Below are 230,686 nucleotides of genomic sequence, written 5' to 3'. Positions count from 1 at the left end.
TGACATCCGTTTCCATTGGCATAATATCCAATACATTTTTAAGTGGCGCATACTCTCCTTGTCCATTCAACACCCTAAAATCATGACCGTGCAAATGCATCGGATGACGCATCATGGAATTGTTGTATAACGTAATCCGAACATTTTCTCCTTTTTTAATTAAGATTTTATCGGTTTCAGATAGGACAACATTATCCATACTCCAAACATAACGGTTCATATTTCCGGTCAATTCAAAACGCAATTCATGCACTGGAGCGTCCTTTGGCAACGTTGTTTTTGTTGGGGATTTTAACATCGAATAATTCAAGGTTACAATATCTGAACTTTTCATTCCCATATCATGACCTGAATGATCCATTTCACCATTCTTAGTCATTTTACCAGATTTCATATCCATTTTAGAGTGATCCATTTGATCTGATTTCATATCCATTTTAGAATGGTCCATTTCACTAGTCATTTTCATTTTTGAATGATCCATATTTGAACTTTTAGAAAGTTCCGGATACATAACGGAATTCATGTCCATTTTTTGCAGACTCATTTCCATCCCCATATCATTCATTGTACCATCTATATTCATCATGTTATTCATCATTTTCATCCCTTCAAAGTATTTTAATTTTGGCAAAGGATTCGCTGCTTTTTTGATGCCTTCTCCAATATAAATTGAAGCAGATTTGGTCCTATCTTCTGGAGTAGCTAAAAATGCATATGATGTGTTTTTTTCAGGAATAGTTATAATAACATCATATGTTTCAGAAACCCCAATTATCAATCTGTCAACGACAACAGGCTCAACATCGTTTCCATCATTAGCAACGACGGTCATTTTTCCACCTGCATATGTTAGCCAAAAATAGGAAGAAGCTCCTCCATTTGAAATTCTCAACCGGACTTTATCACCCGCTTTAAATTGCGACAATTGACTTTCATTTACCCCATTTATCAAGAATTTATCATAGTAAACATCACTTACATCCATGGCCAACATTCGTTTCCATTCGTTTGTTAATTTGGTTTTAAAATGACCTGCTTTAATTGCTTCAGCATAACTTTGGGTTGTCCCTTTTTTGATAGCAAACCAATCAGAAGCATTAAGCAACATCCGATGTACATTTTCAGGTTTATAATCGGTCCATTCGCTTAAAATAACTGGAACTTGTGGTATATCATCGATCCCTTTTCTAAAGGATTCGTCTTCATTTCTTTTCTTTAAGATCAATGAACCATACATTCCTATTTGTTCCTGCAAACCACTATGACTATGGTACCAATGAGTTCCGTTTTGAATTATTGGAAAAGTATATAAATGAGTTGTTCCTGGCTTGATAGGCAGTTGTGTTAAAAAAGGAACTCCATCCTCTTTATTGGGTAAATACAATCCGTGCCAATGTAATGAAGTGCCCTCTTTTAATTCGTTATGTACATAAATTTCGGCTGTATCTCCTTCTGTAAAAGTCAAAGTTGGCATATGGATTTGTCCGTTTACTGCAATGGCCCGTTTTGGTTTGTTACCAATAGTTACCACTGTGTCCCGAACATATAAGTCGTAACGTACCGTTTTTGGTATTGTTTTAGAAAACACTTTCTTCTCCACTACTGCTTTTTCTTTTGGCAAATCAGCTGATTTTATCGGTTGTCTACTAGTATTTTCAACCTCTTTTTTTACTTCAATAGGAGCTTTATAAATAGTTTTTTTAACTGCTTCCTTGGTTGTTTTCTTTCCTTTTTCTTTTATCAAAGTCATACCGCATTTAGGACAATTCCCAGGTTCGGTGGCATGAATTTCAGGGTGCATGACACAAGTGTAGGTTGTGGATTCTACCTTTCGAGTATCCTGTTTTTTATTCATGACCATCCCTTTCATTTCCTGTGAATGTGCAAAGTTGTTCATTGCGAGAATGAATATTACTACTATTATTTTTTTTATTTTATTCATTTAAAATTGTTTTTTGAATCCTAATTCAGTACTAATTTTATATTGTTTAAAGAATTGTATTAAGTTATTCATTCACTTTGACTGAATTGACCCAATTGATAACTTCTTCTTTTTGAGTAGATGTTAGTATTGCATTTCTATGAATTAAGGTATAGGAACTTAAAGGCATTTCGCTAGATTTTATTTGTTTTACAATTCTATCCAATTTAGTAAGCTGCTTTCTTGAGGAGTAATTTCCATATTCATCAAAATTCAAATTATTTTTACCTTTATTAATATGACTTTCCATAAAAAACCTAGTAGGCTGTAGATAGGAATACCAAGGATAATTAGTGTTATTGCTATGACAATCATAACAAGAAGTTCGCAAAATTGTTTCTATGTTTTTTGGAACTTGATACACTTTTGTGAAATTTGCCGTATTTACCTGCTCATAACTTTGGTTACGAGCAGGTTGATACAATTGCATCAACAAAAAAATAATTAACCCAACATAAAGTACCTTTTTGATGCCTTTTTTCATTCTATAATTCTTTTTTCACAGTCCCGCAAGTAGGCATTTTAGCACCTAGATATGGGTTTTTGATATCTTTAGTTTCACTTATCCAAATAGCTCCTTTATTATCATCTGCCATTGGACAATAATCTTGATATAATTTTTGTTGTGTTCCAAAAGTTGTTATTAAATCATTTACATCTTTACTTAAAAGTACAAAATGTTCTCTTTGATGATCAATTTTACCCGAATTATCACCAATATGTTCTGCATTTTCTTTGGCATCATCTGCAATATCCATATAGCTTTTCATTTTATCATCAGACAAATTTTTCATATCTAGTTTAGACAATGTTTCAACGAATGTTTTGCCTGCTTCAGCAGCACTGTTCGAATCATCTTTTGTTAAAGCATTTTTAATAGACAAATAATTACTCACAATTTCTTCAATGGAAAATTTAGAATTGTTAATATCTTGGGTTGTGTTTTCTGAATTCATTGTTTCTGAATTCATTGTTTCATCTTTCTTGTTATTTTGTTTACATGAAACAAGTACGAATGCCACTATGAATAGGGCTAAAATTGATTTTTTCACATTAATAGTTTTTAAATTAGTTTTACTTTTCACGATCGTATTGACAACATCCAGGAAGATTATCATAATCTTCCTTTTTAGCTTTTATTTTTTCACTATCATAACCTGCCAAAGCTATTTTTTTAAGAATTTCGCTTTGGTTAGTTTTGGTTGAATCATAAGTTAGAATTGCCATTTTAGTATCCTTATTCCAGTCAACAGTTGCAATACCTTTTATATTTGCTGATTTTTCAATAGCCTTTTTACACATTCCACAGTTCCCATAAATTTTAACTGTTTCCGCTTTTGTATTTTTTATTTGTGCAGATAAATCTACATTGGATAGCAATAAAGTAATTGCTACCATTATTTTTAATAATGATTTCATTGTATTTTAAATTGAAATTGAAGTTAGATAAACAAACAATTAAACCATAGTAAACCCTATAATTTAAACATTTAGTTAGCCGTTAAATAAAAGATTATAAAGCAAATTTGCTTTAAATTTGACACTATTTTGGATGTCAAAAAGGAATTTAGCTTATTTTAGGAATAAGCCAGAGTGAAGAAAAACCAGAAGAAATACTGGCTTCTGAATGAAAATAATTTTGTTTGTTTTCTGAAAAATCAAAGTTGTTATTTTTGATTTTTAATTCGTAAAAAGCGAGATTGAATGGAACAGATGAAGTCGTACAATTATTATGGCCACATTTACCGTTACAATTACCATCGTGGTTTTTTGTACTATCTTTACTTTTTTTGCAACAGTCTTTAGAATTATCTTTAGAAGACATTTCTTTATTGCAACACGATTTTTCAGATTTCATTTCACAAGCCATAGTTATAGCTGGCATCAAGAAGAAACCTAGCGTAACAAATAGCATAAAAATGTGAAATTTTTTCATTAAAATCTTTTTCAATCTTCAAATTTAAGAAATATTTCAATTCTAATTCTTAATTTTTTACTAAATCGTATTATTTTATATTATATGAGTAGAAAATATTAATAGGCAATACCTTAAATTTTGATAAGTAATTTACATTTAACCCATAAAAATTAAATAAAAACACTTAAAAAATAATAAATAATTCCAGCCAATAAAGCTGAAACAGGAATTGTGAGAACCCAAGCCCATAATAAACTAACAGTAACTCCCCAACGAACCGCTGAAACACGTTTTGTTAAACCAACACCTATAATTGACCCTGTAATGGTATGAGTAGTACTTACTGGTACTTTGAAATGTTCCGTAAAATATAATGTCAAAGCTCCTGCTGTTTCGGCTGCAACTCCTTCAAACGAAGTTACTTTTGTGATTTTAGATCCCATAGTTTTTACTATCTTCCAACCTCCACTAAGTGTACCAACAGCAATCGCTGTGTAACAAGTCAAAGGAATCCATTGTGGCATTACTCCTTTTATCCCTTTATCATCATCAGGAAGGACCACTTGCAACCAATCTGGAAGCATCATGATATCAACACCACTAACTTTAATATAAACAGCTACTGCTGCAGCTATAATTCCCATCACTTTTTGAGAATCATTTCCACCATGACCTAAACTAAAAGCTGCAGATGACAATAATTGCATTTTTTTCAAAACAGAATCTGCTTGATGAAGATTTAAACTACTAAACACTAAGGCAAATGTTGAAATAGCTAGTATAATAAAAGCTACTAAAAACCATTTGATATTATGCGATTCGAATACAACGCTCCAAAAAACGGACGATTCAAAACGAGGCTGTCCTCCATCGGCAATGATTTTATCATAAGGTACCATTTGATAGTAAATAAATAGCACAGTCAAAACCATTAATGAAATAGTAAAAAGCTTAGGTAAAATACTTTTTTTAGAAGCATTTAACAACCAAATTGAAATGAAATAAGATACAATAGCTCCCAATAATGGTGCTAAAACAACGAAAGCAACTATAACAATAACTCCAGATGGCACTCCTCCATCTTTTCCTGTTTTATACCAACTTACAGAATCATACCAATGTCTTGTAATATTTACCCCATCTTCCGAGTATACATAATCCGAAAAGCCATGCATGGCAATAGCGTGAGCAATCGCTGCTCCTGCAAAACCACCAATTAAAGTATGTGATGAACTGGAAGGAATTCCTTGCCACCATGTAATTAAATTCCAGATTATAGCAGCGATTACTCCCGAAAGAATGACTACTAAATTTATCTGACTTGCATCAGCTGTTTTTGCAACTGTATTAGCCACACCCAAACCAAAAACCCAATAAGCTAAAAAGTTAAAAAAAGCAGCCCAAAGTACGGCTTGAAAAGGCGAAAGCACTTTGGTAGCAACTACAGTCGCAATCGCATTTGCAGCATCATGAAAACCATTGATATAATCAAAAACCAAAGCCAATACAATAATAACTATGAGTAAAGTAAAATCCATATTTTAAATTAAAAAGTGTAAATTAACAGATTGAAGTTTAAAAAATCATTCTTCTTAAACCTAAAAATTCCTAAAATTGTTTAAGAATGTTTTACTGTAATTGTTTCTAAAACACTGGCCACACTTTTGCATTTATCAGCAGCAGATTCTAAAACAGACAATACTTCTTTGTATTTGATAATGTTCTTAGCATCTGTTTCATTTTCAAAAAGATCTGCAATCGCTTTATTATATACATCATCCGATTTTGCCTCAAGCTTATTTATTATTACACAAGCTGCAGTTATATTTTTCATTCTCTTCAAATTCCTTAATTCTCTTACTGCGATATCAATATTCTGACAGGCTTCAAGGTTAATTTCGGTTAATTTTCTAATTGATTTTGTAATCTTATCTACCTGATATAATTTCATTCTACTTGAAGCGCCGTGAAGATAATTGGCTACATTATCTATTGAAGTAATCAAGGAATGAATATCTTCTCTATCAAAGGGAGTAATAAAATTTTTACTCAACTCCAGATTAGTCAAACGAGTTAAATCTTCTCCTTTTTGTTCTAATTCATCAATCTTAGAGAAAAGCTCATCTCGAACTTTTAACGGAAGATTAACTGCCTCATGTAAAATAGAAGCCAATTGAACTAAATTGGCCGATGCTTCCTCAAAAAGAGGAAAGAATTTTTTGTCTTTTGGAACCAAAAATTGAAAAATAGTATTTATAGACATTTTGTACTGTTTTTGTTACTCGTTTATTAATTTAAAATACTAAATTACTGCTTTATTTAATGCTAATGTTAACAAATTATTAACTATCATCTTCAATTTCGAAACTATTCAAAAAAACCACTGATTTTTCAATATCATAATGTAAGATTCGATCTTCTTTTACTAATGGAACTTCTTCACGATAGGATTTTATAAACATTTCAATAAAATCACTAGATTCTAAAGGCCTACGATACTCAATAGCTTGCGATGCATTCATCAATTCGATTGCTAAAATTCGCTCCAGATTTTCCATTACTTTCAATGCTTTTGTGGCTCCATTAGCTCCCATACTCACATGATCTTCTTGTCCATTACTAGACACTATACTATCAATACTTGCTGGAGTTGCCAATTGTTTGTTTTGACTTGCTATACTTGCTGCCGTATATTGCGGAATCATTAAACCTGAATTTAATCCGGGATTATCAACCAAAAAAGCAGGAAGTTTACGTGCCCCCGAAATTAATTGATACGTTCTTCGTTCAGAAATACTGCCCAATTCAGCCAAAGCTATTGCTAAAAAATCCAAAGCTATTGCCAAAGGTTGTCCGTGAAAATTACCTCCAGAAATAATCTGGTCACTTTCTGAAAATATATTGGGATTATCGGTAACAGAATTAATTTCAGTTTTGAAAACTTTTTTCACATAATCAATTGCATCCTTCGAAGCTCCATGTACTTGTGGAATACAACGAAACGAATACGGATCCTGAACATGTGTTTTCTTCTGACTTATTATTTCACTTCCGTCTAAAAATTCCTTAACTCGATTGGCAGTTACAATTTGCCCTTTATGTGGTCTAATAAAATGTACTAACTCGTGAAAAGGATCTATTCTACCATCAAATGCTTCCAAGGAAATAGTTCCAATTAAATCTGCCAAATATGAAAACTTGTTGGCTTTCATCAAGGTATAAACACCATAAGCACTCATAAATTGAGTCCCATTAAGTAAAGCTAATCCTTCTTTAGACTGCAACACAATGGGGTTCCAATTAAATCGATTCAAGATTTCGTTGGAAGGCATTTTTTTACCTTCAAAATAAACTTCTCCTTCGCCCAAAAGAGGTAATGATAGATGAGCCAACGGAGCTAAATCACCCGATGCACCTAGAGAACCTTGAGTATAAATAACTGGAAAAACATCGTTATTATAAAAATCGATTAATCGCTCCACCGTTTGCAGTTGAATTCCAGAATGGCCATAACTTAACGATTGTATTTTCAACAACAACATCAATTTTACAATAGCATTTGGGACCTCTTCACCAATTCCACAAGCGTGAGATTTTACTAGATTTTCCTGTAATTTAGATAAGTTTTCATTTGATATTTTTACATTATATAGTGATCCAAATCCTGTATTAATGCCATAAATTGGTTTGGAATGTGATTCCATTTTTTTATCGAGATACTCCCTGCATTTTTGAATGTTGAATTTAGCTTCATCAGATAATGCTAGCATTTTATGAAATGAAACTATCTCATGTACCGTTTCTAATGAAAGTACCGCTGTACTTATATAATGTGTAGTATCCATTTCACTTTAACTTTTGTTAGCTCAAAATTCAATAATTCAATATTAAAAAGCAAGGTTTTGAGTCAAAATAATTAATATTCTTTTTTTAATATCGCGTTTTTTAAAATATTCGCAAAAACTGAATAAAAGGTTTTGTTATTTTATAAAAAACTGTACTTTTGGAGAATTAAATGAAAAATAACAGCAAAACATATCAGACTTTGATAACAACTCAAAATTGGGCTGCGTTTTCTGTTTCATTTACCGCTTCTACTACAACTACTACCCCGTTGGGGTAAACTTTTCAAATATAATCCTGTTATTATACTTTTTTCTAAAGGAAGAAAGTTCTTGGGTGTATAAAAAACATTGCTTTTTCAAATAAAAAAAATAAAATGAAAGTATTAAAATTTGGCGGAACTTCGGTAGCCAATGCACAAAATATAAAATTGGTACTGGATATAGTCCTCAATAAAGCAAAAAAAGACAAACTTGTTGTTGTTGTTTCTGCTTTTACCAAAGTAACCGATTTGTTAGTTCTTGCATCTCAAAAAGCAGCTTTTAATGACGAAAGTTTCAAGGAAGTAGTTTCTGAAATAGAAAAAAAACATTTAGATGCTATAAAGGAATTAATTCCAGTAAGTGAGCAAAGTAGATCTTTAAGTCATATCAAAAGAATCATCAATCATTTAGATACTTTATTAGAAGGTTGTTTCTTGCTTGGCGAATTATCCCCAAGAACTTCGGATACTATTTTGAGTTTTGGAGAATTATTATCTTCTTATATAATTGCAGAAGCCTTCAATCAACAAAATAAAAACTGTAGTTACAAAGACAGCCGTGAATTAATAAAAACCAATAATAATTTTGGTAAAGCGGTTGTAAACTTTGAAGTATCAAACTCCCTAATTGCTGATTATTTTGCCTCGAATGAGGTACAAATTGTAATTATGCCTGGTTTTATCGCTAATTCTATAGATAATATTGGCACAACTCTTGGTCGTGGTGGTTCTGATTATACTGCGGCAATCATAGCCGCTGCTGTCAATGCTACTGAATTGCAAATTTGGTCTGACGTCAATGGTATGTTTACTGCTAATCCAAGAATTGTTAAACAAGCACAACCTATTGCTACAATTTCCTATCAAGAAGCGATGGAGTTATCTCATTTTGGAGCCAAAGTGCTATATCCTCCAACGATTCAGCCTGTTTTAAGAAAAAACATTCCTATAATAATCAAAAACACTTTTGAACCTGAAGCTGACGGAACTTATATTTCAAACCAAAACATATCACAAACCAATCCTGTCAAAGGAATAAGTCATATCGAAAACATTAGCTTGATTACTCTTGAAGGTTCAGGAATGATTGGAGTTACAGGATCGTCAAAAAGATTGTTCGAAGTGCTTTCTCAAAATGATATCAATGTAATTTTCATCACGCAAGCTTCTTCAGAACATTCAATCTGTATTGGAATCCTAGATATCGATGCTGAAAATGCTGAAAACGCCATAAATAATGCTTTTGCTATTGAAATTGCACAAAACAAAATCGATGCTTGTATTGTCGAAAAAAAACTATGCATAATTGCTTTAGTAGGTGAAAACATGAAAAACCACCAAGGATTAAGCGGTAGAATGTTTAGTACTTTAGGTAAAAACAATGTTAATATAAGAGCGATTGCTCAAGGTGCTTCCGAAAGAAACATATCAGCAGTAATCAACGAAAGAGATGTTAAAAAAGCACTGAATACGCTTCATGAAAACTTCTTTGAAGAAAATACCAAACAGCTGAATTTATTTGTAATGGGTGTTGGAAACGTAGGTGAAAAATTTATTGAACAAATTCATCAACAAAAAAAATTCCTAAAAGAGAATCTAAAAATAAACCTTAGAGTTATTGCTGTATCCAATTCTAGAAAAATGCTTTTTGACGAAGAAGGCATTTCCCTAAAAAATTGGAAATCTACATTAGAAAATGGCGAAAATGCAAATAAAGAACACTTTATCTCAAATGTAAAAGCACTCAATTTACGCAACAGTATTTTTGTAGATATTACAGCAAATGAAAGTGTTTCACAATCGTATGAACATTTCTTAAAACAAAATATAGCAGTCGTTACTTGTAATAAAATTGCTTGTTCTTCAGCTTATGATAATTACAGTTACTTGAAACAATTATCACGAAAATACAATGCGCCTTTCTTATTTGAAACCAATGTAGGAGCAGGTTTACCAATTATTGACACCTTGAAACACTTAATTGCTTCTGGCGATAAAGTGAACAAAATACAAGCCGTTTTATCTGGAAGTTTGAACTTTATTTTCAACAATTTCGATGAAAACAATTCGTTTCACGATGTTGTAAAAGAAGCCGGAGTACAAGGATTCACTGAACCAGATCCAACAATTGATTTAAGTGGCGTTGATGTTGCCCGAAAGATATTAATTCTAATTCGCGAAAGCGGTTACCAATTTGATATCGAAGATATCACCAACATATCATTTTTACCGGCAGAATGTTTGGCAACAACAAATAACGAAGATTTTTTTAAATCGTTAATCAAGAATGCAGCCCATTTTGAAAATTTACTGAAAGAAGCAAAAGCAAAAGAATGTCGTTTGAAATATGTCGCTACTTTCGAAAACGGAAAAGCTAGCGTTGGATTAGAATTTATCCCAAAAGAAAGTCCTTTCTATAATCTGGAAGGAAAAGATAATATTGTACAATTTTACACGGATCGGTATGTTGACCAACCTTTACTAATAAAAGGTGCTGGTGCTGGTGCTGCAGTTACAGCATCAGGAATTTTTGCTGATGTAATTCGTGTAGGAAACATTTAAATCTGTCAACAAGTCAAAAGTCTTAAAGATTCAAAGCCAGTAAAACTGTTAATCTTTAAGACCTTATGACTTTAGACTTTAAGACTATTATATGAATGAAATAAAACTTTTTTGCCCTGCAACCATTGCCAATCTTTCTTGTGGTTTTGATGTTCTGGGACTTTGTTTGACTACTGCAGGCGACGAAATGATTATAAGAAAATCGGATGTAAAAGGGATTCGAATCACAAAAATTGTAGGTGCCGATTTGCCAATGGAAACTGAAAACAATGTAGCTGGAGTGGCTGCTTTAGCAATGATGGAAGAAGTGGACACCGAACTTGGTTTTGAAATAGAAATATACAAGCACATCAAGGCAGGAAGCGGAATCGGAAGTAGTGCTGCCAGTTCAGCCGGAGCTGTTTTTGGAATCAACGAATTATTGGGTCGTCCATTTACCCGCAAAGAATTGGTGAAATTTGCCATGCAAGGCGAAAAATTAGCTAGCGGAAATGCCCACGCCGATAATGTAGCCCCTTGCCTATTGGGAGGTTTTACTTTGGTAAGATGTTCCAATCCATTAGACATAATCAAAATTGACAGTCCAGAGGAATTATATGCAACAGTAGTTCATCCTCAAATTGAACTGAAAACATCGGATGCGCGTTCGGTATTAAAACAAACAGTTTCCTTGAAAAGTGCCATAACCCAATGGGGAAATGTAGGCGGATTAATTGCTGGATTGTATACCAAAGATTACGAATTGATTGGTCGTTCTTTACATGATGAAATCATCGAACCGGTTCGCAGTATTTTGATTCCTGGTTTCGATTTGATTAAGCAAACCGCTTATGATAATGGAGCCTTAGGTTCGGGGATTTCAGGTTCAGGTCCTTCTATTTTTGCGTTAAGCAAAGGAAAAGACACCGCCGAAAGAATCGCCAAAGCGATGAGTGCAGTTTATGACAAAATTAATTTGCCTTATGAAATTCACGTTTCAAAAGTGAATCCAGAAGGTGTAAGTATAATATAAGAAGTTAGAAATACGATATACGAAGTTAGAATTACAAAATCGTATATCAAATATTGTAAATCGTAAATAAAAAAATGAAATACTACAGTTTAAACCATAATGCTCCAAAAGTTTCTTTCCAAGAAGCGGTAATTCAAGGATTAGCAGCCGATAAAGGATTGTATTTTCCAGAATCCATTACTCCATTAAATAGTGATTTTTTCAAAAATATAGAAAATTTAAGCAATGAAGCAATTGCTTTTGAAGTTATCCAACAATTTGTAGGCGACGAAATTCCTACTGAAACTTTAAAACAAATCATTGCCGAAACTTTAAGTTTCGATTTCCCAACGGTGAAAGTTGAAGATTCAATCTACGCCTTAGAACTATATCACGGACCTACAATGGCGTTCAAAGACGTTGGCGCTCGTTTTATGTCGCGTTGCTTGGGTTATTTCAATAAAGACAAAAAGGACAATAAAAACACAGTTCTTGTTGCTACTTCTGGAGATACAGGTGGTGCAGTTGCGAGTGGTTTTCTTGGGGTTCAAGGTGTTGATGTAGTGATATTATACCCTTCGGGGAAAGTGAGCGACATCCAAGAAAGACAACTAACAACTTTAGGACAAAACATCAGAGCACTTGAAGTAGATGGTGTTTTTGATGATTGTCAAGATATGGTCAAAAAAGCCTTTTTAGACGAAAGTCTAAAACATCACAAGCTGACATCGGCCAATTCGATAAATATTGCCCGTTGGTTGCCTCAAATGTTTTACTTTTTCTTTGCTTACAAGCAATTAAAATCCGAAAACAAACTTTTAGTATTTTCTTGTCCAAGTGGAAATTTTGGAAATATTTGTGCTGGAATCATGGCCAAAAAATTAGGTTTACCAATCGAACATTTCGTGGCTTCAACGAATGTAAACGATACCGTTCCTCGATTTTTAGAAAAAGGAAATTACGATCCAAAGCCTTCAAAAGCTACTATTTCCAATGCCATGGATGTTGGAAATCCAAGTAATTTTATCCGAATTCAGGAAATGTACAACAACGATTTGGAGCAATTCAGAAAGGATTTTTCTTCTTATTCGTATACTGATGAAGAGACTACAGCTGCGATGCAAACCATTTATAAAACAGACGGTTATATTGCAGAACCTCACGGAGCAGTAGGTTATTTAGGATTAAAAAAAGAAATGATCAATTTTCCAAATGCGATTGGGATTTTCTTAGAAACCGCCCATCCTATCAAATTTTTGGATGTAGTAGAACCTGCTTTAAATATAAAATTACCTATTCCAACACAAATAGAAAGTGTGTTAGGAAAAGAAAAAGTGAGTACAAAAATCAAGACTTATGAAGAATTGAAGGCGTTTTTAGGATAATAATACTATCTATTTTAAACACCAATTGCACTAATTTCCACTAATTATTTTGTGGTTGTTAGTGCAATTTTGTTTTATAACTAAAAATTGGCCATGGATTACATTGAGTTAACAGATTTCCACGGATTTTTCTTTTAAATAAATCAACGTAAATGACTTATTCGTTTGATAAAATTACTTTCCCAAACTCAAATAGGCTTTTCCAATATAGGCGATACAATCGGAGGCGATAAAGGATTGGTAGCCAGTTACAGGCAATGCAATATCGGCAGTTAAACCATGCAGATAAACTCCAAGAAGAGCTGCATCAATAGGTTCGTAGGATTGCGCTAGCAAACTCGTAATCATTCCTGTGAGCACATCTCCTGATCCGGCTGTTGCCAATGCAGCATTCCCAGTAGTATTTTCATAAATTTTTTCACCATCAATTACTAAAGTAGGACTACCTTTCATAACTATAATTAGTTCGTATTGTTTTGAAAGTACCATAGTTTTTTCCATTTTTTCGGTTTCGGAATTCCATTTTCCAATGAGGCGTTCTAATTCTTTTTGATGCGGCGTAAGAATGGTCTTAGATGGCAGTAATTCAATCCATTTTTTGTTTTTAGCCAATATATTGATAGCATCTGCATCAATCACCAAAGGAGTGAAGTGTTTTTTTAAAATTTCGTGAAATGCTTTTTGAGTTCCTAGATCCTGTCCCATTCCTGGACCAATACCAATAGCTTGAGGTGCAAAATTGAATTCGCATCTTGAAATATGTTTTTCGTTTATATCGGTTTGGACCATTACTTCAGGAACAGCAGTTTGGAGGGTTTCATAACCACAACTTGGAATAAAAGTCGTCACCAATCCACAACCTGTTTTCAAACAAGCTTTTGAAGCCAAAACCATAGCTCCTATTTTACCATAACTGCCTCCTATTAATAAAGCATGTCCTAGCATTCCTTTATGAGAATTTGAAAGGATAGGTCTGTATCTTTTTAGGATTTCTGTACAGTCAATTGGAATAGGAATATTCATAACATTTATTTGAATAAATTTACAAAAAAAGAATGACTATTTCAACAAAACGAAATCAAACCATCCCTCTTGCAAAACCAACAGTTTCCCGATACGTTTGTGGAGAAACTGCTGAGTTATTTTTGAAAAAAAGACTGAAATAATGTTCATCTTCATAACCCAATTCGGAAGCGATTTCTTTGACCGCTTTATTGGTCAGATACAATTCTCTTTTGGATTCAATAATAATACGCTCCGAAATTAAATGTGTTAATGTTTAATTGAAATGGTTCTAAGTAATTTTAGCCAAAGCCTGTGGTGTAATATGCAACATATCGGCATAATCACTGGCAGAGTGCTTGGTTTTGAAATGCAACTCAATATAATTCTTTAAATTCCAAAGATTAAAAGGTTCTTTGGGATCCGTTTTTTCTAGATATTCTTCATCGGGTTGTTGTTGTTTTTTGAATCTGGTGGCGGTAATCAAAAATATTTTGAGATAAGAAACCAGCAATTCATATTATGCCAATTCTGGATTTTGCATTTCCGTTTTTATCTGTTCAATCACCATTTCAAAAGTTTTTTTAGAAACCTCATCAACGGCAACATAAGGCAGTTTGAAAATATTATTGAATAAAATTCCATCGCAGGCAATCTCGCCTTGGTGCTTGTGAATACAAAAAATTCGGGGTGAAAATTTAAAACAACACCTTCCAATTTTTCTTTAGAAGCCAACATAAATGGTTGGCATGGACAAAAGGCAAATAGATTTCCTGCTTTGAAAGGATTTTCAGAAAAGTCAGCAGTATCCAATCCTTTTCCTTTTATAATCCAAATCAACGAAAAATAATTCAGTCCCTGTATTTCGTCAAAATGGCAATTGCTATTAAAAGTTGTTAATTTATAGGGCGGTTTCCAATTTTTGGATTAATCAAAGTAAAAGTAGATTCGTCGAACATCTTTTTCTTTTTTAGTAAATTTAGTTAAAACCAATTAATCTTCAAATTTACAGTTATACATATATCCAAACTGTTGATCAGTATTCTGGTCTTTTATTGAAAATAAAAGTGACGGGAAGGTATAACCTGTTTTTAAATCCGTAAAATCAAATGATGCAAATTCCGCTTCTAACAATTTAACAGTGTGCATTTATTTAAACTTTCTGTCTTTTTCCTCGATTGGTAAATCATTGATGCTGGCAAATCGTTTTTGCATCAAACCATTTTCATCAAATTCCCAGTTTTCGTTGCCATAGGCGCGGAACCATTGTCCCTCGGCATTGTGGTATTCGTATTCAAAACGAACAGCTATTCGATTTTCGCGGAAGCCCCATAACTCTTTTTTGAGTTTGTAGTCGATTTCTTTTGTCCATTTGTCTTTCAGGAATGCTTTTACGGCTTCACGACCGTTGATAAACTCAATTCTGTTGCGCCATTCAGTGTCGATAGTGTAAGCCATTACAACACGTTCGGGATCTTTACTGTTCCAGGCATCTTCGGCCAATTGTACTTTTTGCAAAGCCGTTTCCATTGTAAACGGCGGCAAGGGCAATTTTTGTTCCATAAAAACTCTATTTAAAATTATAATATATTTTCATTAATACAAAGATGCAACAAAACTTGGGGACCCTAATGGAGCATTCACGCAAAAGGATGGGAAATTTTTCCAATCAATTAAACAGTCTGATTTTTAGCAATTCATTAGTTATATGTAAGTAAAATCACTAAGTTTGATTGACTACTGAACAAACTAGTAAATAGTGTATATTCTAAATGATTTAAGTTGATTAAAGCTATATAGTAAGTGCATACAAGTTAGTAGATAATTTATTAAAAACCAATTTCATTTTACTACAATGCATCGAGAAAATTTAAATCAACTTTACGGCAATCTTCATGATAAAACATCCATTGAAATCCTTAAGGGCAATTACTTTATAGACGAATTAATCGATTCTCCAAATGATCAAAGGTTTGGACTTACTTTGTTAATTAGACCAAGTGAGAAAATTAAAATTGAAATTGAAAACTTTCTGAATAAGAGTAAGGAAATTGAACCTGAAGAATATTATTATCCCAAATCAGATATGCATATAACTGTTTTATCAATCATTTCTTGTCATTCAGATTTCAATATTTCAAAAATCTCAGTTAATCAATATTCAGACATTATTTCCAAGAGCTTTAATGAGGTTGAAAATTTTGAAATAGAATTTAAAGGTATTACTTTATCAAATTCAGGAGTTCTGATCAAAGGTTTTCCAACTAACGATTCCCTAAATAATTTACGTGATAATCTAAGGTCAAATTTTAAAAAAGAAGATCTTGAAAATAGCATTGATTCTAGATATTCAATATCAACAGCTCATATTACTACGATAAGATTTAGAAAAAAATTGAAAAACCCAAAAAATTTTTTAATTTTCTTAGAGCAATATAAGAATTATAATTTTGGCACTTTAAAGGTCGAAAATATTGAACTTGTGTCTAATGATTGGTACCTTAGAGAGAAAAACGTAAAAAAACTAAATCAGTTCATAATATAAAATCTACTTTGAAAAACCGTTTTATTCCAGCTGTAGCGAAACCTTTCCATGTCGAAAATTCCTAGATTCTTCGGCAAATTGTACTTTTAGCAATGCCATTTCCATTGTAAACGGCGATAATTGCAATTTTTGTACCATCAAAACTATTTTAAGGATTATAATTTATTTTCTATTACACAAAATGAAGATACAAATGGAGCACTCAAGAAAAAGGACGTGCAATCCCAAATAACATAACTTTCTCATTTTTAGCTATTTGTTTATTTATACATTTGTTTTACTAAAGTAAAATCATTAAATTTGATTAGCTTTTGAAAAAGGAAACGAATAGCAGATTTCTGCACGATTTTTGGGATATGATCTTTATTTTTTTGCGAGTATTTTAGTCACATGCCGTTCCCTATTTTCCCCAGGAGAAAATAATTATTAGTGTGAGCGTATCCTATTTAAAAATAAATAAATTTAGATAAAATCAGAAGCAATTGATTTTTAATTAGTTATATAAATATTAGTTTGAATTCTTTAGTGGTAATGCAACTTACATCCATCTGCAAAAAGAAACAGTTCAATTTAGACAAAACAAACTTTAAATCTCACATATTATGCAACAACCATCAACAAAACGACGTATTCCATTTTTTGCAATTGTCTTCCTCTTAGTTTTAGTGGCAATTCTTGGTTACTACTTGTTCATTTATAATCCATGAGAAGGGAATCAATTTTTCTAATTCTTTTGATTTTGTTATTTACTTTTGGTTTAGGGAACTTATTCAAATATCAGATTCTTACCATTGAAATTTTAACAAAAAACAAAGAATTCGTTTCTGTATTGAAAGACATCATAACATTAATAGCAATAATAGTAGGTGCTATTCTTTCTTATTTTAGATTTTTTATAGGAAGAACTTTTTCTGCAAAAGCTGAAATTGAATTTGAAGTTTCTTTAATTGAAACTCCCAACAATTTGATAATGCATACTGTTACAGTTACCATTGTTAATAAAGGAAACCTTACTATTTGGGAACCATTAGCAAAGATTGGTATTAAAGAATTTAACACAACTAAAGACAAAAGAGAACAAGTCATTGAAAAATTCCTTGAAAAATCTTATTTCGGTGACGAAGGAAAAAGAGACATGGTTGTAGACGCAGGTGAAAAAGCCTATTTTATGATTTGGAGAGAATTTGACAATACTACTTGGGCTGTTACTTATTCTGCAGAAATTACTTCATCAAATGGACGTAAGTGGCAAAAAACTATAACAATTGCAAATAAAATAAAGGCATCATAATACGTCATTATATACTAAACTCTTTAGAAAACCTGCTTTAGAATTTCATGAAATTGTGATTTATGGACCATTCAAAATGACAGTTAATACGGCTCGAATGCAATAGAATATTTTCGTCTTACTTAGTATTATGCATAACATTAGAAAAACATTTTATGTCAAATATTATGAATCTAGATTTCCAACTAGCTATAGCAAAAAAAACTATTTACATCTTTCATATAATTACTGACCAAATGGAAAAACCAATATTTGAAAAAGAATGTTTACTCCAAAAATATCCAGGTAAAGGTGGTTGGACATTTGCCGAAATTGCAGGAATTCAACAAAATAAAAACACTCCTTTTGGTTGGGTAAAAGTAAAAGGAAAGATTGATGCGTTTGAATTTAGTAATTTTAATTTAGCCCCTATGAGAAATGGTAAATTGTTCATGGCAGTTAAAGCTGCAATTAGAAAGAAAATAGAGAAACAAGCCGGAGATTATGTGAAAATCCAATTATTTGCAGACAATTCCATTTTTGAAATTCCAGAAGAAATTATAGATTGTTTGAAATACGATCAAAAAGCGTATGAAAAATTTATAACATTAAAAGAAAGGCATCAAAAAGAATTTATAAAATGGATTTACGCAGCAAAAAAAGAGGAAACCAAAGCTATCCGAATCAATGCCATGATGGATAATATTTTAAAAGATGAATTTCTATATAGAAAGAAAGAACTTTAATTATTCCATCCATCAACACATTCTATAACCCTAAGCTGTGCTTTAAAAAAAAACATCATTCTTTTTGAATAGTTTTTTAAAGGAATGCGTCAGCTTTACTATAAAAAAATGTATCGAGAAGCATCTGATTCAAAATGCTTCTCGATACCATTTTTAAAGCATACCATTTCCAATTCTAATGCAGGAGCCAACGGAAAATCTATTGGAATTTGAATGAGATTGTGCAAATAATTCATTGCTGTTTTATCACTAATTTGCAGTATTAAATCCACCATATTTTCGTTGGTGTATCCATTTTCAAAAAAAATAGCTACTTTTTCCGCACTAGCTCTTCCTTTATTTTTACTTATATCGGCTGCTACTTGTACTAAAGAATGTAATTTGGGATCGGTGCTTCGTGGATTTCTGATATCCAATAATTGATCATCGGAGAAACCATTCATTTTTCCTAAAACCAAGTGGACACTTTGACAATACAAACATCCATTTACTTGGCACACGATTAAGTTTACGGCTTCTTTTTCTTTGTTGTTCAAAGATGTTTTAGCGTTTTGATAGGCTAAGAATCGTGTCAATCCATTATCGGAATGGGCGATGGCAGCTTACAAATTTAGGTGCAAATCTAAGGCTTTTTGTAAGTTATCGAAAATATCTTGGTTGGCTAGAGCTACTTCTTCTCGTGTGGGAACGGTGAATGTTTTCATTTTTATAATTATTTAAAGTACTTGTCGTTATTGACATTACAAAGATGCGACGACATTAAAAGACAGAGAATGGAGGAAAGACGCAATGAAATGGATGATTCTTCCAACTTTTATTGCTGTAATCTTGTAGATGAAGAATAAAAACAATGTCTTGTCCCATTTTCGAAACTTCATTTACTTATCAAAACTAAATTAAAATAGTAGCGGTTTTCCTGACGCATGATTTCTAGCCGCGATAGAGCCGATATCCTTTGTGAGGAACGAACAAAGATAAAGGTGAAAGCGGGAAATAGCTCCTATAAACCCTTTGCCACTCCATAAAAAATCGATAAATTAGCCACTTCAAATTATACTTAAATCCAAGATGAAAAATACTGCACTGACGCACATACACGAGAGTTTGGGAGCTAAAATGCTACCGTTTGCCGGATACAACATGCCTATTTTATACGAAGGCGTAAATGCTGAACACGAGGTGGTTCGCAAAAGTGTTGGCGTTTTTGACGTTTCGCATATGGGCGAATTTTTACTTTCTGGTCCAAATGCATTGGCTTTGATTCAAAAAGTAACTTCGAATGATGCTTCAACTCTAACAATTGGTAGAGCGCAATATTCGTGTTTACCAAACCATGATGGCGGAATTGTAGATGATTTGATTGTTTATAAAATTAAAGAGGAACAGTATTTATTGGTGGTAAATGCTTCGAATATAGATAAAGACTGGGATTGGATTTCAAGCCATAATGATTTGGATGTTGACATGAAAAACCTATCGGATGATTATTCTTTATTGGCCATTCAAGGTCCAAAAGCAGTTGAAGCGATGCAATCCTTATCATCCATCGATTTATCGGCAATTCAATATTATCATTTTGAAGTGGCTGATTTTGCCGGAATAGAACATGTGATTATCTCGGCAACTGGTTATACTGGCTCAGGTGGTTTCGAAATTTATTGCAAAAACGCTGAAGTGGAACAAATTTGGAATACCGTTTTTGAAGCTGGAGCATCTTTTGGAATTAAACCTATTGGTCTTGCTGCTCGTGATACTTTGCGACTCGAAATGGGCTTTTGTTTGTACGGAAACGATATCAATGATACTACTTCGCCATTAGAAGCTGGTCTGGGTTGGATCACGAAATTTACAAAAGAATTTACCAACTCAGAAAACTTAAAAAAACAAAAAGAAGTAGGAGTTAGCAAAAAATTAGTGGCTTTCGAAATGCTTGAACGCGCGGTGCCAAGACACGATTATGAAATTGTTGATGCATTAGGTAAAAAAATTGGAATCGTAACTTCGGGAACGATGTCGCCTTCAATGAATATTGGAATTGGAATGGGATACGTGACTACAGAAAACAGTAGTATTGGCAGTGAAATTTTTATCCGAATTAGAAAAAATGATGTTCCAGCCAAAGTCGTGAAATTGCCTTTTTACAAGAAATAAGAAAATGGAAATGACAATTTCAATGGCAAAAATAAATTTAGAATAACAAATGAAGCAATTTGCACTTTTTCTCTTTTTGACAACATACTCCCTTTTTGGTCAAAATAGTGCAAAAACATGTGAAATTCTTACCAATATAACTACCTTAATTCAAAAAGAACATTACCAACCAAAGCCGATAGATGACAGTCTATCGGTTTATGTTTTTGATATGTTTTTAGATGATTTAGACAGCAACAGAAATTTATTTACCAAAAAGGAATACGATAAACTTTGTAAACACAGACTACTTCTCGATAATTATATCCTAGAACATGACTGTACTTTTATCAATGATTTTGTAGCTACTTATCAGTTTGCATTAGAAAGAAAGAAAAAAACACTGGAGAAAATTCAAAAAGTTGATTTTGATTATCAAACAAAAGATACTGTTCAATTTTCTAAAAAAAACTTTCCATTTGATCTGCTCGAGACTGATGTTGAGAAGCGATGGGTAAAGAGAATGAAGTACGATATCTTAGAAGACATTTCTAAAATAAGCTCTAATTTGGATTCACTGAACCAGAACTTTTTAAAATTGGAAAAGACTTCAAAAGCAAAAATTTTCGAATCGAATTTATGCAAAGTAAGCGGTCTATTGAACAGTTCGAAAGGAATAGAATATGATCTTCAAAATAATTTTTTAAATATCTTTTGTACGTATTTTGACCCTCATACTAATTATTTTTCATTGGATGAAAAAACCAATTTTATGTCTAGTTTATCAACTACTGGTTATTCGTTAGGGCTAAATGTCACTCTAAATGATAAAGAAGAAATACTTATTGCAGATATTGTTCCTGGAAGTCCTGCCGCATTTTCTAAAAAGTTTGAAAAAGGCGATGTGATTTTAAAAATCTCCAATAAGAAAGGCGAAGATTTTTTGGTTTCTTGTACATCTTTGGAAAAACTTGGAGAATTAATTTATTCGGATTCCAATAAAGAAATTGAATTAACGATTCAGAAAAAAAACGGAACTATTATAAGTGTGCTCCTCAAAAAACAAATAATGAAAACGGTGGCCAATACGGTATATAGCTTTATTGCCGAAAAAGAAACACGAATTGGTTATATCAATATTCCAAGTTTTTATTCCGATTTTGAAGGAATAGATGGTAAAGGTTCTGCTTATGATGTAGTCGTTGAACTTGCAAAACTTAAAAAAGACGACATCCAAGGAATGGTAATTGACTTACAGGATAACGGTGGTGGCTCTATGGTAGAAGCTGTAAAATTAGCTGGATTGTTTATTGATTTTGGTCCTGTTTCCATTTTAGTTGATAATAAAAAAAAGCAAACTGTACTAAAAGATTATATTCATGGTATAGCTTATAATGGTCCCATTGTGGTTTTGACTAATGGAAATTCAGCCTCTGCGAGCGAATTTTTTGCAGCAGCATTGCAAGACTATAATAGAGCGATAGTAATTGGCAGTACTACTTTAGGCAAAGCAACAATGCAATCAATAATTCCATTGGACAAAAACCAACAGGAATTTGTAAAATTAACGATCGAAAAATTTTATAGAATTACTGGAGAAAGTAATCAAATAAAGGGAATCAAACCGGATGTTAGTCTTCCAATATTATTTGACAGCATTATACCACGTGAAAGAAGTTTCAAAACAGCATTGAAATATGACGAAATAAATTCAAAAACTAAATTCAATCCATTTCCAAAAGCCTACTTTCAAAAAGCCGTAGAATTAAGCAATTTACGAACAAAAAATAATACTAGGTTCAATGAAATAATAGCTATTAACAAAGAAATAAATACAATATACAATAGTCAAAAAAAAATGCTTATAATGACGTTTGAAAATGTATTTAATGATATTCATGCGATTGATTCGCTATGGAAAAAAATAAAAAACAACACAACAATTCTAACGAATTGCACAATTGTGAACAATTCATACGATTCAGAAAAAATAAAATCAGATGCTTTTCAACAAGAAATCAATAGTTCAAAAATTAATGAATTGAAAACAAATCCCTATCTCGCAGAAGCAATTACAATATTGAATGATTTCAATGTTTTGAATAAATAATTGACCAAGCAAAAAAATAAGGATTTTATTAAATCAAAATGCAATTGATTCATAAAAATATTTGAAAAAATAACTAATAACTGTATTTTTGCAGTTCATAATAAAAATTAGCAATGGGAAGAGCGTTTGAGTTCAGAAAAGGAAGAAAAATGAAACGTTGGTCAGCAATGGCCAAAGCATTTACCAGAATTGGAAAAGATATCGTAATGGCTGTAAAAGAAGGTGGTCCAAATCCTGAAGCCAATTCTAGATTAAGAGCGGTTATCCAGAATTCTAAGGCAGTAAATATGCCCAAAGAAAATGTAGAACGTGCTATTAAAAAAGCAACGGACAAAGATACTGCCAATTATAAAGAGGTTTTATTTGAAGGGTATGCTCCTCACGGAATTGCCATTTTAGTAGAAACTGCAACTGATAATAATAATAGAACGGTTGCCAATATTCGTAGCTATTTTAACAAGTGTAACGGAACATTTGGAACACAAGGTTCAGTAGAGTTTATGTTTGATCATACGTGCAATTTTAGAATACCCGCTGAAGGTATTGATCCCGAAGAATTAGAATTAGAATTAATTGATTTTGGAGCCGAGGAAGTTTTTGAAGACGAAGATGGAATTTTAATTTATGCGCCTTTTACAAGTTTTGGTACGATTCAAAAAGAATTGGAAAGTAGAAAAATAGAAATTCTTTCTTCTGGTTTTGAACGTATTCCACAAATTACAAAAAAACTATCGGAAGATGAAGTGGCTGATGTAGAAAAATTAATAGAAAAAATTGAGGAAGATGATGACGTAATGAACGTCTATCATACTATGGAGGAATAAGTGTTCAGTTAACAGTGAACAGTAAAAAAGTATTCAGTAAAAAGTAAAAAACTCCATTCTTGCGAATGGAGTTTTTTACTATCTTAATAATTAGTACTTAAATCTTTGTACTTATAAACTTATTTTATAAATTCTATTTTTTGTACTTCTTCTTCGTTGATACTGTCAAAGAACCCTTGTTCGTTCATCCAGTCATCGCTAAACACTTTACTCATATATCGGGAACCATGATCAGGAAAAATAGCTATAACATTACTATTTTTGTCAAATTCACCTTCTTCAGCATATTGTTTTATAGCTTGTAGTACTGCACCAGAAGTATAGCCTACAAATAAACCTTCTTTTCTTGCTAATTCTCTTGTAGAATGCGCACTTTCTTCGTCGGTTACTTTCATAAATTGATCAATAACATCAAAATCTGTTGCTGATGGAATCAAATTTTTACCTAAACCTTCAATTCTGTATGGGTAGATTTCGTTGTTGTCGAACTCTTTCGTTTCGTGGTATTTTTTTAATACTGAACCAAAAGCATCAACTCCTAGAATTCTAATATTTGGGTTTTGTTCTTTTAGATATTTTGCAGTTCCAGAAATAGTTCCTCCTGTTCCACTGCAAGCAATTAGATGGGTAATTTTACCATTTGTTTGCTCCCAAATTTCTGGACCAGTAGATTTGTAGTGGGCATCAATATTAAGCTGATTAAAGTATTGATTGATATAAACTGACCCCTTAGTTTCCTCGTGCAGCCGTTTGGCTACATTATAATAAGAACGTTCATCATCTGCAGAAACATGAGCTGGACAAACGTATACTTTTGCTCCTAAACTACGAAGCATATCAATTTTATCTTTTGAAGATTTTGAGCTTACCGCTAGGATACAATTATAACCTTTTATGATACTCACCATGGCCAAACTAAAACCAGTATTACCCGATGTAGTTTCAATAATAGTATCACCAGGCGAAAGTATACCCCTTTTTTCGGCTTCTTCAATTATAAAAAGAGCAATTCTGTCTTTGGTAGAATGTCCAGGATTAAATGCTTCTACTTTCGCGTAAAAATTTCCTTTAAATTCTTCTGTAACTTTATTTAGTTTAATAAGCGGTGTGTTGCCTATTAATTCTAAAATATTGTTATAAGCTTTAATTTCTTGTTTCATAAAAAAATAGTTATTCAAGGACACTTTTTATTTTAACCTAAAATCCCTGCAAATTTAACAAAAATTTTTGAATTACTTTTCAATTTTCTCTAAATCTAATAAAAAACTGAATTCTTTTGCTAATTCTTTAATAGCTTCGAACCTTCCTGAAGCACCTCCGTGTCCTGCATCCATATTTGTATCTAAAAACAAAACTGAGTTATTAGTTTTCAAATTTCGCAATTTAGCTACCCATTTTGCAGGCTCCCAGTACTGTACCTGAGAATCATGCAATCCAGTTGAAATATACATATTAGGGTAATTTTGTTTTTTAACATTATCGTAAGGAGAATAAGAAACCATATAATTGTAATATTTTTTAACGTTTGGATTTCCCCATTCATCATACTCACCTGTTGTTAGTGGAATACTTTCATCTAACATTGTCGAAATTACGTCTACAAAAGGAACCTGAGCAATAATACCATTATATAATTCTGGAGCCTTATTTATAATTACTCCCATTAATAATCCTCCTGCTGATCCACCCTCGGCATATAAATGCTTTGGTGAAGTATATTGCTGTTCAATCACAAATTTGGAGCAATCTATAAAATCGGTAAATGTATTTTTCTTTTTCATCAACTTACCGTCTTCGTACCATTGTCGCCCTAAATCTTCACCGCCACGAATATGTGCAATTGCAAAAATAAAACCACGGTCAAGCAAGGTTAATCGAGTCGATGAAAATGTTGCATCTATTGAATGACCATAAGAACCATAAGCGTATAGAAGCATTGGGTTTGAACCATCCCTTTTGATTCCATTTCTATAAACCATCGAAATAGGAATTTGAGTTCCATCTTTTGCTTTTGCCCAAAGACGTTCTTCGGTATAATTATTTTTGTCGAATTTTCCACCTAGGACTTCATGTTCTTTTATAACATTTTTGACCTTTGTATTCATATTAAAATCTATAACCGAGGAAGGCGTGGTCATTGATTGATACGAATACCGCAAAACATCCGTATTAAAATCTACATTTGTAGACGTATAAGCAGTATAAGTCTCACTTTCGAAAGGCAAATAATATTCCCCTTCTCCACTCCAAGGCATAATTCGAATTTTATTCAATCCATTGGAACGTTCTTCAACGACCAAAAAGTCTTTAAAAATTTCAATATCTTCTAATAAAACATCCTCACGGTGCGGAATAACTTCTGTCCAATTCTCTTTGGAAGTAGCCGTTTCCAGCGTTTTCATTAACTTAAAATTCGTCGCTTTATCTTTATTGGTCATGATGTAAAAACTATCGCCATAATGCTTAATGCTGAATTCTAAACCTCGTACCCGTTTTTGAAAAACTCTAAATTTCCCATCTGGATTGTCAGCTTCCAATATTCTAAACTCAGTAGTTAGAGTACTTCCTGATTCGATAGCCAAATATTTTCTAGATTTCGATTTGGCAATTTCAACATTAAAAGTTTCATCTTTTTCAAAATAAACCAATTTATCATCCGCTTGTGAAGTTCCTAGTTTATGTTTGAATATTTTATCCGATCGCAAAGTAATTTCATCTTGACTAGAATAAAAAATGGTCTTGTTGTCATTTGCCCAAACGGCATTTCCGGATACTTTTTCTATTTTATCAGAAAGAATCTTACCTGTTTCTAAATTTTTTACTTGAATATCGTAAATTCTACGTCCAACATAATCTATACTAAATAGAGCCAATTTATTGTCAGGGCTAACACTTAAACCTCCTAATTGGAAATAAGATTTACCTCTTGCCAATTTATTGCAATCGAACAGTACTTCTTCTTTTGCCGTAAGGCTTTCTCTTTTTCTTGAATAAATAGGGTAGTTTTTCCCAGTTTCAAAACGGGTGATGTAGTAATAACCATTATAGAAATAAGGAACAGACTCATCGTCTTCCTTTATTCTACCCTTCATTTCTTCAAACAATTCATTTTGAAAATCCTTGGTATGAGCAGTCATTTTTTTATAATAGGCATTCTCTTTTTTCAGATAATCTAGGACTTCCGGATTTTCTCTTTGATTCAACCAAAAATAATTATCAATTCTGGCTACACCAAATTTTTCTAATGTTTTAGGAATCATTTTGGCGATTGGCGGTTGAATTTTTCGAATCATGTTTACTATTTTTAATTTTTAAAGGTAAAATGCAAAAATAACATAAAGTCACATTAGAATGAATCCGTAATTTATTAATCTTATCACAAATATCAATACGCAATATAGTAACTTTGCAATAAACAATCTTAAAACTATAAAAATGGATTTAATGGGAATGATGGGTAAATTGAAAGAAACCCAACGAAAAATGGAAGAAACAAAATTGCGTATGGATTCGGTTTTAATTGACGAACAAAGCAATGATGGGGATTTGAAAGTTACGTTTACTGCCAACGGAAAATTAAAATCAATCTCAATTGCTGATTCTTTATTGGAAGACAAAGAACAATTAGAAGATTATTTGATTGTTACTCTTAATAAAGCAATTGAAAAAGCGGCTAAAGTAAACCAAGCAGAGCTAGATGCTGTTGCCAAAGTTGATATACCAATGATTCCAGGAATGGATGAAATGTTTAAATAATTAATTTAAAACTCAAAAATTGAATATTTAAAATATGAATTTTACAATAAAATTTTTAGCACTAATTTGTGTAGTTTTCCTATTTTCTTGTTCAGGGGACACTCCTTCAGCTGAAACCAATGTAGTTAAAGATGATTTTAGTTATTTATCTGTAAATACCTCAGGGAAAATTGAAAAAACTGGAAACAATACTGGTAAATTAAGTCCGTTTTCTAAATTTGAAGGATTAACAAATGGAACTATCCTTGGCTTGAATACAATTGCTTGTAATTCAGATAAGATATATTTAATTGAACATATCCCACCAACTGATAAGTTATTCGTTTTTGATAGAAATACAAAAACAACTATTTCCAAAAAGTTACTTTATCCTAAAGAAATAATTGGAGACGAACCTACTATGACATCATTAGTTTGGGATGAATCAAATAAAATGCTTTATGGAATCGTTGTAAATAATCCAAATAGCAGTTCTCCAAATAATTTGTGTTATTTTATAAAAATTAATCCTAATACTTTAGAAATAAGTTATGAAGGTTTGACTTTTAAACAAACCGCATCCTACACAACTTTTTTCAATGCTGGCAAACTTTATAGTTCCTACCATAATGATAATACAATTGAAATAAATTTAAGCAACAATACTTCAAAAGCAGTATTATTTAACAATTCTAAAATCTCTTTTATGAGAGCAACTTCTTATAGCAATAACACAGCATATTGCTTAATCAACAAAATTAATGGAGGTGTTGCTTTAGCAAAAATTAATTTAAGTGATTATTCTTATGAAGATTTGTTACCAAATGAAACTTTGGGTATTTTTAATCCAACTGGAAAAGGATATATTGACCCATCTACAAATGAATATGTATGTTATATGATAAAAGATGCTCAATACTGCCTATTAAAATACAATATCTCAACTAAAATATTTTCGGCAATTAAGTATACTTTAGATTCGTCAATTAATAATAACATATTGATTATTGACAAGGTAGCTAATTAAAAAATTATCATAAAAAACAATGTCGTTAAATTACGATAAGCTTATTATTCCAGGAATGGATGAAATGTTCAAATAAAAAATATTTTATAGCAAATTAAATCCAAATCGATATGAATAATTACAAAAACTGGCACGAAAAACATTTTGAAACTCTTGGCTTTGGTAGTCGATTAGCCGATTCAGTGGCCAAAGGAATGGGTTCTTGGAAATTCATTATAGTTCAAACCATCTTAGTTTTACTTTGGATGGGATTGAATCTTATTGGTTTTATTTATCATTGGGATGCGTATCCGTTTATATTACTTAATCTCGTTTTTTCGACTCAAGCTGCTTATGCTGCCCCAATTATTATGATGTCGCAAAACAGACAAAGCGAGAGAGATAGAATGCAAGCTCAGGCAGATTATCAAACTAATATCGAAGCGAAACAAGAAATAGAAGCTTTAACCATAATCCTCAATAAACTAGACATTGAAAAATTAGACAAAATTATTGCACTTTTGGAAGAAATAAAAAACAAAGGTTAAGGTTTGAAGTTTTATACTAAAAATTTAAACCTTAATTCTATAAAATCATTTTTTCTAAAGTTTCCAAAACATAGGTATGCATCACTTCTCTATAATCCAGATGTGTCACGATGCGAAGTTTTCCGTGACCCATAGCGCTTATAGAGATTCCTTTTTGTTTTAATTTACTCATTAAAACGGCTTCATTAATATTAGATTGAATCGAGAAAATTAAAATATTAGTTTCCACTGGTTCAACTTTGGCAACCCAATTCAACTTTTCTAATACCGCTCCTAATTCTTTGGCACGTCTATGATCTTCTGGCAATTTATTAAAATTGTTTTCCATTGCATAAATTCCGGCTGCCGCCAAATAGCCTACTTGACGCATTCCGCCACCTAATATTTTTCGGATTCTAAGCGCTCTATGAATAGTCGCTTTATCAGACAATAAAACCGAACCAATTGGAGCTCCCAAGCCTTTAGACAAACAAACAGAGATTGTATCAAATACTTTTCCGTATTCTGTTGGATTATCATTGGTAGCAATCAAAGCATTCCAAATTCTGGCTCCATCCAAATGAAATTTTAAATTATTGGCATTACAAACCTTTCTTATTTTTCGAAACTCTTCAAAATCATAACAGGCTCCACCGCCTTTATTAGTTGTGTTTTCGACACAAACTAAACTTGTCAACGGACTATGATAAAATTCTGGATCATTGATAGAAGCGGCAACTTGCTCAGCGGTAATCATTCCGCGATTTCCGTCGATCAAACAACAAGAAACACCACTGTTAAATGAGGCTCCACCACCTTCATAATTATAAACGTGCGCATATTTGTCGGCAATTAATTGCTCACCTGGTTGGGTATGGAGTTTTATGGCTGTTTGATTGGCCATAGTTCCTGAAGGAAAAAACAAACCTGCTTCCATTCCAAACATTTCGGCAACTCTAGATTCTAATTCAATTACCGTTGGATCTTGCTTATAAACGTCATCCCCTACTTCGGCACGAAACATTGCGCGCAACATATCCTGTGTTGGTTTGGTAACGGTATCACTCACTAAATTTATTTCCATATATTCTTTAGATAGTTTACTTTTGCTTTTTTTTATAAAACAAATGTTAATTTGAAGGATTTTTTAGCCCCGATAGTAGTGGAAATCCTTTTCTTTTTTTTCTTTAAAAAAAGAAAAGATTACAACGGATAGCGGGATTAGCTTCAAATAATTATTCGCAAAATTACTATAATTTATGACAACTACCGAACAAATAAAAGGTATTGTAGAGCGCCTTGGTGCGTTGAGGAGGTATCTTTGACGTTGATGCTAAATTAATTGAAATCACTAACGAAGAAGAGAAAACTTTGGCTCCCGATTTTTGGAATAATCCAAAAGAAGCTGAAATCTACGTAAAAAATCTTCGTTCCAAGAAAAAATGGATTGAAGATTACAATAAAGCAGTTGAAATGACTGACGAGTTGCAATTAGGGTATGAATTCTACAAAGAAGGGGAATTCACTTCAGAAGAATTGGATGAGCAATATAATCTAACTCAAAATCATATTGAAGCCATTGAATTCAAAAACATGTTGTCTGACGAAGGTGACAGTTTAAGTGCTGTTTTGCAAATTACAGCGGGTGCAGGCGGAACAGAAAGTTGCGATTGGGCCTCGATGTTGATGCGAATGTATATGATGTGGGCCGAAAAATCGGGTTACAAAATACGGGAACTCAACTATCAGGAAGGCGATGCCGCTGGTATAAAAACCGTAACATTGGAAATTGAAGGTGATTATGCTTTTGGTTATCTTAAAGGCGAAAATGGAGTGCATCGATTGGTACGCATCTCTCCTTTTGATAGTAATGCGAAACGTCACACTTCATTTGCTTCGGTTTATGTGTATCCTTTGGTTGATGACACTATTGAAATTGAAATCAATCCTGCCGACATCGAAATCATTACCTCGCGTTCGAGTGGTGCTGGTGGACAAAATGTGAATAAAGTGGAAACCAAGGTGCAATTGTACCATAAACCTTCTGGGATTCAGATTCAATGTTCAGAAACGCGTTCGCAACACGACAATAGAAACCGAGCGATGCAAATGCTTAAATCGCAATTGTATGAAATTGAGCTCAAGAAACAACTAGCACAGCGCTCTGATATTGAAGCCGGAAAAATGAAAATTGAATGGGGTTCTCAAATCAGAAATTATGTAATGCAACCGTATAAATTAGTAAAAGACGTTCGAACTGGACACGAAACTAGTAATGTAGATGGCGTTATGAATGGTGATATAGACGAATTCCTAAAAGCCTATTTGATGATGATGGGACAAAAGGAAGAGGAATAGATTTTAGATTGCAGATTTTGATTGCAGATTTTGATTGCAGAATAAACAAATATTGCCCGACAAATTTAATAAACTTGTCGGGTTTATTTATATTTTACAATCCTGAATTTAATTCTACGAGGTTTCCCATGATTATATTGGGATTTTGATTTGGGTCAAGCCAATGAATTAATAATTTCATATTTGCTTCGTCAATTGCCACACATCCAGCAGTATAATTGGGTTCTTTTGTAGCCAAATGAAAAAATATAGCACTTCCCTTCCCTTTTATTATTGGATTTCTATTGTATTCTATTACCACACAATATTTATAGGCATCGTTTTTTAATAATAGATTTTCAAAGGATTTTGCATTAATAACACCACTAATGTGTTTATTGTAATCAGCTGAATTTACATCATCTATCCATTTGTCATCCTTGGTCGATTGTTGGTTTTCAAGTAAAATATTACCTTGTTTTTCATAAGAAAATAATTTTCCCAATTTAAAAATTCCAGTGGGGGATTTTCCATCGCCTTCAGATTTTTGAAGTGGATGAGCAAAGCCTTTTTTTCCAATTCCCGCATTTATTGGACCTTGTTTCACAACCCAATGATTGTCTTTTTTTTCTAATACTACCAAAACTGCACGATAACTTTCAATTTGCTCATTGTACACCACTATTAATTGCTCAACATTTTCTAATTGGTATTTATTATTCATTGCAATTTTTAAAGCATTTTCAACTTCGCTGATTCTTGACTGCGCCTGAAGATTTGAAACCGAAAAAAGTATCATCATACAAAAAGTAGATTTAATTTTGCACTTCATTATTGTTGTATTTATTGTTAAATATAATGCTAACCTTGTCCATTTGAACGCAACTTTTAATAAGTTTTTAATTCTCTTATGATTAATATAAAGTTAAAAAAATAAACAATTTAGGAAATGCAATTCAAATTTACTTTATTTGATAACTTTATCCCAAATTAACTAAATAATATCATAATTTGAAAACCTATTCCATACTAGAAATAAATGATGTTTTAAATGGCACAATAGTTGGCGATTCTTCAATTAAAATTTCAGCTCCAGAACAATTAGAACTTGCCAAAATTACTGAGATTTCTTTTATAGGAAACAAAAAATATGAAAAATATTGGGGAAATTCCAATGCCTGCGCAGCAGTTGTAAACGAAGATATTTCTATTCAACCTGGTAAAAACAAGGCTTTCATCAAAGTGAAAAATGCAGATTTAGCCATGTCCCAAGTATTGGAACTTTTTTCTCCTCCTACTCCATTTTTCAGCACTAAAATTCATCCATCGGCAATTATAGACAAAACTGCAGTTATAGGTAAAGAGTCAAAAATTGGTGCAGGAAGTTATATTGGTCCAAATGTACAAATCGGAGAAAATGTTACAATATATCCAAATGTTACCATTCTTGACGAATGTACCATTGGAAAAAACTCAATAATTTGGTCAGGTGCGGTAATTCGCGAACGATGTCACATTGGTAATAATTGCATTATTCATCCCAACGCTACTATTGGTGCTGATGGTTTTGGATTTCGTCCATGTCCTGAAAGAGGCTTAGTTAAAATTCCTCAAATTGGAAATGTAATTTTAGGAAATGGTGTAGAAATTGGCGCCAATTCTTGTATCGATAGAGGAAAATTTAGTTCAACTATTTTGGGTGATGGTTGCAAAATTGACAATTTAATTCAAATTGGACATAATAGTAAACTGGGTAAATTCTGTATAATGGCTGGCCAAAGTGGATTGGCTGGTTCTGTAACACTAGGAAATGGCGTCCTTATTGGCGGAAGCGCATCTATAACAGATCACGTCACTATAGGAGATGGTGCAACTATTGGAGGCGGATCTGGAGTAACTAAGGATGTTCCTGCAAAATCAACCCTCTTAGGTTATCCCGCCATTGATGCTCGTGACACATTGAGACAATGGGCAATTTTGAAAAGGTTAGTAAAAGAATCAAAGAAATAGATTAATAAAATAATCAAAACAAAGAAAACACGAATTTCAAGAATTTACACAAATTAATTTGTGCCCATTCTTGAAATTCGTGTTTCACTTTTTAATCCATTTCATTAATCTACTTCACTTTTAATTTTAGTTAGTTGTTAATGAATTTTCGTAATTTAGCGTTCGCTTTTTTAAACACAAATACAATTTCAATATGGACTTGAACTTCAATAAAAACGAAGACCACAATAAACTTTTAGTTTCGAACTTAAAACATAAATTCACTAAAGTTAAATTGGGTGGTGGTGAAGAACGCATCAAAAAGTTACATGCCGAAGGAAAAATGACTGCGAGAGAGCGCATCGATTATTTACTTGACAAAGAAAATCGTATAGAAATCGGTGGATTTGTGGGAGAAGGAATGTATGCAGAATATGGTGGTTGCCCCTCTGGAGGAGTTGTTGTAAAAATAGGCTATATCAATGGAAAACAATGTATTGTAGTTGCCAATGATGCGACTGTAAAAGCTGGGGCTTGGTTTCCAATAACGGCAAAGAAAAACCTAAGAGCCCAAGAAATTGCAATGGAAAACAGATTACCAATAATTTATTTAGTGGATAGTGCTGGTGTATTTTTACCATTACAAGATGAAATATTCCCTGACAAAGAACACTTTGGACGCATTTTTAGAAATAATGCTTTAATGAGTAGCATGGGAATTATACAAATCTCGGCTGTGATGGGAAGTTGTGTTGCTGGAGGTGCCTATTTGCCAATTATGAGTGATGAAGCTCTAATAGTTGATAAAACCGGAAGTATTTTCTTAGCAGGAAGTTACTTAGTTAAAGCAGCCATTGGAGAAAACATAGACAATGAAACACTTGGCGGCGCTACTACACATTGCGAAATTTCGGGTGTAACCGATTATAAAGCAAAAGACGACAAAGACGCATTAGACAAAATAAAAAACATAGTTAATAAAATTGGCGATTACGACAAGGCTGGTTTTAGTAGGATTAAATGCGAAAAACCAGCATTAGACGAAAATGAAATATATGGCATTTTGCCAAAAGCTCGAAATGAGCAATATGACATGATGGAAATCATCAAACGCTTGGTAGATAATTCTGAGTTCGAAGGCTACAAAGAAGGCTATGGACAAACAATAATCACAGGATATGCCAGGGTCGAAGGTTGGGCTGTGGGAATAGTTGCCAATCAACGAAAAGTGGTTAAAACCAATAAAGGTGAAATGCAATTTGGAGGCGTAATTTATTCTGATTCTGCCGATAAAGCCACTCGATTTATCGCTAATTGCAATCAGAAAAAAATTCCATTAGTTTTTATTCAAGATGTAACGGGGTTTATGGTAGGATCCAAATCGGAACATGGTGGAATCATAAAAGATGGTGCTAAAATGGTAAATGCTGTATCTAATTCAGTAGTACCAAAATTCACTATAATAGTAGGAAATTCCTATGGAGCCGGAAATTATGCCATGTGCGGAAAAGCATATGACCCTAGATTAATTGTTGCTTGGCCAAGTGCTGAACTTGCCGTTATGGGAGGAACACAAGCGGCCAAGGTTTTAGCGCAAATCGAGGCTTCTTCGCTAAAAGCAAAAGGAGAAATCGTTGATGAAGCTATAGAAGCTGCATTATTTGATAAAATAAAAGCACGATACGACGAACAAACTTCTCCATATTATGCTGCATCACGACTTTGGACTGATGCAATCATTGATCCATTGGATACTAGAAAATGGATTTCTATGGGAATTGAAGCAGCAAATCAAGCTCCAATTGAGAAAAAATTCAATCTAGGGGTTATTCAGGTTTAAATTTATTCTACTTTTTAGGTTTCAATTTTAAGAATTATTTAGAGCATTTCTAGTTAAAAATTAGTAACTTAGTGTTAACTTTTAATTGAAATGTTATGACTAATGTAAAAAGTTTGAATAAATGGGCCAATGCGCACACTTATTTATCAGTAGATTTAGTTCGAATTGCAGTAGGGGTATTTTTGTTTTCTAAAGGAGTTACTTTTATTACAAACATCCAATATTTAGTAGAGTTATTAGCCCCTTTTGACAAATCCAATGGTGGAATGTTCGGAATGTTTATGGTACATTATATTGCTTCCGCTCATTTTCTTGGTGGTATTTTAATTGTATTTGGATTACTCACCAGATGGGCAATTATTGCACAACTACCTATTTTAATTGGCGCCGTTATCATCAATTTTTTGGGCGAAATGCACTCGCAAAATTTAATAATTTCATTGTCTTTAGTTGCAATTTGTATCTTTTTCTTGATATACGGTAGCGGTAAACATTCTGCTGATTATTTTTTTAAAATGGACGAGTAATATTGTTTACTGTTTCTTTTAATCCTCCAATAAATACTAAGAGAACTAAATAAAATATAAAGCGCGTTTATTCATAATCAATTGGACTAAAACCTATATTTTTCACTAACAAAAAAGAGAGGATTTTTTAAGTCCTCTCTTTTTTTATTTAATTATTAGTAAGTTGAGCTATACTGAGCCTTCTTAAAATTTTACCTGTCATCGTTTCTTTAAATTTAGGTAAAAATTTAATTTCTTTTGGTTTTTCAAATTTGTCAAGTACATTAAACACAGAATCTTGAATATCCAATGGTTCTCCTTCGACAAATAGAACTATTTTTTTTCCCAGTATTTCATCTTTTTGTCCATAAATAAAATAACGTCTAGGAATCAATGTAGAAAGTTTTTCCTCGATTGCTTCAGGTAATATTTTAACACCACCACTATTGATAACATTGTCAATTCTACCTTTCCAACTAAACTGGGTATCTGAAACCAAATTCACAAGGTCATTAGTAACAATTAAATCATTACTTATGTTTTTTGCGTTGATCACAAGACACTGTTCCTCATTTACAGATACGGTTACATTTGGTAAAACAGTGAAATTTTTCTCTCCAATTTTTTTGGCTGCAATATGAGTAATTGTTTCAGTCATACCATAAGTTTCGAAAATTTCCATTGGCAATTTTACTAACTCATCTTCTAATGCTTTATGCACCTTAACTCCGCCTATAATTAATTTTTTTATTTTCCCAGCTTTCAATTGGTCCAATGAATTCTTAGCTTGTAGTGGAACCATGGCAGAAAAATCATATACTTTTTCATTGTTTTTTAATGGGTTTGATGTTGGCTTTACAAATTCCATATCTAAACCTAAAATAAATGAACGAACGAACATCATTTTACCAGCTACATAATTAGTAGGTAAACAATGTAACATGGTATCACCTGGCTTTAAGCCAAAGAAATCACCAGTTGCCAATGCCGAATCTAACATGGCTTGTTTTTCGATTTTAAATACTTTAGGATTTCCTGTAGAACCTGAAGTCTGTAATTCGATAAATGATTTATCATCAAACCAATCCAATAAAAAATTACCAACATGTTGCTCAAAAGGTTCCCCTTCTTTTATGAAACTGTAAGCAACATAATACATTTGCTCTAAATTTATATGGTAACCATTCAGTTTAAAACGATTATGTATGTTTTTGTATGTTATTTTATTCATTATAATATTATTTTAGTATAATTATTGTTCAGTTATTGGTTGGATTTTGCCAGTAAGTTTATCAGTCCAATTAATCCATTTATATCTTTTAGCAAATATATATAAGATAATCGGATACACAATTAGAATCGAAACTATCATTTCATTTAACATATCAACAGGATTTTCAACTCCTGAATATTTAAAAAGGGCATCTGTTTTTAAAGCAGTAAAATCTGAAGTAATTAATAGCGCTGCCATAAGATTATTACCTAAATGAAATCCTAAAGCTAGTTCTATACTTTCATCCATTAAAGTCATTATTCCAAGTAAAATACCAGTTCCAATATAAAAAATCATTACACCAAAACCCATTTTGGCCACTTCGGGATTGGCACTATGAAATAATCCAAAAACAATAGAAGTGAATAGTAACGGAAACCATCTGTTTTTAGCAATTACACCTATTTGTTGCATTAAATATCCTCTAAATAAATATTCTTCTAACCCAATTTGGAATGGAAAAAAAAGCAAACTAATTATAAATAAAATTGAGAACTTTAAAGGGTTAAAATTCCATTGTATCATAGAATTATCAATTGAATAAGAAATAACAAAAACCACAACATTTAACAAAACAATTAATCCAAGAGAGAAAAAAAATCTATTATAATCGATTTTTTTTCTAGAAGTAGTTAATGATATTATGTTTCTTTTATGCAAATTATGAACCAAGAAAAACAATAACCCTAACAAAAACATAAATGGCGTAAGATTTAATATAAGTGACCAATTATTGGGGATTTCATTCATTGATTTATAAACATTTTCCATTTGCTCCTTTGACATCATAAAATAGGCAATACTGTTGCCTACAAAAATCCCAGCTGTAAAAAAGGTTGTGATAAAAACTCTCCACCATGCATTATTTCCTTTATAGGCTTGTTCTATAAACATTTACAAAAATTTATTTAATTTAGAATTGGAGTGTTATTCACTTATTATAATATCCCGAATTTAAAACTTTTTTCTGTTTTTATCACTTACTTTGCAAAAAAATAAATCCCTTTTTTATGATTCAAATTTATCATAACTCGCGCTGTACAAAATCGAGAGAATGTCTTGCATTTATTGAGAAATCTGGTTTAGAATTCGAAGTTGTTAAATATCTTGAAGCGATTCCAAGTTTTGAGGAATTAAAAAAAATTATTGAAAAACTTGGTATAACACCAATAGAATTAGTCCGCCAAAAAGAAAAAATTTGGATGTTAAATTTCAAAGGGAAACCAATGACTGATGATGAAATTATTCAAGTTATGGTTGAAAATCCAATTCTAATTGAAAGACCAATAGTAATTAATGGAGAGAAAGCCATTATTGCAAGACCATTAGAAAACATAAATTCTATTCTTTAAAAATGTTTCATAAATATTTTAACATTATTTTATGAACTGCCCTTTAAACTAAATACATTTCCAACAATCTAAATTTACAAACTTCAATTGATGAAAAATATCACGTACCTATTTATTTTTATCCTACTTTTAACCTTTTCAATTAATTATTCGCAACAAAACCCCCAGGTTGCAAAAATAAAAATCACTGGAAATGTAATTGAAAAAAACAGCAAACACCCTTTAGAATATGCTACTATTACATTTTTAAACTCTAAAAATCCAAAGGCAAAAACGGGAGGAATTACCAATCAAAAGGGAGATTTTAACATTGATGTAATTCCTGGTGATTATGATATTAAAATCGAATTTATATCATTTACTCCAATAATTTTAAAGCAAAGAAAATTAGAAGTAAGCACAAATTTAGGGCAAATTGCTTTAATTGAAGATGCCACACAATTAAATGAAGTTGTGGTTCGGACTGAACAAACGTCTGTCTCTATAAAATTGGACAAAAAAGTATATAACGTAGGCGCAGATTTAATGGTAAAAGGGGGAACAGTAAGTGATGTTTTAGATAACATTCCATCCGTTTCAGTAGATTCAGATGGAACTGTGAGTTTGCGCGGGAACAGTAACGTTCGAATTTTAATTGATGGAAGACCATCAAATGCAATCAATATTAGTGAAGCTCTACGCCAAATTCCAGCCGATGCTATAGATAAAGTCGAAGTAGTCACCAATCCATCTGCGCGATATGACTCAGAAGGAGGTGGCGGATTATTGAATATTATTCTTAAAAAAGGAAAAAATCTAGGTTTAAATGGTGCACTAATTACATCTGTAGGTAATCCTGAAAATTATGGAGTTTCTGGGAATATTAATTACAAAACAGAACATTTTAATTTATTTACAACAACTGGTTATAATTACCGCACGAATCCCGGAAATTCATTTACAAATACTGAATATCTAAATTCAGATGGAAGTACTAAAAATTATATTAATGAAAGCAAAAATAACAACCGAATAAGAGAAGGTTATAATTCGAATTTTGGTTTAGATTGGTATCTTAACAATTCAACAACTTGGACAAACGCTTTTAATATAAGAAAAAACAATGGCAACAGTCCTGAAACGGTTACTTATAATAATTATGATTTGAATCACCAATACGTTTCTACTACGTATCGCAATAGCACACAAAATAGCGATAGCCAAGATATGGAATACACTTCAAATTTTATTAAAAAATTCAAAAAAGAAGGACACAAATTTACTATTGATGCGGCGTTTTCAAAAGATAAAGACAATGATAATTCCATAATAACTAGTGCTGTTTTAGAAAAAACAAGTAGTGCACAGAAACAAAACGAAAGTTTGATTCAAACAGATTATGTTTTGCCTTTTGGAAAAGAAAGTCAGTTTGAAATGGGCTATAAAGGTAATTTCAATAGTTTATTTACAGATTACAAAGTGGGGAATTTAGACAATTCTGGGAATTATACTCCAAACAATCAATTTACGAACATATTGGATTATAAAGAAAAAGTGAATGCTTTATACACGCAATTAGGAACAAAAATAAATAAATTATCATTCTTGTTCGGAATGCGTTGGGAGGATTCAAAAATCAATGTCAATCAATTGGTTACAAATGATTTTAACACCAAAAAGTACAACAATTTCTTTCCAAGTGCTTTCGTTACCTATGAAATATCAGATGAAAGTAGTACGTCGATCAGTTATAGTCGAAGAATTTCAAGACCAAGAGGAAGAATGATCAATCCATTTTCCAATTACACTAGTAATATCAATATTTTTAAAGGAAATCCCGATTTGAATCCTGCTTTTACAAATTCATTGGATTTTGGCTACTTAAAACGTTGGAATAAACTAACGTTTAATACTTCGATGTATGCAAATAAAACAACAGATTCGTTTCAATTCATCCGAAGAGAAAATGGCGATTTTGTAAATGGAACTCCTGTAATTTTAAGCACACCAATAAATCTAGCCACAGAAAACCGTTTTGGATTCGAATTTACATTGAATTATTCACCCTATAAATGGTGGAAATTAAATACTAATTTTAATTTTTTCAAAGTCGATACTAAAGGAGATTATACCTATACTAATTCACAAAATGTACTTATTACTCAAAATTTTGACAACAATGCTAGTTCTTGGTTTACACGATTGACTTCTAAAATAACATTACCCTACAAAATTGATTGGCAATCAAATGTAACTTATAATGGACCTCAAAGTACATCACAAGGTCGTGTTTTAGGTAACATGAGTGCAAATTTAGGTTTTAGTAAAGATATGTTCAAAGAAAAAGGAACCTTAGCGCTCAATGTTCAGGATGTGTTTAATTCTAGAAAAAGGAAATATGATACATTTATTCCTGGTGTCCTAAACTCCTATAGCGAAATGCAATGGCGTACTAGGCAAATTAATTTATCATTTACTTATCGATTCAATAAACCAAAGGAAAAAGAAAAACCTCAAAAAAGAGAATCAGATAATGGTGGTGAAGAGTATTAACACTAAAAAAAATGCAAAAAAAATCATTCTACATTTTTTTTAATTGTTGTCCGATTAAATCTTTTCTCAATAGATAAAACAGAATAGGTACAGTCCCTAAGGGACATTAGGATGAGATTGACTTGATTTATTTCTACCAATATTTTGCTCCTCACGGAGCACACCTCGTAGAGGTTAAGTATTGGTAGTAAGAAAGTTGTAATATGTGATTTGTCCCGTAGGGACTGTACTTTTATAAAGAATTAATTTTATCGGACAATAATGATTTTTTTTTATAAAACTATCCTATTAAAAATTAATTAACTAATGGCATTAAGACAAATATCCTGATTACATTTGATAGTGTTTTCATAAGAATTTTTAGATTTATTCAATTTATTTGAAACTCTTAAATTAAAAATTTATGAAAAATAATAGAACCTTGATTATTGCAATATTGCTAATATTAGCCATTGGCAATTATACAAGAATTATAGATCACGGCACTATCCGAACAGTTGAATTTTTAGCTATATTTGCCATTGGAGCATTATCTTCTTTATTAATTAGAGAAGTTGCATTAAAAATCAAAGGCAAATAATTTTATGAAAAATCCGCAAATCCTTATATTATTTCTTATTGGAGCAGTGCTTACTGTAATTGGTGCTGTTTTCAAAATAACAAACGAGCGTCAAGATATAACCAGTTTTTTTTTAATTATAGGAATGACTTTCGAAGCTATAGCTGGTATTTTATTGATAATAAAATTATTCAAGAAAAATAAATCAGATTCATTTTTGGATAGTTAATTTACAAATTGGCATAATAAAAAAGGCATTCTCAAATCAAAATTGAGAATGCCTTTTTTATTTATTTAGGATGCTAAAATTTAGCGCTGTCTTGCAACCTCACCATGATGGGTTAAATCCAGTCCTAATTCTTCATCTATATCGTTTACACGAACAGGAATAAATCTATTAATAATTTTAAACAATAATACTGTAAAACCAAAAGCATAAGTTGTAGCAAACAAAATCGCAACACATTCTTTAAACAACAGCATTCCGTCTCCTCCAAAAAATAAACCATTAGGAATTGCTGAATTTATAGTACTATTTGCAAAAAAACCTAAGCAAATAGTTCCTATAATCCCTCCCATTCCATGAACTCCCCATACATCTAATGCATCATCCCAACCTTTCTTTTCTTTATATTTTACAGCCAAAAAGCATCCACAAGCGGCAATAATTCCAATCACTGCTGAAGAATAGATATCTACATATCCTGCTGCAGGTGTTATGGTTGCTAAACCAGCAACTGCACCCGTCATTAGTCCTATAAAGGTTGGTTTCTTTTTGCCTGTATTCCATTCAATCAACAACCAAGTAATGGCTGCAAAAGAAGCAGCAGTATCAGTGTTTAAAAAGGATGAAATAGTAATTGAATTAACTGCTAATTCACTTCCAGCATTAAATCCGTACCAACCAAACCAAAGCAATGCAGTACCAATAGCCACCAAAGGAATATTATTAGGTTCATTTTTTTGATGATTTCTTTTTCCAACAAAATATACGGAAGCTAAAGCAGCAAAACCCGCAGTTGCATGTACTGTAATTCCACCTGCAAAGTCAAAAACGCCCCATTCAGCAAGCAATCCACCTCCCCAAATCATGTGAACAAAAGGGTAATAAACGAATATTTGCCAAAATATAAGGAAGAATACATAGGACTTAAAAGTAACTCTATTAATAAATGCTCCAGTAATTAATGCAGGAGTAATAATGGCAAACATCATTTGGTATGCAATAAATATATATTCAGGAAATCGTTTATCAGCAGAATATAACGTAGATGGGGTTATGCCGTGGTAAAAAGCTTTATCAAAATTTCCAATTATCCCAAAAAAATCAGTTCCCGAACTCATATTTCCACTAAAACAAACCGAATAACCAAAAGCAAACCAGAGTATGGTTCCTATTCCCATAGAAACAAAACTTTGCATCATTATACTTAAAATATTTTTGTTACATCCCAATCCTCCATAAAAAAAGGCAAGTCCGGGAGTCATCAACATTACCAAACTTGTGGCAAGAATCATAAAAGTGGTTAACCCTACATCTAACATAATCGTATATATTTAATTTTGTGCAAATTTAAACAAAATGTTATAATAATTAATTTTCATTTTTAATAAATTTTACTATTAATAAATATAAATAGGTGGCACACCACCTAATCTTACACTATTTAAAACAACAATACCCTAAAAAAACAGGAGTGTCACCTTTAAAAACACATATATATTCCGTTTTTAGAAAATACCACAAAATAAAAACAATAAAAGCATTCCTAATTATTTAATTCTCATTTTTATACCTTTGTGGTTATTTAATACCTCAATATGAACATCAAACTCATAGCCATTGGCAAAACTGATAATAAAAACTTACAATACTTAATTGAGGAATATCAAAAACGGTTGTCTTTTTATATTAAGTTCGATTTAGAAGTTATTCCTGATATTAAAAACGTGAAAAACTTATCAGAAAGTCAACAAAAAGAAAAAGAAGGCGAATTGATTTTGGCAAAAATTACACCAACAGACCAACTCATTTTATTGGACGAAAACGGAAAAACATATTCGAGTGTTGGATTTTCATCAGCAATGCAAAAAAAAATGAATTCGGGAGTAAAAACTTTGGTATTTGTTATTGGTGGCCCTTATGGTTTTTCGGATACTGTTCATGCAAAAGCAAATGGGAAAATCTCGCTTTCGCTAATGACGTTCTCTCACCAAATGGTACGTTTGTTTTTTATCGAACAATTGTATCGCGGATTCACGATTTTAAAGAATGAACCTTATCATCATCAATAAAGAATTAGTCAGTTGTCAGTTTTTAGTGATCAGTAGTCAGTCCAAGTAAATAAAAAGTGGTCAGATAGAAACTAATAAATAAACTCTTCTTTGGTTTCAATTTTTAAACTTTGAATTAAAACTTTGTTTTGGATATAAGTACCAAAAGACAACTCTTTAGCAAAACCAAACCTAATTATTCCGAGTTTCTCTTTTGGAAAACTATTTAAAAATGATTTTAATTCTTCATGACTTCCTGGGAAACCATCGACAAAAATTTCATTTTTTTTAGAAAAAAAAACAATAAAACTAGACTTCGGTTTCTCCTTAACATAATACACTTTTGTGAATGGAAGAAAGGCCAAATTTTTATGAATACTATCGGCATAGGAATAATAATTTTGCGCCAATTCGTTTTTGTGAGCGACTTCATTTCGCTTTTTATCTTGCAATTTCATAACTTCGGGAATTACCAATCGCAAAGGCAATCGCTTGTCTATATTCAGAATCCAGTTGGTTGAAATAATGGAGTTTTTTCTATTTACTTCGGCTAAAGTATCTTTTTCTTTAGTTCTAAAAAAAATATAAATAGGAGAATGATCTACTACATTTGAAACGATGGTAACATTTGATTTTGACAACAAAATATCTTCTTTGTTGCCACAGGAAAACAAAATAAAAAGGAATACTAAACTAAAATATTTCATTATTTTATTGTTTGATTTTATTGAACAAAGTAATACATTCCATTGCTTCTTTCACATCATGAACCCGAAGAATTTTGGCACCCTTTGTCAATGCAATTGTATTTAAAACTGTAGTTCCGTTAAGCGATTCTTCCGCACTGGAATTTAATGACTTATAAATCATTGATTTTCTCGAAAAACCTGCCAACAAAGGCAATTCTAACATTTCAAACAATGTTAGTTTTTGCAAAACTTCATAATTTTGTTCTAGTGTTTTGGAAAAACCAAAACCAGGATCTACAATCAAATCATTTATTCCAAAACTTCGAGCTAGTGCCACTTTTTCTGAAAAATAAAATAGTATTTCTTTGACAATATTTTCATAATCTGTCAATGTTTGCATCGTTTTTGGCGTACCACGCATGTGCATCATTATGTAAGGTACATTGTATTTAGCAATGGTTGCTAACATCACATCGTCAAGATTTCCAGCCGAAATATCATTGATCATTGCAGCTCCATTTTCTATGCAAACCTTGGCCACTTCGCTTCTAAAAGTATCAATAGAAAGAATAGTTTCGGGGAATTTTTGTAAAATAAGTTGGACAATAGGAACAATTCTTTGCAGTTCTTCTGCTTCTGAAACAAACTCCGCTTTAGGTTTACTGGAATAGGCGCCAATATCAATAAATGTTGCACCATCATTCAACATTTTTTCAACTTGAAACACTATTTCTTTATCACTTTTGTATTTCCCACCATCAAAAAAAGAGTTGGGAGTTATATTTAAAATTCCCATTACTTTGGGGCTTGATAAATCGATAAGTTGTCCGTTGCAGTGTATTGTCATTTTCTAAATAAAAAATCATTAATCATCATCCTTCAATCCAATAATTATTCCTTATTTTTGAAGAAATTTTAGACAAATATACAGCATTAAATGAACAATACTTCACAAGAATACGATATGGTGATTTCGGTTTGCCGAACTCTTTTTATCAATAAAATGAAAGATTACGGTAGTGCTTGGCGCATTTTGAGACACCCATCTTTAACCGACCAAATCTTTATCAAAGCACAAAGAATAAGAAGTTTACAAGAAAATGAAGTTCGAAAAGTAGATGAAGACGAAACTGGTGAATTCATTGGAATCATCAATTATTCTATTATGGCTTTGATTCAATTAGAACTTGGCGTTGTCGATCAACCTGATGTTGATGTAGAAAAAGCGACTCAATTATACGACTCGAAAGTAAAACTCACCAAGGAATTAATGGAAAATAAAAACCATGATTATGGGGAAGCTTGGCGTGAAATGAGAGTCAGTTCTTTAACGGATTTGATTTTGCAAAAACTACTTCGTGTTAAACAAATTGAAGATAATAAAGGAAAAACATTGGTTTCAGAAGGAATAGACGCAAACTATCAGGACATGATCAATTATGCTGTATTTGCTTTAATTTTAATGAAAAATGTTAAATAACAAATATCAAAAGACAAATAACAAATAAATTCAAAATTAAAAAAATCTAAAAATTTAGAAACTATTGGAACCTAAAAAATACGATTTAGAAGAACGGACTTTGAAATTTGCAATAAGTTCTAGGCTATTTTTAAAGAAATTACCTCGTACAATTTCCAATATTGAAGATGCTAAACAATATGTTAGATCTTCTGGATCTGTAGGAGCAAATTATATTGAGGCAAATGAATCTTTAAGCAAGAAAGATTTTTGCTTTAGGATTAAAATTTGCAGAAAAGAAGCTAAGGAAAGTAGCTATTGGTTAAAAATAATGAAAGCTACAAATATTGAATTTGAAGCAGAAATAAATATTTTAATACAGGAATCAGACGAACTCAAAAAAATATTTTCATCAATAATAGAAAAGTCATCCTAAACTAGCTAAAATTTCATTTACCATTTTTGAGTTTTGAAAATTCAAAAAATTAATAATTGGAATTTATTTGTTATTTGTCTTTTGCTATTTGGAATTTAAAAAATTTAGAATTTAAAAAAAATTTATGAAAAACATCATCACACAATTCTCCAGACTATTTGTTGGAATATTATTTATTATTTCAGGATTGATAAAATTAAATGACCCCATTGGTTTCTCCTATAAATTAGATGAATATTTTAGTGAGCCTGTATTTAACATGCCTTTTTTTATTCCTTTTACATTAGCAATTGCACTCTTCTTGGTTATATTAGAAGTAGTTTTAGGAGTCTTGCTTCTCATTGGTTACAAATCGAAAAACACCATTTGGAGTTTATTGCTTCTAGTCGTTTTATTCACTTTCCTTACTTTTTATTCCGCTTATTTTAATGTAGTAAAAGACTGCGGTTGTTTTGGAGATGCTTTGCATTTAACCCCTTGGCAATCGTTTTCAAAAGATATTATTCTACTGTTTTTCATCTTAATTTTGTTTTTCAATAAAAAGCTAATAAAACCTTTATTTTCGAATAGTATTCAAAATACTATAACTTACCTTAGTATAGGCCTTTGTGCTTTTATGGGATATTGGGTAATTAATCATTTACCATTAAAAGATTTCAGACCTTATAAAGTAGGGACAAACATTAGAACATCTATGGAAATTCCTGAAAATGCTGCTAAATCTCAAGTAGAAATGGTGTTTATTTATAAAGTAAATGGTGTTGACAAAGAATTTACCGAAAAAGATTTGATGTCACTTCCTGAAGGGGCAACATTTGTTGATAGAATTGATAAAGTTATTGTGCAAGGTTATGTCCCTCCAATACATGATTTCAAACTAGAGTTAGAGGGCCAAGACAACACCCAAATCATTCTCTCAAAAGATAAAGTATTATTAATTGTGGCATATAATTTAGAAAAATCAAATACAGAAGTTTTAAAAAACAATGTTAAATTATATGAAAAAGCGCTTTCTAAAGGTTATTATGTAGCCATGCTTACAGGATCTTCAAAAGAGGTTATTTCAAGTGTTAAAATGAAATATAGAATTCCATTTGATATTCTTTTTTGTGACGCAACAACTTTAAAAACAATTGAAAGAGCCAATCCAAGTTTTGTTTTATTGAATTATGGAACCATAAAACAAAAAGTGCATTATAATGATATTGATGATTTAAAATTGTAATACAACTGAGTGTATGAGTAGTAGAAAAGTAAGAAAGAAAAGGAAATTAGGGTATGTTTTTGCATGCTTTTTCATTTTTGGATTAGGATTTTATATTCTTGATGAAATCTCGACTTGGTATGAGGTTCCATTAGGTTCTACATTTTATGTAATATTAGGATGTACTTTAATGGCAAGTTCAGGAGTTTATATTATTTATTCTATTAAAAAAATATATTTTACCAAAGGAAAGAAAAGATCTAAACAACTATTTTTGAAAAAAGAAGAGAATAAACTTGATAAAAAATAAACAGATTCCAAAAAAATTTACAACTACAACAATTGCGTTAATAAAATGCAGACTAAAACAACTATTTAATGACTAAAATACTAGCCTTATTGATTACTTTTACAATCGTTTCATGTTCAAAAGCTCAAAAAACAAAATTTTCAAAAGAAGTTTTGACTGAAAATTTATTAGCTTCTGATGGAAGCCAAGTTGCATTTCAAGATATTTTAAAAAAACATAAAGGTAAAACTTTGGTAATTGAACTATGGGCTTCTTGGTGTGGAGATTGTGTAAAAGCAATGCCAAAAATTAAAGAATTACAAGCTAATAATCCTGATATCGGTTATGTGTTCATTTCTATGGATAAAACAGTTGAAAATTGGAAAACAGGTATTGTAAAATACGAGCTTAAAGGGGACCATTTTATGGCTAACGACCAAATGGAAGGAGTTTTTGGAAAAGGAATAGATTTAAATTGGATTCCAAGTTATATCGTCATTGATAAAACTGGTAAAATTGTAATTTATAGAGCAATTGAAACCGATTTTAAAAAAATTAATACCACTTTAGAAGAATTAAAAAAATAATATAATTATAATTACAAACACAACTAAAATGAGAAAGAAGATTGTTGCAGGAAACTGGAAAATGAACAAAAATGCAGAACAAACAACTGAATTGTTAAATGAATTAATAGCACAGGTTTCAGCTGAAGCAAGCGCAGAAGTAATTGTTGCTCCTACATTTGTAAACTTAGCTTTAGCAGTTAGTCAATTAAAATCTACAAACATTAGTGTTGCTGCACAAAACATGCACCAAGCACAAAATGGAGCATATACAGGAGAAATTTCTGGAGATATGCTTACAAACATTGGTGTAAATACTGTGATCCTTGGTCATTCTGAGCGTAGAGCTATTTTTAATGAAAATGATGCCTTGATTGCAAACAAAGTAGATGCAGCTTTAAGTCATGATATGACAGTTATTTTCTGTTTTGGAGAAGAATTGAAAGACCGTCAATCTGGTAATCATTTTAATATTGTTGAAAATCAATTACGTGATGGCTTATTTCATATAGAAGCTAAAAACTGGGAGAAAATTGTTTTGGCTTATGAGCCTGTTTGGGCAATTGGAACAGGTGAAACTGCTAGTCCAGAACAAGCGCAAGAAATGCACGAATTCATTAGAGAAACGGTTCGTAAAGCATTTGGAAGTGATATCGCTGAAGATGTTTCCATTCTTTACGGTGGTAGTGTAAAACCAGATAATGCCAAAGAAATTTTCTCTAAACCAGATGTAGATGGTGGTTTAATTGGTGGTGCTGCTCTTAGCGCAAAAGATTTTTTAGCTATTGTAAACGCAATCTAAAAACTCCTTTAAATTAAAATATATTGGTTTAAAATCGTAAATGATTTAAAAAAATAATCTTCAATTATGTAAAAATAGTTGGGGATTTTTTTGTGCCAAATTCTAAGTTCTAATGAATAGAATTATGTAATTTTGAGTAAACATTATTATCTCAAAAATGTTTTTCAATATACAATGCTAAATCAAATCGAAACGTATTCTCCAACTGAATTCATAACCCTTGTTTACAGCGGTGAAGACTTTTTTAATCGTTTGGAACAGCTAATTTTAGAATCTAAAATTGAGATTCATATCCAAACTTATATTTTCGAAAATGATGTAATTGGAAAAAAAATAATTGAAGCTTTAAAAGAAGCGGCTAGCAGAAATGTCAAAATTTATATCCTTATAGATGGTTTTGGCTCATTTTCATTTCCAGAGGAACTAATAATTGAACTCAAAGAAATTGGCATTAACATTCGGTTTTTTTCTCCTTTATTCTCCACAAATAGTTTCTATCTAGGAAGAAGATTGCATCACAAAATAGTTGTTGCAGATTCAAAAATTGCTTTAATAGGTGGCATTAATATTGCAGATAAATATTTTGGTAAAGCAACCTCAACGCCATGGCTTGATTATGCTGTTCAATTAAATGACGAGAAGATTGCTTTGTCGCTTTCTAAAAATTGTATGGATATCTATTATAGAAAGAAACAAATCAACAGAAAAAAAATCGCATCAGTTTATCAAGATTTCGAAGAAATTTCTGTAGACATCCTTCAAAATGATTGGCTGAAAAGAAAAACTGAAATCAGTAATGCCTATATAAACCACTTTCGCAATGCGAAGAAAGATATAGTAATTGTTGGCAGTTATTTTCTTCCAGGCAAAAAATTGATTAAAGCTCTTAAAGAAGCCTCTCACAATAATGTAAAAATCAGATTAATACTTTCCGGAATTTCTGATGTACCTATTGCACGACGTGCGAGTTGTTATTTATATTCCAAACTTTTGAATAATAATATTGAACTTTACGAGTGGAAAAAATCAAATTTGCACGGAAAAGCAGCGGTTGTTGATAATAAATGGACAACAATTGGATCCTTTAACCTCAATAATTTGAGTTCTTATGCCAGTATCGAAATGAATGTGGGAATTAATTCAACTGAATTTTCAAATAAATTTATTTTGGAACTTGAAAAAATAATGGAGCAATCTGAAAGGATAACACCAGAATCACTAAAATTAAAAAGTGGAATATCTTCTAAATTCATCAATTGGACATCGTATTGGATTACGAGACTCATAGAAATTATCATCACCTACTTACCTCAGAAGCGTTTTAAAAAATTGTATTAAATACTAATTTACCTATTCAAAAGGCAAGAATTTCACTATATTTATAGTAGAATTAAGAGGACTAAAAAATAACACGAATCTCTTTCATTTTACAGAATTCAAAGATTTGAATTAATAAAAAAATAAAATTAAAAATGGCATTTATCGACTATTATAAAGTATTGGAAATTAATAAAAGTGCAACGGAAGCCGAAGTGAAAAAAGCATTTCGTAAACTAGCCCGAAAATACCATCCAGACTTAAATCCCAATAATAAAGAAGCGGAACAGAAATTCAAAGAAATAAATGAAGCCAATGAAGTTTTGAGCAATCCCGAAAATCGCAAAAAATACGATCAATATGGCGAAAATTGGAAACATTCCGAAGAATTCGAGAAATCAAGACAGCAACAACAATCTCGAAGAGGAAGTCAACAAGGTGATTTTGGTGGATTTGGAGGATTTTCTGGAGGTGGTGATTATTCCGATTTTTTTGAATCCATGTTTGGTGGTAGTGGTGCCAGAGGAAGAAGTCGTAGTGCTCAATCAAAAGGAGAAGATTTTAATACCCAATTACAACTTAATTTACGAGAGGTCTATAAAACCGATAAAAGAACTTTAACCATTAATGGAAAAAATATTCGTCTTACTATCCCAGCTGGTGTAGAAAATGGGCAACAAATAAAAATTAGTGGACTAGGTGGCGAAGGAAGAAATGGTGGACCAAAAGGAGATTTATACATTACTTTCACTATAGAAAATAACACCAACTTTAAACTGGACAAACACAATTTGTACGCTACAGTTGATATTGACTTATACACTGCCATCTTAGGTGGTGAAATAACAGTAGATACATTTGACGGTAAAGTAAAACTCAAAGTAGCCCCAGGAACCCAAAACGGAACAAAAGTAAAACTCAAAGGAAAAGGATTTCCTGTTTATAAAAAGGAAGGCAGTTTTGGTGATTTGTACATAGAATACCAAATAAAAATTCCCTCAAACCTTACTGAAAAAGAAATTGAGTTATTTGAGGAATTGTCCAAGTTGAAAAAAGACTAAACTTGACGAATCATACTAAAAACCACTATAAATCAACTGTTTATTTGTATATTTGACTAGCCCCACTTTTTCAAAATAATTCATCTATACAAATGAATACTATTTTTAAAATAATCGAATCATTTAAGGCTTTCGTATTTGATATTGGTGAACTCTCTGAATTTGCTGGAAGTTTTTTTAAAGAAGTTTTTAGAAGTCCTTCTGAATTTAAGGAATTCCTCTATTGAATTAAATAAAGTTATTACTGATCTAAACGATACAATCCTCAATATCAAAAACGGAAAAGGAACAATAAATTACCTTGCTAATGACCCCAAATTAGTTTAGAAAATTGATTCTACATTTACCAATATCAATAAAGCCAGTATTAAACTAAATGAAGATCTAGAGGCTTTAAAAATTAATTTTCTTTTTAGAGGAAATTCCAAAAGGTTAGAGAAAGTAAAGACAACCAATTCAATTGAAAATAAAAATAAACTATAGTATTTTTAATATCTTAAATCATGATTACAATAGAAAAACATGGTATTTTACTAAGTCCCACCGAAAATGAATTTGAAAACAATGCGGTGTTAAATCCAGGCATTTTTCAAGAAGGAAATACAGTTCATATTTTTTACAGAGCTGTTCAGAATGGTAATTTTTCGACAATAGGATATGCAAAATCAGATGGTCCAATGAATATCGTAGAAAGATTAAATCATCCATTAATTAAACGTGAATTTGATTATGAAAACCATGGTCTTGAAGATCCCAGAATAGTAAAAATCGAAGATGTTTATTATCTAACCTATACGGCTTATGACAGTATAAATATTACAGGAGCATTTGCCACATCAAAAGATTTAATTCATTTTGAAAAACACGGAATAATTACCCCTGAAGTTAATTATCAAGAATATGAAAGTCATGTAAATCGCTCTAATCCAGCAAAACTAAATCCAAAATACCATCAATATTATAATCTTTTTTCCCAAATAGGAATAGCAGGAGATAAAAATAGACTACTTCGCGACAAAGATGTTGTATTGTTTCCTAGAAAAATAAACGGACAATTTGTCCTTTTACACCGCATTTGGCCTGGAATTCAAATTGTAAAATTCGATAAATGGGAAGATTTAACCCTTTCTTTTTGGGAAGATTATCTTAGGAATTTAACCGATCATATTATTTTGGATCCCAAAGATGCTTATGAAATGAATTACATTGGAGCTGGCGTACCTCCAATTGAAACTAAGGACGGATGGCTGTTAATTTATCATGGTGTACATGAAACCACAACTGGAAAAATTTATCATGCAAAAGCAGCGCTTTTACATTTAGAAAAACCAGAAATAGAAATTTCAAGATTGCCCTACCCGCTTTTTTCCCCAGCTAAACAATGGGAAATGGAAGGATTGGTTGACAATGTCGTTTTCCCAACGGGTTCTTCCTTGTTTGGAAATGAACTATTCGTATATTATGGAGCAGCAGATAAACATATCGCTGTAGCCAAAATGGATATAAATGAATTGCTTTTAGAATTAAGAAAACAGCCTTAAATAAGGTAGTGATGAAAATTGAAAAAGAAATAAAAATGTTAATCGTAAGCTCTTATCCACCTCGAGAATGTGGATTAGCAACTTTTTCGAATGACGTCCTCATTTCAATAAAAAAAGTCTTTGGAGCAACGCTTCCCATAGAAATATGTGCTTTGCAGAATGAAAAAGTTACTTACAAATATGGCAAAGAGGTAAAATATACTATTGCAACTTCTTCATTAGACAATTATCGATTAGTAGCTGAAAAAATTAACGAACGTAACGATATTGGTTTAGTATGCATTCAACACGAATTTGGTCTTCATGGTGGTGAATATGGCAATTATATTCTTGCTTTTCTATTAGCATTAAACAAACAAATTATTACCGTTTTTCACACTGTACTACCTCAACCAGATGAAACTAGAAAAAAAATAGTGCAGGCAATTATTGATTTATCAAACAAAATAGTAGTACTCACTACTAATTCAAGAGAGATTTTAGTAAATCAATATGGTATTCAAAATTCAAAAATAAACCTGATACCACATGGAATTCATTCCATACTTTGGGAACAAAAGAAAATAGTAAAAGATAAATATCACTATTCAGATAAAATAGTACTTTCTGCATTTGGGTTAATTAGTGAAAATAAAGGAATCGAAACCGTATTGTATGCTTTACCCGAAATAGTAGCTAAACATCCCGAAGTGATTTATTTAGTAATTGGAAAAACGCATCCAGAAATCATCAAAAGTGAAGGTGAACAATACCGCAATCAACTAGTAGCAATTACCCAAGAACTTCATTTGGACAATAATGTTATTTTTATAAATGAATATGTTGAACTAAAACAATTATTGGATTACCTAACTTTATCCGATATTTATTTGTTTTCTTCTAAAGACCCAAATCAAGCTGTAAGCGGAACATTTGCTTATGCCATGGGCTGTGGATGCGCCGTTATTTCTACTCCTATTCCACATGCTATAGAAGTCCTAAAAGAAGGAAACGGAATATTGCTAAATTCATTTTCAAATTCAAATGAATTTCAAGAAGCTATCATCAAACTTGTTGAAAATAAAGAATTACGAATTCAAATGGGAAGAAAAGCCTTTTCACAATCTCAAGAAACGATATGGGAAAATATTGCTATCAAATACGGTTTGTTATTTTGTGAATTAACTAATAAAGAAGAGGATTTAAAGTTCGAGTTACCACCTTTACAATTAGATCACATTAAAGATCTCACTACAGATTATGGCATTTTACAGTTTTCAATCTTTAGTGAGCCAGATCTTTCCTCAGGCTACACCTTAGATGACAACGCAAGAGCTTTGATTAATATGATAATGCATTTCTCTCTTTATCACGATAATGAAGTGTTGAAACTAGCCGAAATATATCTGCGTTTCATAGAAGGAATTCAACGAAAAGATGGTTTATTTGACAACTACAAAGACATTGATTGTCAATTAACTGCTAAAAATTTAGAAGTTAATCTTGAAGATTCAAATGGTCGAGCTTTATGGAGTTTGGGATATGTGATTTCACATAAAAACATACTTCCAATTGATTTTATTATAAGAGCTGAAACATGTTGGGAAAAAGCATTTATTAGATTGAATGAAATAAATTCCCCTAGAGCAATTGCTTATACTTTAAAAGGGCTTTACTTCTACCATTTAGTTTATCCACATGATAAAATACAGGTCAACATCAAACAATTAGCAGATAAACTCTTAGAATTATACAATATCCATTCGGAAGAATTTTGGTCTTGGTACGAAAACTATATGACATATGTAAACAATGTGCTGCCCGAAGCGATGATGTATAGCTATTTAGCAACGAGAGAGACAGAATATTTAAAAATAGCCACAATAACCTTTGACTTTCTATTATCACATTATTTCATGAAAGGCCAAATAAAGGTGATTTCTAATCGAGGCTGGTTCAAAAAAGAAAACGAAAGAGTCTTTTATGGCGAACAACCTATCGAAATTGCCACTACAATTATTACATTAGATCTGTTCTACCAAATAACAGGGAACATAAAATATAAAGAACAAATTAAGGTCGCTTATAATTGGTATTTAGGAAACAATCACCTTAAACAAATTATGTACAATCCTAAAAATGGCGCTTCGTATGATGGTCTTGAAGACAAATCTATCAATATAAATCAAGGAGCAGAATCGACATTGTGCTTTTTTAAAGCAAGAATGATTATGGATAAATACGCTAATAACAATTCATAAAAAACACAAACTACAAAACCATAAATTACTGATTTTACACTACATATACTTCAAAGCCTCAACAAATGAATCAACATCGGCTTTAGTGTTAAAATGACTGAATGAAATCCTCAAACTTGGTTTTCTTAAATCTTCTGCTGAAAGCATTTCCGCTAAAACATGAGATGGCTTAATACTGCCACTTTGACAAGCGCTACCACGCGAAACTGCAATCCCCTTCATATCCAAATGAAACAAAATCATTGCAGTTTTATCTTCAGTGAAAGGCAGTTTCACATTCAAAATAGTATAAAAACCATTTTGATTTCCGTTGATTTCAAATGCAGGAAAGGCAACTTCAAGTTGAGTAATTAGATAACCTTTCAATTCAGAAATTTGCATTTTTGCTATTTCTAAATTAAGATAAGAAAGTTCCAAAGCTTTCGCCAGTCCAGCAATTTGATGTATTGCTTCTGTACCTGGTCGCAATCCTTTTTCTTGTTCTCCACCAAAAAATAAAGGCTGTAAACCAGAATTCTTTTTAATAAATGCAAATCCAATTCCTTTTGGTCCGTGGAATTTATGCGCACTAGCCACAAGAAAATCTATAGAGAGCGATTGCAAGTCAATTTCTACTTTTCCAACTGACTGTACCGTATCTGAATGAAACAATGCATTATGCTGCTTACAAATCCTTCCTACCAAGTCTAGATCCAACACAGTTCCAGTTTCATTATTTACATGCATCAAACTAACCAATGTTTTGGTGTCTTGAGAAAGCAAATCAACTAAATTCGTTATATCAATTTCTCCATTTGGTTTAATCGCAACATAATCCACCTGAATATCAAATTCATTTTGCAAAGCTTGAATCGTATTTAAAACTGCGTGATGCTCTATTTTACTGGATATAATTCGCTTTATTTTTAAATCCTTAACTGCAGAACGAAGAATCCAGTTATTAGCTTCTGTTCCGCAAGAAGTAAAAATAATTTCTTGGGCTGAGGCGTTGAGTAATTTTGCAATTGACTTTCTGGAAAGTTCCAGAATACTTTTAGCATTCCGGCCAAAACTGTGGGTTGATGATGGATTTCCATAATCCTCAGTTAACACTCTTGTCATTTCCAAAATAACTTCAGGATGTATTTGTGTAGTTGAAGCGTTATCGAGATATACTTTTTTCATTGGCACAAAGTTATGAAATATCAATTGTGATTTATCTACATTCTATTGTCATTTTTTCACTATTTTTGACCCAAATAAATTTTAGGATGAAATGAGCATTCCTATAAATTGGTAGCAAACACTAATTATAGTATGCGAATTACATATACAAGACAAAAAAATAAATATCAATATATGAAAAGAGTAGTAAGCTTATTGGCTTTAGTTTTGTTGTTAAATGCTTGTGATGATGGAAACTTAATTCAGGAAGACATTAGTTTCGATAATATTTCAGCACAAAGTTGCACAACAAATGATATCCTTTACAAAATAAATGATCAAGAAGCCTTATTGTTACAAATCCCATTTAGCAGTTTTACAAACGTGGTAAGTACTGCAGGATCGCCAACGAGTATAGACATAGACAACTCAACTTACCGAGCTATCTATCGTTTTTACAATGGAAAAGTGGCATCAGATAACATTTGTAGTATTATCCCTTCGACAACACCAATCGTAAATGACCAATGGACAGCTACATCTGGAAAAATTCAAATCAACACAACTGCCGTAAAATCTACAAACACAACAAATAACAGCACTAAAATTACAGGTTATAATCACAATATTGTTTTTAAAAATATCACTTTTACGAAAACAAATGGAACACAAGTTTACGAAACTTTTTCTTTTGGAGACTATGTAACTTCAGCTACATCTTTACCTTTTGGTTTTGATAAAATTTTAGATCAATGCAGCAATACAAAACAAGTATACGACTATAACAGTAGTGAAACATTTACTTTAGACAATTTAGACGCAGCATTAATCGTAAATACCGAAACTCCTTTAAACACGCCAAGAATCGCTTTAATAGGCTCGACTAACAACAAAGTAACGTATCGACTGTATTCAGGAATTATTACACCTAGCTATTTTTGTAATACAACAACACCATTTACACCAACAATTAGCGAAGAATGGAATGCCGTAAGCGGTGTTGCCGGAGTGAGCGGCATTATAGAAGTTACTACAATAAAAAACGGCACCTCCGCCTACAAACACACCATCGTTCTTAAAAATGTGACATTAAAAAAAGGCAATAGTGATTTTAAACTTGGTGATTCGTATACTTATGGTGAATTAACAACGACCAACTAATTCCAACTATTTAGCATTTTGTTTAATAAATACTTCCGTTGCGCCCAGTCCATATTTTTGATAATTGGCGTCTTGAAAAGCAATATTTTCATAACGACCCAATAAAAAATCTAGTTCAGATTTTAGAATTCCTTCACCAACTCCATGTATAAAAACTATTTTAGGAATTCGATTTCTTATAGCAAATTCTATATGGCGTTTTGCCGTTTCCGATTGCAATGTTAGAATATCATAATTAGACATACCTCGTTTATTAGGTACGAGTTTTTCGATATGTAAATCAAACTCTGGCGCAGATACTTCGTGCTTTTCTTTACGCTCTTTTACAAAACTTCTTGGTTTTGGAATTTCTTTTTCCTTTGCAACTTCACTTATATTAATCCTTGTAACAGAATCCATTAAGTTGCTGGAATTGTTTATCTTAAGCAATTCGTTGACAAAATATGTCATCACAAATCCTTCTTCAGATTCGATGGTTACCTCATTATTTTTCACTGAAATAACAACTCCATTTACCGCTTCGTCTAGAACTGAAACCGCATCTCCTATATTGAACATTTGCATCTTATTTAACTTGTAAAACAAATAACTATTTGAAAACTTTTTTCAAAGGTGGTAAACTTAATACTTTATTTTTGGTAAAGATAATTCATCTAAATTAAATAAAACCTACTTCCCTATTTGACTCACTTATAGCCATAAATTTATTGGTTCCAAAATCTGAATAATCCTTTTTATCAAAGCCAAAATTAGATTTTTTATTGCATTTCCAGAGACTTTATCTGATACTGGAAATTCAATTTGGAGATATCAATTATGAAAATAGCAGTTAAATTCATAGGATTCAATTTGAATACTTAATTACACATAAGTAAAAAATATTTTTATTTAATGCTACCATACAGGTCACTTTGAATTAAAACCATGTAAAAAACTAATTTATTTATTTAATTTAAACGACATTTTCTAAAAACAACTTACTTTTACTGTTTCCAAATAACTAAATTTTACAATCGTGTCTAAAAATTTGATTATTCAAAACATAGCTGCTTTAAAGAGCCATTTATCCATTAATTATGGGATAAAAACAAAAGTAGAAGCTTTTACAGAAAAATTATTTTATACCTTGTTTGATTCAAATGCTCCATTAGATCAAAGTATTGATGAACTTGAAAATTCGTTTAAGGAAATTTCTAAAATCGCTTGTAAAAAACCCGAAGATGTATGTGACAAAGTTTGGGTTCAATTTCTTGATAAATTGCCTTCAGTTCTCCAAAACCTGAATCAGGATGCTGAATATATTTTAGCAAACGACCCTGCTTCGGACGGTATTGAAGAAATCTATTTAGGCTATCCAGGATTTTATGCTATTGCCATTTATAGGTTGAGTCATGAATTATATACATTAGACATGAAGCTTTTTTCTAGGTTAATGAGTGAATATGCTCATAAAATCACTGGAACTGACATTCATGCCGGTGCTTCAATAGCTTCACCTTTTTTTATAGATCATGCTACGGGAATTGTAATTGGAGAAACAGCAGTCATTAAAAAACATGTGAAAATATATCAAGGTGTAACTTTAGGAGCTTTAAGTGTGAGTAAAGACATGAAAAATACCAAAAGACATCCAACAGTAGAAAAAAACGTTTGTATTTATGCCAACGCTACCATTTTAGGTGGTGAAACTACCATAGGTGAATATAGTATCGTAGGTGGAAATGCTTGGGTTTCCAAATCGATTCCACCAAAATCAGTTGTACTAAACACAACTACAACAGAAGTAAAAATAAAAGAGTTAAAATAATATGAAGCCTCAAAAATTATTAGATTTAATAGGAAACACTCCTTTAGTTGAAACGGTTAATTTGGTAAAAAATAAAAACGTAAAGCTTTTACTAAAACTAGAAGGAAACAATCCTGGCGGAAGCGTAAAAGATCGTGCTGCTTATAACATGATTGCATCGGCACTTGAAAGAGGTGACATCAAAAAAGGAGATAAATTAATTGAAGCGACTAGTGGCAATACAGGAATTGCATTAGCTATGATTGCTCAGTTATTCAATTTAGACATTGAACTAATTCTTCCTGAAGATTCAACTAAAGAGCGTACCCAAACCATGAGGGCTTACGGTGCAACAGTAATTCTTACACCTGCAAGTACTGGAATTATAGGTTCTAGAGATTATGCCGATAAAAAAGTAGCTGAAGGTGGATATATCATGCTAAATCAATTTGCTAACGAAGACAATTGGAAAGCACATTACAAAACTACCGGTCCCGAAATATGGAATGATACCGAAGGAAAAGTCACTCATTTTGTGTCGGCCATGGGGACTACGGGCACTATAATTGGAACTTCAACATATCTAAAAGAAAAAAATCCTACCATTCAAATTATTGGCGCACAACCAAGCGACGGATCTCAAATTCCAGGAATCAGAAAATGGCCTGAGGAATATTTACCAAAAATATTTGACGCTTCAAAAGTGGACATTATAGTAGAAGTTTCTGAGCAAGAAGCTCGTGAAATGACAAAGCGATTGGCTAAAGAAGAGGGTGTTTTTGCAGGAATGAGCAGTGGTGGTTCTGTAGCGGTGGCTTTAAAAATAGCCAACCAATTAGAATCAGGAGTAATAGTTGCTATTATTTGTGATCGTGGTGATCGCTATTTATCTTCAGATTTATTCGATTAAAGTTTTAAATATTATATAAACAAAAGTCTCGATTTGTAAACTAAATCGAGACTTTTGTATGTTTAAAAATTACTACATTAAAGTTGCCTCAGAACTTATTTCTGTATTTAATAATTTTGAAATTGGGCAATTCTTTTCAGCTTTAGTAACTAATTCTTGAAAAGTCTCGTTTGAAATTCCTTTAATCTTAGCATTAACTACTAGACTTGAACTTACAATTTTACCTTCTTCTAAATTAATTACACACTTGGTTTCAATGCTATCAATCTCAAAACCACCTTCAGTAATAAAAGCAGAAAGCTGCATAGTAAAACATCCCGAATGTGCTGCTGCGACAAGTTCTTCAGGGTTTGTCCCTGTTCCTTCTTCAAATCGAGATTTAAATGAATATTGTGTATTGTTTAATATCCCACTTTGAGTAGTTAGGTGTCCAGCACCTTCTTTAAGCGAGCCTTCCCATACTGCAGTTGCGTTTCTTTTCATAATTTAAATATTTTTAATTACTCAAATTTAAGAAATTAACAGTAATAATATTTAAGATTTACATATTATTTATGTTAATTTAAATTGGCAACAAAGTAAACTTTCAATTATTATAGATAATTGAACTTAGTTCAAAATGCAAGATGGAATTATTATATTTGTAATCCAGTCAAATAGTCAAATTTTAAAGCAAAATTAGAAACACTATTAATGTCCAAACTCAAACTACTATACCATTATTTCAAACTAATTATGTTGGGAAAATTACAAGCTCAAGATTGGCCTTATTTAAAAAAATACCAATCCGAAAACGCAACTCTTAAATCAATATCATCTAAACAAAAAAGAATTGTATTGATGGGAGATTCCATAACCGAATTTTGGTCAACAATTGATCCCGAATTTTTTGAATCGAAATCCTATATAAACAGAGGGATTAGCGGTCAAACCAGTCCACAAATGTTAATTCGTTTTAGAGCTGATGTAATTGAGTTAAAACCTTCGGCAGTTGTTATTTTGACTGGAGCAAATGACATTGCAGGAAACACAGGATTATCATCATTAGAAATGATTATGCATAATATTATTTCAATGGTAGAACTTGCTGAAAAAAATCAAATAAAAGTGATTCTTTGTTCTGTATTACCTGCCAATCTATTCCCATGGAAAATAAATGAAAATCCAGCAGATACTATTATTTTACTCAATGAAATGATAAGAAAATATGCCGGTTCAAAAAAGACGTTATATTTAGACTATTATTCGGATATGGTAAATAAACAAAAAGGAATGATATCAACTTATTCCAATGATGGCGTACACCCAAACAAAAAGGGATATGAAATTATGGGTCCACTTTTGGATAGTGCAATCGAATTGACTTTAACATAAAAATATTGATTTAACCTTTTCAATTTCTATTTTAAATTCAGTTTATTTAAAACTTGACATACTAAATTTACCATGTCTGTTTATAAAAAAGATAAAATTTACCACAAAATGAAGTGATATCTTTTTTTATTATTACTCAACTATGTATTTCATTTATGATAACAGGAGAATTAAAAAAATTATTTCTCTTCTACAAATAAAAAAAACCGCAATAGATAAATGCCATTGCGGTTTTGATTCTAAAGAAAATTTAGACTATAAGATATAATCCGTATTTATGAAATTTGATTCTTTACTATTTAGTAAATCTTGTAATATTTTATTATTATAATCAATGTCTTTAGACGCTACAAATGTTCTAATAGAGAAAGATCTCAAAGCATCATTTGTACTCAATGTTCCAACTGCAGAATCTTTTCGACCCGTAAATGGAAAAACATCAGGACCTCTTTGACAAGAACTATTCAAATTTACTCTACTAACTAAATTTACAAGTGAATCAATAAGCGGCGCAATAGTTTTAATGTTTTTTCCAAACAAACTTACTTGTTGTCCATAATTAGATTCAGCCATGTCATTCAACGGTTCTTGTATGTCTTTGAAAGTCATAATTGGGACAACAGGTCCAAATTGTTCTTCTGAGTATACTCTCATTTTTTTGTTTACTGGAAATAAAACCGCCGGAAAAATATAATTTTCAGAATGTTGACCGCCTTTTGCATTGATCACTTTTGCACCGTGACTTGTTGCATCGTCAATCAGTTCTTGTATATAAGCTGGCTTTTCTTGCTCAGGCAACGGTGTTAATGAAACTCCTTTTTCCCAAGGATTACCAAAAACAAGGCTATCCACTTTATCTGAAAAACGCTTATTAAATTCATCAGCTATAGATTCATGAACATACAATATTTTCAAAGCTGTACAACGTTGCCCATTGAAAGACAATGATCCTGCGATACATTCGCTAATTGCTAAATCTAAATCGGCTTCGGGAAGTATAATTGCTGGATTTTTTGCTTCTAATCCCAACACAAGACGCAAACGGTTTTTGTTTGGATGTTGATCTTGTAAAGCAATAGCTGATTTACTATTTCCAATCAAAGCTAAAATATCAACTTTTCCAGATTTCATAACTGGAGAAGCAACTTCTCTGCCTCGACCGTATAAAATATTAATTGCCCCTTTTGGGAAACTACTTCTAAAAGCTTCTAATAAAGGTGATATTAACAAAACTCCGTGTTTTGCAGGTTTAAAAATAACTGGATTCCCCATAATAATTGCAGGAATCAATAATGAAAAAGTTTCATTTAGCGGATAATTATAGGGCCCAAGACATAGTACAATTCCAAGTGGACTTCTACGAACCATTGCATTTACACCTTGCACTTTTGAAAAATGGGCGCTTCTTGCATTTAATTCCTTATAACTTTCAATAGTATCATAAATGTATTCTACGGTTCTATCGAATTCTTTTTCAGAATCACCTAATGATTTTCCAATTTCCCACATCAATAATTTCACCACTTCTGCACGAGTTGCTTTCATTTGCCCCACGAAGTTCTCCATGCATTTGATGCGATCTACCACTTTCATTGTTGGCCACTCCCCTTGTCCATTACTAAATGCTTCCGATGCTGCATTTACAGCTTCCATAGCTTCTATTTCTCCCATAAAAGGAATCGAACCCAACAATGTTGGTTCGTATTTTTCAGTAGAAGAAATTGTAGAATATACTGGAGTTGTTTTGCCTGTCCATTTTTTTAATTCACCATTAACAAGATAAGTATCTTGATTAAGTAAAGAATTAATTTGAAATTCTTGAGGTATTGTATTCATAATAAAATATTTCTTTTTAATAAAATTTTAATTTTAATCCCAATAAAGCATCATTTATATTACAATTACTCTATTTCACCGTTCCATTCTAGGAAACCTCCCTCCAAATTATAAGCGTTTTCAAAGCCAAGATTATTCATGATTGCACAAGCTTTTGCACTTCTAGCTCCTGAACGACAATACACATAATAATTCTTAGATTTATCTAATGCTTCTATTTTATCGATAAAAGCTTGTCCTTCATATATATCAATATTTATTGCATTGGGTATTATTCCTTCATTGCACTCATTTTCAGTTCTTACATCCAATATCACTGCATTTGCATCGGCTTCTAATTGAGAAACCCAATCTTCTTGTGTTAAATTCATAGTAATGTTTTTTGTAAAATTACAAAGTTTTTATTAAATAGTAATGACCTAATTTATTAAATAGATTAAATTTTGAAGAAAACGATTTCGAATAAACATAATATTGGCAATATTGTGAATTTATAAAATTAATCCTAAAGATTTTAAACAAACTCATTATTAAACAATAATTTATTCCTTACAAATTATAATAATCTCAAAATAAGACATCTTCTTAGTTCCCTAATTATAATGATTTTTACATCAAAATAGAATAGCTGTTCCGCACTCTAAAATTATATTAACATAAAATTAACGTATACATTTGTATATACAACTATAAAACACACTACATTTGTACCGACAAATAAAACGAATAAAAATATGAATATTGACGAAGTTATAAAATCAACTATTCCAATGGATATTTCAAAAAAAATTATTCTTAACATTCTGTATACTCAAAATGTTTTGTCGGATAATTTTAATGAACTATTAAAACCGTATGATGTTTCTACTGAACAATATAATGTTCTACGAATTCTAAGAGGTCAGAAAGGCAATCCAGCAAACATGTCTATCATTCAAGAACGAATGTTGGCCAAAACAAGTAATACCACCCGATTAGTAGATAAATTATTATTAAAAAAATACGTTACACGTGAGGTTTGCCCAGAAAACAGAAGAAAAATTGAAGTTTTAATCACTCAAAGGGGATTAGATATTTTGAAAGATTTAGATCCCAAAGTAATTACTTATGAACAGTCTTTTTTGCAAAATTTAAATACCAATGAAATTATTCAATTAAATCAATTATTAGAAAAATTCAGAAATAAATAAAATTAAAAGAAATTATGAATACTTTTTTAGACCATCAAAACTGGAGATATGCAACAAAGAAATTTGATGCCACAAAAAAAATCTCTACAGAAGATTTAAACTTTTTAAAAGAAGCGATACGATTAAGTTCTTCTTCGTATGGTTTGCAACCATATAAAATTATTATTGTTGAAAATCCTGAAATTAGAGCACAAATACAACCTGTTGCTTGGGGACAATCACAAATCGTAGAAGCCTCTCATTTGATCGTATTTGCTAACAGAACTTCAATCGAAGAAAATGAAATTGAAGACTTTTTCAAAAACATTAGCAATACAAGAGGAATACCTACTGATGCTTTAGACGGTTATAAAGGTTTTCTGAAAGGAAATATTACAAAATTATCTGACGAAGCAGTAAATATCTGGAATTCTAAACAAACTTATTTAGCCATGGGTAATTTACTAAACGCTGCTGCTGAACTAAAAATAGATGTTACTCCAATGGAAGGTTTTGAACCTGCCAAAGTAAATGAAATATTAGGGCTTGACAAATTAGGCTTGAATGCTTCTTTATTAGCAACTCTTGGCTATAGACACGAAGAAGATGCTACCCAACATCAGAAAAAAGTTAGAAAATCAAACGAAGAATTATTTATCACACTTTAATTATTAATAAACAATCAAATTTAACACCATGAAAAATTTAAAATCAATTACATTAGCATTAGTTGTATTTATTGCAACTGCAACAGCATCTGCGCAAACGAAAAAGATTGACGCTACAAAAAGTAAAATTGAATGGTTAGCAAAAAAAGTAACTGGACAACACAATGGTGTAGTAAGCTTTAAAGACGGAGCATTAGTTTTTAAGGGACAAAAATTAGTAGGTGGATCTTTCACTGTAGATATGACTTCACTAACTGCTACTGATCTTACGGGAGAATACTTAGGGAAATTGAACGGTCACTTGAAATCAGAAGATTTCTTTTCTACTGAAAAATTCCCAACTTCAACTTTAGTTTTCAAAAAAATTGGAGCAAAAGCTAAAGATGTTTATACGGTAACTGCTGATTTAACGATCAAAGGAACTACAAATCCTGTTACTTTTGACATTACTGTAAACGGAAACGCAGCTACTACTACTTTCAACGTAGATCGTACTAAATATGATATTAAATATGGTTCTAAATCTTTCTTTGAAAGCATTGGAGACAAAGCTATCAATGACGAATTTGAATTGAAAGTTACTTTAAATTTCTAATTTAAGGTTACCTCAAAACAACAACCCCAACAAGTTTTTTGTTGGGGTCCTTTTTTTAACAAAAACAAAAAATATAGTGTTTTTTTGATTATTCTGTTTGGATAATCAAATTTCATTTCTATATTTGTGGAATGAAAATTATCTTAAACAATACTTGGTGGTGGAATAATTTACGTCAATCGTCGTGAACAAAGCTACTATAGTATTAATCTATAAAAACAAAAGGCTTGTCATCACGACAGGCCTTTTTTTATGCCCAAGATTATTAGAATACCTAAATAAATTAGTAAACTAAAAATAAAACAAATTGGAATCATTTATTTTAAATACACATTACAAACAAATCCTTGCAGATACCATAACACCAGTGAGTGTGTATCTAAAAATCAGAGATCAATTCCCGAACAGCTTACTTTTAGAAAGCAGTGATTATCACGGAAACGACAACAGTTTTTCGTATATATGCTGTAATCCAATTGCATCGATAAAAATTGAAAATGAAACTATCTTAAAAACATATCCTGACGGAACTAATGAAAGCATCACTATCGATTCATCTTCAAATATTCCAGGAGTAATTCAAAACTTTTCAGAGCAATTCAAATCTGAGAAAAATGATTTCAAATTCATCAATAATGGTTTGTTTGGTTACATTTCATATGATGCTGTACGTTATTTCGAAAAAGTAAGTATTGCCAAAAAAGAAAATAGCAATACCATTCCTGATGTTTATTATGCGGTGTACCAAAATATCATTGCCATCAACCATTTTAAAAATGAAGCCTATATTTTCTGTCACAGTTTGGACGGAAAAAATAATATTTCGGAAATCGAACAATTATTGCAATCCAGAAATATCTCTTCCTATAAATTTTCAAGAGATGGAGAAGGTTTTTCTAATTTAACTGATGATGAATTCAAACACAATGTAACATTGGCCAAAAAGCATTGTTATAGAGGTGATGTATTCCAATTGGTTTTATCCAGACGATTTACTCAAGGGTTCAAAGGTGATGAATTCAATGTATATCGTGCCTTGAGAAGCATCAACCCTTCACCCTATTTATTCTTTTTTGATTATGGCGATTTCAAAATATTTGGTTCTTCGCCAGAAGCACAAATTATTGTAAAAAATAGAAAAGCTGAAATTCACCCTATCGCTGGAACATTCAAAAGAACTGGTGACGACGAAAAAGATGCTATTCTTGCCAAAAAATTATCAGAAGACAAAAAAGAAAATAGCGAACACGTGATGTTGGTCGATTTAGCGCGTAATGATTTAAGTCGTCACGGTCACAATGTTACTATTGAAAAATACCGAGAAGTTCAATTTTTCTCTCATGTAATCCATTTGGTTTCTAAAGTGTCAGGAAAATTACACGATAAAGCCACAACAATGCAAGTAGTGGCCGATACTTTTCCAGCAGGAACTTTGAGCGGCGCACCTAAGCACAGGGCAATGCAACTCATTGAAGGATACGAAAAAACAAATCGTAACTTTTACGGTGGCGCAATAGGTTTTATGGATTTTGAAGGTAATTTTAATCACGCGATTATGATTCGTACTTTCTTGAGTAAAAACCATCAATTGCATTGTCAAGCAGGAGCTGGAATTGTAGCAGGATCAGATGAAGAAAGCGAAATGCAGGAAGTGTATAATAAACTATTAGCATTGAATAAAGCATTGGATTTAGCTGAAACAATATAAAAAAGTGGTCAGTTTTTAGTGTTCATCGCAACAACTTGAACCTAAAACTTTAAATAACAAAATGAAAAAATGAAAAAAATACTAGTTATAGATAATTACGATAGTTTCACATATAATTTGGTACACTATCTCGAAGATTTAAATTGTGAGGTTACTGTTTACAGAAACGATGAATTTGATATCGATGAAATTTCTCATTTCGATAAAATATTACTTTCTCCTGGACCAGGTATTCCAGATGAAGCTGGATTATTAAAGGCGGTGATTGCCAAATATGCACCAACCAAAAGTATTCTTGGTGTTTGTCTTGGCCAACAAGCAATTGGAGAAGTTTTTGGAGGTACACTTTCCAATTTAGAGAAAGTGTACCACGGAGTTGCCTCAATAGTAAAAACTTCAGTAGATGATGAATTATTATTTGAAGGATTAGGAAACGAATTCGTAGTTGGACGGTATCATTCTTGGGTTGTTGATCCTAATTTACCCGATGTTTTAGAAGCTACTTCTTTCGACGAAAATGGGCAAGTAATGTCTTTGCGTCATAAAACGTATGATGTTCGTGGCGTGCAATTTCATCCTGAAAGTGTATTAACACCAAACGGAAAGAAAATTTTGGAGAATTGGTTGAAGAATTAAGTCGAAAGACCATAAGAATCTATTTTTTACTTTTGACTTTTGACTTTAAAACTTTAAGACTATTAATTTGAAAACAGCCAAAATCCATCATGTATTCGTTTGTCTTTTTATTTTTAGCGTCTTTTCTTGTAACCAAAAAAAGGAGCAAAAAGTAGAAACCATACCTATTGCTCAAATGGAAATTAAGTTGGATTTATTGGATTTACAGGCAAAAAACAGATTGGGAAAAGATACCGTTGTAACCATCATTAACGATCCAGTTTATCATAAAGAGAAAAAATACAAGGCGGTAAGTGCAACACAATTGATTAAAAATGAAATTGATTTAACCAAAATAGACCCACAAAAAACCAAAATAGTATTTGAATGTATGGATGGCTATCAACCTGAAATGCCGTTGGATTTATTTTTAAAATCAAATGCTTTTTTGGCATTCCAAGATATAGATGCTCCAAATGGTTCTAAATGGGTACCGATAAATAAGAATGGAAATAAGATGATTGCGGAGCCATTTTATATCGTGTACGAGTCTGTTTCAGAGAATGACTCCAGGTATAAATGGCCTTATAATTTGGTTCGGATTTATCTTGAACCATTAAATAAATCGTATAAGGAATTATATCCATCAAAAAATAAAAAATTGGAAACGGGATATACTTTATTTCAAAACCAATGTATAACTTGCCATTCTTTAAATGGATTGGGTGGAACAATGGGACCAGAATTAAATTATCCGAAAAGTGTCACCGAATATTGGAAAGAAAACGAACTTGTCGATTATATCGTGAATCCTTCTTCGTTTAGAAATAAAGTTAAAATGCCAACACTCGGTTTATCAAAACAACAATCCCAAGAAATTGTGGATTATTTAAAATATATGTCTGACAACAAAAATAAAATTTAAATGAAAACCATATTAAACAGGCTCATCAATCACGAAATACTTTCGAAGGAAGAAGCAAAAAATGTATTGGTCAATATTTCCAACGGAAGTTATAATCCAAGTCAGATTGCATCATTTCTAACCGTTTATATGATGCGAAGCATAAGCATCGAAGAACTTTCTGGTTTTCGAGAAGCTTTATTAGATTTGTGTATTCGCGTAGATTTATCGGCATATAACACTATCGATTTATGCGGAACTGGAGGAGACGGAAAAGATACTTTTAATATTTCAACATTAGCTTCGATTGTGGCTGCTGGTGCAGGAATAAAAGTTGCCAAACACGGTAATTATGGTGTATCTTCTATTTCGGGTTCAAGCAATGTGATGGAAAAATTGGGAGTAAAATTCAGCAACGAAAATGACTTCTTAGAGAAATGTATTGACAAAGCCGGAATTTGTATTTTGCACGCACCACTTTTTCATCCAGCCATGAAAAATGTAGCACCCATTCGAAGAGAATTAGGTGTAAAAACATTTTTCAATATGTTGGGACCAATGGTAAACCCTTCCTTTCCTCAAAATCAATTAGTAGGTGTTTTTAATTTAGAACTAGCTCGAATGTACGGTTATTTATATCAAAACACCGATCGCAATTTCACCATTTTACATGCATTGGATGGCTATGACGAAATTTCATTGACCTGTCCAACAAAATTCATTTCAAACACTAAAGAAGGGGTTCTAAATCCAGCTGATTTTGGTGTTCGACAATTAATTCAAAGTGAAATAGCAGGCGGAAAAACTATTGAAGAATCAGCGGCACTATTCTTGAATATTTTGTCCGGAAAAGGAACTGAAGCCCAAAACAACGTGGTTTGTGCCAATGCTGCAATGGCGATTGCTACAGTTACGAAATGCAGTCCACTTGAAGGTTTTGGACAAGCCAAAGAAAGTTTACTTTCTGGAAAAGGATTATCCGCTTTAAACACATTACAAAAGTTATCTAAACAATAATACAAATGGAACTTTTTCCTTTAATTTCTTTACTAATTGTACTATCGGCCTGTTTTGCTTATGTCAATTTTAGGTATTTAAAATTACCTAAAACCATTGGTTTAATGTTTGTTTCCTTATTGTTTTCTCTAGGAATTATTGCAGTGAGCAATTTTTTTCCATCATTAAAAACTAATGTGAAGCTTTTGTTAAGCGGAATCCATTTTAGCGAATTATTATTAGAGGTAATGCTTAGTTTTATGTTATTCGCAGGAGCTATTCACATTAAATTTAAAGATTTAAAAGCGGAAAAATTAAGTATTCTGTTGTTCTCTACAATCAGTGTAGTCATCAGTACCATTTTAGTAGGTTACACCAGTTTTTATATTTTAAATTTATTCCATTTTAATGTAACTTTACTTCAGTGTTTTCTTTTTGGTTCGTTAATTTCTCCAACTGACCCCATTGCGGTATTTAGTATTTTAAAAACTGCAGGAGTTACTAAGTCTTTAGAAACAAAAATTGCAGGAGAATCATTATTTAATGATGGTGTAGCAGTTGTAGTTTTTATTTCTATCTTACAATTAGCCAAAACAGGTGACGAGATTTCAATTACAAATGTGCTTACTTTTTTTGGAAAAGAAGCTCTAGGAGGAATTTTAATGGGAGGTATATTGGGCTGGATAGCATATAAAATAATCGCAAGTATAGACAATTATAATTTAGAAGTACTAATCACACTTGCTCTTGTAATGGGTGGATACTCCCTCGCCCATTACATCCATGTTTCGGGACCATTAGCTATGGTAATCGCTGGATTAATTACAGGAAATCATGGTAAACGATTAGGAATGTCAAATATTACAGCCGAGTATGTAGACAAATTTTGGGAACTTATCGATGAAATATTAAATGCTTTATTATTTGTTTTAATAGGATTGGAATTATTGGTCATCAAAGTCAACAATACTTTATTTCTTGTTTCGTCAATTATAATTATTGCAGCCTTAGTAATACGGTATGTTTCGATTTTTATCCCTTCTATATTAATACGTTTAAAAGAAAAAATCACCCGAAAAACAATACTTATTCTTACTTGGGGTGGATTGCGAGGCGGAATTTCCATTGCACTAGCTTTATCGATTCCTACTGAATTAGGGAAAGATATTTGGGTAACCATAACCTATATAATTGTTTGTTTTTCAATCCTTGTTCAAGGATTAACCATTGGAAAAGTAGTAAATAGATTAAAAGAATAAATAAAAATGAATATTTTAGATAAAATAATTATCGATAAAAAAAGAGAAGTCATTCTCAAAAAATCAATCATTCCTGTTTCGCAATTAGAAGCTTCCGTTTTATTCGATAGAAAAACGATTTCATTAAGCACTAATTTGAAAAATAGCTACTCAGGAATCATAGCAGAACACAAACGTCGTTCGCCTTCAAAAGCCGAAATAAATTACGGTTTCACAGTGGAAGAAGTGGTAAAAGGATACGAAGATGCTGGTGTTTGCGGAATATCTGTTTTAACAGATGGCAAATATTTTGGTGGTTCATTAGACGATTTACTTTTGGCAAGAGCTACAGTAAATATTCCACTATTGCGAAAAGAATTTATAGTGGATGAATACCAAATCCTAGAGGCAAAAGCTCACGGTGCCGATTTAATTCTGCTTATTGCTGCGGTTTTGACTCGGGAAGAAATCAAATCATTGTCGGCATTTGCTAAGAGTTTAGGATTAGAAGTATTACTAGAAGTTCACAATTTAGAAGAATTGGAGAAATCGATAATGCCAACATTAGATATGATTGGTGTGAACAATAGAAACCTAAAAACATTCGAAGTCAGTTTGGATTTCAGCAAACAATTAGCCGACCAAATCCCGAATGATTTCGTGAAAGTTTCCGAAAGTGGCATTTCATCTATTGAAGCCATCAACGAGCTAAAACCTTATGGTTACAAAGGGTTTTTAATTGGTGAAAACTTTATGAAAACAAATAATGCAGGCCAAGCGGCTACGGAATTTATATCAAAATTATAAAACGCTCAAGCCTCTCAGGGTTCTAAATCCTAACAGGCTAAAATCTAAACTATATGAAACTCAAAATCTGCGGAATGAAATATCCCGAAAACATAATCGAAGTAGGTGCACTCCTTCCTGATTATATGGGATTTATATTTTGGGAAGAATCAGCCCGATATTTTGACGGAATAATTCCTGCATTACCGGAATCCATAAAAAAAACTGGGGTTTTTGTTAATGCCTCTTTAGAGTATATTTTAGATAAAATTAAATTACATGATTTACAAGCGATCCAATTACATGGTCACGAAACAGTTGAATTTTGTGAAATATTAAAAAAAAATACACCAAAAGGGCTAGATATCATAAAAGTGTTTTCAATTTTAGATACCTTTGACTTTGCTGTAATAAATTCTTTCGAAAAGGTATGTGATTTTTTCCTTTTTGATACTAAAGGAAAATTACCCGGAGGAAACGGAACCACTTTCGATTGGAAAATATTAGAAAAGTATCCTTCAACGAAACCTTTCTTCCTGAGTGGCGGAATTGGATTAGACGAAATAGAAGCCGTAAAAGAAATTTTGAAAACCAATTTACCCGTTTATGCCATTGATATAAACAGTAAATTTGAAATAGAACCCGGATTAAAAAACACAGAAAAATTATCTAGTTTTAAGCATAACTTAAAACTTTAAACTTTAAACTAAATGAGTTACAACGTTAACGAAAAAGGATATTACGGAGAATTTGGAGGGGCATATATCCCTGAAATGCTATATCCTAACATAGAAGAATTACGCCAACAATACCTAAAAATAACGGCTGAACCTGAATTTCAAGCCGAATTTGATGCTTTACTAAAAGATTATATAGGTCGACCTACTCCACTCTATTTTGCAGCACGTTTATCTGAAAAATACAATACTAAAATCTACCTCAAAAGAGAAGATTTATGCCATACAGGCGCACATAAAGTCAACAACACCATTGGCCAAATATTATTGGCCAAACGATTGGGTAAAAACCGAATTATTGCCGAAACTGGAGCTGGTCAACACGGAGTTGCTACGGCAACGGTTTGTGCTTTGATGGGTTTACAATGTATTGTATATATGGGTGAAATAGACATCAAACGCCAAGCACCCAATGTGGCTCGAATGAAAATGTTAGGAGCCGAAGTTCGTCCTGCTTTATCAGGTTCAAGAACCTTGAAAGACGCCACAAACGAAGCCATTCGCGATTGGATCAACAATCCGGTTGACACTTATTATATCATCGGTTCAGTAGTAGGACCTCATCCTTATCCGGATATGGTAGCCCGTTTTCAAAGTGTAATTTCAAAGGAAATCAAAGAACAATTGTTGGAAAAAGAAGGGCGTGAAAACCCTGATTATGTCATAGCCTGCGTAGGTGGTGGTAGTAATGCTGCTGGAGCCTATTATCATTTCTTGGATAACGAAAATGTGAAAATTATTGCTGTAGAGGCAGCAGGTTTAGGAGTCGATTCTGGCGAAAGTGCTGCAACGTCTGCATTAGGTAAAATAGGAGTTATTCACGGAAGTAAAACCCTTTTGATGCAATCTCCCGACGGACAAATTACCGAACCGTATTCCATTTCTGCTGGTTTAGATTATCCTGGTGTTGGCCCAATGCACGCCAATTTATTCGCAACTGGTAGAGCAGAATTTATTTCTATTACAGATGATCAGGCCATGCAATTTGGCTTGCAACTTTCACAACTAGAAGGAATTATTCCTGCTATCGAAAGCGCACACGCCTTTGCAGTTTTAGAAGAAAAGAAATTCAAACCAACAGATATTGTCGTGATTAATTTATCCGGTCGTGGTGACAAAGATTTGAATACCTATATCGACTATTTTAAATTATAATTGCATTGCCTATTCGCGCTTTTAGGCTTGAGTGGGCGTTACCCAAAAAAGGGTCGGGCTATTCGTTTCAATCTTTTTTGGCTAGCAGAAAAAGCTAGCAAAAAAAAGGATTTTCACTACTATCCCTAACGCAAAAACAAAAAATGAAATCATTATTAATTACTATTGAAAATGGAAAATTTATTTGCATACGGATCTTTAAAAGAGGAAGAAGTTCAAGAAAACATTTTTGGACGAGTTTTAGTTGGCACACCCGATAAACTAATTGGGTACACCAAAAAAATAATAGAAATTGAGGAAGAGTTTGGACTCACTCCCTACCCAATTATTACTGCAACTCAAAATCCGGAGGACAGCATCAAGGGAGTACTTTATAAACTAACAGAACGAGAGCTGCAACAAGCAGATACTTATGAAGGTATCCACTATAAACGAATCCAAGTGGAATTGCAATCTAATGAAATCGTTTGGGTTTACAGTGCCGCTATTTAATAAGAAAAATAAAGATCATAACAGATGCTGAATCTGGTAATAAATACAAAATGAACAGAATAAATCAGAAATTACAAGAAGATAAAAAAATACTATCCATCTATTTTTCTGCTGGATATCCCAATCTGAATGATACCTTACAAATCATTCAGGATTTAGAAAAAAACGGGGTCGATATGATTGAAATTGGATTACCGTTCAGCGATCCATTGGCCGATGGACCAACCATTCAAGCTAGTTCTACACAAGCTTTGCAAAACGGAATGACCACACAAGTGTTGTTTGACCAACTGATAGCTATTCGTAAAACAGTTTCGATTCCATTAGTAATTATGGGTTATTTTAACCCAATATTGCAATATGGAGTAGAGAGTTTTTGCCAGAAATGTGCCGAAATTGGCATTGATGGTTTAATCATTCCCGATCTTCCAGTCGATGTATATGCCGAAGAATTCAAAGCTACTTTCGAGAAATACGGACTTAAAAACATATTCTTGATTACCCCACAAACTTCAGACGAACGCATTCGTTTTATCGACAGCGTTTCCGATGGATTTATTTATATGGTAAGCTCAGCTAGTGTTACTGGATCTTCAGCTGGTTTTGGAAGTGTGCAAGAAAATTATTTCAAACGCATTGCCGACATGAACTTGAAAAACTCTCAAATCATCGGATTTGGAATCAATAATGCCGAAACTTTTAACCAAGCCACTCAATTTGCCAAAGGCGCTATTATAGGCAGTGCTTTTATCAAACACCTAACAGAAAATGGGGTTGACAGCATTGGAAAATTTGTAAAATCGATTCGATAAAAATTTTACTTTCAACAATAATATTACCGCAAATTCACAAATTATTTGAAGCATATAGTGCTTACTTTATTGTGAATTTGTGGTTTTTCTATTTAAAATAAATATCCGATTATTATGCACCACTCGTGAATACCACTTTTTCTCTGCTAAAAAAAAGTGTATATATTATTTCTTAATTCTAAATTATATATACAACTTTTCTTATATTCACCGTTAGCAGCAGATAAAAAGAATTCCAAATATATTAATTATGACAAGAAGCATTTATTTAAAAATAACAAATAGTTTAAAACTAATTTGTTTCGCATTTTGTTTATTCATTAATTCTCTTGAGTTAGCTGCTCAAAATCCCCCTTTAATGGGATGGGCAAGTTGGAATCAATATGGTGTTGCAATTAATGATTCCATCATAAAAGCACAGGCTGATGCTATGGTTTCATCCGGATTGGCTAAAGTAGGATTTCAATACATCAATATTGATGACGGACTCTTTAATGGGCGATATGCTAATGGTGCTTTAACGATGAGAAAAAATTCCCTAATGGTATGAAATCCTTAGCAGACCATATCCATTCTGTTAGTTTGAAAGCTGGATTTTATTCAGAAGCTGGAATTAATACCTGTGGCTCTATTTGGAGTAATTCTCCCGGAGGCGTAGGTGGTGGATTATATCATCATGATCAACAAGATATAGACACCATTTTTAAATCATGGGGTTATGATTTTTTGAAAGTTGATTTTTGTGGCGGCCAGGAACAAAAATTAGATGAAAAAACACGATATACCGAGATTAAAATGGCAATAGACAATACAGGTAGAAACGATATTAACTATAATGTATGTCGTTGGCAATTTCCAGGTGTATGGATTACCTCATTGGCAGATTCATGGCGTATATCCCACGATATAAATTTCAAACCGGGTTCTATTCCACAATGGAGCAGCATTCTAAGTATTTTAGATTTAAACACCTACTTAGCACCTTTTGCGAGCCCAGGTCATTATAATGATATGGATATGCTCGAAGTTGGAAGGGGATTGTCAGCTGAGGAAGACAAGAGCCACTTCAGTATGTGGTGTATTTTATCTTCTCCTCTTTTATTAGGTAATGTTTTGTCTGCAATGAATCAACAAACAGTTGATATGCTTACCAATTATTTATCCATTTTATGGAATTTTATAAACTCACTTTTCGATTATATTCTTCGTTAAATTTATTTATTTGCTAACATATTTCATCATCTGTTGACTCAAATACCCAAAATCATCTACGCTTTCGTACTTTTTATAAAATCTCCATTTTCAGAAAAAACTTCAATTACCAATTGATTATCAATATATATCCCAACTTCATAAGTAACGTCTTTCATATCTCGGGTTACTAATAATGTCTCCACTATGGGGAAAGAAGGATAATTTGCAGTCATGTACGCAGTTATAGCTTCTGGTAATTCATATTTATCTACTGTTGCAGTGAATGCAAGTAGGTTACCATTTATATCATAAACAGCCGAAGAATACCGATTGTCAAATATAAATTTACCTTCAAAAACTAGCTTTTGATTGTATCTGCCTTGGTATTGAGAAAACCAAACAGGATCATGAGTTGGAAAATCAATACTAAACTTTTCTAGAACAATGGCTGGAACATTTTTATCTAGTTTTGACTTTGCCGTATTTTGAGCTTTAGCAACACTTACTTGGGATAAAAATAGTACTACAAGAATCCCTTTGAATAAATTTGACATGATTTTCAAGTTTTACTAAATTTAAGAATTTAAGCAATAGCAAATTAAATTATAAAATTAAATTAGGAAAACATTATGACTTCTCGAACGCAGATTTAAAGTGCAAAAACGCTTATAGTATACAAAACAAAATTAAACTTATACAACCAATTGGATTTAGTGCCTATTACAAATGTAATTTTTAGAGGTTGAAGTGTTGGCATTTTCAAATTAATTCAGTAATTTTATTATCGTTTTTCGTAAAAGTTATTTTTGTCCAAGCATTCCACATATCTTCTAAAACCCAAACATAAGTACCAAAGTACAATTATTAGCAGCTACGACTATTTTTAATTATCCAAAGTAGGGAGACGCTATTCATTTTATTCCTATTTTGATCTCGATACCATTTAAATAGAAATAATTTTAAATAAATGAATATGTCAAATGTATCAATTTACCTCAACTTCATGGGAAATGCTGAAGAAGCATTCAATTACTACAAAAAAGTTTTCAAGTCGGACTTTTCAGCACCAATTCTGCGGATGAAAGATATTCCTACACAACCAGGAATGCCTCAACTTTCTGATGCCGAACTAAACAAAGTAATGCATGTTGCATTACCTATTCTTGGCGGGACAGAAATTATGGCAACCGACTTACTTGAAAGTATGGGCCACCAATTAATTGTAGGAAATAATATTACTATCAGTTTGAACCCAGATACAAAGCAAGAAGCAGATCGATTGTATAATGAGCTTGCTATGGATGGAACAAAAAATGTTCCTCCCCATGATGAGTTCTGGGGATATTGGGGAACTTGCAAAGACCAATTCGGAACTCAATGGATGTTCAATGTATCAATTCCAACTTATAAAAAATAGTCAAACTCAAAAAACAAACATTATGGCTAATAATATCGTAACACTACACAGGGTTTTTAACACTAATCCCGAAAAAATTTATCGTGCGTTTACTGATGCTATTGCAATGGCATCATGGATTCCTCCTTACGGATATTTATGTATTGTTCATACTATGGACGTAAAAATAGGTGGAAATTACCATATGTCATTTATCAATTTTTCAACAGGAAATGGACACTCCTTTACTGGAACCTACATGGAATTGAAGCCGAATGAATTCATCAAATATATGGATGAATTTGAAGATCCTAATTTGCCGGGAGAAATGACAACTTCAGTATGGCTAAAAAAAGTTTCTTGCGGAACAGAACTTAAAATCATTCAAGAAGGAATTCCCTCAATTATACCAACCGAAATGTGTTATATGGGTTGGCAAGATTCATTGGATAAATTGAAAAAATTAGTTGAGCCTGATATTCCAGATGAATAAACAGAGGTACCAATTTACAACTCAACTTCAACCGTACTGTAGAATTTCAAGTAAAATAGACTTTAATAAGAGGTTCAGTTGCCTCTATAATTTCAGATTGTAGAGATAACAAAACCTCTTTTCTTTTTCTTTGACGACAAATAATAAAACTTATTTTTAATTTGGTGGTATATTTTGATTCACATGAAAGAAATTTGTTGGGTCATATTTTGTTTTAATAGCGACCAATCGCTCAAAATTGTGTTTGTAACTTGCTTTAATGCGCTCCGGTCCTTCATCCATGATAAAATTCAAATACGCTCCTCCAGAGGCATACGGATGTAATGCTTCCCAATACTCTTTGCACCATTGCGTAATTTTAGGTGCATTTTCGGGACTTGGGTCAATACCCACAAACACTGCTGCGTATTTGGCATCACGATATGCCCACGGTGTTGCCTCTTTTGCTACTCTGCTGGCAGCCCCACTTATAGGATACATATGCATTTGAGACAGTGGGGTAGGAATTTTTGAACCAAATTTCAAATGCTCTTCCCTCATTTCTGCAGTTACATTAGTGAAAAAGTCAGCTCTCCAATACCATTGGAGACCTGTTGGGAGCATTCCATCAAACATTGTTTGAATCATTGGGTAGGGCATTTCACCTACTGGATGGAAGATGGGATCCAAGGCCAAAATTGGTTTAAAGACTTCTTCGGCTTTGTACATTGGACCAGTATAACACCATACCACACCGCAAAATTGTTTGTTATGTAGCGCTTCCGGAAATGGAGGCCCTGGAACAATCATAGTAGCAAAAAACCCATTCAAATCATCGGGAGCCTTATTAATAAAGTCGTGGTACCATTTCATGATTTCTTCGGTTTTTTCTATTGGCCACAATGTTGGCCCACCAAATACTGTTTTAACTGGATGTGCTTGAAATGTAAAAGCAGTAACAACTCCAAAGTTTCCACCACCGCCACGAATAGCCCAGTACAAATCAGGATGATGATTCGCATTGACTGTTACAAAGCTACCGTCGGCAAGTACCATATCGGCCTCCAAAAGATTATCAATAGTTAACCCATATTTCCGAGACAAGTGGCCTACTCCACCCCCTAAGGTTAAACCGCCCACCCCTGTAGTGGATATAATTCCAGCCGGAATAGCCAATCCAAATGGATGAGTAGCATGATCTACTTCACCCCATAAATTACCTCCTCCTACTTTTACGGTATTGTTTTGGGTATTCACATTTACAAATTTTAAACCCGACAGGTCAATCACCATTCCATCGTCGCAAATACCGAGTCCTCCTGCGTTGTGACCTCCACCACGAATGGACACTAGTAAATTGTTTTCACGCCCGAATTTGACCGAATATATTACATCAGCAACATCCACGCACATCACAATCATCCCCGGATGTTTATGGATCATACCGTTATACACTTTACTTGCATCCTCATAAGCTTTATCAATGGGGAGAATGATTTCACCTCTGATTTGAGAAACAAAGTCATCAATGATAGTTTCTTTGAGATTTTTTACCATATTAGTCATAATACTATTATTTAGAAATGAATAAATAATAAAAACAGCATCAGTTTGTAGTGTTTATTAACTGTTTTTACATGCTAAAAATCCAAGTAAATATAATGATAATCTTCCATTTATCGTCGCTTTATGATTGTTAAAATTATGATAATGAACACTTTATTTATTTATACATTTTAGATAATCAACAAATTAAAAAAGTATTTATGTTTTCGTTTGGGAACTCCATCAAAAATAGGAGCAGTTGTATTAAATTGATCTTTTAACCTAAAGTTTTCTAATAACAAGTTCCTTAAAATGTTCTTTTAAAATAGAAATTTGCAGGATAAGCCATTCAAAATTATTCGATTTTTTGCGAAAATACTTCCTACTTTTTTTAGTCAACAATAAACGTAGAACACTATTTTAGTTTTATTTTATGATGATTATTCGATACTAAAATAAAATCAAGCTTATCTTTGTCAATACTAATTTAAATAACCAAAACTGTTACTTAAATTTCAAACCTAAAGTTAAAATCAACTCAATGAAGAACAAACCAATTGCTTATTCTATTTTGGACCTTGCTATAGTTAGTAAAGGAAAAACAATTAAAGAAACGTTCATGAATACAGTTGCCTTGGCACAAAAAGCAGAAGAATTAGGATATACTCGCTTCTGGTTAGCCGAGCATCATAATATGGCTGCCGTTGCCAGCAGTGCGACTGTTGTTTTAATTGGCCATGTTGCTCAAAGTACTACAACAATGAGAGTGGGCTCTGGTGGTATTATGCTCCCGAATCATGCTCCACTTATAGTTGCGGAACAATTTGGCACTTTGGGAAACCTATATTCCAACCGAATTGATTTAGGTCTTGGAAGAGCTCCCGGAACCGATCCGGAAACCACTCGTGCCATTCGTTCGGATTTTATGGATGCAGCCCATTCCTTTCCTGAGGAAATAGAAAAAATTCAAAATTATTTTTCGATAAACAATCAGCAAGCTAAAGTAAGAGCCACTGTTGCCGAAGGTGTTCATGTACCGCTTTATATTTTGGGTTCTAGTACTGATAGTGCTCATCTGGCAGCAAGAAAAGGACTTCCTTATGCTTTTGCCAGTCACTTTGCAACAGCGCAATTGTTTCAAGCATTAGACATTTACAGAAGTGAATTTATGGCTTCAGAAGTACTTCAAAAACCCTATATAATTGCGGGAATCAATGTTTTTGTAGCTGAAACCGATGAGGAAGCAGAACGTATGGCCACTTCATTTATAAAAATGATTGTCGGAATATTAACTGGTGTAAGAAAAGAATACCTTGACGAAGCTAGCGAAATGACCGCTGATTTAAAAGAAATATTGACACATCCTACAGTGCAACAAATGACCCGTTATACTTTTATTGGAAGTAAACCAACGGTTAAGAATCAAATCAAAAGCTTTTTGGATAAAACTGAGATTGATGAACTTATTGTAGCAACCAACTGTCATAATCAAAAAGACCGAATACGATCTATTCAATTTTTTGCAGAAATCATGAGCGAACTCAATAAAGAAAGTCTTTCTTAATAGTTAAAAGTACAGAAAATCTTATTTTTATAATACAACTACATATAAATCTCACTCAATAGAATCATCTTACTTCGATTTTTAAGCATATATTCTTAGCATTAATTGATTCCTCTTTTTTCGAAAAGACAGACAACCTGATTTTTCTTTGATCCATAGTATTATTAAGAAAATTTGACGTATCTTACAGTGTTTTTAGATTAAATAGGGCACGAAAACTATATTACCATCTTTTTCTAGTTCTTTATCTTTTTTAAAATATAAATTTAGCCCTTAATTAATAATAGAGAATAGGCATGTTTTGGTTTCATAAGGATATTGAACGATTAGAAAAAGAAATAGCAGCATTAGAATACAATCCAAAATTGATATTTTACGGGAGTTCTACATTTACTTTATGGAATGAATTGTCAACTATTTTCAAAGAACATAATCCTCTAAATTTAGGTTTTGGAGGGTCTACATTGGCTGCTTGTACTTGGTTTTTTGAGCGTGTTTTTGAAAACATTAAAGACATAGAGGCTATCGTGATTTATGCCGGAGAAAATGATCTTGGAGAAGGAAGACACCCGGAAGAAGTCCTGATGTATTTGGAAAACATATTATATAAAATTAGAGCAAAATACGGCAACATTCCTTGCACTTGTATTTCTATAAAACCGAGTAAAAATCGTTTACATTTGTCAGGAAGCATCCGTTATACAAATAGAAATATTCAAGAATTAATGTCTAAAGATTTGAATTTCCATTATGTAAATATTTACGATATAATGTTAGATCAAAACGGAAATCCAAAAGAAGAATATTATATCGGTGATGGTCTGCATTTAAACCAAGTTGGTTACAAATTATGGGAAAAGTATTTAAAAAAACATCCTGAAATTTTTCCCAAAAAAACATTGGAAAAAAGATAAAAAAAAGGTGTTTTTCAATTTTGAAAAAAAACAGTATCATGAAACGAGAATATCACAAATGGTACAGTCAAAATCTTGAAAAAGAGATGGAACTCCTTGTCTTTGGTCATACAGGTACAAAAGTTTTATTTTTTCCTCCACGCATGGGGCGCTTTTATGATTATGAAAACTGGAAAATCATTGACGCTTTAGAACCTAAAATTACAAATGGTGAATTACAGTTATTTTGCGTAGACAGTGTAGATTTAGAATCATTTTATAATAGTTTTCAACATCCAGATTATAGAATTTATAGGCATATTCAATACGAGAAATATGTACTTAAAGAAGTATTACCTCTAGCAAATACAATCAACCCAAACCCAAATATTATTTCTGCAGGTTGTAGTCTAGGTGCCTACCATGCTGTAAATGTAGCAATGCGTCATCCTCATTTATTTTGCAAAGTCGTCGGAATGAGTGGTCGTTATGACCTTACAAAATCTAAAGGATATTTTCAAGATTTATTAAGTGGCTATCATAATGATTTTGTTTATTTTAATATGCCCAATCAATATTTAAAAAACATGGAAGACGATTTTTTAATACATCAGTTGGATAAAATGGACATTATTCTAGCTATTGGTAAAGAGGATCAATTTTTGGACAGTAATTACGAACTATCAGGAATTTTAAATGAAAAAGGAATTTCCCATCAAATAATTGAATGGGACGGGGAAGCTCATAAATGTAGATATTGGCGAAAAATGGTGCAGCTCTATTTATAAAAGTTAAAAACTGTTGTTTAAGGTCATTGTTTCATCAATACAGCTGCAGCACTTAATTTACTCAGATATAACCCTAATAAAAAAGAGGCAAAAGCCTCTTGTTTATTAATATTTTAGAACCGAATTTAATAACTTTCGGATACAATTTCAGCATCAAATTCCATTTCATCTTCAACAGCTACAGCGCCACTTTCAGGCTTAGAAGCTTTGATGGCATTAAACTTTTCCATTTGTTCTAAATCTCCTTCTTCGCCAGAAAAATAAGGAAAAACATCCATTATAGGTGATTCTGAAATAGCTGGGATAGTGTAGTCTCCCATAGTACCAGTCATTACTCTAACTGTATTATCAAAAGCTTCTTTTACATCATTGGCTTGCAATAAAACATACATATTTGTTTTGCGTTCTTTGCCACTTTCTTCGTCATATGCCAATAAGGAAACTCTGGATTTAAACCATCGATCTGAATTTTCGAATGGGTGAATTTCAGCGTAATTGGCCACTTTTATATTTGTTATTTTAAATTCTTCACTGATATAGGCAGCCATTTCTTCATTAATTCTCGATTCAGCTTCTGTATAAGACATTGCATCAACCAAATACGGTTCGGTTGTAACTTTCTGTACTCCAGTATCATCTGTTTTTCTATATTTTACTTTGCATTCGTACCACATTGAGCTCATATTTTTTTTTTAGGATGTCAAAGATAGATTTTAGAAATAATATATAGCATCATTCTTAAAATAGATATTCACAATTTTGAACACGAAACTAAATTGAATTTTTTGCCCCATAATATTGACATTATATCACAAAATTGAAATTGGATACTCAAAAATCTAAACTGGGAAACTCCTTTTCCTAAATCAACTTTCACTATATTTGCACTTTCAAAAATTACTTTATGGAAACTGTTTTAGAAAATACATTACCCGTTGGAACCCGAGGTAAAGCCGAACAGAGCGTAGCTAAACCAAAATGGTTGAGAGTAAAACTCCCAATCGGTAAAAAATATACCGAACTTCGAGGTTTAGTTGATAAATACAAATTAAACACGATTTGCACTTCAGGAAGTTGCCCAAATATGGGTGAATGTTGGGGTGAAGGGACAGCGACCTTTATGATATTAGGAAATATCTGTACCCGTTCTTGTGGATTTTGCGGTGTAAAAACCGGAAGACCTGAAACTGTAGATTGGGATGAACCTGAAAAAGTAGCGCGTTCTATTAAAATAATGAACATCAAACATGCTGTTATCACGAGCGTGGATAGAGATGATTTGAAAGATGGAGGTTCTATTATTTGGATTGAAACTGTAAAAGCAATTCGAAGAATGAATCCAAATACAACTCTTGAAACGCTTATTCCAGATTTTCAAGGAATCGAAAGAAACATTGACCGAATAGTTGAAGCCAATCCAGAAGTGGTTTCCCATAATGTGGAAACTGTTCGTCGATTGACCCGTGAAGTACGTATCCAAGCGAAGTACGATAGAAGTTTGGAAGTCTTGAAATACCTAAAGGAAAAAGGCATTAAAAGAACTAAATCTGGAATTATGTTGGGTCTTGGTGAATTGGAAGAAGAGGTTTTGCAAACAATGCAGGATTTACGTAATGCCGATGTTGACATTGTGACTATTGGTCAATATTTACAACCTAGTAAAAAACATTTACCTGTAAAAGAATTTATCACACCAGAACAATTCGCTAAATACGAAGCTTTTGGATTAGAATTAGGATTCCGCCATGTAGAAAGCGGACCACTAGTTCGATCCTCCTATAAAGCGCAAAAGCATATATTATAGTCGAATGTCATAAAGTCGAAAGACTTGACTTTAAGACTTTAGACTTTAGACTTTAACACTTATGACAAGAATTGCTATAAATGGTTTTGGACGTATTGGACGAAATTTATTTCGATTACTTTTAAATCATCCTACTATTGAAGTTGTTGCGATAAATGACATTGCAGACACTGAAACAATGGCACATTTGGTTAAATACGACAGTATTCACGGTGTTTTGCCATCCGTAGTTTCTCATGATGAAAAAGGAATAATTATTGACAATATACATTATCTATTTTTCCATGAAAAAAGAATTGCTAACTTAGACTGGAAATCTATCAATATTGATGTTGTTGTGGAGTCGACTGGAAAATACAGAACTTTCGAGGAAATAAATGCACATATTGTAGCTGGAGCCAAAAAAGTAATTCTCTCCGCCCCATCTGAAGTAGACGAAATTAAAACAGTAGTTTTAGGAGTAAACCAAGACATACTTGACGGATCTGAAACCATTATTTCAAATGCAAGTTGTACTACAAATAATGCGGCTCCAATGATAAAAATCATTAATGAACTTTGCGGAATTGAACAAGCATACATAACTACAATTCATTCTTATACAACAGATCAAAGCCTACACGATCAACCACATAAGGATTTGCGCAGAGCTCGTGGAGCTAGTCAGTCTATTGTTCCAACCACAACTGGAGCAGCTAAAGCATTAACTAAAATTTTCCCTGAGTTTGAAGGTAAAATTGGAGGTTGCGGAATTCGGGTTCCAGTTCCTGATGGATCATTGACTGATATTACTTTCAACGTAAAACGAGCGGTAACGATAGAAGAAATTAACACCGCTTTTAAGATTGCCTCACAAACTAATTTAAAAGGAATTTTGGATTATACTAAAGACCCAATTGTTTCCGTTGATATTATTGGCAATACCCATTCCTGTCTATTTGATGCTCAACTCACCTCCGTAATTGATAAAATGGTAAAAGTGGTTGGTTGGTATGATAATGAAATAGGTTATTCTTCAAGAATTATAGATTTAATCGTTTTTACTAATTAAAAGTAAATTTATTATTACTATTTTTGTTAAATTCCAATAAAGATTCTTAATGAAGTATTATTTATTATTTTTAATTTTATTCACTACACATTTATTTTCTCAAAAACAAATTCCGAACGAGAAAATAGATAGTATTACCTATTTTTCCCGTTTAAGAGACACTAATATTAAGGAGAGTAAATACGGTAGAGCACTTTATTATACTCAAAAAGCGATCAGTTATTCGATAGCAAATAACTTACCCGAAGATCAAAAAATCCAAACTTATTATTTAGCAAAACTTTATTTCGACGTAAAAAAATATGATGATGCTATAAAAGCATTTAATAAAAGTTTGTTGATAAATCAAACGCAAAAAAGAAATTTACTACAAGCAAATTCATTCTACTATATTGGTAAGTGTTATATGAAAAAGAAAAGTTTTCAAAATGCTGAAATAAGTTTTAATCAGGCTTTAACTATTAGTGAAAAATTAAAAAACAAATCCATAATTGATCTTATAAATATAGAAAAAGGAATTATTTATAAAAATAATGGAAACTTCACAGCTGCAATATCCGTTTTTAATATAATAATAGCAAAACCAGACACCCCATTTCTTTTAGATATAAAAGCGGAAGCTTTATATCAAATAGGAAAAATTGAAATGGATGAAAACAGAAACAATTTAGCTTTAAATTATTTCAAAAAAGCATTAGACCTAAATTCTATAAATAATAATTTAGAACAAAAATCTGATATTTTATTAGCATTAAGCGTCGTATATGAAAAGATACTTGATAAGAGTAATGCCTATTTCAATCTGAAACAATATAATATTTTAAAAGAGAGCATTTCAATATTAGATAATGAAAGATTAGGCATTGATGAGTATGAAAATTTTAAAGAATTAGAAAGAGCAAAAGAACTTGAAATCTTAAAAAAAGAAAACATTCAAAAAGAAAAGAATAATAAATTTTCTAAACTAATCAGTATTCTTGCTATTGCTTTAATTTCTATTTTATCATTATTAAGTCTCGCTTTATACAAAAACAATATTATTAGAAAACAATCTAATTTATTATTAGAAGAAAAAAACAAGGAATTGATTATTGCAAAAGACAAAGCTATAAAGGCTTCTAATGCAAGATCTGAATTTCTTTCCACTGTGAGCCACGAACTTCGAACACCTTTGAATGCAATAAATGGTATTGCTCATTTGCTATTAGAAGAAAAACCTAAGAAATCCCAAATGCACTATTTAGAATCGTTGCAATTTTCCGGTACGTATCTAACCAACTTTATTAATGACATTCTAGAAATTAATAAAATTGACTCCAATAAAGCTCAAATTGAAAAAATCCCCTTCAATATCAAAGAATTATTAGCAAAAATACAAAACTCTCTGAAGGAATTAGCTACTGAAAATAATAATGCATTTAGCTTTGAAATAGATTCGGAAATTCCTGATTACTTAATTGGTGATCCAACAAAAATATCCCAAATATTTTTGAATTTAATCAATAATGCGTTGAAATTTACTCATAATGGAAGCGTAATGGTAATAACAAAACTTATATCACTAGAGGATAAAAAAGCTAACCTTTATTTTGAAGTAACAGATACAGGTATTGGAATACCCGAAGATAAATTAGAAACAATTTTTGATAGTTTTTCACAAGGATCTGTTGGAATAAATAGAAAATATGGTGGAACTGGTTTAGGATTGACTATCGTTAAAAAATTAGTTGGAATTTTAGGAGGCCGAATAAAACTTGAAAGCACAGTTGGTATAGGTTCTTCTTTTTCATTTCAATTGCCATTTAAAGTTTCTGAAAAACCATTGATAATTGAAGAAAATAATAGTCATACAAAAGATTCTGTATTAAATACTAAAAATATATTAGTCGTTGAGGACAACAAAATTAATCAAATGGTTTCTAAAAAAATGCTTGAAAACAAAGGAGTAATCTGTGAAATTGTTGACAATGGCGAAGAAGCTATAGAAATTGCAAAAAACTACAAATACGATATGATATTAATGGATATCCATTTACCAGGAATAAATGGAACAATTGCAGCAGAAAAAATACGTGAATTTGATAAAATAACACCTATTATTGCACTTACAGCTATATCCTTGAATGAAAACAGAAAGAATCTTTTATCTTATGGTATGAATGATGTTATTACAAAACCTTTTGTTCCTGAAGAGTTTTACTCTATTATATCAAAACACATTTAGTAATTCAATATCAATTCCTTGATTAAAAGACGTACATTAGGTTCTGCTTTTTTTGCCGCTTCTAAAACTTCATCATGAGAAATAGATTCAATACTATTTTCGTCACCCATATCCGTAATTACAGATAATCCAAATGTTTCCAACTTCATGTGACGGGCTACAATTACTTCTGGAACAGTTGACATACCCACACAATCAGCACCAATCTTTTTTACCATTTTATATTCGGCAAGCGTTTCAAATGTTGGCCCTTGAAGACCTAGATAAATACCATCCTGCACTTTAATATTGAGGTTTAAGGCTAATTCTTTCGCTTTTTCAATCATTTTCCGCGAGTAAGGCTCACTCATATTCACAAATCGTGGGCCAAAACGATCATCATTCATACCTCGCAAAGGATGTTCTGGCATCATGTTGATATGGTCGTTCAAAATCACAATCGAACCCACCTCATAGTCGCTATTCACTCCTCCTGAAGCATTAGAAACTACTAATTTATCGACACCAATATATTTCATAACTCGAACTGGAAAGGTAACTTCTTTCATAGAATAGCCTTCATAGAAATGAAAACGACCTTGCATAGCTACTACTTTTTTAGTGCCAATAGTTCCAAAAACTAAAGCTCCTTTATGACCTTGAACCGTTGAAACAGGAAAATTTGGAATTTCTGAATAAGGCAATGTATATTCTATCTGAATTTCATCAGTAAAACTACCTAATCCTGAACCCAGAATTATTCCATATTCCGGCGTGAAATTTGTTTTCTCTTTAATATAATTAACAGTTTCTTGTACTTGTTCCCACATAATTTAAAATGGTTTTATTAAAATTATCTTCTCCATTTAAAAATGAACTTCGAATTGGTAAATAAAAAAGTTGGCTATTTGCAATTCTTCCTTTCAATCTCACGAAATCTTTTTCGGTGGTAATGATAATCTTGTTTTGTGATTTGTTTTTGATTGCTACTATATCTTTTTCTTCAAAATGATGATGATCTTCAAATGTCAAACATTCATCATTTTTATGCTGTAAATAGCTAAAAAAAGGATCTGGTTTTGCGATACCAGCCAAAAGTAGTTTATTAACATCCTTTATTTCACTAACTTTCATAGTTTTGTCTTCGGAATAAATACATTCATCATATTCTATATAGGTAAAATACAATTCTTGATTGGATTCTAATTTGAGTTTTGATTTAATTTGAGTTTGTTCTTCAATTGAAAGTACTGCAGGACATTTAGTAACAATAACTAAATTAGCTCTTTTTGCTCCACTCCTACTTTCTCTTAAATTTCCAGTTGGTAATATAAAATCATCCGAATATAAATCTCCGTAAGAAGTCAACAAAATATAAAAGCCTGCTTTTACTTTCCGATGCTGAAAAGCATCGTCAAGCAAAACAACAGTTGGTTTGTCATTTTGTGAAAGTAATTGTACAATTCCGTTTTTTCTATTGGCATCAACAGCAACATGAATGTTTTTAAATTTTGTATAAAATTGAAAAGGTTCGTCACCCAGAATTTCAGCATTAGAAGTGGCATCAGCCAAAACAAAACCTTCGGATTTTCTTTTGTAACCGCGACTTAAAGTAGCCACTTTGTATGTTGGCGAAAGCAACCGAATTAAATATTCTATTTGAGGCGTTTTTCCAGTTCCGCCCACACTGAGATTACCAACAGCTATAATAGGAATATCAAAAGCATACGATTTTACTATGCCAATATCAAAAAGAAAATTTCGAATACTAGTAATGAAACCATAGAGAATAGCAAAGGGAAAAAGTATTTTTCGAAGTAAATTCATAAATTATTTATCAGAATAATGCCCCATTGCAGCAATGACAAATACAGTTACTATATCTTCTTCTACTTTATATATGAGTCTGTCTTTTTTATTAATTTCTCTAGACCAAAACCCCGAAAGTTGGTGTTTTAATGCTTCAGGTTTTCCTATTCCTACAAAAGGAGTTTCGGATAATTCTATCAAAATCTTGGCAATCCTTTTAATATTCGTTTGATTTCCTGACTTATAATGTTCTTTAATCTCTTTTTGGGCTTTAGGTTCAAATGCTACAATATACTTCCCCATACATCGTCTGGATTTAATCGGGTTAGTTTTTTTTTATCTAAATTTTTTGAACGATTTAATATTTCTGCCACAAAATCAGGATTATAGGAACTTTGATCTTCATTTACACTATCGCAAGTACCTACATTTTCAATAATCTCAATCCCCTCAACATTTTGCAAAAAAGCTTCTGTCATAGCCAAAAATGCTTTTCCAGCTTTAGTGCGTTTGTCTATTTTAAAGGTTATTGTTGTCATCACTTTGGATTTTGAATTACAAATATACAAAAATCGTACTACTTAAATTATAGTATATGACTGTCGGTTACTAATACCAATAATATATTTCAGCCACGACCCGAGCCTGAAAGTGCGAATAGGCGAAGCAATTACACAAATTATCACGAATTCCTATTTTAATTTTTAAAAAATTAGTGTAATGAATGGCAAAGTTTTTATAAAACCTAATGTGATGAAAATTTAGTCCGCTTAGCGAACAGTCATATTATATAGTAGTCTTTAAAAAACAGTATTAAATGGATTAAAACCATTTTTAAAAAGGATAATATTTTATCTTTGAAATGAAATTTTTGTTTCTTTAGTTTAATGTTGCTCAACTTTGATCGTTAAACTTTAAACCTTAAACTAAAAAATAATGAAAATCAAAGAAATAATTGCAGTACTGGAGGAAATGGCCCCCCTCGCCTATGCCGAAGATTTCGACAATGTAGGATTACTAGTGGGAGACCAAGAATCGGAAGCAACGGGAGTTTTGGTTTGTCACGACGCTCTAGAAAGTGTTATTGACGAAGCTATTGCCAAAAAATGCAATTTGGTCGTATGTTTTCATCCTATTTTATTTTCGGGATTGAAAAAAATTACCGGAAAAAACTATGTTGAAAGAGCGGTGATAAAAGCGATAAAAAATGATATTGCACTTTTTGCTGTTCATACTGCTTTGGACAATCATCAAGATGGTGTAAATAAAATCTTCTGTGATGCTTTAGGTTTAACTAAAACGAAAATTCTAATTCCGAAGCCCAATTTCATTCGAAAATTAGTCACTTATACCGTTCTTGAAAATGCAGAAATACTAAGAAACGCCTTGTTTGATGCTGGTGCAGGAAACATAGGGAATTATGAAAATTGCAGTTTCAGCTCCAAAGGAATTGGAACATATATGGGAAATGAACATAGTAATCCTGAATTTGGTGAACGTTTTGAGTTTGTAGAAAGTGATGAAATTAAAATAGAAATGATTTTCGAAAAACATTTGGAAAACAAAATTCTAAAATCGCTTTTCAAAAATCACGCCTACGAAGAAGTGGCTTATGAAATTTATGATATAAAAAATTCAAATCAGAATATTGGATTAGGAATGATAGGCGAATTGAAAATTCCAATGCAGGAAAAAGAATTTCTTAATTTCGTAAAAGAGAAAATGATATCGGACGGTATTCGACATAGTGCCTATATAGGAAAACCTATAAAAAAGGTAGCTGTTCTTGGTGGATCAGGAAGTTTTGCCATAAAAAATGCAATTCAAGCTGGAGCAGATGCTTTTTTGACCGCTGATTTAAAGTATCATCAATATTATGAAGCTGAAAATCAGCTAATTTTAGCCGATATTGGACATTTTGAGAGCGAACGTTATACAAAAAATTATATTGTTGATTATCTTCGGAAAAAAATCCTTAATTTTGCAATCGTTTTATCAGAAGAAAATACAAATCCAGTTAAGTACTTATAGATATAGAATATGGCGACTACAAAAGAATTGAGTGTTGAAGACAAATTAAGAGCAATTTACGATTTACAATTAATTGACTCTAGAATTGACGAAATTAGAAACGTGAGAGGTGAATTGCCTTTAGAAGTGGAAGATTTAGAAGATGAAGTTGCAGGATTAAGCACCCGTTTAGAAAAATTGAAAAATGACTTCGAAACTATCGAAGATCAAATCAAGGTGAAGAAAAACGCTATTGATGAACACAAAGAATCTATAAAAAGATACACAAAACAACAAGAAACGGTTCGTAACAATAGAGAATTTAACTCTTTGACTAAAGAAGTTGAATTTCAAGAACTAGAAATTCAATTGGCCGAAAAGCAAATCAAAGAAATGAAAGCTTCAATCGATCACAAGAAAGAAATAATTTCACAATCTAAAGAGCGATTAGAAACTAAATCAAATCACTTGAAGCATAAAAAATCAGAATTAGACGCTATCATGTCTGAAACTGAAAAAGAAGAAACTTTTTTATCTGAAAAGTCAGATGAATATCAAAAGCTAATCGAAGAACGTTTATTAGCTGCTTACAATAGAATTAGATCTAGTGTTCGTAATGGATTAGCGGTTGTTTCTATCGATAGAGGAGCATCTGCAGGATCTTTCTTTACAATTCCACCACAAACACAAGTAGAGATTGCTTCCAGAAAAAAAATCATTACTGATGAACATTCAGGAAGAATTTTAGTCGACAGTGTTCTTGCTGAAGAAGAAAAAGAAAAAATGGAAAAGCTTTTTGCTAAATTCTAAAATTATTTAAGTCCCGATTCACATCGGGACTTTTTTATTATGATAAAAGATTCACTTTATTTTCTATTTACTAAAACGATAGGGTTATATCTTAACCTTATGAGTTTCGTATTACCTGAAAAAGCGATTCAATTATCGCACGCTTTTTTTAGCGAACCTAGAAAAGGAAAATTCACAAAAGCCAAACTTCCTAAAATACTAAGGGAAGCTCATTCAGAATCCATTCAATATAAGGGAGAATCCATTCAAACCTATATTTGGAAAGGAAATGAAACGGTAATATTACTGGTTCATGGTTGGGAAAGTAACTCTTCGAGATGGAAAAAAATGATGCCTTATTTGAAACAATCAGGTAGCACCATTATTGCTTTCGATGGCCCAGCTCAAGGATTGTCTAGCGGTAAAGAATTTAGTGTTTTAAAAATCGCTGAATACATAGATGTCGTTGCAAAAAAATTCCAACCCCATTATCTTATCGGTCATTCACTTGGCGGAAAATCAAGTTTGTATTACCAATACAAATACCAAAATCCTGAAATTCAAAAAATGGTGATTTTAGGAGCTCCAAGTGATTTTAAAATTATATTGAATAATTTTATTTCTTTATTGAGTTTAAATTCTAAAATCAAAAAAGCACTAGAGGATCAATACATTTCAGTGTTAAACCACACCCTAGATCAATTTACATCTAAAGAATTTGCTTCTAAAATCACTACTAAAGGCTTATTAGCCCATGATATTGATGATACAATTGTTTTATTTGAAGAAGGAAAAAAAATTGCAAGCGCATGGAAAAATGTCCAATTTATAGAAACATCAGGTTTAGGACATAGTTTACACAATGAAGAGTTGTATACTAAAGTAGCTCAATTTTTGTTTGAAAAAGAATGATTTTCAAAATCACATTTCCCTTTTACTACCGATTTTAAATTACTAGATCATCAGATTTTCACACCAGTATAGCAAACTGACGAAGTAAATTACCTATTTTTGCATCATGGAAGATAATTTAAAACGCCTCAACAAATTTATAGGAGAAACCGGTTTTTGTTCCCGTCGTGAAGCCGATAAAATAATCGAAGAAGGTCGTGTAACTATTAACGGAATCGTTCCTGAATTAGGCACCAAAGTTTCACCAGATGATGAAGTACGAATTGATGGCAAACTAATTCGGGAGAAAAGAGAAAAATCCGTTTATTTGGCTTTCAACAAACCCGTTGGTATTGAATGCACCACCAACTTGGACGTTCGTTATAATATTGTGGATTATATCAATTATCCAACACGTATTTTTCCGATTGGACGATTGGATAAAGCCAGTGAAGGTTTGATTTTTATGACCAATGACGGGGATATTGTAAACAAAATTCTACGCGCCAGAAACAATCACGAAAAAGAATATACCGTAACAGTTAATAAATTGATAACGGATCGTTTTATTGAAAAAATGAGTAATGGCGTACCTATTTTAGATACAATTACTCGAAAATGCAAAGTAGAAAAAATCAGTTCGACTACGTTTAAAATTATACTTACTCAGGGTTTAAACCGTCAAATTCGTAGAATGTGCGAATATTTGGGTTATGAAGTTACGGCTTTGAAACGCATCCGAATTATCAATATTTCATTAGATGTTCCTGTGGGTCGTTATCGCGATTTGACCGATGCCGAAATCAAAGAACTGAATGATTTGATTGAACCTTCGAGTAAAACGGAAGAAGCTAGTTTGCCGAAAGCGGAAACTCCAAAAAGAAGAACAGAATTTATCAAAAAAGACGATCCACGATTTAAGAAAAGAGGGGATTATTAGTTTCCAAACCTATTAAAATCATCAAAACCCAAGACATAAATCTTGGGTTTTGGTGTTTTCTAATTCTTATTTAAAAATTCATAATAGCCTATTTTGGATAAAAAGTTACGTTTTTTATAAGCTTCAATATTATCCTCTCTATCTGTTTCACTATTTTCACCATTTAACTTATAAAGAGAAAAATAAGTTCTTCTGGCTTCATTGTTATAATTTAGAGAACTTAAAAATTTAGGTTCTACTCCTTTGTTAACCGAAATATTATAATTGGTAATAATAGTACCCCAATTTATAAAACTACAAACTAAAATTACGCCATACAAAACCCAAATCATCTTATTAAAAAGAAAAGCATTGGTCTTTTGATATTTAATTTTGTAAAAGGTAAACAGTAATCCAATAAGAGTAATCATTAAAAATGCATATACACCCAATCTTTTATAAGTAAGTCCAAAATGGATAATATATTCTGAGTTTTTAATTGCCGAACTTACAACTAAAACGGCATTTAGGCTGACCCATATTTTTGCCAACAGTTTTAAAAATAAAGCTTTAGCGTCAAAATTGAATCCCTTTTTAAAATAAAACAAAATCACTCCAACTGCCATAATGATAGAAATAATCACCGAATTTACACGGTCATGAGTTGCAGAACTAAGTTCACTTATAGGTTGTGTTTTAAAAAATTGTTCATAATTATAGGCTCCAATAAAAACCAAAAGCATCAGGTTTAAAAGTATCAGTGATATTTCTCCACTTTTTCGTTCGAAATCAATATCTAAAAAAGAAAAACTTGTAGTAACATCTTGCACACTTTCAGTTGAAAAATTATTGTTTAATTGATAACTATTAGCATACAAATAATCGGGAACCCAATAATTCCAATAACTAAATGAAAAATAAAAGCCCAATGCTACTACTAAAATTAGAGAACCAAAATCGATGTCAAATTCATATTGTAATAATCCTGAAAAAGTCTCGCTACCAAATGAATAGGCTATGAAGAAACAAATTATAAATAATGCCGGAATCAACACAAAAGCAATTAATTTCTTAACACCATTATTATTAATTTTAGTTTGGGGCAACCATTGATTAAATATAAAAGGTCTGCCCAATGAAGTGATTCCAGTAATAATAACAATGGGAATAGATTGAATGATTTTTAGCTTATTAAATTCGTTCTGAAATTGAAGAAAAATTAACGAAATAAACAATGCCAAAAAAGAAACAAAATCACCATACCAAGCAAAGGCTAAACAAGAAAATAAAGCATTAACAAACAAGAACTTTATCAAAGCACTTTTGGTTTTGAATTGTATAAAAACCAAAATGGCTACTACAATTCCGAAAAGAGCTAAATTTAGCCCTATTGATTCCTTATAAAATAGGAAAGAAAAAAGAGCGGTACAAACTAGAATTAATTGGTGTTTTTTCATATTTTAAATTTTAAAAGTACTTTGCATTTCAAAGCAAGTGGTTAAAAAAAAGGTTAATTAGGATTTAAATAATTTTTCTAAGGCATTGAGATGGGATGTAAAAACGATTCTCCCAGTATTAGTTACTCTATAGGACGTTCGTGGTTTCTTACCAACAAATTCTTTTTTGACTTCTACGTAGTGTGCTTTTTCCAAAGCTGATGAATGACTCGCTAAGTTCCCATCGGTTATATCCAACAAGGATTTCATTTCAGTAAAATCAACCCAGTCATTCACCATCAGAATGGACATAATACCCAATCGTACCCGGCTTTCAAATTCCTTATGTAATTTATCAATAATTCCCATGAACTATTTGTATTTATTATAAAGGATTAACCCATAAAGCACATGTAAAACTCCAAAACCAATCATCCAAAAAAGAAAACCGCTTCCGAGGAAAAAAAGCGCAATACACCCTAATAGTGCTTGAAAAATTCCTAAGTACTTAATATCTGATAATGTATATTTTTCAGCATTAATAAGGGCTAAACCATAAAAAACCAGGGTTGATGGAGCAACTAAAACAAACAAATGATGATGTATTAATGCTAAGCAAAAAACGCCTCCAACAAAAAGTGGAATGGTTAAGTTTAGCAATAATTTTTTGGTAGCGGATGTCCAAATTGCTAATTTGTTTTTCTGGCTTTTTCTAACCGTAAAAAGGATCCCAAAAAACAAAGCAAAAACAAAAATAAAAAAACCTACTACTACTAATTGCTTTATCAATTCTGGACGATAGACATCATTTGTTCCATCTAATAAGTTTATTCCATTATCCTTAGCTAGTTGAAATGCATAACCACCTCCTAATAAAGCAGAAATTCCGGCAAACACCCCTGATAGTCCGCTTAATGATATAAACCTGGAAGAACGCTCCATCATGGAACGAATATGTGATAAATCTTCTTGATGTTTTTGATTCATATATAAAGTACTTTGAAATACAAAGTTAAATATTAATTTCATATGACAATCAAGATATGATTTTTTTTTAAAAGTTTCTTTTAAAAAATGAGTTCATAAAATATAGAATTTTCAATTTAAGAAAAAAAGAGATTATCAATACTCAAATTCATTTATGTTTAAATATTAATTTTCAAATTAAATACCATTTTATTTAAAAAATTAGTCCTACAAATTTAATGCTATTAAAAATTATTATGTAACTTTAATCCGTCCAAATATTTGATTTTCACAATATTGTATAAATTTTTAATTTTTTGTATTATGAAAAAAAAACTAAGATTACCCGACTCTTCTTTATTTCCGTTAATTAGAAAAAACAGCCAAATCATTTCCATACTAATGACTTTGGCTTTTCTGAACATGTGTATCAGTTGCTCCTATTACAAAGCAAAAACTATCAAAACAAACTCTGATAACTTTGCCAGCAAATATAATTCTATAAAAAAAACCAACCGATATATAATTATCCATTCAGATAATCAAATTTGGCATTTAAATAACCTGATTGTAAATGATGACCAAAAAGAAATATCTGGTTCTCTAATGCCCGTAGAAGAAAGTCATACTTTATATCCACTAAAAGAAAACCAAAAATCCCGAGTTTATAAAAAATCAAAATCATCTGGCAAAACATTAGAAATTCATTTTTATACTAACGAATCGATAAACACTAATTCACATTCTCAGGTTGTCATTCCATTTTCGAATATTAAAGAAGTAAAAGTGTATGAACCCGATACTGGGAAAAAGATTTTAAGTATTGTTGGTTTTACAGTTGCATCATTAGCTGTTATTGCGATAATAATTGCAGTAACGAAAAGTTCCTGTCCTTTCATTTATATTAAAGAAGGTAATTCTTATGCTTTTACTGGCGAATTATATCCTGGTGCTGTTCTTCCTTCATTAGAAAGAACAGATTACCTTCCTCTACCTAATTTCATACCGCAAAATGAAGAATACGAACTTAAAATTTCAAATGAACTATTAGAAATTCAATATACTGATTTGGCCCAACTTGTAGTTGTAAACCACTCTCCATCCAATGAAGTTTTATTAGACCAAAATGGAAAACTGCATACAATTGCTACTAAAGAAGCTCCAGAAATTGTTACTTCTAACAATGATAAATTGTCAATAAATCCTTCTTTAGAAAAAGACAGCAACGCCTATCTTTTTGATGAAGAGAATAAAAATAACAAAGGAATGAATACGATTGTTTTTACTTTCGACAAACCCACTCAATCTAATCAAGCAAAATTAGTTTTATCTACTAAAAACTCGCTTTGGTTTGATTACGTTTACGGGAAATTTAACGAACAATTTGGTTCGTTTTTTAATCATTTTCAACAACAGCAACTTAAGGTTCCCGCAGAAAAAAACATTAAATGGCGAAATGATCAAGGAATTCCATTATCTGTTTTTGTTAAGTCAAACAACGAATGGGTTTTAATTGAAAAAATAAACCCAGTTGGTCCAATGGCATTTAGAGATTTAATTATCCCTATTGATTTAGAAAATATAAATTCTCCAAAAATAGAAATAAAACTCGAGTGTGGTTTTATGTTTTGGGAAGTCGATTATGCTGCAATTGATTTCAGCAAAGACATTCCGTTAGATATACACTATGTCAATCCAATTTCCGCTACTGATGAAAAAGGCAAAAACGTTACCTATTTACTAGACAAAGAAGACAAAAACTATTTAATTCAGCCCAACATTGGCAATCAGGTTGTAATAAAATACCATGTGCCATCTCCTAAAAAATACGAAAAACAAACTGTCTTTTTAAAAAACAGAGGCTATTATACTTACATAAGAGATTATAAAGGAATACCCAATTTTGCAAAATTGAAATCGTTTAGAGAAATAGGAGCATTATCCCAATATTCCAAAGATGAATATGTAAGATTTAATACGAAAACTAATATTTCCGATATAGTTTTCAATCATGAATAACGAAAATTACATCAGTCAAACTATATCAGTTTCTTATGGTAAACAAGAATCGGCTATAGTACCTCAAACCAAAATGAAGCAATCGCTAGTTTCAGGTTGGAGAAAGAAATTTGCTGTGTTGTCATTTCGTTTGACAATAATTGGTATTGCCATAAAAAGCTATAACAATCCATGGAATTGGATTTATATCCCATTAAGTTTAATAAAACTAAGAAGAAAAACATTAGGACAACACTATCTAACAAAATTAGCCTGTGTAGATAATAGGTATTATTGGGGGCTTTATGCTCCAGGTTGGAATGGAATTGCGTTCCAAAAATTTATTGCAGCAGAAATGAACCATATTATTCCAGTAAAACAAAAAGTAAACCGTTTCATCAATACGTATGTCGCCATAACAAAGAAGTGTTCCTTACAATGCGAGCATTGTTATGAATGGGAAAACTTAAATAAAAAAGAAACACTTTCCCCTCCTCAACTTAAAAGAATTGTCGCTAAAATTCAAGAACAAGGAGTCAGCCAAATTCATTTTTCTGGAGGAGAACCACTTTTAAAAATGGATTTATTAATTGATATTTTATGTAGCGCCAAAAAAGAAACTGATTTCTGGGTCTTGACTTCTGGATTCAAACTAACTTCAACTAACGCCAAAAAATTAAAAAAAGCTGGATTAAATGGTGTTATGATTAGCCTAGATCATTTTGAACCAGAAAAACACAACCAATTCCGAGGTTTTAAAGAAGCCTTTTATTGGGTTGAAAATGGAGTACAAAATGCTATCGACAATCAATTGGTTGTTGCTTTATCCCTTTGTACCACAAAGGAGTTTACCACTTTAGACAACCTCTATACATATGCTAATCTTGCAAAAAAAATGGGAGTTTCTTTTATTCAATTCTTAGAACCAAAAGCAGTTGGCCATTATTCTGGAAAGGATATTTTTCTATCGGATAACCAAATAAAAATGTTAGAAGATTTTTATTTAGAAATGAATTACAATCCTAAATACAAAGAATATCCACTCATAAGTTATCATGGGTATTATCAAAGACGTCAAGGTTTCTTTGCAGCTGGGAACCGCAGTTTATATGTTGATCCTGATGGAGACATAAATGCTTGTCCTTTTTGCCAAACAAAAACAGGAAATGTATTAGATGACGATTTCGAAAATTCTATATTAAAATTGCAAAATTTAGGATGTCATCAATTTAATGCAAAACAAAATTAAAAAAAAGAACTATGTTTTTCTTTAATGAAAATAGCTGGTTAGCAGCTGCCATTATTATCTTTTTAAGGTATTTCTTAATTGCTGGAGTTGCTTATTTTGTTTTTTATATTTGGAAGAAAAACAAACTTTCTCATTTAAAAATCCAAGAAAAAAACCCAACACCAATTCAAATTAAAAAGGAGTTTTTTTACTCAATGCTTAGCTTACTCATCTATAGTGCGACTAGTGGCTTGGTTTTGTATTGGTACAAATTAGGGGTTACAAAAATTTACTTTGATATAAATGAATATGGCATCACCTATTTAATAGGCAGTGTTTTTATCATGGTTGTTATTCACGACACTTATTTTTATTGGACGCATAAATTAATGCACAGCTATAAATGGTTTTATCGATTTCACAAAATTCATCACTCCTCTCACCAACCTACACCATGGGCTGCCTTTGCTTTCCACCCGGTTGAAGCTTTTATTTCTCTAGGAATAATTCCTTTGATAATTTTTATTATTCCAACACATCCAATTGCTCTGATATTGTTTCTAATAATAATGACAATTTATAATGTATTAATCCATTTAGGTTATGAAATATTCGCAAAGAAAAGTGTTTTACACTTTATTGGAAAATGGAAAAACACAACCAGGGATCATGATTTACATCACGAAATTGGAGGCCGTTTTAATTATGGATTGTATTTTTCCTTTTGGGATCGCATAATGGGAACCTATTTAGAGAAACAAACAACATCTTTTGAAAAGAAATTATTATAAAAATCAAAGAATTAAAAGTACTCTTAACGGCTTAATATACTATATTCGAAAGAGTTAAAAACATTAAATTCTATTAAACCCTATTTATCTTAAAACAACAAAGCCCATTCTTTCGAACAGGCTTTGAATATTGGGTTAAAACTAAATCTAGTTTTTATTGCTTCTAATTTTTCGTGCTAAAAGGGTGTTTTTAAGCAACATGGCTATCGTCATTGGTCCTACTCCACCCGGAACTGGAGTGATAAATGAGGCTTTTTTACTTACTCCATCAAAATCAACATCACCTGTTATTTTATATCCTTTTGGGCTTGTAGCATCATCAACTCTAGTAATACCAACGTCAATTACAACAACACCATCCTTCACCATATCAGCTTTTAGATAGTTAGGAACTCCTAAAGCAGTGATAATAATATCGGCATTTTTTGTAAACTCTTCAATATTTTTAGTTCTACTATGTGTCAAAGTCACAGTTGAATCTCCAGGATAGCCCTTGCGACTCATTAAGATACTCATTGGACGACCCACGATATGGCTACGTCCAATAACTACAGTATGTTTTCCAGAAGTTTCCACTTCATAACGTTCTAACAATTCCATGATTCCATAAGGAGTGGCTGGTAAAAACGTTTCCATTTCTAATGCCATTTTACCAAAATTAGCAGGATGAAAACCATCTACATCTTTATCTGGATCAATAGCCATCAAGATTTTTTGTTCATCAATGTGTTTTGGCAAAGGCAACTGAACAATATAACCATCTAGATTGTTATCCTCGTTTAGTTCTTTTATTTTATTAAGTAATTCTAATTCCGTTATCGTTTCTGGCAAAGCCACTAAAGTAGATTCGAAACCAATTTGTTGGCACGATTTTACTTTACTACCAACATAAGTTAAACTAGCTCCATTACTACCTACAATGACAGCTGCTAAATGAGGCACTTTTTGTCCATCCGCTTTCATTTTTGCTACTTCAATAGCAATTTCGCTTTTTATATCTTCTGATGTTTTTTTTCCGTCTAGTAGTTGCATTAATTTTGGTTTAAAAGTTTAAAAGTTTAAGGTTTAAAGTTTTATTGAATACCCTTTAAAATAAAAACATTAAAACAAGTTGTCTTTTTTATAGCGTTTAAAATTAAGTATCTGAGCTCATTCCAGTATCACAAAACTGAATACTAAAAACTAATCTCTAAATACTTTTTTATCTCATTCCTGGTCCTCCTGGCATTCCACCTTTCATATTCCCCATCATTTTCATCATGTTCTTTCCGCCTGGACCTTGCATCATTTTCATCATTTTGCTCATTTGTTCAAACTGTTTCATCAGTTGATTGACTTGCTCAATTTTTGTCCCAGAACCTTTTGCAATTCTGGCTTTTCTTTTTACATCAATTAAAACAGGTTTGGATCTTTCGATAGGAGTCATCGAATGGATTATGGCTTCAATATGTTTGAAAGCATCATCTTCAATTTCTACATCTTTCATTGCTTTTGACGCACCCGGAATCATTCCAACCAAGTCTTTCATGTTACCCATTTTCTTCACTTGTTGAATTTGGGATAGGAAATCGTCAAAACCAAATTCATTTTTGGCGATTTTCTTTTGGATTTTTCTAGCTTCTTCTTCGTCAAATTGTTCTTGTGCTCTTTCTACCAACGAAACCACATCTCCCATTCCGAGGATACGTTCCGCCATACGAATTGGATAAAAGACATCAATGGCATCCATTTTTTCACCAGTACCAACAAATTTAATAGGTTTGTTAACTACTGATTTAATTGATAATGCAGCTCCACCACGTGTATCACCGTCTAATTTAGTTAAAATTACACCATCAAAGTTTAATCTATCGTTGAACGCTTTTGCTGTATTTACTGCATCTTGACCCGTCATTGCATCAACAACAAATAAAGTTTCGTGAGGTTGAATGGCTTTGTGAACATTGGCTATTTCGGTCATCATGGCTTCATCGACAGCCAAACGACCAGCGGTATCCACAATCACTACATTGAATCCATTTGCTTTAGCATGTTTGATTGCATTTTGGGCAATCTCAACGGGGTTTTTATTTTCTGGTTCTGAATATACTTCAACTGCAATTGAATCTCCAACAACATATAATTGCTGAATTGCCGCAGGACGATAGATATCACAGGCTACCAAAAGTGGTTTTTTACCTTTTTTAGTTTGAAGATAATTTGCTAATTTTCCAGAAAAAGTAGTTTTTCCAGATCCTTGCAATCCCGACATTAAAATAACTGTTGGAGTCCCAGAAAGATTGATTCCGGCAACATCTCCACCCATTAATTCCGTTAGTTCGTCTTTGACTAACTTCACTAATAATTGTCCTGGTTGAAGGGTTGTTAATACGTTTTCACCAATTGCTTTTTCTTTTACTTTAGTAGTAAAATCTTTGGCAATTTTAAAATTCACATCGGCATCCAATAAGGCACGACGCACTTCTTTTAAAGTATCGGCAACGTTTACTTCAGTTATTTTTCCGTGCCCTTTAAGAATATGAAAGGCCTTGTCTAATTTATCGCTTAAATTATCGAACATAATTGTAATTATCTATATTGAGGTGCAAATATAAGCTAAAGTTGTAAAGTCTCAAAGATAGAATGTTGTAAAATTTCGATATTTATCACTAAAAAACGAGCCAAAATGATTGGTTATTTGATTCCTAAATTTTAATTTATGTGATTGTTCTCGTTGTTACGTTAGAATTTTAAAAAATTAAATTTGATAACTTTTAAAAAGTGGTCCAATCTTGTTTTGCGTGAGGGATTAAAGTGGAGCTCTTTTTTTATCCCGTTTTTTTTTCGGGATAAAAAAAAGCGGGAACGGAAAGCCCGACCCGTAGTTTTTACGAAGGGTCACGCCATAGCGTAACTCGTGATTTTTATACTAGTTTTTATCTAAATAGAGGTAATGATTGTCATAGCCGCCTTCTACTTTTCTAAAACGCAATTGAGAATTATTAAATTCAAATAATTTCCAATCTTCATCTAATTGATGTAATAAGTCAGGACTAAAACTTATTTTAAATTCTCTATTACCATTATCTATTCTGGTTGTCCATTGCCCCATAGTAGTTATTCCTGATTTTGAAGCAGACACTGATTGATCTTTTTTGAATACAAAGACGTAACCCGAGTATAAAAGTGTATTGTCTTTTTCATGGTAGGAATAAGATATTTTCCATGAATATTTAGTCAAAGTATCTATAAAATCAAGTAAAGGATTGCTGTTTTTAGTGCAATTGTCAATTGCATATTTAATTTCATTTTCAAATTGGGAATTATTCCCTATTGATTTCACATTTTTATCAGTATCAACAATAGTAAATGGATAACTCAAAGCAATAAACTGACTTTCATTTAAATTTTTAATAAAATTAAAAAGAGATTGATTGCTTGTAATCTGAATTGAACTTGCTATTTGATTGGCACTATTATAACTATTGATTTTAATTGGATAATTAATAGTTATGCAATTGATTTTAAATAAAAGATCTGGTTTTGAGTTCCAATTGGACAGCAATAAATCAAATTCCATTTGATTTTCAACAACTTTTTCAGTATAATCATAAAAAGTCAATGTAATTGGAAAGTTGATTTTTACAACTGCATTTGCATTTGCATTAATTACATTATGTACTTTTTGATAATCAGAAATAGAATTGATTACTATACTTACGTAATTTACAGCAATTGTATAAGGTAATTTTATAGTAAAATAACTGGATTGGTCAATTATATTATCATCAGCAGTATTCACCATTGCAACCCTTTTAAGCTCAGTAGTAAGTGGTGAAAATTTTGTAATTGTTGCCTGATTGTTATAAACTTGTTCCGCTGTTTCACTTTGACAAGAGAAAAGCAGAAACAAACTTATTAAAGTTAAAAACTGGAAATATTTTTTACTTAACATGGTAATTTTAATAATCAAAAGTAATGAATTTTAAACTTATTAATTTTATTCTATATAATTTAACTAAATCGGAACTAAAGTTAAAAAAATTAATTTTATTCGAAAATAATTATATTAATGCTGCGTTTAGATTTTCTAAGCGAACAATACGTTTTCCTAGACTACTATAAAACAATTTAGTTTACTTTTACCCTACTAAAAATTTATTTTATATGTATTTTAAAAAGTTAAAACCAAAAGATATAAATGTCAAATAAAAATAGGTCTACTACTTGTGATGAAATCATTTTTTCGTCATTTTTTAAAAATCATTTTAAATCATTACGGAATTATCTTTATTACAAATTTGGAGATAGAGATCAAGCAGAAGATTTGGCTCAGGATGCCTTTATAAAACTTTGGCAAAATTGTGCATCGGTTCCAATAGAAAAAGCAAAATCCTACGTCTACACTATTGCAAATAACAGTTCTTTAAATCAAATTGCGCATCAAAAAGTGGTTTTACGATATGCAAAAAACTTTGGTGGATCAGATAAGACAAATGAAAATCCAGAATACATTTTGGAAGAAAAACAATTTCAATCCAACCTTTTGAAAGCTATTGAAGAATTGAACGAAAAACAAAGAGTCACTTTTTTGATGCATCGAATTGATGGAAAGAAATATAGTGAAATTGCTATCGAGTTAGAAATTAGTGTTAAGACAGTCGAGAAACGCATTCATCTAGCTTTATTAACTTTACGAAAACAAATAGATTTATAAAAAGTAGGGTGAATAGACATCTAATTGTTTTAATATAACAATACCAATACAATGAAAAAAAATTACATATTGGCCAAATGGCTAAACAACGAATTATCGGATATGGAACTTGCCGAATTTCAAGCGAGTCCTGATTTCGAAAAATACAATAAAATAAAAAAGCATAGTTCTCATTTAGAAGTTGATGAAATTGATGAAAACAAAATTTTAGGAAAAATACTTCAACACAAAAAAGCAACTCCTAAAATAATTCCAATGTACAGAAAATGGATTGTTAGAGTAGCCGCTATTTTTATTTTGGGACTTAGTATCACCTTTGTGATGAAAAATTTTGTACCGCAAACACAAACTGCCGAATTTGGTAAAACAACTACTTTCTCCTTACCTGATAATTCAGAAGTGGTACTGAATTCAGGCTCTGAAATTGAATACAAAAAATGGAAATGGAATGCTAACCGAGAAATTGAATTAGAGGGAGAAGCCTATTTTAAGGTTGCCAAAGGCAGTCGTTTTGAAGTTAAAACAAATTTGGGAACGGTAGCTGTTTTAGGAACTCAATTTAATGTTAAAGCTAGAAAAAACAGACTTGACATCACTTGTTATGAAGGTCGAGTAAAGGTGAATTATGAAGACACTCAACTTATTTTGACACAGGGTCAAAACGTAATATTTGAAAATGGAATACAAACAAACACTAGTATAAACGCATTAAAACCAGAGTGGATCGACCATCAAATTGCGTTCAATAAAGAAAATATTAGCAATTTACTAGACGAAGTTCAAAGGCAATATAACATTATAATTGAATTACACTCTAAAGACACCAACGCCCTATTCACTGGTAAATTACCAACTAATAATTTAGATGTTGCATTACAAATTATAGGAACGACCTATAATTTAGAAGTTAAAAAAGCAGCAAAAAACAAAATAATTTTTGAACAAAAATAAATGCTCCATCACAAACGTATTGGTGTCTTATTTTATTTCTTTTTTCTTGTGCTGAACGTTTCAGCTCAAGAAAAAAGCAAAGTTGTAGCATTGAAAAATATATTAATCGAAATTGAAAAACAGCATATAGTTAGTTTTAATTACACCGACGATAATGTGGATGGCATTCAATTAACTCCTCCAAATAAATCACTTTCGTTAGATCAAAAACTCAGATATCTCGAAAAAAAGACCACTCTTTCTTTTGAAAACATTAACAATAAATTTATCAATATTTATAGTAAAAAACATCTTGAGTCAAAAATAATTTGTGGGTATATTTATTCCAAAACAGACAACCAACCCCTTGAAAACGTCAATATAAATTTTGTTGATGCCAGCCGAATTATCACCAACTCCAATGGCTATTTTGAATTTAAAAATAATATAAAAAATTATTTTTGGATTAGTCATGTCGGATTTATAACACAAAAGATTTCGATAGTCAATATAGACTCTAAAAATTATCTTAAAATAGTATTAGAACCTGAAGTTACTGAACTTCCAGAAATCAAAACCAATGCTATTTTGGCATCAGGAATTTCAAAAAACGCGAATGGATCATTTGAAATTAAACCAAAAAAATTCGGAATCTTACCAGGATTAATTGAACCCGATGCATTACAAACGATGCAACAAATCCCAGGCATTAACAGTATCGATGAAAGTGTAGCCAGTATCAATGTCCGTGGCGGCACTCATGATCAAAATTTATTTCTTTGGAATGGAATAAGAATGTACCAAACGGGACATTTTTTTGGTTTAATATCGGTCTTCAATCCAAATTTAGCCAATACAATTTCAATATATAAAAATGGAAGTTCGGCTTTTTATGGTGAAAGTGTGTCTAGTGTAGTTGCTATTTCTTCAAATAATGATGCGATTGAGAAAGATAATTTTAGTGCCGGAATCAATATGATTAATGCTGATATTTATGCAAAGCACAATCTTTCTAAAAACAGTTACATTGAAGTTTCTGGACGAAAATCCATTACTGATTTTTTAGAGACTCCAACCTACAAAGAATATTTTAATAAAGTATTTCAAAACGCCACTATTACTGATTTTTCACAAAATCAAAACATTGACTATCAAAGCAATAAGAAATTTAGTTTCTATGATGCTACAATAAAATATTTTCAAAAAATAGGGCTTAAAGATCAAATTATAGTCGATTTAATAACCATAAAAGACAATCTCAATGTTATTCAGAGCGCCACTATAAATAATTCAATCGATTCTGAAAAAGATGTTTTGCGTCAAACAAATTTTGGAGGCAATTTATTTTGGAAACGAAATTGGAATAATTTTAATACTACAAAAATAAACACTTACTATTCCTCTTACGAGCTTTTAGCCGATAAAACCATAACAGATGGAAATCAAATAGTAACACAACAAAACACTATTCAAGACAATGGTATAAACATCGAAAACAATCATATTCTGAGTTCAAAATTCACATTTAATAATGGATATCAGTACAATGAAATAGGTGCAATTAATTTAGATCAAGTGAATAGTCCTAATTTCTATCGGAAAATCAAAGATGTATTAAGAACCCATGCGCTAATTCTTGAAGGAAAATACAATGATACCCTTTCGAAAATATATTTGAACATAGGAATGCGATACAATTATATTGAAAAATTCAATAAATTTATAGTAGAACCTCGATTACAGTTTAATTATGGTCTTAACAAAAATCTAAATCTAGAAGTTTTAGGAGAATTTAAAAGTCAAAATTGTCAGCAAATAATTGATTTGCAAAAAGATTATTTTGGAATTGAAAAAAGACGTTGGATCTTATCAAACAATAGTACTGTTCCTATTCAAAAAAGCAAACAATTATCAGTAAGTCTGTTCTATAAAAAGAACAATTGGTTGCTAAATATAGAGAACTTTTACAAGAAAGTGGATGGAATAACGAGCTCAAGCCAAGGTTTTCAAAACCAATTAGAATTTTTAAAAATAACGGGGAACTATGTGGTTTTTGGAACCGAAATTCTGATTCAAAAAAAAATAAATCACTTTTTAACTTGGTTGAGTTATACCTATAATGACAATAATTACCAATTTCAAAATTACGAATACCCCATTTTCCCAAACAACTTTGAAATGGACCATAACCTTTCTTGGGCTGGGATTTATGAAAAAAATAATTTTAAAATTGCTTTGGGGGCAAAATGGTCTTCCGGTCGACCTATAACTTCTCCACGTAGTACAGAAGTAAATGCATCTAATCCTGAAATTGTATATAACAGCCCAAACAACACTAATTTAAACCCTTTTTTCCAAATTAACCTTTCCTCTACTTATAAATGGGAAACTATAAAAGGCATTCAATTTAAAATAGGTGTATCTATAGTAAACATCTTGAATAAGAAAAATGAAATTAATGAATTTTATAGAATCAGTCCTTTGACAAATTCTATACAAGAAGTAGAAACATACTCTCTTCAAAGAACTCCAAACCTGAGTTTTAGAGTGCAGTTTTAATCCTATTTTAAAAATTAAATTTCCATGTAAAAAACTAATTATCAAATATTTAAATTACATTTAAAAAATTAAAAGTAAAACACGGTAGGGTAAGCTACATCAAAATTGTTGTATTATTGGAATCAAATAAACATATAATATGACTAGAAAAGAATTTTTTGCTCGAGCTGGCTTTGGTGCCGCTTCAGTTTTGGTGCCAGCTTGTATCTCTGGTTTAGCATTGAGCTGTAGTACAGACGGAGGAAACTCCAGTGTTGCACCAACAAATGTAGATTTTACTTTAGATACTTCTACTGGATCTTTATCCGTAGATAAAGGATATTTAGTTTCGAATCAAATTATTGTTGCCCGAGTTGATGCCTCCACTTTTATTGCCGTTTCAGCAGCATGCACTCACGAAGGAACAAATGTAAATTATGTTGGACCAAGTAATTCTTTTCATTGTCCAAATCACGGTGCCAATTACAGTAACACTGGAATACACTTAAACGGACCGGGCTCAGCCAATTTAAAACAATACAATGTTACTCTTACCGGAAATTCGTTACGAGTCTATTCCTAATAGTTTAATATTTAAAACCCCAAAATAAATTATGAAAAAAATAAATAAAATAATTCTTATAGCATTATTAGTTATTGGTCTTTTGGGAATCTCAAGTTACTATTATGTAATGTATGGAGGAGCAAGAAATTTATCCAATGAAGATACCGCTTTTACCGTTACCGCAAAAAGTATTTCAAATGAGTTTGCTGCTAATGTTGAAATATCAAATAAAAAATATCTTGAAAAAGCAATCGCCATAAAAGGAACCATCACAAAAGTAGCTGGCAATGAAGTGATTATTGATGATTACGTTATTTGTAATTTAAAAGAATTAGACCCTTCCATCCTAAAAAACCAAGTCATAACATTAAAAGGTCGAGTAGTAGGTTATGATGACTTAATAGGAGAGTTAAAACTAGATCAATGCTTTAAAGCATTTTAATTTCTAACAAAAAATTATTAAAAACTAAAATAAATTAAATGAGAAAGAAATACTTTATAGGTTTTATGTTTATCTTTTTTACGACTGGAGCCCTTTTTGCCCAAGATGACTTGCTGAATCAATTAAACAATCAATCACCTACTGAAAAACAAATTGTACCAGCTGCTTTCAAAGGATTGCAAATATGTAATATGCAATCGACTAAATTACCAGCACAAGGCGAATGGTATATGGTTGTTTCGCATCGCTTTGGAGATTTGACTAATGGGCTAGATAATTTTTTTGGATTAGACAATGCTTTAACAAAAATTGGTGGCATTTATGGAGCTACAAATTGGCTTTCGCTAGGCGCTTCACGACACACCTATAATAAACTATATGAATTAACAGCAAAATACAAATTTGCTAATCAGATAGAAGATGGTTTTCCGGTTACCATTGTTGGATATAATACTATGGACATTAATAGTGAATTAAAAAAAGCGGCAAATCCAGGAATAAAATTCACCAATCGATTGGCCTATACTTCTCAATTAATAGTTTCAAGAAAATTTTCGGAATCTTTTTCATTTGAGGTTGCCCCTATTTATTTACATAAAAATTTATATGAATATGGTATAGATCATAAAGATCAATTTTTTGTTGGTGCAGGTGCTCGCTACAAATTATCAAAAAGATTGAGTCTTAATTTAGAATATGCAGCTCGTTTGGAATTTGTTGAAGGATTTGTATCTCCTTATCAAAATCCACTATCTGTAGGTTTGGACATCGAAACTGGTGGTCACGTTTTTCAATTGGTATTTTCAAATAGTCAACCTATGAATGATGTAGCCGTATTTTCAAACACTACCGGAAATTGGAATGGTGGAAGTATCTATTTTGGTTTCAATATGTACAGAGTTTTTTAAAAAATAAATAAGATTATATTATGAAAAATATACAAATATTATTAATCCTTATCAGTTCAATATTCATTGTTTCTTGTGAATCGAACACCTATAGTGACATCGCTGTTGTTACAAATCCTACTTATAGTGCCAATATAGGTCCAATTATTAAATCCAGCTGTACAAGTTGCCATTCTGGAAATGCACAATCTCCAAACTTAGAAACGTATGCCGAAGTAAAGGATGCCACTATAAATGGTGAACTAATATGCCGAATTGATCAAACTCAAGCTTGTGGACGAGTAATGCCACAATCAGGTTCTATGCCAAAAACAACAATTGCTATGTTTTTACTATGGCAAACCCAAGGATGCCAAAATTAAAATAAAATCTATATAAAAAACATGAAAACGAATAAGTTAATAATAGCAACAATATGCCTCTTAGCTGGAAATATAATTTTCTCGCAAAAATTGATGACTCGCAAGGGAGAAGTAAAATTTGAGGCTTCTATGGCTGCTTTTGAAGAAATAGCAGGAACAAACAATACGGCCTCTTGCATTCTTGATGAATCTACTGCTGATTTTGCCGCTTTAGTTCTTATAAAAGCTTTCAAATTCAAATCACCTTTGATGGAAGAACATTTTAATGAAAATTATATGGAGTCTTCTAAGTTTCCAAAGGCTAGTTTCAAAGGTAAAATAGCAGGTTTTGATGTCAAAAAATTATCCGTAACAAAATCTACTTATGATTTAGAAGGAGATATAACAATACATGGTGTTACGAAAAAGATAAAAACTAAACTTAATCTTTCTCAAAATGGGGACAAAATTATTGCTACGAGTGTAATTTTCGTAAAACCGCAAGATTACAAAATTGAAATTCCCAATCTTGTAAAAGATAAGATTGCCGAAAACGTAAAAATATCGATGAGTTTTACACTTGAAGCAAATTAATTAAAATACTATTCAAAAATAAAAAAAAACTAGTACTACTTACTTTATTTTGTTTCATTATCGCCAAAGCACAAAACAAAACTATTTTTGAAATAGCCCGAAATGGAACATTGTCTGAAATTCAATCAATATACAAAACAAATCCCAATTCAATCAATTCAGTTAACGAGAACAAATCAAGTCCTCTTATATTAGCTTGTTATAGAAGCTATATTGAGGTTGCTAAATTCTTAATAAAAAATGGGAAAGATATTAATTATAGTTCTGATATGGGAACAGCACTTATGGCTGCAACTTATAAAAATCAAACTGAATTAGTAAAATTATTATTAGAAAACAAAGCCAATCCCAATACCACTGATGCCAACGGAACAATAGCATTGTTACTAGCTGTGCAATTCAAAAACATTCCATTAGTCAAAATACTTTTAGAATATAATGCCGATAAAACCCTCAAAGACAAAAAAGGAAAATAGCTTTTTAATATGCAGTTTTTTCTGAAAACGAACCAATAATTAACCGATTAAAGTAAATCTATGAAAAAAATTACTCTTCTAACATTGTCAATGACTAGCCTTGTAGGTTTTTCTTAACAAAAATCTACTGGAAATATTACGATGTCAACCAATATGACAGTAAATTTAACATTAGACAACACAAAACTAAAAGCAACAATGGTACTTACTGGTCCATCAGACAGATGGTTTGCTTTACAATTTGGAACTTTTGTAGTTGGCGATGGAATGGCTCTTGGAAAAGATTTTGTATATGCCGACGGCACAACATTAATTGATGGAAATATGGTAGATGTTGGAGTAACACCAAATACTGATGCAATCCAAAATTGGGCAATTACCTCAAATACAATAACATCAGGAATTAGAACTATAATTGCACAACGAGATTTATCGACTGGCGATACCAATGATTACACATTTAATTATACAAATTCAACAATAGATTTTGCTTGGGCTCGTAGAGGTAATGCAGGTTACACACTAAACAACCACGGAGGAGGAAATCGTGGTTATGTTGTGAGTGTTCCGCTTACAACAACTTTGGGTATTGAAGATTTTTCATTGAAAGCATCTTCAATCTATCCTAATCCATCAAACGGTAGTTTTAGCGTTGAAAAAAAATCAGGTATAGACAAAATAAATGTATATTCTCAAACAGGTTCACTTATAAAAACTATTGAAATGAGTGACAAATCTAATAAAGTTGAAGTAACCTTGGAAAGTTTGCAAAAAGGAATTTATTTAATCGAATTGCAAAATGGAACAGAAAAAACTTGGAAAAAAATAATTATAGAATAATTACTAATCCTTTTTTTTTAACTATTTCTTTTCATAAAAAAAGACCTCAAATGAAGTCTTTTTTTATTTAGTTTTTATGCTATTACATTCTTTCCGGAACATCAATTCCTAATAATTGAAATGCTAATGCAATAGTATCGGCTACTTTTTTTGAAAGCTGCACTCTAAATACTTTTTTGTCTAAATCATCTTCACCTAAAATAGAAACCGCTTGATAAAACGAATTGTATTCGCGCACTAAATCATAAGTATAATTTGCAATTAATGCTGGACTGTGATTTTGCGCTGCATTTTGAATTACTTCAGGAAATAATTCAATTTGTTTTACTAATTCTTTCTCTTTTTCATGTAACTGAACTATACTCGATGTAACACTAAAATCAAAATTAGCTTTGCGTATTATTGATTGGATTCTAGCATAGGTATACTGAATAAAGGATCCCGTATTTCCAGCAAAATCAACTGATTCTTTTGGGTCGAAAAGAATTCGTTTTTTAGGATCCACTTTTAATATATAATATTTCAATGCACCAAGACCAATGGTTTTGTACAATTTTAATTTTTCATCAGCAGAAAAACCATCTAATTTCCCTAAATCTTCGGCTATTTTTTGAGCAGTTTCAGTCATTTCAGTCATTAAATCATCCGCATCTACGACTGTTCCCTCACGTGATTTCATTTTCCCTGAAGGCAAATCCACCATTCCATAAGACAAATGAAACAAGTTTTTTGACCAATCGAAACCTAGTTTTTTCAATATCAAAAACAACACTTTGAAATGATAATCCTGTTCATTTCCCACCGTGTAAACCATTCCTCCCACATCTGGAAAATCTTTCACTCGCTGAATGGCTGTTCCAATATCTTGTGTCATATAAACGGCAGTTCCGTCTGATCGTAAAACGATTTTTCGATCTAATCCTTCCTCAGTCAAATCGATCCAAACAGAACCATCTGGATCTTTTTCGAAAACTCCTTTTTCTAATCCAACTTGAACGACATCTTTTCCAAGCAAATAGGTATTACTTTCGTAATAATAACTGTCAAAAGAAACTCCAAGATTGGAATAAGTTGTAGCAAATCCATCATAAACCCATTGATTCATGGTTTTCCAAAGTGCCATTACTTTCGCATCTCCAGCTTCCCATTTTAATAGCATTTCTTGAGCTTCGAGAATAATTGGAGCTTGTTTTTTGGCTTCATCTTCGGTTTTTCCTTCCAACATTAATTGGGCAATTTCTTCTTTGTAAGCTTTATCAAAAGCTACATAATAATTCCCAACTAATTTATCTCCTTTTAATCCAGTAGATTCTGGAGTTTCTCCGTTTCCAAATTTTTCCCAAGCCAACATCGACTTGCAAATATGAATTCCTCGGTCGTTGATAATTTGAGTTTTATATACTTTTTTTCCAGAAGCTTTTATAATTTCGGCAACGGAATATCCCAATAAATTATTTCGAACGTGCCCTAAATGCAAAGGTTTGTTTGTATTTGGCGAGGAATATTCGACCATTACCGCAGTTTCATCCGAATTTGGTTTTACAAATCCGAAATTATCGATAGTTCTGATTTCATTGAAAAAATCTAAATAGTATTTATCTGAAATAACAATATTCAAAAATCCAGAAACTACGTTAAACTTACTTACTTCCGATACATTTTCGACTAAATAAGCCCCTATTTTATTTCCTAATTCTACTGGATTACTTTTAACAATTTTCAATAATGGAAAAATTACCATTGTAATATCACCTTCAAAATCCTTGCGAGTGGATTGAAATTCAACTTTATCAAGGTTGACGTCAAATAAAGTTTGCACCGCTTTTTCGATATAAGGAGTAAGAATCTGGGATAGGGTCATTTTGTTCTGATTTTAAGGGTGCAAATATAGGCATAATGTCTCAATTAGGAAATTGAGAAACAAGATAATTTCTGACCTAAAATTATTAGCTATTTGATTAGAAAAAATATTTTTCGCTGTATTTTTAAAATAGAACTGTAACATTTTTTATCAATCGGAGTCTACTTGCATAATTACATTTATGATTTAAAATACAAATTGCTTTATTTTGCACTAATTCTACTCAAAAACAAACTAGCGTCATTCTAATATTCACTGAAAAACCTTATGAACTTAAAACTAATTTTACTTTGCTTAATTGGATTTGTACTTTCCATACAAGCCCAAAACCCAGTTAATCAATCTGTTTCAACTGGATCTGGAATTATTATCGGCAAGATTATTGACAAAAAAAGTAATTCACCACTTTCGTACGTAAATGTTATTGTGAAACTAGACAATAAAATTATCACTGGAGTAATCACAACTGACAAAGGAACTTTTGCAATCAAAAATTTAGCTTTAAAAAATTATTCAGTTGAGATACAATACATTGGATATAAAACCATTCTGAAAAAGGTTGCCTTGTCAGAAGAAAATAAATCAGTGGATTTAAACACAATTGCAATTGAAGAAGATGCTACCCAACTTTCTGAGGTTGAAATTGTTCAGGAACGATCTATAATTGAACAAAAGACAGACCGAAAAGTCATAAACGTAGGTAAAGATTTATTGAGTGCTGGTGCTACAGCTGCTGAAATTTTGAACAACATCCCCTCTGTAAGTATTGATCAACAAACCAATGAAATAAGTCTTCGAGGCAACTCGAATGTTCGAATATTAATTGATGGAAAACCCAGTACAATCAGCGCTGCCCAACTATTACAACAAATCCCTTCTAGTTCTATAAAACAAATTGAACTGATTACCAATCCTTCGGCAAAATACAATCCCGAAGGAATGAGTGGTATGATTAATATCGTTTTAAATAAAAATAGTAAAGTTGGTTTTAATGGGAATTTAAATGGTGGTATCACACAAGGTAAAACTCCTAAATTTAATGGTTCTACGGATATGAATTATCGAAATGGAAAATTCAATCTTTTTGGCAACTATGGATTAAATAGTGGAAAACAAACTCGAAATGGTTTTGTACAGTTCTTAACTCCAGGTCAAGAAAATAATCAGTCCTTTAATTTTGACAATAGAAATACTTCAAATCTCTTAAAAATGGGATTTGATTTTTACTTAAATGACACCAATACCTTCTCCATTTACACTATTCAAAATAGTTCTTTCAACAAAGGAAATTCATTAACAAGTATTGTCTATCCAGATCCAAATAAAAACATACAGCAATTTTCAAATAACCAAAAAGATAATTACAATCACACCTATAATTTGAATTACAAGAAAAAATTCAAAAAAGAAGGTCATACTTTAGAATTTGAAGCCAATTATAGTTTGGGTGACAATACTGAAAACATAGTATATAGTGGTTTTAATAATAGAATAAATGACACTCCTAATTCAAATAACAGCACTTTAATCAATTTAGATTATACTAATCCTTTATCCGAAACCTCAAAATTAGAGTTAGGATTAGAGAGTAGATTAGAAAAAACAAATAATAATTTTTTGGAGAATAATGTATTAAATTCAAATTTCAATTACGATCGTAAGATATATTCTGGATATGCAACCTATTCAAAACAAATTGGAAAATGGAATTTACAAGCTGGAGCAAGAATGGAAGATTACTTAGCTAATGCTTTATTTAAAAATCTAAATATGAATGATACCAAATACGAAAATAATCGGTTTACAATTTATCCTTCAGGTTTTGCTAGTTACATTCCAAATGACAAAAACTCCTATAATTTCAGTGTTTCTAAAAGAGTAGATAGACCTAGTATTTCACAAATTAGCCCAATATTAGAAAGAAGCACCCCTCAAATTGATTTTCTAGGTAATCCGAATCTGCAACCTCAATATACCAATTCATTTGAAGTAAACTATACGCGAAAAACAAAAATTGGTTCTATAACTTCGGGAATTTTTTACAGACAAATCAATAATGAAATCACAAGAACTGCTATAGAAAACCCTACAAGTCCTGACAAAATAATATTATCATATAACAATTTAAATGACAATAAAGCATTTGGAGTTGAAATTTCAGGTAATTTAGATTTCACAAAATGGCTTAGTACCAACATCAGTTTTGACGCCTACAACAAAACCGTAAAAGGATATTCAGATAAGGATTATATTGAAGTAAACAATACCGCATTCAATGCCCGAATAGCAAATACATTTAAGGTTTCTAAAGCGTTACGTTTTCAATTATCTGGTATGTATCGCGGACCTGATTTAAGTATTCAAGCATTGGCAAAACCAATGTGGAAGATAGATGCTGGCTCTAGCATAACTGTTTTAGGAGGTAATGGAACAATTACAGCACGTGTAAGTGATGTATTTAATTCTATGCATTTTGCTTTTGAAAGAAGTGAACCAAAACCCATTAATGGAGAATTTAAATGGGAAAGTCAAACTGCTTTTCTTGGGTTTAATTACCGTTTTGGTTCTGGAAAAAACAAAGCCATTCAACGAAAAGCAAGAGAAAATAATGAGACCCAAAGTAGTGGTGGATTTTAAAATTTAGTTTTAATAATTTTGTTGCAGTTGAGACCCCAAAATAGCTTGTTTTGGGGTTTCTTGTGTCTAGCTATTCTGAAAATCAATATTAATAATACTTTATAGGACTGATTTATATCTCTACAAAATATTTTCATCAATCTAAAATAGAAAAAGGTTTTAAAATTATTATAAGGCTTTAACTTACAAAAATTTCACTGATTAAAAATTCTACTTTTTTTTGAGCTTCTATTAGTAATAAGCGACTTTAAATCTAACTACAACCGCTATTAGAAATCAAGTACTGAATGGTCAATGTCCAGATCGCGACTATATTTTGACTTTTTATACCACTTTGGCTGATGCCAATAATTTAAACGCAATTCCAATCACCAGTCCAGCAGCCTTCCAAAACCACACCCCATTTAATGATAACGTTTGGATTAGAGTTGCCAATAATACCATTCCTAGTTCTTGTTTTGACATTGTCGAATTAAAATTAGTTGTAAATCAATTGCCTGTTGTCCAATTAAAACCAGAATATTTTATTACTAAATATACCCCTATTTAGAAATAACAATGAGTGACGCTTTTGAAAACCCAACCTTTGTCACTGTCACGGTATTGGGTACAGGTTCTGGAAATTATGAATATCAATTAGATGATTCTCTTTTTCAAGACAGTACTATCTTTTCAAATATTGCAGCTGGAGAACATTTCATTTCTGTAAGAGACAAGGACGGCCATTGTAATCCTGCTCCTTTAATGCAATTATTATCAATTACCCTACATTTTTCACCCCAAATGGAGATGGTTATAATGACACCTGGAATATTACCAATTTACTAAAAACAAATCCTAATGCACCAATATCTATTTTTGATCGATATGGGAAATTAATAAGCAAAATTTCGTCTGCAGCTAATGGCTGGAACGGATTATATACTGGTTTACCATTGCCAGATTCGGATTAATGGTATACTGTTGATTATTCTGAAAAGGGAATTCCTAAAACATTTAAATCTCATTTTTCCTTAAAGAGATAATTCTATTTTTATACCAACGTTTTTTACTAAAAAACACCTTATTTATCAAAGTGGTATATCCCCTTTCTAAGAATCCTTTTTTTGGGTTTTATGAAGTCAGTATTGGAGTTTCTTAAGATCATTCTATACTATTATCATGTAAATAATTACCTTATTTTTTCACTACTTTGTGTACTTAATCGATTATATTATACTTTTAATCGTCATTTTTATATATTTGATCTAAGATGTTATTTTATGAAAAAGATATTTTTGGTTTTCAATTTAATTAGTTGCTTTTTGTGCTATTCTCAAAGTATACAAATCAATACAAGTACTTATTCCGTTCCAGAATTAGTTAAAGATGTATTAATCAATAAAAACTGCATAACATTAAATAATATTACCTGGAGAACTGGTAATACAAATGGATATGGATCTACAAATGGAATAGGCTATTTTGAAAACACAAATCCTAATTTTCCATTAAAAAAAGGAGTGGTATTAAGTACAGGAAATGTATTAAATGCAGCGGGACCAAATACCAGTATGCTTGATGACGGAAATGATACTTGGCTTGGTGATGCCGATTTAGAAGCGACACTTTCATCAGCTGGAATTCCAATGCAATCACTAAACGCTACAGTACTAGAATTTGATTTTATTCCATTTTCCTCCAATTTCGACTTTCAATTCTTATTTGCTTCTGAGGAGTATGGTAATTATCAATGTCAATTTTCAGATGCATTTGCCTTTTTGCTCACCAATGAATCAACAGGAGTAACTACAAATTTAGCCGTTATAGCTGGAACAACAACACCTATTTCGGTAGTAACAATTCGGGATTTCTTGTATAACTCTTCTTGCCCATCGGCAAATTCAAATTATTTTGGTTCATTTAATGGGGGATCCGCTGCAGAAAGTTCAGCAACAAATTTTAATGGACAAACCGTAGTAATGAATGCTTCTTCAACCACTTTAATTCCCAACACTACCTATCACATAAAATTAGTAATTGCAGATAGAAAAGATTTTAAAGCCGATTCAGCTATTTTTTTAGGTGCTAATAGTTTTAATGTAGGACAAGATGTATTAGGACCAGACTTAACTATTGCCAGTAAAACAGCACTTTGTGAAAATACCAGTTATACAATAAATTCCAGTTTAGACCCTACAATTTATTCTTTTGAATGGACTTATAACGACACTCCTATTGGTGGGAACACTCCCAGTATAATTGCAAATAAACCAGGGAAATATGGTCTTACTTATTCAATAAAATCGACCAGTTGTTCTGTAACCACCGATTTTATAAAAATCGAATATTATGATCCAATTATAACTCCTGAACCTATAGATTTATATAAATGCGATTCGGGACAATCGAATTTTACATTCGATTTGGCTATAAACACTCCTATCGTAAATGTTCCTGGAAACCAAATAAGCTATCACGCTTCTAAAAATGACGCACTTTCAAATGCTAATCCTTTACCTGCAACTTATACTATTTCTTCTGGAAATTTTCCCACAACTATTTGGATTCGAATTGAAAACACTTCTAAAGGCTGTGTAATTACTAAATCTTTCGAATTAAAAACCACACCACCTCCTGTTGCTAATTTTCCAGGGAATATTAGTTTATGCGAAAATACCCAAGGATCAAAAACAGCTTCTTTTGCTATTTCATCACAAACAACAGCCATTTTAAATGGACAATCTTCTGACATCTATTCTGTTTCTTATTATTCAAATTTAGCTGAGGCAGATTCTCGAACAAACCCAATAGCTACATCAAATATTACCTCCGGAAACGCCACTATTTTTGCAAGAATTCAAAACAATACGGGCCCCAAATGTTATTCTATTACGAGCTTTAAATTGAATGTAATTCCGAGGCCTTTATTAGATGTTATTCCAAATCAGTATGTTTGTAAAAGTTTTATACTTCCAGTATTAGAAAATACTGGCACTTATTATTCTGGAGCAAATAAGGGTTTGCCCATACTTTATGCAGGTGATGAAATTTCAATTGATAAAAAAATATATATTTATAACGAAACTGCAAACACACCAGTTTGTTCCGAAGAAAATAATTTTACAATTAAAATTATTAAACCAGTAGATATTACACCCAATTCGATAACGGTGTGTGATCAATATTTATTACCAGCAAATCTATTCAACATGCGCTATTTCACTATGCCAGGTGGACCAAATGGTGGTGGAGATGAACTTTTTGGTGGAAAAACAATACTTACAACAATTGGTTTAACCACACTATATACTTATTTTGAATCAACCGAATTAAATTCTTGTACATTAGAAAGTAAATTTGATATTACTATAGATGAAACACCAAAAATAACTGGGACATTTACTAACATTTTTGAATGTATTTCTTATGATTTACCTCCATTAAGTGTGGGCAATTATTACACTTATAATAAGTCAAATGACAAATATACACTTGCAGTTTCTCCAATAATAAGTACAACAACATTATATGTTTTTGCACAAAACAATTCCTGTAGAACTCCTGATATAATATTTACGGTTTATATTGGATCTTTAGGACTATCCAATATCAATCAGTGTAATTCTTATAATTTACCTTCAGCTCCTATTGGCGAATATCGTGATGCACCAAACGGAGGTGGGAATTTGATCCAACCTGGAATTATTAGTAAATCAACAACAATTTATACCTATGTATCAGGTGCTGGAACACCTAATTGTACAGCAAATCAATCTTTTAAAATTAAAATAAACGCTCCTTTTTTGACAAAACCAGCAGATGTAACCGCATGTGAAAGTTACCTATTACCTTCTCAGATAGATCAAGAAGAATATTATACGCTACCGGGTGGTTCCACTAATGCTGAAAATGTGAAATTAATTCCTAACAAGAGCATCATAACAGAAACTTCAACCCTATATATCTTTAAAAAATCATTGGAAGTTGCGGACTGTTATAATGAAATACCTTGGTCAATTACAATTAATAAAAAACCGAAAATTGACTCAAGGGGTAGCATCGTACAATGTGATGATTATCAATTGACACCTTTAGAAAATGGAAATTATTTCAATGAACCAAACGGAGTGAATCCAATTCCAACAGGAACAATCATTAGCGAGAAAAATAAAAGAATTTATATCTATGCTGTAAATCAAAATGATAAATCCTGCTATGCTGAAAACTTTTTTGACATTACTATAAATGGAGCAAAAGCCGACCCTATTCCATCACAATTAACCTATTGTGATAGTTTTACCTTTCCTCCTTTGCCATCTCCTAACAATTTTTATTATGATGCGCCAGGTGGTCCAAGTGGTGGCGGAAATAAAATTCCTTTTGGAACAACAATTACGAAAGCAACTGCAATGCCTTTCTATTATACATATTATGAAACAGGCGACCGATTAAACTGTTTTAACGAGAACGCTTTTAAAATTACTATTGTAAATAAACCTGTTGCAAACCCTGTAAATTCAATTGAAGTATGTGACACTTTTGGCCCTAACGATGGTATCTATCAGTTTGATTTAACAACATCAGATATTAGAAGACAAATATTAAGCAGTCAAAATCCTGATTCTGAATTTACTTTAACTTTTTACAACTCTCAAGCAGAGGCTAATAATCCAAATGCGATTCCAATTGCGAATCCACAAAAATACCAAAACCTAAATCCAAATAACGATTCCGTTTGGATACGAGTTGCTAATAATTCGATAGCAAACCCCTGTTTTGATACTGTAGAATTAAAATTAAAAGTCAATCGAATACCTAATATCAATTTAAAAACTGAATATTTTGTTTGTGAGGACTATGCAACTGGATTATTATTGAATTCCGCTACTTTAAACACTGGTTTGTCTACAACAAATTATAGTTTTGCATGGACCTTTAATGGAGAGTCCTATGGCGGAAACACAGCGTCTATTACCTCATCTAAAAGTGGCACATACGCTGTTATCGCTACTAATACTACAACATTATGTACATCGACTTATGAAACTAAAATCACAATTTACAATCCACATATTGAGATCACATATAGTGATGCTTTTGAAGAACCTAGCTCTATAACTGTCACTGTTTTGGGCAATGGATCAGAAAATTATGAATATCAAATAGATGGTTCCAATTATCAAGACAGCAACATTTTTAATGCTTTTATTCCTGGAGAACATACCATCGCAGTAAATGATAAAAATGGCAATTGTAATCCTGCTCCTATCAAAGTCATTATCATTAATTATCCGAAATTCTTTACTCCAAATGGCGATGGTTATAATGAAACATGGAATATAAAACATCTGTTATCAACTAATCCAAATGCACAGATTGCAATCTTTGATCGATTCGGAAAACAAATCACTCAAATCACACCTTCTACCCAAGGTTGGAATGGCTTACTGAACGGACAATTATTGCCTTCCTCTGACTATTGGTTTACAGTGGACTATTCAGAGAAAGGAATTCAAAAAACGTTTAAATCCCATTTTACTTTAAAAAGATAACTTGAAGTAATTTTTAATTAATAAAAAATAAAATACCGCAAATTCGCAAATTTTAAGTTCAGACAAATACTGAATAATTTGCAAATTTGCGGTATTTCTATATTAAATTAAAGGGAGTTGTTTACCATTTAATAATCACACTTCCCCAAGTAAATCCACTTCCAAAAGCAGCTAATACAACAATATCACCCGATTTTATTTTTCCTTGTTCCCAAGCTTCTGTTAAGGCAATTGGAATGGAGGCAGCGGTTGTATTGCCGTATTTTTGAATGTTATTAAAAACCTGATCGTCTGTTAAATTAAATTTCTTTTGAATGAATTGAGAAATTCTCAAATTGGCTTGATGGGGAATCATCATATCAATATCTGAAACCTCTAAACCATTCGCTTCCAAACCTTCGTTAATCACTTCGGCAAAACGAACTACCGCATTTTTAAAAACAAATTGACCATTCATATACGGAAAATAACTTTCGTCATTTGGATCGTTTTCTTTAAGAATATCTGTCACCCATCGTCCGCCCATTCCGGGTGCTTTTACAATAAGTGCTTCGGCGTGTTCTCCTTCTGAATGCAGATGAGTCGATAAGATTCCTTTCGTCACATCTTCTTCCCTACTCAAAACAGCTGCTCCAGCGCCATCTCCAAAAATCACAGAGACACTACGACCTCTCGAAGTCATATCCATTCCTGTTGACTGAACTTCGGAACCAATCACCAAAACATTTTTATACATTCCTGTTTTGATGTATTGATCAGCAACCGAAATTGCATATACAAAACCAGAACATTGATTCCGAACGTCTAATGCACCTACAGTTTTCAAACCTAAGTCACGTTGCACCAAAACTCCTGGGCCAGGAAAATAATAATCAGGACTTAGCGTTGCAAAAACTATGAAATCGATATCTTCTTTTGCAACTCCTGAACGCTCAATAGCAATTTTTGCCGCTTTAACTCCCATGGTTGTGGTCGTATCTTCACCCGGAATGATATGTCGCCTTTCCTGAATTCCGGTTCGTTCCTGAATCCATTCGTCGTTGGTATCAATTACTTTTGATAAATCATCATTTGTCACTATATTACTTGGAACATAAAAACCCAATCCTGCTATTTTTGAATGGTACATGTTTTGTCATTTTATTAAATTTTGAGCCCTAAATCCTAGATATTGTTAAATTCTAGTACAATATAATAATTAAATTGATTGAGTCGATTTATTAAATCATAATTTCTTCTATTAAAAGTTTCAATATAAAAACTTACTTTTGAAAAATAAGTTCGCTTCCTATTAAAATGAAAAAATCAATTCTTTTTTTCTTTCTATTTATAACTACAACCTACAGCCAAATCTCGGATTGTACCGATTCGCTTGCTAGAAATTTCAATCCAAAAGCGACTGTAAACGACGGAAGTTGCAACTATAATTGCACCAAAATCAAACCCGAAACTACAATAAAACTGAGTGATTCGTTAATCGAAACTTCGGGCTTACTTGCTTTCAATAATTTACTTTGGACTCACAATGACGACCATGATACGACCATTTATGGTTTGGATGCAAATGGAAAAATCCAAACTAAAATCAAACTCGAAAAGGTTAAAAATACGGATTGGGAAGAAATATCTCAAGACAGCAATTATCTTTATATTGGTGATTTTGGCAATAACAATCAAGGAAACCGAACGGATTTGCACATTTTAAGAATCGAAAAAAAATCATTCCTGTCGAATGCGCCACTAATAGATACGATTTCGTTTTCTTATTCCAATCAAATCGATTTTAGTGTCCAAAAGCAAAACAAAACCGACTTTGATTGCGAGGCTTTTATCGTTTCGCATGACAGTATTTATTTGTTTACGAAACAATGGAAGCACAAGAGAACGGCTGTGTATACCTTACCCAAAACAGCCGGGAACCACATTGCACAATTAAAAGAAACAATAAAGGTGAAAGGATTAATCACGGGTGCTACATTAACTCCAAAAAATAATATTATTCTTTGCGGCTATTCTAAAAAGCTAAAACCTTTTATTTACTTACTATACTGTTACGAAAACTTTGATTTTGCTAGTGCTAACAAACGAAAAATCAAATTAAAACTTCCTTTTCATCAAATTGAAAGTATTGCCACTCTAGACGGAAAAAAATTCTTTCTCACCAACGAATCCTTCATTCGAAAACCGTTTTTTAATGTTCGTCAACAAATACATTTAGTGGATTTGACTTCGTATTTGAAAGAGTAAATAATTCGCAAGCATTCAAAAGTTTTAAACCATATAAGGCATTTAAGGTAATATAAGCAGAATTAAATACAAGAATATACCTGTCATTCCAATATTAGTTTCGACTTAATTTCTAATTGTTTTTAAGATACAAAAATTTTAATGACCTTAAATGCCTTATATGGTTAGTATCCAAACAAACAATTCGGTTTTACTACTTTAATAGCTTACTTTTGCAAAAAAGTTATGTTTTCATAACTCCTAATTTATAACTCATACTTTACAAAGTGAATTACTTATCAGTAGAAAATATATCAAAATCTTTTGGAGAACGCGTGCTGTTTAAAGACATATCATTCGGGATTAATAAAGACCAAAAAATTGCTTTTATAGCCAAAAACGGTTCTGGAAAAACCACCATAATGAACATCATTAATGGTTTTGACGAACCCGATACAGGCCAAGTGGTGATTCGCAAAAGCATTAGAATGGCTTTCTTGTCACAAGACAATAAATTGCAAGATGAATTGACGATTGAAGAAAGTATATTCGCCTCTGATAATGAGAGTTTAAAGGCAATCGAAGCGTATGAAAAAGCATTAGAAAATCCCGAAGACGAAGAAGCGTACCAAAAAGCTTTTGACGGAATGGACCAGCACAATGCTTGGGATTTTGAAACCCAATTCAAGCAAATTTTATTCAAATTGAAGTTGGAAGACTTTAAACTGAAAGTAAAAAACCTTTCGGGTGGACAGAAAAAACGGTTGTCCCTTGCTATCATTTTGATCAACCGTCCTGATTTATTGATTCTGGATGAACCTACGAATCACTTGGATTTAGAGATGATAGAATGGCTAGAAAGTTATTTTGCCAAAGAAAATATTACTTTGTTTATGGTAACGCACGACCGTTTCTTCTTAGAACGTGTTTGCAATGAAATCATTGAATTAGACAACGGAAAAATATACCAATACAAAGGAAATTATTCTTATTATTTAGAAAAAAAGGAAGAACGCATCGCCTCTGAAAATGCCAGCGTGGACAAAGCACAAAACTTATTCGTAAAAGAATTAGAATGGATGCGTCGCCAACCTAAGGCAAGAACGACCAAATCGAAATCGCGTCAGGATGATTTTTATGACATCAAAGAAAAAGCCCAAAGTCGACGTAGGGAAAACAAGGTCGAACTAGAAATCAATATGGAGCGCATGGGAAGCAAGATTATCGAGCTTCACAAAATCTCTAAAAAGTTCAACGATCATGTGATTTTGGACAAATTCAGTTTTGATTTTCAACCTGGAGAACGCATTGGAATCATTGGAAAAAACGGAACAGGAAAATCAACTTTCTTGAATCTAGTTACTGGAACTTTACCACTAGATAGCGGCAGAGTGGTAATTGGTGAAACCATAAAAATCGGATATTATACCCAAAGCGGAATCAACCCAAAACCGGGTCAACGCGTTATTGATGTCATCAAAGAATATGGAGAATTTATTCCGTTGATGAAAGGACGATTGATATCGGCTTCCCAATTATTGGAGCGCTTTCTATTCGATTCCAAAAAACAATATGATTTTGTGGATCGATTGAGTGGAGGCGAGTTGAAACGTTTGTATTTGTGTACGGTTTTAATCCAGAACCCTAACTTTTTGATTCTCGATGAGCCTACCAACGATTTGGATATTGTAACCTTGAATGTCTTAGAAAGTTTCCTTTTGGATTATCCAGGATGCTTGCTAGTGGTTTCTCACGACCGTTACTTTATGGATAAGATTGTCGACAATTTATTTGTTTTTAGAGGTCAAGGCGAGATAGAAAATTTTCCTGGTAATTATTCTGATTTTAGAGCGTACGAAGACAGCACCGATGTAGCTCAAAAAGAAGACAACAAAGCCGAAAAGAAAGACTGGAAACAAAACAATCCGACTGGAAATCTAACGTTCAACGAGCAAAAGGAATTCCAGAAAACCGAAAAGGAAATCAAGGATTTAGAAATCGAAAAAGGAAAAATCGAACTTTTATTTTCTGAAGGAAAAATAGCCGAAGGAGATATCGAGAAAAAAGCAAATGAATTGAAAAATATCATTTCGAAAATGGAAGCCAAAGAAGAACGTTGGTTTGAACTAAGTGCCAAAATGGAAGGGTAAATGTCTTCTTTCACTAAGAGTCGCAAAGTAAAAACACAAAGATTCTCAAAGTTCTACTTTTTATAATCTTTTTTCTTTGTGCTTCTTCGTGTAGGCTTAGTGTATCTTCGTGAAATAAATAATCTATACCCCTACAACTTTAGTGCAAACACTGAAATTGCTTGGGGTTTTCTTTTTGTTAATAAAAAGTAAGAAAAAAGATGAAAACAAATAGCATTTTAATGATTTGTAAAGCTTTATTGTTATTTTAGCAAAAGGAATAAGTTTTGAATTTTCAGTCTTGTTTAAAGTATTGCACTTAATATCAAACTAGAAATAAAAAATAAAACCTAGTAAACAGATGAATACATTTGAAACAAAAACGGGGTTTTCAATTGAATTAATAGAAAACAGACTCATATTAAGAGGCGAATATAACAACTTACCTTTATATGAATCAATTGGTGGAATAATTACTGCTATAGCATTGGTATCAAATCCTGCTGTTGAAATAAATTCAATTGCAGACGAAGATAATAAAATACTATGTGGAGTTGTTATGAGCCCTAATCTAAATATATTTAGAGATATAGGACGTAAAGGAAAAGAAAATTGTTATTGGTATTTTTCAGCTCATACTATTGAAAAATTACAAAATAGTTTTAAGGGTGAAATTAAAATTGGTCATTAAAACAAATACAAAAATAGACTAAAAAAAACACCACACACATTACACGATTATAGGCATTTGCAAATATATAAGAATTGACGTTTAGCATTAAATACAAAGGACACATAACACAATCTGTTTCATAGTAGAAAATTTATATTTGAAACTATTTAAAATTAGCAAATGAAAGAAAAAATTAGAATTATAATTGAAGACAATACCTCCCCAAAAGGGAAAGTATTTGATTATTTAATTCAAGTTTTGATTCTATTATCACTTATTGCTTTTTCAATTGAAACATTACCAGATAATTCTGTTTATACAATTGAGATTTTAGATACCTTCGAATTAATCTGTGTAATATTTTTTTCCATAGAATATTTATTAAGAATTTTTGTTTCAAATAAACCATTCAATTATATTTTTAGTTTTTATGGAATTATAGACTTCTTAGCTATTTTTCCATTTTATCTAAGAGGAGCATACGATTTAAGAGCATTAAGAGCTTTCAGAATATTTAGAATATTTAGAGCCTTGAAATTAATTCGATATAATAGAGCATTAAACAGGTTTAGTATCGCAGCAAAAATAGTTAAAGAAGAAATAATTTTATTTTTAATTATTACTGGAATTTTTATTTTCCTTTCCTCAGCCGGAATTTACTTTTTTGAAAATGAAGCTCAACCCAAAGTTTTTACATCTATTTTTCATAGTGGATGGTGGGCTATTGTAACATTAACAACTGTTGGTTATGGTGATGTTTATCCTATAACAAATGGAGGAAAAGTATTTACCTTTTTTATATTGCTAATTGGTGTTGGGATTGTAACAATTCCTGCTGGATTAGTTGCTAGTGCTTTATCAAAAGCCCGAGAAATAGAAGAAATAGAAGATGATGAAATTAAAAAAATTTAAAGTCCTATGAATATACTTAATGACATCGTAAGCGGAGCATCTAAACAGTTTGGAAGGGAATTTGGACGCGCTGGAGCAAACGTAATTTTAAAAGGTACAAATTCCTATACAATTCGAGGAATTAGTGATTATTCAGGAAGAATTAAGCCTTCAGATAATAAAACAATAAAGGCAATTAAAGAAATCCAAAATTTAAAATTCGTTTCTACCAATAAAGCAAACGCTTCAAGATTAATAGAATTAACTGATTTAATGCTTTCTAACTTTTCATTTAATGGGAATGAAACATTAAATCAATTAGCCGATCTTAATGAATTGGTTATATTATATAATAATAAATTTGACCATGGAAGCTCTTTAATTGATGATAAATTTGAAGATAAAAGTATTGATTATTTAAACGAAAAAAGAAGTGAATTTGTAGAATTGATGAATCAATTTAATAAAGACACTATAGTATTTATAACTAATAATCTTGAATTAGCTTCTCAAAAAAGAAAATCAAAAAAGACAGCAACAATCCTTGCTTTCCCTCTTTTAGGAGGCTTAGGTATTCATAAATTTTATTTGGGACAAATTGGATATGGAATTTTGTATTTAATGTTTTCATTTTTACTAATTCCTGCTATAATTTCTCTTTTTGAATTTATTTCATACACAAGTATGTCAAATGATAAATTTGACATTAAATTCAACCCTGAATTTAGTTATTATAATCAATTTAAAACAACAGATTAAAGACAATCAGATATTAAAACACCCTAGCTTCTCGAAGTCTCCCACTGACGCTCGTTTGCCCTACCCGCTCGCTCCACTTTCACTCGTGCTCGATTGCATAGAGTACCTACTTCAATTAGAAAACAAATCGTAGCGTTTGCAACACGAATAAATAAAAATGAAAGTCCTAAGTATTCATTCCTGAACGATTCATCAACCTAAAAAGAAAGTATTGCATTACGTTTTTAAAACATCACTTATATAAGCATTCCCTTATAGTTTCCCCAAATCAACACAAAAAACAGAACAAATTGGACCGAATATAAAGTTGTTGTAAATTTTTATTTTGTTTTGTTAGCTATCCTAACTATATTTGTATTGGCAATAATGTCATAACTTTTTAATTCTTAAAAGATGAGTAAATCAGTTTTCTATCACGCAGGTTGTTCTGTATGTGTAAGCGCAGAACAAGACATTGTCAACCTTTTAGGTGCCGACAAAGTAGAAGTTGTACACATTGGCAACGACAAATCAAGAATTGATGAAGCCGAAAAAGCTGGAGTAAAATCTGTTCCCGCTTTGGTGACACCAAACGGAAATGTATTACACATCAACTTTGGTGCTTCTATGGCTGATGTTAAAGGTTAACAAATATGCCTCATAAAAGGAGAACACTTTACTTTATGAGGCATATTTATAAAGAACTAGCAACTCATGACATTGATTTATTTATCATTCCTTAAAGTAATATAAGAATACAAAAGTAATTTTATTAGATTGGGAACCGAATTGGTATAGAATAGATCCCTTTTTTGTTAAGTTTGTTATTAAGTAAAAATACTTTTTAAGCGGATCGAAAAGTAGCAATTCCGTATCTTGTTTATTTACAACAGGAAATTGTACCTGAATTATTAATTTAGAACTATATGAAAAAATCTTCTTTTGATTTAGAATATCAAAATTCAAATATAGAAAGCAAAATTGTAGCTTCACTGGAAAGAATTTCTCAAGCCTTTAGAGTTTTACTTTGGAACGAAAGCAAAGAGTTTTCATTAAGTCCAATTCAGGTTCAGGTACTAGTTTTTCTATTGCATCATTCAGACAAAAAAAGAAAAGTAAGTTATTTGGCTGACGAATTTAACATGACAAAGGCAACTATTAGCGACACCATAAAAACATTGGAACAAAAACTCCTTATCACAAAAGTATACGAACAACACGACTCCAGAAGCTACATCATTCATCTGACCAAGAAAGGAAAAGAAACGGCTGAGAAAACCGCACTTTTTGCAAACCAAATTCAAGTTCCTATTGAAAATTTACAAACAACAGACAAAGAAAATCTACTTTTAAGCTTATTGGACATTATTCATCATTTGAATAAAGCGGGAGTTATTACTATTCAAAGAATGTGCTTTACTTGTCATTTTTATCAATCAAACAAAAATGGAGAAGAACACTTTTGCAATCTTCTCAATACTAAACTAGCCGATAATGAATTACGTTTTGATTGCCCAGAACATCAGCAAAAAAAGACGCTAGTATAAGAAACGCAGTAGAATAATTGAGTTTTAAGGAAAAACCCTAACCTGAATACTCCACTTTTATATTCAAAATTTTAGCTAAAAAATCACATTCGTTGTCTACAAAAAAAACCAATAATGAAAAATTACATCCTAAGGTTTTATTAGATTTTAATAAGGTGTGTATTATATTGGTACCGATTATAATTCTTCACTAACCAAAAGATATTCCCATCTAGGCCGTTCGGAAATAAACAAGAAACTCTCGTCTTAACTTTACTACAAACTTTATTCTTTAGTTATACACCTTGATTAGTTTCAATTCTCGAATTCCTTTCATTCGTTTCCAAGCGACTAGGTGTCTTTGCTTATACAACCATAAACAGCCTAAATCCAATAAGAAATAAAACAAACTAATTCCACTTGGTGGATTGGCACTTTTTAGAAACGGAATTGTACCATAAGCCGTTTTTGGCCAAGCCCAACATTCATAATGGGTTCCTACAATTTCTAAAAAAGCAACCACGATATACATGCTTAAAAAGAACAAGCGTTCTCTTGGTTTGTTTCTTAATAAAAAGAGGACTAACAATGACATAACAAAACCAAAGATGTCATAAGCAAAAATTAAAAAGGCAGTAGCATATCCTAAAACGAAAATTGTAAATAGTTTTTCGAGTTGCTTTCTATAGGTTTTAACTACAGCTTCTTTACAAAAATAAACTGCTGCTATATACACAATAGCATGTCCTGGTGGAACGTATAAGGGTACATTTCCTAATCGATAAGTATACATACCTAAAGCAATTGAAAATAAATGCTCGCCAACAAAGCCAATTAGTACCGCAAATAACATGTGCTCTCTAATCCTAACTGGCGATCTATAAAACAATACGAAAAATCCAATTAGCATTACAAATGTTGCTAATTGTTGTGTGTTTTCGAAAAAGGGCACCATATATTTACTATCCAAATACAAGCCTAAGGCTATGAATAAAAATAAATAACCAATGGTTTTGTAGAAAGCTAAAAAAAGTGACTTGGCAATTTTTAAATTCATGCGGCGAAATTACATACTATTTATATAAAATTCAATTTCTAGTTGAATTTTATATTTCTCAATGCGATTTTAGAATACTCTTATCTGCTTTGTTTTGTTAATCAAAAACCCATTCTTTAAAAACAGCCCTACTTTCTAATCCAACAATTTTTATATATTTGCCATTCAAAAAAATAATTTTCTATGAAACACTTCTTAACTGCCCTACTTGCCTTGACCCTTTTTATTTCTTGTGATAAAGAAAAAGATATTGATTATGCCACTAAAAATGAGCAAGAAATTAAAGACTACATCGCCAAAAACAACTTAACAGCACAAAGAAGTGATTCTGGTTTGTATTATATAATTACCAATCCAGGAACTGGAGCAAATCCAACTGCAAATTCTAAGGTAACTGTGGCCTATAAAGGTTATTTTACTAATGGAACTGTATTCGACCAAAGTAGTGCCGAAGGAATTTCGTTTGGCTTGAATCAGGTTATTCAAGGTTGGACAGAAGGAATTTCTTATTTTAAAACGGGTGGAAACGGCATCCTTTTGATTCCTTCTCAATTAGGATATGGAAATAACTCAACTGGCCGAATTCCTGGAGGTTCCGTACTTATTTTTGAAGTTAAATTACTTTCAACAAATTAATAAAATTCCCTTTTCTGGAGGAATATAAATTCATAAAAAAATCGTCTAAAAATTTCTTTTTAGACGATTTTTTAATTTAAGGCTCTTATAAATTATTTTCTATACAAAGGATCTGCTCCAATAGTTCCTACCAAACTTTCAATATATTCTGGAGAACTGGCAACAGCTAGCAATGTTACTACATTTTGCAAGCCCGTATTTAAATCCATTTCAATTACAGAAACAGCATTCAGTGGATTTGAGATGAATTTTTCTAAATAACTAATTTGATTGGCATAAAAACGAATGTCTTTTTGCTGTTTTAATTTCAGTCTTTCTTTATACCAATCGCTATTAATGATATGATCTCTATCAAAATAACTTCTCAATTCAGGGTCGCTCATTTCTTTGCCATCATAATTACCATAAGCCATCATGTGCAACACTATTTTCAAGGGTGGAATTGCAGATTCAATGCTTCCATCTTCAAAATATCTCAAAGCCACTTTTTGTTGTGCTTCTACAATGTTTGCGATTCCATCTACATAATCTTCCATTCCCTGCAATTCTGGTTTTAACATTTTTTCGTTAAAAACAGCATTGGGTTCATCAAACAAACGGTTCAAGCATAGTAAAGAAAAAGTACGTGTAATACGATAACCTAATCTACTTGCCAACACTTTTTTACCTTGATATTCAAAATCTTCCAGTTTTTCTAATGAACCATTGGCAATCAACACTTTTGGATCACGATCATTTGGATTAAGTCGTGCCCAAATTTCTGGTATTAATAGGCTAATATCATGATCTACTTTGTTTTCGCCACCTACATAACCTGCAGCAGTACTAAAGGCATTAGACTCTGTTAAAATATGCGATAACAAGGCGTTATTTAAATCCGTTGTTGGTGTCAACATATTAAAAGGGCCTTTTGTTAACGCTCCTTCAGAACCGGCACCTGTAGTTGAAGGTGATTTACCGGTAAGGCTACATACAAAATCCATAAACAATTCAGGAGTTTCCTGATAATGTATTGGATTGTAAACAGCCAATGGTCGAATCCCAGCTTTTTTATCAATCGGATTATTTCTTCTTCCTGGCAAAACGGCATTTACTACTTGGATAACAGGATCTTCTGATTTAATTTTCCGGAATAAACGAACACCAACTTCACCTAAATAACTAGCTTCTGTTTCATTTATAAAAATATTAGGCTCTAAATAACGAGGATTTTTTGTTGGCTCCCCATCAACAATTCGGGTATGAGAAGGTAAGGCAAAATATTCCTCTTCATTTGGACTGTTTACTATACTTTCGATTAAATCTTTAACCGGCTGAGTATATTTATCAAAATTGATCGTTTCTTCAAAAATGGCAATAGCATCTTTTTTTCGTAAAGGTTCAAAATTGGTCAAGTAAACATTATCACTTACAATATCTTTTTCGGCTCCTTTATCGTACCCTCTTACAATAGCCTCATCAGGTCTTTGAAACAAATGCGATTCACAATTGGCAACGACTTTAAAACTTTGATTTTTATATTCTGGATTTAAATTTTTAAACTGATTTCGTGGTAGGGTAATCGAAGCCGAAATATCATCTTCCATCTGAATTTTATGGCAAGGAGAAAAGTCAGATCTCAATTTATTCAATAGCCAAACCCCTTTTTGATTGAATCCAATACGCACATAACTCCCCATTACGGGTGTATTGTTGTATTGCAATCCAGTTCCGTTTTTTCCGTTTATAATTTCAACCGACATACAATCTTTCCAGTTTAAAGAACTGCTATCTTGTCTGAACAATCGTTTTACAAATAATACTAATGATCTAATATGAACTGGAATGTTTTTAATAAATTCGTTAAATTCATCACTGTTATCATCTGAAGGTGTCAATAGTTTCACTGCTGAACCTAAGGTTCTTCGTTGGTCTAAAAAGGATCTGGATTGAGGCAATGTTGGATCGGATTTTTTCCATCTATTGGAATAATTATATTCGATGATTTCATCCGCCTTTTTAAAATCTTCTTCAATATCTAAAATATTAAATGCATTATACGTAATGGCATTTTGCATTGATTTAGAAATTTCAGATTTTCCCCCGCCCGAAACTGTACACGGTTTATGGCAAAAAATACCTTCAGGAGACGTATTGACGATCCTCCACAAAGCAACTGCATTGTGCTTTTCTAATTTAAATTTATTACCTGTTGGATGAACATAGGTTTTATTTGGAGATAAAATTAGTTTTTGCTCCTGATTTCCATAAGTCCATGTAATACTATTGGTATTGGTATTGATATAAGCGTCTTCTGGTATATAAACGATGTTTGGATATTTTTTATCAACTGCATAATTGGCTGATTTCAACTCTATTCTATCTCCTAGAAAAGATTTCACATCTTCAAAACTATATTGACATCCAAACTTTTCTGAAAAAACACTTCCATCAACAATATCACCCATTACACCTCTAGGAAATGCAATCGCGCCTCCAGAATGCTCTTCTTCAACCAAACCAAATAAATTAGCCGAATAACTAATTTGAGTTTTAATTTCTTTTTTAGAATAACCAAAATAATTATCAGCAATTATGGTTACCACTACTCCTCTATCATCTCTACATGTTACTTTAAATGCGCCTCCATCATTGTACAATTCATTTTCATCTTTCCAACACATTTCGTCCTTTTTTTGACGAGCAGTCGCATCATTATAATGAGGCAATCCAATATCTTTTTTCTTAAGTAGTTTTAATTGTGGCGCAAGTATAATACAACCCGTATGGCCTGTCCAATGTTCTGTATCCAAAGCCGCATCATTTTGTGCCAAATTTGGATCTCCTGCATTTCCAAAAATAGCTTCAACAAAATCCAAATTACTAACCAAACTCCCCGGTGCAAAAAAACGAACTTCCATTGTTTTTTTTGAAAGAACACCTTTCACTTCCGGACAAACCATTGGTCTCATCAACATGGAAACCATTAATTTCGCTTTGTCTTCCTGATTTGAAGTAAAAGGCAATATTTTCAGTTTATCCGATGGATTGATTGCTGCATTCAAAAAATGTGCAAAAGCTATTTTAGGAACTTCTTTTTTATCTAATGGTGCGGGCAAATCTCCCTCTACAATATGAAAGGTACCTTTTGTAGTTCTTTTATCGTTTACTGGGTTATTTAAAATCCCTTGTTTAATTCTATAGGATGTAATATCCTCACTCTTAAAAGTAGATCCATTTGGGGGCAAACTCAATTCTCTCGCATGGCCACTTTGAGTTAAAATTAAAGTGTCATTTGGTAATTTATATGATTTATTAAAAGGTACTTCTTTAAGATAATCATTCAAAAAGTTTTGAATTCTCGTGTCTGCCGGTGAAAGGTGGTTGGACAACAATCGCGATTTTTCACGGAAACTTTTAATTAGTCCATTCGTTAGTGCCTGAAATTTAGGATTGCAAAATTTTTCTGATGAATTTTCGGCATCATGATAAATAGCCTGTCCTAATGATGCCAATTGAAGATTAATATACTGAACAGTATCTTTTCTATTTTGCTTAATTGGTTCTTGATTTATTGTAATTTCTTTACTCATTTATGTAGAATTTATAATGATATTTTTAATATTCTTTAGAATTAAAAAATATAGGAAACTTTTATCCTCCTTACAAAGATGACAAAAACTGACTAATAATGAAAGAAAAAGACTTATTAATTAAAAAGAAAAAAACAAATAAGTTGCCATTGGGCAAAATTACAAGAACTCAACAAAATCAAACACTGTGTGCGCAAACGATTTCGAATTAAAAGATACTATTTTAAACTAAAACAGTCTCATTTCTCGTTTTTAATTAGACTCTAAAAAGGAAGAAAAAAAATAAAATTATTATCGTTTTTAAACTTAAAAACAGCCAGAACAACTTAGATAATTCACTCTAATTATCCTATATTTACTATATGATTAAATTGTAATTTCTTTTGTACTGTTTTTTTAAGAAGAATTGATGTAAAACCAAATGTTTATAAATAAAAAAGTAACAATGAAAGTCTCCTTCCTTTTCCTTGCTTTTGTTTTATCTTTTAATGGATTTTCACAACAACTAGTGGATTCATTTTATAATCAATCAATAGTAAATCCAGAATATGCACAGAAAAAAGGGCCAATCGTATATAGTGACGAAGGACATTTTAACTTTCATACAAAAGAGGACCAATACAAACTATTCTCCGATGTTTTAGAAAAAGACGGATACAATGTAGTTAAATATACATGGAGAATTTTTCCAATCAAATTAGCTGCAGCTACAATTCTGGTGATTGCTAACGCTGTGGACGCAGTAAATGAAGTAAATTGGGAATTACCTACTCCATCTGCTTTTTCAAAAAAGGAAATTGAGGATGTAGCAAATTGGGTAGCTGATGGCGGAAGTTTATTTCTTTTTGCTGATCACATGCCAATGGCAGGAGCTGCCACTGAGTTAGCAGCTAAATTTGCGTTTGAGTTTTCAAATGGCTTTGTATTTCATACACCTACAAAAGGCACTGCTTATTTTGATAAAAACAAGGGGTCCCTTAAAGAGAATAGTATCACAAAAGGTAGAAATGCAACTGAAAATGTAAGCCAAATAGTTTCTTTCACGGGGCAAGGATTTAAAATACCTGATGATGCCTCTCCCATTTTAGTGTTTGATGAAAACTACGAGAACTTCATTCCCGAAAAAGCTTGGGATTTTAATAAAAAAACACCCAAGTTCAATGCGAAAGGAATGATTCAAGGTGCGTATAAAAAATTTGGTACAGGTCGAATTGTTGTATTTGGAGAAGCTGCCATGTTTACAGCTCAATTTACACGTCCCGAAAAAATACATGCTGGTATAAATAGCCCTTCAGCTTGAGAAAATAATAAACTATTACTCAATATTATTCATGGGTTAGATAGAAAAAAAAGATTATTTACACAAATAAAAAAAGAATAGATATTCAACCTTAAATGTAAGTTATTTTGAATTATAGAACCATTTTCCTATGTGTGTTTTTTCTTTTCCAAAACGCTTTTTCACAGGATGTGAAAAAAGAAGTTAAAAAGAAACGTCCTTTAATCTCGATTGTAGATTTATTTAAAAAAAAGGACACCCTAAAAGCAAATAAACCTAAACTAAAACCAAAAACAAATTTAATTGCATTCCCTACCTTAGGCTACCAGCCCGCTAATGGTTTTACTTTTGGATTTATTAGCCAATTTAGTTTTAAAGAAAAACGAGAAAACAAAATCTCATTACTCTCTGGAGGAGCTTCTTATAGTACACAAAAACAAATATTGTCCTATTTTAAAAACAACATGTACCTCAAAGATGATCGCTACTTTTTAAGTGGAGATTTGCGGTATTATGTATTTTCCCAAGCCAATTATGGATTAGGTACCAATATTATTCCTTGGGACGCTACATTTAAAAAATTCGATTTCAATTCCATAAAACAACCTATGGAATACAATTACTTCAAAATGCATGAAACCATATCTTACAATATCTTTCCCAATTTTTTTAGTGGAGTCGGATTTCATATTGACAGTTACTCCAAGATCAACGATACCCTATTGGATGTTGCTAACGAAAAATACACCTACCATTATAATTATTCAAAAAAATACGGATTCAATGACAAGCAATACTCCGTAACTGGGGTAAGCTTAAATTTGATATACGACACCAGAGACAACTTAATCAATACAAATAAAGGACTTTATCTGAATTCAAATTACCGTTTTAATCCTAAAACCAAACAAAATCCATACAATAGCAGCACTTTATTACTCGAAAGTAGGTATTTCATCCCCTTAAGTAAAGTCAATAAGCAACACGTTCTAGGTTTTTGGACTTATGGTCAATTTTTAATTAGTGGCAAGCTCCCTTATTTGAATCAGCCTGCAATAGGTTGGGATCAGAACAGCCGAAGCGGAAAAGGATACACTCAAGGACTTTTTAGAGGCACCGATCTAGTATATTTTGAATGTGAATACCGTTTCCCAATAACCAAAAATCAATTAATTAGTGGAACCGTATTCACTAACGCAACTACTGCAAGTGATGTAGATCAAAACCTCCATTTATTTCAATTCATCCAACCCACTATAGGCGTTGGATTGAGAATTCTTCTCAACAAAAATACCTTAACCAATTTTATATTAAATTATGGATTAGGGCGTGATTCTCAAACTTTCTATTTCAATGACGGAGAAGGATTCTAATACAATTCGTCAGTTTTCTATTGATTATTTGGGCGTGACCCTTCAGATTGCTACGTCCTGCGTCCTAGCAACTTTGGGTCGGGCTGTACGTTCCCGCTTTTTTTAGCAAGGCAAAAAAGCCTCACTAAAAAAGAGCTCCACTGCCATCCCTCACGCAAAAAAAGAGAAATCTACCAAGGAATCGGATTGTAATCTTTCAAAAACTTCCCACACCAATGTTTTCCAGTATTGATTCCGTCAAACAACGGATCCATAACGCGTGCTGCGCCATCTACTATATCCAATGGCGGTTGAAAATCTTCTTCTTCCTGTTTCCTTTTAGCTAATTCTGCTGGATCTTCATCAGTAACCCATCCAGTGTCAACGGCATTCATAAAAATACCGGATTTCGCCAAAGTTCCTGAGGAAGTATGGGTCAGCATATTTAAGGCTGCTTTTGCCATATTGGTATGTGGATGACGGTCTTCTTTAAAAAAGCGATGAAACTTCCCTTCCATTGCCGAAACGTTGATGATGTGTTTTTTACCCGTATTGTCTTTTTTCATCACTTCCGAAAGGCGGTTGCATAACACAAAAGGTGCCACCGAATTGACCAATTGCACTTCGATCATTTCAGTCGTTTCAATCTGCCCCAATCGCAATCGCCAGCTGTTGGTTTTTCGCAAATCGATTTGCTGTAAATCGGCATCAAGTTCTCCTTCAGGGAAAACCTCATTGGCGACAAGCGCATTATCGAACGAATATGGAATTTGAGATAATTTGGCGGAAGCCCGCAAACCAATTCCAGGTTCTGGTCCGTGCCAAGTTACTGGCATATTATCATTCGATGAAAAACCGGTTGTTAGTACTTTTAATTCATCCAAGCAATTGGCATGATCCATTAATAATTCTTGAGCTTGCTTTGGTAATGAACCAATTGGCAGTTCTTCATTTTCCATCAAATGGGTATAAAAACCAGCTGGTCGTCTCACTGTTTGTGCTGCATTATTGATCAGAATATCCAAACGTTCGTATTTTTGTTCAATATAATTGCAGAAAATTTCCACACTCGGAATATGCCGCAAATCCAAACCATGAATTTTCAATCGATGGCCCCATTCCATAAAATCATCTTCCTTAGAAAATCGCAAAGCAGAATCCACCGGAAAACGAGTGGTAGCAATAACCGTCGCGCCACCACGCAAAAGCATTAAACTGATGTGATAGCCAATTTTTAATCGTGAACCTGTAATAACGGCTATGTGTCCTTTTACATCGGCAGTTTGAAACCGTTTGGCATAGTTAAAATCACCACAATCGGTACACATCGTATCGTAAAAATGGTGCATTTTAGTGAACTCCGTTTTACATACATAGCATTTTCTTGGAGTTTCTAATTCCAGTTGTTCTTTGCTTTCCAAAATGTGAGATGCTAGAAGTTTTGGCGCCATAAAAACACTTGTTTCACGCGCATACCGAATACCTGTTTCCTTACGAGCCGTTCTATCTTTTTTATCTTGTTTACGTTTGGCTACTGCTTTGCCATCTTTTTTCCGTTTAGCTAATTCATCCCGATCTGGACGTGAAAATTGTCCAGCAGCTTTTATTAAAGCAGTTCGTTGTTCTTTTGGAATATCAAATATTTGGTCCGTATCTGTATTTAATTGTGCCAAAATAGCAATACATCGGTCAATTTCTTCGGTAGTTATGGCGATATTATTATCTATTGCTGATGTCATAAGTTTCTTAAAATTCAAGGTGGCAAATATAGTCTTTTTAAGTCTAAACGTTTCACACATAGAAAGGCTACACGATATATACTTTCAGAATTAAACAGGTCTCTTTAAATTTTAAAATTAACTTTCTTATGGTATATAGTGATTGCATTGGCAAAATCTGCAAGCTGAACTTTTCACTCAGTTTAGACCTATTTTTATCTGTTATCAAAACATTCGACTTTAAGACTTTGGACTTTGGACTAATATCTTAGTACCTTCGTACTTGTTTTATAAAAGTCTATATGATATTCCAAATCAAATCCTATATCAAATTCCTTTGGAATTCTAAGAACGAACACGCTGTTCATTCGCCTTTTGTATTTAGTTTGATTACTAAATGTTTTTATGATAAAAAAGACAAACCTGAATATCAAGTTTTAAAAAACTATCGGAAATCCCTTTTAGAAAACAAAGAAACTATTGATGTAACTGATTTTGGTGCGGGATCGAAAATTTTTAATTCGAAAACAAGACCAATTGCAAAGATTGCTAAAACAGCAGGAATTAGCCGAAAAAGAGCTGAATTATTATACCGAATCACGAATTATTTTCAACCCGATTCGGTTTTAGAATTAGGAACTTCATTAGGGTTAGCTACTTCTGCCCTAGCATTAGGAAATCCGAAAACAAAAATAATAACATTAGAAGGATGCCCTAATACTGCAAATCAATGTCAATTGCAATTGCAAAAATTCAATATCAATAATGTAGTATCTTTAAGAACGGAATTTTCAACATACTTCAAGACAAATAACTTACAACCTACAACTTACAACCTCATATACTTCGACGGCAACCACCAAAAACAGGCCACACTAGACTATTTTGAATTATTATTACCTACAATTACTAACGACACAGTTTGGATTTTCGACGATATTCATTGGTCAAAAGAAATGGAAGAAGCTTGGGAAATTATTAAAACCCATCCAAAAGTGACTGTGACAATCGATACTTTTCAATGGGGATTGGTGTTCTTTAGAAGAGAACAACCCAAAGAGCATTTTGTGATTAGAACCTAAAAAAGGACAGCCATTACTGACCATCCTTTTTTCTGAATTAATAACTAACAAATTAAATTATCAAATTATTGTTTTGCTTTAGTCATTTCTTCAGATTTAGCTCCCATTCTATTTACTTTCAACATCGGTGCAAATTTGAATTTTAAGCCTGCTATTTTTCTATTATCTGAAGCTGAAAGACCTTCTTTTTCAACAGTGTTTTTTCTACTGTCTAAAGCTTCGTACATCAATTTGATTTCGTCCCAATCTTCACGAGTATATTTATCTTTATTATCTTCAGCTGTGTGAACAAATAATTGGTACACTTCGTGAATATTAGAGGCATTTACCCAATCAAAATTCATATCGTCTCCTACTTTCCCTTCACCAAACAAAGCATTTCTTAAATTTTGTTTAGTATTAGTCATAGGATTAGGACTGGCAGCTTGCAAATCGACCTGAACTTTTGTTTTTAAATCTTCATATTTAGCTTTACTAGCATTTATCTTTTCCTGTTCAGCAGCACTTTCTTTTAAATTTGCCAAACCGGTTTCTGCTTCATTCATTTTTAATTGATAAGCAGCATCAATAGCTTGCCAATTAGTTCTGACGTCTTCAATAGCAACATTTTCAACTGAGTCTACATATACAACGTAGGTGTCAACTGATTTCTTTGCTTGAGTTTCTTTTTCATCCTTACATGATGTAAACCCTACTGCGATAATCGCAATTCCAATAAATAATTTTCTTTTTTTCATAGTTTCTTTTTGTTAAATATTTAAACAAATATAACATATAATGCAATATCAACAATGCATAACTGGTAATTATGATAATAATATATTTAATTATGAAATAATTTCACATAAAGCGTGAATTGTATAAATTTGTATCAAAATTATATAAACCTTTAATTACAGTTTCTTTGTATTAAAATCATCGATAATCCACCAAAACAGGAAATTCTAAAATTCAAACTCGAATCAAGAAAAAAAATGTGTTTTTAAATTGTGAAATTATGTAACGAATACAGATTTCAATCAACCTATATAAAATGTATTTTGTACTTTTAAAATCTGAAATTATAAATCGTCAATCCCTATTCCTAAATCAAAATGAAGCCACTAATAAAAATTACCAATATCAAACGAGATTTTGTTCTTGGAGATGAAATCGTTTATGTATTAAAAGGCATTGATTTAGAAATAAATAAAGGAGAATATGTTGCACTAATGGGTCCTTCAGGATCAGGAAAATCAACCTTAATGAATCTTTTGGGATGTTTAGATACGCCAACTTCCGGGAACTATATTCTTAACGGAAAAGATGTAAGTAAGATGAAAGATGATGAATTAGCGGAAATTCGAAATAAAGAAATTGGCTTTGTATTTCAAACTTTTAATCTTTTACCTCGAACCACAGCGCTCGAAAATGTGGCTTTGCCCATGGTTTATGCAGGATATTCAAAAGCCGAAAGAAGAATAAGAGCTACTGAAGTTTTAGAGCAAGTAAGTCTTGGAGATAGAATATTGCATCAACCCAATCAACTTTCAGGAGGTCAACGCCAGCGTGTTGCCATTGCCAGAGCATTGGTAAACAACCCTTCTATCATTCTTGCTGATGAACCCACTGGAAATTTAGACAGCAAAACTTCAGAAGAAATCATGAAACTCTTAGCCGAAATTCACAACAACGGGAATACTATTATTGTTGTAACTCACGAAGAAGAAATTGCCGAACACGCCAATAGAATAATTCGCTTAAGAGACGGAATGATAGAAAGTGACATTACCAAGTGATCCTTGTGCAGTGGTCAGTGGTCAGTGGTCAGTGGTCAGTGGTCAGTTAAAAATAAAATTAAACAGTGATCAGCGGAAATCTACAATAATTAAAATCTTAGATTTATTCTTTAACCCTAGGTGAATTAGAAGAGCTAGACCTCAAAATAATTTTAGATTACAAATTTTAGAGTTCAGATAGAAAATCTAAAATCCTAAATCTCAAATCAAAATTCCTAAATCAAAATGAAAATTTACACTAAAACCGGCGATGGCGGTACCACAGCACTTTTTGGAGGAACACGGGTTCCCAAAGATCATATTCGAATAGAAAGTTATGGAACCGTTGACGAATTAAATTCCCACATTGGGTTAATTCGGGACCAGGAAATGAGTCCTCATTATAAAAACATTCTGATTGAAATTCAGGATCGATTGTTTACTGTAGGCGCCATTCTTGCCACTCCACCAGAAAAAGAAGTTTTGAAAAGTGGTGAAAACCGATTGAAAAACCTTGGGATTATAGAAAGTGATCTCGAATTACTCGAAAATGAAATCGACACCATGGAAAAAGCGCTTCCGCCAATGACGCATTTTGTCTTACCTGGAGGACATACTACAGTGTCATATTGTCATATTGCGCGTTGTGTTTGTCGTCGAGCAGAACGACTAGCTGTGCATTTAGACCATATCGAACCCATTTCTGAGATGACAATTAAATACTTAAACCGACTTTCTGACTACCTTTTTGTGTTGGCACGAAAGTTGTCATTTGACCTGCAAGCGGAGGAAATAAAATGGATCCCGAGGAAATAGTGGTCAGTGATCAGTGATCGATTTGCAGTTAAAAACTGAACACTGAACACCGAATACTGAACACTTTAAAAATACGTTCTTATCTTTAACAAAAAAATAAATGAATTTTTACTTGTCTTTTTCAGTAAAAAATTTATTTTTGCACAAAACTAAACAGACAAAAGATGTATTGGACATTAGAATTAGCATCCTACCTAAGCGATGCACCGTGGCCAGCTAACAAAGATGAACTTATCGATTACGCTATTAGAGCAGGAGCTCCATTAGAAGTAGTAGAAAACCTACAGTCTATAGAAGATGAAGGCGAGATATATGAATCGATGGAAGAAATATGGCCAGATTATCCCACAGACGAAGATTATCTTTGGAATGAGGACGAATATTAAAAAAATATCCCAAGAAAAAGTCTCTAAAGAGGCTTTTTTTTTGTTTAAATTTACACTGATTTTAAATATAGAAATACAATATAGAAATACAAATAGATTATGAGTTTCATAAATAGCTTACTTAAAGCCTTTGTTGGCGATAAATCGGAGAAAGATGTAAAGGCTTTACAACCTTATTTAGTAAAAATTAAAACTTTCGAAAGTGCGTTAACCGCATTGTCGAATGACGAATTAAGAGCAAAAACCATCTTTTTCAAAGAAAAAATAAAACAAGATCGTTCAGAAAAAGATCTTAAAATCACTTCCTTAAAAACGGAAGCTGAAGGCATTGAAGATATCGACAAACGCGAAGATATTTACTTGGCTATTGATGCTTTAGAAAAAGAAGCTTACGACATTTCTGAAAAAACCTTGATGGAAATTCTTCCAGAAGCTTTCGCAGTTGTAAAAGAAACGGCTCGTCGTTTCAAGGACAACACTGAAATTAAAGTAACGGCAACTGCCAAAGACCGCGAGCTTTCACCATCAAAAAGTTATATTACAATTGAAGGCGACAATGCAATATGGTCTAATTCCTGGAATGCTGCTGGAAAGCAAATTACTTGGGATATGATTCATTATGATGTCCAATTGATTGGTGGGATGGTATTGCACGAAGGTAAAATTGCCGAAATGCAAACAGGAGAAGGAAAAACCTTAGTGGCTACTTTACCGCTTTATTTGAATGCCTTAACTGGAAACGGAGTGCATTTAGTAACCGTTAATGATTACTTGGCAAAACGAGATAGTACTTGGAAAGCGCCACTTTTCGAATTCCACGGTATGACTGTTGACTGTATCGACAACCACCAACCCAATTCGGAAGGTAGAAAAAAAGCTTACGATTCTGATATCACTTACGGAACCAACAATGAGTTTGGTTTTGATTATTTAAGAGATAACATGGCACATTCGCCAAATGACTTGGTGCAAAGAAAACACAATTATGCCATCGTCGATGAGGTCGATTCGGTATTAATTGATGATGCTCGTACACCATTGATTATTTCTGGACCTGTTCCAGAAGGAGATCGTCACGAGTTTACCGAATTGAAACCAAAAATCGAAAACCTTGTCGCACTTCAAAGACAATTAGCCAATGGTTTCCTATCAGAAGCTAAGAAATTAATTAAAGAAGGAAATACAAAAGAAGGTGGTTTTATCTTGCTTCGCGCGTATAGAGCTTTGCCTAAAAACAAAGCCTTAATCAAATATTTGAGTGAAGAAGGAATCAAACAATTGCTTCAAAAAACCGAAAACTCCTATATGGAGAACAACAATAAAGAAATGCCAAAAGTCGATGCGGCTTTGTATTTTGTTATTGAAGAAAAAAACAATCAAGTAGAATTGACAGATAATGGAGTTCAATTCCTTTCTGGAGACACAGACAGTGACTTTTTCGTTCTTCCAGATATTGGAACTGAAATTGCTGCCATCGAAAAAAAGAATTTAGACAAAGACGCAGAAGCCGAAGAAAAAGAAAGATTATTTCAAGATTTCGGAATCAAAAGCGAGCGTATTCATACCTTGACACAGTTGCTTAAAGCCTATTCTCTTTTTGAAAAAGATGTAGAATATGTAATCATGGACAACAAGATTATGATTGTCGATGAGCAAACAGGACGTATCATGGATGGTCGTCGTTATTCTGACGGATTACACCAAGCCATCGAAGCCAAAGAAAATGTAAAAATCGAAGATGCTACTCAAACTTTTGCAACAGTTACACTACAGAACTATTTCAGAATGTACAGCAAATTGGCTGGTATGACTGGAACTGCAGTTACAGAAGCTGGGGAACTTTGGGAAATATACAAATTGGATGTGGTAGAAATTCCTACCAACAGACCAATGGCGAGAAAAGACAAAGAGGATTTTATTTATAAAACCACTCGTGAAAAATTCAATGCCGTTATCGAGGATGTAACCGAATTATCCAAAGCAGGAAGACCCGTTTTAATTGGTACAACCTCTGTTGAGATTTCGGAATTATTGAGCAGAATGCTAAAAATGCGTGGGGTAGCTCACAACGTTTTGAATGCAAAAATGCACAAGCAAGAAGCACAAATTGTAGAAGAAGCTGGAAAACCTGGCGTAGTAACTATTGCAACCAACATGGCTGGTCGTGGAACGGATATTAAATTATCTGCCGAGGTGAAAGCTGCTGGAGGTTTGGCCATCGTGGGTACTGAACGTCACGATTCGCGTCGTGTAGACCGTCAGTTACGTGGTCGTGCTGGTCGTCAAGGAGATGTGGGAAGTTCTCAATTTTATGTTTCGCTTGAAGACAACTTAATGCGTTTGTTTGGATCCGAAAGAGTCGCCAAAGTGATGGACAGAATGGGATTAGAAGAAGGAGAAGTAATCCAACATTCTATGATGACAAAATCTATCGAACGTGCGCAGAAAAAAGTAGAAGAAAACAATTTTGGTGTTCGTAAACGTTTATTGGAATACGATGATGTGATGAATGCCCAACGTGAAGTGGTGTACAAACGTCGTCGTCATGCTTTACACGGGGAACGTTTGAAAGTAGATATTGCGAATATGTTGTATGATACCTGCGACTTAATTGTGAGCGATAACAAACCGACTAACGATTTCAAAAACTTCGAATTCGAATTGATTCGTTATTTCTCTATCACTTCCCCAATTACTGAAAGTGAATTTAGCAAACTTACCGATATTGAATTAACTTCAAAAGTATACAAAGCAGCTTCTCAATTCTATACTGAGAAAACGGAGCGCAGTGCAAGAGAAGCATTCCCAATTATCAGCAATGTTTATGAAGATAAAAACAACCAATACGAACGCATTATTGTTCCGTTTACCGATGGAATAAAATCGTTGAATGTGGTTACAGACTTGAAAAAAGCCTATGAAACTCATGGAAAACAACTTGTTGCTGATTTCGAAAAAAACATCACACTATCCATAGTTGATGAAGCTTGGAAAAAACACTTGCGTAAAATGGACGAATTGAAACAATCCGTTCAATTGGCCGTTCACGAACAAAAAGATCCTTTGCTTATCTACAAATTCGAAGCTTACAATTTGTTTAGCTCGATGTTGAATGGGGTGAACAAAGAAGTAATTTCGTTCTTGTTCAAAGGTGATTTACCGCAACAAGTAGCCGCTCCTGCCATTCAAGAAGCCAAAGAAGTACGTCATAAAGAAAATTATAAAACCTCTAAAGACGAAATTGTGAATAGCGAAAGCGCCAATCGTGAAGCGGGACAAACACAACAACGTCAGGTTACAGAAACAATAGTTCGCGACCAACCAAAAATCAATCGCAATGATACCGTAATGGTTCAAAACGTTGCTAGTGGTCAAACACAAGAAATGAAATACAAAAAAGCCGAAAGCCTAATCGCTAGCGGAGCTTGGGTTTTAGTTCACTAGTTAGCAGAATTCAGGTTGCAGTTTTCAGATTGCAGACCCAATAAATAATCTTATCCCCAATTACGAAAGTAGTTGGGGATTTTTTTGTTTATCTATTTAGGAGCTAATCCCGCCATCCGTTGCAACCTCTTTGGTCTCGAACTCTTTTTCTAGGCGCTGGCAGGAGCTTCCGTTGGTCGCTCTGCCACCACCAGAAAAAGCGGTTCTCTACCTGCATCGGTTTTCACTGCTACCGGGGCTAGGTATTTTGTGCAAAATAACTCCATTTACGGTTTCCCGTAAAATTTATTTATTGGAACAAATTATCTTTGAGGAACACCAAATTACAAAATTAACATCAGTTTTTTCGGAGATTAATTTATACATTTGGACAAAAATAAAGCCTTACTTTTATCAAACCTATCTACCCAAAATTGGGGTGATAAGTCGAACATCGTCAGACCTACATACAAGATGGCAGAAACCAGTAGAAAAAATGCAGAATTCAACAACCAAAAGTAAATGAAAGAAGAATTTATAATATTTCAGAAATTTAACACTGAAAGTTTAGCCATAGATTTTGGATGCTTATTAAACGAAAATAAAATAGAAAATCTACTTGAAAACATTTCAATAAACTTTGACCCAATTCTTTCAAACAATGAGTTCGGAAAAGAATATTGCGTGAAAATTAAAAAGATTGATTTCGAAAAAGCGAACGTTATTTTGAGCGAAAAAGCGAAAGCAGAAATAAATGAAATTCAAGATGATTATTACTTGTTTAGTTTCTCAGACGAAGAACTAATCGATGTAATTGAAAAAAGTGATGAATGGAATAAATTTGACGTTGAACTTGCTCATAAATTGTTAAAAGAAAGAGGAAATGAAATTACCGATGAGCAAATAAATGAAATTAAAAAACAACGAATTGTTGAACTATCGAAACCCGAAGAAGGGCAAAATATATATATAATCATTGGATATATTTGTGCTATTTTGGGTGGACTTTTAGGCGTTTTTATTGGTTGGCATTTATTGACATATAAAAAAACATTACCTAATGGAAACCGAATTTATGCCTATTCAGAAAATGACAGAAAACAAGGAAACAGAATATTAATATTAGGCGGAATATTTATAGTAATCTGGATTTTATATAGAATACTGAAATAAATAAACTGGCTATCTGCCAATCGAGTAGACGGCTCCGCCAGAAACTGACGGAGTGCGCCTCTCACACCACCGTACGTACGGATCACGTATACGGCGGTTCGCAAAGTGATGGGTTAAGTTCGATGTAAACATCGGTTAAGGATTGATAGCCTTTTTGTTTTAGGCGTTTTAAAGTAATGGTTGAGCCTAAAATTGGACTTTGCGCAATTGCCCAACCGCCTTTGCGAGTGCGACTAAATGCATAAGCGTGGTCTTGGTCAATTCCCAATCGTATGAGATTCTTTCTCTTTCTCTCAGGTTTTTTCCAATCGTGCCAAATGCAATATCGAAGTCGGTTTCGCAGCCAGCCATCTAAAGCTCGTAGTTTTGCCATAATACTCGTTCCCCGAAAATAGTTTAACCATCCTCGTTGCACTTCTTTTATTTTGGCAATACGCTCTTCTAGCTTCACTGGCGCGGTCTTTCGGCTGATGCTTTTGAGTCTTTCTTTCAGCTTTTCCCATGCCTTTTCTGCCACCACCAATTGGTAATCGTTCTTACTTCCTTTCTTGTACGTAGGCACAAATCCAAATCCCAACAATGTGAAGTGTACAGGACGTCTAACTCCGATCGCTCGGATATCCCGATCGCGCGGTTATGAAGTAAATTTCTAGTAACCGGATAGCGCGGAATTCTATTCCGTGCCCACAATGTTGAGCAATTTATAATTTTCCGATGATTATTAAAATAGTTACGAAAGAAATGATACAGGACTAGATTATGAGTAAAAGGTAATTGCGTTAGATTTGTTTTAGTTGCTAATAGGAATGGGCACAGAATACAATTCTGCGCTATCCTTTAGAACATATATGTGCATATTCGAGAAAACGGGAGTCCTAACACTTTACCTAAAAAAGAGTCTCGACTGCGCCCGACTTGACAGCACATTTTAAAGTAAAAGATGGCTTTTTGTGAAATCGAGCGCAGTCGAGATTATGTCCAAAGCGAAAAGTCCAATTCTACTCACCAATTCTTTCATCTGGCCCATTATTAAAATAACCAAGAAATTTAAAAATTCTATCTTTGTGGCCTTGCTTGAAAATTCAAGTTAAATTATGAAGAAGTGAAAAAAGCGGAAAATTTAGCTACATGTTGGACTATTTGCCCCGAATGTAAGGGGCGTGGCAAAAAAAGTCGGGGACTCCCTAAGAAAGCACGACTCGACTACCAGCGGGCACTTGATCATTTTGACAAGTTGAAAGACGAAGGGACGCCACCAATTCGTCCTACAGCTCACCTTCACTCCTGCTTGAAATGTGGTGGTTCTGGCTTGCTTCATTCCGATAGCCAACCAATAGCGGATACAGAAAACTACCCTCACCTTGCTATTATTGGTGGAGGTATTGGAGGAGTGGCTCTCGCTGTGGCTTGTTTGCACCGCAGCATCCCTTTTACCCTTTATGAACGTGATACTAACTTCGAAGCTCGAGCTCAGGGTTATGGTCTCACCTTGCAACAAGCGAGTAAAGCAATCGAGGGATTGGGTATTTTCTCTTTAGATGAAGGAGTGATTTCAACAAGACATCTCGTTCATACTACAACAGGAAAAGTGATTGGGGAATGGGGAATCCGAAAATTAATGCAGTCAGATGTAAAAATAACTTCAAAACGTACTAATGTGCATATCGCACGGCAGTCTTTGCGCTTGGCACTGCTGGAGCAACTTGGCGGACATGATGCGGTACAATGGGGACACCAGCTAGTCGATTTTGTAGCATCTGAAGGCGGAGGAGTCGACCTGAGTTTTCAAGTGAATGGAGAGATTCAGCATGCCAAAGCAGATCTTGTGGTTGGTGCCGATGGTATTCGCAGTTCGGTGCGCAAGTTGCTTCTTGGTGACGGTATTACTCCTTTACGTTACCTTGGTTGTATTGTGATATTGGGTATTTGTCCTTTGAGTGCGCTCGAAGGGCTGAATAGTAGTTTGCTGGACTCGGCCACTGTATTTCAAACTGCCAATGGCAATGAACGAATCTACGTGATGCCCTATTCGTCTGACTCGGTGATGTGGCAATTGAGCTTCCCAATGTCCGAAAAAGAGGCGATGGTATTAAGTGCTCAAGGACCGCAAGCCCTCAAGAAAGAAGCGTGTCGTAGAACACAATGGCACGATCCCATTCCACAGATTTTAAAAGCGACGCTGAAAACTCAAATTTCTGGATACCCTGTATATGACCGAGAATTACTCCAATCAGAATTGTTAGAGAAAGGCGGACCAATAACACTGATTGGTGACGCTGCTCACCCAATGAGTCCATTCAAAGGACAGGGGGCAAATCAAGCGTTGCTAGACGCACTCTCGCTAGCTCGGGCTATTTCTAGTGGATGTTGGTCTTTATCGCAATGGAAAAAAGCGGGACTGAGAGATAGTGTATTAACGAAGTTTGAATCAGAAATGTTAGCACGCAGCGCTTCAAAAGTTAGCGATTCTGCTGCCGCTGCAGAGTTCTTGCATTCCGAAATTGTGCTTCATGAAGGCGATGAACCGAGAGGGCGTATTTTAAAGAGAAAAGACGCATAACTAGTCACCGTATAACTTAAAAAAATAATTAAAAATAGGGTTAGCACTGCGATTCCGATAATTATAGAATACTGATTACATTGTCTACCTATCTGCCAACAAACTTAACTTAGAAAAGGTTAAAATCGAATGTAATTGTGAGTACGAAGTCGTTTGAATTAGATAGAAGAAACCTCTTGTTATATAAATCAAAAGTAACTTATAATAACTTTAAGAACTCACCCTTGGGATTTACTTTGTACGAAACGACATCAATCAAAGTATCATTTACTTTTCTATTGCCTATAATATCTCCTTTTACATTATAAAGCAATTTGTCGACTGACATTTTTTTAATTTCAATCGTCTTGTCGTTTTTTATTACAAAATTGCGGTAATATTCAGTTTCAAATTCAAATCTACTATCCAACAACAACGCGTCAACCTGAACACCAGATCGATAACTATTCAGTTGAATATTGGCCACCTTACTATCATTTTCACCAAAAGTGGAATACAAAATAACTTTAAAATTGGTATCTCCAAGGTCGAACGATTTGATGGTATAATAATCAAAATGATCCGATTTAGTAAAATTAAAATCATTTTCTTTTACCTCAAAAGCCATTTCTTCAGTTGAAAATTTTTGAGGATCTTTTACAGCTGCAATTTTATATTCGTTAAATTCTTTATCGAAATCCAAATAGCTTTTAGTGTCTGCACTAGTATAAATTTCTTTCTTTTTTGCATGAATTGATGTGCTTATTGTCTCTGCCTTTTCGCTCGTCTTTTTGCAAGAAAAAAGTGTGCACAATCCTATTATTATAAGTAAAAAGTTTTTTTTCATTCTTTTATTTCTTTAAATAAGGGTTCGAAACCCTGTACGTGTAAATGATGGTAATGATCTTTAGTTTTGTGCGTAATGTGATTGAGATAGTGTGTTTTGCCTTTTATTTTATAGGACCAGCCTAACATACTTTTCCATCCAAACTTGTACAATGCATCATTCCATTTATTTTGCCTTTCATAATCTAAAGAGTCTGGCGTTTTTATGATATTTAGACTAGTTCCTTTGCCACAAGGTAACGATTTATCTTTTCTTAAATATTTAAAATCACCATTATTCCCATTGATATGACTCCTACTCGGCTTGGATGATCCATCATTATGGCTAAACCCATTACAACTGATATCCAAATAATTAACCTCGAACATGGCTCCAAAAAAACCAGCTAAAGTTTGTTCATTCAAATAGGATCGAGGCGAATCGACATTAAAATGATATTGATATTTGCCCTCTTTATAATATTTGGGCACCTCTTCTAGACTTATTAAATTGACAAATTTATCTTTATCTCCTTTGTATAGTGGCTTTTTGAAGATGGTAAATATACCTAAAACATGTTTATTTCCTTCTTTATCAAAATACACATATTTGTATTTATTCTCCAATTTTTTATTTACAATTTTAGGAATGTATTTTACTATGCGTCCATTATTGTATATTCTGTAGGTTACGATTTTACTTCCATTATTAATTTTTAGTTCCTTATCAACTAAAACTTTTAAAGAAGACATTTTAAGTTTAGGAATCGATTGTATACTATCATTAATGGTTTCGCTTAAAGTTTTTTTGGATAAAAGAGATAAATCTACTTTATCCAAATTGATAGTTATCATTCTTAAATTATTATTTTTTGCTGCTAGGTTTAAATGGGTTAGTACTAATAAGACAATAGATATAAAACAATACTTATTCATTAATAAAATTCTTGAAGTTTTTTTTAATAGTGGTGAATTGGGGGCGCAATTGGATATTTTTCCTAATTATTCAATATTTACAAATATACTTGGAATGATGTTTTAAAACAAAATCTTTTGACTGTATCTGGTTAAGTGTGGCTATTACAGCTAAAATAGGTTCTTTTGTACGATTTTTGAAGCCGCCATTTCTTGGAAAATCCAAATTAATTGCCCTTTCCAATTTTTAATTACATTTCTTTTTTGGTTAGGATTTAGTTTGACACCAATTTACTGATTGGCTATGTGAAAAGAAGTAATCTCATAAAGACTACTGTTTTAAAATTATGAAAGCAATATATCATTCTTAGCCCTGATCGAACCGATATCCTCCTCTTCCCGATACATCGAGAAGAGGAGATAAAGGCGAGAGCAGGAGGATTCGTTCTTGAAATCGCCAATGGTTCTGCTCCTAAAGAAAAATTGTTGTTTTATAATTTCCCTTAACTTGTTATAAATTAGAAGAAGGCGACAATCCCAAAATCGATATGTGCATTGTAGATTGGATTTATAAATTCATTGTTTTTTCTTTAAAATATCTTTTTTTAATTTATCAGTATAAAGTTTGCTAGCTTCTTCAATATATACGGGTTTGGCTGCATTTAATTGGGTATCTGTAATTGTCTTATAATTTTCATATTTTTTTCCGTTCCATCGCCAAATAGGAAACTAAAGTTATCGATAATTTAACATATTAACACTTAAAAATTGTCGTCTCAGGCTTATAAAATTCGAAACAACAAATAAACGTAATGATATTGCGCTTTCACCTTAAGATTTTAAAAAGTTAAGTTTCGTTATTAATAATGTTCTAATTTTGTTTTGTCTAGAAAACAACAATCTTCGCCAATTAAAAGAAGCTGTAAACGATATGAATCCAACAAAAATAATACTCCCTATAATTGTTATTGCTCAATTTTGCTGTACCTCACTTTGGTTTGCAAGCAATGCCGTAATGAGCGACTTAGTAATCAATTTTGGTCTTAACGAAAACGCTGTGGGATTCTTAACCTCAGCAGTGCAGTTTGGTTTTATTTTAGGCACTTTAGTTTTTGCACTATTAACAATAGCCGATCGTTTTTCCCCTTCAAAGGTATTCTTGATAAGCGCTTTATTTGGCGCTATATTCAACGCAGGAATTATATGGGATGGCAATAATTTAACCTCCATTCTCATTTTACGATTCTTAACCGGTTTTTTCCTCGCTGGAATTTACCCTGTTGGAATGAAAATAGCCACTGATTATTTTGAAAAAGGATTGGGCAAATCCTTGGGGTTTTTAGTTGGCGCCTTAGTACTAGGCACTGCTTTTCCGCATTTATTAAAAGGAATCACGAATGGGTTTCCATGGAAAGCCGTACTATTTACAACTTCTTCTCTAGCCATTCTGGGTGGTTTGATGATGGTCTTTTTAGTTCCCGATGGTCCGTATCGAAAACAAAGTCAAGGTATCAACTTATCGGCTTTCTTTAATGTATTTAAAAATCAAAACTTGCGTGCTGCTGCATTTGGTTATTTTGGCCACATGTGGGAGTTGTATGCTTTCTGGGCATTTACACCATTATTGTTAAAAACATATAGCAATTTGCACCATGAAGCAAGCTTTAACATTTCGGTTTTGTCTTTTACAATCATCGGAATTGGAGGACTTGCATGTGTACTTAGTGGTTATCTCTCACAAATCTTTGGTGTTAAAAACATAGCCTTTATATCCTTATTTTTATCCTGCATTTGTTGCCTTATTTGTCCATTATTATTTACACAAGCATCAGAAGGTTTTTTTATAACTTTCTTAATTTTCTGGGGTATGGTCGTAGTTGCCGATTCTCCTCTTCTGTCGACATTAGTCGCTCAAAATGCCCCTGCTGAGATAAAAGGAACAGCGCTTACCATTGTAAACTGTATTGGCTTTGCCATAACAATCCTTAGTATTCAATTAATCAGCTTGCTAAAAAACACGATTGACACTACTTTTATCTTTGGCTTTTTAGCCATCGGCCCCTTCCTTGGTTTATTGGCGTTAAGTAAAAAAACGAAACTTTAATTAAAATTGGCACGGCACTGGGTTTCCAATCCTAGGCAGGTTTTTGATTTATAAAAAAAATGAAAAATAAACATTCTCATAGCTACCATGAAATAAAAAACAGTACTCGAATACCCCAACTTTTGATGTCACATACAACAGAATTAAACTACTGATAATAAGTAATTAACACAAAATTACAAGTTTCTAGACAACAATTTTTTTATATTTGTTAGTTGTCAAACAAAGTCTTTTTCTGAGACTTTCATTGTCTTTATCTTACGCTTATAAACAAACTAAAAAATAGATTTTATGAAAAAAGTACTTTTCTTAACTGGAGATTTTACAGAAGATTATGAAACGATGGTTCCGTTTCAAATGCTTGAAATGGTTGGCTATGACGTTCATGCCGTTTGTCCTGACAAAAAAAAGGGAGATTCTATAAAAACTGCCATTCATGATTTTGAAGGTGACCAGACTTATACTGAAAAACCAGGACATAATTTTGTGTTGAACTACAGTTTTGATGCTGTAAAAGTGGAAGATTATGATGGCTTAGTGATTGCCGGAGGGAGAGCTCCAGAATATTTAAGACTAAACCCAAAAGTACTCGAATTAGTAAAGCATTTTTTCTCAACCAATAAACCTGTTGCTGCCATCTGCCACGGCATTCAAATTTTGACTGCTGCCGGTGTGGTAAAAGGAAGAAAACTAACGGCATACCCAGCAGTTGGTCCAGAAGTAACTTTAGCGGGAGGAGAATTCCAATCGATTCCTGTAGACGGAGCTTATGTAGATGGAAATCTTGTTACATCCCCAGCTTGGCCTGCACACCCGAGTTTTATAAGAGAATTTTTGAAACTTATGGGAGCAACAATTAAGATATAAGCCAAAAAGCTAGAATCCCGTCCAATAGGACATATCCTCATTAGTTTAACCCATCATAGTTTAAAGTCTTTTTCAACCCATCCTCAATTATGAAAATAGTTGGGGTTTTTTTCATTAAAGGAAGAAGTTCTCTATAAAAATATACTATTTTTGCCGCACAAAATTCGCTTTTCTGAAACTTTTTTACTCCATATTAATTTCATTTTTATTGCTTGTACCATCACTAAGCAATGTATTTATTTATTTGAATTTTAAGATTCATCAGGAAGAGATTACAAAGAACTTGTGTGTTCAACGTCAGATGAAAGTCAATCACTGTAACGGTCAATGTTTTTTATCTATCCAACTCAAAAAAGCAGCCGAAAAAGAGAAAAAAGAAGCTGCCAACTTAAGAGAAAAACAAGAATTAGTTTATATTTATTCTGTTTCAAAAAATCATTTTACTCCACAATTTAGTAGCGAAAAATCTAAAGTTTTGATTACGCTCCATTGCGAAAAACCAACATCAATTCAGTTAGGAATTTTTCGTCCACCACTCGTATAAATCTTTATTAATTTTCATTTCATCCCTCTTGAAATGACTTTTTCATAGGTTCAAACCCATGGAACAATCCCCCTATATAAAATTTACACAAAATTCTAATGAAAAAAATAATATTACTTTTCGTTCTAGCTCTTTTTGCTACTACCTCTTCTTACAGCCAATGCGCTTGTTGTGCCGCTTCAGGTGCCAGCGCAACTTCAACCGATTACAACAACGGAATTCTTACTTTACAAAAAAAACAATTCGTCATTGAAACTTATGGCGATTATAGAACAATCCAAGATGGTCATGCACATGAACATGATGAAAAACTACTCAAAAGCATGTTCATCAGTTCTTTAGGTGTTCGTTATGGTGTGACCGATAAAATCACAATTTCGGCATTGGTTCCTTATGTATTTCTGCATACAAATGACGGAAATAATCACGGAATTGGCGATTTGAATCTTATGGGGACTTTCACTGTTTTCTCGAAAAACAATTTAAATTTTGGTCTTCAAGCTGGTATTGAACTACCAACCGGAATTCAGAAAAATTCCAATTTCGACAACTCTACTGTGGTGGTAGGTTCTGGTTCTTATGACCCTATAGTTGGTGTGTTATTTTCAAAACATTGGGACAAAATGACACTCGTTGGCAATGCTCTTTATAAATATACTACCAAAGGTTTTCAGGACAATTATTACGGGAGTATTGCCATACAAAATCTATCCTTATCCTATAAAATAATAGAAGGCGGTCGTTTAAATTCCATCGATGAAAAAGAAGAAAATAAATCCTCCAATTTTGGTTGGAATATTTTTGGTGGCTATTATGGCGAAGGACTAGACAAGTTAAAAGAAGACTTAGAAGTGGATGAAAACTCAGGCTATTATCTCGGATTTGCCAATTTGGGAACTACACTTTCCCATAAAAAATGGAGTTTCCCTTTGACACTTTCTGTACCAATCATCAATAAAATGAATGGTGAACAAAATGATGCTGGAGTTCGGTTGCGTTTTGGAATTATAAAATCCTTTTAACTTGAGTTCGATTCGTTTTTAGGAGCATACTATTATCGTCACTTTTTGACCTATTTCCCGCTTTACGTTGCAATCTTTTGTCCCGCAAAACAAAGCGGGACAAAAGGATTTTCACTTTAATCGGGGCTATTATTCAAATTAGATTTGTTAATTCATTGTTGTCCGATTAATTCTTTTCCCAATAGATAAAACAGAATAGGTACAGTCCCTACTGCACATTAGGATTGGATTTGCTTGATTTATTTCTACCAATATTTTGCTCCTAACGGAGCTTGCCTCGTAGAGGTTAAATATTGGTAGTAAGAAAGTTGTAATCTGTGATTTGTCCCGTAGGGGCTGTACTTTTATAAAGAATTAATTTTATTGGACAATAATGTTTTTAATTAAAACCTTTAAAAAATTAAGAATTATTAAATTCCGATTTTTAATAACTATACTCCAATTTCAATCCTCAATTACGAATAGTACTTGAGGATTTTTTTTTACATTTGAGAAGAATATAATATCATAACTGTCAGCTAAACGGACTAATTTTAAGGACACAAACACTGTATAAAAACTTTGCCACGAATTACACGAATTTTCACTAATTTTTCAACAAACTACCTTGGGTCAGAGCCCCAGAGGTGTTAGCGAAATAACAGCCACAGATTCACAGATTTTAAAAAATCATTTTTAATCTGTGAATCTGTGGCAAAAAAAATCGAAAGAGATCTTCGAGGAATTAAATCTAAAGAGATTAAATCAGAAATTTGTGCTAATTCGTATAATTCGTGGCTAAAAAAAAATCAACTTGAAAAACATCACACGCACTGTTTGGATTTTATCATTTGTAAGTTTGTTTACAGATATGGCAAGTGAAATGTTGTATCCCATTATGCCAATTTATTTAAAAACTATTGGTTTTTCGATTGTGCTAATCGGAATTCTTGAAGGTGTTGCCGAAGCAGTCGCTGGACTCAGCAAAGGGTATTTTGGCAAACTTTCTGATAATTCAGGCAAACGAGTTCCTTTTGTGCAAATAGGCTATTGTTTAAGTGCTATTTCAAAACCAATGATGGCGATTTTCATATTTCCTCTTTGGATCTTCTTGGCAAGAACCATCGACCGTATTGGAAAAGGAATCCGAACTGGAGCCAGAGACGCGATTCTTTCAGATGAAGCTAGGCCCGAAACCAAAGGAAAAGTTTTTGGTTTTCATCGCTCGATGGATACTTTAGGAGCTGTTTTGGGACCATTACTAGCCTTGCTCTACCTCTATTTTTATCCAGAAGACTACAAAACCTTATTTTACATTGCATTTTTCCCAGGTGTTTTAGCCATCTTAGTTTCCTTTTTACTCAAAGACAATAGGAATTCAATATCAAAAAAGAATACCTCAACCTCTTTTTTTGCCTCTTTTCACTATTGGAAAAACAGTCCTGTATTGTATCGCAAAGTAGTTATTGGATTATTGGCCTTTGCCTTATTCAATAGTTCAGATGTATTTCTATTATTGAAAGCAAAACAATCAGGATTAAGCGACACTTACGTCATTGGATTGTACATATTTTACAATTTGATTTATGCCCTCTTTGCTTTACCTATTGGAATAATGGCTGACAAAATTGGATTGAAAAAAACGTTTGTAATTGGACTTTGTTTATTTGCGTTCGTGTATTTGGGAATGGGTTTCAGTACAAATAGAAATACACTAATTGGACTATTTTCCCTTTACGGAATTTATGCTGCTGCCACCGAAGGTATTGCCAAAGCTTTGATTAGCAATAGCATCGACAAAAAAGACACAGCAACCGCAATAGGAACCTATGCTGGTTTTCAAAGTATTTGCGCAATGCTAGCAAGTTCATTGGCGGGATTGATTTGGTATCAATTTGGCGCAAGCGAAACCTTTATCGTAACAGGAATTGCCACAATTTTCATTCTGATTTATTTTGTGTTTTGGGTGAACCCAAGAGTTGTAAATTTAGAAAAAAAGAAAAACTCAGAATAGTGGAATAATTTAAAAAACCATAAAACTACTGCAAATTTGAGCTTTTTATGCGCTGTGCAAAAAAACTTCAGCTGGAATACTAAAATAATCTTTCAGTTTTTGTGCCATTTTTAAGGTTAACTCTCGTTTTCCAGAAAGAATGGCTGAAACATGTCCTTTACTTCCTATTATAGGTTCAAGATCTTTGGCTTTCAATCCCATTTCTTGCATTTTATATTTAATAACTTCTATTGCATCAAGATCGGGTAATTTATAATTTTTCACATCATAATCTTGAACCAAAACAGTTAATAAATCTAATTCATCACCCTCTGGAGTGTTTGGTTCTGCATGGAATATTTCCATCAATCGCATGGAAGCTTTGTTGTAATCTTCTTCTGTTTTTAATACTTTCCATTTCATAATTCTATTTTTTATCGGTTAAGATTTTGGTGTCAAAAATTACAGATGCAACATTAATTTTGTCATATTCTTTGTGTGTTCCGAACCATATTACATAGCAAGCCGTTTGTACAAAATTTATTGAAACCACTAATCGAAATTCATTGCCTTTTATATTGAAAACAACTCTATTATGATTTACAACACTTGCATTTCCATATACTTTTTTGAGTTCGTTAAAATTGCTAAAATCTATTTTAGAAAACTCATTATACCAAATTAATAATGGCGTTTCTGCCATTGGATATTTTTTGATGTAAAATAAAATCGTTTTCTTAACTAGGATTTTCATTGACCAAATATAAATAAAAGTTTTCAATTTGCAAACTTTTGTATTGTTTAATTATAGTATTTGGTAAGTTCTTGTGTTATGAAAAGACAAGAATAGAAAAATTCATATTATTTCATCAAAATATTCTTTACATTTACTCCATCAAAAACTAAAAAATTAACCTTTAAATATACTTATTATGGCTAAAAGTCAAGACGCAAAAAAAACCGTAAAAAAAGAACCTCTTAAAACTCCTAAAGAAAAGGCAGCTGAAAAAAGAGAAAAGAAAAATGCTCCTAAAAGAGACTAAAAATTAGTGTTCAGTATTTAGTGTTCAGTTTGGTACTGAACACTATTTTTTTACTGAACACTGAACACTACTTTAAAGGTATGTTCTCCAAAATTTCCAGAACAAATTTCCAGAATTTTTGAGACGATTTTATCGAAGCTCTTTCGTCTGGTGAGTGAGCACCTTGGATCGTTGGTCCAAAAGAAATCATATCCATTTCAGGATAATTAGTTCCCAGAATCCCACATTCTAGTCCTGCGTGACATGCTACCACATTGGCTTTCGTGCCGTTTTGTTTTTCGTAAACACTTTCTAAAACAGTTAAAATTTCCGAATTAACATTAGGTGTCCAACCTGGATAAGAACCTGATAATTCCACATAACAACCACTCAATTCAAAAGAAGAACGTAAGGCATTCGCCAAATCAAATTTGGACGTTTCCACCGAAGAACGGGTCAAACAACCAATTTTAATTTCTCCGTCTTTGATGATAACTCTTGCAATATTATTGGAAGTTTCGACTAAATCTTTCATTTCAGCCGACATCCGGTAAACACCATTATGAGCTGCGTAAATCGAACGGATAATTCCTTCTTGAACTCCTAAATCCATAACACTTTTCGGCAAATCGCATTTCACGATTTCGATTATCAAGTTAGGTTCAGTCGTTTTGAATTCGGTTTTAATGTCATTGATGATTTCTTGCATATCGAAAATATAGGCTTCATCATACATTCCGGCAACAATCACTTTAGCAACACTTTCACGAGGAATAGCATTGCGCAAACTTCCACCATTGATTTCAGCAACTTGTAGTCCAAAGTTTTCGAAAGCATCAAATAACAAACGATTCATAATTTTATTGGCATTACCCAAACCTTTGTGAATATCCATTCCTGAATGACCACCATTTAAGCCTTTAACCGTTATCGTATACCCTACCGAATGTTCAGGTGTTTCCTCTTCGTGATATTCTCTAGTAGCGGTAACATCGATTCCTCCGGCGCAACCAATGTCGATTTCATCATCTTCTTCGGTGTCCATATTCAAAAGGATTTCTCCTTTTAGGATTCCTCCTTTCAGATTCATTGCGCCTGTCATTCCAGTTTCTTCGTCAATGGTAAACAAGGCTTCTATTGCTGGGTGTTGGATTGCTGTGGATTCTAAAATCGCCATGATCATTGCCACTCCAAGTCCATTATCGGCGCCAAGTGTAGTGCCACGAGCACGAACCCAGTCGCCATCGACATACATATCAATTCCTTGGGTATCAAAATCGAAAACGGTATCCGAGTTTTTTTGGTGTACCATATCCAAATGTCCTTGAAGGACAACGGTTTTACGATTTTCCATTCCAGCTGTGGCAGGTTTTCGGATAATTACGTTTCGGATTTCGTCTTCAAAAGTTTCCAATCCCAATGAATTTCCGAAGTTTTTCATGAATTCGATTACTCGATCTTCTTTTTTGGATGGACGTGGAACGGCATTTAAATCGGCAAATTTATTCCAAAGCGCTTTTGGCTCTAGATTTCTTATTTCTTGGCTCATTTTATTTTTTTTATATTATTTAGGATATTTTGACGGATTCAAAGAAGTATTAAAAACTGACATTATAAAAATAGTTTTAAGTTTTTCATCAATGAAATAAAGAATAATAAAAGGAAATTTACGAATAGGAAAACCATGATAATCTTTATATCTAACCTGAAAAAATGGACTTTTAGTTAAAGTTTTAATATGTTGGTCAACAACTTGGTAAAAAAGTTCACCCAATCCATCTTGTTTAGAATCATAATAGTTAATTGCATCTTGAATGTCTAGTATAGCTCTTGGTTCAATTACAACTTTATAAATCATTTTTCAGATTTAAAACGCAATTGTTTTTTTGCATCGTTCCAAGGAATGAAATCATCTGTTTTTGAAGTTGATCTTCTTTCATCCAACAAAATTTTCATGTCCTCAGTTACAGCAATTTCATCTACAACTGTTTCGTAATTAAACTTTTCTATTAATTTCATAAAGAAAGTCAATTCATTATCTGGAATATTTAAAGTGATTTGTGTCATTCTTCCTTTTATTGAATAACAAATTTACAAAAAAAGAAAGCCTACAACTATTTTAATTGTTATTTTTATGCCAAAAGTAAACACGTGCAACGCAAATTCATTCTTCCTTTATTTCTTATCGTTCAAATTCTGTTTTTGAAAATTATTGTCTTTTTTCCAGAGTTTGTAGAGCAATTTTACAGCAACGGATTGTATGTGAACCTTTCGAATTTTTCGAGAATAATTTTAGGAAAAGTTCCGTTTTCTGTTGGTGATGTACTTTATGGAATCGTGATTATTTATGTTCTACAATTTCTTTGGAAAAGTCGTAAATCTTGGCGTGAATTTAAGCAAAATTGGAAAAACAATAGTTTGAAAGTTTTAAGTATTCTTTCGGTTGTGTATTTTTTGTTTCACATTTTATGGGCATTGAATTATTACCGCGAACCGCTTTTTGAAAAAATGAAAATCGAAAGGGATTACACAGATGCTGATTTACTCACTTTTACCAAAGAACTAATTTCTAAAACCAATGAAATTCAAACTCAAATCACTAAAAACGATACTCTTAAAGTAGTTTTACCCTATTCGAATGAGCAAGTTTTTGATATGAATTTGAATGGATACAAAAGACTTTCGAATCAATATCCTTTTTTCACTTATACCCATCCTAGTGTCAAGAAATCACTTTTCAGTGTACCACTTACTTATATGGGATTTGCGGGTTATTTGAATCCGTTTACCAACGAAGCACAGGTCAATTATTTGATGCCGATGTTCAATTCTCCAACGACATCTTGCCACGAAATGGCACACCAAATGGGATTTGCGAGCGAAAGTGAATGTAATTTTATTGGATTTCTAGCTTCGGTAAAAAACGACAATTTATACTTTCAATATTCGGGTTATAGTTTTGCCTTGCGCTATTGTTTGCGGAATTGGTACGTTCGTGATGAGAAAGTATTTGATGAATTACTAAAAACTGTTCATCCCGGAATCTTGAAAAACTACAAAGAAAGTGAAGATTTCTGGAAACAATATGACACTTTTATTGACGATGGTTTCCATCTTTTTTATGACAACTTCCTAAAAATGAATCAACAAAAAGACGGTATGGACAGCTACAACAAATTCGTGAATTTGATGGTGAATTATTACAAAGCTAATAAGCTTTAGTCGAAAGTCATAAAGTCATAATGTCATAATATCAAATAATTGTTACTATTACTACATTCAACTTTAAGCCTTTAGACTTTATGACCTCTTAAACCTCATCACTCGTAAAAGTGACAAAACTTTTCTTTTTAAAAGGACGAATAATCAATCTTCCTTCGCGGTCAAAACGAATGTAGTTGTACACCCAATTCAGGAAAACCACCGCTTTGTTTTTGAATCCAATTAGTGAAAACAAATGCACAAACATCCAAACGAACCAAGCAAAAATTCCACTAAAATGGTAAGGTGGCATATCGACCACTGCCTTATTGCGACCAATGGTTGCCATTGAACCTTTGTCTTTATATTCAAAAGGCTTCATGGGTTGTTTATTTACTAGTTTCAGCAAGTTTTCTCCTAATAACCTTCCTTGTTGGATTGCAGGTTGTGCCATCATGGGATGTCCTTCAGGAAACCCATCAATTTCCATCATGGCAATATCGCCAATGGCAAAAATAGCATCATAACCTACAACTTGACTGAATTGATTCACACGAATGCGTTTTACTTTTTTGACTAAGGATTTACCATCTAATCCATCGATCATGGCTCCTTGTACCCCAGCGGTCCAAATTAAGGTAGAAGTATCTATCGTTAAATCAGTATTGGTGGTAATGGTTCGGCCATTATAGTTGGTTACCCGAACATTTTTTCTGACTTTCACCCCTAGGTTCAATAAAAATTGTTCTGCTTCTTGGGATGATTTTTCACTCATGGTATTGAGAATTCTATCGCCAGATTGAATGAGGTTGATTTCCATTTTGGCAATATCGAGATCGGGATAATCTTTTTGGAGAATATCTTTTTTCATTTCGGCAAGCGCGCCAGCCAGTTCCACACCAGTTGGCCCTCCTCCTACTAATACAAAATTGATCAATCGATTTCTATCAGCCTCATCTTCTATAAGAACGGCTTGTTCAAAGTTTTCTAAAATTAGACTACGGATATTGAGTGATTGCGGAATAGTTTTCATTGCCATGGAGTTGCGCTCAATTTCTTTGTTGCCAAAATAATTGGTTTTTGATCCTGTAGCAATTACGAGATAATCATAACTCAAATCTCCAATTTCGGTGATTACTTTTTTGTTTGCAGTGTCAATTTCTTTTACGGAGGTGAGTCGGAAATAAATATCTTCATATTCCTGAATGACTTTACGAATGGGATAAGCAATGGAACCCGCTTCGAGTCCGCCAGTAGCTACTTGATACAATAAAGGTTGAAATGTATGATAATTGTGTTTATCAAGTAGTACTACTTGAACTTTTTTATTTTTGAGTTTTTTGGCCAAAGCAATACCAGCAAAACCTCCGCCGATGATTACTATTCTAGGATTAGAAGATTGTTTGATATTCATAAAATGTAGTTATATCACAAATATACGAAGATTAAAGAATTTTATTCATAGTTGTCATTTCAGCTTCGTCGAAATGACAAATTGTTAGCGTTATTATGAATAACAAAATGTCATAAAATAGCCCCGAGTGAAGTGGAAATCCTCTCGCTAGATTGCGAGGAACGGAGCAATTTAGCGAGAGATTGTAGCGAAAAGCGGGACAACTGCTTATTAGGAACAAGATGGTGTGTGCTCCTAAAAAAATCACTTAATTTGTAACGAAAATCATTTTTTGACCACTAACTCCATTATGAGCGAGAATTTAGAACAGTCTTTTGTGCAGCAATTGAAGACCAATCAGAATATAATCCACAAGATTTGTAGGTTGTATACGAATGGTGAAGACGCGCACAAGGATTTGTTTCAGGAAATTACGATTCAGTTGTGGAAAGCTTTTCCCAAGTTTCGTGGTGACAGTAAGTTTTCGACATGGGCGTATCGAGTCGCGTTGAATACTGCTATTACTTTGTATCGAAAAAGCACGCGTTCCGTTAAGACGGTGGATTATGAAAATCATCAGTTTTTTATCAGTCAGGAAGATTATAATTATGAAGAGGAAGAACGATTAAAACTGATGTATAAGGCGGTTTATCAACTAAATGACATCGAAAAAGCATTGATTTTCATGTATTTAGAAGACAAGGATTATGCTGAGATATCGGAAACTCTTGGAATTAGTGAAGTGAATGCTAGGGTAAAAATGAATCGAATCAAAGGAAAATTAAAAAAAATATTAAATCCTTAAGGAATATGAAATGAGCAATATATAAAAATTGCAAATTACATAAGACCGACAAAAGACAATTAAAATCTGCAAATGAAAGAGCTGGATTTATTAAAAAAAGATTGGAAAAAGAATGAGAATTCTTTTGAGCAAGTTTCAGAAAATGAAATCTACAAGATGCTACATGCCAAATCTTCATCGGTTGTGAAGTGGATTTTGATTGTAAGTATCATAGAATTCGTTATTTTGAATGGAATTAGTTTCCTAATTGGCGATAATGGGTATTCAAAATTTTTGGATTTACATCCCTTTATTAATTTTTTGGAGAAGTTTAATTATTTGGTTATACTCGTTTTTATCTATTTGTTTTATCGTAATTACAAAAACATTTCGGTTTTACATTCATCTAAAAAACTAATTGAACACATCCTAAAAACCAGAAAAATAGTTACTTATTATATTTTTTGGAATATTTTTATTGGTGGAATTTCGGGAGCAATAGGTGGAATAGAAGGTTTTAATCGAGGTTTTAACGGAGGGAATAATAGACCCGAAAATACAATAGGAGTTATCGAGGTAAATTACATTACGATTATTGTAATGGCATTATTGATAATGGGTGGAATCTGGTTGTTTTATAAAATATTATACGGCGGTTTCCTTAAAAAGTTAAAACAAAATAATGAAGAATTAAAGAAGATAGATCTTTAGCAATTCCTTTTTTGACTTATTTAATATTCCCACTTTCTTAATTTATTGAGTTCTTCATCGGCCTTAATTTCATCAGCAGGAATTACTTTTAAAAATGATGGATGTTGTTCGATGGCAAATTCTATTTGTTCACAAATTTTCTCGACGCTATCATTTTCATAATCAATTTCTATTGGTGGTTTAATGATGAACGATTGCAGAATTCCTTTCTTTTTTATCCGCAATCCTTTTTTGTCGAACGAACGTCGAAAGCCATCGATCACGATTGGAACTACAATAGGTTTGTGTTGCTTGATAATATGTGCAGTTCCTTTCCGAACGGGTTTGAATGATTTTGTAGTTCCCTGAGGAAATGTAATTACCCAACCATCATTTAGTGCTATTTTTATGTTCTCGGTATCATTAGGATTTATGTCTTTTTTTTCGGTTACATCTTTTCCACAAGAGCGCCAAGTACGTTCTACTGTAATGGCTCCTGCATACGCCATAATCCGAGGTAACAATCCCGCTTTCATGGTTTCTTTTGCAGCTACATAATAAATATTCATCTTGGGTTGCCAAATATATCCCACGTTCTTGATCGTATCTTGACGACCACTCAAACTAGCATTGAATACGTGAAACATCGCCACTACATCAGCAAAATAGGTTTGATGATTAGAAATAAACAGCACATTGGTATCAGGCAATGAAGTGATGATTTCAGAACCTTCAATTTGCAATTCATTAAACCCTCGGTATCGTTTATGTGTTAAAACGGCAAAAATCCGGATCAACCATTTTTTTACAAATAGAATATGCCCAAATGGATTTCTCTTAAATAATCCCATTAAAATTTATATTTTTGTTAAAACTGAAAGGCAAACTTACGAAAATAATAAATTAAAGTACTTTTTTCAAGACATCTTTCAACTCACTTAACATCATGGCCGTTGCTCCCCAAACGATATGTTCATTAATATTAAAAGCGGGAACCGATATATTTCTAGCGTATGAAGTTGCTATATTTACATTTACTATAATTTTATCATCCAAAAAAACAGAGAGCGGCAATTCAATTATTTCGGCAACTTCAGTAGAATCTGGAATAAACAATAGTTCTTCATTGCAGATTCCTAAGTACGGATAAACGATGAAATTACTGGGTTCGATATACAATTGGGTAAAAGCCCGAATGATTTTCATTTTAGAAGGAGAAATTCCTATTTCTTCTTGAGTTTCACGCAATGCTGTATTCTCAAAAGTTACATCTTGCGTTTCATATTTACCTCCAGGAAATGCAATTTGAGCGGAATGAATACCTTCATACGAATTTCGAACAATAAGCACTAAATGTGTTTTATTCATTTTCGGATAAAGCAACATCATAATAGCTGCTGACTTTGGGTTTTTCCTTTCAATTTTTAAATTTTTCAAGCTTTCAATGCGTTCTATTGGTGCCATTTTATAATGCGCTTCAGCTGCTGGAAGAGTAACATCTAGCAATTTTGGAACATAATTTAAAAAGTCTTGGAAATCCATAATCAAAGTCTATTTTTGTAATGCAAACCCGTTTTGTAAATATATGCATTTGAAATGAAAATTTCAATGGCAATAGTAATGTGAAAAATAAAAGCAATGACAATGACAATGGCAATGGCAATGTAAAAATAAAAGCAATGACGATAGCAATGGCAATGGCAATGTAAAAAATAAAAGCAATGGCAATCGTAAATTAAACAAACTACAAACATCAAATCAAAATATGTACAGCAAAGAAGAGGCTCAAAAATTAAAACGCGAATTCTGGGTTAGTTTTGCAGATAAATATCCCCGAAAATGGGTGTTGTACGATACTAAAATCAAGGATTTTTCTTTTAAATTTTTTGTTGATAATAAAAAAGCACAAGTAATTATCGACATTGAACATCGGAATGACGAAAAGCGAATCGTCTATTTTGAAAAACTAGAATCTTTAAAAAGTGTGTTAGAGGAGGATTTCATAAAAGATTTGGTATTCGAAAAAAACCACACATTGGAATCAGGTAAAAACATAAGTCGTGTTTGGGTCGAAAAACTGAATGTAAGTGTGAGTAACAGGAAATATTGGGATGAAATTTTTGACTTTTATAACGAAAAAATGCACGCTGTAGAAATGTTCTATTTAGAATATGGCGATTACATTCGCGATTTAGACTTAAATACTTAAATATTACTTAAAGTATTTTAGCCTTCCTACAAAACTGCTATATTTGAGAAAACTTTTAATCGAATGAAAAAATTAAGCATCGCTCTTTTTATTGGTATCGCTACCCTTAGTCTGAGTGCCCAAAATTCTTTAAACGAATACAAAAAACAATATCCTGATTATAATGAATTAGTTCTCAACGACAGTCAAGTATATGATTTTACAATTGAGAAAAACAAGATTAAAGTACTACAGGACAATCATTATGAATCTTTAATTCTTAATGATAACGGCATTCAAAACAACAAAGAATCCTTTAGCTATTCTGACTTGGTTCAACTTCAAGGTTATGATGCCTATTCCCTTATAAATGACAACGGAAAAGAAAAAAAAATTAAAGTTACCCAAACAAATGAAGTACAATCTGGCCAAAGATCCGTGTTTTATGATGATGTAAAAGAACGTCAACTTATTTTTCCAAATCTTGAAGCTGGAGCAAAAAAAGTTTATAATTATCTAACTGAAATAAAAGATCCTTATTTACTTCATAAATTTATTTTTGGAAGTAATTTGCCAATTTTAAATTCCTCATTAGAAATCAGAACCGATAAAAACATCAACATAGGTTATAAAATTTTTAATGATAACACGAATTCTATTGTATTTACAAAATCAGAAAAAAAAGGAAAATGGATTTATAATTGGACAGTAAAAAATGTAAAACCAATTAAGTTTGAAGGCAATTCGCCTGGATTTTTGCATATTGTTCCTCACATCAATATCTTCATTAAAGATTATACCATAAATAATAAGAAGACAGAAGTATTAGGTGATGTTGACAAATTGTACACTTATTACAAAGGCTTTGTAAAAGATTTAAACATAACCGAAGACCCCATTTTAAAAGAAATCACCCTTAAAGTTACTGAAGGTAAAACTACCGATGAAGAGAAAATAAAAAGTATATTTTATTGGGTGAAAGACAATATCAAATACATTGCATTCGAAAATGGTTACGAAGGATTTATCCCAAGAGAAGCCAGTTTAATATGTGAGCGGAAATTTGGTGATTGCAAAGACATGGCGAGCATTATTACAGCTATGGCAAAATATGCCAATGTAAAAGACGTTTATATATCCTGGATTGGAACCCGTGAGATTCCTTATTCGTATACTGAAATGCCAACTCCTGCCGTTGACAACCACATGATTGCAGTGTACAAAAAAGAAGACAAATACATCTTTCTGGATGCAACTGATAAGGAAACACTTTATGGAATTCCAACATCATTTATACAAGGAAAAGAAGCTTTGATAAATGAGGGTGACACCTACAAAATCGTTACCGTTCCTGTAGTACCAGCAGAAAGAAACGAAATCAAAGAAGAGGTTAAAATTAAAATTGAAAAAGAAAAATTAGTAGGTTCAGGGAAAATTGAATTTAACGGATACAATAGAAGCCGTCTATTGATGCGCATCGGAGATGCCACAAACAAAACGAGATTCGAAATGATAAAAAGTCTTGTCCTTAAAGGCAACAACAAGTTTAATTTAAAAGACTATACTGAAGAAAACATAAATGATAAGGATAAGCCCTATCAAATAAGCTATAATTTTGATTTAGGAAATTATATCTTAAAAGTGGACAAAGATACTTATATTAGTTTATTTTTAGACAAACCTTTAGAAAAAGCAACGATTGAAAAAGACCGTGTAGCAAAGTTTGAATTTGAACATTTGAATTACATCAACAGTCAATATGAATTAGAAATCCCGCAGAATTTCAGCCTAAATCATCTACCACAAAACTTTTCTGTAGATAATGCTTACATCAAAGCAACAATAGTTTATGAAGTAATAAACAATACAATTCGTTTAAATTTACAACTCAAACAAAAAAAATTATTACTTGATAAAAGTGATTTCGAATTGTGGAACGAGACCATAAAAGAGTTAAAAAATAATTATTCAGAAACCATAATATTATCCGAAAAATAATGAAAATCAATTATATAAAATCCATTATTACCCTTGTTACTATTTTAAGTACTTCATTGCTATTCAGTCAAGATTATTCCTTTAAAAACTATGATTGGAACGAAAAGGAAACGAAAGTTGAAGTCCCTGAAAAATACAAAAATGAGAAAGAAGTCATTCTAAGTAGAATTTCAAAAATTGAAATAGTTGTCAAAGGCAAAACGGCAAAACAATACCATTTGTTACACGAAAAGATTTTCATTAATTCAGACGATGCCATTGAACGCAACAACAAAATCTACATTCCTTTTAATCTTAACGAAAGTGTTTTAGTAAATAAAGCTCGTGTTATTTTGAAAAACGGAACGGTAATTAATCTCGATCAAAAAGACATCAAAGAAGATGTTGACCAAGAAAGAGGAATGAAATACAACTATTTTGCAGTAAACGGGCTTGAAAAGGGTGCTGTTATCGAAAAAATGTATGTTCTAGAAGAAAGCCCCGAGTTTACGGGTCAAACTATTAAAATGCAAGATGAATATCCAATTGCAAATCTGAATTTTGAATTAATTTACCCCAATTATCTCATTTTTAAAACCAAATCCTATAATGGATTAAGCGAACCCGTTATTGATGAAAAGAATATAGAAAACACAAAAGTATTATCTATAACAGAAAAAGACATTCCCGCTTTAGATAATAATGAAAACTACTCCAATTGGGCTGTACAATTAAAACAATTCCGTTATAAACTGGATGAAAACCAATTAAGTGGCGGAAGAAATTTAAATGGTTTCAAGGAATTTGCATCTAATATTTACGAAAAATTAAATCCTGTTTTCGATAAAAAACAACAAAAATCAATTGATGATTTCTGTGCAACTATTCCAAAATCAGAGGATTTGCAAGCACAAATTTGGAATATTGAAAATAAAATTAAAAAGACGATAACCTACAATAAATATATTGACACAAAAGCTTCAATAACGGATATAATCGATTCTAAACAAGCCAATCAATCCGATATATTAAAAATCTATTTGGCGGTTTTTAAGGAGTTTAAAATAGAAAACAACATGGTTTTTACTTCCAATAGATATAAAATTCCATTTGATAAAGATTTTGAAAGTTATGAAAACCTAAACGAACTTTTATTTTATTTTCCCTCGATAAATAAATATTTAACGCCAACAGAAATTGAATATAGAATTCCTTTATTCCCTGTAACTATTGCTAATAATTACGGTCTTTTTGTTAAAGAAAAAACATTTACAGGAGTCAAAATGGGAATTGGAGAAGTCAATTTTATCGAAATACCGGGTAATGATATTTCACATGACATCATGAATATTACCGTTGATTTTACTAAAGATTTCGAAAACCCATTAATTACAAGTAATCTAACTTTTGGCGGCTATTCCGGTTTAAATTTTCAACCTTTCAAAGATTTTGTTTCTGCAGAACAATACAAAACGTTTTTGAAAAATGTAGCTGAAAACTATACTGTAGAAGCAGATTTCAAATCCTTGACTACTGAAAATGATGGAACAGATTTTATTGGCAAAAAACCGTTTATCTTGAATGTAACTTATGATGGAAAAGACCTTACTAAAAAAGCGGGTGAAAATTACTTATTTTCAATTGGTGAAACTATTGGTAAACAAATGGAATTTTACCAAGAAAACAAAAGAACCTTACCTGTAGAAATTGACTATCCTCATTACTATACTAGAAATATTAAAATTCTTTTACCAAAAGGAGCCACAATAAAAAATCTTGACAAATTTGTGATGGATTATAAAACCCAGATTAATGGCAAAACGGAAGCTGCTTTTATTAGTAAATACACTAAAAAAGGAGATGAAATTATGGTCGAAAACAAGGAGTTTTACAATATCATCAACTATCCTCTAAATAAGTTTGACGAGTACAAAGCAGTGATTAATGCCGCAGCTGATTTTAATAAAATCGTGATTATTGTAACTAAATAAATCTATACGTTTAAAAAAAAGACCGCAAATTCGCAAATTAAAAAGATGTATTACATCCATAAATTGTGAATTTGCGGTCTCTTTTTGAATTATAATTATCAAAAGAAGCTGATGTTCCTTGAGCTTTTTAGGGTTTTGGATACCGTTTTCTGATATTACGTATCAATTCTTCGAGTCCGTTTAGTTTCAATTCGTAAACCAATTGTAGTTGCTCTCCTAGCTCTCCTTTTGGAAAACCTTTGTTACTGTACCAAACCACGTAATATTCCGGCAAATCAATAAGATGCTTGCCTTCATATTTGCCAAAAGGCATTTTGGTATGCGCTAATTTTATGAGTTTATTTTGGTCTGGAGTCAAGGGTAAAAAGGGTTAATTGATTAATCGGTTAGGAAAACGTGAACTGGTTAAGAAAAAGGTGAACTGGTTAAGAAAAATTTAATCGATAAATCGATTAACCAACTAAACAATTAAACAGTTAACCAAAAAAAATTAATTAGCCACTTTAACAGTCAAATCACTGTCGTAATACAATATATAAATTCCTTTATTGGTATAACCGCCCTCTTCTTTTTTAGAATAAACAAATTTATTGTCCACTTGTTCTGTCGAGATTGTATTGGCACAATCTTGAAAAGGTTGATTTTGCAAGATGCGCATCATAGTATCGAAAGTCACATCAAAACCTCGTGTGGCATAAGTATTTGGCACTATTTTATTTTTCTTTTTATATTCATTTTTGAAAACTAAAGCTTCAGCAGATTCGTTATCTTTATTAATCGAAGGATACATTAATTTTAATTTCACTAAGTTTTCAAACTTAATTTCATCTGTATCTAGTGTTTCATTGTTTTCAATTGTTACTAATTGCATATCGTATTCTGGCATTGCATCCATCATCGTTTTAATTGTCGCCTTAATCATCACTGTATTTCCCGTTTCGAGAATCACATAATTTGTTTTATTTTTCACAAACAAACTTTGCAAATTTGCAGCCGATAAATAACCAGAGTCTGAAAGTGGCACGATTTGTACCTCTTTTTGGTTTTGCTCAAGATATTGTCTTGAGGATTCTCTTTTTTTATCGATAACAGCAATCATATTGCCTCCTTTAGATTTCATAAAATCAAAAATCGCACTTTTCAAATTATCTGTTGTTGGAATAGTTTGGTACAAATTAGGATATGAATTCCCTATATCTTTAGAAAGTGGCGAAATAACTGGTACGTTATTACTGTTTAATAATTGAGCTGTAGTTTCTAAATTGCTTTGATAAAATGGTCCGATAATAGCATCCGCCGTTTCAAGATTATTCTTTTGGATAATACTATAAATAATAGAGGATGTTTTTGATTCTTGAGAATCAAATATCTTAAAATCAATAGGTAGACCTAGAGTTTTGGCAGAATCTATTGCAATCATTGCACCTGCATAAAAATCCAATGTCATATTCAAAAACTTATCTTGTTTCAAGCGAGTGGACATGGCATTTAAGGTGTCACTTTCGATTAACGGTAAGTTAAAAGGCAACAATAAAACTATTTTTTTTCTTGTAGTTCCTATAGTTTTATTAGTCAAAGCGGTGATTGCTTTTTTAGTTTCAAGTGAAATTGATGAAGTAGTTGCAGTAATTGGAATAGTTGGAACTTTTAAAACCATCCCTATTTCTAAGCCATTAGCTAATGTTGGATTCAATTTAATTAATTCCTCCTGACTTAAACCAAACATTTTTGACAAACTGAATAAAGTCTCCTTCGGCTTCACTTCATAGTTTGCATATTTGACTGCTTCTATATTTTTTTGTGGAATTTTTGCTACAACTTCCTTTTTGGGTTCAATTGTCGCAATTACATCCGGTTTTTGAACTGTTCCTTTAATTAATAATTTGTAACCAATGGTCAAATTAGGGATGATTTCCGGGTTGCGTTTTTCTAATTGCTCCACTGTAATTCCATATTGTTTCGCTATGGAATATTTCGTTTCTTTAGGCAATACTTCATGATAAACAACTTTTTCTTGAATAGGCGAGCTTGCTTTTGGATTTGTTTTCGATGGAATTATCAGTACTTGACCTATTTGCAATCCATCCTTTTCAAGAAATGGGTTGGCCTTTTTCAAAGCTTCATCTGTAATACCATATTTTTTTTCAATGGCAAACAAAGTTTCTTTGGTCAATACTTTATGGGTTTGCGTTTGTGCTGACGACGCTGTTTTTACAGTCGTTGTTTTTTTAGGAATAAGCAAAATACTATTGGGTTGTATTCCTCTTTGTGCATCTGGGTTGATTTTATAAATATCATAGGGAGTGACATTGTATTTTTGCGCAATTTGGGTAATGGTTTCCCCTTTTTCCACTTTATGTTTTTCATAATTTTGTCCATACACAGAACAAGTTAGAACTAATACAATAATACAAATAACTCTTTTTAACATGATTCTAATATTTTAATTTCAAAAAATCAATTTCAATGGCAATAACAATTTCAATGGTAATGGTTATAAAATGGAATGATAAGAACAATTTGCAATTTCAATCCCATTAAAAACAACAAAAATCAATTTCTAAACTATTTATTGAAATTGATTTTTGTCATTGATATTGCTATTATTTTTTATTCCCACTCAATAGTTGCAGGCGGTTTTGAACTAATGTCATACACTACTCTATTAACGCCTTTTACTTTATTTATTATATCGTTGGACACTTTCATTAAGAATTCATAAGGTAAATGTACCCAATCGGCGGTCATTCCGTCTGTAGATTCTACAGCTCGAAGCGCCACTACTTTTTCATAAGTACGCTCATCGCCCATCACTCCAACACTATTTACAGGAAGCAAAATCGCTCCTGCTTGCCAAACTTTGTCGTACAATCCCCAAGATTTTAATCCATCGATAAATACTTTATCCACATCTTGTAATATTTGAACTTTTTCAAGTGTAATATCTCCTAAAATTCTAATGGATAAACCAGGACCAGGAAATGGGTGTCTTCCTAATAATTCTGGATCTATTCCTAAAGAGGCTCCTACTCTACGAACTTCATCTTTGAAAAGCATACGCAAAGGTTCCACAATTTTCAATTTCATATAATCCGGTAAACCACCCACATTATGGTGTGATTTTATAGTTGCCGATGGTCCTTTTACTGAAACTGACTCAATAACATCAGGATATATTGTTCCTTGTGCCAACCAGGTTACATCTTCGATAAGATGTGATTCTACATCAAAAACTTCGATAAAAGCGTTACCAATCGCTTTTCTTTTTAATTCAGGATCTACAACTCCGGCTAAGGCGTCGTAAAAACGTTGTGAAGCATCTACTCCTTTCACGTTCAATCCCATTCCTTCGTATTGATCTAAAACCGATTGAAATTCATTCTTGCGTAATAAACCGTTATTTACAAAAATACAATATAGGTTTTTACCAATAGCTTTATGCAATAAAACGGCTGCCACAGTAGAATCTACTCCTCCTGAAAGACCTAAAACTACTTTATCGTCGCCTATTTTTTCTTTCATTTCTGCCACAATTTCCTCAACGAAGGCATTAGGCGTAAAATTTTGAGGTACTTCGGCTATTTTTACTAAGAAATTCTCTAGCATTTTGGAACCATCTGTTGAGTGAAAAACCTCTGGATGATATTGTATGGCATAGGTTGTTTCTCCCTCGATTTTGTAAGCCGCAAATTCTACATCGTGAGTACTGGCAAGCTTTACACCATTTGTAGGTAAAGTCTTGATACTATCACTATGACTCATCCAAACCTGACTGTTTTCAGAAACGCCTTCAAAGAAAACTTCGTCTTCTTTTATATAGGATAAATTCGCTCTACCGTACTCTCTGGTATTCGAAGCAGCAACTTCACCTCCACTAAAATGGGCTAAATATTGCGCACCGTAACAAACGGCCAGCATGGGCAATTTACCTCGAATTTGGGATAAATCTGGATGTGGCGCGTCTTCTCCTCTTACAGAGAATGGGCTTCCACCAAGGATTACCGCTTTATAACTTGATAAATCATCTGGAAAATGATTGTATGGGAAAATTTCGCAGAATATATTCAATTCGCGAACTCTACGTGCAATAAGCTGAGTGTATTGCGATCCGAAATCTAAAATAAGTACGTTGTGTTGCATTTGGCAAAAATACTTTTAATAATTGGGATTGTAAAATCGAATTTTATAAAAATTTAAATTTATTCTTTAACAATAACAAAAGTACCTTTGACGCCCTTATCCCAATTGTCCCAATAGTCCGAACGCACTTCTTTTCCTTGGTCGTCAAAAATATGAAATTCGCAGGTATTTCCACCTGATTCTCCTTTGCTATAAGCCTCTAATTCAAAAGTATTGATACCATCTGCAAGATTAATTACAAATTGTCTGTTGTCTCCAAATAATTCCATAATTCCTCCAACTTGTCTATTATTTAATGTTGCCTTAATCATATCACTATCAACTACAATAAAGTCTCTGTATTTTATTACAAAATATTTTGACTTGGTTCTAATCTCTCCAAAATTAACATCAATTTTTACTAGCAGCCGATCATCTTCTTTTAAGCCTTCGCTAACTAATCTTTTACTTAATTCTTTTGTCATTTTAGACTGATACACCTCACCAATAGTATGTTCAAAATTATTTTTTTTAATCATTGAAAAATTATTTTTGACAGTACCCATCTCAAATGAATTATCTTCTTTTGGTTTTGTATTGAAAATATTGGTTTCTTTTAAGATATTGGGTGTGACAATTTTTGGTGCTTCTACTTCTGGTAAATCTGCTGGAGGAGGCAATTCTTTTTTTGGTTTTACAATTACGTTCAAAGGCGGTATTGCTTTGAATTTAATATTGGATTCAACTTGCCCAAAGCTTTTTGGTGCAATACATATAATAAGGAATAAAAAAAGAATTTGTTTCATAAATAATATATTGACAAATCAATACTTTAAAAGTTCAAAAATAACGGAAATCAAGCGTCTTAGGTCACAAAAATAATATAATTTTAGGACTAAATACCTTCCAATTTCCTAATCAATTGTTAATTGAACTTCAATAGTTGTGCCATAAATGCCTCATTGGATATTTGTATATTATTTTAAACCTGAGTTCGATTAATAAAATATTAATTTTCATTAATTTTCCAATACTACAAGGTCTTTTTTGACCTTGTAGGTGTCAAGATGCTTTAAAAATAATACCCACAAGGTCAAAAAAGACCTTGCAGGATTAGTAATTAGATATAACCCTCCGTAAAACAGCAGTATATTTTAATATTAATCGAACTCTGATTTTAAAAACCTACTGTTTCAATTTTATTCCTATCCAATAAAAAAAAAGGGGCGTTTTCTTATCTAAAATTTTATAAATTGCGGCTTTAAATAGTATTTCTGATTTTGAATTCAACTCATTAAAAATCAACACAACAATCAAAAAAAACAATTAAAATGAAAAGAGAAAACATATTGACAGGTTCTCCTTGGGAGGACAAAATGGGGTATTGTCGTGCAGTTCGCATCGGAAATATCATAGAAGTTTCTGGAACTGTAGCTATTGTTGATGGTACAATTGTAAAAGCTGATGACGCTTATGCACAAACTTTAAATATTCTTGAAAGAATAGAAAAAGTATTGGAGGATTTGAATGTAGGGATGAAAGATGTAATTCGTACTCGAATATTCACTACTGATATTACTTCATTTGAAGAAGTAGCCAAAGCTCATGCTACGTTCTTTAAAGATATAAAACCAGCTACTGGTTTTTATGAAATTAGTAAATTAGTTGCTCCAGAATATTTAGTAGAAATTGAATTCACAGCTGTTGCGAAAGAATAATTATTCAATATATCCATCATTTTCCCACGGTTGAAACCGTGGGCAATGATTTGACAAAAAAACAAGCAACAAATTTATTTTCTATTTTCGTTATCTAAAGTCCCTACTAAATACGAATTATTCACTTGAAAAATGTTTACACTGGGATTTTTATTCAAAAGGAATAACAATTTATTATTATTTTAAACTCAAACCATTAAGAAAATTAAGGTTTAAATGGTTTCTTCAACAATCTTAATTTTCTTAATGGTTTAATAAAAATTAATATTCAAAGAACATTCTGAAGAACAAAAAAATTAAATTAAATCGTGTAATTCGTGGCTTAAAAAATTATAACCTCCTCAATGAACCTAAAAAAAAACACCCTTCTCGCAAGCAAATGGATTTTAATTTGTGCTTTGATAGGCTTTTTTTCGGGTACGGCATCAGCCTTTTTTTTAGTTGCTTTAGAATGGGTTACACACTATAGAGAAGCTCATAATTGGATTATTTGGTTATTGCCTATTGGCGGGTTAATAGTTGGTCTCTCGTATCATTATTACGGAAAGGATGTGGTAAAAGGCAACAACTTATTGCTGGAAGAATATGAAAATCCACAACAAACCATTCCGTTAAAAATGGCTCCTTTAGTACTAATAGGAACCTTAATTACCCATCTTTTTGGAGGTTCTGCTGGCCGTGAAGGAACTGCTGTGCAAATGGGGGGAGCAATTGCCGATCAATTCAAAGGGATATTTAATCTTGATGATTCCGATCGAAAAATTTTAATTATTTTAGGAATTAGTGCAGGATTTGCTTCTGTCTTTGGCACACCTCTAGCAGGTGCTTTGTTTGCTTTAGAAGTGTTATATTTTAGCAAAATCACCTATAAAAGCATTGTTTTATCCTTTTTAGTAGCCTATTTTTCGTACTACACTGTAGAAATTTGGCACGTAAAACATACCCATTATCACATTCCAACTGTCCCTGATATTACAGCAATAATGCTGGGTTGGATTGTAATAGTTAGTATCCTCTTTGGTTTTGCAGCAATGTTGTTTTCAAGATCAACTCATTTTTGGGGGAAATTATTTTCAAAAACAATTCCTTATGCTCCATTACGACCATTTGTTGGAGGAATAATTTTGGCTACGGCATTTTACTTTATTGGAACCACAAAATATATAGGTTTAGGAGTTCCCGTAATTGTTGATGCTTTTTCGAATGCAAATAACTCTTATGATTTTCTTTTAAAAATACTTTTCACTGGATTCACTTTAGGAGCTGGATTTAAAGGTGGCGAAGTAACACCACTTTTCTTCATTGGTGCAACCTTAGGAAGTGCTTTGTCAATTATTGTGCCTTTGCCAATTGCGCTCTTAGCAGGAATGGGATTTGTAGCCGTATTTTCAGGTGCTACACACACTCCTATTGCATGTACCGTTATGGGACTGGAACTTTTTGGCATAGAAAGTGGTCTGTTTATTGCAATTGCGTGTATAGTTGCCTATTATTCTTCAGGTTCTGTAGGAATCTATCATTCACAAATAGTAAAAGGAGCTAAATACAAGTTATATCAGCGTTTTAAAACAAAAGATTTAAAAGATTTTTAGTATTGTAAAAGTTTGTTAAATCTATAAATGTTTTCAACATTAGATTAAAAAAATGTAAATTCGCAACCTATGAAAAAACAAGACATACAAGCGATACAAGAATTGTTATCCACTCCAAAAAAAATTGCCATTATTCCGCATCGTAGTCCTGATGGCGATGCCATGGGATCAACTCTTGGATTGTATCATTTTTTACTAAAATACAATCACCAAGCTATTGTTGTTTCTCCAAATGAATTTCCTGATTTTTTAGCTTGGATGCCAGGCTCAGAAACGGTTAAAATATTTGAAAAAGACAAAAAGAATTGCACTAAGATATTGGAAGAAGCAGAATTAATATTCACTTTAGACTTTAACGCTTTGCACCGTGTGGGCGAAATGGAAAATGTACTGAACAAACTTTCTGCTCCCTTTATAATGATCGATCACCATCAATCACCCGATTCTTATGCAGCCTATACTTATTCGGATACTTCTTTTGGTTCTACCTGCGAAATGTTGTATAATTTTATATCCTCTCTAGGAAAAAGAGCCACAATAGATAAAACCATTGCAACTTGTATTTATACAGGAATTTTGACCGATTCTGGTTCATTTCGTTTTCCAAAAACTACTGGAACAACACATAGAATAATAGCCGATTTAATTGACTTAGGTGTCGAAAATACCGAAATTCCAACGTTACTTTATGACAACAGTTCTTATGAAAGATTACAATTGTTAGGTAGAGCATTGCAAAACATGAAAGTGATGCCTGAACATAAAACGGCCTATATCACGCTAACACAAGCTGAGTTAGACTCTTTTAATTATATTAAAGGAGATACAGAAGGCATTGTAAATTATGGATTAAGCATAAAAGGAATTGTTTTCACGGCTATTTTTATCGAAAATGCCGAAGAAAAAATTATCAAGATTTCATTCCGTTCGCAAGGTAATTTTGATGTCAATTTATTTGCTAGAGAACACTTTAATGGTGGTGGTCATCGCAATGCAGCTGGAGGAAAATCAGATATTTCGATGGAAGAAACAATTCGGAAATTTGAAAATTTAGTGTCTAAACTAATAATATAAGGTATTATGAAATATTTTAAACTTATTCTTTTTGTATTCCTTGTTGCATTTTTTGCTTCCAGTTGCAAACACAGTCAAGAAGCCAGAAGACCTTTGTCACAAGCTTCAGGCACTTTTATAAAAAAATCAATTGAGCGTAATAAGAAAATTATTGCTGGAGAAGAAGGGAAAATTGACTCCGTTATAAAAAGTAATCCTAAAATAAAATACTTAGCTTCAAAAAAAGGCTATTGGTACACCTATATCATTCAAAATAAAATAGATACAATAAAACCTAAAAAAGGAGATATCGCTTTTTTTAATTATGAAATAAAAGATATAAAAGGAAACATCATCTATTCAGAACTTGAATTGAGACCCCAAACTTATGCCGTTGACAAACAAAATATAATGGCCGGAATCAGGGATGGAATCAAATTGATGCATAAAAACGAAAAAGTAACTTTCTTGTTTCCATCACATGTTGCTTATGGCTTTCATGGCGATGAGAAAAAGATAGGTCCAAATCAACCTTTAATATGTACAATATACTTACTTAATTTTATTTCAGAAGAAGCATTTGACAAAGAAATCCAATTAAAAAAAGCTGCAAAATTAGACGCAAACAATACCGAAATACAAAATGAACCTATTAATGAACACAAAGACAGCGTAACCAATTAAGTCTAAAATATAAAAAATGAAAAAAAGCATTCTTTTCTTATTTATCATTCTCTCTTCTTTCTATTCTTGCAAAGAAGACAACCACAATCTTCCTGATGGTTTATATGCCAAAATCGAGACCAATAAAGGAACTATAATTGTTCAATTGAATTATCAAAAAGCGCCCATCACAGTGGCTAATTTTGTGACATTAGCCGAAGGAAAAAACACTTTTGTTACTAATGAAAATCTTAAAAACAGACCTTTTTATGATGGTTTAAAATTCCACAGAGTCATTAAAGATTTTATGATTCAAGCTGGCGATCCTTTAGGAACAGGTTCTGGTGATGCAGGTTACAAGTTCAAAGATGAATTTAGTGATCTTAAATTTGACAAAGGCGGTGTATTAGCAATGGCAAATAATGGTCCTGCTACTAACAGCAGTCAGTTTTTTATTACTCATCTAGAAACTCCTTGGCTTGACAATAAACATACTATTTTTGGACATGTAGTTCAAAACGGAATGGAAACAGTAAACAAAATCGAACAAGATAATTATATCAAAAACATCACTATTATCCGTAATGGTGAAGCAGCCAAAAAGTTTGATGCTGTAAAAACATTTCAAGATTATTTCGTTGTAGCAGCTAAAAATCAAAAGAAAAAATTGGAGATAGCTACTGAAAACCAAAGAGTTTTAGATGAGCAATACAAAGCACTTTTTGACCAAAAAGTAGCTTATTTTTCTGATTTAAAATCCAAAGCTAAAAAAACACCATCGGGTTTGCAATATGTGATTACCAAAAAAAGTGGTGGTAAGAAACCTGTTAAAGACAGTAATATTTACATTCATTATGCTGGATATTTAGAAAACGGTTCGATGTTTGATTCAAGTATTGAGGAAATTGCCAAAGCTTACGGAAAATTAGACCCCAACCGAGCAGCACAAAAAGGATACCAACCAATCCCCTTTCAAGCTGGACAAAAAGAGGGAATGATTCCAGGATTTATCGAAGGATTAGAAAAATTATCTTTTGGTGACAAAGCAGTGTTATTTATCCCTTCTAAATTAGCTTATGGAGAAGCTGGTGCTGGAGGAGTGATTCCGCCGAATGCCAATATCATTTTTGAAATTGAATTACTTGAAAATTTACCTAAATAAACTATTAATTTAAAAAAGTTAGACCTTAAAATTTATCCGAATGAAATCTAAAATCTTATTATTCTTATTTTTGGGAATGTTGAATATTCAGGCCCAAACTGGTAAAAAACCAGTGGCTGCAAAAAAACCTGCTGCAACTACTAAACCTACTACAACTACCAAACCCGCTGCAAAACCAACAGGAGCAGTTGAAGGTATTTTTGCAACTTTTCTAACGAACAAAGGGACAATTGTACTTCAATTAGAATTCCAAAAAACACCTGTTACAGTGGCCAACTTCATTTCACTTGTGGAAGGAAAAAACACCTTTGTAACCGATGAAAAACTAAAAGGAAAACCATTTTATGATGGATTGAAATTCCATAGAGTAATTGCTGATTTCATGATTCAAGGTGGGGATCCATCTGGAACTGGTGCAGGAGGTGCAGGATATGCTTTTAAAGATGAATTTACAGATAATCTTAAATTTGAAAAAGGAGGCATACTTGCAATGGCCAATTCTGGCCCTGGAACAAATGGAAGTCAATTTTTTATTACGCACAAAGAAACCCCCTGGTTAAACGGAAGGCACACCATTTTTGGTCATGTTACTAAAGGAATGGATATTGTGAATTTGATAAAACAAGACGATATTATACTAAAAGTAACCATTTCAAAAATTGGTACTTTGGCAAAACAATTTGATGCAGCAAAAGTATTTTCGGATTATTTTACCAATAAAGGAGAAGACGAAAAAAAACAAGCTTTATTAGAAGTTGAAAACAATAAGAAAAAAGCCGATGCTGAAGCTGAAGCTAAAAAAATGTACGAAGTAAAATATGCAAGTGTAATTACTGCTAAATCGGCTTATTTATCAGGTATTAAAGCTACTGCTACAACTACTCCATCTGGTTTAATTTATAAAATCACGCAAAAAGGAACTGGATCAAAACCGGCCGATGGAACCACTTTTAATTTTAATTATTCTGGTTATTTTGAAGACGGAAATATGTTTGACAGTAATTATCCAGAGGTATGTAAAGCTTATGGTAAATATGACTCCAATAGAGATGCTCAAGGCGGATACCGTCCCTTCCCTTTTGAAGCAGGAAAAAAAGACGGTATGATTCCTGGATTTATAGAAGGATTGGGCTTGCTTTCTTATGGAGACAAAGCCATACTATTTATCCCTTCAAATTTGGCTTATGGTGAAACTGGTGCTGGTGGTGTGATTCCTCCAAATGCAACTATTATATTTGAGATTGAAATGATTCAACTGAAATCGGAAGCTAAATAATTCACTTAGAAAAAAATAATTTACCTAAAAAAACCCGACAATTTTTAAAAATTGTCGGGTTTTTTATTTAAGGTTTTTAATGGTCAAAATAGTAGATTAAAAAGCTGTTGATTTTATCTGAAACGAGTTGATATCCAATACAACACTATCTATTAGAGTTAAGTATTATAGATAACTGGACTTTTGTCCAGTTATCTAACTCATTTTTTTACACTTTCCCTAAAGTATATAACTGCTCCATTGTTGGCGATTTGCTTCCACCAGCTGGTTCTAATGTAATTCCAAAAGCTTCGGCATCCGATGTTTTTTCTACAGCAAATATTTTTGAATCATTAGCTCTAAAATCAGACAATAATCCAATACTGGTTGGGGTAAGTTGCGGTTGTAACTTTAGAGACCAAATTTGGTACACCTTGCCTTTTGGAGGTTCAGGTAATCCGGTAGCATCTACATAAACCACTTCCGTTTCTTTGTTCCAATAAATTTTTGCCGATGACTGAGGTGAAACCGCTTGACCAGCCAACTGGATTACGCTGTTTTTTGTATCACGAACAATAGCCAGAGCCATTTGGGATTCTTTAGTTTTTAATTCTAAACCACTTACGGTTTCTTGCAAAATCATTTTTTCTTTTTGAGCAATTATTGTCTGATTATTGCTGTCTGACAATTGGGTGTACTGATAACCAATTCCCAATAAAAGAGCCACAGCTGCAGCCCAACCTATATTTTTCGACCAAGAGCTTTTAGGTTCCATCTCGATTACTTTCGAATATTTCAAACCTAATTTGGCTTTGATTTTTTCAAAATTCTCAGAAGATAAAAACGGCGAAAAGCTAGTCGATAAATTCACGATTCCTTTTTCTATTGAAATAATTTCTTTTTCAATTTCGGGATTTTCTTTGGCGATTTGGTTCACTTCATCGTTTTCAGTCTCGCTGAGTAAACCATACACATAAAGTTCTAAAATACCGGAGTCTATATATTGTTTTGTATCCATTATACTTTTAAATAAGTTCTTAAATCATTTATACAATTTCTATTGTGAGTCTTAACAGTTCCAAGCGGAATTTCCAATTCGTCCGAAGCCTCTTGTTGTGTATATCCTTGAAAGAATAATAATTCGATAATTTGAACACACTTTGGTTTTAACTTCTTTACAAATTCAAGAATCCCAATAGTATCGATCCTATTGTTCTGATTGTTGCTGTCTTCTAATAGATTTACGAAATTTTCGTCAGATAGGTTTTTTTTACTGTTGTTAAATCCTTTAGAACGTAATTTATCAATAGCCGAATTTCGAGCTATATTCAACATCCAAGTATACAATCGTCCTTTGCTTGCACTATAGGAATCAATACTTTTCCAGATTTTTACAAATACTTCTTGTAAAGTGTCCTCGGCATCTTCGGTTTCTTTTAATAGATTGGAAATTACCGAAAATAAACTTTTCGAATACATGTCATACAGTAATGTAAACGCACGTTCATCCTTATTTAGGATCAACGGTATTAATTCTTCTTGAGTCATTATCATTTGTTTTTTGTTTTTGTTATGAACATATACGATAGAATTCCTTCTTTGGTTTTAAAAATAGTGATTTTTTTTGATGTTTGGTTTTAACCTTTTCAAAATATAAAAATATCATAAAATAGTTATTTTTTACCAGACTCTAAATCAGTTATTTAAAAAATAATTTTGATTTTTTTAACTTTTTTTAAAACCATATCGAAAGCTTCTTCGTAAATCCATTTATAAACAATTAAATTTTATAATCATGAAAAAATCAAAAATTGCATTAGGTCTATCGTTAATAACGATTACAGGTCTAGTATTTATGGCAGCGGATCACGCAGATGCTCCAGCGGTAACAGGTAATGCGGCGGACATTACAGATGTATATGCTTTTCAAGGACAAGACACCAATAATATGGTATTTGTGGTAAACACTCAAGGTTTATTGACTCCAAATGCAACAGCTTCAGCTGCATTTAATGAAAACGTAATGATAGAAATTAACATTGATAACAATGGTGACAATGTAGAAGATTTAGTGATTCAAGCGATCAAAAGAAATAACAAAATGTATTTCTTTGGCCCAGTTGCTCCAGGAACTCCAGGTATTTCAAGTATGGTAAAAACAAATGCCATGTCAGGAAGTGTTGACATTTCTAAATACGGTAGTGCACCAATTATTGCTACTGAAAACGGAATGAAATTTTTTGCCGGACCAAGAGACGATCCCTTCTTTTTTGACTTAGGTCGTTTTAATTCAATTTTAGCAGGATCAGCACCTGGATTTAATAACCCTGGTACAGACACTTTTGCGGGTACTAATGTATTAGCAACAATTGTTGAAGTACCAAAATCATTATTAGGTTCTTCAGCTACAATCAATGTTTGGGCAGAAACTAAGAAAAAACAATAATTTAAAATTTAAAGACAAAAAAGATGAAAACAAATAAAATTACACTAGTAAAATTATCTCTAATTGCAGTAGCAGCAGTATTTGTAAGCTGTGACAACAAAGGAGATTCGATGGATGCTGCGAGCCTTGATTTTTCAGGAACTTATATACAACAAGATCAAATGGCTAGACCAGCTATCAATACGGTTTTTATAGCTTCAGGGGCGCCAAAAGATGCTTTTAATTCGGCTATTCCTACTAAAATGGGCGCTTCTTATCAAGGAGTTTTTCAATCGAGATTAATGGCTTTAAACGCTAATTATACTACTAATGCATTGGGACAAACTGCTGCACAATTGACAGGTTTATTGGCAACCGATGTTTTAGGTGTTGATAAAACGAAAAAGACTACTTTTTTTGACGGAACAAATATCCTTACTGGACGTGCTCTTGCCGATGATGTAATTGATGTAGAATTACTTTTAATTTTTGGTGGTCCAACAGGTGGTTCTAATGCTGGACTTACTTCTGATCATGTAGATAAAAATGACAAAGATTTTACTGCTGGATTTCCATACTTAGCTTCTGCTTGGTAAAATCATTATTTCAGAGCGTGTTGGGAAATGCGCTCTGATATTTTACAACAACAACAACAACAATATCAATATCAATTGTAATGTCAATTGCAATAGCAACAACAAACAAACAAACAAACAAACAACTACAAAATGAAAACACTATCAAAAATATTCGTCTTACTACTGGCATCTTTTACGGTGTTGAGTTGTAATGAAAAAAATAAAAACATCATTGTTCAAACAGATTACAACGACTTTTTATATGTAAAGGACAATAAACCACGTGATTTTGCTCAAGGCGAAATTGATTTTTGGCAACAAAAGTTTGATAAAGACCCAGAACAAATCAGTTATTTGAGTCTTTTGGCATCTAATTATTCGAAGCTTTTTGAAAATACAGGTAATGTCAAATACTTATATAAAGCGGCAGAATTATTGCTAAAATCGAATGAAACCTATCATTATACCAAAGTAGGTACAATTCGATCTTTAGGCAGAAATTATATTTCTCAACATCGTTTTAAGGAAGCTTTAGTTTTAGCAAACAAAGCTTTGAAAATTGGAGAAGGAATGAAAGAAACTCAAAAACTTCTTTTTGATGTTCAAATGGAATTAGGAGATTATAAGAATGCTGAGAAAAATTTGAAAGCACTCACAGATAGTTCCGACTTTGATTATCTGATTCGCGTTTCTAAATGGAACGATCATTTGGGCGATTTGAAAACAGCCATTTCATTAATGGAAAAAGCAAATGATGTAGCTGTCAAAAACGATAATAAATCCTTGAAAATCTGGACGTATTCCAACCTTGGAGATTTGAATGGACATGATGGAAATATTCAAAAGTCCTATGACTATTATTTGAAAACCTTAGCTGAAGATCCCAACAACACTTATGCCCTCAAAGGAATTGCTTGGATTGCTTTTTCTTATGAAAAAAACTCAGTCGAGGCGAATAGAATTATTGATGTGATTTCACAAAGACATCATACCCCTGATTTTTATTTGCTCAAAGCACAAATCGCTGAATATGAAAATAACGATACCGCCCAAAAAGAAAATTTAGCGTCTTATTTCAATATGCTCCAAACAATTAATTATGGTGCCATGTATAATAAATACAATGCCTTATTGTATGCAGAAGACAAATCGACTGCAGCTAAAGCACTTGAAATTGCTAAAATTGAAATTGATCACAGGCCAACACCTGATTCTTATGATTTATTAGCTTGGTCTTATTATAAACTTGGTGATGCCAAAAAAGCATTGGCTATTTCAGAAAAACATGTCGCTGGAAAATCATTTGAACCCAAACTAAATTATCATTTAGCTACCATTTATAAAGCCAATAATAAAAAGGAAGCAATCGCACCCATTAAAACAGAATTGCTAAAAAGCACTTTTGAATTAGGACCCAATTTGGAAAAGAAAATAATTAGTTTGTAAACTCAGTTAGTATAAAATTTTATAAGTCTTTAAATGTCAGTGTATTGTAATTTATACTTTTCCTGCAAGGTCTTTTTTCGACCTTGTAGGTATTAGGATACACCAAAAAATACTTACATAGTTTTGGAAACCTTGCAGGATTTTAAAACCAATTTCAAATCAACTTTAAAAAAAACAGCACTCAGATTTAAAGTATTTCAATTTATAAGCCTCTGTTTTCTAAATTTTTTATTTCAAATCCAATTTCATGAAATTATATAGCCCCATTTTTTTTCTTTTCTTGATTTCGACCTATGCGCAAACTCAAAAAGGGTTGGTTAGAGACTCCATAGGAAATCCTATTGAGAATGCGTATATCATCAATGATAATTCGCAAACACACGCTCATACCAATGAGTTTGGAAGTTTTACAATCGATAAGACGACTATTGGTGATGTATTGAAAGTTTCTTCTTTAGGGTTTAAAAAGAAAAGCTACATACTAACTTCTAGTGATTTGATTATTGTTTTAGACAATGGAATTTACAATTTAGAAGGAGTTGTGATTCAGCCTAAATTGAATGCTATGAATGTCATTTCGAAAATGGATTTACAAACGACACCCGTAAATTCGTCACAGGAAATATTACGAAAAGTACCAGGATTATTCATAGGTCAACATGCTGGTGGCGGCAAGGCAGAACAGCTTTTTTTACGCGGTTTTGATATTGATCACGGAACTGACATAGCCGTTTCAGTCGATGGGATTCCTGTAAATATGCCCTCTCATGCACACGGACAAGGCTATGCCGATCTGCATTTTGTGATTCCGGAAACGGTAGAAAAAATAGATTACGGAAAAGGAACCTACTATGCCAACAAAGGGGATTTTGCCACAGCAGGTTATGTTGATTTTAAAACTCGTGATCGTGTAGAAAACAGCAGTGTTAGTATAGAAGCGGGACAGTTCAATAGTTTTAGAACGGTTGGAGTTTTTAATCTAATGGATAAAAATAAGCATCAAAATGCTTATTTGGCCACTGAATATATTATGACCGACGGTCCATTCGAAACACCACAAGATTTCTCAAGAATTAATGTGTTTGCAAAATACACAGCGATTCTAGCCGACAATAGTAAATTATCGGTTATTGCATCCAACTTTTCAAGCAAGTGGAATGCTTCAGGTCAAATTCCCCAACGATTGGTTGATGATGGAACGATTTCAAGATTTGGCGCAGTAGATGCTACCGAAGGTGGAATAACTTCCAGAATGAATGTGAATACTAGTTTGTTAAAGCGAATTGATGAAAATACTTTTATAAAATCCAATGTGTTTTTTTCTAAGTACAATTTTGAATTGTATTCTAATTTTACTTTTTTCTTAGAAGATCCAATAAACGGCGATCAAATTCGTCAAAAAGAGAATCGAACTATATATGGCTTTAATTCGGAACTAAATAAGAAAATCAATAATTCGGTATATCAATTGGGTTTTGGACTTCGAGCCGATGCTACAAAAGATACCGAGTTGTCACACACCTTAGGTAGGTACACAACATTAGAACAGTTGAAATTGGGAGACATCAACGAAACCAATATTTTTGCTTATCTCAATGCAGAGTTAGAATTGGGTAATTTAAAAATCAATCCGGCTATCCGAATTGATTATTTTAAATTAGAGTATCAAGATAAACTAGCAGCTGCATTTGGATCTCAAAGCGAAATTAAAATGAAGTTTTCGCCTAAACTGAATTTTATTTATACTGCAAATAACAATGTACAATTCTATTTAAAATCGGGTCTTGGTTTTCATTCCAACGATGCAAGAGTTGTCGTAACGCAGAAATCGAAAGAGATTTTGCCAACAGCATTTGGTGCTGATATTGGAACAATTTTCAAACCATTTCCTAAATTATTGATTAATTCGGCAATTTGGTATTTGTATTTGCAACAAGAATTTGTTTATGTTGGCGATGCAGGAATTGTAGAACCAAGCGGAAAATCACAACGATTGGGATTTGATTTAGGATTACGATATCAATTGGCATCTTGGCTGTTTGCTGATTTTGATTCCAATTATGCTCACGGAAGAAAAATTGACGAAGGTAATGGACAAGATTATATTCCACTAGCGCCAAGTTTTACAACAACTGCGGGTATAAGCATTACTAATTTAAAAGGTTTTTCTGGAGGCATTCATTATCGTTTTTTAGATGATCGTCCTGCAAATGAAGACAATTCAATTGTAGCCAAGGGTTACATGATTACGGATGTAAACCTAAATTATGAATATCAAAACATCACTTTTGGAATAGCGGTGCAAAATCTATTTAATACTAAATGGAAAGAAACTCAATTTGCTACAGAATCAAGATTGCAAAAGGAACCAAACGGTGTCGAAGAGATTCATTTTACACCTGGAACCCCATTTTTCTTAAAAGGAAAAATAGCCTATAAATTTTAAATTTTGTTTTTGTTTGATAATAGAAATATGGATTTTGTTGTTTAATTCCTCTATTATCGTTGTTAGGAAGCTCAATGGTTTACGCCATTGAGCTTTTTAAATACTACTAAAAAGATAAGAATTGCTCAAGTAGTCTTCTATTCCTGTACTGAATTTATCTTAACCGTAACTTTTCTCCTTGTTATTTGAAATTAAATACAGCACTGGAACCTTTTATTCTTCACATTTTTCCTCTGCTTCTAATAGGGTTGAATCATTGTTCTTGGTAGGGAATATTTTCGAAACGATATATCCTGCGATCATTGCTAAGGCAAAAGAGGGTGCTAAAACATCTAATTCTTTTAAATAGATGCCTATTCCTTCAATATCTATTACCACAAACTTGAATAGTATCACAGACATAAAACCGGTAATCATGGAGGCAATAGCTCCTTTTTCTGAATAGCCTTTCCAAAAAAGAGATAGAATGATAACGGGACAAAAAGTGGCAGCAATTCCTGACCATCCGAAAATCATAATCCAGAAGACTTGTCTATCGGGATACAAGTTGTATAAAAGAATGGCGATGCCCAGTGCTGCTAATGCCATTATGACGGTTACTATTCTAGAAAGGTTGGTTAAATCTTCATCTTTTAAATCAGGTCTGAATATTTTCTGGTAAAAGTCACGTGTAATAGCACTAGATGCAATAATGAGAAGCGAGTCAATTGTAGACATAATCGCTGAAAGCACTATGGCAATGAAGATTGCCACAAGAATTGTAGGTAAGAATTCGTGGGTCATCATGCTTAAAACATCTTCCCCACCATTCCCTAAAACTACTTCTGGATCCTGGCCTTCGGTTGTAAAATAAATTCGAGCCAAAATACCAATCGTCACAGCTGCGGCATCGGTAAAAAGGGTAAAAAGCAAGGCGACCCATTTTCCTTTATCAATCTCTTTTTCGTTTTTAATAGACATGAACCGAACATAAACTTGGGGTGATCCTAAGAATCCCAATCCAATCATGGAGAAACCAAGTAGCGTAAATAGATTCATCAATCCATCATCACTTTTGCCCATAATTTGCGTTAGACTTGGGTCAATAGCATTCAAACCTTCGGTGATTCCAGTTCCGTGATCCATAGAGAACCAAACCACTATGGGTAGTAAAACCAATCCGAGAAACATTAAAATCCCCTGAAACATATCTGACCAAACAGCCGCAACAAATCCACCTATAAAAATATAAATCAGCACAATTACAAAACCAATTAGAGCACCAATCCGATAGTCAATATCAAGCATCGATTCGAATGCAATTCCCGTTACATCCATTTGGGATGCGACGTAAATAACAACAAAAATAACCAAGGCTGAAGCCGATATAATTCGAAGGCTATTTGTCGATGATTTAAAATGACTTTCAAGATAATCTGGTATGGTGATGGCTTTATAACCGTCAGATAGCCTTTTGAATCGTTTGGCCATAAATTGCCATGAAATAAAAACGCCAAGCAATTCTCCAATTACAACCCAATAGGCAGAATAGCCAGCCATGGCGCCCATTCCAGTAAGGCCAATTAATAACCATCCCGATTCGCCGGTAGCTCTGGCAGAAAAAGCAACAGCCCAAAAGCCCATGTTTTTTCCTCCAACATAATAATCGCTCATACTTTTGACTCTCCTCGAAGCAATAATTCCGATTAAAAATAAAATAGCGACATAAATTGCGAGGACGATAATTTTTGTAATCATAGTTTTTTTTTAATATTCCTGTGTAGATTGTAATTCTTTAGCGATAGCAATTATTTGCAAATAGTAGTTCCTTGCTAAAAGTGGTTTGATCCCAAAATAGGCTTAATTTTCGGTTAATCCAAATTCACTCAACTACAAAACTATTTTCAAAGTCAGCTAAAAGCCCAATTCTTGCTTACTTGAATTGGACTAAACTCTCGTGAACATTATTCTAAATTTTAATTTTTTATCCAATTAAAATTCATTAGTAGGACTACCACAAAGCATCCTGATGTGTTAAGAGAAATCAAAATTACTAGGAATACCAAATGCGAAGTTCAATAGATGGCAGAACTAATCCACTGTTTTGAGCGCAGCTTTTTGCTCAAAGAAAAAAGTCAAAGTACTTTTAAAAATCACTTTTGTCGTTTGGTTTTATAGCCCCGTATTTTGGTAAAACCCCAACTGAACTTCATTTTTAGCAAGAACACGAATAGCTGTTTTTTCTTCAAAAAAGTCCTTGATTACAATAAAGCAGAAAAAACAACCTCATAAATGTGTTTTAAATATTCTATTTCATGTCATATGGAATAGAATCTTCCCAGTACCAAGGCGTGTAAACACCTCTAATTCCCAATTCCAGCACTTTCTTAAAGATACTCTCTGCATTATCTCTATTAGACATTAATAGAATTCCAAGATGCTTTTCTGGAATTAGAATTGAATAATGCTGAAAGCATTCTCCATGTCCCTCTTTGAAATATCCTTATCTATAACACGCTTTTAAAATACCCCAACCCAGACGATAATCTAAACCTATACTAACATTTTCGTTTGTTTTTTCCAATGACTCTAGTCCGAATTGTTTCTTTGAATTAATCCGAATATTGGGTGCGAACATAAGTTTGGTAATAGCAGAGTTATGTGAGTTCAATTCAATTATTTTTGCTAGAAATTTGGAGTAATCCATGGGAGTTGTCTCCAAAGAACCTGCTGATCATGCTTCATTTCTCGTAACTTTGTCAATTATTTTTTGCGCGTTTGAATTTCCTGAACAATAGTTAAAAGTGTTTTATTTTCTTACTAATGATTTTGAACTTACCATCAAAGAAGTTGCTGATTATTATAAAAGAAGATGGGATATCGAGGTGTTTTTTAGATTCATCAAACAAGAACTAAATGTCAGATATCTTGTCTCGCTCAGAAAAAACGGAATAGAAGTTATGATTTACATGACCTTGAATGTGGTAATGTTTGCTCTGATCTATAAAAAGGCCAATAATCCTGGTTATAAAAAAGCTAAAAGAAGATTTGATTTGGAAATAAGGAACTTATTACTGGAATAATGATTGCATTTTCAGGTGGTGATCCCTCAAAAGTCTTTAAAACATAAGTGGTCGAAATTTCTTCCCACCATTACTATCTCTCAGCATTTTTTTTATAGCTATAATAATAGTTTTCACAACGCCTTATCAGGCCAGAAATCTTTTGGAGAACAATTAAAAATTTTAGCTATTTCATTTAAATACTTAATATTATCCTTAGCATTATTATAAGATGAATGAGTATCACCTGTAAAACTGATGTCTTTATTTAATTTTAGAGTTAGTTGTTCTTAGGTAAGATTATTGGATTCTCTTATTTCTTAAACCCTTTGAATAGCGAACTTTTCTATTTCTATTAAGTTATTTTCCAAATAATACAAATATACAGTAGACATTTTATTTTCATATAATTATAAAAACATAAGTTCGTAAACAGGGATCTTTTCGGTGATATTACTTTTCGCATAATAACAAAAGAGCGCACTTATTAAGTATCGCTCTTTTATTTTGGGCCAGTTTTTTATTTTTTTAATAAATTAAATAAATAAAAAGAACCCTATAAAAATGAATGCAGATGTTTTTTTAACCTGGATAACTTTTACTTACACAATAAATAAATTGGCAATAGCAACCGTTTCTTGGGTTGTTAATGGCTCGTCATAAGCTTCTGATCCTGCAGCTGCACCAAATAATGCGGCTGTGTTATAACCTGCTTGGGTTGTAAGTTCTTCACCGTTATAAACAGCTTGAGTCGCTGCCGGCATTCCTGCTCCTCTTTCATTTAATGTAATCCAACCTTTGAGTCCCCGTAATCTTCTTACTTCAGAAGCATGTCGAGCTTCAACCGAGTGAATTTGCAAAGCCGCTGTCAATAAATCAGGTGTTGAAATTAAATTTGCGGCTTGTCCTTTATAAGCTCGTACGCCTGTGTCTTCAAAAGCTTGTGCCAAAGCCAGAAACGTTGGATAATCATTAAACGGGGCAAAAGCTCCGCCAACTGTAAAGTCAAAAGTAGGCTTTGCTACAAAATTCGGGCTTCCAATCCCACCTAATCCATTGATTAAAAAACTAACATGATCTGTTTCATGGTCAGAAATCTGCATGAAAACTTTTTCATCTCTTCCACCTTTAGGGATAACACCCGATTCTAAGCCCATAATATAAAACTCTTTTTCTAGGTATTCTAATGTCAGAGCAAGTTGCAGGGCGCCGATTGGCGTACTTGGCGTTGGGGTAATATCTGCTGCATAGGCAGAATTTGTCAACGATGACAGTCCGAATGGAATGGACGCCAATGCTAAATTTTTCCCCAATTGACTAAATTGTCCAAAACTTTCTCTTCTGGAGCCTTTATTTTGCATTAAACTTTCATTAGCAAAAGACTCTATAAATTTTAATATGTTCATAATTTCTATAATTAAATGGTTTATGGTAAGTATAAGGCGGTAAAATTAGTTGTGATAAATCCCCCTGCTATTGCAAGTACTTCTGAAGGATTTTTCTTTACGTCAAGTCCTGTTGTAGGATTAACCACATCATCTCCAGCAAAATCTTTAGAGTTAGGGTTGATTAGACTTCTTATCGCAGAGGCATGTCTCGCTTCAACAGAAACTATTTTTCCAGCTAATAGCAAATAACCAGGGTTTGAGATTAATCTTCCTGCGCCGTTATAAGCTGCAACTCCTGTATCTTCTAGGGCTTTAGCAGTAGCTAGAACCTGATCGCGATTGCTGAAATTTAAACTTCCATAATCAAAAGCTAAATTAGGAAGTAATTGGCTTGTTGGATTTGGAAGAGCACCACTCAAAGCCGCTTTGAAGAATTCTCGGTGAATGACTTCATGGTGGTACAAATCAGTCAGCACCTGTTGGTCTTCAGCTGTAAAATTTGTTGTAAAACCATTGGCATTTACGACTTTAGTATAAAAATCGGCCTCTAATTGTTCCAAAGCATACGCATAGGTCAAGACACCTAAATCGTTCCCCCCTAAATCAAATACACCATCTTTTATGCCAGGGAAATGACCACCACCATATTTTGATTTTAAATTACTATTGCTAGCACTTGCAATGACATTCTCGTCATTATTACAACCCGCTAACAATAAACCTGTGCCCACAATAGTGAGTCCACTAATCTTGAGGAATTTCCTCCGGTCTGTCAAGGAAGGTTGTACTTCTTGAATCTTTACTACATTTCTCATAATTTACATAATTAAAAGGTTATTAATGGTATTAATAAATGATTGTAGTAGGTGTATTAGGTTTGGGAATATTAAATCTTAAATAAATAACACTCAAATGGATTAGGATTATAATTATTTGTCGAAGTTTAAACTTTTGCTATTAATTATTGTTTATAATTTCACTCATTTTCCCCCGTTTTTTTTCATTTTCTTCATTACATCTTCTTTGGTCAATCCTGTGGTATTTATGTCGGGATCGGCGGTGTTTTCCTGTGTTGAAAAAGAAAGTTTTTGCATATAAATTGGGTTCCCTCCATTCATTTTTTCTTTTACAATATCTCCATATGCTTTTCGTGCTTCTTCAACAGATTTTTTGCCTGTAATAATATCATGAGCCAGATTTAATGCTAAAAAGTTATTTCCTTCTTTATCACAGCGTGCGCTCATGGTTCCTTGTGTACGGTCAAATGTCACGCTTCCATCAAATTTAGCGAGTTCGCCCATTATATCCATGGGCACTTTGTAGCTTATGGTAGTCTGCATCATGTCTGTATGCTCAATGGGGAAATTATGTTTGGTTTCTTTTTTATTAATGCAGATTTTTTTCCAAACGCCTTTGTTCATCCAAATCAGCTCGTTTTTTGTGATACCATCGGGTTTGCCGTATTTGTCCGTGATTTCTTTTACCGCCATACGTGAGGCTTCTGGCCAGCCATTTAAATCGGGCATCATGATGACTTTTTTATCTTTAGACATTTTATTATCCTGTGCTGATAATTTTCCCAATCCTGCTATGAGAATCAGCGAAAGAATCGCTACTGCTTTTTTCATTTTGGGTGTTTTTTTTATTGTTTGTGAATACTATTTTAAAAATTATTTACACTTTTATTTTGTGACTTTAACTGGAGCACAAATCTTCCCTCTATATTATATCTTCGTCGGCGGTATTGGTTGCTTTGGAATTGATAAAGGTTAGGCAATTTCATAGAACAGGTGACTAATGCCCTGCAATAATTTTGTATACTTAATCTTTTTTACTAAGCTAGATTTGGGATTTTAAGCTTTTTTTCAAAAATCAGGTTATGGGAACTAAAATTTCAAATTTTTACTTGAACTATCTTTCTGCTCATTCCAATTTCCTTTCGGAGTTTTTATTTTTCTTAGTGTAAATTAACATTATATCGTTGTCTTTTCTAAGGTATTCTTTCTGGAAAAAAAAACGATTCTTTCAAATAGCTACTTTATTGATAACTCGTTTTTTCGTGTTTTCAATCACATTTAGTTTAATTCTGGAAGCTCTGCTTTGAAAAAGGAAAGTTTGAAAACCTGGGTTTTCATCAAACTAAAAAGTCAACTTTTGGTAGATTACTACCTGAGCTTGCCCCAAAGTAATTTATTAAAACTTGTATTTAGCCATCGTTACAAAATCAAGTTCTATTTTAATGCCTTCTTTATTTCTGAAGCTGCTTGTAATAAAGCTGATTTAGTTCCGGGAATTGTACTTATTGGATTTAACAACCCCCAATCGTGGATCATTCCATTATAACGTGTTGCAGTAACTTTCACCCCTGCTTCGTCTAATTTTCGGGCATACGCTTCGCCCTCATCTCTTAAAATATCATTTTGTGCAGTTTGCACCAATGCTGGCGGCAATCCTTTCAACTGGCTGCTTGTAGCTTGCAAAGGAGAGGCATAAACTTCTTTACGTTCTTTGGGATCAGTTGTATAATTGTCCCACATCCACATCATTAAATTTTTAGTCAGGAATCGATCCTTGGCAAATAAGTTATAGGATTCTGTTTCAAAATTAGCGTCGGTAACGGGCCAAAATAAAACTTGTAATTTAATAGTCGGCCCTTTTTTTTCTTTAGCCATCATTGCAACCACCGTAGCCATGTTTCCTCCAACACTGTTGCCTGCAACTGCTAGTCGTTTTCCATCAACTCCAATTTCATTTCCATGTTCAGCTACCCATTTTGTAGCATTATACGCTTGATTAATAGCGACCGGGTAATGAGCTTCAGGAGATGGTGAATAGTTAACAAATACTGCCGCTGCGCCAGATTCCACCACTAAATCTCTAACCATTCGCTGATGGGTAGGAAAATCTCCAAGAACCCAACCACCACCATGGAAGAACATAAATACCGGCAATGTGCCTTTTGCATTTTCAGGTTTAATGATGTTTAGTTTAATATTTTGACCATCCACAACAATTATTTTCTCGGTAACAATTATTCCAGACATATCAACTTTTACAGATGATTGTAAGCCACTCAGCACTGCTCGACCTTCTTTAGGTGGCAATTGTTCTATAGGCTTGCCAGTTCCTGAATTAAGGACTTTCAGAAACACTTTGATATTGCTTTCAATGTGCGGATCTTGTGAAGCATCTTTTGTTTGTGCAGCTACTTCACCAGAAAAAGCAATCGCTAATAATAATGTCCCGACTTTTTTTAGTTTTGATTTCATATTATGTGTTTTAAAATATAATGGTAGAGATACAATCTGCAAATAAATTCAATGGAATAAAAAATCAGAGCTTTTTGTAACATTCAATTACAGGATATGAATTCTACACAAAACTTTTTTTACGGTGTTTTCAAAGATTAAATGGCATTACTAGGATCGATTTTGGCTTTTCAAGCATTTTTTTTCAAAAATTAAGTAGACATCACATAAAAATCCAAATTTTTGATGGAAGTATCTTTTTGCTGTTTCCTTTTTACTTTTGGTTTTTTTTTCGAAGATTAAATTTATAAAAAAAAACGACTCATCAATTTGGTTTACAGATAATTAACAAAAAATTAACTGCGTTTGGTCATTGACTATGAAAAGAAATTCCTTTTAAAAAAAAGCACAACTCTTTCAAACAACTCTTTCAAACAACTCTTTCAAACAGCTCTTTCAAACAGCTCTTTTTGAAAAATCACTTTTGTAGTTTGGTTTTATTGCCAATTATTTTGGTAAAATCCTAACTAAATTTCATATTAATCAAGTACACGATAAGCTGATTTCGAAGGATTAAACCGTCTGAAAGCACTGAATTTGATATGAAGTAAAAAACCTTTTTTAACTAATGAACCACTAATTTCTTGTAGGATTTGTTAGCGGTTCGTTGTCATTATTTGTCGACTGTGTAATTCAGTTCAGTTACACCAGAAGTAAATTGTCGAGTGGTCAATAGTTTTAGTTTTATTTTGTCTTTGATGTCTACAAACAAAGGAATGCCTTTTCCAAGAATAATTGGATTAACAAAAAGCCAGTAGCCGTCTATTAAGTTCTGTTGAATAAGTGAATGTGTTGCAGTCGCGCTACCAAAAAGCAAGATGTCTTGACCTTGCTGATTTTTTATTTCATTAATGTTGTTCGAAAGGTTTTCGCCAATAATTTTTGTGTTAGTCAAACCCGCATCTTTCATTGTTTTTGATAAAACAATTTTATGAACTTTGCTATACCATTTTGAATGTTCAATGTCGTGCTTGGTCGCAGTCGGCTTGTCAGCTGCGGTAGGCCAATAATTTTCCATCATCTGATAAGTTACTCGTCCATATAATGCCGTGTTGCCTTCGCTTATCCGCTTACCGACATAATCAAAAATTTCTTCATCCACTTTTATCCAGTCCATTTCTCCGTTCGGTCCTGATACAAAACCGTCAAGTGAAATGTGCATAAATGAAATTATTTTTCTCATTATTTCTATTTTTTATTGTTGTCTATAGATTGATACACTCCTTTTATAATGACTGCTATTTTTTTCACACCTTAGGCCCATTCACAAGCTTGAAAACGGCTGTTTCATCTAAACGAAAATACGATAAAAAAACGATTTTTAAACTAAAGTTAACACTTGATAAATTATATTTATTGTAGCTATTGTTGTTCTATTTATCCGCCTTTCAAACATTATAATTACACTTCAATCACAAAAATATTAAATCAAGAAACGTTTATCTAGAATCAAAAATATTTTAATAATAGAGCCCTAGATTCTATTAAACTGCGCGATGGGTTCTGTATTTTTTCTTGATACTTCATGTATGATCTTTGACGTTAATTGTACTATATTTGTGTACTGATCTTTATTTTTATAAAATAATTGATTTATGAAACAGCAAGGAATATATATTGGTGCCGAAGGTAAATTAGCAAATTACGATATTCAATGTACCCAAAACCAAAAGCGACCACTCGTGGTATTTTGTCATGGATTCAATGGATTCAAAGATTGGGGCGCATTCAACTTGATGGCGGATTACTTTGTGCTAAACGGGTTTCAATTTGTAAAATTCAATTTTTCTCATAACGGCACCTCCCCGGAGCATCCAATGGATTTTGTAGATTTAGAAGCCTTTGGTAGGAATAATTTTGAAAAAGAACTTTTGGATATCGAGGCTTTGATAGTCAAACTAAAAAAGGAAAGTTTTGCAGACTGCATCGATTTTGAGAAACTATTTTTAATAGGGCATTCTAAAGGTGGAGCAACGGCTCTGGCGTATACGTTGGCACATCCAAAAATTAGTACTTGCGCCACATTAGCTGGAGTGCTAGACCCCATAGCTCGATATGGAAAAGCGAAAGATACCCAATGGAAAGAAAAAGGAGTGAAATTTGTCCTCAACGGAAGAACAAATCAAAAAATGCCGATGTATTATCAATTGGTCGAAAACACACAGAAAATAAAAGACAAATTGGATATCCGAAATTTACTGAAATCCGATAAACGAAAATTTCTTTTTATCCAAGGTGGAAAAGATGAGGCGGTTCCTGTTTCGGAAGTAAATTTGGTAAAAAACCTCCCCAATTGTACCGTCTTTATTATTGAAGATGCCAATCATGTTTTTGGTGCATCCCATCCGTACACGAGTTCCGATTTACCTGATGATCTGCAAAATGCCTTGAGCCAAATTACAAAATTCTTTGCCTCTTTATAACGGCTTAACATTCCCCACTTTCAATAGCACTAATTTTTCATTGCCTTGGAGGTTCGGGCATTACACCTAATTGTTGTAACAACCCAATAGTATCCATAATTATCCTGCTTTCCGAAAATAATTCATTTCTCAGCACATCGATAACCATTCCCCAAGCTTCAACTTTTTTATTGGTAGGAGGAATACCCATAAAAACTCCATTATGTGTTCCTTTCCATACAAATCGACTGACTACCTTTTCGTCTTCTGCAATTTGTTCAAGCATTGTCCAATTCTTATCAGGAAATCCGATATGCATTGAGTTTATAGCAAATTTAAGTCCTTCTCTTCTTGGACTTTGACCAGGGAAGGGTTCAAATTAAATAAAGTCTACTGACACCATTTTATCAATTGCATCCAGATTTTGTCTGTTAATGACCTCCTCTATAAAAGAGTTCATAAACTGTTTGTTAGTTTCTTTTGTCATTATCTAAGTATTTAATTGTTTATAATATCAAGAAATGAATACTAACCTCTTGTCTCCAGCAGCAGTTGTAAAACGAGGGACTAATTCTCTTTTAATAAGATAAACATTTTCTAGCAGAAAATCGATTCCAATTTTATTTCCATTTGCAGTTGCAACAAACTACTTTTGGCGGTAGTTTTTATTTCGTTTCAATGTCAATTCCTTTTTGTCCGTTTTCGCCTAAATAATGTTTCAACAAATTTTCGTATAGACTTACTCCTGTGTCAGAGTTGGTGAAAATCAATAGTCCTTTCTTTGATTTTGGGAAAATAAAAAAAATAGTTTGAACGCCATAGTCAGAACCGCCGTGAGACAATGCAAATTCTCCATTACCTAAATCATAAATTTCAAAACCTAAATCAAAATGTTTACCTTTTGTACTTGCTACTTGGTCTGTAGTCATTTCAGCAAATAACTTTTTTGTCCATGCATCACTATTCATCCCACTTACTAAAAAATTGCCGTAATCTTCTATAGTAGTCAATAAATCATCCGCTGCATTTGGTGTTTTATTTTTTCTATTTTCATATGCTTGATGTACGAAACTAAATGAGGTCGCTAATTTCCATTCACGATTTTCTAATTGGCAAACATTTGTGAACTTAGCCATTCCAGCTTGACTTTCTCGTTTTTCAGAAAACATGTGTTCTCCATTTTGAACAGCACCATAAATAACACCATTTTTGAAAGTGGAAATATTTCACTACTTTCTTTTACTAAAAACCTATTGAATTGTCGGGTTTCTGGATTTTTGCAAAGTCCTTTTTTAAGTCGTAAAGAAATTTTTTTTTATCAGAAATTCCGTCTTTGTCGCGGTAAAATTTTAGATTTTCGCTGAGTAAAACTTCAAAGTGTTTGAGGTCGCAATGATTAAAACCCAACTCAAAAAGCAAACTATCTTTTGAAAGAATGGTTTTATGGAAGTCTGAATTATTGTCAACTTGTGCAAAAGCAGAAAAAGTTGTCAGGAAAAACAAAAGTGGTACTAATTGTTTTTTCATTTTGTAGATGTCGTTCAATTTTGCGGTGTCGTTTATAAATTACCGTTAATGTCAGTTTGTCTATATACCTAATGCAAGTCGCTGAGAAATTCGTAATTGATATTTTTCAAAGATAGGATTCCGATAACAAAAACTACAAATCGAGGTTTTTAGACAGTTTGACATTTGGCGGCCTGGGGATGTGGCGGAGTAAAGGCGCCTAAACTTTCGGTTAATCACTGACTTTACAAGTACTAAACCACCTTTAAATTAAGTCCAAAACTCGCCATTTTTGTATACTGCGGTTAGCTAAGAATTTCTAGTTATTAGCACTAATTTTCTGGATCTCCTTTAACAGTAGTCTTGCTTGAAGTTTCAACTCAAATTGAGACATTACAATTCTTGAGAGTTGCCTAAGTATGGCTGATTCTTGGGCATTCATACTTCTGGGCTCTATATCAATTATACACACTGTGCCCAAATTATAACCATCAGAAGATCGTAACGGAGCAGCCGCGTAAAATTGTAATCCCATTATACCAGCAACTAATGGATTTGCAAGTGTTCGAGGATCTTTTCGAGCATCTTCGACGATATAAATATCTGGAGACATAATTGCTGAACTACACAAACCAGAATTTCTTGGTATTTCCTCTACATCAAGTCCGTAGGATGATTTAAACCAAATTCTGTCAGTATCAACAAGAGTAATTATTGCAATTGGCACATTAAATATTTCCGTTGCCAATGACGTTATTTCGTCAAAATAACCATCTGGGGGAGTGTCAAGAATTTCATACTTATATAAACTCTCTAGTCTTTTATTTTCTAATCTTGGTTCCATATTCAAAGTTAATGAAATTTTATTTAAAATGTTTCTCAAAATCTTTGCTAACAAATTCAAGCTTGTTAAAGGAGGCGATTTCTACCACTAATGTTGCAGCTTAGAACCAATGTTTGATTGACCACATATGTGTCTGCGGAGCACTGAACCGACACTTTTGCCAAAACGTTGTTAGTGCTATGCTCCTTTATTTTCTGTCCGTTAGCAACATTTTTTATCTTGCTGAATTGAAGGACAAGCAACACTTCCATAACTGCAATATACACAGCAGTCACCTTGTTTTGGTTTAAGAACTTGTTTGCAATTTTCGCATTCGTAAAAATATTGGCAAGCGTCTGTCGGCATTGTTTCTTCTTTCTTGTGTCCGCAGTTTGGGCAAGTGATTGTTGATTGTAATATGACTTCCATTTTAATTATATTTTTTGTCGGTTACAGCATATCCTATTGTGTTAATTGCTATTTCAATTTCGGAAATGTTGGTTTTGGACTCGTCAAACTCTACAACTACTTTTCCATTTTCGTATGATGCGTTTGAACTTATTATCTCTGCCAATTTTTCCATTTTGTGGCTAAGGTGTACTTCGCAGCTTGCACATGTCATTCCGCTAATTGCAAATTCCACTTTTTGAATCTTGGATTTGTCAACAACGATGATTTGCTTTTCTGTCTTTGGGTAGAAAATACTTGAATAGTATGGAAAAGCAAGCATAACGATTGCTAATGTTGTAACACTACCTAAAACCATTTTTGACTGAATGAATTTTGGTTTTTCTTCTTTGTCGCAGTTGCAGTCAATTAGTTTTTTTGTTTTTAATTTTTGATACCAAGCAAAACCAAGCACTAAAAATGTCAAGCCGATAAAATACGGTCTGAAAGGTTCGAGCCAATAAAAGGTGGAAGCAAGTCCGCTCGTTCCTGCAATAAGAGCCAAGACAGGTGTAATGCAACAAAGTGAAGCTGTAATAGCTGTCAATAGCCCTGCCCCAATTAGTTTGTTGTCGGTTTTCATATTGTTTCCAAGATTTTATTTTCGTCAAGTATTTTAAAAAATGGTTTCAACATTATTTCATATTCATTTGTCAAGGAGTAAAAAATGGTTTGCGCTTCTCTTTCGGTTTCAATTAGTTTTCGGTCTTTTAGTTTTCGCAAGTGTTGAGAAACTGCCGAAATTGTCATACCAAGAATGTCGCTGATGTCGCAAACACAAAGTCGTTTTTCTTCATAAATCAGAAAGAGAATTTTCAGCCTTACCTTGTTACCCGCTAATTCCAGTCCGTTCGATAAATAGTCAAACGAGCCGTTGAGTTCTGAAACTCGGCCTTTACAACGGTTTATTTGTTTAACGTCCGCTTGTTGTCTTATGCAAGAATTATTGTTCATAAGTCAAAGATAGTCTATTTGTTTATTTAAGCAATTACTAAAGTACATAATTTAAAAAAAATCCAACTTGTCTGTCGTTTTGTCTCGTTATAGCCTTGCCACAACTTTTTGCTCCCTGTGGCTAATGGAAAGAATTTGTTCCATAGTAGCGAAACGGAGTTAAGGAAATAGAAGTTCCTGAAACTGAAAACGTAGTAATTGCGATTATTAGCTGTTAAGAGATGGTTTAGTTTATTTCAACTTTATTTTTTTTGGATTTTGTCTAATTGAGAAATATGAAAAAATTTCAATTTTATTGTTTTTAACGCTGTAATACAATGTATTGTGTGATTGAATTACATCTCTACGAAGCTCTTTTTTTACATCTGAAAATTGAAAAAAATCAGCATTTTTAGCAATCAAGGTTACTATTTCCTCCATATTTACATCGAAATTTCGCAGTTCTTTCTGTCCTATTTTCTTTTAAATATCTATTGTATTTTCTATTTCTTTTAGAGCAAAATCTGTTCTAGTCTGTCCTGGCTTTTGAATAGCACCTGCAGTAATAACAACAATATCGGTCTCTTTGCACCCTTTAAAACCCGCAGCATATATTTTTGTAAGCTGAGCAAAGCTTAGTATATGATTCAAATGAATACACTCGTCTTTGGCTAGTAACTCATTTTTGTTGATTAAAAGAATTTCGCGGGCTTAACCACTAATCATTAACGAAAAAGCGAAGGTATTCCTTACATTGCCAGCGACAATTATTGCTATTTTTGGTTTTAGAGATTTCATCTGTTTCTAATTATTTTTTTTTAACAGTCAGACCGGTAAATGGAAACCCTATAATCATCTGTTGTTTGTTAAAAAGATATTCTCAATGTAATTCATAGTATTAATTTGTAAGTATAATTTAAAATAGCAAATTCAACAATAAAGTTACATAACAAACTGTATATCAAATTTATAATGGTTATCTTTTAACTTTCATTATTTCTAATTACTCCCTCTTCATTTTACTTATTATTTGCGTTATTGCATCTTAATCGAAGTGCTTTTACTATAACTAACATTGAGCTATAGCACATGGCAGTCGCTAAAACGGATGCTGTCTTTTCGACATTTATTCACAACGAATAAGCTAATTATATCTTGGTTTTTCAGGTGCTTCCCATTTTTCTGAAATTAAATTTCAGGATAATAAATCCAATCGATCCCGCTATAATGGAGCCTATGAATATTCCGATTTTAGAATCATTAATAAGGGCTTCATCAGCATACGCTAAATTGGTAATAAATAAGGACATGGTAAATCCTATTCCAGCCAATAAACCTACTCCAACTATTTGTGTCCAACTCACTCCAGTAGGTAATTTAGCCCATCCCAAACGAACACTTAGCCAAGAAAACAAACTCACACCTGCTACTTTTCCTAGCAATAAACCGAGTCCTACACCTAAGGTTACTTTGTCCAGAAAATTAAATTCATTTCCAGCAATGACAATTGATGCATTGGCAAGTGCGAATATTGGCATCACCAGATTGGCAGTAAAATTACTCAGTGAATTTTCTAAACTCTGAACAGGCGATTGTACTTTTTTTACACTCTCTGTGATGGAGTCAACTGCTGAGATCTGTTCTTTTCCCAGCAAAACTTTTGAATCAACCAATTTGGCATTTTCGAATTTTATTAAACTGGATTTGGTTTGCTCAATAAAATCCTCTGTTTTAATTTTTCGCCTCCCTGGAATTGTTATAGCTACGAGCACACCGGCTACCGTTGGATGAACACCAGATTTCAGAAAGCAAAACCATACAAACAAGCCAACGAAGAGATATAGAGAAACAATCCGCAGTTCAAAATAATTGAAGATAAGTAATATTACAAACAAACCGGCTGCTGCCTGGAGATACACCCATTGGATATCGTTGCTATAAAAAAAGGCAATAATCAGTATTGCTCCGATATCATCTACGATTGCAAGGGCAGTTAGAAATACTTTTAGTCCTAACGGCACTTTGGAACCCAAAAGACTTAAAATACCCAAACTAAAAGCAATATCCGTGGCCATGGGGATACCCCAACCATGGGCTATTTCAGAATTTCCTACTACTAGTACAAAAAGTAGGGCAGGCACTAGCATTCCACCAATAGCAGCACTCAAAGGCATCACAACATCCTTTATTGTTGACAATTCCCCGGCCATTACTTCGCGTTTTATCTCTAAGCCGACCACAAAAAAGAATAAAGCCATGAGGCCATCATTTACCCACAGTAGCAAAGGTTCTGATATCCGAAATGCTCCATGCCCAATCGTTAACTCTTTATCCCAAATACCGAAATATACATCAGCATAGGATGAATTACTCCATACCATAGCTATAATTGCTGCAATGAGTAGTAATATCCCTGTCGATGATTGTCTTTTCAAGAATCGGTCGAAGGGACTCAAAATTGTTTTTGCTATTTCTGCTGTTTGCTCCTTTATCATTTGCTATTATTTTAAAACTCATCAATTCCATTCATTCCAACGAATCCACTGATTTTTTCTTAGTGCGCTGAATCGTTCAATTTTAATTTTACTTTTTTTAATAATGGCCATGCAATTTTCGCTTCGGGAGCAATTGTTAGAAAAATTTCTAGCAAATGATGAAGTTCATTTTGCATCAAGCGGTCTTCTTTACCATAATCCCAAATTGGGTAAATCGTTTCAGTAAATATTTGATCAAAAGTAAGTTCTTTTACAATAATTACTACTTGCGATTCTTTATCCTTAATTGTATTTTCTGGATAAAAATGCAATCTGTACGTATACAATTGGAATAATGCTCTCATGCTTTCTATTGCCGTTCCAGGATCATTAATTCCCGGGCTCAGTGCCTTAAGAGCTATTTCGGTCAATTGGCGGAAGCCAAAAAAGAAATTCTCTTTTATGGATTCACTGCCTTCTATGTACACCTCTTTTCCTATTGCTTTTAGTATATCGCTAGCTAATTTCTTATTCACTTTCATAACTGGTCCCCCAACTAAAACATAGCTACCAGGAGATTGCATCAATTGTAAAACACAGTCATTTTCGTGACAAATACGCATTAAAACTGCATTATCAAAACCCTGATAAATACCAGATTTAGCAGCTATAATCAGGCAATAGCTTTCAAATGAAGGAATTTCAGGAGGCGCTTGCTCTAAGGTACAAGCATGCTTTAACGAAGTCATAGTCTCTTCTAAAACCCGCTGTATGATTACCTCATACTTTACAGATTGAGTTATGAAATGCAAAAAATAGATGAAAATAAAAATATCAAAAATAGTAAGCGCTATCAGCAAATAAGTACTTAGTGCAGGAATCTGAACGCCTTTATCTATGTCTCTTATTGTGCTTAAAAGTAATAATGAATAGATGATTGTGCCCACATAAATGCCTAGTACCAACTGTTGGAAACGGCTACCAATAAGCCTATCTAAAATCCGGTTGCTTAACTGAGAAGCAGTCTGATTCAGAACAATCATTACCATAGAAAAGCTGAACACGGTCAACGTAATAATTCCAGAAGTAATAGAAGAGATAATACTACGTGCCGTAGTAGCGTCGCGTAATCTGAGGACTTGCAAATGAGATTTTATTTGCATACCCATTTCTGAAAAATCGAATGAAATGCTGAATATTGAAAGTGCCAAGAATGCCAAAACAATAATTGCGGGATAAAAAGCAATACTGTTCATAATTTTGCTTTGGTAGTACTTAAGCCATAATCTGATATTTATTCCCATCACATTTGTTTTAATAAAAGTCTTTTTGCTTAAAATTGAGTAGCCGAAAATTTTTATTTACTCCATTGCTACATCAAACCCATAATATTATCATATATTTTATTACTCTAAATCTTAACAAATAGAGGATTGTTACGATAGGCTAGTTAGCATAACAAAGTAGAAAAAATGCTGACTAGTTGTGTTACACAATTACCAATAATAGTTTCATAATTCTCACACTAGAATAGATACAGTGGATATGAAACCAATATATAAGAGGATTGCCGCTTTTTCGTTTTCGACTGTCGTTAATTGGAATAGATAGAAATGAGAAACATAAACTAGCTTTTTTTTTGAACTGCTTTTGGGGCGTACTCTACCTACGCTTATTTTTTTTGGGGAATCTTGCTTTATTTTTTACTACCTATTAATTTTCTTTCCAATGCAAAAACCATTTTTCTCCTGCAAACACCAAAATAATTCCGATTGCAGCAATAATAACTACAAAAATGTCAGAACTTAATTTAATCCATAGAAAAGCAATTAATACAATTAAATCAAGTAATAATGCAGCTATCAATAGTACCCCATTGGCATTTACCTCTTTTCTTAAATGTTTAAAAACACCCCAATGAACAATCATGTCCATTATTAGATAGAAAATTGCTCCAATTGAAGCAATTCGCGATAAGTCAAAGAAAATGGTTAAGGTAATGGCAATCACAACTACATAGAGTAGCATATGCTTTTGTATGCTTCCTGACATACCAAAATGGTTATGAGGTATAAGCTCCATGTCCGTTAGCATAGCGGTCATACGCGACACAGCAAAAATACTGGCAATTACTCCTGAAATTGTAGCCACAATTGCTATTCCAACTGTAAAATAGAGTCCATAATTTCCAAAAGCAGGTCTTGCAGCTTCTGCCAAAGAGTAATCTTTTGCCTTGACTATTTCAGTAATTGTCAGACTTGCATTTACGGAAATGGCCACTAAAAAATAGACTACTGTACAAATGAGCAATGAAATAATAATTGACCTGCCCACATTTTTATGCGGTTTGGTGATTTCTCCCCCACTATTGGTAATCGTTGTAAATCCTTTGTAGGCCAATATTGAAAGTGCAATAGCACCAATATAACTTGCAGCCGAATAATTTTTTACTGCATCAGACGAAGGCATGACGTCACTTAAAGTAAAATCGGCAACCCATAAACCTCCAATAGCAAACACAATTATGCCTACTATTTTTATAAATGCCATGAATTGAGAAGTTTTTCCGATAATCTTATTTCCCGATACATTAATAATATAGGCAAGTATCAAAAGGGAGACGCCTAAAGCTGGCACCCACAAAGAATTCTTGCCTACATCAAAAAGCTGCAAAGTATAAGCCCCAAAGGTTCTTGCCACTAAGCTTTCATTTATAATCATAGAAAGTGCCATGAGAACAGAAGCTGCTGCGGTTATTGTTGTTTTGCCGTAGGCTTTCATTAATATCATAGCGATACCTCCTGCAGAAGGATAAGCATTAGACACTTTAATATAAGAATAGGCACTAAAACCTGATATAATAGCTCCAATAATAAAAATATAGGGAAACCATGTTCCTGACAGTTCAGCTACTTGACCTAACAGTGCAAAAATCCCCGCGCCAATCATCACTCCTGTTCCAAGTGCCACAGCTCCTTTAAGAGTCAAACTTTCTTTTTTGTAATTGTCCATTGTAGTTTTGTATCTAAATATCGATTTTTATCTGCATGTACCCCTAACCTCAGCTTGTAAAAAAACTTCCATTTTGTTTCAAACAAATACACTGAAAACAATTGCTTAAAAACAGTAGATTTCATATATAAAAATACATCTAAGAGATTTAACATTTTTTAGTTGTTTTTTATCATAGAATGTACAGTGCATCCGACATTTCATAACTTTTATTTTAATACATGCCAAAAATGATTTTGGAAATTGCAAATCAAAAGGCATTATATAGCGTTATGTCTAATTATTTATTAGATTTTTTGCTTCAATAAAAATTTGTTTTACATCTGGGTATTTTTCCATTATTTTTTTTTCTAGCCGATGTACTGCCAACATGATTTGTTCGTTGCTGATTTCTTTTTTAAAATTCACATCCAATGCAAGGAGTACTTCTTCAGAACCCATTTGCATGGTAAGTGGTTTAGCTAATTTAAGCACATCATCGTCGCTATTTACAATTTCATAAATACCCTTTACTTTTCCCTTATAAGTACTTTCCCCAATTAAAAGATTTCTGCTTTCTTTAATTAATATTATGGCAACAATTGCAAGCAATAAGCCTATAAAAATGGAAGCAACACCATCTATAATGGGAAGCTGGTAGTAATTAGTTAAAAAAATTCCGCAGAAAGCAATCAATAATCCTGCAAGAGCAGCACCGTCTTCGTAAATAATTACAAATAAAGAAGGATCTTTGCTATCGCTGAGATTGCTCCAGAAATTTTTTCTTCCTTGTCTTTGAATAAATTTTCGAATAGCTATTATAAATGATGTTCCCTCAAAAAGTGCTGCACAAACGAGAACAATATAATTCCATGTTGGATCATTTAATGGTTCAGGATGATTAATATGGTTAATACCTTCATATACTGACATGCCACCTCCAATACCGAATATAAGCACTGAAACTATTAGTGTCCAGAAATAAAGCTCCTGCCCGTATCCGAAAGGATGTGTATCGTCAGGTAACTTTTTACTCTTATTTATTCCTAAAAGCAACAGCAGTTGGTTTATTGAATCCACAGTACTATGAATGCCTTCAGAAAGCATCGACGAACTTCCTGTAAACGCTGCAGCAATAAATTTAATGATGGCTATTCCAATATTTGCACTTAACGCAAAATAAATAGCTATTTTAGATTTTACTTTCATTGTAAATTAATTTGTAAAGTTTCAGAAATTAAACTGAAAAAAAATATACTTCCATCCATTCTCAAATAGTTGTTTCAACAAGAATAGCTGTAGTCTTTATTGATGGTTTTTCTATTTCGTTTTTTGATAAACTATCTTTAAGATCACCGTATTTTATTATTTATAATACTTTCATATCAGTTGAGTTTTAATTTAATTATTGATTAAGCATACTGTTTATTTTTTAGTATTTCTCCATGACTGCCATGCACCAGACGACCAAAGTGCCCAAGCGATGAGAACCGGCTGAAAGAAAAGTCGAATTAATCTGGCACTATCAGAATTTAAAGCTCCAAAAGCATCTTTTCCATCAAAGTATTGGGCTAAATTTCCTGGGAAAACCAGGATAAAGAATAGAGCTAAAGCCCATCCAAAATTCACTCGTTGCTTTTTCCACAATAGTAATGTCAGACCTAATGCTATTTCAACAACACCTGATACTACTACCACTAAATCTTTGCTCAATGGAACCCAATCAGGAACTTGAGCCTGGAAATCGATTCTATTAAAAGTAAGATGACTAAATCCGGCATAGACCATAAATAGAGCTAATAGGATTCTGAAAATATTTTGGGTTAGAGATGTGTTTACTTCTTTTTTCAAAACTTTATTTTATACATTAACAATTAAAAGGGATTTGATAGATTGCTTTCATACATTGGAATTTTCATAAACATGGCCCTTAGTTTACTTCTTTCGTGGCTGCATTCTTAATCAATTGCTATAGCATTTTGATCGCCGATCTTATTTCTTCTTCGTTTTCCATTTCATCGAGTGAGCGGGTTGTATAGTGAATTTGCATGCTGGGCTTGCCCACTTCGTTGCTAAGCGTACTTTTAATTACAACGCTGTCAGTCATCCAAACGGTATAAAAACTAAGATCGCCGTCCGATACAGCTTGTCCCGGGTTTGCCTTATCGTTCGCCGTGTCATTTGAAATCCATCTTTCCTTCTGCTTGGTGGGAGTACCTTATTTTTCGGTGATTAAGTCTGAAAATGCATTATAAGTCAGCACATAGCGCTCGGGGTTATTGTACTTTCTGGCAAAAATATAAACCGTTTCAATCAATTTACTTTGCCCATTGAATACATAAAGAATCTTGACATCTTTGCCACCGAGAACATCGCTATATAGCAGTTCAACTCTATCCTTTCTAGTAACATATTTTGCCTTTTCTTCAGTCAAGACTTTTTCAAATGAATCCCCCCAAGTAAATCCTCTGAAATCATTTTGTTGTTTTTGACCAGAGCCTATTCCTTGCACAAGAAGAACCAGATGACATAATATTAAAGCTCTCATAATGTTGGTATTAAAGTAATTTATCTACTCTTATTCTATAAAGTTTAAAAAATAGTATTGCATTAATTATTGCAATTGCCTGCTATGTATTTTGGAATAAAAAATCAGGAAGTTTGTACGTTTATTAGTTAGCCTACTTATTCAATTCCATTTGGGAGAGTTTTTGCCCGCCTTTAATTCCAAAGTCCAAAGTCCGAATTGGAAAAGGAATAGTAATCTCTTGCTCATCAAATGCTTTCTTAATCGCTTTGATGGCATTGCTTCTCATCGTCAAGTAGCCGGGTTGGTCAGGATATTGGATCCAAAATCGAATATTAAAATTGATCGAACTAGAGTCGAATTCAGAATAGTCAAAAACAATCATGTCCTTATCGATTACCCCTTCCAAATTTTTAATTGTGCTCAGTACTACATCTTCAACTTTATCAAGATCATCTGCGTAAGATACTCCTACAACTAAATCAACACGCCTTTTTTCTAAGACAGAAAAATTGTAAAATGGGTTCTGTAAAAAGTCTTTATTTGGAATGTAAACTTCTTGGCCTTGAAAAGTCTCAATAACCGTATCCCGCAAGTTAGTTTTAGTTACTTTGCCCATAATATCATTGGTTTGAATTATGTCTTCTAATTTAAAAGGTCTTTTAAAGGCAAGTATAATTCCAGAAACAAAATTTGCAGCTATATCCTGAAAAGCAAAACCCAATGCCAAGCCTATCACACCAATTCCTGCAAGTATTGAAGTTAAAGCCTTATTTAGCCCGAGCACGCCAAGCATAATAAATATACCAATGCTCAGGATTGCTCCATAAATTATAGTGGAGAATAAATGCCCCAATGCTTCGTTATTTGATGCTTTGTAGAAAAGTTTTTTAAACAATTTACTTCCAAATTTGGCAAGCACAAGAAAGATAATCAATAACAACAAGGTCACTACCATATTGGGAAGCATGTTGATGAAGGTATCAAGCCAACCTTCTAACTTTTGTACTACCGTTTGTACTGGTTTCGCTACTTGCTCTTGTATGTCCTGTATCATTATGCTTTTATAAATTTACTTTTATTTAGTATAAGGAACTATTCCTTTACTGTGTTGAGAGTATTTCCAAAAACATCTATACACATTCCCCGATGGCAGTATCATTTTCCTCTTTTACCCTAAAGGGCTTCATAATAACTTACCATCCCATTACCTTCTGATAAAACTCAACTGCTTTATTAATATCTGGAACTGTAATTCCAATATGCGAAAATGATCTTGGGTATGTTTCTCTCTGTGCCATAATGTATAGTTTTTTTAAAATAATTGACCGTATTATTTGAGTCTACAGCTTTTTATCAAGAACGAACAGCTTTTTCTATAGGAACTTCCCCGCTTAGAATTTCAAAAATTTGTTTCTGTTTGACGTCCTCTTCTAAGGCTTCCACCAATGTTTTAGCCACATCTGCTCTTGAAATGCTTCCTTCAATTTTTAGTTTTTCTTTAAGCTTAATTTTACCTGTTCCATCTTCATCTGTCAAATGACCAGGTCTTACAATACTGTAATTCAAGCCACTTGAACGCAGATGGTCGTCAGCATTTTGCTTTGCTCTCAAATAATCTTCAAGATCATTACTTACCGAGGGGTTGTCTGCTCCCATGGAGCTTAACATCACAAACTTTTCGATTCCTGCGTCTTTAGCCGCATCAATCAGACTTTTTGCTCCTTCCTGATCTACACCTATGATATTTTTACCTTTTGATCCTGCCGCAAAAATTACTTTATCGGCATTTTTTACCGCATGGCTTAAATCTACTTCTAAATCGGCAAGCACCGTCGATACGCCTTGCTTTTCAAAACGGTCTTTTTGCTCTTGTTTTCTGACCATCGCAATAGGTTGATAGGTCTCTGATGCTTTTAATAAATTAATGATAATTCTTCCTGTGGTTCCATTTGCTCCTGCCACTAATACATTTTTTCTTTCACTCATGATTTTTTATTTTTTCTTTTAATTAAATAAGATACTCATTATCTACATTTTGAGAGACTTAAGAAAGCGTTATAATAACCTTTCCTTGTGCTCGTCCGGTAGCTAGATATTGATAGGCCTCGATACCTTTTTCGAAAGTATATATGAGATCTACTATTGGTTTTATAGCGCCATCTTCAACCATACTTTTAATGTCTTTGAGCTGCTTTGCATCAGGTTGCATCCAGGTAAGTTTATAAACTGCTGATTTCTCTTCAATCAATTTAGATAGTTTTTCAGGAAGCTTATAATCGGTCATGCCCATTTGCTTGGCAGTTTCTTCATCAGGCGGACCTACTATGGACGTCACTTTTCCACCTTCTTTAATAATTTCAAAAGCATCGAAGGTGTAATCACCTCCCAAAGTGTCGAAAACGATGTCTAAATTAGTAGCGACTTCTTTATAATCCTCCGTTTTGTAATCAATCACACGATCAGCTCCCAAGGCTTTAACCCAATCTACATTTTTGGTACTGGTCGTAGTATAAACAATAGCGCCTTTTGCCTTGGCATACTGGATAGCAAAACTTCCTACACCGCCTGAACCAGCGTGGATAAGAATTCTGTCGCCCTCTTTTATACCAACGCGTTCCAAAGCCTGAATTGCAGTAAGTCCTATTAAAGGTAAGCCGGCCGCCTCTTCAAAGGAAATATTCGCAGGCTTTTTAGCGACTAAATCACTTGTAACGGCTACATAGTCCGTTATAGTGCCCATTTGTTCTTGTGGCACTCTGGTATAGACCTCATCGCCAATTTTGAAAGCACTGACATCAGTTCCTAGTTCAACAATTACGCCACTCAAATCAAAACCGATGGTAGTCGGTAAGTCTAAATGCATCATTTCTTTTAGTTTTCCTTCGGCCAATTTATAATCAATCGGATTTAGAGAAACTGCTTTGACTTCTACCAGAATGTCGTTTGGCTTCACCGATGGTTTTTCGATTTCACCAATGGCTAAACTGTCTTTTAAGTCACCGTATTTTACTATTTGTAAAGCTTTCATATGAGTTGTGTTTTAATTTAATTTTAGAGTACGCATGGTATTTATTTCTTAGAATTTCTCCATGACTGCCATGCACCAGTCGACCAAAGTGTCCAAGCGATGAGCACAGGTTGAAAGAAAAGGCGAATTAATCGGGATCGATCAGAGTTTAAAGTGCCAAAAGCATCTTTCTCACCAAGGTATTGGGCTACATTACCCGGGAAAACAAGGACAAAGAATAGGGCTAATGACCATCCAATATTTACGCGTTGCTTTTTCCAAAACAGTAAAATCAGTCCTAATGCGATTTCAACAATACCTGATAGTAGTACCACCAAATCTTTGCTCAATGGAACCCAATCAGGAACTTGTGCCTGGAAATCAATTCGATAAAAAGTAAGATGACTACATCCGGCAAAGACCATAGAAAGAGCCAATACTATTCTAAAAATATTTTGCGTTAGAGAGGTTTTTACATTACTCTTCATCTATTTAAATTATATTTTGCATAAGTACTTTTATTCATAAATTACTGAATCTCTAATTCTGATAATTCAATATCGAAGTCCCAGCGCTAGGTTTTACTAAAAGAAAGCGTAGCTTACTGCTGCTGTTCTGTTGGCATGATGTAGACATCATTTATATTCACGCGGCTCGGTTGCGTTAGTGCGTAATAAATAGCCTCTGCAATATCCTCTGGTTCTAGCATCGTCATTTTCTGCATTTCTGATAGTTTGTCTAAAATATCTTCGTCTGTTATGGTATTCATTAAGTCTGTTGCCACAGCCCCGGGCTCAATAGAGGTAACACATATACCATACTTTGGAGCTAACTCCTGTCGTAAGCCTTCCGAAAACATTTTCACCGCTGCCTTTGTGGCGCAGTAGACTGCACCACCCGGGAAATATCGATAGGCTGCTGTAGATGAAATATTGATTATATGCCCTTGTTTGTTTTTAATAAGGGTAGGAAGAACAGCAGCTACACCATTCAACACTCCTTTAATATTAACATCCACCATTTTTTCCCACTCATCGGTCTTCAACTTCTTCACAAAAGACAAGGGCATCAAACCTGCATTATTAATTATTATATGTACAGTACCATACTCCTCGAGTGTTTTAGCTACTAATTTTTCCATGTCTGCCTTCTTTGTAACATCAGCAATGACTACTAACGCCTTGCCTCCTTTGTCCTCGATGGTCTTCTTAAGCTCGTTCAATTTATCTTTACTGCGTGCGGAAAGCACTACTGTGGCACCCTTCATTGATAATTTTAAGGCCGTTGCTTCTCCGATTCCACTTGAGGCTCCAGTTATTATTATTATTTTATCTTTAATATCCATTTTATTATTAATTTTAGTTTGATAATTTATATTCGGTTCAAAATACATTTTACTTCAACAATGCAGGGTTGCTATGTTTGTTAAAAAGGATCATTTATTCCGCTTACGCGAATGAGTTTTTTATTTACAAATTCCTGAATCCCGAGCTCTGATAGTTCACGGCCAAAGCCTGAACGTTTTGTTCCGCCAAAAGGAAAATTGGGTTGTGTCTGGGTTGGATGATTGATGAATACCATGCCCGTATCTATTTGGTCAGCTACTCTTTTTCCACGCTCAATGTCTTGTGTATAAACGGATCCACTTAAACCAAAATCAGAATCATTGGCCAGATCAATAGCAGCTTGTTCGTCTTTTACGACATAAAAGGATGCCACCGGGCCAAATAATTCTTCATGATACGCAGCAATACCAGGTTTCAGATCGGTGAGAATGGTAGGTTCCATAAAGGCACCGTCACGATCGGCACGTTTACCACCCAATGATACTTTTGCGCCTTCATCAACCGAACGTTTCACCTGATCGGCTAAATGCACTGCTGCCTCTTCGCTACTCATTGGGCCTAAATCTGTTTCAGGATCCATCGGATCACCTACATTCATTTTTGATAGAGCATCCTTAAACTTTTGAATAAATGTATCAGCAATAGCTTCCACTGCAATAAACCGCTTGGAGGCAACACAACTTTGACCATTGTTATTCATCCTTCCGAAAACGGCCCATTCTACTGTTTTATCCATATCGGCATCTTCCAGTATAATGAACACATCACTTCCACCAAGCTCGAGGACCACCTTTTTCAAGTGTTTTCCGGCCTCCATGGCAATACTTGAACCGGCTTCTTCACTTCCTGTAAAAGAAATACCCTTTATTCTTTTATCGGAAACCAATGCTGATGCACGTTTGCCTGTGATAAATAAATTGGTGTACAATCCTTCGGGAGCCTCTGCTTCTTCAAATAATTCTTGAATGACAGCAGCACATTGTGGAACAATGGAGGCATGCTTAAGCAAAATAGTATTGCCCACCATGATGTTCGGAGCGACAAAGCGAGCCATCTGATAGAATGGAAAATTCCACGGCATTACGCCTAACAATACACCAATGGGACTGTTTCTTATAATGGCAGATCCATATTCGGGGTTCAGTACTTTATCTGCAAGAAACGCTTCTCCGTGATCTGCATAATAATCAAAAATATTGGCACTCAAATCGATTTCTCCTTCCGCCTGAGCAATGACTTTGCCCATTTCTAAGGTGATAGTTTTAGCCAATGCAGACTTCTTGTTACGCATGAGCGTAGCTACTTTATGCAGCAGATCGGCTCGCTGTTGGTAACTGCTTTCTTTCCAATCAGTAAAGGCATTTTGCGCTTTTACTACCTTGGCTTCAATGACCTTTTCCGTCATCTCTTCAAATGACTTCAAGGTTTTATTGGTGTTCGGATTAACTGTTTGTATAGACATATTGATTAATTTTTTAATTATGTTATATGGTAACTATTCCTTTACTGTTTTGAAAGCATTTCCAAATACATGCTTCAATTTTAAGGGTCGGAATGGCTAAGCTAAAATTTGCATTATGAATTTCGAGAGACTTTATCGAAATGATGGGACATTATAGATTTGTGTGTTACCCAACTTTTGGAAAAGATTACATCATTTACGCATCTGCACGTTTTATCCGTGTCCGAATAAATATTTTGGCAATCTCATTAACCAACAGCGCTGCCAACATAAATGAATTGATATGATATTATTGCCGTTAATAATCGTTTAAACGTCCGCTTATCGTTTCCAAAGAAGTTTTTAATTTGTCAATAGCACCAAACATAGCCTTTTCAAGGGTGTTTGAGTGGTCGGTAGCAGCAGTTGGTTTCATCCCTTCAAGACGGGCTTCAACCAAACATCGCTTATCGTTAGATCCGTCTTTATTGCCATCTTCGTCAGAAAGGTGGATTTCCAAACGGGTTATTTGCGTACTGAACCTGCTTAGTTCTTCCGATATTAAAGAAGTATAAGAAGCTATTTGTTCTTCGTTCAGGATTACATTTTTGTCTGTATTAAATTGAATTAGCATACTATTTTATTTTAATTAGTATCGAAATATTGCTGCGAGCCCTGTTTCAGAAGGCATCTTATCGGTTGGAAGAACCATCACCTGTCCACCCATTTTTATTACCAGTTCTCCCATATCGTCCAGCAGGTCATCTACTCTCGGATTTATCAAATCTTTTTTCTGCGTATTTCCCGTTACCAGATTAGTTACCCTGACTGCAATAATCCGGTCGGCTTCAACAAAAAGGGTATCAACCCGTCCCTCAACTGCCGCCACAGCTACTTCCTTATAGTCGTCGCTGCCTTTGCCATTTGCCCTTGACTGCTCAAACCTGGCAACTAGGCGGTCAAGTTTCAGATTATATTCGGGTTCCATTAATTCCCAAGACATATTTGCCAGTTCATCTGGCGAAACGGACGAGGGATTTATAGAAATCCCTGTCGGTAACAACAAATGATTTTTGTTTACCTTTTGAAAAAGGCTTTGGTGTTCGGGCAATGTGGCAAGGATAAGAGGCCAGCCTGAAGGTTTCGAATAGTGTTCATTAATTGCATCCGCAACCACACGGAAAAACCTTTCAGCGTCTTTTTCAGTTTCCTCTTTATTACCGCCTTGGCCGTGATGCATTGGCGAACTTTCTCCTCCGGCACCACCATATGATGCAACAGTGGTATGAGCTTCTGTCAATTCTTCACCAAGCGCTTCTGTCATGGTTTTTGGAATATCAGCAGTGAGTTTAACCTCAGTAAGGGAGTGACGGTTGCCTTCAAAAAGACGGATATCCTGAAGAGTTAAGCACAAAACGTGATAGTTGTCAGCCGATTGCAAATATTGCCGCAGTGGTTTGGTATGAAAACTGTCGGCTACCATGGCCAATTCCGAAACCGATTTATTCAGTCCGACAACTTTAAATATACCTTTTGCACTAAAAACAGCCAGTCCCTCTAAGGCGTGATCCCAAACATCATTGTCGTTAACAAGGGCATATACAGATTCAAGATGTTTTTGCACTTCAGCGGCTGAATATTTCTGCATCAACGATTCCTCCAATTCCTTTACAAGATTTTTAAAAAGAATGCTATCCTGAAGATTCTCAGGATGTGTATGGTGCGTAGGCATATAAAGTGAAAGACAAGTCGCCTGGTCTACTACCAGAAGCTCCTGAATTAATTCTTTTGTAAGTAATTCCATAATTTTTTTTTTTATTCTTTTCGATGAAAAGTATTATTAAACTCTTCACGATCATAAAATCCATCGACACTATTCGAATTGTGAATCGTGTTATCTCTCCCGTAATGGCGAACTAAATATAATTCGTATGCAAAATCTATCGCATCTCCCTTTGTAAACCGTTTAGCTTTAGCAAAAGTTGAGCTATCAATTTGATTGGTATTTACCGATTTGTTCTTCTCATCTATAACTGCCATGCCGATAGGAATAATCAGGTGATTTTCCCCTTCCTTGTTTACAAACTCATGCAAACCTTCGTTAACTTTGCTTTGATACGTATTATGCTCTTCTTCTATCAACGTCTCATCAACTTCAACATCTAGATAAACTACTCGTTCGTCAGTTTTGTTTACCAGCAAATGATCCACTTTCCCAATAATACGGTTATTTGCATCTTTTACATCCCAACCCCTTACATCGCTATAATTTTCGGCCACTTTATAACCGGATAATTCGTCCAGATTAAAAAGATTTTTGTTTGTTTTTGTCATCATTTTAATTTTTAAAGATTAATTCATTTTTTGAAGAAGGTCAGAAGCCTTTTCAAAGTAATTCTTAACTGCATCTTTTTGCTCAAGAGTAAGTACTCCCGGTTTTATTGATTCTGATGCAATTTTTAATTCTGCAACTTCATTCGTCAATTCCGGATATTTAGCCTTTTGGATGTTTTGCAATACATTGGTTAAAATATCATCTGCCTTTCTAATATTATCCGCATGTGTTGTTTCAATAGAATCTTGTTCAATCATTTTTGCATATTCCCTTGCCTTTTCTAAATCTGCATGAACTTCATATCCAACCGCATTGGCCGTAGCATCAGTAGCCTCAATTAGTTTTAATAGCGCTTCATTTGTATATTCATGATCCAGACTCATTTTTTCTTTACTGTTTTCTACAAAATTTACATAAGCCGCAACGGTGCCGTTATTTTCTTTTACTCCTAAAAGGTCAGATTCGTTCGTATTAGTGATGGAATCTGCTTCAGGTACTACCTCTGTATTTTCGCCGTTATCACGAAATACCAGAAAATATACAAGCAGTCCAACGATTACAAGGCCAAGTAACAACCAAGGCCAAATCGGTTTTTTCTGTTCAATCTTAATTTCTGCCATAATAAATTTCTTTTTAAGTGTTAAAATATTTATTCGATACCATTTCCTTTTTCAGCTATCGTCAGATAGAGTACAAAGAAGGTTTATTAATTATAGTTTTCATTTTCCTTGAATGACTTTAACAACTATTGCGACAATTGTAATAAATAGCAATAAATGTGTCAACTAACCGATTTGAAAAGCAAAAAATCCAACTAGCCAGCCAATAATTAAAATTACCGCTACGATGTAAAGTAAATTTATAATAATTTTTTTTTAGGTTATTATTATTACTATCGTTTTAAATAGTAATCACCTCTAACAAAGGTAAATACATAAAAACGAATAAGTGTTACATAATATATGAAAGACTTACAAGATTCACACATTCTTTCACTTTTAATCCTTGAATACTGGCATCTCTCTATCGTTTCGATTGCAATCCAAAACTGCATATGTCTTTTATTATTTTTAGTTTTTTATACCTTTCCTAAATAATCAATAATAATTAATTAGGCTAGAAGTAGCACTACATTAATACACCGTTGGCAATCGTTTTTTAGGTTTTTACTATTTGATCGCTGACTAATAGCTCTAGGTCATTACTTTTTTCAGGGTTATTTTTTTTTAAAAAATCAACATCCGCCTTATATAATTGTTCCATTTCCTTCAAATAAATAGAATTGAATTCACTCTTAACAGCTTCTAATTGAGATGGGTTTGTAAACATCATTGCATATGCCTCTTTTAATGACCAACTTTTAATTACATCTAAGAAGATGTCTTTCCATACATGAAAGTTTAAAGTAATGGGGTTATAGGAATTAATTGGTGTCGTGATGCCATAAAAATGTCTGTTCTTCCTCTGCTTGAAAAGTTCCAAATAATCTGTCCCAGATAATAAATATTGATCCAAAGTTCTTATCCAAATATTTTTTATTACATGAATGATGCACTCTGTGATGAGATGGTGTAACAAAAATATATTCAATTGGAGCCTGTAATATTCTAATATATTCAGTATGAATCCAGAATTGATAGAGTACTTCGATTTAGTGACATATAAAAAAATTACAGAGTCAAATCCCATTTAAATTACAGGATTAAAAAAGATGAATTTAATGTATTGTGTCCAAACCAACCTAAAAGCCACAGACAAGTTAAATTTTTCTGAATTGTGTTGTGTAACATGAGTTGCCCACCAAAAACGATTAACATGGGTTAATCGATGTGAACAGTATCTACAAAAATCTATTGCAATAATGCAAAGAACGTATGCATACCATTCGCTTGGGATGCTCCACGGAATAACATTATAAAAAATAGTATAAGCCCGAAAATCCGTATTTTTAGTAAAGCTGAGATACCAACATTTACAAGACCTATAAATGTGGCCTATAAGGTGTCTACCCTATTATAATACTCTTTTTTTTGAATAATGGTTAGAACCACTCCAAAGCAACAAGTAAAATTATTGGAATAGCTGCAATTTGGATAATATTTAGACCTATTATTTGATCTAATAGCATTTCCATAGTCAAAAGATTTTCTTTCATATTGTCAAATTATATTGGAGTTATTTTAGTTGTTGTAGCACTTCCAAGTTTTTTTTATATTTCAAGATGAGATACTAATGCAGACTACCTGCTTGAATGCCTTAATTAATGATTATTAAGTACCCAAAGAAAGATTAAATATTACCTTAGATCCATCAGGTGCAATTGCAAATATTTGTATAATTCCTCTTTGAGCAGATAAAAAGGCCAGATCAATATCTTTAGAACTATTGATAGGTTTGCCGTTTATATAGGCAATTATGGTTCCGACAGGAATTCCATTATGGTCAAAAAAACCGCCCATGCGAACATTTGTTACTACTACCCCTGAATTAATATTGAAATATTGTTTCTGACCTTCTGTAAGCGGCGCAAAACTGACACCGAGCTTATCATAAATTTGGTCGAGCGATTTATTACTATTAGATGTTGTCTTTGTTGGCGCTTCCTTTTTTAAAGTTGCAGAAACAGTCTTGATTTTTCCGTCACGCAAATAGCTTAGTTTGATTATATCTTCAGGTCGATGTCTAGCAATCCTTTCCGAAAACTCTGTCGATGAAGCCAATTGCGTTCCATCTATACTTTGTATAATATCGCCTTCTTTAAGACCGGCTTCAGCTGCTGCGCTATTGTTCATTACATTCGTTATATAGACGCCATTTACTGTCCCAAGGGCAATACCCTGTTGCTTGAAATACCGTTGTTCATCTGAAGGTGAAGGAAATGCAACTCCCAATACTCCTCGATTTACAGAACCATATTGTTTAAGATCATCCAGAATTTTCTTAGCCAAGTTTACAGGTATTGCAAATGAATATCCTGCATAGCTACCAGTTTGAGAAGCAATCGCGCTATTAATACCTATAAGTTCTCCGGCTGTGTTTACAAGTGCACCTCCACTATTTCCTGGATTAATTGCAGCATCAGTTTGAATAAAAGATTCAATTGCTGTATTAGCAGTTGTACCTGAATTACTTTGAGAATTGTTACTCCCAGGGCGGTTAATTATTCCGATGCTTCTTGCCTTAGCACTTATAATACCAGCAGTAACAGTTGTATTTAGCGAGAAAGGATAACCAATAGCCAAAACCCATTCGCCAATCTGTACATTATCTGAATTTCCTAATTTTACAATTGGAAGTCCGTCTGCTTTTATCTTTAAAAGCGCTAGATCGGTATTTGGGTCACGACCAATTAATTCAGCTGAAAACTCACGCTTATCCGGTAATATGACTTTAATTTCTGATGCATTTTCTATAACATGATTGTTTGTTGCTATATATCCGTCTTGGGAAATTATTACACCAGAACCTGAAGCCATTGCAGGAACATTGCTTCTGGATTGCGTGCCATAGGGTTGTCTAAAATTAGTATTCTCTGTTGCCGGTTTTAAGAGGATTTTAATATGAATCACTGCAGGCATTACCGCTTTTGATGCGGCTACAAAATCTCCAATTCCGTTTGATTTATTCCCCATTTCTGTATTGCCACCAGAATATGCTGTCACAATACCATCAGTAGAAACAAAATCAGATGATTTTTTTTTGTCCGAGCAGCTGGTGCTAAAAATCTGAATGATTGAAAACAGAACTATAATTATTATTTTTTTTTTCATAAAAGTAATTTTTAAAATTTATCTTATTAATGCAAAGCTACATGACCACAAAACAATACCACCTTTTCATGTGTATTGATGCTATTTTCCAATTCTAGTAGATGGCCTTCATTGGATATTATTCTTGGTTATCTATAGAAATTTTTATTAAATGAATATACTGATTCTATTTCGGCCCAAGCCATATCCCCAACCTAAAAGTCACAGACAAGTTATATTTTTCTGAATTGTAGTTTGTAACATGAGTTGCCCACCAAAAACTATTAATATGGGTTAATCGATGTGACCAATATTTAAAAAAATCTATTGCAATAATGCAAAGGAAGTATGCCCACCATACGATTGGGATGCTCGAAGGAATAATATTATAAAAAAACAGAATAATTCCAAAAATTCCTATTTTTAATAAAGCTGAAATACCAACATTTACACTACCTATAAATGTGGCAGAAATCGTGTCTATGCTATTATAATAATCTTTTTTTTATGCAATTGTAAGAATCCACTCTAATACAACAAGTAAAATCATTGGAAAGGCTGCAATTTGGAAAATGTTCTAACCTACTATTTGATCTAATAGCTTTTCCAGAGTCAAAGGACTTTCTTTTATAGGTAGATAATATTTGTTTTTTTTAAAGGAATATGGTATCGCCGTTCTTTATTTGTGTTTGTCATTTGGAATCATGGCGATTTCATATAGTAAAATTATATTGGAGTTATTTTAGTTGTTGGAGCGCTACCAAGTTTTTTAATGTTTCAAGATCAGAAACTAATGCGTACCATCTGCTTGAATGCCTATATAATAAATATCGCAGTCTTTTGCTGTTTCTTCTACAAATATCACATCAAAACTCAAAAAAAAATGTGCTTCTTTAATTGAAGACTTTCATTTTTTTAAAGTTAGTTTTTTAAACTTTAATTCTACCATTAATGTTTCATTAAATTAGTTCGAAAGTACTTATCTAGCAGCATTTATTTATTTCAAAGCTATGACTTCACTAGCACTTCTCATCTATTAAATACAACAATCTTGCATTTGCCACTGTACCTTTGTTCGATAGAGGGTAAGCAAGAGCCTTTATATTTCAATTATTTATTTCCATAAATGAATGAGGAACAAAATTTCATTTACGCTTAATATATTCATAATAATTCTGTAGATCGGTTTCATAAGAATCACTTAACGCTTGATTATCAATATATTTCGGACTGTTTTTGACCTGATCTTCAGATGCATTTACAATCACCGAAGAAGTTTCCCAGTTTATTTCGCTGATCCATTTGGGAGCTATCAAAACCTTTTTTCCGGGAAAACAATTACCAGTATCCACTTCCAGATAATCAATTGCCCATGTTTGGTCATTGATTATCAAATCTTCTACATCACCAATTCCTCCATCTGTTGCTTGAATATTATAACCCGATATCGCTTCAGTGCTTCTTAAATGAGAGTCATGGGGTACATCCGGTTCTTTTTTTTGTATATATTTCAAGCCTATAGGATAAGACATACCCATTCCTACATTACCCATGCTACCTCCCCAATAGTAATTCCCCCAGGGATAATACCCATATAAATCCATTTCATGCTGACGAGATATAGGCTTATCCGTATCAATTTTTGGACTGTCCTTTATCTGTGCCATGGTTAGATTAACCGGAAAAGTTTGCTTCTCCCAATCTGGGGTAAGCAAAGCTTGTGGCGACAGCAAAATTTTTCTGCCGATGAGCCAACTTCCTGTCTCTACAATTATATACCGTATTGTCCAAGTTCTGTCGTCAAAGTAAAACTCTTTTACTTTGCCTATTTCTCCATCTGTAGCATGAATGGTAAAACCAATCAGACTTTTAATTTTTCGTTTCATAATATTTATTTTTATTTCAACAATTACATTTTTTCGTAATCTAAATCAATAAATTCCTGTGGACTAACATCCAATTCTTCTATAATAATATTCTTTTGGGAATTAATTGCAGTCTAAAGAATGTTGCTTAAAAATTTAGGGATTCTCTGTTGTTGCCTCTTGTGCGGGTCTCACTTCATCAGATGCATTTGCCATATCTTTGTCAAATGAATATAAAGCATCACTACTCATTTTTTCGCCTCCTGCTATTTTCATTTTATCCAATAAGTTCATCGCAAGCGTTTCTTCTTCCACTTGTTCCATAACAAACCATTGCATAAAATTATATGTTGCCCAATCCTCTTCTGCATGGCTCAACTTTACCACTTTGTAAATGGCATTTGTATTATCAACTTCGTGCTCGAAAATTTTTTCAAAACAGTTGTTTATACTTACTGGATTCTCGGGTGGAGCAGGAATAGCAATCACTTCTACCTCAGCACCTCTTTTTAAAATGTATTCTACTATTTTCATCATGTGGTTCCGTTCCTCATTAGCATGTCTGAAAAGAAAACTTGCTATACCTGAGAATCCCTGTTCGTCGGCCCAAGCTGCATAAGATAAATATATTTGCGAAGCATGTGCTTCTTTTGTCATTTGTGCATTTAATGCTGCTGTAATAGTTTTTGAAAGTCTGTTCGTTTTCATGTGATTTTTTATTTAATGTGTTATTTAAAATTCTTCTTTTACAATTGATTTTTTATCTACATGCAAATCGGCTAATTGTTTTTCGATTGCTTCCATCATTGGCGGAGGACCGCAGAGATAAAAAAATTGATTTGTTCCGCCACTGTTTGCTTGAATGAAATCTTTCGTAATTTGTCCTTTAGCATATCCCTCAACATTTTCATCCGACAAAATATTGATGAAATTAATACCTAATAATGCTGCAAATTCCTCTTCTAGGATGATGTCATTCTTAGTTTTATTGGCAAAAATGAGTTTATTATTCCCTATTTCATTTTTCGAGTGTAAATCCCTGAAAATGGAAATAAACGGAGTAATTCCTGCACCTCCTGCTATAAATACACCTTCTCCTTTGTAGCTGATTGCACCATAAACCTCATGTAAAATTAACTCATCGTTTATTTTTAGATGGAGAAGTTCGTTTGTCACATTTTTATGCGAAGGATATGTTTTAATAGTAAATTCGAGATAATTATTCTCCGGCAGACCAGTGAAAGTGAACGGATTTTCTTTATCGCTCCAACCCTCTTTTTTTATAGAAATATCTGTGGCTTGACCTGGTGTAAAGAGGTACTTTTTAGGTTTTTCGGTAACAATTTTCAATACATCGTGTGTGATTTTATCTATTGATTTTATTTTTACAATATGTTGTTTCATCTTATTTTAATTTATGAATTAGATAGTTTCTCATTTATGTTCTCGGGCTCAGTGGGAAAAACCAATTCATATTTAGTTGATACTAATTTCTCCTCCTTATTTTGGCATTCGAGTCGACTTAAAGATTTGAAATAAGAACTATACGAGTATTTTTTTTTCTTGTCTGCACTTACTGTATAACAATGAATATTCTTAAAATTGGTTCGTTACAACATTGCTTTTCTCGCTATAGAATAATCTTTCCTCTATTTTTTTTTCCATATCAATAGGCATCTTAGCATCGTCAAGCATAGCATTAAAATCAAATCAAGTAAAACTGTATCCAAGCTCAAAAAGCATCTGGATTTTTTTGTTTGTCTTCAATTTTTCCTATAAAGCAGGAATTAAAATCGTTTCGTATTCTTTACCTGTTATTTTTTATTATGCTTTAACTCCTAGTAATTGGGATGGTAAATCATTAATTATTTTTAACATTATGTTGTTTTTTATTATTGACTTAATAGGTTGATTAGCCAATTGAAAAAATTAGAGAGTGTATCTATTTCTTCCTTGCGAATTATTTTTTTTTGCTTAACTAAAATCTATATGCTACTATTTTTTAGTTGGAATAATGAAAAGCGGTAAAGAGGTGTCTTTTAATACTTTTTCAGCAACACTTCCCATAACTATATTTTCCAACCATTTCCTGCTGTGCGTGCCCAACACGATTATATCAGCTTGCAGATCTTTTGCTGCTTCTAATATTGAATCCACAGTATCCCCTTCTTTTACAAGTATTTGAATACCTTCATTTCCAAGTTCATGTTTTATTTTATCAAGAAAATTTAAGGCGACAGTTTTTAAATCATCTACATTTTTTGTTTGTAATGGCATCATTCCAATAAAGGAAGCAGTATATCCAGTATAATATAATGTGGGGTTTGAGATTACATGTAACAATATAATTTCAGCCTGCATTGCTTTAGCCATTGTAAAACCCCTTTCAGCAACTTTTTGGGAGCTAGAATCATAATCCAAGGTAATTAGTACTTTTTTCATAAAAATTTTTTTATTTTAAGAAACAAAGTTAACCTCCAGTTGATGAATATGTGTTATAGAATTAACTTAATGAGTTATATCATTTACTGATTTGATTACTATTCCTATAATAAAATACTACGAGTTCAAGTAGATTGGACATGCTAACTTTACCCGCATAAAAAGTTAAGAATAAAAACCTTAATTTTAATTTATGAAAAAAACGCGAATAATTTATGACCGAGCTTTTAAAGAGAAAGCAGTCCAGTTGAGTTTTGAAAGAACAAATATTTCAGAACTGGCCAGAGAGTTAGGAGTTACTGCTCCACAGTTGTATAAATGGAGAAAAGAATATGAAGAGTTCGGACAAGGAAGTTTTCCAGGGAACGGCAATTTAAAGCAAACGCCAGAACAGGAACGCATTTCGGAACTTGAAAGAAAGCTCAAAGATGCA

222 protein-coding genes and 2 pseudogenes (1 of these 224 cut by a window edge) are annotated in these 230,686 nt (G+C 32.8%); 121 read left to right on the top strand and 103 right to left on the bottom strand.

Annotation, left to right across the window (positions count from 1 at the left end; translation table 11 throughout):
• From E0F76_RS10610 to hutH, 8 genes are all read right to left on the bottom strand, one after another.
• Positions 1 to 1,945: the 5' portion of a multicopper oxidase domain-containing protein gene (locus E0F76_RS10610; RefSeq protein ID WP_246022039.1), read on the bottom strand. 695 nt of this gene lie to the left of the window's left edge; the window shows 1,945 of its 2,640 coding nt (coding positions 1-1,945); it begins with the start codon at positions 1,943 to 1,945; its stop codon lies beyond the left edge, outside the window.
• Between the two features lie 64 nt (positions 1,946 to 2,009).
• Positions 2,010 to 2,468 (bottom strand): heme-binding domain-containing protein, encoded by a 459-nt coding sequence (locus E0F76_RS10605; RefSeq protein ID WP_132005376.1) that lies wholly within the window; start codon positions 2,466 to 2,468, stop codon positions 2,010 to 2,012.
• Position 2,469: 1 nt separating this feature from the next.
• Entirely contained in the window at positions 2,470 to 3,102 is a 633-nt protein-coding gene (locus tag E0F76_RS10600) for a DUF3347 domain-containing protein (RefSeq protein WP_132005373.1), read from the bottom strand.
• Complete coding sequence (locus E0F76_RS10595) at positions 3,059 to 3,403, bottom strand: heavy-metal-associated domain-containing protein (protein WP_132005370.1); 345 nt, start codon at positions 3,401 to 3,403, stop codon at positions 3,059 to 3,061. Before E0F76_RS10595 ends, E0F76_RS10600 begins: the two co-directional genes overlap by 44 nt.
• A 148-nt stretch (positions 3,404 to 3,551) precedes the next feature.
• Positions 3,552 to 3,920, bottom strand: coding sequence for a hypothetical protein (locus tag E0F76_RS10590; protein ID WP_132005367.1), 369 nt, complete (start codon positions 3,918 to 3,920; stop codon positions 3,552 to 3,554).
• A gap of 152 nt (positions 3,921 to 4,072) precedes the next feature.
• Positions 4,073 to 5,440, bottom strand: a complete 1,368-nt coding sequence (locus E0F76_RS10585; RefSeq protein ID WP_132005364.1) for an inorganic phosphate transporter — start codon at positions 5,438 to 5,440, stop codon at positions 4,073 to 4,075.
• An 80-nt stretch (positions 5,441 to 5,520) separates the two neighbouring features.
• A complete protein-coding gene (locus E0F76_RS10580; RefSeq protein ID WP_132005361.1) occupies positions 5,521 to 6,165 on the bottom strand; it encodes a DUF47 domain-containing protein in 645 nt (214 codons plus the stop codon).
• Between the two features lie 79 nt (positions 6,166 to 6,244).
• Positions 6,245 to 7,747: a histidine ammonia-lyase gene (gene hutH / locus E0F76_RS10575; RefSeq protein ID WP_132005358.1), complete on the bottom strand. Its 1,503-nt coding sequence runs from the start codon at positions 7,745 to 7,747 to the stop codon at positions 6,245 to 6,247.
• 374 nt (positions 7,748 to 8,121) lie between these two features.
• Between hutH and thrA the strand changes: the two genes are divergently transcribed.
• The 3 genes from thrA to thrC all read left to right on the top strand — a co-directional run bounded on the left by thrA (position 8,122) and on the right by thrC (position 12,945).
• Positions 8,122 to 10,569: a bifunctional aspartate kinase/homoserine dehydrogenase I gene (gene thrA / locus E0F76_RS10570; RefSeq protein ID WP_132005355.1), complete on the top strand. Its 2,448-nt coding sequence runs from the start codon at positions 8,122 to 8,124 to the stop codon at positions 10,567 to 10,569.
• A gap of 91 nt (positions 10,570 to 10,660) precedes the next feature.
• Positions 10,661 to 11,581, top strand: coding sequence for a homoserine kinase (locus E0F76_RS10565; RefSeq protein WP_132005352.1), 921 nt, complete (start codon positions 10,661 to 10,663; stop codon positions 11,579 to 11,581).
• Between the two features lie 74 nt (positions 11,582 to 11,655).
• Positions 11,656 to 12,945, top strand: a complete 1,290-nt coding sequence (gene thrC / locus E0F76_RS10560; RefSeq protein WP_132005349.1) for a threonine synthase — start codon at positions 11,656 to 11,658, stop codon at positions 12,943 to 12,945.
• Between the two features lie 174 nt (positions 12,946 to 13,119).
• On the opposite strand, the gene E0F76_RS10555 is transcribed toward thrC, so the two are convergent.
• The 5 genes from E0F76_RS10555 to E0F76_RS10545 form a co-directional block, all read right to left on the bottom strand.
• Positions 13,120 to 13,968: an NAD(P)H-hydrate dehydratase gene (locus E0F76_RS10555; RefSeq protein WP_132005346.1), complete on the bottom strand. Its 849-nt coding sequence runs from the start codon at positions 13,966 to 13,968 to the stop codon at positions 13,120 to 13,122.
• 55 nt (positions 13,969 to 14,023) lie between these two features.
• Positions 14,024 to 14,173, bottom strand: coding sequence for a helix-turn-helix transcriptional regulator (locus tag E0F76_RS19690; RefSeq protein ID WP_246022038.1), 150 nt, complete (start codon positions 14,171 to 14,173; stop codon positions 14,024 to 14,026).
• Positions 14,174 to 14,239: 66 nt separating this feature from the next.
• The gene (locus tag E0F76_RS19685) at positions 14,240 to 14,434 is read right to left on the bottom strand and encodes a hypothetical protein (RefSeq protein ID WP_246022037.1); all 195 of its coding nucleotides are present in this window, start codon (positions 14,432 to 14,434) and stop codon (positions 14,240 to 14,242) included.
• Positions 14,435 to 14,940: 506 nt separating this feature from the next.
• A complete protein-coding gene (locus tag E0F76_RS19325; protein WP_165932681.1) occupies positions 14,941 to 15,096 on the bottom strand; it encodes a hypothetical protein in 156 nt (51 codons plus the stop codon).
• The gene (locus E0F76_RS10545; protein ID WP_132005343.1) at positions 15,097 to 15,510 is read right to left on the bottom strand and encodes a nuclear transport factor 2 family protein; all 414 of its coding nucleotides are present in this window, start codon (positions 15,508 to 15,510) and stop codon (positions 15,097 to 15,099) included.
• 292 nt (positions 15,511 to 15,802) lie between these two features.
• Here E0F76_RS10545 and E0F76_RS10540 point away from each other — a divergent pair, with 292 nt between their 5' ends.
• The 3 genes from E0F76_RS10540 to E0F76_RS10530 all read left to right on the top strand — a co-directional run bounded on the left by E0F76_RS10540 (position 15,803) and on the right by E0F76_RS10530 (position 18,508).
• The gene (locus tag E0F76_RS10540; RefSeq protein ID WP_132005340.1) at positions 15,803 to 16,492 is read left to right on the top strand and encodes a mutarotase; all 690 of its coding nucleotides are present in this window, start codon (positions 15,803 to 15,805) and stop codon (positions 16,490 to 16,492) included.
• 703 nt (positions 16,493 to 17,195) lie between these two features.
• Positions 17,196 to 17,783: a hypothetical protein gene (locus E0F76_RS10535; RefSeq protein WP_132005337.1), complete on the top strand. Its 588-nt coding sequence runs from the start codon at positions 17,196 to 17,198 to the stop codon at positions 17,781 to 17,783.
• Positions 17,784 to 18,019: 236 nt separating this feature from the next.
• Positions 18,020 to 18,508 (top strand): YdeI/OmpD-associated family protein, encoded by a 489-nt coding sequence (locus E0F76_RS10530; RefSeq protein ID WP_132005334.1) that lies wholly within the window; start codon positions 18,020 to 18,022, stop codon positions 18,506 to 18,508.
• 98 nt (positions 18,509 to 18,606) lie between these two features.
• Here E0F76_RS10530 and E0F76_RS10525 read toward each other — a convergent pair whose 3' ends face one another.
• Positions 18,607 to 19,083 carry a carboxymuconolactone decarboxylase family protein gene (locus E0F76_RS10525; protein WP_281275277.1) on the bottom strand — a complete coding sequence of 159 codons (477 nt, stop codon included), beginning with the start codon at positions 19,081 to 19,083 and terminating at the stop codon, positions 18,607 to 18,609.
• A gap of 493 nt (positions 19,084 to 19,576) precedes the next feature.
• Between E0F76_RS10525 and gcvT the strand changes: the two genes are divergently transcribed.
• From gcvT to E0F76_RS10510, 3 genes are all read left to right on the top strand, one after another.
• A complete protein-coding gene (gcvT, locus tag E0F76_RS10520) occupies positions 19,577 to 20,659 on the top strand; it encodes a glycine cleavage system aminomethyltransferase GcvT (protein WP_132005331.1) in 1,083 nt (360 codons plus the stop codon).
• Positions 20,660 to 20,708: 49 nt separating this feature from the next.
• Positions 20,709 to 22,748, top strand: a complete 2,040-nt coding sequence (locus tag E0F76_RS10515) for a carboxy terminal-processing peptidase (protein ID WP_132005328.1) — start codon at positions 20,709 to 20,711, stop codon at positions 22,746 to 22,748.
• 113 nt (positions 22,749 to 22,861) lie between these two features.
• On the top strand, positions 22,862 to 23,572 hold the full coding sequence (locus tag E0F76_RS10510; protein WP_132005325.1) for a YebC/PmpR family DNA-binding transcriptional regulator: 711 nt from the start codon (positions 22,862 to 22,864) through the stop codon (positions 23,570 to 23,572).
• A 119-nt stretch (positions 23,573 to 23,691) separates the two neighbouring features.
• On the opposite strand, the gene E0F76_RS10505 is transcribed toward E0F76_RS10510, so the two are convergent.
• Positions 23,692 to 24,732: a PLP-dependent cysteine synthase family protein gene (locus tag E0F76_RS10505; RefSeq protein ID WP_132005322.1), complete on the bottom strand. Its 1,041-nt coding sequence runs from the start codon at positions 24,730 to 24,732 to the stop codon at positions 23,692 to 23,694.
• A gap of 72 nt (positions 24,733 to 24,804) precedes the next feature.
• A complete protein-coding gene (locus E0F76_RS10500) occupies positions 24,805 to 26,865 on the bottom strand; it encodes a S9 family peptidase (protein WP_132005319.1) in 2,061 nt (686 codons plus the stop codon).
• Between the two features lie 142 nt (positions 26,866 to 27,007).
• Between E0F76_RS10500 and E0F76_RS10495 the strand changes: the two genes are divergently transcribed.
• The 3 genes from E0F76_RS10495 (at position 27,008) to E0F76_RS10485 (ending at position 28,861) form a co-directional block, all read left to right on the top strand.
• On the top strand, positions 27,008 to 27,328 hold the full coding sequence (locus E0F76_RS10495) for a YbaB/EbfC family nucleoid-associated protein (RefSeq protein ID WP_132005316.1): 321 nt from the start codon (positions 27,008 to 27,010) through the stop codon (positions 27,326 to 27,328).
• A gap of 34 nt (positions 27,329 to 27,362) precedes the next feature.
• The gene (locus E0F76_RS10490; protein ID WP_132005313.1) at positions 27,363 to 28,334 is read left to right on the top strand and encodes a hypothetical protein; all 972 of its coding nucleotides are present in this window, start codon (positions 27,363 to 27,365) and stop codon (positions 28,332 to 28,334) included.
• A gap of 110 nt (positions 28,335 to 28,444) precedes the next feature.
• On the top strand, positions 28,445 to 28,861 hold the full coding sequence (locus E0F76_RS10485) for a DUF1003 domain-containing protein (RefSeq protein ID WP_132005310.1): 417 nt from the start codon (positions 28,445 to 28,447) through the stop codon (positions 28,859 to 28,861).
• A 37-nt stretch (positions 28,862 to 28,898) separates the two neighbouring features.
• Here the strand turns inward: E0F76_RS10485 and E0F76_RS10480 are convergent, their stop codons facing one another.
• Positions 28,899 to 29,924 carry a threonine aldolase family protein gene (locus tag E0F76_RS10480; protein ID WP_132005307.1) on the bottom strand — a complete coding sequence of 342 codons (1,026 nt, stop codon included), beginning with the start codon at positions 29,922 to 29,924 and terminating at the stop codon, positions 28,899 to 28,901.
• 175 nt (positions 29,925 to 30,099) lie between these two features.
• On the opposite strand from E0F76_RS10480, the gene prfB reads away from it, so the two are divergent.
• A protein-coding gene (gene prfB / locus E0F76_RS10475) for a peptide chain release factor 2 (RefSeq protein ID WP_132005304.1) occupies positions 30,100 to 31,198 on the top strand; the annotation gives its coding sequence in 2 pieces (ribosomal slippage) (positions 30,100 to 30,162 and positions 30,164 to 31,198; 1,098 coding nt in all).
• A 94-nt stretch (positions 31,199 to 31,292) separates the two neighbouring features.
• On the opposite strand, the gene E0F76_RS10470 is transcribed toward prfB, so the two are convergent.
• Complete coding sequence (locus E0F76_RS10470) at positions 31,293 to 31,979, bottom strand: L,D-transpeptidase family protein (RefSeq protein ID WP_165932680.1); 687 nt, start codon at positions 31,977 to 31,979, stop codon at positions 31,293 to 31,295.
• Positions 31,980 to 32,188: 209 nt separating this feature from the next.
• Here E0F76_RS10470 and lpxD point away from each other — a divergent pair, with 209 nt between their 5' ends.
• From lpxD to E0F76_RS10455, 3 genes are all read left to right on the top strand, one after another.
• The gene (gene lpxD / locus E0F76_RS10465) at positions 32,189 to 33,187 is read left to right on the top strand and encodes a UDP-3-O-(3-hydroxymyristoyl)glucosamine N-acyltransferase (RefSeq protein WP_132005298.1); all 999 of its coding nucleotides are present in this window, start codon (positions 32,189 to 32,191) and stop codon (positions 33,185 to 33,187) included.
• A gap of 193 nt (positions 33,188 to 33,380) precedes the next feature.
• Positions 33,381 to 35,006 (top strand): acyl-CoA carboxylase subunit beta, encoded by a 1,626-nt coding sequence (locus E0F76_RS10460; RefSeq protein WP_132005295.1) that lies wholly within the window; start codon positions 33,381 to 33,383, stop codon positions 35,004 to 35,006.
• Between the two features lie 95 nt (positions 35,007 to 35,101).
• Positions 35,102 to 35,533, top strand: coding sequence for a DoxX family protein (locus E0F76_RS10455; RefSeq protein WP_132005292.1), 432 nt, complete (start codon positions 35,102 to 35,104; stop codon positions 35,531 to 35,533).
• A gap of 148 nt (positions 35,534 to 35,681) precedes the next feature.
• Here the strand turns inward: E0F76_RS10455 and E0F76_RS10450 are convergent, their stop codons facing one another.
• Together E0F76_RS10450 and E0F76_RS10445 are read right to left on the bottom strand one after the other, a co-directional pair.
• Entirely contained in the window at positions 35,682 to 36,743 is a 1,062-nt protein-coding gene (locus tag E0F76_RS10450) for an AMP-binding protein (RefSeq protein ID WP_132005289.1), read from the bottom strand.
• Between the two features lie 21 nt (positions 36,744 to 36,764).
• Positions 36,765 to 37,679 (bottom strand): CPBP family intramembrane glutamic endopeptidase, encoded by a 915-nt coding sequence (locus E0F76_RS10445; RefSeq protein WP_132005287.1) that lies wholly within the window; start codon positions 37,677 to 37,679, stop codon positions 36,765 to 36,767.
• 116 nt (positions 37,680 to 37,795) lie between these two features.
• Here E0F76_RS10445 and arsC point away from each other — a divergent pair, with 116 nt between their 5' ends.
• The 4 genes from arsC to E0F76_RS10430 all read left to right on the top strand — a co-directional run bounded on the left by arsC (position 37,796) and on the right by E0F76_RS10430 (position 41,457).
• On the top strand, positions 37,796 to 38,137 hold the full coding sequence (gene arsC / locus E0F76_RS10440; RefSeq protein ID WP_132005284.1) for an arsenate reductase (glutaredoxin): 342 nt from the start codon (positions 37,796 to 37,798) through the stop codon (positions 38,135 to 38,137).
• A 90-nt stretch (positions 38,138 to 38,227) separates the two neighbouring features.
• Positions 38,228 to 40,669, top strand: a complete 2,442-nt coding sequence (locus tag E0F76_RS10435; RefSeq protein WP_132005281.1) for an outer membrane beta-barrel family protein — start codon at positions 38,228 to 38,230, stop codon at positions 40,667 to 40,669.
• 403 nt (positions 40,670 to 41,072) lie between these two features.
• On the top strand, positions 41,073 to 41,249 hold the full coding sequence (locus E0F76_RS19320) for a hypothetical protein (protein WP_165932679.1): 177 nt from the start codon (positions 41,073 to 41,075) through the stop codon (positions 41,247 to 41,249).
• A 4-nt stretch (positions 41,250 to 41,253) separates the two neighbouring features.
• The gene (locus E0F76_RS10430) at positions 41,254 to 41,457 is read left to right on the top strand and encodes a GldL-related protein (protein WP_132005278.1); all 204 of its coding nucleotides are present in this window, start codon (positions 41,254 to 41,256) and stop codon (positions 41,455 to 41,457) included.
• An 80-nt stretch (positions 41,458 to 41,537) separates the two neighbouring features.
• Here the strand turns inward: E0F76_RS10430 and E0F76_RS10425 are convergent, their stop codons facing one another.
• The gene (locus E0F76_RS10425; protein WP_181954038.1) at positions 41,538 to 42,773 is read right to left on the bottom strand and encodes an ammonium transporter; all 1,236 of its coding nucleotides are present in this window, start codon (positions 42,771 to 42,773) and stop codon (positions 41,538 to 41,540) included.
• A gap of 276 nt (positions 42,774 to 43,049) precedes the next feature.
• On the opposite strand from E0F76_RS10425, the gene rlmH reads away from it, so the two are divergent.
• Complete coding sequence (rlmH, locus tag E0F76_RS10420; protein WP_132005272.1) at positions 43,050 to 43,523, top strand: 23S rRNA (pseudouridine(1915)-N(3))-methyltransferase RlmH; 474 nt, start codon at positions 43,050 to 43,052, stop codon at positions 43,521 to 43,523.
• 71 nt (positions 43,524 to 43,594) lie between these two features.
• Here rlmH and E0F76_RS10415 read toward each other — a convergent pair whose 3' ends face one another.
• Complete coding sequence (locus tag E0F76_RS10415; RefSeq protein WP_132005269.1) at positions 43,595 to 44,209, bottom strand: hypothetical protein; 615 nt, start codon at positions 44,207 to 44,209, stop codon at positions 43,595 to 43,597.
• Between the two features lie 4 nt (positions 44,210 to 44,213).
• Positions 44,214 to 45,038, bottom strand: a complete 825-nt coding sequence (gene folP / locus E0F76_RS10410; protein WP_132005266.1) for a dihydropteroate synthase — start codon at positions 45,036 to 45,038, stop codon at positions 44,214 to 44,216.
• Between the two features lie 90 nt (positions 45,039 to 45,128).
• Between folP and E0F76_RS10405 the strand changes: the two genes are divergently transcribed.
• The 10 genes from E0F76_RS10405 to E0F76_RS10360 all read left to right on the top strand — a co-directional run bounded on the left by E0F76_RS10405 (position 45,129) and on the right by E0F76_RS10360 (position 55,106).
• Positions 45,129 to 45,671, top strand: coding sequence for a DUF1599 domain-containing protein (locus tag E0F76_RS10405; protein ID WP_132005263.1), 543 nt, complete (start codon positions 45,129 to 45,131; stop codon positions 45,669 to 45,671).
• A gap of 64 nt (positions 45,672 to 45,735) precedes the next feature.
• Entirely contained in the window at positions 45,736 to 46,086 is a 351-nt protein-coding gene (locus E0F76_RS10400; protein ID WP_132005260.1) for a four helix bundle protein, read from the top strand.
• A 124-nt stretch (positions 46,087 to 46,210) separates the two neighbouring features.
• A complete protein-coding gene (locus E0F76_RS10395) occupies positions 46,211 to 47,311 on the top strand; it encodes a BT_3928 family protein (protein ID WP_132005257.1) in 1,101 nt (366 codons plus the stop codon).
• Between the two features lie 13 nt (positions 47,312 to 47,324).
• Positions 47,325 to 47,600 carry a hypothetical protein gene (locus tag E0F76_RS10390; protein WP_132005254.1) on the top strand — a complete coding sequence of 92 codons (276 nt, stop codon included), beginning with the start codon at positions 47,325 to 47,327 and terminating at the stop codon, positions 47,598 to 47,600.
• Between the two features lie 68 nt (positions 47,601 to 47,668).
• Entirely contained in the window at positions 47,669 to 48,166 is a 498-nt protein-coding gene (locus tag E0F76_RS10385) for a TlpA family protein disulfide reductase (RefSeq protein ID WP_132005251.1), read from the top strand.
• Positions 48,167 to 48,194: 28 nt separating this feature from the next.
• Positions 48,195 to 48,947 (top strand): triose-phosphate isomerase, encoded by a 753-nt coding sequence (gene tpiA / locus E0F76_RS10380; protein ID WP_132005249.1) that lies wholly within the window; start codon positions 48,195 to 48,197, stop codon positions 48,945 to 48,947.
• Positions 48,948 to 49,121: 174 nt separating this feature from the next.
• Positions 49,122 to 50,285, top strand: a complete 1,164-nt coding sequence (locus E0F76_RS10375; protein WP_132005246.1) for a phospholipase D-like domain-containing protein — start codon at positions 49,122 to 49,124, stop codon at positions 50,283 to 50,285.
• 134 nt (positions 50,286 to 50,419) lie between these two features.
• A complete protein-coding gene (locus tag E0F76_RS10370; RefSeq protein WP_132005243.1) occupies positions 50,420 to 51,325 on the top strand; it encodes a DnaJ C-terminal domain-containing protein in 906 nt (301 codons plus the stop codon).
• Between the two features lie 503 nt (positions 51,326 to 51,828).
• Entirely contained in the window at positions 51,829 to 52,866 is a 1,038-nt protein-coding gene (locus E0F76_RS10365) for a glycoside hydrolase family 130 protein (RefSeq protein ID WP_132005240.1), read from the top strand.
• An 11-nt stretch (positions 52,867 to 52,877) separates the two neighbouring features.
• Positions 52,878 to 55,106, top strand: coding sequence for a glycosyltransferase (locus E0F76_RS10360; protein ID WP_132005237.1), 2,229 nt, complete (start codon positions 52,878 to 52,880; stop codon positions 55,104 to 55,106).
• Positions 55,107 to 55,145: 39 nt separating this feature from the next.
• Here the strand turns inward: E0F76_RS10360 and E0F76_RS10355 are convergent, their stop codons facing one another.
• Positions 55,146 to 56,270: a cysteine desulfurase family protein gene (locus tag E0F76_RS10355; protein ID WP_132005234.1), complete on the bottom strand. Its 1,125-nt coding sequence runs from the start codon at positions 56,268 to 56,270 to the stop codon at positions 55,146 to 55,148.
• A gap of 174 nt (positions 56,271 to 56,444) precedes the next feature.
• Here E0F76_RS10355 and E0F76_RS10350 point away from each other — a divergent pair, with 174 nt between their 5' ends.
• Positions 56,445 to 57,410, top strand: coding sequence for a hypothetical protein (locus E0F76_RS10350; RefSeq protein ID WP_132005231.1), 966 nt, complete (start codon positions 56,445 to 56,447; stop codon positions 57,408 to 57,410).
• Positions 57,411 to 57,416: 6 nt separating this feature from the next.
• On the opposite strand, the gene E0F76_RS10345 is transcribed toward E0F76_RS10350, so the two are convergent.
• Positions 57,417 to 57,968, bottom strand: a complete 552-nt coding sequence (locus tag E0F76_RS10345) for a Smr/MutS family protein (RefSeq protein WP_132005228.1) — start codon at positions 57,966 to 57,968, stop codon at positions 57,417 to 57,419.
• Positions 57,969 to 58,425: 457 nt separating this feature from the next.
• Between E0F76_RS10345 and E0F76_RS10340 the strand changes: the two genes are divergently transcribed.
• Both E0F76_RS10340 and cysM read left to right on the top strand, forming a co-directional pair.
• Complete coding sequence (locus E0F76_RS10340) at positions 58,426 to 59,217, top strand: serine O-acetyltransferase (RefSeq protein ID WP_132005225.1); 792 nt, start codon at positions 58,426 to 58,428, stop codon at positions 59,215 to 59,217.
• A gap of 1 nt (position 59,218) precedes the next feature.
• Positions 59,219 to 60,106: a cysteine synthase CysM gene (gene cysM, locus E0F76_RS10335; protein WP_132005222.1), complete on the top strand. Its 888-nt coding sequence runs from the start codon at positions 59,219 to 59,221 to the stop codon at positions 60,104 to 60,106.
• A 72-nt stretch (positions 60,107 to 60,178) separates the two neighbouring features.
• Here cysM and E0F76_RS10330 read toward each other — a convergent pair whose 3' ends face one another.
• Positions 60,179 to 60,589 carry an OsmC family protein gene (locus E0F76_RS10330; RefSeq protein ID WP_132005219.1) on the bottom strand — a complete coding sequence of 137 codons (411 nt, stop codon included), beginning with the start codon at positions 60,587 to 60,589 and terminating at the stop codon, positions 60,179 to 60,181.
• A gap of 210 nt (positions 60,590 to 60,799) precedes the next feature.
• Here E0F76_RS10330 and E0F76_RS10325 point away from each other — a divergent pair, with 210 nt between their 5' ends.
• Positions 60,800 to 61,480, top strand: coding sequence for an SGNH/GDSL hydrolase family protein (locus E0F76_RS10325; protein WP_246022035.1), 681 nt, complete (start codon positions 60,800 to 60,802; stop codon positions 61,478 to 61,480).
• Positions 61,481 to 61,735: 255 nt separating this feature from the next.
• Here the strand turns inward: E0F76_RS10325 and E0F76_RS10320 are convergent, their stop codons facing one another.
• Together E0F76_RS10320 and E0F76_RS10315 are read right to left on the bottom strand one after the other, a co-directional pair.
• The gene (locus tag E0F76_RS10320) at positions 61,736 to 63,316 is read right to left on the bottom strand and encodes an NADP-dependent glyceraldehyde-3-phosphate dehydrogenase (protein WP_132005216.1); all 1,581 of its coding nucleotides are present in this window, start codon (positions 63,314 to 63,316) and stop codon (positions 61,736 to 61,738) included.
• A 65-nt stretch (positions 63,317 to 63,381) separates the two neighbouring features.
• On the bottom strand, positions 63,382 to 63,687 hold the full coding sequence (locus E0F76_RS10315) for a rhodanese-like domain-containing protein (RefSeq protein ID WP_132005213.1): 306 nt from the start codon (positions 63,685 to 63,687) through the stop codon (positions 63,382 to 63,384).
• A 363-nt stretch (positions 63,688 to 64,050) separates the two neighbouring features.
• Between E0F76_RS10315 and E0F76_RS10310 the strand changes: the two genes are divergently transcribed.
• From E0F76_RS10310 to E0F76_RS10240, 15 genes are all read left to right on the top strand, one after another.
• The gene (locus E0F76_RS10310) at positions 64,051 to 64,506 is read left to right on the top strand and encodes a MarR family winged helix-turn-helix transcriptional regulator (protein ID WP_132005210.1); all 456 of its coding nucleotides are present in this window, start codon (positions 64,051 to 64,053) and stop codon (positions 64,504 to 64,506) included.
• 14 nt (positions 64,507 to 64,520) lie between these two features.
• A complete protein-coding gene (locus E0F76_RS10305; RefSeq protein ID WP_132005207.1) occupies positions 64,521 to 65,153 on the top strand; it encodes an NAD(P)H-dependent oxidoreductase in 633 nt (210 codons plus the stop codon).
• 28 nt (positions 65,154 to 65,181) lie between these two features.
• Entirely contained in the window at positions 65,182 to 65,748 is a 567-nt protein-coding gene (locus E0F76_RS10300; protein WP_132005204.1) for a YceI family protein, read from the top strand.
• 307 nt (positions 65,749 to 66,055) lie between these two features.
• A complete protein-coding gene (locus tag E0F76_RS10295) occupies positions 66,056 to 67,456 on the top strand; it encodes an anthranilate synthase component I family protein (protein ID WP_132005201.1) in 1,401 nt (466 codons plus the stop codon).
• Between the two features lie 69 nt (positions 67,457 to 67,525).
• Positions 67,526 to 68,092, top strand: a complete 567-nt coding sequence (locus tag E0F76_RS10290; protein ID WP_132005198.1) for an anthranilate synthase component II — start codon at positions 67,526 to 67,528, stop codon at positions 68,090 to 68,092.
• Between the two features lie 67 nt (positions 68,093 to 68,159).
• A complete protein-coding gene (locus E0F76_RS10285; RefSeq protein ID WP_132005195.1) occupies positions 68,160 to 68,996 on the top strand; it encodes a c-type cytochrome in 837 nt (278 codons plus the stop codon).
• Positions 68,997 to 69,992: an anthranilate phosphoribosyltransferase gene (trpD, locus tag E0F76_RS10280; RefSeq protein WP_132005192.1), complete on the top strand. Its 996-nt coding sequence runs from the start codon at positions 68,997 to 68,999 to the stop codon at positions 69,990 to 69,992.
• A gap of 5 nt (positions 69,993 to 69,997) precedes the next feature.
• Positions 69,998 to 71,230, top strand: coding sequence for a cation:proton antiporter (locus E0F76_RS10275; protein WP_132005189.1), 1,233 nt, complete (start codon positions 69,998 to 70,000; stop codon positions 71,228 to 71,230).
• Positions 71,231 to 71,236: 6 nt separating this feature from the next.
• Positions 71,237 to 72,016, top strand: a complete 780-nt coding sequence (trpC, locus tag E0F76_RS10270; protein ID WP_132005186.1) for an indole-3-glycerol phosphate synthase TrpC — start codon at positions 71,237 to 71,239, stop codon at positions 72,014 to 72,016.
• A gap of 53 nt (positions 72,017 to 72,069) precedes the next feature.
• The gene (locus tag E0F76_RS10265) at positions 72,070 to 72,693 is read left to right on the top strand and encodes a phosphoribosylanthranilate isomerase (RefSeq protein ID WP_132005183.1); all 624 of its coding nucleotides are present in this window, start codon (positions 72,070 to 72,072) and stop codon (positions 72,691 to 72,693) included.
• Between the two features lie 12 nt (positions 72,694 to 72,705).
• Positions 72,706 to 73,887, top strand: a complete 1,182-nt coding sequence (gene trpB, locus E0F76_RS10260) for a tryptophan synthase subunit beta (protein WP_132005180.1) — start codon at positions 72,706 to 72,708, stop codon at positions 73,885 to 73,887.
• A gap of 171 nt (positions 73,888 to 74,058) precedes the next feature.
• Positions 74,059 to 74,379 (top strand): gamma-glutamylcyclotransferase family protein, encoded by a 321-nt coding sequence (locus E0F76_RS10255; RefSeq protein ID WP_132005177.1) that lies wholly within the window; start codon positions 74,059 to 74,061, stop codon positions 74,377 to 74,379.
• 50 nt (positions 74,380 to 74,429) lie between these two features.
• A complete protein-coding gene (trpA, locus tag E0F76_RS10250; RefSeq protein WP_132005174.1) occupies positions 74,430 to 75,191 on the top strand; it encodes a tryptophan synthase subunit alpha in 762 nt (253 codons plus the stop codon).
• 250 nt (positions 75,192 to 75,441) lie between these two features.
• Positions 75,442 to 75,741, top strand: a complete 300-nt coding sequence (locus E0F76_RS10245; RefSeq protein WP_132005171.1) for an alpha-amylase family protein — start codon at positions 75,442 to 75,444, stop codon at positions 75,739 to 75,741.
• Positions 75,738 to 76,403, top strand: a complete 666-nt coding sequence (locus E0F76_RS10240; protein WP_132005168.1) for a glycoside hydrolase family 27 protein — start codon at positions 75,738 to 75,740, stop codon at positions 76,401 to 76,403. Before E0F76_RS10245 ends, E0F76_RS10240 begins: the two co-directional genes overlap by 4 nt.
• A gap of 56 nt (positions 76,404 to 76,459) precedes the next feature.
• Here the strand turns inward: E0F76_RS10240 and E0F76_RS10235 are convergent, their stop codons facing one another.
• Complete coding sequence (locus E0F76_RS10235) at positions 76,460 to 76,939, bottom strand: hypothetical protein (protein ID WP_132005165.1); 480 nt, start codon at positions 76,937 to 76,939, stop codon at positions 76,460 to 76,462.
• 419 nt (positions 76,940 to 77,358) lie between these two features.
• On the opposite strand from E0F76_RS10235, the gene E0F76_RS10230 reads away from it, so the two are divergent.
• On the top strand, positions 77,359 to 77,802 hold the full coding sequence (locus E0F76_RS10230) for a VOC family protein (protein WP_132005162.1): 444 nt from the start codon (positions 77,359 to 77,361) through the stop codon (positions 77,800 to 77,802).
• A 22-nt stretch (positions 77,803 to 77,824) separates the two neighbouring features.
• Complete coding sequence (locus E0F76_RS10225; RefSeq protein WP_132005159.1) at positions 77,825 to 78,274, top strand: SRPBCC family protein; 450 nt, start codon at positions 77,825 to 77,827, stop codon at positions 78,272 to 78,274.
• 156 nt (positions 78,275 to 78,430) lie between these two features.
• On the opposite strand, the gene E0F76_RS10220 is transcribed toward E0F76_RS10225, so the two are convergent.
• On the bottom strand, positions 78,431 to 79,819 hold the full coding sequence (locus tag E0F76_RS10220) for an FAD-binding oxidoreductase (RefSeq protein ID WP_132005156.1): 1,389 nt from the start codon (positions 79,817 to 79,819) through the stop codon (positions 78,431 to 78,433).
• 520 nt (positions 79,820 to 80,339) lie between these two features.
• Here E0F76_RS10220 and E0F76_RS10215 point away from each other — a divergent pair.
• The 3 genes from E0F76_RS10215 to E0F76_RS10205 all read left to right on the top strand — a co-directional run bounded on the left by E0F76_RS10215 (position 80,340) and on the right by E0F76_RS10205 (position 83,043).
• The gene (locus E0F76_RS10215; protein ID WP_132005153.1) at positions 80,340 to 81,362 is read left to right on the top strand and encodes an LLM class flavin-dependent oxidoreductase; all 1,023 of its coding nucleotides are present in this window, start codon (positions 80,340 to 80,342) and stop codon (positions 81,360 to 81,362) included.
• Positions 81,363 to 81,658: 296 nt separating this feature from the next.
• Positions 81,659 to 82,276, top strand: coding sequence for a GDSL-type esterase/lipase family protein (locus E0F76_RS10210; RefSeq protein ID WP_132005150.1), 618 nt, complete (start codon positions 81,659 to 81,661; stop codon positions 82,274 to 82,276).
• A gap of 38 nt (positions 82,277 to 82,314) precedes the next feature.
• Positions 82,315 to 83,043: an esterase family protein gene (locus E0F76_RS10205; RefSeq protein ID WP_132005147.1), complete on the top strand. Its 729-nt coding sequence runs from the start codon at positions 82,315 to 82,317 to the stop codon at positions 83,041 to 83,043.
• A gap of 125 nt (positions 83,044 to 83,168) precedes the next feature.
• Here the strand turns inward: E0F76_RS10205 and E0F76_RS10200 are convergent, their stop codons facing one another.
• A complete protein-coding gene (locus E0F76_RS10200) occupies positions 83,169 to 83,726 on the bottom strand; it encodes a DUF4494 domain-containing protein (protein ID WP_132005144.1) in 558 nt (185 codons plus the stop codon).
• A gap of 221 nt (positions 83,727 to 83,947) precedes the next feature.
• Here E0F76_RS10200 and lipA point away from each other — a divergent pair, with 221 nt between their 5' ends.
• From lipA to E0F76_RS10185, 3 genes are all read left to right on the top strand, one after another.
• Complete coding sequence (gene lipA / locus E0F76_RS10195; RefSeq protein ID WP_132005141.1) at positions 83,948 to 84,847, top strand: lipoyl synthase; 900 nt, start codon at positions 83,948 to 83,950, stop codon at positions 84,845 to 84,847.
• Between the two features lie 61 nt (positions 84,848 to 84,908).
• Positions 84,909 to 85,898: a type I glyceraldehyde-3-phosphate dehydrogenase gene (gene gap / locus E0F76_RS10190; protein ID WP_132005138.1), complete on the top strand. Its 990-nt coding sequence runs from the start codon at positions 84,909 to 84,911 to the stop codon at positions 85,896 to 85,898.
• A 49-nt stretch (positions 85,899 to 85,947) separates the two neighbouring features.
• Positions 85,948 to 88,122, top strand: coding sequence for a tetratricopeptide repeat-containing hybrid sensor histidine kinase/response regulator (locus tag E0F76_RS10185; protein ID WP_132005135.1), 2,175 nt, complete (start codon positions 85,948 to 85,950; stop codon positions 88,120 to 88,122).
• Here E0F76_RS10185 and E0F76_RS10180 read toward each other — a convergent pair.
• The 4 genes from E0F76_RS10180 to E0F76_RS10165 are packed head-to-tail and all read right to left on the bottom strand — an operon-like array spanning position 88,119 to position 90,449.
• Positions 88,119 to 88,931, bottom strand: a complete 813-nt coding sequence (locus tag E0F76_RS10180) for a purine-nucleoside phosphorylase (protein WP_132005132.1) — start codon at positions 88,929 to 88,931, stop codon at positions 88,119 to 88,121. The genes E0F76_RS10185 and E0F76_RS10180 overlap by 4 nt on opposite strands.
• The gene (gene lpxK, locus E0F76_RS10175) at positions 88,903 to 89,928 is read right to left on the bottom strand and encodes a tetraacyldisaccharide 4'-kinase (protein ID WP_132005129.1); all 1,026 of its coding nucleotides are present in this window, start codon (positions 89,926 to 89,928) and stop codon (positions 88,903 to 88,905) included. Before lpxK ends, E0F76_RS10180 begins: the two co-directional genes overlap by 29 nt.
• A gap of 3 nt (positions 89,929 to 89,931) precedes the next feature.
• Complete coding sequence (locus tag E0F76_RS10170) at positions 89,932 to 90,213, bottom strand: Txe/YoeB family addiction module toxin (protein WP_132005126.1); 282 nt, start codon at positions 90,211 to 90,213, stop codon at positions 89,932 to 89,934.
• On the bottom strand, positions 90,195 to 90,449 hold the full coding sequence (locus tag E0F76_RS10165) for a DUF2683 family protein (RefSeq protein ID WP_132005123.1): 255 nt from the start codon (positions 90,447 to 90,449) through the stop codon (positions 90,195 to 90,197). The genes E0F76_RS10170 and E0F76_RS10165 overlap by 19 nt, the downstream gene beginning before the upstream one ends.
• A gap of 397 nt (positions 90,450 to 90,846) precedes the next feature.
• Here E0F76_RS10165 and E0F76_RS10160 point away from each other — a divergent pair, with 397 nt between their 5' ends.
• The 4 genes from E0F76_RS10160 (at position 90,847) to rluF (ending at position 94,540) form a co-directional block, all read left to right on the top strand.
• The gene (locus E0F76_RS10160) at positions 90,847 to 91,941 is read left to right on the top strand and encodes a Nif3-like dinuclear metal center hexameric protein (protein WP_132005120.1); all 1,095 of its coding nucleotides are present in this window, start codon (positions 90,847 to 90,849) and stop codon (positions 91,939 to 91,941) included.
• A 9-nt stretch (positions 91,942 to 91,950) separates the two neighbouring features.
• Entirely contained in the window at positions 91,951 to 92,730 is a 780-nt protein-coding gene (locus E0F76_RS10155; RefSeq protein ID WP_132005117.1) for a zinc ribbon domain-containing protein, read from the top strand.
• A 99-nt stretch (positions 92,731 to 92,829) separates the two neighbouring features.
• Positions 92,830 to 93,621 (top strand): alpha/beta hydrolase, encoded by a 792-nt coding sequence (locus E0F76_RS10150; protein WP_246022034.1) that lies wholly within the window; start codon positions 92,830 to 92,832, stop codon positions 93,619 to 93,621.
• 106 nt (positions 93,622 to 93,727) lie between these two features.
• Positions 93,728 to 94,540 (top strand): 23S rRNA pseudouridine(2604) synthase RluF, encoded by an 813-nt coding sequence (gene rluF, locus E0F76_RS10145; protein ID WP_132005114.1) that lies wholly within the window; start codon positions 93,728 to 93,730, stop codon positions 94,538 to 94,540.
• 59 nt (positions 94,541 to 94,599) lie between these two features.
• Here the strand turns inward: rluF and E0F76_RS10140 are convergent, their stop codons facing one another.
• The 3 genes from E0F76_RS10140 to E0F76_RS10130 are packed head-to-tail and all read right to left on the bottom strand — an operon-like array spanning position 94,600 to position 96,942.
• Positions 94,600 to 95,976 carry a DUF4153 domain-containing protein gene (locus E0F76_RS10140; RefSeq protein ID WP_132005111.1) on the bottom strand — a complete coding sequence of 459 codons (1,377 nt, stop codon included), beginning with the start codon at positions 95,974 to 95,976 and terminating at the stop codon, positions 94,600 to 94,602.
• Positions 95,977 to 96,033: 57 nt separating this feature from the next.
• Positions 96,034 to 96,324, bottom strand: a complete 291-nt coding sequence (locus E0F76_RS10135; RefSeq protein WP_132005108.1) for a winged helix-turn-helix domain-containing protein — start codon at positions 96,322 to 96,324, stop codon at positions 96,034 to 96,036.
• A gap of 3 nt (positions 96,325 to 96,327) precedes the next feature.
• Positions 96,328 to 96,942, bottom strand: a complete 615-nt coding sequence (locus E0F76_RS10130) for a hypothetical protein (RefSeq protein WP_132005106.1) — start codon at positions 96,940 to 96,942, stop codon at positions 96,328 to 96,330.
• Positions 96,943 to 97,245: 303 nt separating this feature from the next.
• On the opposite strand from E0F76_RS10130, the gene E0F76_RS10125 reads away from it, so the two are divergent.
• Genes E0F76_RS10125 through E0F76_RS10115 form a run of 3 tightly spaced genes read left to right on the top strand, consistent with a single transcriptional unit; the run spans position 97,246 to position 100,938 of the window.
• Complete coding sequence (locus E0F76_RS10125; protein WP_132005103.1) at positions 97,246 to 98,940, top strand: hypothetical protein; 1,695 nt, start codon at positions 97,246 to 97,248, stop codon at positions 98,938 to 98,940.
• Positions 98,933 to 100,168 (top strand): radical SAM/SPASM domain-containing protein, encoded by a 1,236-nt coding sequence (locus tag E0F76_RS10120; protein WP_132005100.1) that lies wholly within the window; start codon positions 98,933 to 98,935, stop codon positions 100,166 to 100,168. The genes E0F76_RS10125 and E0F76_RS10120 overlap by 8 nt, the downstream gene beginning before the upstream one ends.
• Positions 100,169 to 100,179: 11 nt before the next feature.
• Positions 100,180 to 100,938, top strand: coding sequence for a sterol desaturase family protein (locus tag E0F76_RS10115; RefSeq protein WP_132005097.1), 759 nt, complete (start codon positions 100,180 to 100,182; stop codon positions 100,936 to 100,938).
• A gap of 147 nt (positions 100,939 to 101,085) precedes the next feature.
• Here E0F76_RS10115 and E0F76_RS10110 read toward each other — a convergent pair whose 3' ends face one another.
• The 3 genes from E0F76_RS10110 to E0F76_RS10100 form a co-directional block, all read right to left on the bottom strand.
• Positions 101,086 to 101,970, bottom strand: a complete 885-nt coding sequence (locus E0F76_RS10110) for a bifunctional 5,10-methylenetetrahydrofolate dehydrogenase/5,10-methenyltetrahydrofolate cyclohydrolase (RefSeq protein ID WP_132005094.1) — start codon at positions 101,968 to 101,970, stop codon at positions 101,086 to 101,088.
• Between the two features lie 169 nt (positions 101,971 to 102,139).
• A complete protein-coding gene (gene ffh / locus E0F76_RS10105; protein ID WP_132005091.1) occupies positions 102,140 to 103,498 on the bottom strand; it encodes a signal recognition particle protein in 1,359 nt (452 codons plus the stop codon).
• A gap of 348 nt (positions 103,499 to 103,846) precedes the next feature.
• Positions 103,847 to 104,890 carry a hypothetical protein gene (locus E0F76_RS10100; RefSeq protein WP_246022033.1) on the bottom strand — a complete coding sequence of 348 codons (1,044 nt, stop codon included), beginning with the start codon at positions 104,888 to 104,890 and terminating at the stop codon, positions 103,847 to 103,849.
• A 228-nt stretch (positions 104,891 to 105,118) separates the two neighbouring features.
• On the opposite strand from E0F76_RS10100, the gene E0F76_RS10095 reads away from it, so the two are divergent.
• From E0F76_RS10095 to E0F76_RS10050, 10 genes are all read left to right on the top strand, one after another.
• Positions 105,119 to 105,634, top strand: a complete 516-nt coding sequence (locus E0F76_RS10095; RefSeq protein WP_132005085.1) for an RNA polymerase sigma factor — start codon at positions 105,119 to 105,121, stop codon at positions 105,632 to 105,634.
• A 51-nt stretch (positions 105,635 to 105,685) separates the two neighbouring features.
• Positions 105,686 to 106,585 (top strand): FecR family protein, encoded by a 900-nt coding sequence (locus E0F76_RS10090; protein WP_132005082.1) that lies wholly within the window; start codon positions 105,686 to 105,688, stop codon positions 106,583 to 106,585.
• On the top strand, positions 106,586 to 109,123 hold the full coding sequence (locus E0F76_RS10085) for a TonB-dependent receptor (RefSeq protein WP_132005079.1): 2,538 nt from the start codon (positions 106,586 to 106,588) through the stop codon (positions 109,121 to 109,123).
• 139 nt (positions 109,124 to 109,262) lie between these two features.
• A complete protein-coding gene (locus tag E0F76_RS10080) occupies positions 109,263 to 109,685 on the top strand; it encodes a QcrA and Rieske domain-containing protein (protein WP_132005076.1) in 423 nt (140 codons plus the stop codon).
• Between the two features lie 31 nt (positions 109,686 to 109,716).
• Positions 109,717 to 110,109, top strand: a complete 393-nt coding sequence (locus tag E0F76_RS10075; protein WP_132005073.1) for an OB-fold protein — start codon at positions 109,717 to 109,719, stop codon at positions 110,107 to 110,109.
• 38 nt (positions 110,110 to 110,147) lie between these two features.
• The gene (locus E0F76_RS10070) at positions 110,148 to 111,017 is read left to right on the top strand and encodes a DUF5777 family beta-barrel protein (protein ID WP_181954037.1); all 870 of its coding nucleotides are present in this window, start codon (positions 110,148 to 110,150) and stop codon (positions 111,015 to 111,017) included.
• Positions 111,018 to 111,037: 20 nt separating this feature from the next.
• A complete protein-coding gene (locus E0F76_RS10065) occupies positions 111,038 to 111,379 on the top strand; it encodes a hypothetical protein (protein WP_132005070.1) in 342 nt (113 codons plus the stop codon).
• Positions 111,380 to 111,400: 21 nt separating this feature from the next.
• Positions 111,401 to 111,952, top strand: a complete 552-nt coding sequence (locus E0F76_RS10060; protein ID WP_132005067.1) for a YceI family protein — start codon at positions 111,401 to 111,403, stop codon at positions 111,950 to 111,952.
• A gap of 110 nt (positions 111,953 to 112,062) precedes the next feature.
• Positions 112,063 to 112,428: an ankyrin repeat domain-containing protein gene (locus E0F76_RS10055; RefSeq protein WP_132005064.1), complete on the top strand. Its 366-nt coding sequence runs from the start codon at positions 112,063 to 112,065 to the stop codon at positions 112,426 to 112,428.
• A 153-nt stretch (positions 112,429 to 112,581) separates the two neighbouring features.
• The gene (locus E0F76_RS10050) at positions 112,582 to 113,268 is read left to right on the top strand and encodes a T9SS type A sorting domain-containing protein (RefSeq protein ID WP_165932678.1); all 687 of its coding nucleotides are present in this window, start codon (positions 112,582 to 112,584) and stop codon (positions 113,266 to 113,268) included.
• A gap of 82 nt (positions 113,269 to 113,350) precedes the next feature.
• Here the strand turns inward: E0F76_RS10050 and argS are convergent, their stop codons facing one another.
• Positions 113,351 to 115,129, bottom strand: coding sequence for an arginine--tRNA ligase (argS, locus tag E0F76_RS10045; RefSeq protein WP_132005058.1), 1,779 nt, complete (start codon positions 115,127 to 115,129; stop codon positions 113,351 to 113,353).
• 267 nt (positions 115,130 to 115,396) lie between these two features.
• On the opposite strand from argS, the gene E0F76_RS10040 reads away from it, so the two are divergent.
• The 5 genes from E0F76_RS10040 to E0F76_RS10030 all read left to right on the top strand — a co-directional run bounded on the left by E0F76_RS10040 (position 115,397) and on the right by E0F76_RS10030 (position 123,300).
• Complete coding sequence (locus E0F76_RS10040) at positions 115,397 to 117,766, top strand: TonB-dependent receptor domain-containing protein (protein ID WP_132005055.1); 2,370 nt, start codon at positions 115,397 to 115,399, stop codon at positions 117,764 to 117,766.
• A gap of 316 nt (positions 117,767 to 118,082) precedes the next feature.
• Positions 118,083 to 118,316: a hypothetical protein gene (locus E0F76_RS19315; protein WP_165932677.1), complete on the top strand. Its 234-nt coding sequence runs from the start codon at positions 118,083 to 118,085 to the stop codon at positions 118,314 to 118,316.
• 8 nt (positions 118,317 to 118,324) lie between these two features.
• A complete protein-coding gene (locus tag E0F76_RS19310) occupies positions 118,325 to 118,594 on the top strand; it encodes a hypothetical protein (protein ID WP_165932676.1) in 270 nt (89 codons plus the stop codon).
• A complete protein-coding gene (locus E0F76_RS20030) occupies positions 118,516 to 118,719 on the top strand; it encodes a T9SS type B sorting domain-containing protein (RefSeq protein WP_165932684.1) in 204 nt (67 codons plus the stop codon). Before E0F76_RS19310 ends, E0F76_RS20030 begins: the two co-directional genes overlap by 79 nt.
• Before the next feature lie 309 nt (positions 118,720 to 119,028).
• Positions 119,029 to 123,300: a T9SS type B sorting domain-containing protein gene (locus E0F76_RS10030; protein WP_132005052.1), complete on the top strand. Its 4,272-nt coding sequence runs from the start codon at positions 119,029 to 119,031 to the stop codon at positions 123,298 to 123,300.
• 121 nt (positions 123,301 to 123,421) lie between these two features.
• Here the strand turns inward: E0F76_RS10030 and E0F76_RS10025 are convergent, their stop codons facing one another.
• Positions 123,422 to 124,429, bottom strand: a complete 1,008-nt coding sequence (locus tag E0F76_RS10025; protein ID WP_132005049.1) for a 3-oxoacyl-ACP synthase III family protein — start codon at positions 124,427 to 124,429, stop codon at positions 123,422 to 123,424.
• Positions 124,430 to 124,596: 167 nt separating this feature from the next.
• On the opposite strand from E0F76_RS10025, the gene E0F76_RS10020 reads away from it, so the two are divergent.
• The 7 genes from E0F76_RS10020 to E0F76_RS09990 all read left to right on the top strand — a co-directional run bounded on the left by E0F76_RS10020 (position 124,597) and on the right by E0F76_RS09990 (position 131,504).
• Positions 124,597 to 125,547, top strand: a complete 951-nt coding sequence (locus E0F76_RS10020; protein ID WP_132005046.1) for a T9SS C-terminal target domain-containing protein — start codon at positions 124,597 to 124,599, stop codon at positions 125,545 to 125,547.
• A gap of 266 nt (positions 125,548 to 125,813) precedes the next feature.
• A complete protein-coding gene (locus tag E0F76_RS10015) occupies positions 125,814 to 127,676 on the top strand; it encodes an ABC-F family ATP-binding cassette domain-containing protein (RefSeq protein ID WP_132005043.1) in 1,863 nt (620 codons plus the stop codon).
• Between the two features lie 340 nt (positions 127,677 to 128,016).
• Positions 128,017 to 128,346 carry a hypothetical protein gene (locus E0F76_RS10010; RefSeq protein WP_132005040.1) on the top strand — a complete coding sequence of 110 codons (330 nt, stop codon included), beginning with the start codon at positions 128,017 to 128,019 and terminating at the stop codon, positions 128,344 to 128,346.
• Between the two features lie 162 nt (positions 128,347 to 128,508).
• Positions 128,509 to 129,240 carry an ion transporter gene (locus E0F76_RS10005; protein WP_132005037.1) on the top strand — a complete coding sequence of 244 codons (732 nt, stop codon included), beginning with the start codon at positions 128,509 to 128,511 and terminating at the stop codon, positions 129,238 to 129,240.
• 6 nt (positions 129,241 to 129,246) lie between these two features.
• Positions 129,247 to 129,978: a TM2 domain-containing protein gene (locus E0F76_RS19680; RefSeq protein ID WP_246022032.1), complete on the top strand. Its 732-nt coding sequence runs from the start codon at positions 129,247 to 129,249 to the stop codon at positions 129,976 to 129,978.
• A 393-nt stretch (positions 129,979 to 130,371) separates the two neighbouring features.
• Positions 130,372 to 130,605, top strand: a complete 234-nt coding sequence (locus E0F76_RS09995; RefSeq protein ID WP_132005034.1) for a thioredoxin family protein — start codon at positions 130,372 to 130,374, stop codon at positions 130,603 to 130,605.
• A gap of 278 nt (positions 130,606 to 130,883) precedes the next feature.
• Positions 130,884 to 131,504 carry a MarR family winged helix-turn-helix transcriptional regulator gene (locus E0F76_RS09990; protein ID WP_132005031.1) on the top strand — a complete coding sequence of 207 codons (621 nt, stop codon included), beginning with the start codon at positions 130,884 to 130,886 and terminating at the stop codon, positions 131,502 to 131,504.
• A 271-nt stretch (positions 131,505 to 131,775) separates the two neighbouring features.
• On the opposite strand, the gene E0F76_RS09985 is transcribed toward E0F76_RS09990, so the two are convergent.
• Positions 131,776 to 132,540, bottom strand: a complete 765-nt coding sequence (locus E0F76_RS09985; protein WP_132005028.1) for a hypothetical protein — start codon at positions 132,538 to 132,540, stop codon at positions 131,776 to 131,778.
• A 183-nt stretch (positions 132,541 to 132,723) separates the two neighbouring features.
• On the opposite strand from E0F76_RS09985, the gene E0F76_RS09980 reads away from it, so the two are divergent.
• Complete coding sequence (locus tag E0F76_RS09980; RefSeq protein WP_132005025.1) at positions 132,724 to 133,176, top strand: FKBP-type peptidyl-prolyl cis-trans isomerase; 453 nt, start codon at positions 132,724 to 132,726, stop codon at positions 133,174 to 133,176.
• 92 nt (positions 133,177 to 133,268) lie between these two features.
• Here the strand turns inward: E0F76_RS09980 and E0F76_RS09975 are convergent, their stop codons facing one another.
• Complete coding sequence (locus tag E0F76_RS09975; RefSeq protein WP_246022031.1) at positions 133,269 to 136,748, bottom strand: hypothetical protein; 3,480 nt, start codon at positions 136,746 to 136,748, stop codon at positions 133,269 to 133,271.
• 445 nt (positions 136,749 to 137,193) lie between these two features.
• On the opposite strand from E0F76_RS09975, the gene E0F76_RS09970 reads away from it, so the two are divergent.
• Together E0F76_RS09970 and E0F76_RS09965 are read left to right on the top strand one after the other, a co-directional pair.
• Entirely contained in the window at positions 137,194 to 138,048 is an 855-nt protein-coding gene (locus E0F76_RS09970) for a DUF4350 domain-containing protein (RefSeq protein ID WP_132005022.1), read from the top strand.
• 107 nt (positions 138,049 to 138,155) lie between these two features.
• Positions 138,156 to 139,400 (top strand): BamA/TamA family outer membrane protein, encoded by a 1,245-nt coding sequence (locus E0F76_RS09965; protein WP_246022030.1) that lies wholly within the window; start codon positions 138,156 to 138,158, stop codon positions 139,398 to 139,400.
• A 170-nt stretch (positions 139,401 to 139,570) separates the two neighbouring features.
• On the opposite strand, the gene E0F76_RS09960 is transcribed toward E0F76_RS09965, so the two are convergent.
• Entirely contained in the window at positions 139,571 to 141,118 is a 1,548-nt protein-coding gene (locus E0F76_RS09960; RefSeq protein ID WP_132005016.1) for an SDR family oxidoreductase, read from the bottom strand.
• Positions 141,119 to 141,399: 281 nt separating this feature from the next.
• Between E0F76_RS09960 and E0F76_RS09955 the strand changes: the two genes are divergently transcribed.
• The gene (locus tag E0F76_RS09955) at positions 141,400 to 142,179 is read left to right on the top strand and encodes an O-methyltransferase (protein WP_132005013.1); all 780 of its coding nucleotides are present in this window, start codon (positions 141,400 to 141,402) and stop codon (positions 142,177 to 142,179) included.
• Positions 142,180 to 142,244: 65 nt separating this feature from the next.
• Here the strand turns inward: E0F76_RS09955 and E0F76_RS09950 are convergent, their stop codons facing one another.
• Positions 142,245 to 142,916 carry a hypothetical protein gene (locus E0F76_RS09950; RefSeq protein WP_132005010.1) on the bottom strand — a complete coding sequence of 224 codons (672 nt, stop codon included), beginning with the start codon at positions 142,914 to 142,916 and terminating at the stop codon, positions 142,245 to 142,247.
• A 357-nt stretch (positions 142,917 to 143,273) separates the two neighbouring features.
• Between E0F76_RS09950 and E0F76_RS09945 the strand changes: the two genes are divergently transcribed.
• The 5 genes from E0F76_RS09945 to E0F76_RS09925 all read left to right on the top strand — a co-directional run bounded on the left by E0F76_RS09945 (position 143,274) and on the right by E0F76_RS09925 (position 149,734).
• Entirely contained in the window at positions 143,274 to 143,957 is a 684-nt protein-coding gene (locus tag E0F76_RS09945; protein ID WP_132005007.1) for an ABC transporter ATP-binding protein, read from the top strand.
• A 225-nt stretch (positions 143,958 to 144,182) separates the two neighbouring features.
• Complete coding sequence (locus tag E0F76_RS09940; protein ID WP_132005004.1) at positions 144,183 to 144,752, top strand: cob(I)yrinic acid a,c-diamide adenosyltransferase; 570 nt, start codon at positions 144,183 to 144,185, stop codon at positions 144,750 to 144,752.
• Positions 144,753 to 144,916: 164 nt separating this feature from the next.
• The gene (locus E0F76_RS09935) at positions 144,917 to 145,138 is read left to right on the top strand and encodes a DUF2795 domain-containing protein (protein WP_007138072.1); all 222 of its coding nucleotides are present in this window, start codon (positions 144,917 to 144,919) and stop codon (positions 145,136 to 145,138) included.
• Between the two features lie 99 nt (positions 145,139 to 145,237).
• Positions 145,238 to 148,582, top strand: a complete 3,345-nt coding sequence (secA, locus tag E0F76_RS09930) for a preprotein translocase subunit SecA (RefSeq protein ID WP_132005001.1) — start codon at positions 145,238 to 145,240, stop codon at positions 148,580 to 148,582.
• 501 nt (positions 148,583 to 149,083) lie between these two features.
• Positions 149,084 to 149,734, top strand: coding sequence for a hypothetical protein (locus E0F76_RS09925; protein WP_132004998.1), 651 nt, complete (start codon positions 149,084 to 149,086; stop codon positions 149,732 to 149,734).
• Positions 149,735 to 149,816: 82 nt separating this feature from the next.
• On the opposite strand, the gene E0F76_RS09920 is transcribed toward E0F76_RS09925, so the two are convergent.
• Positions 149,817 to 150,251 (bottom strand): group II intron maturase-specific domain-containing protein, encoded by a 435-nt coding sequence (locus E0F76_RS09920; protein WP_456236437.1) that lies wholly within the window; start codon positions 150,249 to 150,251, stop codon positions 149,817 to 149,819.
• Between the two features lie 585 nt (positions 150,252 to 150,836).
• Between E0F76_RS09920 and E0F76_RS09915 the strand changes: the two genes are divergently transcribed.
• Complete coding sequence (locus tag E0F76_RS09915) at positions 150,837 to 152,294, top strand: FAD-dependent oxidoreductase (protein ID WP_132004995.1); 1,458 nt, start codon at positions 150,837 to 150,839, stop codon at positions 152,292 to 152,294.
• A gap of 199 nt (positions 152,295 to 152,493) precedes the next feature.
• On the opposite strand, the gene E0F76_RS09910 is transcribed toward E0F76_RS09915, so the two are convergent.
• Both E0F76_RS09910 and E0F76_RS09905 read right to left on the bottom strand, forming a co-directional pair.
• Positions 152,494 to 153,120: a hypothetical protein gene (locus tag E0F76_RS09910; protein WP_132004992.1), complete on the bottom strand. Its 627-nt coding sequence runs from the start codon at positions 153,118 to 153,120 to the stop codon at positions 152,494 to 152,496.
• On the bottom strand, positions 153,117 to 153,953 hold the full coding sequence (locus E0F76_RS09905) for a hypothetical protein (RefSeq protein ID WP_132004989.1): 837 nt from the start codon (positions 153,951 to 153,953) through the stop codon (positions 153,117 to 153,119). Before E0F76_RS09905 ends, E0F76_RS09910 begins: the two co-directional genes overlap by 4 nt.
• A gap of 991 nt (positions 153,954 to 154,944) precedes the next feature.
• On the opposite strand from E0F76_RS09905, the gene E0F76_RS09900 reads away from it, so the two are divergent.
• From E0F76_RS09900 to E0F76_RS09880, 5 genes are all read left to right on the top strand, one after another.
• Positions 154,945 to 156,117: an MFS transporter gene (locus E0F76_RS09900; RefSeq protein ID WP_132005427.1), complete on the top strand. Its 1,173-nt coding sequence runs from the start codon at positions 154,945 to 154,947 to the stop codon at positions 156,115 to 156,117.
• A 291-nt stretch (positions 156,118 to 156,408) separates the two neighbouring features.
• Complete coding sequence (locus E0F76_RS09895) at positions 156,409 to 156,984, top strand: DJ-1/PfpI family protein (protein ID WP_132004986.1); 576 nt, start codon at positions 156,409 to 156,411, stop codon at positions 156,982 to 156,984.
• 301 nt (positions 156,985 to 157,285) lie between these two features.
• Positions 157,286 to 157,528 carry a hypothetical protein gene (locus E0F76_RS09890; protein WP_132004983.1) on the top strand — a complete coding sequence of 81 codons (243 nt, stop codon included), beginning with the start codon at positions 157,286 to 157,288 and terminating at the stop codon, positions 157,526 to 157,528.
• A gap of 98 nt (positions 157,529 to 157,626) precedes the next feature.
• Positions 157,627 to 158,550 (top strand): transporter, encoded by a 924-nt coding sequence (locus tag E0F76_RS09885; protein WP_132004980.1) that lies wholly within the window; start codon positions 157,627 to 157,629, stop codon positions 158,548 to 158,550.
• A gap of 793 nt (positions 158,551 to 159,343) precedes the next feature.
• Complete coding sequence (locus tag E0F76_RS09880; RefSeq protein WP_132004977.1) at positions 159,344 to 160,543, top strand: MFS transporter; 1,200 nt, start codon at positions 159,344 to 159,346, stop codon at positions 160,541 to 160,543.
• Between the two features lie 45 nt (positions 160,544 to 160,588).
• Here E0F76_RS09880 and E0F76_RS09875 read toward each other — a convergent pair whose 3' ends face one another.
• The 5 genes from E0F76_RS09875 to E0F76_RS09850 all read right to left on the bottom strand — a co-directional run bounded on the left by E0F76_RS09875 (position 160,589) and on the right by E0F76_RS09850 (position 163,611).
• Positions 160,589 to 160,945 (bottom strand): helix-turn-helix domain-containing protein, encoded by a 357-nt coding sequence (locus tag E0F76_RS09875; protein ID WP_132004974.1) that lies wholly within the window; start codon positions 160,943 to 160,945, stop codon positions 160,589 to 160,591.
• A 4-nt stretch (positions 160,946 to 160,949) separates the two neighbouring features.
• Positions 160,950 to 161,276, bottom strand: coding sequence for a type II toxin-antitoxin system HigB family toxin (locus E0F76_RS09870; protein ID WP_132004971.1), 327 nt, complete (start codon positions 161,274 to 161,276; stop codon positions 160,950 to 160,952).
• 356 nt (positions 161,277 to 161,632) lie between these two features.
• Positions 161,633 to 163,093, bottom strand: coding sequence for an aminoacyl-histidine dipeptidase (locus E0F76_RS09860; RefSeq protein WP_132004965.1), 1,461 nt, complete (start codon positions 163,091 to 163,093; stop codon positions 161,633 to 161,635).
• 15 nt (positions 163,094 to 163,108) lie between these two features.
• Complete coding sequence (locus tag E0F76_RS09855; protein ID WP_132004962.1) at positions 163,109 to 163,402, bottom strand: hypothetical protein; 294 nt, start codon at positions 163,400 to 163,402, stop codon at positions 163,109 to 163,111.
• Complete coding sequence (locus E0F76_RS09850; protein ID WP_132004959.1) at positions 163,399 to 163,611, bottom strand: hypothetical protein; 213 nt, start codon at positions 163,609 to 163,611, stop codon at positions 163,399 to 163,401. The genes E0F76_RS09855 and E0F76_RS09850 overlap by 4 nt, the downstream gene beginning before the upstream one ends.
• Before the next feature lie 84 nt (positions 163,612 to 163,695).
• Here E0F76_RS09850 and E0F76_RS09845 point away from each other — a divergent pair, with 84 nt between their 5' ends.
• Positions 163,696 to 164,766 carry a DUF3810 domain-containing protein gene (locus E0F76_RS09845; protein ID WP_132004956.1) on the top strand — a complete coding sequence of 357 codons (1,071 nt, stop codon included), beginning with the start codon at positions 163,696 to 163,698 and terminating at the stop codon, positions 164,764 to 164,766.
• Positions 164,767 to 164,854: 88 nt separating this feature from the next.
• Here E0F76_RS09845 and E0F76_RS09840 read toward each other — a convergent pair whose 3' ends face one another.
• Positions 164,855 to 166,159 carry an NAD(P)/FAD-dependent oxidoreductase gene (locus E0F76_RS09840; RefSeq protein WP_132004953.1) on the bottom strand — a complete coding sequence of 435 codons (1,305 nt, stop codon included), beginning with the start codon at positions 166,157 to 166,159 and terminating at the stop codon, positions 164,855 to 164,857.
• A 289-nt stretch (positions 166,160 to 166,448) separates the two neighbouring features.
• Between E0F76_RS09840 and E0F76_RS09835 the strand changes: the two genes are divergently transcribed.
• The gene (locus E0F76_RS09835; protein ID WP_132004950.1) at positions 166,449 to 166,943 is read left to right on the top strand and encodes an RNA polymerase sigma factor; all 495 of its coding nucleotides are present in this window, start codon (positions 166,449 to 166,451) and stop codon (positions 166,941 to 166,943) included.
• A 72-nt stretch (positions 166,944 to 167,015) separates the two neighbouring features.
• Positions 167,016 to 167,633 (top strand): hypothetical protein, encoded by a 618-nt coding sequence (locus tag E0F76_RS09830; RefSeq protein ID WP_132004947.1) that lies wholly within the window; start codon positions 167,016 to 167,018, stop codon positions 167,631 to 167,633.
• Positions 167,634 to 167,653: 20 nt separating this feature from the next.
• Here the strand turns inward: E0F76_RS09830 and E0F76_RS09825 are convergent, their stop codons facing one another.
• Both E0F76_RS09825 and E0F76_RS09820 read right to left on the bottom strand, forming a co-directional pair.
• Positions 167,654 to 168,463, bottom strand: a complete 810-nt coding sequence (locus E0F76_RS09825; protein ID WP_132004944.1) for a lysophospholipid acyltransferase family protein — start codon at positions 168,461 to 168,463, stop codon at positions 167,654 to 167,656.
• Positions 168,464 to 168,515: 52 nt separating this feature from the next.
• Positions 168,516 to 169,154: an NUDIX hydrolase gene (locus E0F76_RS09820; RefSeq protein WP_132004941.1), complete on the bottom strand. Its 639-nt coding sequence runs from the start codon at positions 169,152 to 169,154 to the stop codon at positions 168,516 to 168,518.
• A 223-nt stretch (positions 169,155 to 169,377) separates the two neighbouring features.
• On the opposite strand from E0F76_RS09820, the gene E0F76_RS09815 reads away from it, so the two are divergent.
• The 3 genes from E0F76_RS09815 to E0F76_RS09805 all read left to right on the top strand — a co-directional run bounded on the left by E0F76_RS09815 (position 169,378) and on the right by E0F76_RS09805 (position 173,768).
• The gene (locus E0F76_RS09815) at positions 169,378 to 169,821 is read left to right on the top strand and encodes a DUF4268 domain-containing protein (RefSeq protein ID WP_132004939.1); all 444 of its coding nucleotides are present in this window, start codon (positions 169,378 to 169,380) and stop codon (positions 169,819 to 169,821) included.
• Between the two features lie 63 nt (positions 169,822 to 169,884).
• Entirely contained in the window at positions 169,885 to 171,798 is a 1,914-nt protein-coding gene (locus tag E0F76_RS09810) for a DUF3857 domain-containing transglutaminase family protein (protein ID WP_132004937.1), read from the top strand.
• On the top strand, positions 171,798 to 173,768 hold the full coding sequence (locus E0F76_RS09805) for a DUF3857 domain-containing protein (protein ID WP_132004935.1): 1,971 nt from the start codon (positions 171,798 to 171,800) through the stop codon (positions 173,766 to 173,768). The genes E0F76_RS09810 and E0F76_RS09805 overlap by 1 nt, the downstream gene beginning before the upstream one ends.
• Before the next feature lie 127 nt (positions 173,769 to 173,895).
• Here the strand turns inward: E0F76_RS09805 and E0F76_RS09800 are convergent, their stop codons facing one another.
• The 4 genes from E0F76_RS09800 to E0F76_RS09785 all read right to left on the bottom strand — a co-directional run bounded on the left by E0F76_RS09800 (position 173,896) and on the right by E0F76_RS09785 (position 178,693).
• Entirely contained in the window at positions 173,896 to 174,126 is a 231-nt protein-coding gene (locus E0F76_RS09800) for a DUF3820 family protein (protein ID WP_132004932.1), read from the bottom strand.
• A 132-nt stretch (positions 174,127 to 174,258) separates the two neighbouring features.
• Positions 174,259 to 176,199: a LysM peptidoglycan-binding domain-containing protein gene (locus E0F76_RS09795; RefSeq protein ID WP_132004929.1), complete on the bottom strand. Its 1,941-nt coding sequence runs from the start codon at positions 176,197 to 176,199 to the stop codon at positions 174,259 to 174,261.
• 179 nt (positions 176,200 to 176,378) lie between these two features.
• On the bottom strand, positions 176,379 to 177,908 hold the full coding sequence (guaA, locus tag E0F76_RS09790; RefSeq protein WP_132004926.1) for a glutamine-hydrolyzing GMP synthase: 1,530 nt from the start codon (positions 177,906 to 177,908) through the stop codon (positions 176,379 to 176,381).
• 59 nt (positions 177,909 to 177,967) lie between these two features.
• The gene (locus E0F76_RS09785; protein ID WP_132004923.1) at positions 177,968 to 178,693 is read right to left on the bottom strand and encodes a hypothetical protein; all 726 of its coding nucleotides are present in this window, start codon (positions 178,691 to 178,693) and stop codon (positions 177,968 to 177,970) included.
• 525 nt (positions 178,694 to 179,218) lie between these two features.
• Between E0F76_RS09785 and E0F76_RS09780 the strand changes: the two genes are divergently transcribed.
• The 6 genes from E0F76_RS09780 to E0F76_RS09755 all read left to right on the top strand — a co-directional run bounded on the left by E0F76_RS09780 (position 179,219) and on the right by E0F76_RS09755 (position 185,351).
• A complete protein-coding gene (locus E0F76_RS09780; RefSeq protein ID WP_132004920.1) occupies positions 179,219 to 179,605 on the top strand; it encodes a RidA family protein in 387 nt (128 codons plus the stop codon).
• A 344-nt stretch (positions 179,606 to 179,949) separates the two neighbouring features.
• A complete protein-coding gene (locus E0F76_RS09775) occupies positions 179,950 to 181,197 on the top strand; it encodes a voltage-gated chloride channel family protein (protein WP_132004917.1) in 1,248 nt (415 codons plus the stop codon).
• A 69-nt stretch (positions 181,198 to 181,266) separates the two neighbouring features.
• Positions 181,267 to 182,271: a DHH family phosphoesterase gene (locus E0F76_RS09770; protein ID WP_132004914.1), complete on the top strand. Its 1,005-nt coding sequence runs from the start codon at positions 181,267 to 181,269 to the stop codon at positions 182,269 to 182,271.
• 6 nt (positions 182,272 to 182,277) lie between these two features.
• Positions 182,278 to 182,934: a gliding motility-associated peptidyl-prolyl isomerase GldI gene (gene gldI, locus E0F76_RS09765; RefSeq protein ID WP_132004911.1), complete on the top strand. Its 657-nt coding sequence runs from the start codon at positions 182,278 to 182,280 to the stop codon at positions 182,932 to 182,934.
• 16 nt (positions 182,935 to 182,950) lie between these two features.
• Entirely contained in the window at positions 182,951 to 184,075 is a 1,125-nt protein-coding gene (locus E0F76_RS09760) for a peptidylprolyl isomerase (RefSeq protein WP_132004908.1), read from the top strand.
• A 40-nt stretch (positions 184,076 to 184,115) separates the two neighbouring features.
• Positions 184,116 to 185,351: a peptidylprolyl isomerase gene (locus E0F76_RS09755; protein ID WP_132004905.1), complete on the top strand. Its 1,236-nt coding sequence runs from the start codon at positions 184,116 to 184,118 to the stop codon at positions 185,349 to 185,351.
• 208 nt (positions 185,352 to 185,559) lie between these two features.
• Here E0F76_RS09755 and E0F76_RS09750 read toward each other — a convergent pair whose 3' ends face one another.
• Positions 185,560 to 186,348, bottom strand: a complete 789-nt coding sequence (locus E0F76_RS09750) for an anti-sigma factor (RefSeq protein ID WP_132004902.1) — start codon at positions 186,346 to 186,348, stop codon at positions 185,560 to 185,562.
• Entirely contained in the window at positions 186,348 to 186,878 is a 531-nt protein-coding gene (locus E0F76_RS09745; RefSeq protein ID WP_132004899.1) for an RNA polymerase sigma factor, read from the bottom strand. Before E0F76_RS09745 ends, E0F76_RS09750 begins: the two co-directional genes overlap by 1 nt.
• A gap of 247 nt (positions 186,879 to 187,125) precedes the next feature.
• Here E0F76_RS09745 and E0F76_RS19865 point away from each other — a divergent pair, with 247 nt between their 5' ends.
• The 4 genes from E0F76_RS19865 (at position 187,126) to E0F76_RS09725 (ending at position 192,225) form a co-directional block, all read left to right on the top strand.
• Positions 187,126 to 187,776 carry a DUF4331 family protein gene (locus E0F76_RS19865; RefSeq protein ID WP_132004896.1) on the top strand — a complete coding sequence of 217 codons (651 nt, stop codon included), beginning with the start codon at positions 187,126 to 187,128 and terminating at the stop codon, positions 187,774 to 187,776.
• 23 nt (positions 187,777 to 187,799) lie between these two features.
• Positions 187,800 to 188,351 carry a DUF4331 family protein gene (locus E0F76_RS19860; RefSeq protein ID WP_132004893.1) on the top strand — a complete coding sequence of 184 codons (552 nt, stop codon included), beginning with the start codon at positions 187,800 to 187,802 and terminating at the stop codon, positions 188,349 to 188,351.
• Positions 188,352 to 188,483: 132 nt separating this feature from the next.
• Entirely contained in the window at positions 188,484 to 189,779 is a 1,296-nt protein-coding gene (locus E0F76_RS09730; protein WP_132004891.1) for a tetratricopeptide repeat protein, read from the top strand.
• A gap of 247 nt (positions 189,780 to 190,026) precedes the next feature.
• Entirely contained in the window at positions 190,027 to 192,225 is a 2,199-nt protein-coding gene (locus E0F76_RS09725; RefSeq protein WP_132004888.1) for a TonB-dependent receptor, read from the top strand.
• A 213-nt stretch (positions 192,226 to 192,438) separates the two neighbouring features.
• On the opposite strand, the gene E0F76_RS09720 is transcribed toward E0F76_RS09725, so the two are convergent.
• Positions 192,439 to 193,962 carry a sodium/proline symporter gene (locus E0F76_RS09720; protein WP_132004885.1) on the bottom strand — a complete coding sequence of 508 codons (1,524 nt, stop codon included), beginning with the start codon at positions 193,960 to 193,962 and terminating at the stop codon, positions 192,439 to 192,441.
• Between the two features lie 1,046 nt (positions 193,963 to 195,008).
• On the opposite strand from E0F76_RS09720, the gene E0F76_RS09715 reads away from it, so the two are divergent.
• Positions 195,009 to 195,287, top strand: coding sequence for a transposase (locus E0F76_RS09715; protein ID WP_132004882.1), 279 nt, complete (start codon positions 195,009 to 195,011; stop codon positions 195,285 to 195,287).
• Between the two features lie 581 nt (positions 195,288 to 195,868).
• Here E0F76_RS09715 and E0F76_RS09710 read toward each other — a convergent pair.
• From E0F76_RS09710 to E0F76_RS09690, 5 genes are all read right to left on the bottom strand, one after another.
• Positions 195,869 to 196,672: a ferritin-like domain-containing protein gene (locus E0F76_RS09710; RefSeq protein WP_132004879.1), complete on the bottom strand. Its 804-nt coding sequence runs from the start codon at positions 196,670 to 196,672 to the stop codon at positions 195,869 to 195,871.
• Positions 196,673 to 196,692: 20 nt separating this feature from the next.
• Positions 196,693 to 197,469 (bottom strand): ferritin-like domain-containing protein, encoded by a 777-nt coding sequence (locus tag E0F76_RS09705; protein ID WP_132004876.1) that lies wholly within the window; start codon positions 197,467 to 197,469, stop codon positions 196,693 to 196,695.
• Between the two features lie 165 nt (positions 197,470 to 197,634).
• On the bottom strand, positions 197,635 to 198,282 hold the full coding sequence (locus E0F76_RS09700) for a hypothetical protein (RefSeq protein WP_132004873.1): 648 nt from the start codon (positions 198,280 to 198,282) through the stop codon (positions 197,635 to 197,637).
• Between the two features lie 603 nt (positions 198,283 to 198,885).
• Entirely contained in the window at positions 198,886 to 199,923 is a 1,038-nt protein-coding gene (locus E0F76_RS09695) for an alpha/beta hydrolase (protein WP_132004870.1), read from the bottom strand.
• Positions 199,924 to 200,575: 652 nt separating this feature from the next.
• Positions 200,576 to 201,145, bottom strand: coding sequence for a dihydrofolate reductase family protein (locus E0F76_RS09690; protein ID WP_132004867.1), 570 nt, complete (start codon positions 201,143 to 201,145; stop codon positions 200,576 to 200,578).
• A 412-nt stretch (positions 201,146 to 201,557) separates the two neighbouring features.
• On the opposite strand from E0F76_RS09690, the gene E0F76_RS09685 reads away from it, so the two are divergent.
• Positions 201,558 to 202,385: an alpha/beta hydrolase family protein gene (locus E0F76_RS09685; protein WP_132004864.1), complete on the top strand. Its 828-nt coding sequence runs from the start codon at positions 201,558 to 201,560 to the stop codon at positions 202,383 to 202,385.
• Positions 202,386 to 202,422: 37 nt separating this feature from the next.
• Here the strand turns inward: E0F76_RS09685 and E0F76_RS09680 are convergent.
• The 33 genes and pseudogenes from E0F76_RS09680 to E0F76_RS09530 form a co-directional block, all read right to left on the bottom strand.
• Positions 202,423 to 202,716: pseudogene (locus E0F76_RS09680) on the bottom strand (ester cyclase); the annotation flags it as partial.
• 313 nt (positions 202,717 to 203,029) lie between these two features.
• Complete coding sequence (locus tag E0F76_RS19670) at positions 203,030 to 203,533, bottom strand: serine hydrolase domain-containing protein (protein WP_246022029.1); 504 nt, start codon at positions 203,531 to 203,533, stop codon at positions 203,030 to 203,032.
• A gap of 73 nt (positions 203,534 to 203,606) precedes the next feature.
• Positions 203,607 to 203,891 (bottom strand): hypothetical protein, encoded by a 285-nt coding sequence (locus E0F76_RS19665; RefSeq protein WP_246022028.1) that lies wholly within the window; start codon positions 203,889 to 203,891, stop codon positions 203,607 to 203,609.
• Positions 203,892 to 204,189: 298 nt separating this feature from the next.
• Positions 204,190 to 204,714, bottom strand: a complete 525-nt coding sequence (locus E0F76_RS09670; protein ID WP_132004858.1) for a GAF domain-containing protein — start codon at positions 204,712 to 204,714, stop codon at positions 204,190 to 204,192.
• A gap of 201 nt (positions 204,715 to 204,915) precedes the next feature.
• Complete coding sequence (locus E0F76_RS09665; protein ID WP_132004855.1) at positions 204,916 to 205,122, bottom strand: GDCCVxC domain-containing (seleno)protein; 207 nt, start codon at positions 205,120 to 205,122, stop codon at positions 204,916 to 204,918.
• A gap of 1 nt (position 205,123) precedes the next feature.
• Entirely contained in the window at positions 205,124 to 205,723 is a 600-nt protein-coding gene (merTP, locus tag E0F76_RS09660; protein ID WP_132004851.1) for a mercuric transport protein MerTP, read from the bottom strand.
• Positions 205,720 to 206,094, bottom strand: a complete 375-nt coding sequence (locus E0F76_RS09655) for an ArsR/SmtB family transcription factor (RefSeq protein ID WP_132004848.1) — start codon at positions 206,092 to 206,094, stop codon at positions 205,720 to 205,722. Before E0F76_RS09655 ends, merTP begins: the two co-directional genes overlap by 4 nt.
• Before the next feature lie 462 nt (positions 206,095 to 206,556).
• Entirely contained in the window at positions 206,557 to 206,775 is a 219-nt protein-coding gene (locus tag E0F76_RS20025; RefSeq protein ID WP_132005425.1) for a lactate/malate family dehydrogenase, read from the bottom strand.
• Positions 206,776 to 207,236: 461 nt separating this feature from the next.
• The gene (nhaA, locus tag E0F76_RS09645; RefSeq protein WP_132004845.1) at positions 207,237 to 208,568 is read right to left on the bottom strand and encodes a Na+/H+ antiporter NhaA; all 1,332 of its coding nucleotides are present in this window, start codon (positions 208,566 to 208,568) and stop codon (positions 207,237 to 207,239) included.
• A gap of 59 nt (positions 208,569 to 208,627) precedes the next feature.
• Complete coding sequence (locus E0F76_RS09640) at positions 208,628 to 209,803, bottom strand: DUF2254 domain-containing protein (RefSeq protein ID WP_220398912.1); 1,176 nt, start codon at positions 209,801 to 209,803, stop codon at positions 208,628 to 208,630.
• Between the two features lie 457 nt (positions 209,804 to 210,260).
• Positions 210,261 to 211,559, bottom strand: a complete 1,299-nt coding sequence (locus tag E0F76_RS09635) for an APC family permease (protein WP_132004839.1) — start codon at positions 211,557 to 211,559, stop codon at positions 210,261 to 210,263.
• Between the two features lie 276 nt (positions 211,560 to 211,835).
• The gene (locus E0F76_RS09630; protein ID WP_132004836.1) at positions 211,836 to 212,747 is read right to left on the bottom strand and encodes a cation diffusion facilitator family transporter; all 912 of its coding nucleotides are present in this window, start codon (positions 212,745 to 212,747) and stop codon (positions 211,836 to 211,838) included.
• A gap of 216 nt (positions 212,748 to 212,963) precedes the next feature.
• Positions 212,964 to 213,389: a DoxX family protein gene (locus E0F76_RS09625; protein WP_132004833.1), complete on the bottom strand. Its 426-nt coding sequence runs from the start codon at positions 213,387 to 213,389 to the stop codon at positions 212,964 to 212,966.
• Between the two features lie 367 nt (positions 213,390 to 213,756).
• The gene (locus E0F76_RS09620) at positions 213,757 to 214,086 is read right to left on the bottom strand and encodes a hypothetical protein (protein WP_132004830.1); all 330 of its coding nucleotides are present in this window, start codon (positions 214,084 to 214,086) and stop codon (positions 213,757 to 213,759) included.
• 133 nt (positions 214,087 to 214,219) lie between these two features.
• Positions 214,220 to 215,122, bottom strand: a complete 903-nt coding sequence (locus E0F76_RS09615) for a mechanosensitive ion channel family protein (RefSeq protein WP_132004827.1) — start codon at positions 215,120 to 215,122, stop codon at positions 214,220 to 214,222.
• A gap of 62 nt (positions 215,123 to 215,184) precedes the next feature.
• Positions 215,185 to 215,366, bottom strand: a pseudogene (locus E0F76_RS20020) (VOC family protein); the annotation flags it as partial.
• 55 nt (positions 215,367 to 215,421) lie between these two features.
• Positions 215,422 to 216,054 (bottom strand): SDR family oxidoreductase, encoded by a 633-nt coding sequence (locus tag E0F76_RS09605; RefSeq protein WP_132004824.1) that lies wholly within the window; start codon positions 216,052 to 216,054, stop codon positions 215,422 to 215,424.
• Positions 216,055 to 216,112: 58 nt separating this feature from the next.
• Positions 216,113 to 217,096, bottom strand: coding sequence for an NADP-dependent oxidoreductase (locus tag E0F76_RS09600; RefSeq protein WP_132004821.1), 984 nt, complete (start codon positions 217,094 to 217,096; stop codon positions 216,113 to 216,115).
• A gap of 41 nt (positions 217,097 to 217,137) precedes the next feature.
• A complete protein-coding gene (locus tag E0F76_RS09595; protein WP_132004818.1) occupies positions 217,138 to 217,563 on the bottom strand; it encodes a DoxX family protein in 426 nt (141 codons plus the stop codon).
• A 113-nt stretch (positions 217,564 to 217,676) separates the two neighbouring features.
• A complete protein-coding gene (locus E0F76_RS09590; protein ID WP_132004815.1) occupies positions 217,677 to 218,420 on the bottom strand; it encodes an SDR family oxidoreductase in 744 nt (247 codons plus the stop codon).
• An 80-nt stretch (positions 218,421 to 218,500) separates the two neighbouring features.
• On the bottom strand, positions 218,501 to 219,883 hold the full coding sequence (locus E0F76_RS09585; RefSeq protein ID WP_132004812.1) for an NAD-dependent succinate-semialdehyde dehydrogenase: 1,383 nt from the start codon (positions 219,881 to 219,883) through the stop codon (positions 218,501 to 218,503).
• 298 nt (positions 219,884 to 220,181) lie between these two features.
• Positions 220,182 to 220,496 (bottom strand): HPF/RaiA family ribosome-associated protein, encoded by a 315-nt coding sequence (locus E0F76_RS09580; RefSeq protein WP_132004809.1) that lies wholly within the window; start codon positions 220,494 to 220,496, stop codon positions 220,182 to 220,184.
• Between the two features lie 15 nt (positions 220,497 to 220,511).
• The gene (locus tag E0F76_RS09575) at positions 220,512 to 221,666 is read right to left on the bottom strand and encodes a baeRF3 domain-containing protein (protein WP_132004806.1); all 1,155 of its coding nucleotides are present in this window, start codon (positions 221,664 to 221,666) and stop codon (positions 220,512 to 220,514) included.
• Between the two features lie 11 nt (positions 221,667 to 221,677).
• Entirely contained in the window at positions 221,678 to 222,199 is a 522-nt protein-coding gene (locus tag E0F76_RS09570; protein WP_132004803.1) for a PRC-barrel domain-containing protein, read from the bottom strand.
• A 15-nt stretch (positions 222,200 to 222,214) separates the two neighbouring features.
• Positions 222,215 to 222,817 (bottom strand): hypothetical protein, encoded by a 603-nt coding sequence (locus E0F76_RS09565; RefSeq protein WP_132004800.1) that lies wholly within the window; start codon positions 222,815 to 222,817, stop codon positions 222,215 to 222,217.
• A gap of 165 nt (positions 222,818 to 222,982) precedes the next feature.
• Entirely contained in the window at positions 222,983 to 223,060 is a 78-nt protein-coding gene (locus tag E0F76_RS19855; protein WP_281275278.1) for a DUF5670 family protein, read from the bottom strand.
• Between the two features lie 560 nt (positions 223,061 to 223,620).
• Positions 223,621 to 223,788: a sterol desaturase family protein gene (locus E0F76_RS20015; RefSeq protein WP_407920985.1), complete on the bottom strand. Its 168-nt coding sequence runs from the start codon at positions 223,786 to 223,788 to the stop codon at positions 223,621 to 223,623.
• 98 nt (positions 223,789 to 223,886) lie between these two features.
• Positions 223,887 to 224,051 (bottom strand): sterol desaturase family protein, encoded by a 165-nt coding sequence (locus E0F76_RS20010; protein ID WP_407920984.1) that lies wholly within the window; start codon positions 224,049 to 224,051, stop codon positions 223,887 to 223,889.
• Positions 224,052 to 224,467: 416 nt separating this feature from the next.
• Positions 224,468 to 225,967 (bottom strand): trypsin-like peptidase domain-containing protein, encoded by a 1,500-nt coding sequence (locus E0F76_RS09550; protein WP_132004797.1) that lies wholly within the window; start codon positions 225,965 to 225,967, stop codon positions 224,468 to 224,470.
• Positions 225,968 to 227,091: 1,124 nt separating this feature from the next.
• On the bottom strand, positions 227,092 to 227,832 hold the full coding sequence (locus E0F76_RS09545; protein ID WP_132004794.1) for a PRC-barrel domain-containing protein: 741 nt from the start codon (positions 227,830 to 227,832) through the stop codon (positions 227,092 to 227,094).
• Between the two features lie 135 nt (positions 227,833 to 227,967).
• Complete coding sequence (locus E0F76_RS09540) at positions 227,968 to 228,519, bottom strand: ferritin (RefSeq protein WP_132004791.1); 552 nt, start codon at positions 228,517 to 228,519, stop codon at positions 227,968 to 227,970.
• 24 nt (positions 228,520 to 228,543) lie between these two features.
• Positions 228,544 to 229,215, bottom strand: coding sequence for a ferredoxin reductase domain-containing protein (locus tag E0F76_RS09535; protein ID WP_132004788.1), 672 nt, complete (start codon positions 229,213 to 229,215; stop codon positions 228,544 to 228,546).
• Positions 229,216 to 229,806: 591 nt separating this feature from the next.
• A complete protein-coding gene (locus tag E0F76_RS09530; RefSeq protein WP_132004785.1) occupies positions 229,807 to 230,253 on the bottom strand; it encodes a universal stress protein in 447 nt (148 codons plus the stop codon).
• 193 nt (positions 230,254 to 230,446) lie between these two features.
• On the opposite strand from E0F76_RS09530, the gene E0F76_RS09525 reads away from it, so the two are divergent.
• Positions 230,447 to 230,686, top strand: a 240-nt coding sequence (locus tag E0F76_RS09525) for a transposase (protein WP_132004782.1), incomplete at its 3' end; no start/stop codon positions are given.

The sequence above is a fragment of the Flavobacterium cellulosilyticum genome (genome assembly GCF_004349355.1).
GTDB classification, from domain to species: Bacteria; Bacteroidota; Bacteroidia; order Flavobacteriales; family Flavobacteriaceae; genus Flavobacterium; species Flavobacterium cellulosilyticum.
This window is presented reverse-complemented; position numbering and strand designations above follow the sequence as displayed.

Coding starts and splice junctions, on each gene's coding strand:
- E0F76_RS10605 (WP_132005376.1), bottom strand. CDS start 2,468: ATGAAAAAAGGCATCAAAAAGGTACTTTATGTTGGGTTAATTATTTTT.
- E0F76_RS10600 (WP_132005373.1), bottom strand. CDS start 3,102: ATGATAATCTTCCTGGATGTTGTCAATACGATCGTGAAAAGTAAAACT.
- E0F76_RS10595 (WP_132005370.1), bottom strand. CDS start 3,403: ATGAAATCATTATTAAAAATAATGGTAGCAATTACTTTATTGCTATCC.
- E0F76_RS10590 (WP_132005367.1), bottom strand. CDS start 3,920: ATGAAAAAATTTCACATTTTTATGCTATTTGTTACGCTAGGTTTCTTC.
- E0F76_RS10585 (WP_132005364.1), bottom strand. CDS start 5,440: ATGGATTTTACTTTACTCATAGTTATTATTGTATTGGCTTTGGTTTTT.
- E0F76_RS10580 (WP_132005361.1), bottom strand. CDS start 6,165: ATGTCTATAAATACTATTTTTCAATTTTTGGTTCCAAAAGACAAAAAA.
- hutH (WP_132005358.1), bottom strand. CDS start 7,747: ATGGATACTACACATTATATAAGTACAGCGGTACTTTCATTAGAAACG.
- thrA (WP_132005355.1), top strand. CDS start 8,122: ATGAAAGTATTAAAATTTGGCGGAACTTCGGTAGCCAATGCACAAAAT.
- E0F76_RS10565 (WP_132005352.1), top strand. CDS start 10,661: ATGAATGAAATAAAACTTTTTTGCCCTGCAACCATTGCCAATCTTTCT.
- thrC (WP_132005349.1), top strand. CDS start 11,656: ATGAAATACTACAGTTTAAACCATAATGCTCCAAAAGTTTCTTTCCAA.
- E0F76_RS10555 (WP_132005346.1), bottom strand. CDS start 13,968: ATGAATATTCCTATTCCAATTGACTGTACAGAAATCCTAAAAAGATAC.
- E0F76_RS19325 (WP_165932681.1), bottom strand. CDS start 15,096: ATGCACACTGTTAAATTGTTAGAAGCGGAATTTGCATCATTTGATTTT.
- E0F76_RS10545 (WP_132005343.1), bottom strand. CDS start 15,510: ATGGAACAAAAATTGCCCTTGCCGCCGTTTACAATGGAAACGGCTTTG.
- E0F76_RS10540 (WP_132005340.1), top strand. CDS start 15,803: ATGCATCGAGAAAATTTAAATCAACTTTACGGCAATCTTCATGATAAA.
- E0F76_RS10535 (WP_132005337.1), top strand. CDS start 17,196: ATGAGAAGGGAATCAATTTTTCTAATTCTTTTGATTTTGTTATTTACT.
- E0F76_RS10530 (WP_132005334.1), top strand. CDS start 18,020: ATGGAAAAACCAATATTTGAAAAAGAATGTTTACTCCAAAAATATCCA.
- gcvT (WP_132005331.1), top strand. CDS start 19,577: ATGAAAAATACTGCACTGACGCACATACACGAGAGTTTGGGAGCTAAA.
- E0F76_RS10515 (WP_132005328.1), top strand. CDS start 20,709: ATGAAGCAATTTGCACTTTTTCTCTTTTTGACAACATACTCCCTTTTT.
- E0F76_RS10510 (WP_132005325.1), top strand. CDS start 22,862: ATGGGAAGAGCGTTTGAGTTCAGAAAAGGAAGAAAAATGAAACGTTGG.
- E0F76_RS10505 (WP_132005322.1), bottom strand. CDS start 24,732: ATGAAACAAGAAATTAAAGCTTATAACAATATTTTAGAATTAATAGGC.
- E0F76_RS10500 (WP_132005319.1), bottom strand. CDS start 26,865: ATGATTCGAAAAATTCAACCGCCAATCGCCAAAATGATTCCTAAAACA.
- E0F76_RS10495 (WP_132005316.1), top strand. CDS start 27,008: ATGGATTTAATGGGAATGATGGGTAAATTGAAAGAAACCCAACGAAAA.
- E0F76_RS10490 (WP_132005313.1), top strand. CDS start 27,363: ATGAATTTTACAATAAAATTTTTAGCACTAATTTGTGTAGTTTTCCTA.
- E0F76_RS10485 (WP_132005310.1), top strand. CDS start 28,445: ATGAATAATTACAAAAACTGGCACGAAAAACATTTTGAAACTCTTGGC.
- E0F76_RS10480 (WP_132005307.1), bottom strand. CDS start 29,924: ATGGAAATAAATTTAGTGAGTGATACCGTTACCAAACCAACACAGGAT.
- E0F76_RS10470 (WP_165932680.1), bottom strand. CDS start 31,979: ATGATGATACTTTTTTCGGTTTCAAATCTTCAGGCGCAGTCAAGAATC.
- E0F76_RS10460 (WP_132005295.1), top strand. CDS start 33,381: ATGGACTTGAACTTCAATAAAAACGAAGACCACAATAAACTTTTAGTT.
- E0F76_RS10455 (WP_132005292.1), top strand. CDS start 35,102: ATGACTAATGTAAAAAGTTTGAATAAATGGGCCAATGCGCACACTTAT.
- E0F76_RS10450 (WP_132005289.1), bottom strand. CDS start 36,743: ATGAATAAAATAACATACAAAAACATACATAATCGTTTTAAACTGAAT.
- E0F76_RS10445 (WP_132005287.1), bottom strand. CDS start 37,679: ATGTTTATAGAACAAGCCTATAAAGGAAATAATGCATGGTGGAGAGTT.
- arsC (WP_132005284.1), top strand. CDS start 37,796: ATGATTCAAATTTATCATAACTCGCGCTGTACAAAATCGAGAGAATGT.
- E0F76_RS10435 (WP_132005281.1), top strand. CDS start 38,228: ATGAAAAATATCACGTACCTATTTATTTTTATCCTACTTTTAACCTTT.
- E0F76_RS19320 (WP_165932679.1), top strand. CDS start 41,073: ATGAAAAATAATAGAACCTTGATTATTGCAATATTGCTAATATTAGCC.
- E0F76_RS10430 (WP_132005278.1), top strand. CDS start 41,254: ATGAAAAATCCGCAAATCCTTATATTATTTCTTATTGGAGCAGTGCTT.
- E0F76_RS10425 (WP_181954038.1), bottom strand. CDS start 42,773: ATGTTAGATGTAGGGTTAACCACTTTTATGATTCTTGCCACAAGTTTG.
- rlmH (WP_132005272.1), top strand. CDS start 43,050: ATGAACATCAAACTCATAGCCATTGGCAAAACTGATAATAAAAACTTA.
- E0F76_RS10415 (WP_132005269.1), bottom strand. CDS start 44,209: ATGAAATATTTTAGTTTAGTATTCCTTTTTATTTTGTTTTCCTGTGGC.
- folP (WP_132005266.1), bottom strand. CDS start 45,038: ATGACAATACACTGCAACGGACAACTTATCGATTTATCAAGCCCCAAA.
- E0F76_RS10405 (WP_132005263.1), top strand. CDS start 45,129: ATGAACAATACTTCACAAGAATACGATATGGTGATTTCGGTTTGCCGA.
- E0F76_RS10395 (WP_132005257.1), top strand. CDS start 46,211: ATGAAAAACATCATCACACAATTCTCCAGACTATTTGTTGGAATATTA.
- E0F76_RS10390 (WP_132005254.1), top strand. CDS start 47,325: ATGAGTAGTAGAAAAGTAAGAAAGAAAAGGAAATTAGGGTATGTTTTT.
- E0F76_RS10385 (WP_132005251.1), top strand. CDS start 47,669: ATGACTAAAATACTAGCCTTATTGATTACTTTTACAATCGTTTCATGT.
- tpiA (WP_132005249.1), top strand. CDS start 48,195: ATGAGAAAGAAGATTGTTGCAGGAAACTGGAAAATGAACAAAAATGCA.
- E0F76_RS10375 (WP_132005246.1), top strand. CDS start 49,122: ATGCTAAATCAAATCGAAACGTATTCTCCAACTGAATTCATAACCCTT.
- E0F76_RS10370 (WP_132005243.1), top strand. CDS start 50,420: ATGGCATTTATCGACTATTATAAAGTATTGGAAATTAATAAAAGTGCA.
- E0F76_RS10365 (WP_132005240.1), top strand. CDS start 51,829: ATGATTACAATAGAAAAACATGGTATTTTACTAAGTCCCACCGAAAAT.
- E0F76_RS10360 (WP_132005237.1), top strand. CDS start 52,878: ATGAAAATTGAAAAAGAAATAAAAATGTTAATCGTAAGCTCTTATCCA.
- E0F76_RS10355 (WP_132005234.1), bottom strand. CDS start 56,270: ATGAAAAAAGTATATCTCGATAACGCTTCAACTACACAAATACATCCT.
- E0F76_RS10350 (WP_132005231.1), top strand. CDS start 56,445: ATGAAAAGAGTAGTAAGCTTATTGGCTTTAGTTTTGTTGTTAAATGCT.
- E0F76_RS10345 (WP_132005228.1), bottom strand. CDS start 57,968: ATGTTCAATATAGGAGATGCGGTTTCAGTTCTAGACGAAGCGGTAAAT.
- cysM (WP_132005222.1), top strand. CDS start 59,219: ATGAAGCCTCAAAAATTATTAGATTTAATAGGAAACACTCCTTTAGTT.
- E0F76_RS10330 (WP_132005219.1), bottom strand. CDS start 60,589: ATGAAAAGAAACGCAACTGCAGTATGGGAAGGCTCGCTTAAAGAAGGT.
- E0F76_RS10325 (WP_246022035.1), top strand. CDS start 60,800: ATGTCCAAACTCAAACTACTATACCATTATTTCAAACTAATTATGTTG.
- E0F76_RS10320 (WP_132005216.1), bottom strand. CDS start 63,316: ATGAATACAATACCTCAAGAATTTCAAATTAATTCTTTACTTAATCAA.
- E0F76_RS10315 (WP_132005213.1), bottom strand. CDS start 63,687: ATGAATTTAACACAAGAAGATTGGGTTTCTCAATTAGAAGCCGATGCA.
- E0F76_RS10310 (WP_132005210.1), top strand. CDS start 64,051: ATGAATATTGACGAAGTTATAAAATCAACTATTCCAATGGATATTTCA.
- E0F76_RS10305 (WP_132005207.1), top strand. CDS start 64,521: ATGAATACTTTTTTAGACCATCAAAACTGGAGATATGCAACAAAGAAA.
- E0F76_RS10300 (WP_132005204.1), top strand. CDS start 65,182: ATGAAAAATTTAAAATCAATTACATTAGCATTAGTTGTATTTATTGCA.
- E0F76_RS10290 (WP_132005198.1), top strand. CDS start 67,526: ATGAAAAAAATACTAGTTATAGATAATTACGATAGTTTCACATATAAT.
- trpD (WP_132005192.1), top strand. CDS start 68,997: ATGAAAACCATATTAAACAGGCTCATCAATCACGAAATACTTTCGAAG.
- E0F76_RS10275 (WP_132005189.1), top strand. CDS start 69,998: ATGGAACTTTTTCCTTTAATTTCTTTACTAATTGTACTATCGGCCTGT.
- trpC (WP_132005186.1), top strand. CDS start 71,237: ATGAATATTTTAGATAAAATAATTATCGATAAAAAAAGAGAAGTCATT.
- E0F76_RS10265 (WP_132005183.1), top strand. CDS start 72,070: ATGAAACTCAAAATCTGCGGAATGAAATATCCCGAAAACATAATCGAA.
- trpB (WP_132005180.1), top strand. CDS start 72,706: ATGAGTTACAACGTTAACGAAAAAGGATATTACGGAGAATTTGGAGGG.
- E0F76_RS10255 (WP_132005177.1), top strand. CDS start 74,059: ATGGAAAATTTATTTGCATACGGATCTTTAAAAGAGGAAGAAGTTCAA.
- trpA (WP_132005174.1), top strand. CDS start 74,430: ATGAACAGAATAAATCAGAAATTACAAGAAGATAAAAAAATACTATCC.
- E0F76_RS10245 (WP_132005171.1), top strand. CDS start 75,442: ATGACAAGAAGCATTTATTTAAAAATAACAAATAGTTTAAAACTAATT.
- E0F76_RS10240 (WP_132005168.1), top strand. CDS start 75,738: ATGAAATCCTTAGCAGACCATATCCATTCTGTTAGTTTGAAAGCTGGA.
- E0F76_RS10235 (WP_132005165.1), bottom strand. CDS start 76,939: ATGTCAAATTTATTCAAAGGGATTCTTGTAGTACTATTTTTATCCCAA.
- E0F76_RS10230 (WP_132005162.1), top strand. CDS start 77,359: ATGTCAAATGTATCAATTTACCTCAACTTCATGGGAAATGCTGAAGAA.
- E0F76_RS10225 (WP_132005159.1), top strand. CDS start 77,825: ATGGCTAATAATATCGTAACACTACACAGGGTTTTTAACACTAATCCC.
- E0F76_RS10220 (WP_132005156.1), bottom strand. CDS start 79,819: ATGACTAATATGGTAAAAAATCTCAAAGAAACTATCATTGATGACTTT.
- E0F76_RS10215 (WP_132005153.1), top strand. CDS start 80,340: ATGAAGAACAAACCAATTGCTTATTCTATTTTGGACCTTGCTATAGTT.
- E0F76_RS10210 (WP_132005150.1), top strand. CDS start 81,659: ATGTTTTGGTTTCATAAGGATATTGAACGATTAGAAAAAGAAATAGCA.
- E0F76_RS10205 (WP_132005147.1), top strand. CDS start 82,315: ATGAAACGAGAATATCACAAATGGTACAGTCAAAATCTTGAAAAAGAG.
- E0F76_RS10200 (WP_132005144.1), bottom strand. CDS start 83,726: ATGAGCTCAATGTGGTACGAATGCAAAGTAAAATATAGAAAAACAGAT.
- lipA (WP_132005141.1), top strand. CDS start 83,948: ATGGAAACTGTTTTAGAAAATACATTACCCGTTGGAACCCGAGGTAAA.
- gap (WP_132005138.1), top strand. CDS start 84,909: ATGACAAGAATTGCTATAAATGGTTTTGGACGTATTGGACGAAATTTA.
- E0F76_RS10185 (WP_132005135.1), top strand. CDS start 85,948: ATGAAGTATTATTTATTATTTTTAATTTTATTCACTACACATTTATTT.
- E0F76_RS10180 (WP_132005132.1), bottom strand. CDS start 88,931: ATGTGGGAACAAGTACAAGAAACTGTTAATTATATTAAAGAGAAAACA.
- lpxK (WP_132005129.1), bottom strand. CDS start 89,928: ATGAATTTACTTCGAAAAATACTTTTTCCCTTTGCTATTCTCTATGGT.
- E0F76_RS10170 (WP_132005126.1), bottom strand. CDS start 90,213: ATGGGGAAGTATATTGTAGCATTTGAACCTAAAGCCCAAAAAGAGATT.
- E0F76_RS10165 (WP_132005123.1), bottom strand. CDS start 90,449: ATGACAACAATAACCTTTAAAATAGACAAACGCACTAAAGCTGGAAAA.
- E0F76_RS10160 (WP_132005120.1), top strand. CDS start 90,847: ATGAAAATCAAAGAAATAATTGCAGTACTGGAGGAAATGGCCCCCCTC.
- E0F76_RS10155 (WP_132005117.1), top strand. CDS start 91,951: ATGGCGACTACAAAAGAATTGAGTGTTGAAGACAAATTAAGAGCAATT.
- E0F76_RS10150 (WP_246022034.1), top strand. CDS start 92,830: ATGAGTTTCGTATTACCTGAAAAAGCGATTCAATTATCGCACGCTTTT.
- rluF (WP_132005114.1), top strand. CDS start 93,728: ATGGAAGATAATTTAAAACGCCTCAACAAATTTATAGGAGAAACCGGT.
- E0F76_RS10140 (WP_132005111.1), bottom strand. CDS start 95,976: ATGAAAAAACACCAATTAATTCTAGTTTGTACCGCTCTTTTTTCTTTC.
- E0F76_RS10135 (WP_132005108.1), bottom strand. CDS start 96,324: ATGGGAATTATTGATAAATTACATAAGGAATTTGAAAGCCGGGTACGA.
- E0F76_RS10130 (WP_132005106.1), bottom strand. CDS start 96,942: ATGAATCAAAAACATCAAGAAGATTTATCACATATTCGTTCCATGATG.
- E0F76_RS10125 (WP_132005103.1), top strand. CDS start 97,246: ATGAAAAAAAAACTAAGATTACCCGACTCTTCTTTATTTCCGTTAATT.
- E0F76_RS10120 (WP_132005100.1), top strand. CDS start 98,933: ATGAATAACGAAAATTACATCAGTCAAACTATATCAGTTTCTTATGGT.
- E0F76_RS10115 (WP_132005097.1), top strand. CDS start 100,180: ATGTTTTTCTTTAATGAAAATAGCTGGTTAGCAGCTGCCATTATTATC.
- E0F76_RS10110 (WP_132005094.1), bottom strand. CDS start 101,970: ATGCAACTACTAGACGGAAAAAAAACATCAGAAGATATAAAAAGCGAA.
- ffh (WP_132005091.1), bottom strand. CDS start 103,498: ATGTTCGATAATTTAAGCGATAAATTAGACAAGGCCTTTCATATTCTT.
- E0F76_RS10095 (WP_132005085.1), top strand. CDS start 105,119: ATGTCAAATAAAAATAGGTCTACTACTTGTGATGAAATCATTTTTTCG.
- E0F76_RS10090 (WP_132005082.1), top strand. CDS start 105,686: ATGAAAAAAAATTACATATTGGCCAAATGGCTAAACAACGAATTATCG.
- E0F76_RS10085 (WP_132005079.1), top strand. CDS start 106,586: ATGCTCCATCACAAACGTATTGGTGTCTTATTTTATTTCTTTTTTCTT.
- E0F76_RS10080 (WP_132005076.1), top strand. CDS start 109,263: ATGACTAGAAAAGAATTTTTTGCTCGAGCTGGCTTTGGTGCCGCTTCA.
- E0F76_RS10075 (WP_132005073.1), top strand. CDS start 109,717: ATGAAAAAAATAAATAAAATAATTCTTATAGCATTATTAGTTATTGGT.
- E0F76_RS10070 (WP_181954037.1), top strand. CDS start 110,148: ATGAGAAAGAAATACTTTATAGGTTTTATGTTTATCTTTTTTACGACT.
- E0F76_RS10065 (WP_132005070.1), top strand. CDS start 111,038: ATGAAAAATATACAAATATTATTAATCCTTATCAGTTCAATATTCATT.
- E0F76_RS10060 (WP_132005067.1), top strand. CDS start 111,401: ATGAAAACGAATAAGTTAATAATAGCAACAATATGCCTCTTAGCTGGA.
- E0F76_RS10050 (WP_165932678.1), top strand. CDS start 112,582: ATGACAGTAAATTTAACATTAGACAACACAAAACTAAAAGCAACAATG.
- argS (WP_132005058.1), bottom strand. CDS start 115,129: ATGACCCTATCCCAGATTCTTACTCCTTATATCGAAAAAGCGGTGCAA.
- E0F76_RS10040 (WP_132005055.1), top strand. CDS start 115,397: ATGAACTTAAAACTAATTTTACTTTGCTTAATTGGATTTGTACTTTCC.
- E0F76_RS19310 (WP_165932676.1), top strand. CDS start 118,325: ATGAGTGACGCTTTTGAAAACCCAACCTTTGTCACTGTCACGGTATTG.
- E0F76_RS10030 (WP_132005052.1), top strand. CDS start 119,029: ATGAAAAAGATATTTTTGGTTTTCAATTTAATTAGTTGCTTTTTGTGC.
- E0F76_RS10025 (WP_132005049.1), bottom strand. CDS start 124,429: ATGTACCATTCAAAAATAGCAGGATTGGGTTTTTATGTTCCAAGTAAT.
- E0F76_RS10020 (WP_132005046.1), top strand. CDS start 124,597: ATGAAAAAATCAATTCTTTTTTTCTTTCTATTTATAACTACAACCTAC.
- E0F76_RS10010 (WP_132005040.1), top strand. CDS start 128,017: ATGAATACATTTGAAACAAAAACGGGGTTTTCAATTGAATTAATAGAA.
- E0F76_RS10005 (WP_132005037.1), top strand. CDS start 128,509: ATGAAAGAAAAAATTAGAATTATAATTGAAGACAATACCTCCCCAAAA.
- E0F76_RS19680 (WP_246022032.1), top strand. CDS start 129,247: ATGAATATACTTAATGACATCGTAAGCGGAGCATCTAAACAGTTTGGA.
- E0F76_RS09995 (WP_132005034.1), top strand. CDS start 130,372: ATGAGTAAATCAGTTTTCTATCACGCAGGTTGTTCTGTATGTGTAAGC.
- E0F76_RS09990 (WP_132005031.1), top strand. CDS start 130,884: ATGAAAAAATCTTCTTTTGATTTAGAATATCAAAATTCAAATATAGAA.
- E0F76_RS09985 (WP_132005028.1), bottom strand. CDS start 132,540: ATGAATTTAAAAATTGCCAAGTCACTTTTTTTAGCTTTCTACAAAACC.
- E0F76_RS09980 (WP_132005025.1), top strand. CDS start 132,724: ATGAAACACTTCTTAACTGCCCTACTTGCCTTGACCCTTTTTATTTCT.
- E0F76_RS09975 (WP_246022031.1), bottom strand. CDS start 136,748: ATGAGTAAAGAAATTACAATAAATCAAGAACCAATTAAGCAAAATAGA.
- E0F76_RS09970 (WP_132005022.1), top strand. CDS start 137,194: ATGAAAGTCTCCTTCCTTTTCCTTGCTTTTGTTTTATCTTTTAATGGA.
- E0F76_RS09960 (WP_132005016.1), bottom strand. CDS start 141,118: ATGACATCAGCAATAGATAATAATATCGCCATAACTACCGAAGAAATT.
- E0F76_RS09955 (WP_132005013.1), top strand. CDS start 141,400: ATGATATTCCAAATCAAATCCTATATCAAATTCCTTTGGAATTCTAAG.
- E0F76_RS09950 (WP_132005010.1), bottom strand. CDS start 142,916: ATGAAAAAAAGAAAATTATTTATTGGAATTGCGATTATCGCAGTAGGG.
- E0F76_RS09945 (WP_132005007.1), top strand. CDS start 143,274: ATGAAGCCACTAATAAAAATTACCAATATCAAACGAGATTTTGTTCTT.
- E0F76_RS09940 (WP_132005004.1), top strand. CDS start 144,183: ATGAAAATTTACACTAAAACCGGCGATGGCGGTACCACAGCACTTTTT.
- E0F76_RS09935 (WP_007138072.1), top strand. CDS start 144,917: ATGTATTGGACATTAGAATTAGCATCCTACCTAAGCGATGCACCGTGG.
- secA (WP_132005001.1), top strand. CDS start 145,238: ATGAGTTTCATAAATAGCTTACTTAAAGCCTTTGTTGGCGATAAATCG.
- E0F76_RS09925 (WP_132004998.1), top strand. CDS start 149,084: ATGAAAGAAGAATTTATAATATTTCAGAAATTTAACACTGAAAGTTTA.
- E0F76_RS09910 (WP_132004992.1), bottom strand. CDS start 153,120: ATGAAAAAAAACTTTTTACTTATAATAATAGGATTGTGCACACTTTTT.
- E0F76_RS09905 (WP_132004989.1), bottom strand. CDS start 153,953: ATGATAACTATCAATTTGGATAAAGTAGATTTATCTCTTTTATCCAAA.
- E0F76_RS09900 (WP_132005427.1), top strand. CDS start 154,945: ATGAATCCAACAAAAATAATACTCCCTATAATTGTTATTGCTCAATTT.
- E0F76_RS09895 (WP_132004986.1), top strand. CDS start 156,409: ATGAAAAAAGTACTTTTCTTAACTGGAGATTTTACAGAAGATTATGAA.
- E0F76_RS09890 (WP_132004983.1), top strand. CDS start 157,286: ATGAAAGTCAATCACTGTAACGGTCAATGTTTTTTATCTATCCAACTC.
- E0F76_RS09885 (WP_132004980.1), top strand. CDS start 157,627: ATGAAAAAAATAATATTACTTTTCGTTCTAGCTCTTTTTGCTACTACC.
- E0F76_RS09875 (WP_132004974.1), bottom strand. CDS start 160,945: ATGAAATGGAAAGTATTAAAAACAGAAGAAGATTACAACAAAGCTTCC.
- E0F76_RS09870 (WP_132004971.1), bottom strand. CDS start 161,276: ATGAAAATCCTAGTTAAGAAAACGATTTTATTTTACATCAAAAAATAT.
- E0F76_RS09860 (WP_132004965.1), bottom strand. CDS start 163,093: ATGAGCCAAGAAATAAGAAATCTAGAGCCAAAAGCGCTTTGGAATAAA.
- E0F76_RS09855 (WP_132004962.1), bottom strand. CDS start 163,402: ATGATTTATAAAGTTGTAATTGAACCAAGAGCTATACTAGACATTCAA.
- E0F76_RS09850 (WP_132004959.1), bottom strand. CDS start 163,611: ATGACACAAATCACTTTAAATATTCCAGATAATGAATTGACTTTCTTT.
- E0F76_RS09840 (WP_132004953.1), bottom strand. CDS start 166,159: ATGAATATCAAACAATCTTCTAATCCTAGAATAGTAATCATCGGCGGA.
- E0F76_RS09835 (WP_132004950.1), top strand. CDS start 166,449: ATGAGCGAGAATTTAGAACAGTCTTTTGTGCAGCAATTGAAGACCAAT.
- E0F76_RS09830 (WP_132004947.1), top strand. CDS start 167,016: ATGAAAGAGCTGGATTTATTAAAAAAAGATTGGAAAAAGAATGAGAAT.
- E0F76_RS09825 (WP_132004944.1), bottom strand. CDS start 168,463: ATGGGATTATTTAAGAGAAATCCATTTGGGCATATTCTATTTGTAAAA.
- E0F76_RS09820 (WP_132004941.1), bottom strand. CDS start 169,154: ATGGATTTCCAAGACTTTTTAAATTATGTTCCAAAATTGCTAGATGTT.
- E0F76_RS09815 (WP_132004939.1), top strand. CDS start 169,378: ATGTACAGCAAAGAAGAGGCTCAAAAATTAAAACGCGAATTCTGGGTT.
- E0F76_RS09810 (WP_132004937.1), top strand. CDS start 169,885: ATGAAAAAATTAAGCATCGCTCTTTTTATTGGTATCGCTACCCTTAGT.
- E0F76_RS09805 (WP_132004935.1), top strand. CDS start 171,798: ATGAAAATCAATTATATAAAATCCATTATTACCCTTGTTACTATTTTA.
- E0F76_RS09795 (WP_132004929.1), bottom strand. CDS start 176,199: ATGTTAAAAAGAGTTATTTGTATTATTGTATTAGTTCTAACTTGTTCT.
- guaA (WP_132004926.1), bottom strand. CDS start 177,908: ATGCAACACAACGTACTTATTTTAGATTTCGGATCGCAATACACTCAG.
- E0F76_RS09785 (WP_132004923.1), bottom strand. CDS start 178,693: ATGAAACAAATTCTTTTTTTATTCCTTATTATATGTATTGCACCAAAA.
- E0F76_RS09780 (WP_132004920.1), top strand. CDS start 179,219: ATGAAAAGAGAAAACATATTGACAGGTTCTCCTTGGGAGGACAAAATG.
- E0F76_RS09775 (WP_132004917.1), top strand. CDS start 179,950: ATGAACCTAAAAAAAAACACCCTTCTCGCAAGCAAATGGATTTTAATT.
- E0F76_RS09770 (WP_132004914.1), top strand. CDS start 181,267: ATGAAAAAACAAGACATACAAGCGATACAAGAATTGTTATCCACTCCA.
- gldI (WP_132004911.1), top strand. CDS start 182,278: ATGAAATATTTTAAACTTATTCTTTTTGTATTCCTTGTTGCATTTTTT.
- E0F76_RS09760 (WP_132004908.1), top strand. CDS start 182,951: ATGAAAAAAAGCATTCTTTTCTTATTTATCATTCTCTCTTCTTTCTAT.
- E0F76_RS09755 (WP_132004905.1), top strand. CDS start 184,116: ATGAAATCTAAAATCTTATTATTCTTATTTTTGGGAATGTTGAATATT.
- E0F76_RS09750 (WP_132004902.1), bottom strand. CDS start 186,348: ATGGATACAAAACAATATATAGACTCCGGTATTTTAGAACTTTATGTG.
- E0F76_RS09745 (WP_132004899.1), bottom strand. CDS start 186,878: ATGACTCAAGAAGAATTAATACCGTTGATCCTAAATAAGGATGAACGT.
- E0F76_RS19865 (WP_132004896.1), top strand. CDS start 187,126: ATGAAAAAATCAAAAATTGCATTAGGTCTATCGTTAATAACGATTACA.
- E0F76_RS19860 (WP_132004893.1), top strand. CDS start 187,800: ATGAAAACAAATAAAATTACACTAGTAAAATTATCTCTAATTGCAGTA.
- E0F76_RS09730 (WP_132004891.1), top strand. CDS start 188,484: ATGAAAACACTATCAAAAATATTCGTCTTACTACTGGCATCTTTTACG.
- E0F76_RS09725 (WP_132004888.1), top strand. CDS start 190,027: ATGAAATTATATAGCCCCATTTTTTTTCTTTTCTTGATTTCGACCTAT.
- E0F76_RS09720 (WP_132004885.1), bottom strand. CDS start 193,962: ATGATTACAAAAATTATCGTCCTCGCAATTTATGTCGCTATTTTATTT.
- E0F76_RS09710 (WP_132004879.1), bottom strand. CDS start 196,672: ATGAACATATTAAAATTTATAGAGTCTTTTGCTAATGAAAGTTTAATG.
- E0F76_RS09705 (WP_132004876.1), bottom strand. CDS start 197,469: ATGAGAAATGTAGTAAAGATTCAAGAAGTACAACCTTCCTTGACAGAC.
- E0F76_RS09700 (WP_132004873.1), bottom strand. CDS start 198,282: ATGAAAAAAGCAGTAGCGATTCTTTCGCTGATTCTCATAGCAGGATTG.
- E0F76_RS09695 (WP_132004870.1), bottom strand. CDS start 199,923: ATGAAATCAAAACTAAAAAAAGTCGGGACATTATTATTAGCGATTGCT.
- E0F76_RS09690 (WP_132004867.1), bottom strand. CDS start 201,145: ATGAGAAAAATAATTTCATTTATGCACATTTCACTTGACGGTTTTGTA.
- E0F76_RS09685 (WP_132004864.1), top strand. CDS start 201,558: ATGAAACAGCAAGGAATATATATTGGTGCCGAAGGTAAATTAGCAAAT.
- E0F76_RS19670 (WP_246022029.1), bottom strand. CDS start 203,533: ATGTTTTCTGAAAAACGAGAAAGTCAAGCTGGAATGGCTAAGTTCACA.
- E0F76_RS19665 (WP_246022028.1), bottom strand. CDS start 203,891: ATGAAAAAACAATTAGTACCACTTTTGTTTTTCCTGACAACTTTTTCT.
- E0F76_RS09670 (WP_132004858.1), bottom strand. CDS start 204,714: ATGGAACCAAGATTAGAAAATAAAAGACTAGAGAGTTTATATAAGTAT.
- E0F76_RS09665 (WP_132004855.1), bottom strand. CDS start 205,122: ATGGAAGTCATATTACAATCAACAATCACTTGCCCAAACTGCGGACAC.
- merTP (WP_132004851.1), bottom strand. CDS start 205,723: ATGAAAACCGACAACAAACTAATTGGGGCAGGGCTATTGACAGCTATT.
- E0F76_RS09655 (WP_132004848.1), bottom strand. CDS start 206,094: ATGAACAATAATTCTTGCATAAGACAACAAGCGGACGTTAAACAAATA.
- nhaA (WP_132004845.1), bottom strand. CDS start 208,568: ATGATAAAGGAGCAAACAGCAGAAATAGCAAAAACAATTTTGAGTCCC.
- E0F76_RS09640 (WP_220398912.1), bottom strand. CDS start 209,803: ATGAACAGTATTGCTTTTTATCCCGCAATTATTGTTTTGGCATTCTTG.
- E0F76_RS09635 (WP_132004839.1), bottom strand. CDS start 211,559: ATGGACAATTACAAAAAAGAAAGTTTGACTCTTAAAGGAGCTGTGGCA.
- E0F76_RS09630 (WP_132004836.1), bottom strand. CDS start 212,747: ATGAAAGTAAAATCTAAAATAGCTATTTATTTTGCGTTAAGTGCAAAT.
- E0F76_RS09620 (WP_132004830.1), bottom strand. CDS start 214,086: ATGAGAGCTTTAATATTATGTCATCTGGTTCTTCTTGTGCAAGGAATA.
- E0F76_RS09615 (WP_132004827.1), bottom strand. CDS start 215,122: ATGATACAGGACATACAAGAGCAAGTAGCGAAACCAGTACAAACGGTA.
- E0F76_RS09605 (WP_132004824.1), bottom strand. CDS start 216,054: ATGAGTGAAAGAAAAAATGTATTAGTGGCAGGAGCAAATGGAACCACA.
- E0F76_RS09600 (WP_132004821.1), bottom strand. CDS start 217,096: ATGAAAGCTTTACAAATAGTAAAATACGGTGACTTAAAAGACAGTTTA.
- E0F76_RS09595 (WP_132004818.1), bottom strand. CDS start 217,563: ATGAAGAGTAATGTAAAAACCTCTCTAACGCAAAATATTTTTAGAATA.
- E0F76_RS09590 (WP_132004815.1), bottom strand. CDS start 218,420: ATGGATATTAAAGATAAAATAATAATAATAACTGGAGCCTCAAGTGGA.
- E0F76_RS09585 (WP_132004812.1), bottom strand. CDS start 219,883: ATGTCTATACAAACAGTTAATCCGAACACCAATAAAACCTTGAAGTCA.
- E0F76_RS09580 (WP_132004809.1), bottom strand. CDS start 220,496: ATGCTAATTCAATTTAATACAGACAAAAATGTAATCCTGAACGAAGAA.
- E0F76_RS09575 (WP_132004806.1), bottom strand. CDS start 221,666: ATGGAATTACTTACAAAAGAATTAATTCAGGAGCTTCTGGTAGTAGAC.
- E0F76_RS09570 (WP_132004803.1), bottom strand. CDS start 222,199: ATGATGACAAAAACAAACAAAAATCTTTTTAATCTGGACGAATTATCC.
- E0F76_RS09565 (WP_132004800.1), bottom strand. CDS start 222,817: ATGGCAGAAATTAAGATTGAACAGAAAAAACCGATTTGGCCTTGGTTG.
- E0F76_RS09550 (WP_132004797.1), bottom strand. CDS start 225,967: ATGAAAAAAAAAATAATAATTATAGTTCTGTTTTCAATCATTCAGATT.
- E0F76_RS09545 (WP_132004794.1), bottom strand. CDS start 227,832: ATGAAACGAAAAATTAAAAGTCTGATTGGTTTTACCATTCATGCTACA.
- E0F76_RS09540 (WP_132004791.1), bottom strand. CDS start 228,519: ATGAAAACGAACAGACTTTCAAAAACTATTACAGCAGCATTAAATGCA.
- E0F76_RS09535 (WP_132004788.1), bottom strand. CDS start 229,215: ATGAAACAACATATTGTAAAAATAAAATCAATAGATAAAATCACACAC.
- E0F76_RS09530 (WP_132004785.1), bottom strand. CDS start 230,253: ATGAAAAAAGTACTAATTACCTTGGATTATGATTCTAGCTCCCAAAAA.